General features: G+C 61.3%; 169 protein-coding genes and 3 pseudogenes (1 of these 172 only partly in view). 113 read left to right on the plus strand and 59 right to left on the minus strand.

The annotated features are described in order from the left end of the window. From ACYVRZ_RS02795 to ACYVRZ_RS02805, 3 genes are all read right to left on the minus strand, one after another. Nucleotides 1–590: the 5' portion of a PTS sugar transporter subunit IIC gene (locus ACYVRZ_RS02795; protein WP_461224610.1), read on the minus strand. Its footprint begins 484 nt before the window's first position; 590 of the gene's 1,074 nt are visible here — the first part of the coding sequence; the start codon lies at nucleotides 588–590; the stop codon falls past the left edge of the window. Nucleotides 591–600: 10 nt separating this feature from the next. Continuing rightward, nucleotides 601–1,539 carry a 2-dehydropantoate 2-reductase gene (locus ACYVRZ_RS02800; RefSeq protein ID WP_461224612.1) on the minus strand — a complete coding sequence of 313 codons (939 nt, stop codon included), beginning with the start codon at nucleotides 1,537–1,539 and terminating at the stop codon, nucleotides 601–603. 149 nt (nucleotides 1,540–1,688) lie between these two features. Further along, nucleotides 1,689–2,540 carry an AraC family transcriptional regulator gene (locus ACYVRZ_RS02805; protein WP_461224614.1) on the minus strand — a complete coding sequence of 284 codons (852 nt, stop codon included), beginning with the start codon at nucleotides 2,538–2,540 and terminating at the stop codon, nucleotides 1,689–1,691. 126 nt (nucleotides 2,541–2,666) lie between these two features. Between ACYVRZ_RS02805 and ACYVRZ_RS02810 the strand changes: the two genes are divergently transcribed. After that, nucleotides 2,667–4,481 (plus strand): beta-L-arabinofuranosidase domain-containing protein, encoded by a 1,815-nt coding sequence (locus ACYVRZ_RS02810; RefSeq protein ID WP_461224616.1) that lies wholly within the window; start codon nucleotides 2,667–2,669, stop codon nucleotides 4,479–4,481. Between the two features lie 242 nt (nucleotides 4,482–4,723). Then, nucleotides 4,724–7,261 carry a glycoside hydrolase family 38 N-terminal domain-containing protein gene (locus tag ACYVRZ_RS02815; RefSeq protein ID WP_461224618.1) on the plus strand — a complete coding sequence of 846 codons (2,538 nt, stop codon included), beginning with the start codon at nucleotides 4,724–4,726 and terminating at the stop codon, nucleotides 7,259–7,261. A 127-nt stretch (nucleotides 7,262–7,388) separates the two neighbouring features. Here ACYVRZ_RS02815 and ACYVRZ_RS02820 read toward each other — a convergent pair whose 3' ends face one another. Further along, nucleotides 7,389–8,114, minus strand: a complete 726-nt coding sequence (locus ACYVRZ_RS02820) for a GntR family transcriptional regulator (RefSeq protein ID WP_461224619.1) — start codon at nucleotides 8,112–8,114, stop codon at nucleotides 7,389–7,391. A gap of 72 nt (nucleotides 8,115–8,186) precedes the next feature. On the opposite strand from ACYVRZ_RS02820, the gene ACYVRZ_RS02825 reads away from it, so the two are divergent. The 4 genes from ACYVRZ_RS02825 to ACYVRZ_RS02840 all read left to right on the plus strand — a co-directional run bounded on the left by ACYVRZ_RS02825 (nucleotide 8,187) and on the right by ACYVRZ_RS02840 (nucleotide 13,647). Beyond that, nucleotides 8,187–10,577 carry a glycoside hydrolase family 38 N-terminal domain-containing protein gene (locus tag ACYVRZ_RS02825; RefSeq protein ID WP_461224621.1) on the plus strand — a complete coding sequence of 797 codons (2,391 nt, stop codon included), beginning with the start codon at nucleotides 8,187–8,189 and terminating at the stop codon, nucleotides 10,575–10,577. After that, nucleotides 10,564–12,396 carry a class I mannose-6-phosphate isomerase gene (locus ACYVRZ_RS02830; RefSeq protein ID WP_461224623.1) on the plus strand — a complete coding sequence of 611 codons (1,833 nt, stop codon included), beginning with the start codon at nucleotides 10,564–10,566 and terminating at the stop codon, nucleotides 12,394–12,396. The genes ACYVRZ_RS02825 and ACYVRZ_RS02830 overlap by 14 nt, the downstream gene beginning before the upstream one ends. 113 nt (nucleotides 12,397–12,509) lie before the next feature. Further along, a complete protein-coding gene (locus tag ACYVRZ_RS02835) occupies nucleotides 12,510–13,394 on the plus strand; it encodes an ROK family protein (protein ID WP_461224625.1) in 885 nt (294 codons plus the stop codon). 52 nt (nucleotides 13,395–13,446) lie between these two features. Further along, nucleotides 13,447–13,647 carry a DUF3955 domain-containing protein gene (locus ACYVRZ_RS02840; protein ID WP_461224627.1) on the plus strand — a complete coding sequence of 67 codons (201 nt, stop codon included), beginning with the start codon at nucleotides 13,447–13,449 and terminating at the stop codon, nucleotides 13,645–13,647. An 82-nt stretch (nucleotides 13,648–13,729) separates the two neighbouring features. Here ACYVRZ_RS02840 and ACYVRZ_RS02845 read toward each other — a convergent pair whose 3' ends face one another. Both ACYVRZ_RS02845 and ACYVRZ_RS02850 read right to left on the minus strand, forming a co-directional pair. After that, nucleotides 13,730–15,841: a glycoside hydrolase family 3 C-terminal domain-containing protein gene (locus ACYVRZ_RS02845; protein ID WP_461224629.1), complete on the minus strand. Its 2,112-nt coding sequence runs from the start codon at nucleotides 15,839–15,841 to the stop codon at nucleotides 13,730–13,732. Between the two features lie 97 nt (nucleotides 15,842–15,938). Further along, nucleotides 15,939–17,072, minus strand: coding sequence for a GntR family transcriptional regulator (locus ACYVRZ_RS02850; protein WP_461224631.1), 1,134 nt, complete (start codon nucleotides 17,070–17,072; stop codon nucleotides 15,939–15,941). A 627-nt stretch (nucleotides 17,073–17,699) separates the two neighbouring features. Here ACYVRZ_RS02850 and ACYVRZ_RS02855 point away from each other — a divergent pair. The 10 genes from ACYVRZ_RS02855 to ACYVRZ_RS02900 all read left to right on the plus strand — a co-directional run bounded on the left by ACYVRZ_RS02855 (nucleotide 17,700) and on the right by ACYVRZ_RS02900 (nucleotide 29,594). Beyond that, entirely contained in the window at nucleotides 17,700–19,007 is a 1,308-nt protein-coding gene (locus tag ACYVRZ_RS02855) for a family 43 glycosylhydrolase (protein ID WP_461224633.1), read from the plus strand. A 13-nt stretch (nucleotides 19,008–19,020) separates the two neighbouring features. Then, on the plus strand, nucleotides 19,021–20,610 hold the full coding sequence (locus ACYVRZ_RS02860) for a type 2 periplasmic-binding domain-containing protein (RefSeq protein ID WP_461224634.1): 1,590 nt from the start codon (nucleotides 19,021–19,023) through the stop codon (nucleotides 20,608–20,610). 105 nt (nucleotides 20,611–20,715) lie between these two features. Then, entirely contained in the window at nucleotides 20,716–21,636 is a 921-nt protein-coding gene (locus tag ACYVRZ_RS02865; protein WP_262315954.1) for an ABC transporter permease, read from the plus strand. Further along, nucleotides 21,630–22,535: a carbohydrate ABC transporter permease gene (locus ACYVRZ_RS02870; protein WP_461224637.1), complete on the plus strand. Its 906-nt coding sequence runs from the start codon at nucleotides 21,630–21,632 to the stop codon at nucleotides 22,533–22,535. The genes ACYVRZ_RS02865 and ACYVRZ_RS02870 overlap by 7 nt, the downstream gene beginning before the upstream one ends. A gap of 171 nt (nucleotides 22,536–22,706) precedes the next feature. Beyond that, nucleotides 22,707–23,342, plus strand: a complete 636-nt coding sequence (locus ACYVRZ_RS02875; RefSeq protein ID WP_461224638.1) for a DUF624 domain-containing protein — start codon at nucleotides 22,707–22,709, stop codon at nucleotides 23,340–23,342. Nucleotides 23,343–23,428: 86 nt separating this feature from the next. Beyond that, entirely contained in the window at nucleotides 23,429–24,394 is a 966-nt protein-coding gene (locus ACYVRZ_RS02880; protein WP_461224640.1) for a Gfo/Idh/MocA family protein, read from the plus strand. Between the two features lie 30 nt (nucleotides 24,395–24,424). Then, nucleotides 24,425–25,735 (plus strand): ROK family transcriptional regulator, encoded by a 1,311-nt coding sequence (locus ACYVRZ_RS02885; protein WP_461224642.1) that lies wholly within the window; start codon nucleotides 24,425–24,427, stop codon nucleotides 25,733–25,735. A 10-nt stretch (nucleotides 25,736–25,745) separates the two neighbouring features. Beyond that, a complete protein-coding gene (locus tag ACYVRZ_RS02890) occupies nucleotides 25,746–27,125 on the plus strand; it encodes a glycoside hydrolase family 30 protein (RefSeq protein ID WP_461224643.1) in 1,380 nt (459 codons plus the stop codon). 50 nt (nucleotides 27,126–27,175) lie between these two features. Further along, complete coding sequence (locus tag ACYVRZ_RS02895; RefSeq protein WP_461224644.1) at nucleotides 27,176–29,329, plus strand: glycoside hydrolase family 31 protein; 2,154 nt, start codon at nucleotides 27,176–27,178, stop codon at nucleotides 29,327–29,329. 82 nt (nucleotides 29,330–29,411) lie between these two features. Continuing rightward, nucleotides 29,412–29,594 carry a hypothetical protein gene (locus ACYVRZ_RS02900; protein ID WP_461224646.1) on the plus strand — a complete coding sequence of 61 codons (183 nt, stop codon included), beginning with the start codon at nucleotides 29,412–29,414 and terminating at the stop codon, nucleotides 29,592–29,594. 810 nt (nucleotides 29,595–30,404) lie between these two features. On the opposite strand, the gene ACYVRZ_RS02905 is transcribed toward ACYVRZ_RS02900, so the two are convergent. Together ACYVRZ_RS02905 and ACYVRZ_RS02910 are read right to left on the minus strand one after the other, a co-directional pair. Then, nucleotides 30,405–31,469: a glycoside hydrolase family 172 protein gene (locus ACYVRZ_RS02905; protein WP_461224648.1), complete on the minus strand. Its 1,065-nt coding sequence runs from the start codon at nucleotides 31,467–31,469 to the stop codon at nucleotides 30,405–30,407. Between the two features lie 61 nt (nucleotides 31,470–31,530). Then, on the minus strand, nucleotides 31,531–33,132 hold the full coding sequence (locus ACYVRZ_RS02910; protein WP_461224650.1) for an alpha-amylase family protein: 1,602 nt from the start codon (nucleotides 33,130–33,132) through the stop codon (nucleotides 31,531–31,533). A gap of 262 nt (nucleotides 33,133–33,394) precedes the next feature. Between ACYVRZ_RS02910 and ACYVRZ_RS02915 the strand changes: the two genes are divergently transcribed. Beyond that, nucleotides 33,395–34,873, plus strand: a complete 1,479-nt coding sequence (locus ACYVRZ_RS02915; RefSeq protein WP_461224652.1) for an alpha-L-fucosidase — start codon at nucleotides 33,395–33,397, stop codon at nucleotides 34,871–34,873. Nucleotides 34,874–34,943: 70 nt separating this feature from the next. Here ACYVRZ_RS02915 and ACYVRZ_RS02920 read toward each other — a convergent pair whose 3' ends face one another. Next, complete coding sequence (locus tag ACYVRZ_RS02920) at nucleotides 34,944–35,609, minus strand: SGNH/GDSL hydrolase family protein (protein ID WP_461224654.1); 666 nt, start codon at nucleotides 35,607–35,609, stop codon at nucleotides 34,944–34,946. Between the two features lie 15 nt (nucleotides 35,610–35,624). Beyond that, nucleotides 35,625–36,737 carry a GntR family transcriptional regulator gene (locus ACYVRZ_RS02925; protein WP_461224656.1) on the minus strand — a complete coding sequence of 371 codons (1,113 nt, stop codon included), beginning with the start codon at nucleotides 36,735–36,737 and terminating at the stop codon, nucleotides 35,625–35,627. 267 nt (nucleotides 36,738–37,004) lie between these two features. Here ACYVRZ_RS02925 and ACYVRZ_RS02930 point away from each other — a divergent pair, with 267 nt between their 5' ends. From ACYVRZ_RS02930 to ACYVRZ_RS02965, 8 genes are all read left to right on the plus strand, one after another. Beyond that, nucleotides 37,005–37,901 carry a carbohydrate ABC transporter permease gene (locus ACYVRZ_RS02930; protein WP_461224657.1) on the plus strand — a complete coding sequence of 299 codons (897 nt, stop codon included), beginning with the start codon at nucleotides 37,005–37,007 and terminating at the stop codon, nucleotides 37,899–37,901. 10 nt (nucleotides 37,902–37,911) lie between these two features. Next, complete coding sequence (locus tag ACYVRZ_RS02935; protein WP_461224659.1) at nucleotides 37,912–38,787, plus strand: carbohydrate ABC transporter permease; 876 nt, start codon at nucleotides 37,912–37,914, stop codon at nucleotides 38,785–38,787. Between the two features lie 18 nt (nucleotides 38,788–38,805). After that, complete coding sequence (locus tag ACYVRZ_RS02940) at nucleotides 38,806–40,053, plus strand: ABC transporter substrate-binding protein (protein ID WP_461224904.1); 1,248 nt, start codon at nucleotides 38,806–38,808, stop codon at nucleotides 40,051–40,053. Between the two features lie 19 nt (nucleotides 40,054–40,072). After that, nucleotides 40,073–41,104, plus strand: a complete 1,032-nt coding sequence (locus tag ACYVRZ_RS02945; RefSeq protein WP_461224661.1) for a glycoside hydrolase family 76 protein — start codon at nucleotides 40,073–40,075, stop codon at nucleotides 41,102–41,104. Between the two features lie 24 nt (nucleotides 41,105–41,128). Next, nucleotides 41,129–42,166 (plus strand): glycoside hydrolase family 76 protein, encoded by a 1,038-nt coding sequence (locus ACYVRZ_RS02950; protein WP_461224662.1) that lies wholly within the window; start codon nucleotides 41,129–41,131, stop codon nucleotides 42,164–42,166. Between the two features lie 134 nt (nucleotides 42,167–42,300). Next, entirely contained in the window at nucleotides 42,301–45,453 is a 3,153-nt protein-coding gene (locus tag ACYVRZ_RS02955; protein ID WP_461224664.1) for an alpha-mannosidase, read from the plus strand. A gap of 10 nt (nucleotides 45,454–45,463) precedes the next feature. Further along, on the plus strand, nucleotides 45,464–48,082 hold the full coding sequence (locus ACYVRZ_RS02960) for a family 78 glycoside hydrolase catalytic domain (protein WP_461224666.1): 2,619 nt from the start codon (nucleotides 45,464–45,466) through the stop codon (nucleotides 48,080–48,082). A gap of 30 nt (nucleotides 48,083–48,112) precedes the next feature. Beyond that, entirely contained in the window at nucleotides 48,113–50,095 is a 1,983-nt protein-coding gene (locus ACYVRZ_RS02965; RefSeq protein ID WP_461224668.1) for a glutaminase domain-containing protein, read from the plus strand. Between the two features lie 96 nt (nucleotides 50,096–50,191). Here ACYVRZ_RS02965 and ACYVRZ_RS02970 read toward each other — a convergent pair whose 3' ends face one another. Then, entirely contained in the window at nucleotides 50,192–51,295 is a 1,104-nt protein-coding gene (locus ACYVRZ_RS02970) for a LacI family DNA-binding transcriptional regulator (RefSeq protein ID WP_461224670.1), read from the minus strand. A gap of 147 nt (nucleotides 51,296–51,442) precedes the next feature. Between ACYVRZ_RS02970 and ACYVRZ_RS02975 the strand changes: the two genes are divergently transcribed. From ACYVRZ_RS02975 to ACYVRZ_RS03010, 8 genes are all read left to right on the plus strand, one after another. Beyond that, entirely contained in the window at nucleotides 51,443–53,725 is a 2,283-nt protein-coding gene (locus ACYVRZ_RS02975) for a glycoside hydrolase family 31 protein (protein WP_461224672.1), read from the plus strand. Between the two features lies 1 nt (nucleotide 53,726). After that, on the plus strand, nucleotides 53,727–54,560 hold the full coding sequence (locus tag ACYVRZ_RS02980) for an SGNH/GDSL hydrolase family protein (RefSeq protein ID WP_461224674.1): 834 nt from the start codon (nucleotides 53,727–53,729) through the stop codon (nucleotides 54,558–54,560). Further along, nucleotides 54,557–55,549: a sugar phosphate isomerase/epimerase family protein gene (locus ACYVRZ_RS02985; RefSeq protein WP_461224675.1), complete on the plus strand. Its 993-nt coding sequence runs from the start codon at nucleotides 54,557–54,559 to the stop codon at nucleotides 55,547–55,549. The genes ACYVRZ_RS02980 and ACYVRZ_RS02985 overlap by 4 nt, the downstream gene beginning before the upstream one ends. Continuing rightward, nucleotides 55,549–56,709 carry a Gfo/Idh/MocA family protein gene (locus tag ACYVRZ_RS02990; protein ID WP_461224677.1) on the plus strand — a complete coding sequence of 387 codons (1,161 nt, stop codon included), beginning with the start codon at nucleotides 55,549–55,551 and terminating at the stop codon, nucleotides 56,707–56,709. Before ACYVRZ_RS02985 ends, ACYVRZ_RS02990 begins: the two co-directional genes overlap by 1 nt. Next, a complete protein-coding gene (locus ACYVRZ_RS02995) occupies nucleotides 56,709–57,725 on the plus strand; it encodes a Gfo/Idh/MocA family protein (protein WP_461224679.1) in 1,017 nt (338 codons plus the stop codon). Before ACYVRZ_RS02990 ends, ACYVRZ_RS02995 begins: the two co-directional genes overlap by 1 nt. A gap of 265 nt (nucleotides 57,726–57,990) precedes the next feature. Beyond that, complete coding sequence (locus ACYVRZ_RS03000) at nucleotides 57,991–61,107, plus strand: alpha-mannosidase (RefSeq protein WP_461224681.1); 3,117 nt, start codon at nucleotides 57,991–57,993, stop codon at nucleotides 61,105–61,107. Next, nucleotides 61,107–61,799, plus strand: a complete 693-nt coding sequence (locus ACYVRZ_RS03005; protein WP_461224683.1) for an HAD family hydrolase — start codon at nucleotides 61,107–61,109, stop codon at nucleotides 61,797–61,799. Before ACYVRZ_RS03000 ends, ACYVRZ_RS03005 begins: the two co-directional genes overlap by 1 nt. A gap of 565 nt (nucleotides 61,800–62,364) precedes the next feature. Next, nucleotides 62,365–62,829, plus strand: coding sequence for a hypothetical protein (locus ACYVRZ_RS03010; protein ID WP_461224685.1), 465 nt, complete (start codon nucleotides 62,365–62,367; stop codon nucleotides 62,827–62,829). Nucleotides 62,830–62,987: 158 nt separating this feature from the next. On the opposite strand, the gene ACYVRZ_RS03015 is transcribed toward ACYVRZ_RS03010, so the two are convergent. From ACYVRZ_RS03015 to ACYVRZ_RS03035, 5 genes and pseudogenes are all read right to left on the minus strand, one after another. Continuing rightward, nucleotides 62,988–63,746, minus strand: a complete 759-nt coding sequence (locus ACYVRZ_RS03015; protein ID WP_461224687.1) for an alpha/beta hydrolase — start codon at nucleotides 63,744–63,746, stop codon at nucleotides 62,988–62,990. Nucleotides 63,747–63,907: 161 nt separating this feature from the next. Continuing rightward, nucleotides 63,908–64,666 (minus strand): ChbG/HpnK family deacetylase, encoded by a 759-nt coding sequence (locus tag ACYVRZ_RS03020; RefSeq protein ID WP_461224689.1) that lies wholly within the window; start codon nucleotides 64,664–64,666, stop codon nucleotides 63,908–63,910. Nucleotides 64,667–64,878: 212 nt separating this feature from the next. Continuing rightward, a pseudogene (locus ACYVRZ_RS03025) lies at nucleotides 64,879–66,528 on the minus strand (alpha,alpha-phosphotrehalase); the annotation flags it as partial. A gap of 27 nt (nucleotides 66,529–66,555) precedes the next feature. Beyond that, on the minus strand, nucleotides 66,556–67,266 hold the full coding sequence (gene treR, locus ACYVRZ_RS03030) for a trehalose operon repressor (protein WP_461224691.1): 711 nt from the start codon (nucleotides 67,264–67,266) through the stop codon (nucleotides 66,556–66,558). 9 nt (nucleotides 67,267–67,275) lie between these two features. Further along, nucleotides 67,276–68,676 carry a sulfatase family protein gene (locus ACYVRZ_RS03035; protein WP_461224693.1) on the minus strand — a complete coding sequence of 467 codons (1,401 nt, stop codon included), beginning with the start codon at nucleotides 68,674–68,676 and terminating at the stop codon, nucleotides 67,276–67,278. A gap of 208 nt (nucleotides 68,677–68,884) precedes the next feature. On the opposite strand from ACYVRZ_RS03035, the gene ACYVRZ_RS03040 reads away from it, so the two are divergent. The 4 genes from ACYVRZ_RS03040 to ACYVRZ_RS03055 all read left to right on the plus strand — a co-directional run bounded on the left by ACYVRZ_RS03040 (nucleotide 68,885) and on the right by ACYVRZ_RS03055 (nucleotide 72,060). After that, nucleotides 68,885–70,162: a PTS sugar transporter subunit IIC gene (locus ACYVRZ_RS03040; RefSeq protein WP_461224695.1), complete on the plus strand. Its 1,278-nt coding sequence runs from the start codon at nucleotides 68,885–68,887 to the stop codon at nucleotides 70,160–70,162. Nucleotides 70,163–70,315: 153 nt separating this feature from the next. Then, on the plus strand, nucleotides 70,316–71,380 hold the full coding sequence (locus ACYVRZ_RS03045) for a zinc ribbon domain-containing protein (RefSeq protein WP_461224697.1): 1,065 nt from the start codon (nucleotides 70,316–70,318) through the stop codon (nucleotides 71,378–71,380). 102 nt (nucleotides 71,381–71,482) lie between these two features. Continuing rightward, nucleotides 71,483–71,740: a type II toxin-antitoxin system prevent-host-death family antitoxin gene (locus tag ACYVRZ_RS03050; RefSeq protein WP_262315919.1), complete on the plus strand. Its 258-nt coding sequence runs from the start codon at nucleotides 71,483–71,485 to the stop codon at nucleotides 71,738–71,740. Further along, the gene (locus ACYVRZ_RS03055; protein ID WP_461224698.1) at nucleotides 71,740–72,060 is read left to right on the plus strand and encodes a type II toxin-antitoxin system RelE/ParE family toxin; all 321 of its coding nucleotides are present in this window, start codon (nucleotides 71,740–71,742) and stop codon (nucleotides 72,058–72,060) included. The genes ACYVRZ_RS03050 and ACYVRZ_RS03055 overlap by 1 nt, the downstream gene beginning before the upstream one ends. Before the next feature lie 140 nt (nucleotides 72,061–72,200). Here ACYVRZ_RS03055 and ACYVRZ_RS03060 read toward each other — a convergent pair whose 3' ends face one another. The 8 genes from ACYVRZ_RS03060 to ACYVRZ_RS03095 all read right to left on the minus strand — a co-directional run bounded on the left by ACYVRZ_RS03060 (nucleotide 72,201) and on the right by ACYVRZ_RS03095 (nucleotide 78,523). After that, nucleotides 72,201–73,202, minus strand: a complete 1,002-nt coding sequence (locus ACYVRZ_RS03060; RefSeq protein ID WP_461224700.1) for a WxL protein peptidoglycan domain-containing protein — start codon at nucleotides 73,200–73,202, stop codon at nucleotides 72,201–72,203. A 54-nt stretch (nucleotides 73,203–73,256) separates the two neighbouring features. After that, nucleotides 73,257–73,835 (minus strand): WxL domain-containing protein, encoded by a 579-nt coding sequence (locus ACYVRZ_RS03065; protein ID WP_461224702.1) that lies wholly within the window; start codon nucleotides 73,833–73,835, stop codon nucleotides 73,257–73,259. A gap of 100 nt (nucleotides 73,836–73,935) precedes the next feature. After that, entirely contained in the window at nucleotides 73,936–74,856 is a 921-nt protein-coding gene (locus tag ACYVRZ_RS03070) for an ABC transporter permease (protein WP_461224704.1), read from the minus strand. Then, nucleotides 74,844–75,587, minus strand: coding sequence for an ATP-binding cassette domain-containing protein (locus tag ACYVRZ_RS03075; protein ID WP_461224706.1), 744 nt, complete (start codon nucleotides 75,585–75,587; stop codon nucleotides 74,844–74,846). Before ACYVRZ_RS03075 ends, ACYVRZ_RS03070 begins: the two co-directional genes overlap by 13 nt. Beyond that, entirely contained in the window at nucleotides 75,584–76,552 is a 969-nt protein-coding gene (locus ACYVRZ_RS03080) for an ABC transporter substrate-binding protein (RefSeq protein WP_461224708.1), read from the minus strand. Before ACYVRZ_RS03080 ends, ACYVRZ_RS03075 begins: the two co-directional genes overlap by 4 nt. A gap of 12 nt (nucleotides 76,553–76,564) precedes the next feature. Then, nucleotides 76,565–77,536 (minus strand): UbiA family prenyltransferase, encoded by a 972-nt coding sequence (locus ACYVRZ_RS03085; RefSeq protein ID WP_461224710.1) that lies wholly within the window; start codon nucleotides 77,534–77,536, stop codon nucleotides 76,565–76,567. 128 nt (nucleotides 77,537–77,664) lie between these two features. Further along, nucleotides 77,665–78,192 carry a GNAT family N-acetyltransferase gene (locus ACYVRZ_RS03090; RefSeq protein ID WP_461224712.1) on the minus strand — a complete coding sequence of 176 codons (528 nt, stop codon included), beginning with the start codon at nucleotides 78,190–78,192 and terminating at the stop codon, nucleotides 77,665–77,667. 10 nt (nucleotides 78,193–78,202) lie between these two features. After that, nucleotides 78,203–78,523 carry a hypothetical protein gene (locus tag ACYVRZ_RS03095; protein WP_461224714.1) on the minus strand — a complete coding sequence of 107 codons (321 nt, stop codon included), beginning with the start codon at nucleotides 78,521–78,523 and terminating at the stop codon, nucleotides 78,203–78,205. Nucleotides 78,524–79,171: 648 nt separating this feature from the next. Here ACYVRZ_RS03095 and ACYVRZ_RS03100 point away from each other — a divergent pair. Next, nucleotides 79,172–80,503, plus strand: coding sequence for a replication-associated recombination protein A (locus ACYVRZ_RS03100; RefSeq protein ID WP_461224716.1), 1,332 nt, complete (start codon nucleotides 79,172–79,174; stop codon nucleotides 80,501–80,503). A gap of 70 nt (nucleotides 80,504–80,573) precedes the next feature. Here the strand turns inward: ACYVRZ_RS03100 and ACYVRZ_RS03105 are convergent, their stop codons facing one another. Continuing rightward, the gene (locus ACYVRZ_RS03105) at nucleotides 80,574–81,443 is read right to left on the minus strand and encodes a helix-turn-helix domain-containing protein (protein ID WP_461224718.1); all 870 of its coding nucleotides are present in this window, start codon (nucleotides 81,441–81,443) and stop codon (nucleotides 80,574–80,576) included. A 98-nt stretch (nucleotides 81,444–81,541) separates the two neighbouring features. Between ACYVRZ_RS03105 and ACYVRZ_RS03110 the strand changes: the two genes are divergently transcribed. Both ACYVRZ_RS03110 and ACYVRZ_RS03115 read left to right on the plus strand, forming a co-directional pair. Continuing rightward, nucleotides 81,542–81,688: a hypothetical protein gene (locus tag ACYVRZ_RS03110; protein WP_461224720.1), complete on the plus strand. Its 147-nt coding sequence runs from the start codon at nucleotides 81,542–81,544 to the stop codon at nucleotides 81,686–81,688. A gap of 138 nt (nucleotides 81,689–81,826) precedes the next feature. Beyond that, nucleotides 81,827–82,678, plus strand: a complete 852-nt coding sequence (locus tag ACYVRZ_RS03115) for a hypothetical protein (protein WP_461224722.1) — start codon at nucleotides 81,827–81,829, stop codon at nucleotides 82,676–82,678. Between the two features lie 459 nt (nucleotides 82,679–83,137). Here ACYVRZ_RS03115 and ACYVRZ_RS03120 read toward each other — a convergent pair whose 3' ends face one another. The 3 genes from ACYVRZ_RS03120 to ACYVRZ_RS03130 all read right to left on the minus strand — a co-directional run bounded on the left by ACYVRZ_RS03120 (nucleotide 83,138) and on the right by ACYVRZ_RS03130 (nucleotide 86,946). Continuing rightward, nucleotides 83,138–85,954 carry a YhgE/Pip family protein gene (locus tag ACYVRZ_RS03120; protein WP_461224723.1) on the minus strand — a complete coding sequence of 939 codons (2,817 nt, stop codon included), beginning with the start codon at nucleotides 85,952–85,954 and terminating at the stop codon, nucleotides 83,138–83,140. A 15-nt stretch (nucleotides 85,955–85,969) separates the two neighbouring features. Continuing rightward, nucleotides 85,970–86,527: a TetR/AcrR family transcriptional regulator gene (locus tag ACYVRZ_RS03125; protein ID WP_461224725.1), complete on the minus strand. Its 558-nt coding sequence runs from the start codon at nucleotides 86,525–86,527 to the stop codon at nucleotides 85,970–85,972. Nucleotides 86,528–86,784: 257 nt separating this feature from the next. Beyond that, nucleotides 86,785–86,946 (minus strand): hypothetical protein, encoded by a 162-nt coding sequence (locus ACYVRZ_RS03130; protein ID WP_262315904.1) that lies wholly within the window; start codon nucleotides 86,944–86,946, stop codon nucleotides 86,785–86,787. Nucleotides 86,947–87,483: 537 nt separating this feature from the next. On the opposite strand from ACYVRZ_RS03130, the gene ACYVRZ_RS03135 reads away from it, so the two are divergent. The 5 genes from ACYVRZ_RS03135 (at nucleotide 87,484) to ACYVRZ_RS03155 (ending at nucleotide 93,777) form a co-directional block, all read left to right on the plus strand. Beyond that, nucleotides 87,484–89,859, plus strand: coding sequence for a phosphoketolase family protein (locus ACYVRZ_RS03135; RefSeq protein ID WP_461224727.1), 2,376 nt, complete (start codon nucleotides 87,484–87,486; stop codon nucleotides 89,857–89,859). A gap of 170 nt (nucleotides 89,860–90,029) precedes the next feature. After that, nucleotides 90,030–90,299, plus strand: coding sequence for a hypothetical protein (locus tag ACYVRZ_RS03140; RefSeq protein ID WP_461224729.1), 270 nt, complete (start codon nucleotides 90,030–90,032; stop codon nucleotides 90,297–90,299). A gap of 653 nt (nucleotides 90,300–90,952) precedes the next feature. Beyond that, on the plus strand, nucleotides 90,953–92,080 hold the full coding sequence (locus tag ACYVRZ_RS03145; protein ID WP_461224730.1) for a baeRF6 domain-containing protein: 1,128 nt from the start codon (nucleotides 90,953–90,955) through the stop codon (nucleotides 92,078–92,080). 139 nt (nucleotides 92,081–92,219) lie between these two features. Then, nucleotides 92,220–92,756 carry an RNA polymerase sigma factor gene (locus tag ACYVRZ_RS03150; protein WP_461224732.1) on the plus strand — a complete coding sequence of 179 codons (537 nt, stop codon included), beginning with the start codon at nucleotides 92,220–92,222 and terminating at the stop codon, nucleotides 92,754–92,756. Continuing rightward, nucleotides 92,740–93,777: a hypothetical protein gene (locus ACYVRZ_RS03155; protein WP_461224734.1), complete on the plus strand. Its 1,038-nt coding sequence runs from the start codon at nucleotides 92,740–92,742 to the stop codon at nucleotides 93,775–93,777. The genes ACYVRZ_RS03150 and ACYVRZ_RS03155 overlap by 17 nt, the downstream gene beginning before the upstream one ends. A 103-nt stretch (nucleotides 93,778–93,880) precedes the next feature. Here ACYVRZ_RS03155 and ACYVRZ_RS03160 read toward each other — a convergent pair whose 3' ends face one another. From ACYVRZ_RS03160 to ACYVRZ_RS03180, 5 genes are all read right to left on the minus strand, one after another. Further along, the gene (locus ACYVRZ_RS03160; RefSeq protein WP_461224736.1) at nucleotides 93,881–94,093 is read right to left on the minus strand and encodes a hypothetical protein; all 213 of its coding nucleotides are present in this window, start codon (nucleotides 94,091–94,093) and stop codon (nucleotides 93,881–93,883) included. Next, the gene (locus tag ACYVRZ_RS03165) at nucleotides 94,094–94,318 is read right to left on the minus strand and encodes a hypothetical protein (RefSeq protein ID WP_262315891.1); all 225 of its coding nucleotides are present in this window, start codon (nucleotides 94,316–94,318) and stop codon (nucleotides 94,094–94,096) included. Nucleotides 94,319–94,477: 159 nt separating this feature from the next. After that, complete coding sequence (locus ACYVRZ_RS03170; protein ID WP_461224738.1) at nucleotides 94,478–95,854, minus strand: PTS sugar transporter subunit IIC; 1,377 nt, start codon at nucleotides 95,852–95,854, stop codon at nucleotides 94,478–94,480. 541 nt (nucleotides 95,855–96,395) lie between these two features. After that, nucleotides 96,396–97,760, minus strand: coding sequence for a PTS sugar transporter subunit IIC (locus ACYVRZ_RS03175; protein WP_262315889.1), 1,365 nt, complete (start codon nucleotides 97,758–97,760; stop codon nucleotides 96,396–96,398). Nucleotides 97,761–98,271: 511 nt separating this feature from the next. Then, complete coding sequence (locus ACYVRZ_RS03180; protein ID WP_262315888.1) at nucleotides 98,272–99,024, minus strand: MurR/RpiR family transcriptional regulator; 753 nt, start codon at nucleotides 99,022–99,024, stop codon at nucleotides 98,272–98,274. 157 nt (nucleotides 99,025–99,181) lie between these two features. On the opposite strand from ACYVRZ_RS03180, the gene ACYVRZ_RS03185 reads away from it, so the two are divergent. After that, entirely contained in the window at nucleotides 99,182–100,534 is a 1,353-nt protein-coding gene (locus ACYVRZ_RS03185) for an FAD-dependent oxidoreductase (protein WP_461224740.1), read from the plus strand. 10 nt (nucleotides 100,535–100,544) lie between these two features. Next, nucleotides 100,545–101,183, plus strand: a complete 639-nt coding sequence (locus ACYVRZ_RS03190) for an LVIS_2131 family protein (RefSeq protein ID WP_461224742.1) — start codon at nucleotides 100,545–100,547, stop codon at nucleotides 101,181–101,183. A gap of 43 nt (nucleotides 101,184–101,226) precedes the next feature. Here ACYVRZ_RS03190 and ACYVRZ_RS03195 read toward each other — a convergent pair whose 3' ends face one another. Further along, complete coding sequence (locus tag ACYVRZ_RS03195; RefSeq protein ID WP_461224744.1) at nucleotides 101,227–101,526, minus strand: hypothetical protein; 300 nt, start codon at nucleotides 101,524–101,526, stop codon at nucleotides 101,227–101,229. 545 nt (nucleotides 101,527–102,071) lie between these two features. Here ACYVRZ_RS03195 and ACYVRZ_RS03200 point away from each other — a divergent pair. The 4 genes from ACYVRZ_RS03200 (at nucleotide 102,072) to ACYVRZ_RS03215 (ending at nucleotide 104,519) form a co-directional block, all read left to right on the plus strand. Then, nucleotides 102,072–102,278 (plus strand): LBP_cg2779 family protein, encoded by a 207-nt coding sequence (locus tag ACYVRZ_RS03200; RefSeq protein ID WP_262315884.1) that lies wholly within the window; start codon nucleotides 102,072–102,074, stop codon nucleotides 102,276–102,278. A gap of 117 nt (nucleotides 102,279–102,395) precedes the next feature. After that, on the plus strand, nucleotides 102,396–103,511 hold the full coding sequence (locus ACYVRZ_RS03205; RefSeq protein WP_461224746.1) for a lactate oxidase: 1,116 nt from the start codon (nucleotides 102,396–102,398) through the stop codon (nucleotides 103,509–103,511). 159 nt (nucleotides 103,512–103,670) lie between these two features. Next, nucleotides 103,671–104,141 (plus strand): flavodoxin domain-containing protein, encoded by a 471-nt coding sequence (locus ACYVRZ_RS03210; RefSeq protein ID WP_461224748.1) that lies wholly within the window; start codon nucleotides 103,671–103,673, stop codon nucleotides 104,139–104,141. 144 nt (nucleotides 104,142–104,285) lie between these two features. Next, nucleotides 104,286–104,519 (plus strand): hypothetical protein, encoded by a 234-nt coding sequence (locus ACYVRZ_RS03215; protein WP_461224906.1) that lies wholly within the window; start codon nucleotides 104,286–104,288, stop codon nucleotides 104,517–104,519. Nucleotides 104,520–104,599: 80 nt separating this feature from the next. On the opposite strand, the gene ACYVRZ_RS03220 is transcribed toward ACYVRZ_RS03215, so the two are convergent. The 4 genes from ACYVRZ_RS03220 to ACYVRZ_RS03235 form a co-directional block, all read right to left on the minus strand. Then, entirely contained in the window at nucleotides 104,600–105,262 is a 663-nt protein-coding gene (locus tag ACYVRZ_RS03220) for a type 1 glutamine amidotransferase (protein ID WP_461224750.1), read from the minus strand. A 167-nt stretch (nucleotides 105,263–105,429) separates the two neighbouring features. Further along, nucleotides 105,430–106,017, minus strand: coding sequence for a hypothetical protein (locus ACYVRZ_RS03225; protein WP_461224751.1), 588 nt, complete (start codon nucleotides 106,015–106,017; stop codon nucleotides 105,430–105,432). 93 nt (nucleotides 106,018–106,110) lie between these two features. Continuing rightward, nucleotides 106,111–106,731, minus strand: coding sequence for a hypothetical protein (locus ACYVRZ_RS03230; RefSeq protein ID WP_461224753.1), 621 nt, complete (start codon nucleotides 106,729–106,731; stop codon nucleotides 106,111–106,113). Nucleotides 106,732–107,146: 415 nt separating this feature from the next. Then, a complete protein-coding gene (locus tag ACYVRZ_RS03235) occupies nucleotides 107,147–107,986 on the minus strand; it encodes a sugar phosphate isomerase/epimerase family protein (protein WP_461224755.1) in 840 nt (279 codons plus the stop codon). 207 nt (nucleotides 107,987–108,193) lie between these two features. Between ACYVRZ_RS03235 and ACYVRZ_RS03240 the strand changes: the two genes are divergently transcribed. Beyond that, nucleotides 108,194–109,234: a Gfo/Idh/MocA family protein gene (locus tag ACYVRZ_RS03240; protein WP_461224757.1), complete on the plus strand. Its 1,041-nt coding sequence runs from the start codon at nucleotides 108,194–108,196 to the stop codon at nucleotides 109,232–109,234. A 91-nt stretch (nucleotides 109,235–109,325) separates the two neighbouring features. On the opposite strand, the gene ACYVRZ_RS03245 is transcribed toward ACYVRZ_RS03240, so the two are convergent. From ACYVRZ_RS03245 to ACYVRZ_RS03255, 3 genes are all read right to left on the minus strand, one after another. Beyond that, complete coding sequence (locus ACYVRZ_RS03245) at nucleotides 109,326–110,012, minus strand: glycerophosphodiester phosphodiesterase (protein WP_461224759.1); 687 nt, start codon at nucleotides 110,010–110,012, stop codon at nucleotides 109,326–109,328. Between the two features lie 26 nt (nucleotides 110,013–110,038). After that, the gene (locus tag ACYVRZ_RS03250; protein WP_461224761.1) at nucleotides 110,039–110,860 is read right to left on the minus strand and encodes a MurR/RpiR family transcriptional regulator; all 822 of its coding nucleotides are present in this window, start codon (nucleotides 110,858–110,860) and stop codon (nucleotides 110,039–110,041) included. A 146-nt stretch (nucleotides 110,861–111,006) separates the two neighbouring features. Further along, complete coding sequence (locus ACYVRZ_RS03255; protein ID WP_461224763.1) at nucleotides 111,007–111,705, minus strand: N-acetylmannosamine-6-phosphate 2-epimerase; 699 nt, start codon at nucleotides 111,703–111,705, stop codon at nucleotides 111,007–111,009. A gap of 478 nt (nucleotides 111,706–112,183) precedes the next feature. On the opposite strand from ACYVRZ_RS03255, the gene ACYVRZ_RS03260 reads away from it, so the two are divergent. The 17 genes from ACYVRZ_RS03260 (at nucleotide 112,184) to ACYVRZ_RS03340 (ending at nucleotide 131,228) form a co-directional block, all read left to right on the plus strand. Beyond that, nucleotides 112,184–113,065, plus strand: coding sequence for a carbohydrate ABC transporter permease (locus ACYVRZ_RS03260; protein ID WP_461224765.1), 882 nt, complete (start codon nucleotides 112,184–112,186; stop codon nucleotides 113,063–113,065). A 14-nt stretch (nucleotides 113,066–113,079) separates the two neighbouring features. Beyond that, nucleotides 113,080–113,967 carry a carbohydrate ABC transporter permease gene (locus tag ACYVRZ_RS03265; RefSeq protein ID WP_461224766.1) on the plus strand — a complete coding sequence of 296 codons (888 nt, stop codon included), beginning with the start codon at nucleotides 113,080–113,082 and terminating at the stop codon, nucleotides 113,965–113,967. Between the two features lie 22 nt (nucleotides 113,968–113,989). Next, nucleotides 113,990–115,261 carry an ABC transporter substrate-binding protein gene (locus ACYVRZ_RS03270; protein WP_461224768.1) on the plus strand — a complete coding sequence of 424 codons (1,272 nt, stop codon included), beginning with the start codon at nucleotides 113,990–113,992 and terminating at the stop codon, nucleotides 115,259–115,261. Then, the gene (locus ACYVRZ_RS03275; RefSeq protein WP_461224770.1) at nucleotides 115,262–115,867 is read left to right on the plus strand and encodes a hypothetical protein; all 606 of its coding nucleotides are present in this window, start codon (nucleotides 115,262–115,264) and stop codon (nucleotides 115,865–115,867) included. Nucleotides 115,868–115,991: 124 nt separating this feature from the next. Continuing rightward, a complete protein-coding gene (locus tag ACYVRZ_RS03280) occupies nucleotides 115,992–117,524 on the plus strand; it encodes a DUF4127 family protein (protein WP_461224772.1) in 1,533 nt (510 codons plus the stop codon). Nucleotides 117,525–117,542: 18 nt separating this feature from the next. Beyond that, nucleotides 117,543–118,217: a family 20 glycosylhydrolase gene (locus tag ACYVRZ_RS03285; RefSeq protein WP_461224774.1), complete on the plus strand. Its 675-nt coding sequence runs from the start codon at nucleotides 117,543–117,545 to the stop codon at nucleotides 118,215–118,217. A 57-nt stretch (nucleotides 118,218–118,274) separates the two neighbouring features. Continuing rightward, entirely contained in the window at nucleotides 118,275–119,405 is a 1,131-nt protein-coding gene (locus ACYVRZ_RS03290; protein WP_461224776.1) for a hypothetical protein, read from the plus strand. 63 nt (nucleotides 119,406–119,468) lie between these two features. After that, on the plus strand, nucleotides 119,469–120,734 hold the full coding sequence (locus ACYVRZ_RS03295) for a DUF4434 domain-containing protein (RefSeq protein WP_461224778.1): 1,266 nt from the start codon (nucleotides 119,469–119,471) through the stop codon (nucleotides 120,732–120,734). Nucleotides 120,735–120,736: 2 nt separating this feature from the next. Next, nucleotides 120,737–121,474, plus strand: coding sequence for a sugar phosphate isomerase/epimerase family protein (locus tag ACYVRZ_RS03300; protein ID WP_461224780.1), 738 nt, complete (start codon nucleotides 120,737–120,739; stop codon nucleotides 121,472–121,474). Between the two features lie 26 nt (nucleotides 121,475–121,500). Then, nucleotides 121,501–122,310: a sugar phosphate isomerase/epimerase family protein gene (locus tag ACYVRZ_RS03305; RefSeq protein WP_461224782.1), complete on the plus strand. Its 810-nt coding sequence runs from the start codon at nucleotides 121,501–121,503 to the stop codon at nucleotides 122,308–122,310. Nucleotides 122,311–122,328: 18 nt separating this feature from the next. Next, a complete protein-coding gene (locus tag ACYVRZ_RS03310) occupies nucleotides 122,329–123,387 on the plus strand; it encodes a Gfo/Idh/MocA family protein (RefSeq protein ID WP_461224784.1) in 1,059 nt (352 codons plus the stop codon). Between the two features lie 38 nt (nucleotides 123,388–123,425). Continuing rightward, nucleotides 123,426–125,621 (plus strand): alpha-galactosidase, encoded by a 2,196-nt coding sequence (locus ACYVRZ_RS03315; protein WP_461224908.1) that lies wholly within the window; start codon nucleotides 123,426–123,428, stop codon nucleotides 125,619–125,621. After that, nucleotides 125,611–127,311, plus strand: a complete 1,701-nt coding sequence (locus tag ACYVRZ_RS03320; RefSeq protein WP_461224786.1) for a glycoside hydrolase family 36 protein — start codon at nucleotides 125,611–125,613, stop codon at nucleotides 127,309–127,311. The genes ACYVRZ_RS03315 and ACYVRZ_RS03320 overlap by 11 nt, the downstream gene beginning before the upstream one ends. 1 nt (nucleotide 127,312) lies before the next feature. Next, entirely contained in the window at nucleotides 127,313–128,176 is an 864-nt protein-coding gene (locus ACYVRZ_RS03325; RefSeq protein WP_461224788.1) for a type III pantothenate kinase, read from the plus strand. 177 nt (nucleotides 128,177–128,353) lie between these two features. Then, nucleotides 128,354–129,733 carry an FAD-dependent oxidoreductase gene (locus ACYVRZ_RS03330; RefSeq protein ID WP_461224790.1) on the plus strand — a complete coding sequence of 460 codons (1,380 nt, stop codon included), beginning with the start codon at nucleotides 128,354–128,356 and terminating at the stop codon, nucleotides 129,731–129,733. Between the two features lie 50 nt (nucleotides 129,734–129,783). Further along, nucleotides 129,784–130,254, plus strand: coding sequence for a hypothetical protein (locus ACYVRZ_RS03335; protein WP_461224791.1), 471 nt, complete (start codon nucleotides 129,784–129,786; stop codon nucleotides 130,252–130,254). After that, nucleotides 130,251–131,228: a Gfo/Idh/MocA family protein gene (locus ACYVRZ_RS03340; RefSeq protein WP_461224793.1), complete on the plus strand. Its 978-nt coding sequence runs from the start codon at nucleotides 130,251–130,253 to the stop codon at nucleotides 131,226–131,228. Before ACYVRZ_RS03335 ends, ACYVRZ_RS03340 begins: the two co-directional genes overlap by 4 nt. A 154-nt stretch (nucleotides 131,229–131,382) precedes the next feature. On the opposite strand, the gene ACYVRZ_RS03345 is transcribed toward ACYVRZ_RS03340, so the two are convergent. Next, complete coding sequence (locus tag ACYVRZ_RS03345) at nucleotides 131,383–132,336, minus strand: helix-turn-helix domain-containing protein (protein WP_461224795.1); 954 nt, start codon at nucleotides 132,334–132,336, stop codon at nucleotides 131,383–131,385. Nucleotides 132,337–132,602: 266 nt separating this feature from the next. On the opposite strand from ACYVRZ_RS03345, the gene rsmG reads away from it, so the two are divergent. The 14 genes from rsmG to ACYVRZ_RS03415 all read left to right on the plus strand — a co-directional run bounded on the left by rsmG (nucleotide 132,603) and on the right by ACYVRZ_RS03415 (nucleotide 146,787). Continuing rightward, the gene (rsmG, locus tag ACYVRZ_RS03350) at nucleotides 132,603–133,340 is read left to right on the plus strand and encodes a 16S rRNA (guanine(527)-N(7))-methyltransferase RsmG (protein ID WP_461224797.1); all 738 of its coding nucleotides are present in this window, start codon (nucleotides 132,603–132,605) and stop codon (nucleotides 133,338–133,340) included. A 695-nt stretch (nucleotides 133,341–134,035) separates the two neighbouring features. After that, entirely contained in the window at nucleotides 134,036–134,920 is an 885-nt protein-coding gene (noc, locus tag ACYVRZ_RS03355) for a nucleoid occlusion protein (protein WP_420844676.1), read from the plus strand. A 5-nt stretch (nucleotides 134,921–134,925) separates the two neighbouring features. Further along, the gene (locus ACYVRZ_RS03360; RefSeq protein WP_461224799.1) at nucleotides 134,926–135,693 is read left to right on the plus strand and encodes a ParA family protein; all 768 of its coding nucleotides are present in this window, start codon (nucleotides 134,926–134,928) and stop codon (nucleotides 135,691–135,693) included. Continuing rightward, nucleotides 135,683–136,552, plus strand: a complete 870-nt coding sequence (locus tag ACYVRZ_RS03365; RefSeq protein ID WP_461224801.1) for a ParB/RepB/Spo0J family partition protein — start codon at nucleotides 135,683–135,685, stop codon at nucleotides 136,550–136,552. Before ACYVRZ_RS03360 ends, ACYVRZ_RS03365 begins: the two co-directional genes overlap by 11 nt. 283 nt (nucleotides 136,553–136,835) lie before the next feature. Further along, nucleotides 136,836–137,030, plus strand: a complete 195-nt coding sequence (locus tag ACYVRZ_RS03370; RefSeq protein ID WP_262315847.1) for a DUF951 domain-containing protein — start codon at nucleotides 136,836–136,838, stop codon at nucleotides 137,028–137,030. A 20-nt stretch (nucleotides 137,031–137,050) separates the two neighbouring features. Continuing rightward, on the plus strand, nucleotides 137,051–138,151 hold the full coding sequence (gene ychF, locus ACYVRZ_RS03375) for a redox-regulated ATPase YchF (protein ID WP_461224803.1): 1,101 nt from the start codon (nucleotides 137,051–137,053) through the stop codon (nucleotides 138,149–138,151). 11 nt (nucleotides 138,152–138,162) lie between these two features. Continuing rightward, the gene (locus ACYVRZ_RS03380) at nucleotides 138,163–138,837 is read left to right on the plus strand and encodes a DUF1129 domain-containing protein (RefSeq protein ID WP_461224805.1); all 675 of its coding nucleotides are present in this window, start codon (nucleotides 138,163–138,165) and stop codon (nucleotides 138,835–138,837) included. Nucleotides 138,838–139,677: 840 nt separating this feature from the next. Then, on the plus strand, nucleotides 139,678–141,165 hold the full coding sequence (gene guaB, locus ACYVRZ_RS03385) for an IMP dehydrogenase (RefSeq protein ID WP_461224807.1): 1,488 nt from the start codon (nucleotides 139,678–139,680) through the stop codon (nucleotides 141,163–141,165). Between the two features lie 670 nt (nucleotides 141,166–141,835). Further along, nucleotides 141,836–142,714: a hypothetical protein gene (locus ACYVRZ_RS03390; RefSeq protein WP_461224809.1), complete on the plus strand. Its 879-nt coding sequence runs from the start codon at nucleotides 141,836–141,838 to the stop codon at nucleotides 142,712–142,714. Next, nucleotides 142,711–143,595, plus strand: a complete 885-nt coding sequence (locus ACYVRZ_RS03395; protein WP_461224811.1) for a hypothetical protein — start codon at nucleotides 142,711–142,713, stop codon at nucleotides 143,593–143,595. Before ACYVRZ_RS03390 ends, ACYVRZ_RS03395 begins: the two co-directional genes overlap by 4 nt. A gap of 629 nt (nucleotides 143,596–144,224) precedes the next feature. Next, nucleotides 144,225–145,103 carry a hypothetical protein gene (locus tag ACYVRZ_RS03400; protein WP_461224813.1) on the plus strand — a complete coding sequence of 293 codons (879 nt, stop codon included), beginning with the start codon at nucleotides 144,225–144,227 and terminating at the stop codon, nucleotides 145,101–145,103. Next, nucleotides 145,100–145,990: a helix-turn-helix domain-containing protein gene (locus tag ACYVRZ_RS03405; protein ID WP_461224815.1), complete on the plus strand. Its 891-nt coding sequence runs from the start codon at nucleotides 145,100–145,102 to the stop codon at nucleotides 145,988–145,990. Before ACYVRZ_RS03400 ends, ACYVRZ_RS03405 begins: the two co-directional genes overlap by 4 nt. A 224-nt stretch (nucleotides 145,991–146,214) precedes the next feature. Beyond that, nucleotides 146,215–146,523, plus strand: a complete 309-nt coding sequence (locus ACYVRZ_RS03410) for a DUF1643 domain-containing protein (protein WP_461224817.1) — start codon at nucleotides 146,215–146,217, stop codon at nucleotides 146,521–146,523. 102 nt (nucleotides 146,524–146,625) lie between these two features. Then, the gene (locus ACYVRZ_RS03415; protein ID WP_461224819.1) at nucleotides 146,626–146,787 is read left to right on the plus strand and encodes a hypothetical protein; all 162 of its coding nucleotides are present in this window, start codon (nucleotides 146,626–146,628) and stop codon (nucleotides 146,785–146,787) included. A 164-nt stretch (nucleotides 146,788–146,951) separates the two neighbouring features. Here the strand turns inward: ACYVRZ_RS03415 and ACYVRZ_RS03420 are convergent, their stop codons facing one another. Next, a complete protein-coding gene (locus tag ACYVRZ_RS03420) occupies nucleotides 146,952–147,101 on the minus strand; it encodes a hypothetical protein (RefSeq protein ID WP_461224821.1) in 150 nt (49 codons plus the stop codon). 13 nt (nucleotides 147,102–147,114) lie between these two features. Here ACYVRZ_RS03420 and ACYVRZ_RS03425 point away from each other — a divergent pair, with 13 nt between their 5' ends. Genes ACYVRZ_RS03425 through ACYVRZ_RS03440 form a run of 4 tightly spaced genes read left to right on the plus strand, consistent with a single transcriptional unit; the run spans nucleotide 147,115 to nucleotide 152,272 of the window. Further along, the gene (locus ACYVRZ_RS03425) at nucleotides 147,115–148,380 is read left to right on the plus strand and encodes a hypothetical protein (RefSeq protein ID WP_461224823.1); all 1,266 of its coding nucleotides are present in this window, start codon (nucleotides 147,115–147,117) and stop codon (nucleotides 148,378–148,380) included. Nucleotides 148,381–148,389: 9 nt separating this feature from the next. Then, complete coding sequence (locus ACYVRZ_RS03430) at nucleotides 148,390–149,451, plus strand: hypothetical protein (protein ID WP_461224825.1); 1,062 nt, start codon at nucleotides 148,390–148,392, stop codon at nucleotides 149,449–149,451. A 25-nt stretch (nucleotides 149,452–149,476) separates the two neighbouring features. Further along, complete coding sequence (locus ACYVRZ_RS03435) at nucleotides 149,477–150,862, plus strand: hypothetical protein (protein WP_461224827.1); 1,386 nt, start codon at nucleotides 149,477–149,479, stop codon at nucleotides 150,860–150,862. Between the two features lie 24 nt (nucleotides 150,863–150,886). After that, nucleotides 150,887–152,272: a hypothetical protein gene (locus tag ACYVRZ_RS03440; protein ID WP_461224829.1), complete on the plus strand. Its 1,386-nt coding sequence runs from the start codon at nucleotides 150,887–150,889 to the stop codon at nucleotides 152,270–152,272. A 204-nt stretch (nucleotides 152,273–152,476) separates the two neighbouring features. On the opposite strand, the gene ACYVRZ_RS03445 is transcribed toward ACYVRZ_RS03440, so the two are convergent. From ACYVRZ_RS03445 to ACYVRZ_RS03455, 3 genes are all read right to left on the minus strand, one after another. Then, nucleotides 152,477–152,656 (minus strand): hypothetical protein, encoded by a 180-nt coding sequence (locus tag ACYVRZ_RS03445; RefSeq protein WP_461224831.1) that lies wholly within the window; start codon nucleotides 152,654–152,656, stop codon nucleotides 152,477–152,479. Between the two features lie 346 nt (nucleotides 152,657–153,002). Next, nucleotides 153,003–153,149: a hypothetical protein gene (locus ACYVRZ_RS03450; protein WP_461224832.1), complete on the minus strand. Its 147-nt coding sequence runs from the start codon at nucleotides 153,147–153,149 to the stop codon at nucleotides 153,003–153,005. Nucleotides 153,150–153,496: 347 nt separating this feature from the next. Further along, nucleotides 153,497–153,643 carry a hypothetical protein gene (locus tag ACYVRZ_RS03455; RefSeq protein WP_461224834.1) on the minus strand — a complete coding sequence of 49 codons (147 nt, stop codon included), beginning with the start codon at nucleotides 153,641–153,643 and terminating at the stop codon, nucleotides 153,497–153,499. 375 nt (nucleotides 153,644–154,018) lie between these two features. On the opposite strand from ACYVRZ_RS03455, the gene croR reads away from it, so the two are divergent. From croR to ACYVRZ_RS03480, 5 genes are all read left to right on the plus strand, one after another. Next, a complete protein-coding gene (croR, locus tag ACYVRZ_RS03460) occupies nucleotides 154,019–154,705 on the plus strand; it encodes a response regulator transcription factor CroR (RefSeq protein ID WP_225048406.1) in 687 nt (228 codons plus the stop codon). Beyond that, nucleotides 154,705–155,877 (plus strand): sensor histidine kinase, encoded by a 1,173-nt coding sequence (locus ACYVRZ_RS03465; RefSeq protein WP_461224836.1) that lies wholly within the window; start codon nucleotides 154,705–154,707, stop codon nucleotides 155,875–155,877. The genes croR and ACYVRZ_RS03465 overlap by 1 nt, the downstream gene beginning before the upstream one ends. Before the next feature lie 712 nt (nucleotides 155,878–156,589). Next, nucleotides 156,590–157,900 (plus strand): serine hydrolase, encoded by a 1,311-nt coding sequence (locus ACYVRZ_RS03470; protein ID WP_461224838.1) that lies wholly within the window; start codon nucleotides 156,590–156,592, stop codon nucleotides 157,898–157,900. Between the two features lie 169 nt (nucleotides 157,901–158,069). After that, nucleotides 158,070–158,393, plus strand: a complete 324-nt coding sequence (locus ACYVRZ_RS03475) for a type II toxin-antitoxin system RelE/ParE family toxin (protein WP_461224840.1) — start codon at nucleotides 158,070–158,072, stop codon at nucleotides 158,391–158,393. A gap of 9 nt (nucleotides 158,394–158,402) precedes the next feature. After that, on the plus strand, nucleotides 158,403–158,729 hold the full coding sequence (locus ACYVRZ_RS03480) for a helix-turn-helix transcriptional regulator (protein WP_461224842.1): 327 nt from the start codon (nucleotides 158,403–158,405) through the stop codon (nucleotides 158,727–158,729). 61 nt (nucleotides 158,730–158,790) lie between these two features. Here ACYVRZ_RS03480 and ACYVRZ_RS03485 read toward each other — a convergent pair whose 3' ends face one another. Further along, the gene (locus ACYVRZ_RS03485) at nucleotides 158,791–159,138 is read right to left on the minus strand and encodes a hypothetical protein (protein WP_461224844.1); all 348 of its coding nucleotides are present in this window, start codon (nucleotides 159,136–159,138) and stop codon (nucleotides 158,791–158,793) included. Between the two features lie 96 nt (nucleotides 159,139–159,234). On the opposite strand from ACYVRZ_RS03485, the gene greA reads away from it, so the two are divergent. The 3 genes from greA to ACYVRZ_RS03500 all read left to right on the plus strand — a co-directional run bounded on the left by greA (nucleotide 159,235) and on the right by ACYVRZ_RS03500 (nucleotide 162,044). Further along, on the plus strand, nucleotides 159,235–159,882 hold the full coding sequence (gene greA, locus ACYVRZ_RS03490; RefSeq protein WP_461224845.1) for a transcription elongation factor GreA: 648 nt from the start codon (nucleotides 159,235–159,237) through the stop codon (nucleotides 159,880–159,882). 36 nt (nucleotides 159,883–159,918) lie between these two features. Beyond that, the gene (locus ACYVRZ_RS03495; protein ID WP_461224847.1) at nucleotides 159,919–161,469 is read left to right on the plus strand and encodes a UDP-N-acetylmuramoyl-L-alanyl-D-glutamate--2,6-diaminopimelate ligase; all 1,551 of its coding nucleotides are present in this window, start codon (nucleotides 159,919–159,921) and stop codon (nucleotides 161,467–161,469) included. Between the two features lie 110 nt (nucleotides 161,470–161,579). Next, entirely contained in the window at nucleotides 161,580–162,044 is a 465-nt protein-coding gene (locus ACYVRZ_RS03500; protein ID WP_461224849.1) for a GNAT family N-acetyltransferase, read from the plus strand. A 120-nt stretch (nucleotides 162,045–162,164) separates the two neighbouring features. Here ACYVRZ_RS03500 and ACYVRZ_RS03505 read toward each other — a convergent pair whose 3' ends face one another. The 3 genes from ACYVRZ_RS03505 to ACYVRZ_RS03515 form a co-directional block, all read right to left on the minus strand. Further along, nucleotides 162,165–162,299, minus strand: coding sequence for a hypothetical protein (locus ACYVRZ_RS03505; protein WP_461224851.1), 135 nt, complete (start codon nucleotides 162,297–162,299; stop codon nucleotides 162,165–162,167). Nucleotides 162,300–162,443: 144 nt separating this feature from the next. Continuing rightward, entirely contained in the window at nucleotides 162,444–163,586 is a 1,143-nt protein-coding gene (locus tag ACYVRZ_RS03510; protein ID WP_461224853.1) for a trans-sulfuration enzyme family protein, read from the minus strand. Nucleotides 163,587–163,655: 69 nt separating this feature from the next. Further along, nucleotides 163,656–164,768 (minus strand): trans-sulfuration enzyme family protein, encoded by a 1,113-nt coding sequence (locus ACYVRZ_RS03515; protein ID WP_461224855.1) that lies wholly within the window; start codon nucleotides 164,766–164,768, stop codon nucleotides 163,656–163,658. A 701-nt stretch (nucleotides 164,769–165,469) separates the two neighbouring features. On the opposite strand from ACYVRZ_RS03515, the gene ACYVRZ_RS03520 reads away from it, so the two are divergent. Next, entirely contained in the window at nucleotides 165,470–166,330 is an 861-nt protein-coding gene (locus tag ACYVRZ_RS03520; RefSeq protein ID WP_461224857.1) for an aldo/keto reductase, read from the plus strand. Between the two features lie 605 nt (nucleotides 166,331–166,935). Here ACYVRZ_RS03520 and gnd read toward each other — a convergent pair. Next, nucleotides 166,936–167,832: a phosphogluconate dehydrogenase (NAD(+)-dependent, decarboxylating) gene (gene gnd, locus ACYVRZ_RS03525; protein ID WP_461224859.1), complete on the minus strand. Its 897-nt coding sequence runs from the start codon at nucleotides 167,830–167,832 to the stop codon at nucleotides 166,936–166,938. Nucleotides 167,833–167,959: 127 nt separating this feature from the next. Here gnd and ACYVRZ_RS03530 point away from each other — a divergent pair, with 127 nt between their 5' ends. The 4 genes from ACYVRZ_RS03530 (at nucleotide 167,960) to ACYVRZ_RS03545 (ending at nucleotide 171,773) form a co-directional block, all read left to right on the plus strand. After that, entirely contained in the window at nucleotides 167,960–168,796 is an 837-nt protein-coding gene (locus ACYVRZ_RS03530) for a MurR/RpiR family transcriptional regulator (protein ID WP_461224860.1), read from the plus strand. A 190-nt stretch (nucleotides 168,797–168,986) separates the two neighbouring features. After that, entirely contained in the window at nucleotides 168,987–170,435 is a 1,449-nt protein-coding gene (locus tag ACYVRZ_RS03535) for a gluconokinase (RefSeq protein WP_461224862.1), read from the plus strand. A 66-nt stretch (nucleotides 170,436–170,501) separates the two neighbouring features. Further along, nucleotides 170,502–170,849: a hypothetical protein gene (locus ACYVRZ_RS03540; RefSeq protein WP_461224864.1), complete on the plus strand. Its 348-nt coding sequence runs from the start codon at nucleotides 170,502–170,504 to the stop codon at nucleotides 170,847–170,849. 174 nt (nucleotides 170,850–171,023) lie between these two features. After that, nucleotides 171,024–171,773 (plus strand): Fic family protein, encoded by a 750-nt coding sequence (locus tag ACYVRZ_RS03545; protein WP_461224866.1) that lies wholly within the window; start codon nucleotides 171,024–171,026, stop codon nucleotides 171,771–171,773. An 87-nt stretch (nucleotides 171,774–171,860) separates the two neighbouring features. Here the strand turns inward: ACYVRZ_RS03545 and ACYVRZ_RS03550 are convergent, their stop codons facing one another. From ACYVRZ_RS03550 to ACYVRZ_RS03565, 4 genes are all read right to left on the minus strand, one after another. Further along, complete coding sequence (locus ACYVRZ_RS03550) at nucleotides 171,861–173,519, minus strand: extracellular solute-binding protein (RefSeq protein ID WP_461224868.1); 1,659 nt, start codon at nucleotides 173,517–173,519, stop codon at nucleotides 171,861–171,863. 72 nt (nucleotides 173,520–173,591) lie between these two features. Then, a complete protein-coding gene (locus ACYVRZ_RS03555) occupies nucleotides 173,592–174,509 on the minus strand; it encodes a carbohydrate ABC transporter permease (protein WP_262315806.1) in 918 nt (305 codons plus the stop codon). A 12-nt stretch (nucleotides 174,510–174,521) separates the two neighbouring features. Continuing rightward, nucleotides 174,522–175,493, minus strand: a complete 972-nt coding sequence (locus tag ACYVRZ_RS03560) for an ABC transporter permease (RefSeq protein ID WP_461224870.1) — start codon at nucleotides 175,491–175,493, stop codon at nucleotides 174,522–174,524. A gap of 327 nt (nucleotides 175,494–175,820) precedes the next feature. Continuing rightward, nucleotides 175,821–177,161, minus strand: a complete 1,341-nt coding sequence (locus tag ACYVRZ_RS03565; protein WP_461224872.1) for an alpha-L-fucosidase — start codon at nucleotides 177,159–177,161, stop codon at nucleotides 175,821–175,823. A 168-nt stretch (nucleotides 177,162–177,329) separates the two neighbouring features. Between ACYVRZ_RS03565 and ACYVRZ_RS03570 the strand changes: the two genes are divergently transcribed. From ACYVRZ_RS03570 to ACYVRZ_RS03620, 11 genes are all read left to right on the plus strand, one after another. Then, nucleotides 177,330–178,364, plus strand: coding sequence for a glycoside hydrolase family 18 protein (locus tag ACYVRZ_RS03570; RefSeq protein WP_461224874.1), 1,035 nt, complete (start codon nucleotides 177,330–177,332; stop codon nucleotides 178,362–178,364). Between the two features lie 15 nt (nucleotides 178,365–178,379). Further along, entirely contained in the window at nucleotides 178,380–178,841 is a 462-nt protein-coding gene (locus ACYVRZ_RS03575) for a hypothetical protein (RefSeq protein ID WP_461224876.1), read from the plus strand. A 218-nt stretch (nucleotides 178,842–179,059) separates the two neighbouring features. Further along, entirely contained in the window at nucleotides 179,060–181,063 is a 2,004-nt protein-coding gene (locus tag ACYVRZ_RS03580; protein ID WP_461224878.1) for an alpha-amylase family protein, read from the plus strand. Beyond that, nucleotides 181,063–182,928 (plus strand): family 20 glycosylhydrolase, encoded by a 1,866-nt coding sequence (locus ACYVRZ_RS03585; RefSeq protein ID WP_461224880.1) that lies wholly within the window; start codon nucleotides 181,063–181,065, stop codon nucleotides 182,926–182,928. The genes ACYVRZ_RS03580 and ACYVRZ_RS03585 overlap by 1 nt, the downstream gene beginning before the upstream one ends. A gap of 268 nt (nucleotides 182,929–183,196) precedes the next feature. Further along, nucleotides 183,197–183,868: a DUF624 domain-containing protein gene (locus ACYVRZ_RS03590; protein WP_461224882.1), complete on the plus strand. Its 672-nt coding sequence runs from the start codon at nucleotides 183,197–183,199 to the stop codon at nucleotides 183,866–183,868. After that, nucleotides 183,861–186,071, plus strand: a complete 2,211-nt coding sequence (locus ACYVRZ_RS03595; protein ID WP_461224884.1) for a helix-turn-helix transcriptional regulator — start codon at nucleotides 183,861–183,863, stop codon at nucleotides 186,069–186,071. Before ACYVRZ_RS03590 ends, ACYVRZ_RS03595 begins: the two co-directional genes overlap by 8 nt. A 219-nt stretch (nucleotides 186,072–186,290) precedes the next feature. Beyond that, nucleotides 186,291–188,591: a glycoside hydrolase family 31 protein gene (locus tag ACYVRZ_RS03600; protein ID WP_461224886.1), complete on the plus strand. Its 2,301-nt coding sequence runs from the start codon at nucleotides 186,291–186,293 to the stop codon at nucleotides 188,589–188,591. Then, the gene (locus ACYVRZ_RS03605) at nucleotides 188,588–189,715 is read left to right on the plus strand and encodes an acyltransferase domain-containing protein (protein WP_461224888.1); all 1,128 of its coding nucleotides are present in this window, start codon (nucleotides 188,588–188,590) and stop codon (nucleotides 189,713–189,715) included. The genes ACYVRZ_RS03600 and ACYVRZ_RS03605 overlap by 4 nt, the downstream gene beginning before the upstream one ends. A gap of 106 nt (nucleotides 189,716–189,821) precedes the next feature. Further along, nucleotides 189,822–190,517 (plus strand): signal peptidase I, encoded by a 696-nt coding sequence (gene lepB / locus ACYVRZ_RS03610; RefSeq protein ID WP_461224890.1) that lies wholly within the window; start codon nucleotides 189,822–189,824, stop codon nucleotides 190,515–190,517. 634 nt (nucleotides 190,518–191,151) lie between these two features. Then, on the plus strand, nucleotides 191,152–192,030 hold the full coding sequence (gene pepI, locus ACYVRZ_RS03615; protein ID WP_461224910.1) for a proline iminopeptidase: 879 nt from the start codon (nucleotides 191,152–191,154) through the stop codon (nucleotides 192,028–192,030). 414 nt (nucleotides 192,031–192,444) lie between these two features. Next, nucleotides 192,445–194,097, plus strand: a complete 1,653-nt coding sequence (locus tag ACYVRZ_RS03620) for an ATP-binding cassette domain-containing protein (protein WP_461224892.1) — start codon at nucleotides 192,445–192,447, stop codon at nucleotides 194,095–194,097. Between the two features lie 243 nt (nucleotides 194,098–194,340). On the opposite strand, the gene ACYVRZ_RS03625 is transcribed toward ACYVRZ_RS03620, so the two are convergent. From ACYVRZ_RS03625 to ACYVRZ_RS03640, 4 genes are all read right to left on the minus strand, one after another. Then, nucleotides 194,341–194,952 carry a helix-turn-helix domain-containing protein gene (locus tag ACYVRZ_RS03625; protein WP_461224894.1) on the minus strand — a complete coding sequence of 204 codons (612 nt, stop codon included), beginning with the start codon at nucleotides 194,950–194,952 and terminating at the stop codon, nucleotides 194,341–194,343. Between the two features lie 324 nt (nucleotides 194,953–195,276). Further along, the gene (locus ACYVRZ_RS03630) at nucleotides 195,277–196,410 is read right to left on the minus strand and encodes a site-specific integrase (protein ID WP_125572178.1); all 1,134 of its coding nucleotides are present in this window, start codon (nucleotides 196,408–196,410) and stop codon (nucleotides 195,277–195,279) included. After that, a complete protein-coding gene (locus ACYVRZ_RS03635) occupies nucleotides 196,407–196,670 on the minus strand; it encodes a DUF3173 family protein (RefSeq protein ID WP_225419500.1) in 264 nt (87 codons plus the stop codon). The genes ACYVRZ_RS03630 and ACYVRZ_RS03635 overlap by 4 nt, the downstream gene beginning before the upstream one ends. A gap of 77 nt (nucleotides 196,671–196,747) precedes the next feature. After that, nucleotides 196,748–198,028: a replication initiation factor domain-containing protein gene (locus ACYVRZ_RS03640; protein ID WP_124974709.1), complete on the minus strand. Its 1,281-nt coding sequence runs from the start codon at nucleotides 198,026–198,028 to the stop codon at nucleotides 196,748–196,750. A gap of 810 nt (nucleotides 198,029–198,838) precedes the next feature. Here ACYVRZ_RS03640 and ACYVRZ_RS03645 point away from each other — a divergent pair. Both ACYVRZ_RS03645 and ACYVRZ_RS03650 read left to right on the plus strand, forming a co-directional pair. Next, nucleotides 198,839–199,294 (plus strand): annotated as a pseudogene (locus tag ACYVRZ_RS03645) (ISL3 family transposase); the annotation flags it as partial. Beyond that, nucleotides 199,295–199,448 (plus strand): annotated as a pseudogene (locus ACYVRZ_RS03650) (IS6 family transposase); the annotation flags it as partial.

The following is a 199,448-nucleotide window of genomic DNA, read 5'->3' on the forward strand; positions in this document are numbered from 1 at the left end:
CAGGTGATCAGGATACACATCAACACCGGCTGCAGGGTCGTGAAGGAGTTGATCAGGTTCCCGATCCAGGTCGTGATTTTGGCGACGTAAGGCAGAATCAAAAAGCCGATCCAGCCGGCACCGGCGCCGACCACGATTGGGGACAGCACGATTTTGACCGAGCCGAACTTGTTGCCAATCAAAAGCGTCAGCCCGACGGCCAGTGCAGCGGTGATCATGGTGTTGATCAAGTCACCGGTGCCGGCCGAGACGTAGATGCCGGCCGCCTTGGTGGCCGGGTTGATCGCCGCACCGTTGAACTGCGTGACGCCGGCGCCGACGTAGGCCGCCCCGGCGACAATCGCCATGTCCAAGGGGCCGAGGCCGAACTGCAAGGCGATTAACGCGCCAATCAGAAGTGGGGTCGCACACTGGAACACGACGACCACGTGGGTGAGGGACAGCGCAATCGCGTTTTGGCCGAACAGCTTGAGAATTGCGGCCAAAACGGCGTTGGGGATGAGCCCCACGATGATCCCGGTGGCGGTACCGGCCAGGACCTTGTTGAAGAATTCCTTCGGGGTGAGTGTTGCTTTTTTCACATCAGCCATGGTTTGCCTCCTATTTGGCACCGACGAGCTGTTCCTTGGCGTGGATCAGCTGGGTCAGCAACGCGCAGTACGGCGTGGCGATGCCGTAGCGCTGGCCCTTTTGCCAGACCGCACCATTGATGAAGTCGATTTCGGTCAGCCGGTGGTTCACAATCAGGTCCTGGTACATGGACGGGTAATGCGCGGCGATGGCGGCCGTGAAGGTCTGCGCAATGTGCGTGTAGACCTCGGCCTCGTCCAGTGCGATGCCTTCATGCGCCGCGACCTTGGCGAACTCGCCGATGATGGTCTTCAGCAGCGTCTCGGCCTCTGCGGTGGCGCCGAGCTCGCCGATGTTGCAGTCCAAAAGGCTGCACAGGCTGTTCAACGTGCCGTTAACGCAGGCCTTGCGCCAGATAGCGTACTTGACGTTTTGGCTGTAGCTCGGGTTCAGTCCGGCCGCTTGGAAGGCCGCCACGACGTCTTGGGTGAAGGCCTCGCCGGCCGGTGCGAAGTTTTGCAGCTCGACTTCGCCTTCCCCGAGCAGGGTGACGTGGCCCGGGCCGGTCATGCCGGCGGTCCACATTGTGATGCCCAGAATTAGGTGGTCGGCGGTGACGAAGTCCTGCAAAATGTCCTCGTGACCGATGCCGTTGAGCAGGCACAGGACGTAGGTGTCGGGGCCGATGATCGGTCGCACTGCCTCGAACATCTTGCGAAGCTGGTTGGACTTGGTGAACGCGATGATCAGCTCCGCGGTTTGGCCGAGCTGGTCGATTCCCGCCGGGGAATAAATCGGCAGGTGAGCGACGGTCGGCTGGCCGTTGAAATCGGCCTGCAGCCCGTCCTTGCGAATGGCGTCGATGTTGGCCTGCCAGCCGTCGACCAAGGTGACGTCATTGCCTGCTTGGTGAAGCATCAGCGCGAAGCGGCTACCCATACCACCGGCGCCTAAAATTGTGATCTTCATGTCGTTGCCTCCTAGTTGTGAATAATTGCACATTACGGCTTTAGTATAACGGCCACGCAGGGACACCACAAGAAGACAGGCATGAGAATCGGATGATAAAACGCTTCAACTTATTTACCGGGATGACAAATCGAAATATTTTATTATTTTTATCGAAGGATGAATGGCGGCCGCTCGCCACCGTGGCGGAAGTGCGACGGCGGTTGGCCGGTGACCTGGACGAAGCGTCGCGCCAGGTAGTTGCCGCTGGGGTAGCCAACCTGCCGCGCGATCGCGTCGATGGACTGGTCGGTGCTGGCCAAAAGCGCCAAGGCGTGGGTCAGGCGGATGCGGGTCAGCGCCGCGTCCGGGGTTTCGTGTGCGACTGTTCGCATGCACCGCGCGATGTAGCTCGGCGCGTAGTTCAGCGCGGCCGCCAGCGTCTGGTACGTGATGGCTTGATCAAAGTGGGCCTCGAGGTAGCGCGTGGTCGCCGCGGCCACCCGCTGCGCCGCGGTTTGCGTCGGGGCCACCGCCCGGCTCAGCTCGAGCAGCAGGTCGTGAAAGGTGACCTGGGCGGCCAGTTGCGCCGCGGCGTCGGTGCGAATGGCTAGGTCGATCAACCGCGTCAAAAGCGGGGCGGTCAGGCCCAGTGCCACGGACTGTTGCTGCGGCAGCGTCAGACCGGGCAGCACCGGGTTCAAGGGCGTGGTGGCCGCGGCGGTCACCGGGCCGAATTGCCATCCCGCCGCCGCGCGGCAATGCAGCCAGTAAAAGGCGGTGGTGGTCGTGACCGGCCGCCCGGCATGGCGCCCGACCGGCGGCAGCAACAGCGAGTGGCCGGCCGGCACCGCAACCGCGGTGTCTTCGACGCGCATCAAGAGCTCGCCTTGGCTGACCACCAGCAGATCGAACACGCCGAGGTCACGGCGCGTGGGATGGGCGTGACCGGGGGCGTAGGTGTCGCGCCCGGCAAACAAGAAGATTGGCAAGGTGGGACCGATAAAAGTGATAGCAGGCATGATAATCTCCAGATGGGTCAGATTAGGCAGATTCAGGGCAACATCGGCTAGCGCTTGTGAAACCGCTAACGGCTATGCTGGAACCAGCTTAACACAGCACATCATGCGAAAGAAGGCACAATCACAATGACACAAACAGGGTTCAATGCGGCGATGACCAAGCTACCGCTGGGCGCGATTCGCCCCCGCGGCTGGCTGCTGGATCAGCTCAAAATCCAAGCGGCGGGGCTGACCGGCCAGCTTTACGACCACTGGCCGGACGTCGGGCCGCAAAGCGGTTGGCTCGGTGGTCCGGGTGAAAGCTGGGAACGCGGCCCCTACTACCTGGACGGGCTGCTGCCGCTGGCCTACCTGCTGGACGATGCGGTTTTGATCAAGCGAGCCGAGCGCTTCGTGGACTGGACGCTGGCCAGCCAGCGGCCAAACGGCGACTTCGGGCCGCCGACCAACGACGACTGGTGGCCGCGAATGGTGATGCTCAAGGTGCTGATCCAACACGCAGAGGCCACCGCCGATCCGCGAGTGGTGCCGTTTTTGCAGGCCTATTTTGCCTACCAGCTCAAGGCGTTGCCAACGCGGCCGCTGGAAGGCTGGGGTCAGGCCCGAGGTGGCGAGAATGTGTTGTGCGTCATTTGGCTATACCAACGCACCCAAGATTCCGCGCTACTGGATCTGATTCACCTGCTGCAGGCGCAGACGCTGGACTGGGCGGAGACGTTCACGCATTTTCCGTTCACCCGCTACGTGACGGACTGGGACCACCGCAGCCACGTGGTCAACGTCGCCATGGCGCTGAAGTACCTGGGCCAAGACGCGGTGTTGGGTGACGCGGCCGTCTTTCGTGAGGCGCTGCACCAGGCCATGACCGTGCTCGATCAGTTTCACGGTCAGCTCAACGGCATGTTCACCGGTGACGAGTGGCTGGCCGGCACCGACCCGAGTCAGGGCACCGAGCTTTGCGCCGTGGTCGAGCTGATGTTTTCGCTTGAGAACCTGCTGATGAGCCTGGGTGACGCCGAGTTCGGCGACCGCCTGGAGCTTGTCGCCTACAACGCGCTGCCGGCGGCAATTGCGCCGGACTGGGGCTCGCACCAGTACGATCAGCAGGTCAACCAGGTGATGTGCTCCTACGCCAAGCGCAACTGGACGCAAAACGGGCCGGACGCGAACCTGTTTGGCCTGGAACCCCATTTTGGCTGCTGCACCGCCAACATGCACCAGGGCTGGCCGAAGTTCGTGCAGCACCTGTGGCTGATGTCACAAACCCGCGGCCTGACCGCGATTTCCTACGCGCCGTGCCGCGTGACCACGCCACACCTGAGCGTGACGGTGCAAGGCGATTACCCGTTCAAAAACCGCGTGACGCTGGCCGTGCAAGGCGATGGCACCAGCCAAAAACTCAGCCTGCGCATCCCGGCTTGGGCCAACGCGGTGACGGGGACTCTGGATGGGTCGCCACTACCGCTTGCCGTTCAAGATGGCTACGTGACGCTTGAACGCGCGTGGGGGGAGGCGACGCTGACGCTTGCGTTCGCTACCACCGTGCGGTTCGTTCACCGACCGCAAAACGCCGTCGGGGTGCGGTACGGGGCGTTGCTGTTCGCGCTGCCGATTCAGGCCGCCTGGGTGCCGCACGGCGAACACGACACGCTCAAAGACTGGGAGCTGTGGCCGCAAAGCCGCTGGCAGTACGGCATTGTGCCGCAAAACGCGACGGTCCAGGCGGCCGCGGTGGCGACGCAGCCCTTTGATGCCGCCCAGCCGCCGGTCACCGTGACGGTCGGCGGCCGGGCCATCTTGGACTGGGGCCTGCTCAACGATTCGGCCGCCCAGCCGCCGCTGTCGCCGGTGACCACCGGCGAGCCGCTGGAGGCGCTGACCCTGATTCCGTATGGGGCGGCCAAGCTGCGCATTGCCGAGCTGCCGACCGTGCAGGGCTAAATGCAAACAGGCGCTGACCGCCACCAAGAGCGTTTTGGTGGCGGTTAGCGCCTGTTTGCGTTGGGCGTGGTCACGGCGGTTGGCGGCCTCCGGCTGAGCTCGGCCGGAACCAGGCGCGATCGAGCCGAGCCAATCCCGGTCCAACCGCGACCCACCGGGCTTTCATAAGAGCCTGCACAAGGCGGCGCGACCCGCTATACTGAAGGGGATAGCTAATGAAACCGATTGCGGAGGCACTTTTTATGAAGACACTGTACTTGATCAATCATTCGCACACTGATATCGGCTACACCGCCCGTCAGGAAGACATCGCGGCGTACCACGTCGACTACATTCGCCAGGTGCTGGCGATCATCGCCGACCTCGAGGCCAAGGGTCGCGCCGACGAATTCGTCTGGACTTGTGAAAACTTCTGGCAGGTGCAAAACTTCTGGCACGAGGCGACGCCGGCGGAGCAAACCGCGTTTTTGGCCGGCGTCGAGGCCGGACACATCGACATGTCGCTGAACTACCTCAACATGACCGAGCTGGTCGACGCGACCGCGCTGGATCACAGCCTGGCCCGGGGGCGGCGGTTCGCCAAACAACTGCGGCGGAAGCTGGATTCGGCCATGACGGCGGATGTGAACGGCTTCGCATGGGCCTACGCAGATAAACTGCTGAACAATGGCATCGAGAACCTGTTCACCTGCATCCACGGCCACCACGGCCTGTACCCGCTGTTCAAGAACCAGACGGCCTTTTGGTGGGAGACCCAAGACGGGCGGCGGCTTCTGGTGTGGAACGGTGAGCATTACCAGATCGGCAACGAGCTGGGCATGATGCCCGACGCGCCAGGCAGCTACTCGATCAAGGACCAGTTCGCCGCCGCCCCGGACAGCGAGTGGCGTGAAGTGGCACACACGCGCATCAACAAGTACTTTGATGCACTTGCCCAGGAAGGCTACCCGTACGACTTTGCCCCGGTGATGATTTCGGGGATGTCGACGGACAACGCCGGCCCCAACGAGGCGGTGGTCGACCGCATCGCCGAGTGGAACGCGCAATACGGCTCGGAGATTCAGGTCAAAATGATTGGCGTCACCGGATTCTTTGCGATGCTGCGTGAGCAGACGGCGGTTGCCGACCTGCCGGCCTACCGCGGCGATTGGAACGACTGGTGGGCCGACGGGGTCGGCTCGACCCCCGGCGCCACCAAGATTTACCGCGCCGCCCAGCGCCAGTACCAGCTGGCCGAGCGGCTGGCCCCGGCCGCTGACGCGACGGCCGCGGCTGAGACTCAGGCCGCCGCTACCGAAGCCGAGGCGGCCCCAACCCAGGCGACCGCCACCGGCGCTTCCGCAACGCAGACTCCGGCCACCGGCGCGACGGCCTTGCCCGACCCGGCCGCCCTGGCAACGGCTGAAAGCCAGCTGATGCTTTTTGCCGAACACACCTGGGGTTACCACTCCTCCGTGTCCGAGCCTTGGGCGACGATGGTCAACGAGCTCGAGTACCGCAAGGCCAATTACGCCGTGACCGCCGGCATGACGGTCAACACCTACCTGAACAAGCTGACCGCCGCCCGATTCGGCCGCGTCTGGCCGCGGGTTGCGCGAAGCAAGACCTACAAGGTGGTCAACCCGCACGACCGCGACGTCACGGCGCCGGTCACGTTGGCCCTGGCCTACTGGGAGACGCTGGGCGGCAAGCGCCTGAGTGCCGCGGATGTGCCGTACATTGAGGCTTACGACCTCGCCACCGGGACGGTTTACCCCCGGCAGGTGACGCCGGCCGCCTCCGATTACGAGGTCGAGGTCGTGGTGAGCCTGGCGCCGCACGAGGAAAAGCGGCTCGGGCTGCGGTTGGGTGATGTGAATCACGAAACAGCCGACTACCATTACGTCAACTTCGTGCAAGGCGCCGAAGGGGTGCAAGACATCGCCTACCCCGGCAAGCCCAACGAGCTGACGATTGCGACCGATGATTTTCTCTGCCTGCTCGATGAGACCCGCGGCATCAAGACGCTGATCGACAAGGCGACCGGCAAGAACCTGCTGCGGGAGGCGGAGGCGCCGCTGTTTGCCGGGATTTACGAGGTCACCCCGGTCAAAACCGACCCGTGCCAGGAACGCCGCCGCATGGGCCGCAACCGCAAGGGCAAAGGGGTGCAGCGCGATTTTGCCCGGCTGACGGACATTCGCAACGTCGCAGACGGCGCCGTGTTCAAGACCATCGCGCTGGATTACGCGCTGGCCGGCACCCAGCTGTACAGCGTCCAGCTCAAGTTTTACAAGCACCTGCCGAAGATTGAGGCGACGGTTCGCGTTCAGAAAACCAACGAGTGGGCACCGGAGAATCTGTACGTCTCGCTGCCGTTGGCGGCGCAAGGCGACCTGTACGCCGAAAAAGGCGACCGCCTGTTCCGCCCGGCGATCGACCAGTTGCCCGGCACCAACACCGACTTTTTCCTGCTCAATTCCGGACTGCTGTACCGGCAGCCAAGCGGCCACATGCTGGGCCTGTGCCTGAAGGATACGCCGCTGGTCACGCTCGGCGACCTCGATCCGCACCTGATTCAGTTGGCCGGGCCGCAGACGGCAAAGAAAAACCAGGCGCCGCTATACGCCTGGGTGATGAACAACTTCTGGGAAACGAATTTCAAGGTCGACCTGTCCGGCTTCTACGAGTTCGGCTTCGACCTGTTCACGCAGTCACGCACCGAGTCGCTGGCGGATGCCCACGCGGCACTGGTGGCCGAAAACCTCGGCGTGGTGACCTTAATCACGAACGAAGACTAGCCGGGTTCGCCGCTAAGTGTGGCCTCGCCGCTGCGATCGGGTCGAACCGTCGTGCCTGGGTGCCAGCCGCCCTCGCTCACCGCGTCACGGCGGTGGCCGCAACCGGTCGCACCGGCGCCGCGCGGCCTCAGTGCGTGAAGTCCAGCACGAAGCGGTAGCGGTCGGCGGCGTAGTAGCAGTCGCTGTACTCGCGGTAGTCGGCGTCGGTTGCGGCCACTAGGCGTTCGCGGCGTAAAAGCGGCGTGGCCTTTTGCCCGGCAAAGGCGTCGGTGCCGCCGGGAACGGCGGTGATCACTTCGCGCTGCACCACCGGTTCGATGCCGTGCCGGGCGAGAAAATCATAAAAAGACTTCTTGGTCTGAATGAAACGGCTGATATCGGCGGTGGCCAGTGCCGGCGCCACGAAGTAGGTCTTAAACACGGCAACGAGCCCCTCGTTGTCAAACACGCGCCGCGACAAAAGGGTGACTGGGGCCCCCAGCGGCAGTGCGAGCATCTCGGCACAGCGCAGGTCGGCCAGGACGCGCGTCAGGTCGGCCCGTTGCTGCTTGTGGTTCTCGAACACCTCGTCGATGGCCAGCTGCTGCGGTCGAATCAGCGTCTGGTTCGGCGCCGGTTGGGTCCGGGCGTTGGCCACCCGCGGTGCGTGGCCCGGCACCTTGGTCAAAAGCTGTTCCTGAAGCAGCGCGGCGATCGCCTTGCGAATCGTGATGCGACTGACCGCATACCGCGCCGCCAGCGCCTCCTCCGTTGGCAGGGCAGAACGCTCCGGCCAGGTGCCGCTTGCGATTTGGCGGCGAAAATCGGCGGCGACCTGCTGATACAGCGGCATATTGGCATTGAGCTCAGGCATCGCATTTCCCCCTGTGATTTTGTTACTTTCATCATAACGATTTGCGATTTCAAACACAAAGGAGAGTTTACCATGACGTTCACAATCGACGTTTTGCATTACTCACACACCGATGTCGGCTACACGGACACGCAGGAGAAAATGCGGGCCCACCACATCGGCTTCATCAAGGAGGTCCTGGACTTGGTCGCCCAGGAGCCACGCTTCAAGTGGAACTGCGAGACCTACTGGCCGGTCGAGCAGTTTTTGAAGGAGGCGACGCCACAGGAGCAGGCGGCCTTCGTCAAGGCGGTGCAGGCCGGCAACATTGGCCTGTCCGGCAGCTACCTGAACCTGACGGAGCTGGTGTCGGCGCAGGTGTTTGATGAGGTGATGGCCAAGACCCGCCGCCAGCGTAACGCGTTGCACATTCCGGCCAAAAGCGCGTTGACCTCGGACATCAATGGCTACTCCTGGGGTCTGGTGGAAGGCCTGACCAAGGCCGGTATCACCAACCTGATGTCGTGCCTGCACACCCACCACGGCTACCACCCGCTGCGCAAGCAGGCACCGTTTTGGTGGGAAGGCGCCAGCGGCCAGCGCATTCTGGCGTGGAACGGCGAGCATTATAACCTGGGCAATGAGCTGGGTATTTCCGAGGCGGCGACCTTCGAGTACACCCTCCAAGACGGCCTGAACGACACCAAGCTGTCGCTGTTCGACCGCTCGTGCGAACGCATTCAAAATTACGTGCAGACGCTCACGGATCAGGGTTACGCCTACGATTTTGTCCCGATCAGCCTCAGCGGGTTGATGACCGATAATTCGCCGGCGACGCTGAAGATTCTGCACTTCATCGACCGCTACAACGCACTCGGCGGCGACATTCAGTTGCGCATGGTCACACTTGATGAGTTCTTTGACCAGGTGCGAGCAAGCGCCGTGCCGATTCCCACCTACCGCGGCGATTGGACCGACTGGTGGGCCGATGGCATCGGCTCCACGCCGGCCGACGTGATCCAGTACCGCCATGCGGCCCGGGATTACGCGGTGGCCGAAAAGCTCGATCCCAAGCACGAGCTGGCGCCGCAGGACTGGTACGATACGGCCCGAGACAACCTGATGTTTTACGCCGAACACACCTGGGGTTACTCCAGCTCAATCACCGAGCCCTTCCACCCGCAGGTTAACAACCTCGACCAGTGGAAGCGGCTGTATGCGCTGAAGGCCGCCGAGGCGGCGACCAAAATTCGCGAACGCATTCAGCAGCAGCACGGCGAAACGCCGCTGTCCTTGAGCAAGGAAATCACGTTTCGGGCCGTGAACCCGCACGATTTTCCGATTCGGACCATGCTCAAGCAGGACCTGGAGGTGTGGTTCGGCCACGAACATTTCGAGGTGATCGACCAGGCGACCGGCCAGCCCGTGCCGTTCCAGATCAGCCACTACTCGCGCGGCTACGAGCTGTGCATCTGGTTGGACCTGGCGGCTCGTGAAGAGAAGCACTTCGCATTACGCGAGGTGCCGGCACCGCGGCCGTTTTCGGCCGGGATGCGCCAGCCCATCGGCCTGGACGGCGTCGACGATCTGGCCTGGCGTCGGGAGGCTGAGCTGGCCGCCGGCGGCACCGCCACGATTGATGGTTTGGAGAACGATTTTTACAAAATCAGTTGGCAACCCGGCGCCGGCATCACGCACTGGCTGGACAAAAAAACCGGTGCGGATCGCCTGAAGCCCGGCGAGCTGGGGGCGTTCACGCCGGTCTACGAGGTGACGCCGCTTGAGCTGGGCGACAACTACCAGTCGGTGCGGCGCAACCTCGGCCGCAACCGCAAGGCCTTTCGCACCCAGCGAGCGGTCGGGCAGCTGAGCGACGTGAAGGTGCTGGAGAACGGGCCACTTTACACGCGGGTGCAGCTGAGTTACCAGCTGGCCGCGGGGATGCAGGACTGCGCCGTGATTCTGACCGCCTACAAGCTGAGCCCTAAGGTCGACGTCGACGTGCGGTTCCACAAGCTCAGCGAATGGCGGCCGGAGAACGTCTACCTGGCGCTGCCGTTCACGTCCTCACAAGTCGCGCTGGACAAAACCGACGCGATCGTGCGGCCGCGCATCGACCAGCTGCCGGGAACCTGCATCGATTTTTACGCGACGCAAAACGGCGTGGTCTTTGAAGGCCAAGACGACTGGGTGGTGGCGAGCCAAGACGCCCCGCTGGTGACGATGGGCGACTTGGCCGCTCACCCGATTCGGCTGATGGGCGAAGGGGCCAGCAACACGGATCCCGTCTACTCGTGGCTGATGAACAACTTCTGGGAGACCAACTTCAAGGCCGATCTCGGTGGCTTCTACCAGTTCCATTACAGTGTGCAGCCCTTCGCAAAATCCACGCTTGCGCAGGCCTTCACGCAGGCAGCGGCGCTGAACCAGGACGTGTGGACCTTCTATCGCTTCGAGAAAGGGGCAGGGCATGACTTACGATAAATTCCCGGCGCAGCAAGTGCCGGGCTTCACGGCGGTGGCCGGTTGGCCGGCCGTCCTGGCACGGCTGCAGGCGCTGATCGCCGCCGCAGCCACGGGTGCGACCGCCGCCGGTTCGACCGCGGCGGATGGCGACCAGGTGGATGGCGACCAGGTGGATGGCGACCAGGCGGCTGGCGTCACCGCCGCCGCGGCCAGCGCCAGCGGTCACGTGGTCGTGGCCGTGGAGTGCTACCCCGGCGTTCGCCAGACCGAGCTGGCCGCGGCGTTGGCCAGCCTCGACGTCGAGCTGGTGGCGAGTGAAGAAAGCTGCATCAGCGACGCGGCCTATCAGCAGCTGATTGCGCCGTTTCTCACAGATGACCGCGTGTTTGGCATCATGAACACGCTGACGCTGCAGGACGTATACGATCCGGCCAAAACCGCGGCGATGCGGCAGGCCATCCAGACCAGCACCGCCCCCGTCACCGTGGTTTACGGTGTCGGTGCCAGCCTCGTGTGTGATTACTCGGTGCTGGTTTACTGCGATTTGCCGCGCTGGGAAGCCCAGCTGCGCTATGAGGCCGGCAGCCCGAACTGGAAGTCGGCCAACGGTGCCGGCGACCAGCTGCGCAAGGTCAAGCAGGGGTACTTCGTTGAGTGGCGCATGGCCGACCGGCAAAAGGCCATGCTGCTGTCGCACCTCGATGCCGTAATCGATACCACAATCGCTGACGCACCGCGCCTGGTTGCCGGTGCTGGGTTGCGAGCCGGCCTGCATCAGCTGGCGCAGACCCCGTTTCGGCTCAAGCCGTACTTCGCGCCTGGCGTCTGGGGCGGCCAGTGGATGCGCGAGCAATTTGACCTGCCTGGTGATGTGCCGAACTACGCATGGGCCTTCGACGGGGTGCCGGAGGAGAACAGCCTACTTTTGACCTTCGGCGACGTCACGCTGGAGCTGCCGGCGATGGACCTGGTTTTGAGCCAGGCCGAGCGGCTGCTGGGGACGCGGGTTTACAGCCGTTTTGGCGCCGAGTTCCCGATTCGCTTTGATTTTCTCGACACCATGGGCGGCCAGAACCTGTCGCTGCAGGTTCACCCGACCACGCAGTACATCAGGGACCACTACGGCATGCCCTACACGCAGGACGAAAGCTACTACATCATGGCCGCCAAGCCCGGCGCCGAAGTTTACTTGGGTGTGAAAAATACCACAGACCCGGCCGCCATGATCAACGCCTTGCAAGCCGCCGACGCCGGGGCCGCGCCCTTTGACGCCGACCGCTACGTCGCCAAGTGGCCGGTGCAGCCGCACGACCACTTCCTGATTCCCGCCGGCACGGTTCACTGCTCCGGCAAAGACACCGTGGTGCTTGAAATCAGCGCCACACCGTACCTGTTCACCTTCAAGCTCTGGGACTGGGGCCGCCTGGGCCTGGACGGTCGGCCGCGGCCGGTTCACATCGAAGACGGCGAGCAGGTGATCGCCTGGAACCGGCGTGAGGCCTACGTCAATGCGAACCTGATCAATCAGGTTCGGGTTGAGCAAGACACGCCGAATGTGAAAAAGGAAACCACCGGCCTGGCAACCCAGGAGTTCATCCAAACCACGCGCTACTGGCTCAAGACCCGTGCCGGGGCGGTGGTGGCGGCCAACGGCAGCGTCCACATGGCCAACGTCGTCGAAGGCACCGGGGCCATCGTGTCGTCGCCAAGCGACGCCTTTGCGCCGTACCAGGTGCATTACGGCGAGACCTTCATCGTTCCGGCCGCCGCCGGCGATTTTCGCCTGACGCCGCTGGACGAGACCTGCGCGGTGCTGGTCGCCACGGTGCGGCCGTGAGCGGGTGCGGCGACGCTGCGGTCGCTTGCGTGGGCCCGGGCGGCCCAGCCGCGGCCGCCTGGGTTTGTCAAAAGCACCACGACGCGAGCGCTGCTGCTTGAGAAGGAGGAAACATGCCAGATCAATTACTGCTGGATGTCGGCGGCACCGAGATCAAGGCCACCCGGGTGACGGCCGCCGGTCAGCCGGTGGGGCCGGCCAGGCACTACCCGGCCAAGGCCACCGAGGCGGCGGCGACCATTGTGGCCAATTTTGTCGACATCATCACCGCGGCCGCGGCGGGAGACGCGCTGGCCGGCGTCGGCTTCGCCTTTCCCGGGCCCTTCGATTACGCAGGCGGCGTCAGCCTGATGCGGGGCCTTGGTAAGTACGACGCGCTGTACGGCATGCCGCTGACGCCGGCGATTCAACACGCCGCGGCCCGAACCCTGCCGTGGCTCACCCACGCGCGGTTCGCCTACATTCACGACATCGCCGCGTTTGGGCTGGGGGAAACGCGCGGCGGTGTGGCGCGAGACTGCGACCGCTTCATGTGCCTGGCCATCGGTACCGGCGCCGGCTCGGCTTTTGTGGCCGATCGGCGGCTGGTGACCACCGGCGTTGGGGTGCCGCCGCACGGCTGGCTGTACGACACCCCATTTCGTACCGGCATCATCGATGATTACGTGTCGGCGCGAGGGCTGACGCGGCTGGCCAAGTGCCACACCGGCGTGGCCTACAGCGGGGCCCAGCTCGCGGCGCTGGCGGCGGCCGGCGACACAGCGGCCCAGGCGACTTTTGACGCGTTCGGTCAGGTGGTGGCCCAGGCCGTGGCGCCGTTTGTGAAGAATTTTTCACCACAAGCACTGGTCCTCGGCGGTCAGATTGCCAAGAGCTTCACCTACTTCGGCCAGCCACTGACGACTGCGCTGGCGGCGCATCGCGTCGCTTGCCTGGTCGAGCCGGACTTCGAGGCGGTGGTCAACGCCGGCATCTGGGCTAGACTTAACCAAAACTGAAGCCACCGCCTCACCCCCAGCTGGTAAACTGGCAGGGAGGAGGTGAGCAAGGATGAAACGTTACCTAGGACCGCTGATCCTGGCGCTGGCGGGTATCGCGCTGCCGCTGATCGGGGCGCAGTTCTCCTACGTGGCCAAAAACGGGATGGTGCATGAGCCGTTCTTCTTCACCGTGCCGCTGGGTGAGGCGATGCTTGCGGCCGCGGTGGTTTGGGCGGTGGTGACGGCGTGGCGCCGACGCCGCAGTAAGTAAACAATGCCTAGTGATTCACCACTCAAAAACGGGCGAACGCCGCGGTCAACCGACCACGCGCGTTCGCCCGTTTTATCGTCTATTACTTGCTCAGCGTCATGTGCAGCGCCTGCTGGCCGGTCAGCGCGGCCGTTCGCGCGTCCGGCTGGCCGAAGCCGACGGACACGTCGTAGTCGGTGCCAGGCTGCACGGCGTTGCCTTGGGCATCGACCACGCACAGCGCGGCCGACGCCACGGTCAGCATCACCCGCTGCGTCTGCATCGGCGCCACGGTGACGCGCTGGAAAGCGGCGAGGCGGGGATGCGGGGTCGCGTCCGGATGGTTGGCCCGGATGTAGACCTGCACCACTTCGATCACCGGATACGGCTCCGGATTGTGAACCTGGACCGTCACGGCCGCCTCGCGGTTTGCGGTCAGCCAACGCACGGCGGCGTCTGCCAGCGTCATGCGCCCGTAAGTGAGGCCGTAGCCGAACGGGAACAGCGCGGGTTGGGGCATGTAGCGGTAAGTTCGCTGGGTCATGGCGTAGTCCGTGAAGTCGGGCAGCTCGGCCGTGCTTTGGTAAAACGTGATCGGCAGCTTACCGGTAGGGCTTTGGCGGCCCAACAGCACGTCGGCGACGGCTTGGCCGCCCAAGGCCCCCGGGTACCAGACGTCGAGAATGGCGGTCAGGCTGGGGTGCGTCTCCAGGCCGCCGAGCGTGACGGCCGAGCCGGCCGTCAGGATCAGCACCACCGGCTTGCCGACCGCAAGCAGTTGCTCGAGCAACTGCTGCTGCCGCCCGGGCAGCGCCAGGTCACGCCGGTCGCCGGCCGCCTCGGCGTTGCCGGCGTCGCCTTGCTCACCTTCGATGGTTGCGTCCATGCCCAGGCACGCAATCGTGAGGTCGCTGTGTTCCGCCGCGCTGATGGCCTCGGCCAGGCGGTCGTCCGGCTCGGCCAAAGGCTCGGTGCGGTCCAAAAACAGGTGGCACCCTTCGGCGTAGTTGAGCCGGATGTCTGCCGGCAGGGCCTGGCGCAGCCCGGCCAAAATGGTGGTGCGGTTGGACGCGGTCCCGTTGTAGTTGCCCTCAAGGACCCGGGTGCTGTCCGCGGTTGGCCCGACGACGGCCACGCTGGTTAAGGTTGCCGGCGAAAGCGGCAGCTGCCCCGCGTTTTTCAGCAGCACGAAGCTCTTGGCCGCGGCCTCTTGCGCCAAGGCGTGGTGAGCGGGGGTGTCGTTGGCCGTGTAGTCAATCTTGGCGTAGGGGTCGTCCGAAGCAAACAGGCCCAGCCGCATCCGCGTGGTCAAAACCCGCACCGCGGCCTGAGTAATCGTGGCCTGTTCGACTAGTCCGTCGGCCAGCGCCTGGGAGAGCGCCGGCGCCAGGTGGCCGGCGCAGAGATCGCACCCCGCCTGTAGCGCCTGGGCGATGCTTTGGGCGTCGCTTGACGTGTAGTGATGCGTCGCACAAACATCCTCTTCGGCACCGAAGTCGGAGACGACGTGGCCGTCAAAGCCCCATTTTTGGCGCAGGGTCTCGGTCAAAAGCGTGGCGTTGACCGGCGCCGGCACCCCGTCGACTGCGTTGTAGGCCGCCATCACGCTTTCGACGTGGCCGGCCTGCACCGCTGCCTTGAAGGCCGGCAGGTAGGTTTCGGTCAGGTCCTTGGGCGTCGGTCGCGCGTCGAACTCGTGGCGCAGCGCCTCGGGGCCGCTGTGAACGGCGAAGTGCTTGGCACAGGCGGCGACGCGCAGGTACGGGCCGTTACCCTGCAGGCCGTGGATGTAAGCGACCGCGTTGGTGGCCGTCAGGTAGGGGTCCTCGCCGTAAGTCTCGTGGCCGCGGCCCCAGCGTGGGTCGCGGAAAATGTTGACGTTGGGCGACCATACCGTCAGCCCCTTGTAAATCCCGAAGTCGCCGTGAGCCACGGCGTCGTTGTGCTTGGCGCGAACCTCCGTGCCGACGGCGGTGCCGATTTTTTCCAGCGTCGCAGGGTCGAACATCGCCGAAAGTCCAATCGCCTGGGGGAAAACGGTCGCGGTGCCGGCTCGAGCGACGCCGTGCAGCGCCTCGCTCCAGTAATTGAAGGCCGGCAGGTGCAGCCGCGGAATCGCCGGGGCGTCGTATTCGAGCTGCGCAATCATTTCGGCCGGGGTCATCTGGGCCACCAGCGCCTGCGCCTTTTGCCGTGCTTGAGCATCTGAAATCATGAGTGCCTCCTTAGGCAAGCTTTCATTAGAGCAAAAGCCAAGTAGATTGGCAGAACTAGGGTCTACTGTTTGACGCGTCAGTGTCGACACGGATGACCTACGACCGCGGGGCTCCGGTCGTGTCGCCAACAACCAGGTCGACATCGACTAATTGGCGGTAGCGCTTGTCATGATTGGCCATCGCCTCTTTAAGTGTTGTAACGGCAGCCTGGCTAAGTGCCTTCTCGCGTTGATGAATGTGCGTGAAGCGTGGCGTTTGCTCCAAGTAGTAGTCCGGTGAGTCAAAGCATGCGATGGAGAAGTCGTCAGGCACACGGTAGCCAAGGTCCGTGAGGCACATGTACAAGAAGGTAGCCGGATAATACTCGGCGATGAAAAATGCCGTCACGTTAGGATTGGTTGCGATGAATGCACGTAGTTTCGGCCGGAACTGGCGCTTTTTTTCGGCGATGTCGGTCGGATCTTTAAAGTCAAAGGCTGGCAGGGTCAGGGTGCCACCGAGATAATTGGTGTTGGTGTCATCCGTGTAGTTGGACAGGTACAACTGGGCGGTCAGCACACGGTCCCGCAGCGACGAGTCGTTGCCAACTTCGCCCTGCGCCACGGCAATTGTTCGGTGCCCAATATTGATTAGGTGGTCTAAGAGTAGCCGCGTTGCCGCCTTGTTGTCGGTTGAAACGAAGTTGGCGTTGGCGTCTTGGACGTACCGGTCCAACAACACCACCGGAAAGTCGCTGAGAATCATCTTCAAAATCTCGGAACTGATGAATTTCCCGGGGACGGGCCAGATAATCAGGCCGTCGACCGGGTACTCTTTGCATTCACGGATAATCTGCGCTTCACGGTACTGATCGTCTCTTGTACCCATGTAAAAAAGGCGCAGGTCATTGTCCTGAGCGATTTGTGATGTCTCAAAAAGTAGGTGGGTCCCAAAGCAAGGGGTGATTTCGGGAAGCACGACGCCAATCACGCTGTGGTGGGTAATTGGCGCGGTGCCGTCGGAATCCTCACCGGCGGTTTTGACGAAGGTACCGCGACCGGCGAAACGCTCGATCAGGCCCTCGCCTTCCAGCGCGTCCAGGCTCTTGCGGGCGGTGACGCGGGAAACCGAGAAGCGGTCGACCAGCTCTTTTTCCGTCGGCAGCTGGTCGCCGGGACGGTAGGTGCCGTCTCTAATCTGGGACTTGAGCTGGTCGGCGATGGTGACGTAAATCGGGTCTTTCTTTGGCATTGGCTATCCCTCACGTAGGAATTTGAATTGGTTGGTGCGGTACGATGGCGCGGCCGCGAACGGCACGGCACAGGAAGGCTCACTGGTCTACCCAGCACTTGGGTGGCCTTTCAGGGAGCTCGCATACATTATAACAAATAATACAAACGGTTCAATGGTATTTTGTGAAAGTTGCAGATGAAAACAGGCACCATTTTGGCACAACTGCTCGAAACGCCAGTGTAACAGGGATTGTAACCTGCAACCGAGCTTGGAACATGTCACGAGCCTGGAACGGAACGAGGGGTATGAGGTGACTTCGTAAAATTATTTTACCAACCTAACCGGCACCGGTACGCGTCTGGAGACGGCTAATTGGCGCCGCTGCCAGGCCCGAAGCAAAAGATTGTTACTCGAACGGTATGGTTGGGCGACACAAACAAACGACGTGTTGAAATGTTACAAATATACAGACAATGTAGACGACCTTTAAATATTGTGGTATCTTACGAGCGAAGGTGTTTGAGAGCGCTTCACATCCGAACGCACGGCGTTTGGTATAGACTGTTCGGCGCGATGCCGCGCTCAATCCTTTGGGACCTAATGCCATTATTTTGAAGGGAGCGAAACTTCTTGGACAACTTGGCGATGCGACGTCACAGATCCTATTCGATTAACCCATTTGTTCAAAGCATTTTCACCGCCGACCCGTCGGCGCATGTGTGGAACGATGGCCGGCTGTACGTCTACCCGTCCCGCGATATCGATCCGGCGCAGGGCTGCGACTTCATGGATAAGTACCACGCGTTTTCGACCACGGACATGGTCAACTGGCGCGACGAGGGTGAGCTGTTCGACTCATCCAAGTCGCCTTGGGGCCGGCCCAGCGGCGGCTTCATGTGGGCGCCGGACTGCGCCTACCGAAACGGCTACTACTACTTCTTCTACCCGCACCCAAGCGAAGAGGCCTGGAACGACTCGTGGAAAATCGGCGTGGCCCGTAGCACGAGCCCGACGCAAGGGTTCGAAGACCTTGGCTACATCGAAGGGGTCGGCGGCTTTGCGATGATCGACCCGGCCGTGTTCGTCGATGACGATAACACCCCGTACTTCTACTACGGCGGCGGCGGCCACTGCATGGCGGCGGTGTTGAACGACGACATGCACTCGCTCAAGACCCCGCTGGTGCCGATGGAAGGGCTCGGCGACTTCCACGAGGCGTCATGGACGTTCAAGCGCAACGGCATCTACTACCTGACCTACTCGGACAACCACTCGGGCAACAACCACCTGTGCTACGCGATGAGTGACAAGCCGCTGGGGCCGTGGCAGGCGATGGGGCCGTACCTGGCACCGACCAACTGCGAGACCAGCCACGGCTCGGTGGTCGAGTACAAGGGCCAGTGGTACGCGTTTTACCACTCCGATGACCTGTCGCAGGAAGGCGTTCTGCGCTCCATCTGCGTCGATCCGGTTGAGTTCAACGAAGACGGCACGATGCGCCTGGTGGTGCAAAGCCGCAACGGCCGGCTGCCGCTGGCGGATGCCGCGCCGACGCCGCTCGGCCAGCTGCAGGCTTACGGGCTCAACGAAGCCAAGCTGACCGGTGTGGCGACCCGCCCGTTTGCTGGCAACTATGAAGACCTGGCCACCGAGCCGATCGAACGCGCCGAACAGGTTGTGACCTTTGACGCCGTGGATGGGTTTGCCACCGGCCGCGTCAACCTCGGCTTCCACTACGCGACGCCGGCCAAGCTGGCCAAGCTGCAGCTGTTTGTGAACGGCAAGTTCGAGACGCTTTTGAACCTGCCGTTCTCCGGGGCCCTCGATAACTTCGACGGCTTCTCGAACTACACGATCACGATTCGCCCAGGGAAGGTGAACCAGATCAGCATCAAGGGGTATGAAGGCACGTTTGCTTTAGAGGCTTTATCGGTAGAAGACTACGGTGAATAAAGGGGAAAACATAATGATCAAAAGTAAGAAGCTTTGGTTCATTTCCGCGGCGATCCTTTCGAGCTTGATCTTAGTGGGTTGCGGTGGCAGCAAGTCCAAGGAAAGCAGCGGCAAGGACGCGGCTTACCACATCGTGCGGCGCGGGTTCCAGGACGTGCGGCCGGATGCCAACAAGCTGTGGATGTGGAAGGAGCGTTACAAGCAGTCCGGGGTGAAGGTTGATTTTGAAGAAATCACCGACGCTTCGCTGGCCGACAAGAAGAACGTGCTTTTGGCCTCCAAGGACCAGCCGGACGCCTACTACGGCATGAACTTCTCCAACACGGAGCTGGCCAAGTACGGTGGCCAGGGCCTGTTCATCCCGCTGGAAAAGCTGATCAAAAAAGACGCGCCGAACCTGCAGAAGCTGTTCGACAAGTACCCGGACATCAAGGCGGCGCTGACGCAGCCCGATGGCCACATCTACGCGATGCCTTACCTGAACCTGGAAGACAACACGAAGAAGATTTACTTCAATAAAAAGTGGATGGACAAGCTGGGCCTGAAAGCGCCGACTAACCTGAAGGAATTCAAGACGGTTCTGAAGGATTTTGTTACCAAGGACCCGAACGGCAATGGCAAAAAAGACGAGCAGGGCTGGTACAACGACACGACCAACAGCTTCTCCAACACGCTGGATCGCCAGATCATGGGCGCTTACGGCCTGACCAACGCCGGCGACTTCTCCACCTCCGCGCTGTTTTACCTGAGCAACAACGGCAAGAAGGTCAAGATGACCGTCACCGACCCGAAGTACAAGGAAGTGCTGAAGTACGAGCGTGACCTGTACAAGGAAGGCCTGATCAACCAGCAGACCTTCGGCAACGTAACGAAGGAAAAGTGGCTGGCCGACGGCACCGATGGCATCGTTGGCGCCTACACCGAGTCCGGCCCGGCGCAATTCGGTGCCAAGTCCACCGATTACGTCGGCATTACCGGGCTGAAGGGCCCTGCCGGCGACAAGTCCACTGCGGTTTACTACCCGATGGTGGCCGGCCCATCGGCCTTCATGGTCACCAGTGTCTGCAAGAACCCGGCCAAGTTGGTCAAGTGGATGGACTACATGTACGGTGAAAAGGGCATTATCCTCGGTGCCTTCGGTAAGAAGGGCGTCACCTACAACGTTGAAAACGGCAAGATTGTTTACGACAAGAAGATTCTGGATTACAAGGACGGCATTCAGCTGGGTGCCTTCCAGTGGGTCGACAACGTCTACGGCGGCGGTTACCCATACGTTGAACCAACGTTCCAGCAAGTGGCTAACGCACGTAAGATGACGCTGGATCAGTACTGGCAGTGGGCGAGCCCGGAAACGCACTCTCACAAGTTCATCGGCAAGCTGGTCGGCGACCTGCCAACGACTCAGGAAGAGGCGGATACCGTGACGCCGATCATGAACGATATTGGCAAGTACGTCACCCAGGCCCGTGTTGATTTTGTCACCGGCAAGACCGACATCGACTCCGGTTGGGATGCCTACGTCAAGCAGATCAAGAAGCTTGGTGCGGACAAGTATATGAAGATTAAGCAGACTCAGTACGATCGCTACATGAAGGCGCGTTAATTTCCATATCGAGCAGGAGGCGGAACGGTTCATGGTCACCATGGGGCGTTTCGCCTTCGCTTATCCGCCGCGTAGTCATTCCCAAATCGAAAAGGAGTCAAAGACATGACGAACACCAATACCAAAAGACGGCTGATGCCGCGGTTCAAACACCCGTGGCTGTACATCATGCTGATTCTGCCGGTCATCTACTTCCTGATTTTCTGTTACGGTCCAATGTACGGAATCGTGATCGCGTTCAAGAACTACTCACCGGTACTCGGGGTCTTCAAGAGCCCCTGGGTCGGCATGGCGCAGTTCACCCGCTACTTCCAGTCCAACTACTTCATGGAAACGCTGATCAACACCCTGCGGCTCAGCCTGTACAGCCTAGTGGTCGGCATTCCGCTGCCGATCATCTTGGCGGTGATGTTCAACGAGCTGAAAAACAAGCGGTTCAAGGCCATCAGCCAAACCATTTCTTACGTGCCAAACTTCATCTCCGTCGTCGTTGTCGTGGGGATGGTGCTGTTCTTCACCTCCCCGGTCGACGGGGTGTTCAACACCGTTTTGAGCTTCTTCCACATGCACAAAGTCGACTTCATGGGCTCGACCAGCATCTTCCCGCATGTGTACGTCTGGTCCGGCGTCTGGCAAGGGGTCGGTTGGGGGACCCTGATTTACACCGCGGCCATGTCCGGCATTCCCCAAGACCAGTACGAGGCGGCTTACCTCGATGGCGCGACCAAGATGCAGACCATCTGGCACATCACGCTGCCTTCGATCAAGCCGACCATCGTAATCAACTCGATCCTGGCCGCCGGCGGGGTGCTTGGCGCCGACTTCCAGAAGATCCTGCTGATGCAAAACGACATGAACCTGCCGGTGTCGGAAGTGATTTCGACCTATGTTTACAAGTTGGGGGTCGTCGGTTCGGACTTCAGCTTCTCAACCGCGATTGGGTTGTTCAACAACATTGTCAACTTCGTCGTGCTGATTGCCGTCAACCAGATTGCCAAGAAGGTAGGTGACACGAGCTTATGGTAAACCTGAAAGTAAAAGCCGAGACCAGGGCCGATCGCACCTTCGATGTGGTGAACGTGATCCTGGTCGCCATCATCACACTGCTTCTGCTCTACCCGCTGTGGTTCGTGGTCATGGCCTCGTTCAGTAACCCCCGGGAGATTTTCAAGACGCCCTTGCTGCTGGTGCCGCAGGGCTTCAACCTCGAAGGGTACAAGATGATTTTCACCAACAAGGACATCTGGACCGGGATGCGCAACTCGGTGATCTACACCGTGCTGGGGACCTTGGTCAACCTGGTGATGACCACGCTGGCCGCCTACCCGCTGTCGCGGCGCGAGCTGAAGGGGAAGGGGCCACTGACCTTCTTCTTTACCTTCACCATGTTCTTCTCCGGTGGCCTGATTCCTTCCTACTTGCTCAACCAGATGCTGGGCATCGTCAACACGGTGTGGGTGATGGTCATTCCAGGCGCCATCAGCGTCTACAACATGATCATCATGCGGACTTACTTCGTCCAGAGCATTCCCACCGAGCTTGAGGAAAGTGCCTACCTGGACGGCGCGTCGGACATGCAGCTGTTGATCAAAATCGTGCTGCCGCTGTCGACGCCGATCATCGCCGTCATGACGATGTTCTACGGGCTGGGTCGCTGGAACAGTTACTTCGATGCGATGATCTACCTGTCCAACCGCAGCCTGTTCCCGTTGCAGCTGATCCTGCGCGAAATCCTGATTCAAAACCAGACGCTGGCCAACAACAGTCAGCTTTTGACGACCAACACCATGGACACGATCAGCCAGTCCAAGGAGGCAATCAAGTACGCCTCCATCGTGATCTCGACGTTGCCGATTCTGGTGCTGTACCCGATCACGGCCAAGTACTTCGAAAAAGGGATCATGCTGGGTTCCGTGAAGGGTTGATTGGCGCCGCTCGCGGCGTCGCCACAGGCGTGTGACGGCGCCTGTGGGGTTCGGGGTGTGTGACCGAACCCATGCGGCGCCGCGGCGACCCCATCACCGCCTGAGCCAAGCGTGACGGCTCGTGGCACTATCGCAATCGTGGATCACAAGCGGATCCGGAAGGGTGAGATTATGGCAGCTTTTGTCTATCGGTTTTGCAGTTACTACCTGAACTTGCTGGTGCTCAACGTCTTGACCTTGGTCGGGATCTTGGCCGGCGGGGTGGTACTGGGCTTTTTCCCGGCCATTCTCAGTGCGATGTCGTTGTATCGCAAGTTCCACCGCGACTTCAACTCGTACTTCAAGTTCCGCTTCATGGTCAAGCTGTACGTTGAGCGGTACCGGGCCAACTTCTGGGCGGCCAACCTGCTGGGGCTTCAGGTCCTGGGGATTGCGGCGCTGTTGTACCTAGAATTTCGGATGACCACGCTGCTGACTGATCCGGTCACCGTGTTCTTCCGGTACGTGCTGGACGTGGTGATCGTGATCAGCGTGATCAGCTTCCAGACGCTGTTGGCGCTGTATGCCTACTTCGACTTGCCGAAATCGCGCTACATCCTGCAGGCCTACCTGGTCACCTTGACCAGCCCGGTGCAGCTGGCGGCCATTTTGGCCTTTCTGGTCGGCTTCTACGTGGTGTTCCGCTTCCTGCCGGCGTTCTTGCTGCCGGTGTTCATCACGGCGCAACTGGCCGGGACCTTCCACATTCTGCACAAGCGGTTCCGCCACCTGGCCGAGTTGAGCAAGCAGGTGAGCCCGGCGGCCTGACCGCCGACGGGTTGCAGGGCCTGTGGCGATCGCGCTATCGTCACGGGCCCTGTTTGTTTGAATAAAAAAGCATTGAGGAGGCACTTATGTCAAATTTACGCTGGGGCATCATCGGCTTGGGGCGGATCGCCCGTGAGTTCGTGGCGCAGTTTCCCGCCGGCCAGACCCTGTACGGCTGTGCCGCGTCGGCCCCTGAGCGAGCGGTCGCCTTTGCCAAGGACCTGGCCGTGCCGCATGTGTACGACAGCTACCAGACGCTATGCGCCGATCCGGCCATCGATGTGGTGTACATTGCAACCACCCACGACTTTCACGCTGGCAACATCCGCCTGGCGCTTGAGGCCGGCAAGCACGTGCTGTGCGAAAAACCGATTACGCTCAACGGCCGTCAGCTGGCGGCGCTGACCGCGCTGGCCGCCAAGAAGCGGTTGGTGCTGATGGAGGCGCAGACGATCTACCACATGCCGCTGTACCAGGCCATCGCAGGTTTTGCCAAAGACCACGCGGTGGGGCCCCTGCGGCTGGTTCAGGCCAGCCTGGGCGAGCAGGTGCCGGTCAATCTTGAGGATCGCTTCTACAACCCGCAGCGAGCCGGCGGGGGTCTGCTGGACATGGGCATCTACCCGCTGAGCTTGGCGCGGCGCTTCATGACCGCCAGGCCGGAGCTGGTCGCGACTGCGGCCACCAAGGCCGTCACCGGGGTGGATCTCACCAGCACGTTGGTGTTGACCAACGCGCAAGGCGAGCAGGCGGTGTTGGTGACCAGCCTGGCGGCGCGGCTGCCCAACCGCGCCTACCTGACCTTTGCCAGCGGCTCTTTTGAGATCATCAACTTCGGTCGGGCGGCGCAGGCGACCTGGCTACCCAACGCTGGCGAGCCGGTGACCGTCAGCGCCGGGGCCACCAGCCTGGCGATGGGCTATGAGGCGCAGGCGATGGCTCAGGCCGTCGCGACCGGCGCTAACCCCACCGCGGTCTGGACCGCCGACACCATGGCGGTGATGGACGCCGCTCGCGGCGAGTGGGGGCTGCGCTATCCTGGGGAGGATTAGCGCAAGCGACATATCTTTGGAGGTGAGAGCATGCAGGAAGTGAAAAGCCGGGTGCAGGCCGAAAACGAGCAGCGCATCCTGCTTGAGGTGTTCAACCGCAAGCTGACGTCGCGTAGCCAGATTGCAAGTGCCAGCGGCATCAACAAGGCCACGGTGTCGGCGCTGGTGGCCGACCTGCTGGCGGCCGGGCTTTTGCGCGAACGCGGCCAGGGCCAAAGCACCCAGCTCGGGGGGCGGCGGCCGACGCTTTTGACCATCAACTGGGACCTGGGTTACGTGGTCAGCGTCGGCTGGGGCAAGACGACGCTTGACCTACTGTTCGCCCGGCTCAACGGCACGGTGTTGACGACGGCGCAGCTGCCGATCGCCGGGATGGCCGCGGCGGCGGTACTTGAGCTGATTGTCGCGCAGGTTGCGGCGTATCCGCGCCACCAGCGGCTGCTGGGCATCGTCGTGGCCGTGCCGGCGGTGGTGGACCGCGAGCGACCGGTAGCCACGGGTTTTCCGGGGCTTGCGGCACTCGATCCGGTTGGGGCCCTGGCGACGCGCTTCCGGGTGCCGGTTCGCCTCCACGCGACGGCCGACCTGGCGGCAATTTATGTGCGAGATTTTCAGCGCCGCGGGGCCGGTGAGGACCTAGTTTGTCTCAGCACTACGGACACCGTGGCCGCCGGGATCATCATCGGCGGCGAGCTCTACACCGGCCATCGCCACATGGCCGGGGCGGTCGGCACGGTGGCCCGGCCACGCGGCGCTAACGCGGGTCGCACCGGCGGGACCGCGGATTGGTCGGGCGAAGCCTTGGCGCGGTCGGGTGAGGTCTCGGACCAACCAGGCGAAACCGCGGCGCGATCGGGTGAGGTCCTGGCCCGACCTGGCCGAGCCGCGAAGCAGCCAGGCGAAAGCTGCCCGGGGCCCTTGGTGGGGCAGCCGGTGCTGTCGGAGTTCGCGCTGCGGCAGGCGGTGGCCCAAAGGCTAGGCGACGGGCCCTATACGACGGCGGCCATCGCGCAGCTGGCGACCGCTCGCAACCCGATGGTGACGGCCTTGGTCGGCGATTTTTGCCGGGGGTTGGCGGCGGTGATATTTAATCTCGCCACGGTGCTTGGCCCGGCCCGAATCGTGGTAAACTCCCCATTGGTGGCCGCGATGCCGCGGCTTTTGGGGGAGCTGCGCAACCTGCTGCCGACCACGATTCGCACGACGGTCATCTTGACCGCCGTCACCGGGGTCGATCACTGCGAGCTGCTCGGCGGCTGCTCGGTGATGGCCCACGCGCTGCTCGGGGTGGCCGACAATCGGCTGACCATGGGCGCGGCTGTTACGCAAGACACACAATAGGAGGTTTGAGATGTTCAAAGTTGTTCAATCCACCGCCACCGCGACCTGGCAGACGCTGCCGGCCGCGGCCGCAGACGGCAGTCCGGAGACGCTCGGCGTCGCCGCCATTTCGCCGCGCCCGTTTTGGGGCTTTGGCACCTGCTTCAACGAGTTGGGGATGGTCGCGCTGCAAAAACTCGCCGCGACCACGCGAGCGACGGTGCTCGACGCGCTGTTCGCCCCGGCCGGCGACTTACACCTGCAGATCGGCCGGCTGCCGGTCGGGGCCAGCGATTACGCCGTGGACTGGTACAGTCACGACGACGTTCGCGGCGACTACGATCTGGCGCATTTTAACATCGACCGCGACCACCAGTGGCTGTTGCCCTACATCCAGGAGGGGCTGCGCCGCAACCCTCAGCTGACGCTGTTCGCGTCGCCGTGGTCGCCGCCGGCCTGGCTGAAGTACCCGGCGGTGTACAACTACGGCCACCTGAAGGCCGACCCGCGCAGCCAGCAGACCTACGCCAACTACCTGGTTCGCTTCCTGCAGGCCTACGCGCAGGCCGGAGTCCCGATCGCCCAGCTGCACGTGCAAAACGAGGTGGTGGCGGATCAGAAATTCCCGTCCTGCGTCTGGTCCGGACCACAGCTCGCCACTTTTATCGGCGACTACCTCGGCCCCGCGATGACCGCCGCCGGCCTGGGTACGGCGCTGTGGCTGGGCACGATCAACTCGGCGGATTACGCGGCTTTTGCCGGCACGGTGCTGGCCGATGACAAGGCCCGAGGCTACATCCGCGGCGTCGGCTACCAGTGGGCCGGCAAGGCGGCGCTGCAGCAGACGGTCGCGGCCTACCCACAACTCGACTACCTGCAGACGGAAAACGAATGCGGGGATGGCCAAAACAGCTGGGCATACGCCGAGTATGTGTTCGACCTGATGCGCCACTACATCACCAACGGGGTGGCCGGCTACACTTACTGGAACGCGGTGCTTGAAACCGGCGGCGAAAGCACCTGGGGCTGGCACCAAAACGCGATGATCTCGGTGGATTCGACCACCGGCACCGTCACTTACAACCCCGAATTCTACGTGATGAAGCACGTCGCCCATGCGGTGCAGGCCGGGGCTCACGCGCTATCGCTGACCGGGCCGCTGGCCGGCAGCGCCCTGGGCTTTGAAAACCCGGATGGCAGCCGGGTGGCGGTGATCAGCAACCCGCTTGCGGTCGAGCGGCGGGTGACGGTGGCCTTGGGCGGCGCGGCCCAGCTTGGGCGGGTGACCGGCGCCGTGGCCGCGGCTAGGACCGATAACGGGGCCGAGACCGGGAACGCGGCTAGGACCGGGTCGGCGGTGACGGTGACCCTGGCGCCGCACAGCTTCACCACCGTGGTCAGCGCAGGCTAAGCACATGGTTGACCGTGCCGGACGCGCGGTCGGAGATGATGGAGGGGACTATGACAGTTTTCACAGCAGGGACGGATTTTCTCGAGTGGCGGGTGCAAACCGAAACCGTTCGCCTCACCGCCTGGGGCGCCAACAGCCTGCGGGTGGTGAGCCGCCCCAACGGCGAGCTGAACCTGGCCAGCCCGGCATTGCTTGGGCCGACCCAGGCGGCGACCGTGACGATCGAGGCGACCCGCGCGACGATTCAAAACGGTTCGCTGACCGCGGTGGTTGACCTGACGCACAACGGCGGCGGTCAGCTGTCGTTTTACGATGACCAAGGCAAGCTGTTGCTCAAGGAGGCCGACGACGGCGGGGCCCTGATGCACCGGGCCCGGGATTTTCAGCCGCTGGGCGGCGGCGATTGGCGGCTGAAGGCGACCTTTCAGTCGGCGCGAGACGAGCGGCTCTACGGCATGGGTCAGTATCAGCAGGACTTCTTTGACCTCAAGGGCTGCAATCTGGAGCTGGCGCAGCGCAACTCGCAGGTGACGATTCCGTTTTACCTTTCGGATCAAGGCTACGGCTTCTTTTGGGACAATCCGGCGGTCGGCTCCGTCTCCTTTGGACGCAACACCACCGAGTGGCGAGCCGACAGCACCGCCCAGCTGGACTACTGGGTGACCGCCGGCGCCACGCCCGAGCAGATTGTGACCCAGTTCACCGCCGTGGTCGGCCGAGCCCCGGAGATGCCCGAGTACGGGCTGGGCTTTTGGCAGTGCAAGCTGCGCTACGCGACGCAGGCGGAGGTTTTGGCCGTGGCGCGTGAGTACCACCGGCGCCGGGTTCCCATCGACGTCTTGGTGATCGATTACTACCACTGGCCACGCTGCGGTGACTACCGCTTCGATCCCGACGCGTTCCCGGACCCCGCCGCGATGACCGCCGAGCTGCACGAATACGGCATCAAGCTGATGGTTTCGGTGTGGCCGCAGATCGACGTGCGAAGCGAAAATTACGCGGAGATGCGCCAAAACGGCCTGCTGGTTCAGACCACCCGCGGCCCGGATGTCCAGATGATTTTCCACGGCAACAACGTGTTCTACGACCCGACCAACCCCCGGGCTCGCCGCTACGTCTGGGACAAGGTGAAGCGCAATTACCTGGACCAAGGCGTCGATTTGTTCTGGCTGGACGAGGCGGAGCCCGAGTTCGGCACCTACGACGCGGCGCTGTACCGCTACCACGAAGGCGCTGTGCTGCAGGTCGGCAATCTCTTCCCACGCGAGTACGTGCGGGGGTTCGCGGAGGGCCAAACGGCGTTGGCGGCCCAAGGCGACACGGCGACCGCAAGCGATGCGGCGGTGGGGCAGTTGGCAGACGCAAGCGCTGTGCCGACCGCAACCCAATCGGTCTCGCACCAGGCGGCCGTGACTCAGGTGTCCGCAACACCGGCTGCTGAAACCCCGGCGGCCGCGCCACAGCCGGCGTTGCGCCCGGCCGTCAACCTGGTTCGCTGCGCCTGGGCCGGCAGCCAGCGCTACGGGGCGTTGGTCTGGTCCGGAGACGTTCATTCCACCTGGCAGGATCTGCGCAATCAGATGGTGGCGGGGCTTCAGATGGGCATCGCCGGCATTCCCTGGTGGACGACGGACATCGGCGGGTTCCACGGCGGCCAAGCCGCGTCGCCGGCGTTTCAGGAACTTTTGATCCGCTGGTTCCAGTACGGCGCCTTTTGCCCCGTCATGCGCATTCACAGGGCCCGGCAGCCGTTCTCTAAGGTCTACAAGGCCAGCGGTGAGGAAACCGAGGGCGAAGGCGCCGCCAACGAGATCTGGAGCTTCGGTGAAGCCAATTACGCGATCATGAAAAAATTCATCCTGATCCGCGAGAAGCTGCGGCCGTACTCGCGCCAGGTCATGCACGAGGCCCACACGCAGGGACTGCCGGTCATCCGCCCGTTGTTCATGGCGTTTCCGGCCGACGCGGCGGCCTGGGACGTGGCCGATGAGTACCTGTACGGGCCCGACATCCTGGTCGCCCCGGTGACCACGCCGGGGTCAACGCGCCGCGCGGTTTACCTGCCGGCCGGCGCGACCTGGACGGATGCCCGAGACGGCCGCCAATATGCAGGCGGCCAAACCATCACCGCCCAAGCGCCGCTTGAGACGCTGCCGGTGTTTCTGCGCGACGGCCAGCCGACCGTGCTGCAAGGTGAGCTGTGACGGTAGCTAAAAAACGGGTTGGTCATCGCCGGTGCATCCGGTATACTGGCCTTGTCAACTAACGCAAAGCGAGGCCAAAAACATGGCGGAATTTCAGACAATCGACGACTATGTTCAGTTCTGGCAGACCTGCACCGTGCCGCAGCTTCAGGCCATCGCCAAGGAGCACATGGGCGGCTTCGATCCGGTGGCGGATAAGGCGGCGCTGGTCGCTGACCTGAAGCGGGGGATGGAGGCGTGGTGCGAGCAGCACGACGAGGCGTAGGTACTGCGCGGCCCTGCGAGATTGGTCAAAGTTATGTCAACCGCAGACAGTCAAAGTTATGTGAACTTGTTTGAAACATATGCACGAAACCGAGTAGTCAAAGTTATGTTAACCTTCAGCGGCCGCCAAATACGCCGATCGGTCAAAGTTATGTCAACCGACATCGGCTCGGATTATCGTAGGCTGTCGTCAAGAAGGACCGCTCAGAAGTGGGTGGCCCTTTTTAGCGGCCATCGCGGTCGGGGTCGTCAGTCGATTGGGTGAGCGTAAAATTTGACGACTGAAATGACAGGTCTTACTCTGGTTTCAGATGATTATCTTAGGACGGGGAGGCGGCTGCGATCACAGCCGCAGCACGGCCACCGTCTATGGGGAACGGTCCGGGACATAAGCATTCCCAGTACCCCACTCATGCCATGCCGAACCAGGCAACAACGCCGACGTTTTCGTGCAACGGCCCCCTCCGATTGGGACCGACCACCAGGGTGTGGACCACCACCCACCGGCCGCATTTTTGCCCCGCCTACTCGCCATGCGAGGTAGCTGCGGCGGGGCATTGACCGGTGGCTTGTACCACCTGTACCAAGCGGCATCGTAGCTTGCGCAAGCGCCGGGTCGCGATCGCCGCGTCCTCGCACCAACCAGCAAGAACACCGAGGCCGCCGCGCGTTTTTCCCCCGCGGTGGCTTCGGCGCGTCCGGCGCGGTCTGTGCCGGATGTTTTTGACCACCGCTCAAAACGGGTTCCCCCGCGTCGCGCCGCCAATGGCCGGTGCGACGCGGGGGAACCCGTTTGACGTGACGCTGTGGCTCAGTTGACCTCCAGCCAGTCGGCGTCGAGCCGCGGGGCAAGCGCCGCGCAGTCCGGCCGGTCCAGGTAAAAGAAGGCGGTGGAGGCGATGTCGTCTTGCTGGGGGAGGTAGCGGCCGCCGCTGCGCCAGCCCAGCGACTGCAGCGTGACGCGCAGCCCGGTGGTGAAGCGAATCGGATCCAGCACGTGCCAGCGGTACAGACCAAAGCGCTGCTGGCTCTGGTACAGACCATCCGGCTGAATCACCTGCGGTAGGCCGAGAAAGGCGGTCGAGTAACGGCCGTACTGGCCCTGCGGCTGCTCGAAGTTCCACGCACCGCCGAAGTAATCCTCGGTGCCGGTGCCGCAGATGGTCGGAAACTCGCGATCGCCGTCGAGGTAAAATTTCATCTCGCCTTCGCCCCACCAGCCGGCGCTGTTGCTTTGGTAGGCCAAGTACGTGCCGACAAAATGCCCCGTGCCTTCGATCTGCGGCAGGATGGGGTGGACCGCCTTTGCGGCCAGCGGGTGGCTGCGGTGCCAGTAGGCCTGAAAATAAAGGCACGGCGCCGCGACCTTTTCCAGCGCGTAGTCGATTTGGTAGTACAGCGGCAGCGCTTCGTCGCCCAGGTTAACGATTGTGACCGTCGCGTGGGTCAAAAACGGCATCTCCCAGTAGCAGTTCATGCCGCCGGCCGGGTTGACCGCTACCGGCAGCGAGTTGACGTTGCAGCGCGTGTTCCACCCATTGCAAAAGAAATCCCCGTACGGTACTCGGACCCCGGGCAAGGCGGCGTCGTCCCAGGTGAATTCGAGCACCAGGCTGCGCCAGTGGGCGGGAAAACAGGTCATCCAGATGTGCTTGATCGCGCCTTGGCCGGTGATGTCGGCGAGGGTGGTGGTGCTGTGCGGCGCCAGTTCGACGGAAGGGGAGACCTTCCAGCCGACGCCGAGCTCTCGGGCCGCGGCGGCGCCGGTGCCGGTGGTGGCGCGACCGCCGCCGCCGGGTTCGCCGGTCGGATTTTCGGCGGAAATCGAGCGGCTCAAGGACGCCTTGGCGTGGGTCAATTCGGAAAGTAGGGACATGTCAGAACCTCCTTAGATTGGGGAAAAGCGACTTGGTGAGGCGTGGACCGACCGGTGGCCGTCACAGCGGCGCCAGCGGTGAGGTTTCCCAGTCGTAGACGTCGTGGCGGTGGCCATCGGTCCATACCTGTGGGTAGCGCCCGTCAAGCACCGACACCGGCGCGTAACGGGCGGTTTGCGCCACGTTTTGCGCGAAGGCCTGAGCAACTGCCGCCGCTTGCTCGGCGGGGAGCTTGCTGAAGTCGCAGGAGACCAGCAGTGGGGTGCCGCTGTTGGCCAGCAGATTCAGCCACTGGCGGTTTTGGGTCCAGTCAATGTCCGGAGTGAGCCCCACGCAATCCGCGTCGGCGAGGTAAAACGTCCGGTGCTGCGGTAGTCGCATGGCCAGCGAGTTGACGCCCATCGCGACGGTACGACGGAAGCTGCGGCCGCTGGTGTCGTCGCCGATGCGCATCAGGTCGATGAAGCCGGCCGCGAGGTGGCCGACCACGTTGCAGCCGTTGAGCAGAATCGCTCCCGCGGCCTCCCGGATTGCCCGGTAGAAGTTCTTCACAATCTCGGCGGTGGTGTGGGTCTGATCCTGAAACTGCAGCGGCCCTTGCGCGTAGTCGAGGCCCATCGTCGGCCCCCACTGGGCGAACACATCGACGGTGGAAAAATCGAACTTGATCAGCTCAAAGCCCCAGTCGCCGAAGCGCCGCACATCGGCCTGCACCGCCGCCAGCACGGCCGGGTCGCTGATATCCAGCGTGAAGGCGTCGCCGTCTGGGCGCAGCGCATGGGGGTGCAGCGCCGCCGTTGTGGTCAGAAGGGGGCGAAACCACAAGCCGGGCCGGGCACCGGCGGTTTTGATGGCCGCCGCCACCGCGGCCATGTCGCCGAACTTGGCGTTACCACCGGTCCAGGGACCGCCGTTGTAGGCCGGGCTGTGGTCGACCTGCCAGCCGTCGTCAACCACGCACCACGGCCGGACCGCCAGGCCTTGGCACAGCGTCGCTACGGCCTTGGCGTTGTGGATGACATCTTCGCGGTTGTTGTCCCCGTAGGCGTAGTACCAGTCGTTGGTGCCGATTACCTGCGGCAACATCCGCGGTCGATGCGCCTGGTTCAGCCGTGTACAAAACGCCGTGAGGGCCAACAGCGGGTCGCCGGCGGGGCCCGTGAAGCTCACCACCTCACAGCATGGCAGCTGGCGATCGCCCAGCAGAAGCGGCCGGGTGCCGCTGCGCAGATCCAGCCACAGTATCGTGGCCGTGTTCGTCACGGTCCAACTGCACAAGGCGTTGGGTTGCGTGGCCACACCCAGGCAGCGATTGCCCGTCGGCCCGTGTTCGACGAAGTACCAAGGATACACGGCGGCCTCGTCGAGCGGCGTGAAGCGTAGCTCACCGTAAGCCCGTTCAAAGGCGTCGCCCATGAACAAGGCGCCGGGCTGCGGCTTGCGTGGCCAGGTCAGGCGTAGCCGCTGCAGCGGTTGGTCGGCGGCGGTAATTGCGACGGCCAGGCTGTTGAAAATACCGGTGAGGGTTGCGGCCGCGGTGGTTGTGGTCGCCGTCGTGGTGACACTGACGCCATCGGTTGCCCAGTGGTCGCCGCGGTGGGTCAGCTCCTGCCAGGTGCCATCGGCGAGCTGGACGGTCATGTGGTTTGGATCAAAAGTCATGTTGCACCTCCAAAATTGGTTGTCGAGAAGCGATTGTTGGGTCTAGTTCACAGGAGAATCAAATCGCAGTTGCGCCGGTCGCTGGACGAAGCGGGGTGCCACGGTGAAGCCGCGACGCGCTGCGGTGAGCCGTGTGTTTCACGTGAAACGAACGGTCACCGTTTTGGTTGAGGGGGGACGACGGGGCTGGACAGCAGGGGGCGAGACGTGTAAGCTTCAGCCTTGAAGAAAGCGTTTTTAAAAACCAAAAGGAGCAGTTCACATGACCTTACAACAAGACTTGGCTCGCATCGACGCGGTGATCGCCCAGGGTCCGTACCAGGCGACCTGGCAGTCGCTGGCGCAATACGCGGTACCGGCGTGGTACCGCGACGCGAAGTTCGGTATTTTCATTCACTGGGGCGTCTTTTCGGTGCCGGAGTTTGGCAGCGAGTGGTACCCGCGCAACATGTACATGCAGGATTCGCCGGAGTTTGCTCACCACCGCGCGACTTACGGCGATCAGCGCGAGGTCGGCTACAAGGACCTGATCCCCAAGTTCACCGCCGCCAAGTGGGATCCGCAGGCCTGGGCCGATCTGTTCGCGGCGGCCGGCGCCAAGTTCGTGGTGCCGGTGGCCGAGCACCACGACGGGTTTCAGATGTACCGTAGTGAAATCTCGCACTACAACGCCTACGAAATGGGGCCGCACCGCGACGTCGCCGGTGAGCTCAAGCTGGCGTTGAACCAGCGCGGCCTGGTCTACGGCGCCTCCTCGCACCGCATCGAGCACTGGCACTTCCTCGGCCATGGTCGTGAATTCCCGAGCGATATCCACGACCCACTGCACCGCGGCGACCTGTACTGGCCGGCGCAAAAGGAGCCGGCGGATTCGCTGGACATCACCACGCCGCAGCCTTCCGAGGAATACATGCAGGACTGGCTGGTGCGGTCTTGTGAAATTGTGGACCGCTACCAGCCGCGTGAGATGTACTTCGACTGGTGGATCGAGCAGCTGGCGATGAAGCCTTACCTGCAGCGTTTTGCCGCCTATTACTACAACCGCGCGGCGCAGTGGGGCATCGTGCCGGTGATCGCCTACAAGTTCGACGCCTTCGCCTTCGGCACCGCGCTGCCCGACGTCGAACGCGGCCAGTTCGCGGACGTCCAGCCCTACGCCTGGCAAACCGACACCGCCATCGCGCGGAACTCGTGGTCCTGGACCCCGGGCAACGATTACAAAAAGGCGCCGGAGGTTCTCTGCAACCTGGTCGATGTCGTCAGCAAGAATGGCAGCCTGCTGCTGAACGTCGGCCCCCACGCCGATGGCACCATCGCCCCGGAGGAAAAGTCGCTGCTGCTGACGGTCGGTGCTTGGCTTAGAATCAACGGCGAGGCCATCTACGGCTCCCGCCCGTGGCGCAAGCCGGCGGAAGGCCCCACCGCGCCGGTCGGCGGCAGCTTCGCCGACAGCAAGGCGATCGCCTACACCGACCAAGACTTTCGCTTCACGGTTAATGACGGCAACCTCTACGCCATCGCGCTGAACCCGACGCCGGGGCATGAGATGTGCATCACATCACTGCGGAGCCCCCACGACCACAACTACGACGGCGTGGACTTCCACGGCGGCATCGAGTCGGTCACCGTGCTCGGCGCCGCCGGTGAGACCAAGTGGCACCGCGATGCGGCGGGGCTGCACGTCGCCGCGGCCTGGCCGGCGGATGGGCTGCCGGTAGTGGTAAGGGTTAAGGTGAAGTAGGCGCTTACGACGAACGAAAACGGTCTGTATCGAGGTTTGCGCGAAGCAAACCTCGGTATGGACCGTTTTTTTAGGCTTGAGTGTGAGTCCAGTCGAAGCCGATGGCTTTCAGCCACTGGGCAGTAATTAGCATGTGCCCTTTGATGTTGGGATGAACGCGATCCGCACTCAGGATATAGCTTGAATTGTGCTGTAAATACGCATCGATGGCGGCCTGAATATCAAGATAGTGGCAATGATTCTTAGCTGCTAGAGACTCAGCGACTTGACGATATTGATCGACCATCTGCCGCATCGGCTCGCTCTCCTGGGGGATGAACATGAAGGGACTCATGATGGTTAAAGCCTTGACGTGTGGTTGCGTGACATCGATCATCCAAGAAAGGTTTTTCGTGTAGAGCTCGCTTGAGACAAGATCATTCGGATGGTAGAACGTGGAATCAAAGTGGCGCCAAACGTCATTGATGCCAATCAAAATCGTCACGTAGTCTGGTTTGCGATCGAGGACATCGGTTTGCCAGCGATCGACAAGAGAGGCGGTGGTATTACCGTTCACCCCCTGATTCTCGACCATAATTCGGCGTTCCGGGTAAATCGCCGTCAATGCAGCACTGATGAGAGTAGGATAGCCATCGCCTAATGATTCGGCTGTTCCTGGGAGAGCTTGATAGTCGCGGCCGGCATCCGTGACAGAGTCGCCGACGAAGAGCACTTTGCTGTTGGTTTCTAAAATCATTTCACTTCTCCTTAGCTAAGATTGGTTGGACAGCTCACGGACTGAGTTTCCCTTAATCAGGTGATAAGGCAGCGTGACTTTCTTGATGGTGTCAGGTGCTGCGAGTTTCATCATCATCAGCGCCATCGCGGCCTGGCCGATTTCGAACTGAGCCTGTTGAATGTGAGTGATGACGAAGGCGTTCTCGTCGTAAACGTTGACTTCCGGACCGTCGAAGCAAACCAGCGAGTAATCCTCTGGGATGCGCTTGCCCATTCGTGCGATGGCGCTTGAGACCAACGAGGCGATGTTATACTCCGTTGCAATGACGGCCGTAATGCGAGGATTTCGTTCCAGGTACCTCACGATATTTTCAATGTCCGCTTCGATTGGCGTCTTGGAATCGGGAATGACGGATTCGACGGTCGATAGAATCTGCTCCTGACTGACGGCCATGTTTTCGTCAATGTGGGCGGAGAGAAAGCCATTCACACGCTTATCAATTGTGGTGACGGGTGAATCCGAAGTGACGATGCCAATGTGCCGATGCCCCTTCTGCAGCAAAAATTTCGTTAAGTCACTGGCAGCGGTGGTGTTGTCGGTCGTGACGCTGCAAATCGGTAAGTCGGACATCATGCGATCGAGGACAACGATGGGGAAATTTTTGGAAATCAGCTTGAGAATCAACGGCGAGGTGTATTCGGAGGAAGACGGCAAAATGATCAAGCCGTCGACGCCCATTTCGAGCAGTTCGCGAATCTGCTTATCCTCCTGCGTGGGTTCCCCGTAGCTGATTTTGGTGACAACGTTGACGGGATGATCGTCGTAGGAAATTAGACTGCGCAGGATATCGGTTCCGAAGACATCAGTGAAGTTCGTGACGACTAGACCAATTGTGACGTTTTTGGTGTCGGGACTCGCACTGATAACAGCGGCCTGACTGGTAACAATGGTGCCTCGCCGCGGCTTTCGAACGACGAAACCCTGATCTCTGAGCATGTCTAGGGCTTTTTTAATCGTGATCGTGCTGACGTCGAATTGTTCGGCTAGTTCCTTTTCGCTTGGCAATTTTTCGTGAAGCTTATACTGGTTGCCAGTAATCGAGAGCTTGAGTCGTTCGTAGACCGTTAAGTACAGTGGCTTTGCCAAGTTGTCACCTCCTGCTATTCCATATTAAATATAATATATATCCGTAGACTGGAATTAGCAACGAAATTTTTGAGAGAATTGCGATGCCTTGCTCTGCCTGCTTTCATGAGCTTAACAAAGCGCTAATTTGAACACCCCTAAATAAAATGGCAAAGAAAGCGTTGACATTGGGGCTTGGCCAAAATATAATTCACTTGTGATATGTGGTCGTGCCAATTAGCATAATCAATATATCAGAAGTACATATAAGCTGAAGGGGGTGGAAAAATGGAACTGACAAAGCGTCGGCCGCGTCGGCATCACTCGCAAAACGAGCAGCAAAACATCGCGTATCTGTTCATTCTCTTGCCAGTCGTCTTGCTCTTGCTTTTCGCTGCGATTCCGATCGTCATGGCTCTTTTTTACAGCTTCACGGACTACAACGTGGTGGAGAAGCCCAACTGGGTTGGCTTTTCCAACTTTGCCAAAATTTTTAAGGATGAGTACTTCTTCATCGCGTTGAAGAACACTGCAATTTATACAGTTCTATACGTACCACTTGGGTTGGTCACGTCGCTAGGGGCGGCGATGATCCTCAACGCGCATCATAAGGGGACCGGCATTTTCCGGACACTGTTTTACCTGCCTGTGCTGGCATCAAGCGTTGCGAACGCGACGATTTGGTACTGGCTGCTGAACCCGCAGTACGGGTTGTTCAACAAAATTCTGGGCTTCTTCGGCGTCAATGGGCCAGCATGGCTGTACAGCTCCAAGTGGGCGATGACCGCGATTGTCATCATGAGTGTTTGGATGAGTTTTGGCGGTAACATGATCATCTTTCTTGCGGGACTGCAGGGCATCGGCCCTGACCTGTACGAGGCGGCGGAGCTGGATGGCGCGACGGCCTGGGAACAGTTCCTGCACGTCACTTGGCCGCAGCTGTCCAAGACGACGTTCCTGGTGACCACGCAACTGCTGATCGGGGCGTTCCAGGTGTTCGATCAGGCCTACATGCTGACGAAGGGTGGACCCGGGAACTCAACGATTACACTGGTCTACTACATCTACAACAAAGGGTTCGGCGGACTCAACATGGGCTACGCCTCGGCACTTTCGTTTGTTCTGTTCATGATCATCTTCGTCTTTTCTGCCATTAACATGAAACTTAACCGCGAGGGCGAATAGGGGGCGCGTGATGAAAAGCTTGAAAAAGAAAAAGATGGTCAACCGCATTCTCTGGTACGTCGCGGTTACGCTCATCAGTCTCACCACAGTGCTGCCGTTTGTCTGGACGATCTCGACCTCACTGAAGAGCGGGGGTGAAATCCTCGGCGGCAGTATGAACATCATTCCCAAGCACTTCACCTTGGAAAACTACAAGGAAGTGTTCGCAACGATGCCGTTCCTCAACTACTTGAAGAACTCTCTGATTCTGGCGGTCGGCGGCGTTTTGACGAACCTGTTCTTCGGTGGCCTGGCGGGTTACGCGTATGGCCAGTTGCACTTTCGGGGGCGTAAGGCCAGCTTCATGATATTCCTCGGATCGATGATGATTCCAGGGATTGTCACGATGATTCCAACGTTCATGGTTTTGCGTAGCTTCCCGCTGATGGGAGGGAACAACATCTTTGGCCAAGGCGGTCTGGGATTGATCAACTCCTATTGGGCGATTCTTTTGCCAGGGGCTGCCGGGGCGTTCGCCATCTTCTTCATGAAGCAGTTCTTCGAGGCGCTGCCGAGAGAGCTTGGCGAAAGTGCGCGAATGGACGGCGCCGGCGAATTCAAGATCTTCTGGCGGGTGTACTTACCGCTTGCAAAACCGGCGCTGACAACGCTTGGGATTTTAACCTTCCAATCCGGCTGGAATTCCTTCATGTGGCCGATGATTGTTTTGAATGCGGACAGCATGAAGACGGTTCAGGTTGGGTTGGCGGCGTTCCAGTATAACCACAGTACGAACTATGGGCCTTTGATGGCCGGTACCATCTTAGCAACATTACCGATTTTGATTCTTTTCATTTTTGCTCAACGTAATTATGTTCAAGGCATGGCTGAGTCTGGGATTAAATAGGAATGGAGATTGAATAAGATGAAAAAATTACTTACGGCATTGGCAACGGTAGCCGCGGTAGGGACGCTGGCTGCATGTGGGAGCTCAACCAGCAAGGATTCTTCCGGCAAAAAAGAGCGCCAGACCATCACGATGTGGGGGGCCTGGAGCGGCAAGCAGATCAAGCAACTGAATGAGTTGATTGGTCAGTACAACAAGAGCCAGGATAAGTACACGGTCAAATACAAGGTTCAAGATCAAGTTGAGCAGAAGCTGCTGACTGGGATTGCCGGCGGTGAAGTGCCCGATGTCATCCTGTGGGATCGCTTCCAGACCAGTGTCTACGCCAAGAAGGGTGCCTTGATGGACCTGTCTGATCTGATTAAAAAAGACAAGGTCAACATGAAGGACTTCTATCCCGAAACCGTTAAGGAAATGAATTACGAAGATAAGCAGTACGGTGTGCCACTGCTTGTCGACAACCGTTCGCTGTTCTACAACAAGAAGCTTCTTAAAGAGGCAGGCGTAGAGCCGCCAACAACTTGGGCCGAGCTTGAGAACGTTGCGAAGAAGACAACTAAGTGGGAGAACGGCAAGCTTGTCCAGGCCGGCTTCTCTCTGAACGACGTTGGCCTGTTCAGTCAGTGGATCAGCGCTGCCGGTGGGTCTGTTCTCAACAAGAGCCAAACGAAGACGGCCTTCAACTCCGAACAGGGGAAGACGGTTCTGAAGTTCTGGAACAAGCTGCTGAATGTCGATAAGGTTTACCAGCAAGGCTTTAACGATGGGACGGATCAGTTCGCTGCCGGCAAGGTTGCGATGGTTTACAACGGCCCATGGGCATTGGCTGATTACGACAAAGTAGACGGCCTTGATTACGGGATTGTTCAGCCGGTGGCCGGCCCTAACGGTGACCACGGTGCCGGTACTGGTGGTTTCGGGCTTGTCATTCCTAAGACGGCTAAGTACAAGGATGGTGCTTGGGACTTCATCAAGTGGTGGACTACCAAGCCGGAAAACGGTGTTGAGTTTGCGAAGATCTCGGACTGGCTGCCTGCTAACATGACGGCCGCCAAGGATGACTACTTCAAGAGCCCTAAGTACAAGGCCTTCATCCAGGCAATGAACTACGCAAAGATTCGGCCAAACGTGATGGGTTACGCCGATGTTGAAACCCTCGCCCTGATTCCACAACTGCAGAACTTTGTTGCAGGCAAGACAAGTGCTGACAAAGCGCTGGCCAATGCACAAAAGCAAGGCGACAAGATTCTCAAGGAAGCTAAGTAGTTCCGGACGGAGGAGAGACATGACATATTCGCACTACGCAGACATTGGCCAGCAGAGTCTCGACGACTTTTACCTGTCGAAGGACCCGATCCAGCTGTACAACAATGCCTACCCAATTACGGATCTGCATCAAAACGATGTGTTCAACTACTGGTGGATTGCGCACCTTGTCGATGTTCGCCTGGATGCCTATCTGCGAACCAAAGATACCAAGTACCTTGAGCTTGCGGAGCAGACCTACGACTATAACAAGACGCGCAATCACGGGACACTGCTGCATGTCTACTACGATGACATGCTGTGGAATGCGCTGGCGGCCCTGCGTCTGTTTCAAATCACGGGTAAGTCGGGCTATCTCGATGACGCCAAGATGGTGTGTGACGATATCTTCCGCACCGCATGGAACGACAACATGGGCGGCGGCTTTGCCTGGACGCGTATGCAGCTCGATTACAAGAACACGCCAGCGAACGCGCCGGTGATGATTCTGGCCCTTCGTCTGTATCAAATCGAGCCGGATTCGAAGTATCTTGAGATGAGCAAGCGTGATCTTGAGTGGATGCGTCGCGTCCTAGTTAATCCCGATACCTTGTTCGTGGAAGATGGGATTAATCGAAACAAGGACGGGCAAATCGACACGCAATGGCAGTTCACCTACAACCAAGGGGTTTATATCGGCGCCTTGCTCGAATTCTACCACGTGACGGGCGAACAGACTTACCTGGATCAAGCGACTCAATGTGCCCATACGTCACTAGACGTGCTTGTTAAAAACGGTGTCTTCGCCGATGCCGGGGACGGTGGTGATATTGGCCTGTTCAAGGGCATCCTGTACCGGTACATGACCCTTCTGATCAAGGAAACCGGTGATGAAACGTTGGCGGCGTTCACCCGCGCTAGCTGCGACATCCTCATTGATCACGGGATGACAGATGATGGAAAGCTGTTGGCGCCGCGTGACTGGCACGATGCAGAACCGACGTTACCGCTTGATTTATCGGATGAAATCGGGGCAGTCATGTCGCTTGAGGCCGCAGCGGCACTTGAGTAGTCTATAAAGAACAATGGTGGTTACATGAAATTCGTTGATTACGCCGATTGTGGTCAGACCAGTCTGGATACCCTTTTCCACTCGGATGACCCGCGGCAGTTCATGAACAATATTTACCCGCTGGAGTCGGCGGAGCAAAACCGCGTCTTCAACTATTGGTGGATTGCGCATCTCGTGGACACCCGAGTTGACGGTTACCTTCGCACTCAGAGCCACGCCTACCGCGACGGTGCGGTCGAGGCCTACCAGTACAACAAGAAGCGCAACTACAACAGCCTGATTCACGAGTACTACGATGATATGCTGTGGAATGCGCTGGCCGGGCTGCGACTGTACGAGGTGACGGGGCTGACGGCGTGTCTGGATGACGCGAAGGAAGTCTGTGCCGACCTGTTCGACACCGCGTTCAACCTGACGGCCGGCGGTGGCTACGCGTGGAAACGCTCGCAGATCAACTACAAGAACACGCCGGTCAACGGACCGCTGATGATTCTGGCGCTGCGCCTGTATCAGCTGGACCCCAAGCCGGAGTACCTGAAGAACAGCCTCGACATCCTTCACTGGCTGTACTTCACGCTGGTTGATCCCGAGACGGAATTCGTCAACGACGGGATTAACAGCCGTAACACGATGGCCGTGGACCCTTGGGCGTTCACCTACAACCAAGGCACGTACATCGGGGCGTTGGTCGAGTTTTACAATGTCACCAAAGATCGGCGCTACCTGGATCACGCGCTGAAGTGTGCCCACACGGCAATTGACCGGTTGGGTGCCACCGGCATTCTACTGGACGACGGTGACGGCGGTGACATCGGCCTTTTCAAGGGCATTTTGTACCGCTACCTCGTCTTGTTGTACAAGGCGACGCATGAGACCTTCATCGCCGACTTCATCACGAAGGCGGTCAAGGTCTTGGTCGACAATGACTTTGAGGGCGAGACGCTGATGGCGGATCGCAACTGGCAGCCGTATGAACCTGGCAAGGCCATTCCGCTGTCTGATGAAATTGGCGCTGTGATGTCGCTGGAAGCGGCGACGGCGTTGGAACGTTATAACCAGTAAACATCCGAAGCATTAGGATCCGTAACTGGGTTCCCCGGCGGGTACGCCGGAGGGGGTGTGCCGTAACGGGCGTTGCGGCACACCCCTTTTGTATACGCGGCCCGGCAAGGCTTGGCCACGAGATGGATTGCAAGATGGAAGAGAAGGTGCAAGACGTGTTGAATGAAAAAAAGCTCGCGCAGCAGATTAGACTGATTCAGGATTATTGGGCCAACCAGTACAAGGACCGCTTTGCGGCGACCATGACCCGCGATGAGCGGCCGACACACACCGCGATGCCGGCGCCGGCCGACTGGCAACCTTTCAAGCCAGGTGCGACGTTTGCCGGGCGTGATGCCTACTACTGGGTTCGCTTCGAGGTGCCGGTGCCGGCACTGCGGGTCGGCGAGCAGTACCGGATTGACGTGCAGATGCTGCGCAACAACGACAACGGCCGTTCTGCGGCGGAAGGGTTAGTTTTTGCCGACGCCGCGCCGATCCAGGCGGTTGACTCGAACCACCGCGACATCATGCTGGATTACGAGTACAGTGGCCGCACGGTGCTGATTGCCATTTGTTTTTGGACCGGACTGGACGGCAGTGAGCTGTATCCGGAGCCGACCTTCACCTACGTGGCACTGGCCGGGGGGCGGTTCGACAAGCCGGGATACCAATGCTTCCGCTACCTGGATGTGATGCTGCAGTGCGTTCAAGAGCTCGATGACGACGAGCCGTTGAAGTATGCCTACCTGAAGGTGTTGGAGCAGAGTGTCGCGCAATTCGATTGGGCCCAGATGACCCCGGCGGCGTTCAATGCGGCGGTGGCCGCGGTCAACGACCTGATTCATCAATTTCTTCAGGCGCATGCCGGCGAGAAGAAGCAGTTCAGCATCGCCGCCATCGGGCACACGCACATCGATGTCGCCTGGCTCTGGCGGCTGAAACACACGCGGGAGAAAACGGCGCGGTCCTTTGCCACCGAGCTCAGCCTGATGAAGCACGACCCGGACTACGTGTTCATGCACAGCACCCCGCAGGTCTACGACTACATCAAGCAGGACTATCCGGCGCTGTACGAGCAGATCAAGGCACGGGTGGCCGAGGGCCGCTGGGAGGCCGATGGGGCCACGTGGCTTGAGCCGGACATGAACATTCCGTCCGGCGAGGCGCTGACGCGTCAGTTCCTCTACGGCAAAGCCTTTTTCGGTGAGCAGTTCGGCGCCGAACAAAGTGTGCTGTGGCTGCCGGATGTCTTCGGCTACTCCGCGGCGTTGCCGCAGATCATGCTGGGGTTTGGCGTGAAGAACTTCATGACGACCAAAATCAGCTGGAACGACACGAACCGGATGCCGCACGACACCTTCAATTGGCGCGGCATTGACGGCAGCGAAGTGCTGACCTACTTCATCACGACGGTTGATCAGGATTGGGACTACCACGACACGTCGCGCTTTTCGGCCACGTACAACGGTCAGCTGACGCCACACACCGTGATGGGCAGCTACCACATGTACCGGGACAAGGCGCTGAACGACAACTTGTTGCTGGCGTTCGGCTACGGCGATGGCGGCGGTGGGGCGACGCCCGAGATGGTCGAAAACGAGACAATCATCAATCAGATGCCGGGGCTGCCGACGGTCAAGCCGACGCGCGTCGATGACTTTTTCAAGCAGCTGCACCAGACCATTGCGGCCAGCACACAGCCGCTGCCGGCCTGGGCAGGGGAGCTGTACCTGGAGTACCACCGCGGCACCTACACCTCGCAGGCGCGGGTCAAAAAGGAAAACCGGGTACTCGAATTCGCGATGCGAGCCCTTGAGCTGCGCTACACGACGGCGCATGTGACGCACCAGGTGCCGTACCCGACGACCGAGCTGAAGGATTTGTGGCACCTGATTTTGCGCAATCAGTTCCACGACATTCTGCCGGGCTCTGCGATTCACGAGGTGTACGAGGACAACGCGGCCGAATACCGGCAGGCGTTCGCCCAGATCAAGGAATTGAACGACCGGCTCACCGCAAGCCTGACCGCAGAAGCGCCGGATGCTGCCGTGGTGACGAACGCGAACGCGTGGCCGCTGGCGGGGCAGGTGACGCTGGCGCAACCGCAGACGGGCCATTACGAAACGGCCACTGGAACGCCGCTGCCGGCGGTTCGCGAAGGGGATGCGCTGGTGGTGGCCGTGCCGCCGGTGCCGGCTTTGGGGCAGCTCGCGCTTCGCTTCGTGCCGTCGGCTGCGGCCGCTGCGGCGCCGCTGGCCACGGTCGGTGAGCGTCAGATTGAAACACCCAACTATGTCATCGCTTGGGCGGCGTCCGGCCAACTGACGCGCGTCTACGACAAGGTCAACAGCCGCGAGGTGCTCAACGAAGGCGGCGGCAACGTCTTGACCGCCTACGAGGACCGGCCGGTTGACTGGGATAACTGGAACATCGATGGGGACTACCCGGCTAAGTCAACCGTGCTGGCCGCCAGCAGCGTGGCGGTGACCACCAACGACGCGGCCAAGGTGGTGGTCACGTTCAGCTACACCTACCACCACTCCACCATCACGCAGCGCATGACGCTGCAGGCCGCATCGCGGCGGATCGATTTTGACACCCACGCGGATTGGCACGAGAATCACGTGCTGCTGCGAACCGCCTTTCATGTCACCGTCGCGGCCGATCAGGCGACCTTCGACATCCAGTACGGCAACGTGAAGCGGCCGACGCACCACAACACGTCTTGGGATTCGGCGCGGTTCGAGACGGTCGGGCACAAGTGGGGCGATCTGTCCCAGCCGGATTACGGGGTTGCGCTTTTGAACGATTCCAAGTACGGCTACCAGATCACCCGCTCGACGCTGTCGCTGTCGTTGATCAAGTGCGGCACCAGTCCGGATCCGACGGCGGATCAAGGGGCGCATCAGTTCACGTACAGCCTGTTGCCGCACCAAGGCGACTTCGTGCAAGGCGAGGTGGAAGCCACCGCGATGGCGTTGAACGTGCCGCTGACGGTTCAAACTCAAACTGCCGAGGCTCAGGCACCGCTCTTTGCGTTTGCCGACGCGGCGCATCCGGTCGCCGTCGACGCCGTGAAGCTGAGCGAGGATCAGCAGGCCGTGGTGCTGCGGCTGCATGATTACACCGGCGCGACGCAGACACTGCGGGTGCGGGCCAACTTCGAAACGGCAGCGGTAGCCCAGGTGAGCTTGGCCGAGCAGTTCGAACGCAATCTGGCGGCCGATGCGGACGGCTGGGTGACGTTGACGCTTGCGCCGTACCAGATCGTCACCCTGGCCTACACGCCAATCAGCAGGCATTGAGGAGGAAACCATGCGTTACAAAACGAATCTCAATCTCTCGGTCAACTACCAAGCGCAGCCGGTGCTGACGAAGCTGCAGCGGATCAGCTGGCAAACCGATCTGCTCGGCGCCAACCTGGACGTGGCGTCAGGCACCCTGACGATTCAGCAAGAAGACGGTCGCCAGCTTTTGAACGTGACAGTGCCAGCGACGACTAATGTGTGGCGGGAGTTTGACGGCGTCCAACTGGTGCCGGAACACCGGCTTCGGGCCACGGTCACGCTGACGACGACAACCGGGGATCAGTACGAAGACACCGCGACCTTCTTCACCGCCACCGACTTCGGCCAGGCCGCCTGGCTGACCAGTCCGGTGGACACGGCGGCCGGCGAAGGGGAGTTCCTGTTCAGCAAGGCGCTGACCCTGTCGGCCGCACCGGTTGCGGTCACCATGTATACCAGTGCTCGGGGGCTGTACGAGCTGTACGTTGGCGACCAAAAGGTTAGTGCGGATCTGCTGACGCCAGGCTGGACCAGCTACGATCACACGATTCAGTACCAGGCGTATGACCTCACCCCGTTTTTCGCGCAGACCACGACGCGGCAGCTGAATGTGCGGCTTGGCAACGGCTGGTACTTGGGGATGCTGACTTGGGACCGCGTTAAAAACATGTTCGGCGATCACAAGGCGTTCATCGGGTACTGCGTCGCGCGGTTCGCGGATGGTCACACCGAGGTTTGCGCAACGGACGACACCTGGCAAAGCGCCGAAGGGCCGATTCGGCTCAACGAAATCTACGACGGCGAGACGATTGACTTTGCCCATGCCCAGGCGGATTTTCTTGAGACCACCGACCGCACCGCCTGGTCTCAAGCGCAGGTGCTGGACTTGGCCAAGCAGGTCCTGACGCCGCAGCAGGATCAGGCCTGCCGGGTGACCCAGGTTGTGGCGCCGATGGCGATGTACCAGACGCCCAACGGTGATGTGACCATCGATTTTGGGCAGAACCTCGTCGGGCGTGTGCGGGTGGATCTCGCGGCGCTTCTGGGCGATGAACCCACCACGCTGACCCTGCGCCACTCGGAGGTGATCGATGCGCAGGGCAACCCCTACTTTGGCAACCTGCGGGAGGCCAAGGAGACGGTGACGCTGCAAAATGCGACCGCGGAGGCCGGCAGCTACGCGGAGCACTTCTCCTTTCAGGGCTTCCGCTACCTGATTGTCACCGCCAGTCGGCCGCTGCGGGTCGTCAAGACGGCCTTTCAGGCGGAGGTGATTCACACGCCGATGCCGCGAACCGGCGCCTTTGCCTCCGATGATGCCCTGCTGAACCGGCTGTACGAAAACATCGTCTGGGGGCAACGCGGGAACTTCGTGGATGTGCCGACGGATTGCCCACAGCGCGATGAGCGGCTGGGCTGGACCGGCGACACGCAGGTTTTCATCAGCACCGGCCTGTACAACTTTGACGGTTACGCGTTTTACGCCAAGTGGCTGCGCGACCTGGCGTCCGATCAGCTGCCCCACGGCGGGGTGCCGGCGGTGATTCCGGATGTGGTCACCCGGCTGCAGCCGCAGACGCATTCGTCGGCGGCCTGGGGGGATGCGGCGGTCATCTGCCCTTGGACGCTGTACAAGTTTTACGGCGATGAAACGATTCTGGTCCGGCAGTACGACAGCATGAAGCGCTGGATCGAATTCAACAGCAACGCCGGACCAACCCCGTATGCCGGCAATCCGGGCTTCCATTACGGCGACTGGCTCGCCCTGGACATCGAAGGCAGCAGCGAAGGGGCCACCCCGCATCCATACCTGGCTTGCTGCTTCCACCGCTACACGGCCGCTTTGATGCAGCGCATCGCGACGATTCTGGGTCACGCTGATGACGCCGCCGATTACAAGGCGCTGGTCGCCGGGATTGACGACTACTTCAATCAGACCTACATCAAGGACGGCGAGCTGACCATCGCGACGCAGACGGCGCAGGTCCTCGCCCTGAAAATGATCGGCCTGACCGCAGCGCAGCGCCAGGCGATTGCCGCGCGGCTGAACGGCATGGTGATCAACAACAACACGCACCTGAACACCGGCTTCGTCGGCACCCCGTACCTGCTGGAAATGCTGACGCAGCACGGCTACGCCAAAACCGCGGTGGCGCTTTTGAACCAAAAATCGTTCCCGTCGTGGCTGTACTCGGTCACCAAGGGCGCGACCACCATCTGGGAGCACTGGGACGGCATCAAGTTGGATGGCACCTTCTGGTACGATGCGATGAACTCCTTCAACCACTACGCCTTCGGTGCGGTGGGCAACTGGATGTACCGGTACCTGATCGGCATCGATCAAACCGAAGCGAGCGTTGGCTTCTCGGACCTCGTCATCGCGCCGCTGGTCAGGGATTCCAAGCAGCGGTACGTGAGCGGCAATTACCAGTCGGTGCGAGGCAACATCGCCTGTGCGTGGTCCAACAACGACGGCCAGGTCGCGATGCGCGTCCAGGTACCGGCGAATACGACGGGCAAGCTCATCTTGCGCGATGCGCGGTTTGGCTCGTGCAGCCTTGAGGGGACCTACGATGCCGAGGCGGCGGCCTACACCATCCCGCTAAGCGGCGGTCAAACGTTGCAGCTGACCTACCAGGTTTTGTAAGCAGGCTTAACGATAACCAAGGAGATAGCAATGAAAAACACACGAATTCCATCGGTGCCACTGTTTGTGCATGACCCGTTCTTCTCAATCTGGTCGCCGGCCGATCACGCCAACGAGGCGACGACGACTAGCTGGAACGACAAGGAGATGCCGGTGACGGCGGTGCTGACGCTCGACGGCGCGGCCTACAGCGTGGTCGGCCGTTCGGAAACGCTGCCGAAGCTGCCCCAAGTCGGGTTGGCGGTGACACCGACCCAGACGCACTACACGTTCGCCAATGCGGCGGTCCAGCTTGATGTCACGTTCGCCCAGCATTTTGACCTGGCCGACCTGCAGTCCGTGTCAGAGTCCATCACCTACGTTCAGATGAGGCTGACGGTGCTGGACGGCGGCCAGCACCAGGCGGCCCTAGACTGGCGCTTCGACGGCAGCATCACCTACGAACGCCTCTGCGACAACCGGCTGTTGACCAAGCGCCTGACGGTGGGTGACACGCAGGCGGTGTGGCTGGGCAAGGCCCGGCAGACGCCGCTGGGCGACTCGGGCGACCAAAACAACATCGATTGGGGCTACCTGTACCTCGCCTGCGCCAACCAACCAGGCGCCACGGTGGCGGCGGCCCAGGACTGGAACCAGCAAGGTCTGGCCGCCCATTTCGACCTGACGCAGCTGCCGGTGGCCACGCTGCTGGTGGCCTACGACGACCTCCATGCGATCGATTACTTTGGCACGGTTCAAAATGCGTACTGGAAGGCGGCGGCGCCTTCGCTGCCGGCCCTTTTGGCCAAGCGCTTGCCGCAAACCACCGCGATTTTGGCGGATTGTGAGCGGCTGGATGCCAAGATTCTCGACCTTGCGGGAAGCGTCGGCGGGGCCGACTACCAGCTGATCTGCGCGACAGCCTACCGCCAGGCCATCGCCGCCCACAAGCTGATTCGCGATGAGAACGGCGAGCCGGTGTTCCTGTCCAAGGAGAACAACTCCAACGGCTGCATCGGCACGGTCGACGTCAGCTACCCGTCCATTCCGCTGTTTCTGGCCTTCAACCCGGTCCTGGTGGAGGGCATGATGCGGCCAATCATGCGCTTCGCCGCTTTGCCGGTCTGGCACTTCGACTTCGCGCCGCACGATGTCGGCCGCTACCCGTACGCCACCGGGCAGGTCTACGGGCTGGACACGACGGCCGGCCTGGACGACGGGACGCGTCAGGAACAAGGCGACACGGCCGCGCTGTTGTACCAGTATCCGGCCGAGACGAACGCCTATGATTTGCGCTACCAGATGCCGGTCGAAGAGTGCGGGGACATGATCATCATGGCCAGCACCGTGGATCTGCTGTTGCACGACGACTTCCTCGTCACGCACCACGACCAGCTGATTGCGTGGAGCCAATTTCTGATTCGCAACGGGCAAGATCCGGACAACCAGCTTTGTACCGACGACTTCGCCGGCCACTTGGCGCATAACGTCAACCTGTCTTTGAAGGCCATCGTCGCCTTGGGGGCGTTGGGCAAGGCGCTAGCAACGCATGCCGAATTCGCGCAGGAAGGCCGCGAGCTGTCGGCCACCGCGCAGAAGATGGCGGCCATCTGGCGCGATTCGGCCCGGTCCGAAACCGACACCCGCCTGGCCTTTGATCAGGCGAACACCTGGGCACTGAAGTACAACCTGGTGTGGGACGAGGTTTTGAAGCTCAACTTGTTCGATGAAGGCGTTGGCCAGCGCGAGCTCGCCCGTTACCAGCGTGAAAGCAACCGCTACGGGGCGCCTTTGGACAACCGTGCAACCTACACCAAGGTGGACTGGCTGCTGTGGGTCGCGACGATGAGTCAAGACAAGGCGCAGCTGGCGCAACTGATCGCGCCGGTTGCCCGTTACCTGAACGAGACCCCGACGCGGGTTCCGTTCTCCGACTGGTACGACACCGTGTCCGGCGAGTGGGTCTCCTTCCGCAACCGGACCGTGATCGGCGGCGTCTTCATGCCGCTGCTCAAGGCGTTGCAGCGGTTTTAGGTGGCGCAACCACTGCCAGAATAGGACAACGCCCTTGAGCCTGACCGGTTGCGGTCGGGTTCAAGGGCGTTGCGCTGACGTGGTTGACTCGCGCGGTTAGCGCTTGCGAACCGTGTTGCCGTTGATGAGTTTGAAGGGCAGGTTGACCTTCTTGAAGAAGCTCGGCGTCGTGATTTGCTTTTTGAGCAGCAAGACGGCCTGCTTGCCGATTTCGGCCTCGTTTTGCTCGATGTGGGTGAACCGGACGGGGTGAGGCTCGTAGGGGTTCATTGCGGGGGCGTCGAAGCTGATGATCGACACATCTTCCGGGACCCGCTTGCCCAAGGCCTCCAACGCGCTGGTCGCCAGCAAGGCGATGTTGTACTCGGAGGTGACGACGGCGGTCAAGTCGGGATTCTGCTTGAAAAAGGTCTTAAGCACGGCGATGTCATCGGTGATCGCGCGTTTGGAGTTTGGCACCACGGAGTCGATAGTCGACACAATCTGCTGGCGCGAGAACGGCTGCTGGGCATCGATGTGAGCGGTGATGAAGCCCGTGATGCGATCGTCGATGGTCGAGGCCGAGGCGTCGGAGGTCAGCATGCCGATGCGGGTGTGGCCATTGGCGAATAAGTTCTCAACGGCGGCACGGGAGGCCGCCACGCTGTCGGTTTTGATGGTTGAAAGCGGCAGCTCGCCCATCAGGCGATCGATGACGACCACCGGGAAATTTTTGGCGACAAGGTTCAACAGCTCCGGGGAAGCGTATTCTGATGAGGTGGGAAGTAGAATTAGGCCCTGAATTCCCAGCGCGACCAGGTCGTGGATGGCCTGATTCTCGAGTTCCCGGTCGCCGTAGCTCATCTTGACGATAAAATCAGTCGAGCTCTGGGCGGTGGAGAGAATGCTGCGCAGAATCGATGCCCCGAAGAAATCCGTGAAGTTGGTGAGCACCAGGCCAAAAATGCGGTGAGAGGTGTCCATCGCGTTCAGCTTGGTTGGGTTGGCCTCCCGCACAGTGGTTCCCTTGCGCGGCTTGCGGGTGATGTAGCCGTCGGTCGAAAGCAGCTCCATCGCCTTCTTGATGGTGATGACGCTGACGCCGAAGCGCTCGGCCAGGCCCTTATCGGTGGGCAGGTTGGTGCCAACTGGATAGGTGCCATCCTGGATTTCGCCTTGCAGCTGCTTGTAGATCGAATAGTACATGGGTGTTTTAGACATCGGGTTGTCCTTTCGAGGTGACTTGGATTATTCAATATGTTTATACAGATTTAAGCTGTCTTAGCTAGTTTATCACGCAAAGCACTTAAAAGGTGTGCTTAACATTTTGAATGTTTTTGAGTGTAATGATGTTTTTGGGAGGTCACAATGAGCAAAGTGTTGAATTACGATGCCAAAACCCAATCGGTGACGGTTGGGGCGACGACGGTGCAGCTAGTGACGCCTGCGGTAATCCGCGTGACCCGCGGGGCGGTGCAGGCGGCGGGAACCGGTGTGGTCACGGCCACGCCGCAGCCGGTTGCGGTGAGCGAGACGCAGCAGGCCACGGGCGTGACGTTGACCACCGCCGCGATGCAGGTGCAAGTGGATGCTGACGGCCACATCGATGTGTTGACGCCGGCCGGGGTACCGCTGGTCTGCGATTACCGTCAGCCACGCCGGCCGCTGCTGCGAGACATCAGTGCGGCGACGCAGGCACTGGTTGAGGCCGAGGGCCACACGGTGCAGGCGCCGGGTGAGCAGGCGCCGGTCGAGATTGTGAAGCAGATGCCTGCAGCGGCCCATTTTTATGGACTCGGCGACAAGACCGGCTTCCTGGACAAGCGGGGTTACGCCTACGATAACTGGAACACCGACCAGCCGGAGCAGATTGAGGAGACCAAGGCGCTGTACAAAAGCGTGCCCTTCGTGATCGGCCACACGCCAAGCGGCGCGTTCGGGCTTTTCCTCGACAACTCGTACAAGAGCCACTTTGATCTGGGCATGGAGAGCCCCGACTATTTCTTCGTCACGGCAACGGGCGGGGTCTTGGACTACTACCTGATCGCCGGCACCACGCCGGCCGCAGTCGTGACCGCCTACACGGGGCTGACCGGCCGCACCCCGCTGCCGCAGAAGTGGACGTTGGGTTACCAGCAGTCGCGCTTCAGCTACCCGGACGCCCCGACCGTTCGCGACATCGTAAGCGCGTTTGCCCAAAAACGCCTGCCGCTGGATGCGATTCACCTCGACATCGACTACATGGATGGGTACCGCGTGTTCACCGTCAATTCGCACAAGTTCCCCGATCTCAAGGCACTGACGGCGGGGCTGGCGCAGCAAGGCGTCAAGGTGGTGACCATCATCGATCCCGGGGTGAAGGCGGAACCCGGGTACCGGGTCTACGAGGAAGGACTGAGGCAGCGTCTTTTTGCCACCACGGCGGCCGGTGCGACGTACCTGAACACGGTATGGCCCGGCAAGGCGGCCTATCCGGATTTTGGCCAGGCCGCGACGCGCCGATGGTGGGGGGACAATCAACGCTTCCTGGTTGACTACGGCGTCAGCGGGGTCTGGAACGACATGAACGAGCCGGCTGGCTTCGACGGCCCGATGCCGCCCGACACGGTGTTTCACGACGAGGACGCACCGGCGACCATCCAGCGGATGCACAATCTTTACGGGCACAACATGGCCAAGGCGACTTACGATGGGCTGAAAGCGCTGACCAAAAAGCGGCCATTCGTGATTTCACGGGCGGTGTTTGCCGGGACGCAACGTTACAGCACGGTCTGGACCGGCGACAACCGCAGCTCCTGGGAACACCTGCGGATGATGATTCCGCAGCTGTGCAACCTGGGGATGAGCGGGTTTGGTTTTGCCGGTACGGACATCGGTGGATTTCTCGGCGACACCACCGCGGAGCTTTTGACGCGGTGGGTTGAGGCCGCCGTGTTCAGCCCGTTGTTCCGCAACCACAGCTGTGCCGGAACGCGGATGCAGGAGCCGTGGCGCTTCGGGGAGCCGACGCTCGCGATTTACCGGCGTTACCTCGAGCTGCGCTACCGGCTGCTGGATTACCTGTACGACCTGTTCGAGGCGGGGACCCGGACCGGACTGCCGGTCATGCGGCCGCTGGTGCTGAACTACCCTGCGGATGCGGCGGTGGCTAACCTGAACACCGAGTTCATGGTCGGTGACGCGCTTTTGGTCGCCCCGATTCTTTCACCCGGGGGGTACGAGCGACTGGTCTACTTACCGGCCGGCGACTGGTTCGATTACTGGACTGGCGACTTAGTGACCGGGGGCCGCACGGTGGTGGTTGCCGCGGATCTGGCCACCCTGCCGCTGTTCGTCAAGGCGGGGGCGGTGCTGCCGCTGCGGCCGGCAACCATGCACGTGGATGTGCCGCGCGAACACGCACTGACCTTCAAACTGTGGGGCCAACAAGGGACTTACCAACACTACCAAGACGACGGGGAAAGTTTTGCCTATGAAAACGGCGCGTATAACCGCTACGAGGTTGCGGTGACTGCGGAGCAAGCGACGGTGACGCTGAGCCACCGCAGCTTGGACGTGCCGGTGTACGCGCGGCTGACGATAGAAACGGCACGGGGCAGCCGCGTGCTAGTGTTCGATGACGCCACCGGCGCCTATCGTGAGGAGGAATGACATGACAACTGATAACCTGTTCGGCAACGCCCCGCAGTACGCGGCGGCGACCCTACCACCTGACCCAACCTCGCCGCTGCGCGGCACCACCATCGGGTTCTTGGGCTCCTCGATCACCGTCGGGGCGGCGTCTCTCGGTGAGTCGTTCGTGCAGTTCCTGGCGGCCAAGGACGGCGTGGTGCCGGTCGAGTCGGCGATTAGCGGCACGACCTTAGCCGGCACGGCGGCGGATACCTATGTCTCGCGGCTGGCCAGCGACTTTGCGGCGGTGTCGGCGCTTGACGCCTTTGTCCTGCAGCTTTCCACCAATGACAGCCGGCAGGGCAAGGCGCTGGGCGTGGTGACGCCTGCAACTGGGCCGACCGGGGCCGCAGTCATGCCAGCTGCGGCCGCGGCGGCGCTGGATGGGGCCACCTTACCGGCCGCGGCGACGCTGGCCACCGAACCACCTGCGGCCACCGATTTTCCTGCCGAGGCAACGAACGGCACGATGCCAACGGCCGCCGCCTACGATGTCGACACCACCACTGGGGCCATCGAGCACATTTTGGCCACGGTGGCGGCGCGGTGGGGCTGCCCGGTGCTGGTCTACACCTGTCTGCGCGAGCCGGCCGACCGCGACTACGCGGCGCTGGTGGCGCGGTTGCGCGAGTTGCAGGCGAAGTGGCACTTCGCGGTTCTCGACCTGTACGGTGACGCGGCGCTGCACGACGCGACCAAGGCGTTGCCGGCGGCGATGGCCGACGATGCCCACCCGACGCGGCTGGGCTACCGAGAGCTGTGGCTGCCGCGGTTCGAGCAGGCGCTGAACGCCCTGATTGGAGGGGGACAATGACGACGATGACGCTGTCCGCTTTTGCGGATGAGATCAGCCCGGACCTGGCGACCCAGATTCGGGTGCTGCAGGCAAATAACATTCATCACATGGAGCTGCGAGGCATCGGGGGCCAATCTGTGAGTGACTTCACGCTGGCTCAGGCCGCGGATTACGCGCGGCAGCTGGCGGCGACCGGCATCGCGGTATCCAGCATCGGCTCGCCGATCGGCAAAATCGGCATCGCCGATCCTTTCGCGCCGCACCTGGCCAAGCTCGACCACACGCTGACGCTGGCTCGCATTTTCAAGGCCCCGTACCTGCGCTGCTTCAGCTTTTACGTGCCGGCGGGGGCGGCCGAGGACTACCGACCGCAGGTGCTGCAGCGGATGCAGGCGATGCTTGAGGTGGCCAAGGCCTACCCCGAGGTGACGCTGCTGCACGAAAACGAGAAGGGCATCTACGGCGACTCGCCGGAACGCTGCCTGGACCTTGTGACAACGCTCGCGAATCCGCAGCTGCGCCTGGCCTTTGATCCGGCCAACTTCGTGCAGTGCGGCGCAAGTGTTTACCCGGAGGCCTTCGACCTACTGGCGCCGCACATCGCCTACGTTCACATCAAGGACGCCTTGACCGCAAGCGGCACGGTGACGCCGGCGGGGCAGGGCGATGGCCACGTGGCCGCGGTGCTCGCGGCGCTGCAAAAGCGCGGTTACGCGGGATTCTTGAGCATCGAACCGCACCTGAGCGTTTTCCCCGGCTTCCGGGAGCTGGAGGCGCGAAGCACGGTGCGTCACCCGGCGCCGGCCGGTCTGGCCGCGGTGGGTGCGGCGCCGGTCGTCAGCACCGAAACTGCGACCGCGACGCAGGCGGCGACCGAGGCCCAGGCAACGTCCTCGCAGCCGGCAGGCGAGGCGACCACGCGCCGCGGCGACGGCGAGGTGCTGTTCAACATTGCGGCGGCGGCGCTGCGCGACTTGTTGTGTAAACTTGATCAGAGGTGGGATTAATGGCAACACTTCACATTGGCATCATCGGCGTCGGCAACATCGGCACCCTTCACGCCAGCTACCTGACCGCCGGCGAGATTCCGCAGGCCGAGCTTTCGGCGATTGCCGACATCGACCCGGCGCGGCTGGCCGCGGCGACCGCGCGGTTCGGCGAGCTGACCTGCTACCCGACCGCGGCGACCCTGATTGCCGATCCGGCCATCGACGCGGTGATTATCGCCACGCCGCATTATTTTCACCCGCTGATCGCGGCTCAGGCGCTGGCGGCGGGGAAGCACGTGCTGTCGGAGAAGCCGGCCGGCGTCTACACCCAGGCGGTGGCAGACGCCCTGGCCGTGGCGGCGCAGCATCCGGATTTGACCTACTCCTTGATGTACAACCAGCGGATGAATCCGGCCTACCAAAAGGCACGGGAGCTGGTGCAAAACGGCACGTTGGGCGAGCTGCGCCGCACCAATTGGATCATCACCGACTGGTACCGGTCGCAAAGCTACTACAACTCGGGCGGCTGGCGGGCGACCTGGGCCGGTGAAGGCGGCGGGGTGCTGCTGAACCAGGACCCGCACCAGCTGGACCTGTGGCAGTGGATCTGCGGGATGCCCAGCCGCGTGATGGGCTTCACGTACAACGGCAAGCGCCGAGACGTCGAGGTCGAAACCGAGGCGACGGCCTACGTCGAGTACGAAAACGGCGCGACCGGGGTGTTCGTCACCACGACGACCGAAACGCCCGGCACCAACCGGTTCGAAATCGTCGGTTCGCGCGGCAAGCTCGTGATCGAGGACCAGCGGCTGCGGCTGTGGGTCAACTCGCAGGACGAGGCCGACTTCAACCGCACCTACCAAGGCGGCTTCGGTCAGCCGGAATGCCGCGAGGTGCCGGTTGATGTCGCGTTCGACGGTGATTCCGGCCACCAGAAGATCGTGAAGAATTTTGTTTCACAAATTCTCACCGGAACCCCGCTGATGTCGCCGGCTAGCGAAGGGTTGCGGGGCCTTGCCATCAGCAACGCAATTTACCTGTCGGCCTGGGAGCAGCGGTGGGTCGCGCTGCCGATCGACGGGGCGGCCTTTTTGAAGGCGCTGAACCGGCGGCGGGAGACGTCGCGCTACCGGCCGGGTCAAGCGGGACGGGTGTTGGACACCGAAGGGAGCTACTGATGGCGCTACGATTCGGGATTATCGGCTGCGGCGCGATCGCCCACGCCCATGCCGCGGCGATTGCGGCACTGCCAGACGCGACGCTTGCGGCCTGTTGCGACTGCGACGTGGTCAAGGGGCGGGCATTCGCCAAGGCGGCCGGGGCGGTAGCCTTTTACTCGGATTACCACGAGCTTTTGGCCAGCAACCTGGACGTCGTGACCATCGCGACGCCGCACTTCCTCCACGCGACGATGAGCATCGCGGCGCTTCAGGCCGGCAAGGCGGTGTTGTGCGAAAAACCGCTGGCGATGACGCCGGCGGAGGGCCGCGCGGTGCTGGCCGTGGCGGCCAAATTTCCCGGGAAATACGCGGTGATTTTTCAAAATCGCTTCGCCCCTTCGCTGGTTGCGGCCAAGCGCCTGCTGGCCTCGGGCCGGTTGGGTCAGGTGACTGGCGTCAAGGCGACGCTGACCTGGCACCGCGATGCGGCCTACTACCAGGCGGCGGCCTGGAAGGGGCGGTGGGCGACGGAAGGCGGCGGGGTGCTGATCAACCAGGCAATCCACACGCTGGACGCGCTGTGCTGGCTGGGTGGCCGCCCCCAGCGGGTGCGGGGCCATGTGATGACCGCGCTTTTGGCCGGCGCCGTAGAGGTCGAGGACGCCGCGATGGCCACGGCCGTTTTGCCCGGTGGGGTGCCGGCGGTGATTTTTGCCACCAACGATTACGCCCGAGACGACCCGGCCACGCTGACCTTCGCCTGCAGCGGCGGTGAGCTGACGGTGACCAACGCCGGGCTGTGGCTGGACGGCGTGGTTCAGGCGGCGCGAACGATTGCGGTGGCCAAGGACCAAAAGGCCGCGTGGGGCGACGGCCACCAGCGCCTGTTCGCGGCGTTCGTGCATCGGCTCACAGGCGCCGCCGATCCGCTGGTCGGCTACCTGGCCGGGGCGGATGCGCTGGTGCCGCTGACGCTTTTGAACGGAATTTATCAAAGCAGCCGCAGCGGGGCCTGGGTCACGCTGACGGAGTAGGAGATAAAATGCCTGCGGCTCCCGATAGTCCAATGGCGCAGGCAATGAATCGACCTAAACATCCCTGAGACACGACTCTGACCCTTACCCCCAAAGTTGGAACAAAACTTTGGGGGTAAGGGTCAGTTGGCTTATCCACCTATTCCAGCTCTTGGTGCAAACTGCGCGTCAGAGACACGCAAAAGGGGCCCAATGCGTTATGATAAGCAGGTAATCTTACTAACCGGGCCGATGATGCCCGGGACCTTTGGGAAGGGGACTAGACATGTATTCAAAAGAAAAAGTCACGCAGCAGCTCCACACCCTGAACAGCTACATTTATGCCAACTTCCAGCCGATCACCGGCATGGGCATTTGGCACGACGACCGCGAGGATCACAAGCCGCTGCCGCCGACCAACGCCGAGTTTTCGCCAATCGCGATCGGGGACACCTGGTCCGGCCGCGACGACTACTACTGGCTGCGCTTCACGCTGACCGTGCCGGCGCTTGCCGCCGGTGAGAAGTACGTCGCTCACCTGGATTTGGACCGCAACGGCAACAACGGCGCCTTCGAGGGGCTGGTTCACCTGAACGGCCACCCACGCCAGGCCGTCGACCGCAACCACAAGGACGTGGTGCTCGACCACCGCTTCTCTGATTCGACGGTCGACGTCGCCATCTGCATGTGGACCGGCCACGAAGGCGGCGGGTTACAGCGCATTCAGCACTACATTTTGCAGGAGGCCAAGGCCGGCAAGCTGATCGCGCCGATCCGCGACCTGGCGCGGTGGCTGGACATGATCGACCAGACCACCCGCGAGCTGGACCGCGACGAGCCGCTGTTGTACGAGTACCAGAAGCTGTTGGACCGCGTCTTGCGCCGCTTCGTCTGGGGCAACCAGACGCTTGAAGACATCACCGCGACCGCGGAGCTGGGGCTCAAGGACGTTCAGGCCTTCCTCGCGGCTCACAAGGGCCAAAACAAGCAGTTCAAGATTTCCGCCATCGGCCACTCCCACATCGACGTGGCCTGGCTGTGGCGCCTGCGTCACACGCGCGAAAAGTCCGCTCGCACCTTCTCCACCGTGCTGTCTTTGATGGACGAGTACCCGGAATACAAGTTCATGCACTCGACCCCGCAGGTCTGGAAGTTCGTCAAGGAGGACTACCCGGAGCTTTACGCCAAGATCAAGGAACGCGTCAAGGAAGGGCGCTTCGAACCCGAAGGCGCGACCTGGCTTGAACCCGACACCAACCTGCCGTCCGGCGAGTCTTTGACGCGCCAGTTCCTGTACGGGACGCGCTTTTTCAAAAAGGAATTCGACGCCAAGCAAAACGTGCTGTGGCTGCCGGATGTCTTCGGTTACTCTTGGGCCCTGCCGCAGATCATGAATGGTTTTGGCATCAACAACTTCATGACCACCAAGATTTCCTGGAACGAAACCAACCGCATGCCGCATGACACGTTCATGTGGAAGGGCATCGACGGCTCCGAGGTCCTGACGCACTTCATCACCACCATCGGCCAGGAGTACGACTACAAGAAGACCGCGGATGGCTACTACTTCTACACCTACAACGGCCTGGTCACCCCTCACACGGTGCTGGGCTCCTACGACGTCTACGCCGATAAGGCCCTGAACAACGACCTGCTGTTGGCCTACGGGTTCGGCGACGGCGGCGGCGGTCCGCAGCGCGAGATGATCGAAAACATCGACATGATCAACCAGCTGCCGGGCCTGCCGACCATCGAAAACACCCGCGTCGACGACTACTTCGAAAAGCTCAACGAGACCATCGACGACTCCGATCAGCCGATCGCCGAGTGGAACGGCGAGCTCTACCTGGAGTTCCACCGCGGCACCTACACCTCCCAGGCGCGGGTCAAGAAGCAAAACCGCCAGCTCGAGTTCGCGATGCGCGACCTCGAGGCCCGGTACGTCCAGGCCGGCGTCGAGAACGGCGTGGCCTACCCGGCGGCGGAGATTCAAGACATCTGGGAACACATTCTGACCAACCAGTTCCACGACATTTTGCCTGGCAGCTCGATTCACGAGGTCTACGAGGACAACAAGGTCGAGTACCAGCAGCTGTTCGCGCGGATCGCCAAGCTCAACGCCGCCTTGGATGACGCGGCGCTGACGCCTAAGGCCGACGCCTACACCGTTCGCAACCTCAACGCGTGGAGCCTGCAGGACCTGGTGGCGGTGCCGGAAACCCGCGACGGGCAGTTCACGGACGCGCGGGGCCAGGTGCTGGCCGCCGAAAAGCACGGCGACCACTACCTGGTGGCGGCCGAAGCCCCGGCGTTCAGCGAAAGCAGCCTGACCTTCACGCCGCAGACCACGCCGGTCAAGATGGCCGGTGAAATCACCGGCAACACGGTCGAATCCGCCCACTACCGCCTGGCTTGGGCCCAAAACGGCCAGCTGACCGAGATCTACGATAAGGACAACGACCGCGAACTGTTGGCCGCCGGCAAGTTCGGCAACGTGCTGACCGTCTACGAGGACCGGCCGCTGCAGTACGACGCCTGGAACATCGACGAAGACTACCCGGAAAAGGCCATCACCCTGGCCGCCGACGCGATCACCGTGCATGAGGCCGGGCCGCTGTCGCAGCAAATCGAGTTCCACTACACCTTCCGCGACTCCACGGTTGCCCAGACGGTGATTTTGTACAGCCACTCGCGGCGCATCGACTTCAAGACGCACATCGACTGGCACGAGCACCAGTTCCTGCTTCGCACCGCGTTTGACACCACCATTTTGGCCGACCACGCGACCTTCGACGTGCAGTACGGCAACGTGTCGCGTCCGACCAGCAACAACACCTCGTGGGACACCGCGAAGTTCGAGACGGTCGCCCACAAGTGGGCCGACCTGTCGCAGCGCGACTACGGCATCGCCTTGCTCAACGATTCCAAGTACGGCTACAGCATCAAGGACGCGCATCTGTCCATGTCCCTGCTGAAGTCGGGGATTGAGCCCGATCCAGAGGCCGACCAAGGCGCTCACGACTTCACGTACAGCCTGCTCGGCCACCGCGGTGACTTCGTCGAAGGCAACGTGGAGCCGATCGCCATGGCCCTCAACCACGGCCTGACCGTCGTCGCCGGCGCGGCTAAGGACGCCGCCAAGCCGCTGTTCACCTTCGCGGCCACGCAGCCGGTCGAAGTCGACGCCATCAAGCACAGCGAAGACGGCGACCAGGTGATCCTGCGCTTCCACGAATACACCGGTGAAAACACGGTGATCAACGTGACGCCAACCTTCGACTACAAGTCCGTCGCCAAGGTGCGGTTGGATGAGACCCACCCAGAACCGCTTGAGGCCGTCGACGGCAAGCTGGCGATCAAGGTCACCCCGTACCAAGTTGTGACCCTGGCCTTCACGCGCTGATGGCAACGCGGCACGAGCCATCCGCCGGTGGCGTGACAACCACCCGGGCCGCCGGGGCCACTCGGTCGGCCGACGCCGCTCGAACCGCGGCAGCCGCACAAGCCGCGCCTGTCAGCGGCCAACCCGTGGCGCAACCGATCACGGCGGCGCAACCGGGCGTGACCGGCGACGGCGCTGCGGTGCGGCCCGGCATCCTCTGGCTGGACTGCGGCGACACCCTGGTCGACGAAGGCAGCCAAGTCTTCGATGACGCCGGCAACGTGCTGACCGCGACGCTTTTGCCCGACGCGCTTGCGGTGCTGACGGCGCTTCAAGCGGCCGGCTGGCGCCTGGGGCTGGTCGCGGACGGCCGCGTCCGGTCGTTTGCAAACATCTTGGCAAGCACCGGGCTCGCCCCGCTGTTTGAGACCCGGACGATTTCCGAGGCCGTGGGGCAGGAAAAACCGGCGGCCGCGATGTTTGCGGCGGCCCAGGCGGCGATGCACCTGAGTGCTGCCGACCTGCGCCGCACCGTCATGGTGGGCAACAACCTCGCCCGTGACGTCCAAGGCGCCAATGCGTTCGGCGTCGCCAGCGTCTGGTACGACTGGTCGCCGCGCTACCCGCACGCACCAAGCGGCGACCTGCAGCGGCCGGCCGCCACGATTACGGCGCTGGCCCAGCTGCCGGCGGCGCTTGAATCCCTGATTTGACGAAAGACCTGTTCCTGCCGCGTGGCGGTGGGAACAGGTCTTTTTGTATCGAAAAAGCGTTATTTATTTACATAATATTTACCAAACATTTACACTGAGGCGAGTCGAATCGCTTGGCAAAAGCGGCCGTCTGGTGTTATCCTATCAGCGTAGAATTCGACAGCGTCCTTCGGCTCGCACGGCCGTCGACGCAGCTCAAGGCAGTCTACGGTGACTATCATTCTCATCTGATGAACGTCGACCTATGTCGACCACGTCCGCGGCGTGAGTGTCTAGCGACGAAGAAATTCGCGTAAAAGAAAACAGCCCTGGTTTGACTCCAATGATCCGCAACTGCCGGCTCCCCCACAGTGCGTAACACCAACTGAATCGGTTCTACCCGTCGGCGGGGGCAGTCTGCCCTGCCGGTGGGGCGGTTCGTCAATTCAATAGCAATCGGGGACACTGTGGGGTAGCCTGCGGTGTCCTTTGTGTACCCAAAAGAGTTAAAAAAATGTAAGGACGCTCCTGCTCAGATTGAAAGCATTCTCATAAGCCTCATACTGACCGTATGGAGGTGGTCAGTATGGTCTGGCTGATCAGTTTAGCAGCGACGGGTTTTGTGGGTCTTGCCGCGTGGCTGTGGTTGACCCACCGGCACAGGCTGGTTGGGGCATTGCTGCTGGGCGTGACGATTCTTACCTTGCTCAGTGGTAGCCTGCTGACGCTTCAAAAAGCGATGCAATCGCCGGCCGCCATCTTGGTGTTGACCCCACGACAGACTGCGAGATTTGCGACGTCCTTGAAAGCCGGGCCGCCAAAGCAGCGCGTCCGATTTGAGGTGCGCGATCCGAGCGTCGATGCCAATACAGTTGGTTTTGTCGCAGGACGTGGGGTGGCGGTCAGCCTACCACGTGAGGACGCGACGCTGCGTTTAGGCGTTGGCGACCGGGTTGACGTGCGGGTGCAGCACGTCGTACGAGTGGCTGGCCACTGGCTGTGTGAGTGCCGGCTGCTGAGTGCCGACTACCGAATGAGCTTTGGACGCTAGTGGCCGGAGGGTCAGTGTTCAAAGGAGCGGTGGTCTTGCGGTCAGTGCCAGCACAAGACATGATCGGTGGCTAGAAGTGCTAGCACTAGGACGATGTAAAAAGCGGCGAGCTCGTTGGAGTTCGCCGCTTTTGCCGTGCCATTCAGTTGCCGTGCCATTCAGTTGCCGGCGGCCGCATCACGCGCCGCGATGTCGGCCAGGACCGCCGCAACGCCTTGGTCCCACACCGCCCATTCGTGGGTGCCGGGGACGCTGGTTAGGGTGCAGTCAAAGCCGTTGTGGCTGGCCAAGTCGGCGTAGGCGCGGTTTTCCGGGTACAGGCCGTCTTCGGTGCCGCAGCGCATGCGGATGAACGGCCGCCGCGCGGCCTGCCAGTGCGTCGTCAAAAACGGGACGTCGGAGGCGCTGCCACGAAGCTGCTCGCGGCTGCCGAAGTTGGCGGCAAACAGCGGGCCAATCGTCGGATCGTTTTCACGGTCCCAGCGGGTCAGCAGGTCGGGGACGCTCGACATCGCGTAGATGCCGGCGAACTGCTCCGGGTGGTTCAGGCCGAGCTTCAACGCGCCGTAGCCGCCCATCGACAGGCCGCCGACGAAGGTGCGAGTGGGATCAAGCGCCAGGTTGAACCAGTCGCGGCAGCGCGATAGCAGCTCTTGGCTGACGTACTGGTAGTAGTGGATGCCGCTGGGCTGATCGGCGTAAAAACTGCGGTCGACCCGGGGCATGATCACCACCGTGTTTTGCCCGTCGGCGTAAGCCAAAACGCGCGACCGCTGCAGCCAGGCGTTCTCGTCGTCGGAGTGGCCGTGAAGCAGCAGTAGCACGTTGGCGGTCGCCGGGTGGTCGGGCAGCAGCACGTTGACGCGGGTCTGCATGCCAAGGCTTGCGGCGTGAAAATTCAGGGTGCTAAGTGTCATGTCATCGCCTCCAAGGATAATCTCCCTTGATTATAACGCGAAAACGTTTGCAAAACGACAACCAGCCCAAAAACCGCCCTGCTCGCCGCCAGCGTCGCGCAAGGGGGCTTTTGCCCGGTTGCGCGGAGCTTCACGGTGAGCAGGGCGGTGCGGTGGTGGCGTCAGGCGGTGACGGCCGCCCAGCCGATCAGCGTCAGCCCAGGCTGGGCCGCGATCAAGGCGGCCAGTGCGGGACTTTGCAACACCCGGGCATCGGCCTCGCGTCCGGTGGTCAGGCTGGAGCGTTCGAGAAGCGCCGGGGTCACGCGGCCGGGGTGGCAGACCACCTCAAGCGTCGCGGTCGCCGGCAGCGCCGCTATCGTGGCCATCAAGGCCGCCGCGGCACCGGCGTCGTGGGCGAGGTTGGCGTGGTGGTCGGGCATCGCGATGCCTTGAAGCGGCGCCGCGAAGTTGTTACGCATCGGCAGCCGCTCCGTTCTCGCAATGGTTGCGACGGTGGCGGCCAGCATCGGGCTGGCGTTGACGAAGGCGTGGTGGGTGGTGATGTGATCGATGGCCAGCCCGGCCTGCCGAGCCAGGCGCAGCTGGGCGAGCAGCTCCTTTTGGACCTCCGCCGGCACCAGCGACCCGGCCGCCGCCTTGGCCTGAACCTGGGCCCAGGGCAAAAGCAGGCCGCGGGCATCGACCAGAGACGGGATGGTGGCCGGGTCGCTGGCCGGGCGGTGGCGGTCCAGGATGAAGTGGATGCCCATCGCGGTGATGCCGGCCGCCTTGGCCGCTGCGGCGGCCGCCGGAAATTCCGGCATGGTCGGCATGCAGTTGGTGGCGGTCAGCTGACCGGCCGCCAAAAGCGCAAGCAGGGTGGCCGAAACCGCCGGCGTCAGGCCAAAGTCGTCGCCTTCAAGCAGCAGCCGGCTCATGGGCGGTCACCGGGCGTCTTCGCTTCATCAGCGGCCCCGTCTCCGGTCGTCGCCCCATCGGCAGTCTTCGCCCCGTCGGCAGTCTTCGGCTCAACAGCGGCCTCCGCCCCGTCTCTGGTCTTCGCCTCCTCGGCATTCTTCGCCCCATCGGCAGCCTTCGCCTCATCGGCGGCCTTCACCGTGTCGCCGGTCGTCGCCTTGTCGGCCGCCGTTGCGTCGCGCAGCAGCGCCAGGGTGGCGAAGGCCGGCAGGGTCACCGCCGCCTGGTGCCAGCTCGGGGCGACGTTTTGAATCAGGACCCGGCAGTCCGAGGCCAGCCAGGCAGCCGGCAGCGGCACCGTGATCGGGTGGTCGGCGAAGTTGTTGAGGACCAAAAGCGCCTGGGTCGCGGTGGTGCGTTGGTAGGCGTAAAGCCAGGCGATGGTGGTGCCGAAGGGGCGGTAGTCGCCGGTTTGGATCACCGGCTGGGTTTTGCGCAGGTGAATCAGCCGCTGGTAGAACGGGAAAATCTGGCCGTGAGCGAGCTCGGCCTCGACGTTGATCGTCGCCTGGTTGGTCGGCCGCAGCCACGGGGTGCCGGTGGTGAAGCCGGCGTTGGCGCCGGCGGTCCACTGCATCGGGGTGCGGCTGTTGTCGCGGTTTTTGGCCTTGACGATGGCGAAGGCCTCCGCCGGCGTCTTGCCGGCCTGCACCAGCAGGTGGTAGGCGTTGACGGTTTCGACATCCACGTAGTCATCGATGCTGCGGTAGTCGGGGTCGCACATGCCGATCTCCTCGCCCATGTAGATGTACGGGGTACCGCGGGACAGGTGGATGCTGGCGGCCAGAAGCTGCGCCGACCGCACCCGGTAGCGGGTGACGTCGCCGAAGCGGTTGAGGGCTCGCGGCTGGTCGTGGTTGTTCCAAAACAGCGCCTGCCAGCCGCCGGCCTTGGCCAGCCCCGCGCCCCAGTGGTGCAAAACGATCCGGAGCTGGTCGAAGTCGTAGCGCATCAGGGTCCACTTGCTGCCGTTTTGGTAGTCGGTTTTGAGGTGGTGGAACTGAAACACCATGCTCAGCTCGTGGTTGGCCGGGCGGGTGTAGGCCACCGCGTTGGGCAGCGTCGTCGAGCTCATCTCACCGACCGTCACCGCGTCGGCGTCTTGGCCGAAGCTGCTTTCGGCCAGCGCCTTGATATAGGTCTGCACGATCGGCTTGTCGGTGTAAAGCGTCTTGCTTTCCACACCGGGCGGCGCATCTTGGAGCAAGGGGTCCTTGCCGATCACGTTCAAGACGTCGAAGCGAAAACCTTGGACGCCCTTTTCTCGCCAGAAGTTCACGATGGCGGCCGCGGCCTTGCGAACGTTGGGGTTGCGCCAGTCGAGGTCGGCTTGGCTGACGTCGTACAGGTGCAGGTAGTACTTGCCGGTGTCGCCGAACGGGGCCCAGGCCGGACCGCCGAACTTGGACTCCCAGTTGGTCGGCAGGCTGCCGTCCGGCTTGGGGTCGCGAATCAGGTAGAATGCCTGGTAGTAGGGGTCGCCGGCCAGGGCCTTTTGGAACCAGGCATGGGCGGTGCTGGTGTGGTTCAAGACCATGTCCAGCATCACGCCGATGCCGGTCTCGTGCAGGGCGGCGACCAGGTCGGTGAAGTCCTGCATCGTGCCGAAGCGCGGGTCGATGCGGTAGTAATCGGCGATGTCGTAGCCGTTGTCGTGCTGCGGCGAGACGAAGAAGGGATTGAACCACACCATGTCGACGTTGAGGCGGCGCAGGTAGTCGATCTTTTGGATGATGCCGCGCAGGTCGCCGATGCCGTCGCCGTCGCTGTCGTAAAACGACTTGGGGTAAAGCTGATAGATGACTTTGTCTGCCAAACTCATTGCAGTTCCTTTCTGGTCCGGTGACGGTCAGCTGCGCCGGGCGAACTCCTGGAAGCGGAAGCGGTCGGCGCGGTGGCGCGATTCCGTGTACTGAAACTGGGTCGTGTCCTCGAGGCTTGAGACGCTTCGGATCACGACAATCGGGTCGCTGGCCGTCAGGTGCAGCAGCTCCTGATCGCGCGGCGTCGCCTTTTCCACCGTGATCTCCTTTTTGGAGTAGGCGATGGACAGCTTCAGCTCGTCTTCAAAATACGCGTAGATCGAATTGGTCGCCGCCTGGTCCGGAATGTCCGGGATGACGGTGGCGTCGAGGTAGTCGGTGTCGATGATCACCGGCTCGTCGTTGACCGTGCGAACCCGCACCAGCTTGGTGACGGGAATCGCCTTGGCGCCGGCGTCGATGGAGGCAAAAACCTTGGCCGGCAGCTTGGTCTTGGTTTTCTCAATCAGCGTGGTCTTGGCGTTCAGGTTCAGCCGCGCGGCCAGCTCGTGGTAAGACACCACGCCGGACACCGGGAACGTGTACTGCTGCTGGTTGATGACCACCGAGCCCTTGCCGCGCTGCGACTGGATGAAGCCCTCGTCGCGCAGCCGGGCCAGGGCCCGGCGAATCGTGTCGCGGGAGGCGCCGTAGAGCTGGGCCAGCGCGTTTTCGCTGGGCAGCAGGGCGTTGGTCTTGTAGATGCCTTCGTCGATTTTGGTCTTGATGTCGTGGTAAACCAGGTTGAATTTTGCCATGTGAGCCTCCTAATCGTTGCCCCAGTCGGTGGTGAAAGGCGCGACCGCGACGTGATGCGCCGAGGCGTAGGCCTCGCGCGACTGGTAGGCGCGACCGGCCGCGATCTCGTTGGCCCAGCGCTTGGACGGAGTGCCGGCGACGGTGCGGGTCAAAATCGGGTCGTGAGTCTCAAGCAGCCACTGGTGCAGCCGGTGGCGAAGGTCGTGGTAGACCTTGGCGTAGGCCGGATTGGCGACCAGGTTGTGCTGCTCGAGCGGGTCGGTGGCCAGGTCGTACAGCTCCTCGGGGGCGTTGGGAACGTAGAACTGCTCGCGCATCTCGGCGCCGGGGCCGGTCAGGTGGATGTCGACGGGCATGTAGGTCGCCGGCCCATCCGCGAAGTTTTTGACGAAGCTGTAGTCCTTGGAGCGAATGCTGCGCATCGGGTGGTAGGCGTCGTGCCAGGTCAGCTCGCCAAACACGAAGTCGTGGCCGTCCGGCGCCGCCGTCGCGCTATCGAAGCTGGCCGCGAAGCTGCGGCCGGCGATGCCGGGTACGGCGGGGGCTTGGACCAGGTCCAGCAGCGTCGGCAGCAGGTCGGTGTTGCTCAACAGCGCGTGTTCGCGCTTGCCGGCCAGGTCCGGCCGCTCGGGCAGCCGCACGATCAGGCTAGTCGCCAGGCCGGTGCGGCGCAGCGTCCCCTTGTGACCGGGGAACGGGGCCCCGTGGTCGTTGGTGAAAATCACAATGGTGTTCTCAAGCAGCCCGTGCTGCTCGAGCAGGTCGTAGACGGCGCCGACGCCTTCGTCCAGCACATGCGCGGCACCGGTGTAATGCGAGACCTCCGTTCGCACCACCGCGTCGTCCGGCAGCCCGAGCGGCACCTGAACGCCGCTTGGGTCGTCGCCCTTGGCCGCGTATTCGTCGTAAGGTAGGTGGGTCTCAAACAACCCGAGGTTGAGGTAAAAGGGTTGGCTCGGCGACTGCTTGGCCAAAAAGGTGGCCGCCGCGGCGACGACGTCCGGGGTGCGGTCCCCCGGCGTGGGGATGTACTGGTCGTAACCCAAGGCGGTGCCAGAGGTGAACACGCGGTCTTCGACCGGCGGCGGGGTGCCGATGGTCTCGTGGCTGAGGCCGATCAAGGTGCTGGTGTAGCCAAAGTCGTGCAGCGCCTTGGGCAGCGTCGTGAAGCGGCTGTCGATGGCAAACCCCAGGTGAGCCAGCCCCATCAGGCCATTGGTGTGCGGGTAACAGCCGGTCAGGATGCTGCTGCGGCTGGGGCTGCACTGCGGCGCCGTGGCGAAGTACTGATCGAACAAGACCCCTTCGTCAGCGAGCTTGTCCAAAGCCGGGGTGGCGACGCCGTAGCCGTAAGGTTCGAACAGCTGCCCGGAGTCGTGGGAGATAATCATCACAATATTTGGTTTCATAAACTGACCTCGCAATCGTGTTAACCTGTGGCTAAATGGCGGCCGCAAAGCCGACAGGTCGCCGTTCCACCGTCAAGGGTACCGCAACTTGTACGAACAGGCAACTCCAAAATTATTTTGGGTGTAAGCGTTGACAGAGCGGGACCTCCGTGTTAGATTTACGATGTTGTACGTACAGGTTACAAACTCAATCTTGGAGGACAACAAAGTGAAAGAAAACAGTCGCTTCATCCAGGGGCTTGAGAAGGCCAACGAAAAGTTGAGCAACCTCAAGACGCTGCGAACGATCACCAACGGGTTGGTCGGCGTCCTGCCGCTGATCATCGTCGGCGCCATTTTGTCTCTGATCGCGAACTTCCCCGTCACCGCGTATCAAAATTGGCTGGTCGCGGCCGGCCTGAAGTCGTTTCTCGCACTCGGGGGCCAGTTCACCACCAATATTATCGCCATCATCGCCTGCCTTTCCATCACCTACACCCGCGTGACGCGCGACAAGCTCGATGCCATTATTCCGACGCTGGTGGCCCTGGTCGCATTCCTGATGATTACCCCGCTGCACGTGGAGAAAAAGGCCTCGTTCATCGCCTTTGACTGGCTCGGTGCCCCCGGATTCTTCGTCGGCATCCTGCTGGGCCTGGCGGTTGGGGCCAGCTACTCCTACATGATCAAGCACAACTGGACCTTCCGGCTGCCGGACCAGGTGCCGCCGATGGTCGCCAAGTCGATCGGCAGCATCGTGCCGACCACCATCATCCTGCTGGTCGCGCTTTTGGTTCGCTTCGTCTTCTCTTTGACCAGCCTCGAGACCATTCACAACGTGGTTTACACGCTGATTCAGCAGCCTTTTACCCACGTCGGCAACTCGATTTGGGCGCTGCTGTTGGTCACCTTCGTCGCCCGGCTGTTCTGGTTCATCGGGATCCACGGCATGCTGGTCGTGATGCCGATTCTTCTGACCGTGTTCCTGCCGCTTGACCTGCAGAACCTGGCCGCCTTCAACGCCGGCCAGCCGCTGCCCAACATCGTGACGGTGGCGCTGTGGATCCTTTGCACCTCCATCGGGGGTGGCGGCGCGACGCTTGGCTTCAACTTCCTGATGGCCTTTCGCGCCAAAAGCGAGCAGTACGGGGCCCTCGGCAAGCTCGCGCTGCCGGCCGGGCTGTTCGGCATCAACGAGCCTTTGACCTACGGGGTGCCGCTGGTGTTCAACGTCATCTACGCGATTCCGTACATTTTCGTGCCGGTGCTGAACCTGATCGTCGGCTACCTGCTGATCAAGGTCGGCGTGATGCCGGCCCCAAGCGGCGCGACGATCCTCGGCATGCCACTGCCGATTTTCTTCGCCGGCTTAATGGAAGGCAGCTGGAAGCTGGGCGTGTTCCAGCTCGGGCTGCTGGTGCTTGACACCGTGCTGTGGTACCCGTTCTTCCGGGCCGGCGACGCGGCGGCGCTCAAACAGGAGCAGGCGTTGGCCAAGCAGGCTTAGCACCAGATTTCATCGAAGGCAGGTCCCCGCAAGCGCGGTGGCCTGCCTTTTTTGGCGTGGCGGTCGGACGAAACATTGACGTGCCGGGAAAAATGCGGCATGATACGGTTAAATCGCCGCCGGTCCCTGTGCGGCGCCTCGGGAGGTAATAGTATGACAGTCCCTAAATTTTGTGCGAATTGCGGCGCCCCGCTGACGCCCGGTGCGAAGTTCTGCACCCGCTGCGGCGCCAAGGTGGCGCAGGCGGCAGCAGCCGCCGCTACGGCGGTGGGTGACGCCCAACGCGGCGCGACCCCGGCAACGCCGACAACCCCAGACTCGGCAGTACCGGCCGCCCCGGCGGCGCCGGCGACCTCAGACTCGGCCGAAGCGGCCGCCCCAGCGGCGCCGGTGGCCCCAGACTCGACCGAATCGGCCGCCCCAGCAGAACCGACGGATGCGGTCGAATCCCCGGCCGCGCCGGCGACTGCGGCAGACGCACCGGTCCCGGCGAGCGCAACGCAGCCAGCCAGCGCAACGCAGCCGGCCAGCGTAACGCAGTCAGCCAGCGCAACGCAGTCAGTCAGCGCAACGCGGCCGGCCAGCGCGACCCAGCCGGCGGCCGCGCCAGCCTGGTGGGTGAAGCTCTGTGCGGTGGCGCAAGACCCCCGCGTCGGGGCGGTTTTGACCGTCTTAATCGGGCTCGGGTGGTTCATCGGTGGCAACGCCTTGCACCGCGTGGTCACCGGCGTCAGCACCCTGCTGAACACCATCGCCTTTGACGCCGGGGTCAACACCGAGTCGCTCGGCCTCAGCGGCATCACCAACGGCATCGGGGCCCTCGGCACGTTGATGATGCTGATCGCCATCGTCGTCGCCGCCGTCGGGGTGCTGGTGTGGTTTCGGCCGCAAAACCGCGCGAAGGCGGCGCTTGGGCTGATCACCACCGATCTCGGGGCGGCCGCCGTCGGCATTTTGCTGTACGTCGGCATCAAGTTCCAGCTGTCACACACGATGCTGCCCAACACCAGCTACTCGGTCGGCCAGCTGCTCAAAACCGCGCAAACCAGCACGGACTGGCTGAACAACTCGGCACTTGGCAGCCTGAGCAAGTACACCGACATGCTGCGCGGCCTGATCGGCAACATCACGCTGGCCCAGACCATGCTGCTGGTGGTTGCCGTGGCCGGCGCCGTGGTCGGTGGCCTGCTGCTGTACGTGCGAGGCAAGCGCGACTAGGACCTAAAAGGGCGACGGCCCTTTTTTCGTGGTCACGGTGCTGCTTATTTGTTGTAAATTTACAGCAAACGTGGTACCTTTTATCGAAAAGGGGGTGACATCTTGCAGGCCGCAGATCAAGATATTCGACCGGTGTCGGAGTTACGGCGGTACAATGAACTGCTGGCCGACGTGACCCCTGACCATGCAATCACGTTGACCAAGAATGGCTACGGTAAGTACGTGGTGATGGACCTCTCCGAGTATCAGCGCTTAATGCGCCAGGCGCTGGGGGCTGAGTTGAACCGGATGATGACCCAAGCACTTCAGGAGCCGACGCGACCGCTTGCCGATTTTATCGCAGAGTTGCAGGCCAAGTGATGATGGCCTTAACAGTCGCGGCTGGTGCTGAACTGGATTTGCTGGCACTCCAGCAGGCGCTTGATCGGCAATTTGGTCGCCAAGTCAGACAACGCGTGATTAACGAACTCGTGCAGTCCTTGAACAAACTGGCTCAATTTCCCGGCCTAGCGCGACCGTTTTCGGTGCTGAATCTTTCCGTTGCGGTTCCGGGATACTTCTACCGCACTCAGCGAAACACGTTTCTGCTGGCGATAGATGAGACGCAGATTCGGGTGTTGCGCGTGTTGGACAATCGTCAGGATGTTGCAGCGGCGATTGAAGCCGTGTTGACGTGGTGACGCAAAATCGCCAGCTTCCAGGTTATTTGGAAGCTGGCGATTTTTTAGTGTGAGTGGTTCAAGGTCACTTGAGTCCTAGCGGTGTTGCAGATTTGGACTACCAAGCGTCGAGGTACGTGCGGGTCGTTCTCCGTCCCGACTCAGCGCTTGCGCCGCCACTTCAGCAGCTTGCGCAGCAGGTAGCCGGCTACGATCAGCACGGCCAGCAGGTCGATTAGCCGCATCAGGTAGGTTGACCAGTGGCTGCGCCAGGCTGCGCGAACGCGCTTGACAGTCGCCTGGCGGCCGGCCTTGGCCGACACGGTGAAGCCACGGGTGAAGCGCCAGCGGCCGTTGTCGCCAACGACGGTGGCGACCAGGCGGTAGCGGCCGGCCGCCAGCCCGGCCGTGGCCAGCGGCTGCTTCAGGGTGAAACGGTTGCTGGGGGCGAAGGCCAGCTGGCGGCGCCGCACCGTGGTGGGACGCTTGCCGACCGACGTGAGCCGCAGCCGCATCGTGGCGTTGCCGATGATCACCGGCGCGGCGTTGGTGAAGGTCAGCGCAAGCGCCGGTGAACCGCTGTAGTGGTAGCGAACGCGGTTCAGCGAAAGCCGTGGGACCGGCATTTTGGCGACCTCCTGCAGCGACACGCCGATGACGTAATTGGCGAGGTTGGCGAACCCGGCCTGATGCTTGGCCTTGGCCGCCGCGGTGCGGGAGGTGACGTTGAAGGCGCCGAGCACCAGCCCGGCGAAGCGGCGCCGCGGGACGGTCAGCGTGAAGCTGACGCGGCGGGTCGCACCGGGTCCCACCCGCACGGTTTGGGTGCGGTCGGGGCCGAGCATCTGGGTGAAGCTGAGGTGGCTGGGCGCCGTCTGTGCGGTGCCTTGATCGTAGGTGATCATGCCGGTGGGGTTGGTGACGGCGTTGGCCGCGGCCACCTGCAGCCGCTGGGCGGTGGTGGCAGTGTTGGTGACCGCCACGGTGAGGGTCCGAGTGCGGCTCGGGGTCAACGTCAGCGCCAGGTAGGACTTGCCGGCGGCGTTGTCGGCCGGCAGCACCGCCTTGGCGCTGAAGTCGTTGACCAGCGCGTGGGTGGGTTGGACCGGCGCCAGCAGCGCGGTGCCGAGCAGAACAGCGGCAATCATAAGCAGGTGCTTCATGGGCTTCTCCTTTGTTGAAAAATAAAAAGGCCACCAGGGCCTTTTTACTGAAAATTAATTACTTGAGCTTGAGGTCTGCGTATCACTGAGCGTCCAGGTGATCGGGGCGCTGTAGGTCCCGGCCGTTGCCGGTAGGTTAGTGACCCCGAGCGTCAGGTTGTTGAAGTCCAGCTGGGTGGTGCCCATGCCGGTGCCGGGGGCGGCCACAATCAGCTGCGACGCGGTGCCGGTTGGCATCCCGGCGGCGCTGCCGACCGCAGCGGCCCCGCCGAAGACGCTGGCGTCGCCGGTCAGCTTGTTGGAGTTGAACTGCAGGTCAAGCGTGACACCGCTTGGCTTGGTGACTGCGCCGAGCGTCGCCGCCAGCTGCCAGCCGGCGCCGGTGCCGCGGGTGTCGGAGACCTTGACCGGTTGCGTGGCCGTGCCGTGCAGCCGCTCGTTCAGCTTGTCGGCCGTGCTGGTGAAGTCGAGGTCCGGCACCTGGTCCAGGGTCAAGGCCCCGTCCTTGTTGCCGGTGATGTCGATGTTAACGTTGGAATTTTGCGTTTGATCCGCCGCGTGAACGGTCGTTGGAAGCGTCAGCAGTCCGGCGGCGAGAATTACACCGCAAATCAGGAACTTAATATTTTTCATGACAATGCCTCCATTCGGGCAGTCGTGCTGCCTTCATGGATTAGTGTAACGCATGAATTAGTTTTTGTTAAGGCAATGAATGCGCTTTATGTTATGATGATCAGCCGCGCTGCCACCGCAGCACGTACCGCTCCACCGCGTTGAGGCCGGCGAACAGCGCGAAGGCCACCGCCGCCAGCACCACGATGCCGGCGTACATCAGCGGGTAATCCAGGCGGTTCCACTCGTCCATGATGAAGTAGCCCAGCCCGTAGTTCGTCCCGTAAACCTCGGTGAAAAACAGCGTGGCGATCGCGGTGCCCAGCGCGATGCGCAGGGCCGACAGCACCCCGGCCAAGCTGGCCGGCCAGGTCGCAAAGCGAAACAGCTCAAGCCGCGTCGCGCCGGCCACCCGCAGCTGTTTGTACAGGCTGTCCGGCACCTGCCGCACCGCGTCTCGCACCGAGATGATGATCTGAAATACCGTGATCAGCGCGATCATGATGATTTTGGCCGCGTCACCCAGGCCGGCCAGCAGCATCACCACCGGCAACAGCGCAATCTTGGGCAGCGGGTAGGTCATGTACACCACCGGGTCGAGCCAGGCGCCGAGTCGCGGCAGCCGCACGATGGCGATGCCCAAAGGTACCCCGATCAGCGCCGCCCAGCCCAGGCTCCAGCCCAGCCGGTACAGCGAAAAATACAGGTGCCAGCCGATCTGGTGGGTCGCCAGCTGCGGCAGCGCGGCGTAAACGGTGATGGGAGTTGGCAGCACCGGCTTGTTGATCAGCCAGGCCGCGATCAGCCACAGCACGTGCAGCCCGAGCAGCGCCCCCAGGGACTGGCCGGCCCGGCGCCAGCCGCCGGGTTCGCTGCCGGGGGTCACGCCGGCGGCCGCACCGCGACCGGCAGCGGGGTTCGTACCGGGGATCACACCGGCGGCCGCACCCTCGCTTGCCGGGCCGGCCGCCGTCCCACGCGCCGCGGGTTCAGGTGTCGGGTCGTTCGTTGTCTCGTCACGCTTGGTTTTCAGTCCTGCCATGTCGCTTCCACCTCCTGGCGCAGCGCCGCCACCGCCTGGTAGTAGTCCGGCCGCTGCGGCCGGGACACTGGTGGCACCGCCGCCAGCGGATTGGCCCGGCACTGGCCCTGGCCGTGGTTCAAGAGCAGCAGCGAATCGCCCAGCAACAGCGCCTCCTCGAGGTCGTGGGTGATCAACAGCGTGGTCACCGGTCGCGCCTGCAACTGGGCCGCAAACAGGCGGTAGGCCTTGGCCTTGACCACCGGGTCCAAGGCGGCAAAGGCCTCGTCGAGCATCAACAGGTCCGGTGCCTGGGCGAACGCCCGGGCCAGCGCCACGCGCTGGCGCTGGCCGCCGCTCAACGCGGCGGGGTAGCGAGCCGCCAGGTCGGCGATGCCAAGCGCCGCCATCACCTGGTTCGCCGCGGCGCTTTGGGCCGCATCCAGGCGGCGGTGCTGGTTGAGGCGCCGGGCGAGGGTCACGTTTTGGCCGACCGTGGCCCAGGGCAGCAGCCCGTAGTCCTGCGGCACCACGGCCAGGTGGTGCTGCCGCGGGTCGATTGGCGTCCCATCAAGCAGCACCGTGCCGGTGGCCGTCACCTGGCGGGTGAGGGCGTCGATCAGCGTCGTTTTGCCCGTGCCGCTGGGGCCCAGCACCGCCAAAATGCCGCGGTCGGCGACGGTGAAGCTCAGCGCATCCAGCACCCGTGTGGCGCCGCGATCGACGGTGAGAGCGGAGACGGTCAGTTTCATTCGGTCACGCCGCTCAGCGAGACGGCCGCGGGGTCCAAGGTGGTGGCGGTGACCCCTTCGGACTTAGCGTAGGCGAAGGCGGCCTTGAGCACCGCCGGCTTGACGGCATGCGCCTTCGTGTAGTGGACCAGTTCAACCTTAGGCGCCAAGGCGGCGGGGTAGCCGATGTCTTGGGTCAAAATGCCCTGGAAGTCGGCGGCCTGGCCGGCGTTGAGCGTCTGGACCGCCCGGTTGTAGGCGGCCAAAACGCGCCTGGCGACCGGCTTGTTCTTGGCGAGGCCCGGGGCGACGGCCAGGATCGTGGTTTGGTAGGCGACCGGGTCGCTTTGCGCAATCACCCGGGCCCCCTTGGCCTTGGCAATCGCCATGAACGGGTCGGGAACGATCATCGCGTCGATTTTGCGGTCCAGGCACAGCTGGATGCGGGCGGGAATCTGGGCGACCTCGCTGAGTTTGACGTCTTTTTCACTCAGGCCGACTTTTGCGAGCTCCTGATCAAGGTAGAAGGTCGGGGTCTGGTGGGGCATGGTCGCGACCGTTTTCCCCTTCAGGTCGGCCACGGTCTTGATGCTCGGCTGGTTGGTCAGGATGCCGAAGGAGCCGTTCAGACCCGTGGCGATTTTCCAGCCCAGCTTGCCGTTTTGGTAGGCGGCCAGGGTCACGACGTCGGTCACGGCGCCGTCGAGCTGGCCGCTGGCCACCGCGGCGTCACGCTCCTTGGGCGACTTGAAGTTCTGCAGCGTGACGTTGAGGTGCTGGGCCTTGAAGTAGCCCTTCTTCTGCGCCAGGTACAAGGGAATCGACTCCGGCGCCGACATCGTGCCGAGGGTCAGGTCGACCGTCTTCGCCGTTTTGGCGGTCGGTGTCTTGCTCGCCGACTCTTTCAGGCTGCTTTCCTTGGGGGCACAGGCGACCAGCAGCGTTGCAATCAGCAGGGTACCCAGCCCCAACCCAAGTTTCTTCATTCGAATCTCCTCCTAAAAAAGTTTCCAGATGGTCCAACCAATCAGCACCAAGACCTCGGCGCCGGCGGTCAGCAGCAGGTTGTTGACGGCGGTTTTGAATGTGAGCCGCCGCACTTGCACGGCTAAAAAGCGCCGGATGTTCTTGTGAATCACCGGCCAAAGCCCCAGCACCAAAAGCGTCGGCCAAGGCATCAGCCCAAGCGCCACGGCCGCCACAATCGCGACGTAGGCGGCCACCGGCACCCAGCGGTAAATCGCCAGCGACCGGTCGTGGCCGAGGTACACGGCCAGGGTCGCCCGGTGGTTGGTGATGTCTTCTTGAATGTCGCCGATGTTGTTGGCGAACATGATGTTGGCCTCCAGCACGATGATCGGCGCGGCGACCAACAGCAGCTTGGCGATGGTCGGAATGTCGCCGTGCAAGGCGAACGCTCGCCAGCTCAGGTCAAGCCCCAGCGGCCGGTGCGGGACGTTGACGAAGTAGGCGATGAAAAAGGTCCCGAAGCCCTCGGTCATGCTGGAGACCAGCTCGCCGATCGGCAGCCGCGAAATCGGCATCGGCCCGAAGGTGTAGAAAATCGCGATGGCGATGGCCGTCGCCCCGATGACCAGCAGCACGAGGTCGGTGCGAACCACCAGCACCAGCCCGGCGCAGATGGCCACGCCCAAAAGCGTCAGCATCAGCGCCATGATGCGCCGGGGGTTCAGGTGAGCGGTGCCGATGATGTTGCCGTTTTGCCGGTAATCTTCGTCGTGGGACTTGTAGAAATCCTGCACATTGTTGAAGCCGGTGACAAAGCAGGCAATGCTCATCTGACCCACAAAGTAGATCAGCGTGTTCACCCAGTTGAAGCCGCGCTGGTCGTACCAGGCGTAAAGCGTCCCCAGGGCGAAGGGCATCACCGAGGCCAGCTTGACCGGCAGCCGAATCAGCTGCAGGAATAGGGGCAAGGTGAGCTTGTTGTAAGGCGTTGTCTCGTGCATGCGAATCCTCCCGTCGCGGCAGCGAAGCGTTGCCAACACTCATCCAGTCTACGTGAGCCGGCGGGGTTTGTACACAATTGCACAAAAAAATGAGAGGCGCCGCCCCTCATTTTTACGCCGATTTAATTTTAGAATTGGAAGGCCGGGTCTTCGGCCACGTTGGCCGCGGTCAGCACCAGCCGGCCGTTCGTGTCTGCCGTGAAGTGGTTGGCGGCCAGCAGTGCCCGGGCCGCGGCGGCCTCTTCCGGCACCACCACGAACAGCGATTGCAGGCCGAGCTCGAAGAACGCGAACCCCGTCACCCGCGGCAACACCTCGGCCATCACGGCAGCCGGCGTGGTCGCTAGCGCCTCGAAGCGCAACTGCGCCGTGGTTTTCGCTTCATCGAAGTTCCACAGGCAGATGCTGCCGAGAAAGGCGCCGGTGGTGCGGTCGCCGATGCCGTACAGCAGGGCCTGGTCGCCCATCACCAGCTGCATCGAGCGGTTGACGTACCGCGCGGTGGCCTCGATGGTCGCGTCGACCTCACGCCCGGACAGCGCGGCCTGCACGGCGTCGGCGCGAAGGGCGTGGACGTCCTTGAGGCGAAACAGCGTCAGCCAGTCGAGCTGGTAATGCGCCGACAGCAGCGGGTGGTATTTTTCAAAATGGGCCATGTCGCGCCTCCTAGAAGATGCCGTTGTCCTGCGGGTCGGTGATCGGATCGTTGAAGTTCTTGTGGTAGTAGGCCTCGTTCATTACCTTGTACTTGCCGTTGGCGAACTTCGCGATCAGGTCGCCGGGCGTGGCAATCTGCGCGTCGGAGTTGGGCACGTGCAGCTCAACCGACGGCAGCGGCGTCAGCGCGACGAACTTGGCGTCGTCGCCGAAGAAGGTGTCGATGGCCGCGCGGTCGATGTTCTCACGCACCGGCAAAAAGTACGACATCTTGGCAGTGGAAAACGCGGCGAACTCGCCGCCGGGAAACTTGGATTCAAAGGCAGGCATTGCCGGGACCTCTTTTCAATGGTTTCACTAAGTATATCACGTATAATGGAGAGGGTGGAGCCGAGCGCAGTTAGCGGGTTGGGTTGCCTAGCCCGAGCGGTGAGGCGGTCTTTGCCTCGGCGCTCGGGCGTCGCAAGCCGCACCCGCGTTGCTCGGGGGAACCCGTTTAGGTAGAGGGTGGAGCAAGCCGGGTTTAGCGAGGCGAATAGCCTAGCCGTGTCACATGGGCCCGGGCTTGGCCCAAGCGACGCGGCGTAGCTATTCGAGCTCGCGTTGGCTGGCGGAACCCGTTTATGGAGAGGGTGGAGCCGAGCGCAGTTAGTGGGTCGGGTTGCGGCCTCCGGGTCCCGGGCGGGTCGGGCTGTGCGGCCGGTCTCCGCCCGAAACGGGCTCCGACCTAGATTTAGAGCCGGAGCCGCGTTGCGGCTGCCCCGTCTCTAAATCTGCCGGGATGAGTGGCGCGAAAGCCGCTCATCCTTTCACGGTCCACCCCGCCCGGGCCCCTGCGGCTGCTACACAGTAGGCCAGCGACTTAGCGTTGTCTCAACTGGGCGAGACCGGGACATTCCGCTGGCACGATGGCGCAACGTTACACTAGATATTGCACAGCCGTTCCAGTTCCCACGCATTGTGAAAGAAGGCACCTTCATGGACTTATTCGAATCCGCCGGCCAGGCGCTGCAACCGCTGGCCAGCCGCATGCGGCCGCAAAGCCTGGCCGAGTTCGCCGGGCAGGCCCAGCTGGTCGGGCCCGACGCCGTTTTGACCAAGCTGATCACGCAAGACGAGATCCCCTCGATGATTTTCTGGGGGCCGCCGGGTGTGGGGAAAACCACGCTGGCGCAGATCATCGCGCGGCAGACCAAGGCGGCCTTTGTGAACTTTTCCGCCGTCACCAGCGGCATCAAGGAGATTAAGAAGGTGATGGAAGAGGCCGAGACCAACCGCAAGCTGGGGCAAAAAACCATCGTCTTCGTCGACGAAATCCACCGCTTCAACAAGGCCCAACAGGACGCCTTTTTGCCCTATGTCGAACGCGGCTCGATCACGCTGATCGGCGCGACCACCGAGAATCCGTCGTTCGAGGTCAACGCGGCGCTGCTGTCTCGCACCCGGGTGTTCGTGATGAAGCCGCTGACCACCGCCGATCTGGTGGGGCTGTTGCGACGCGCCTTACGCGATCCGCGCGGCTACGGCCTGGAAAAAGTTGAGATTGAACCGGACCTGTTGCAGCGCATCGCCGCTTTTGCCAACGGGGATGCGCGGATCGCGCTGAACACGCTGGAGATGGCGGTGACCGACGCCGGCGGCAAGCCTGGTGAGGTGATTCACGTCACGAAGCAGGCGGTCGGCCAGCTGCTGTCCAAAAAGGCGCTGCTCTACGACAAGAACGGCGAGGAGCATTACAACCTGATCTCGGCCTTGCACAAGTCGATGCGCAACTCCGACGTCGACGCGGCGGTTTACTGGCTGGCGCGGATGCTCGAGGCCGGCGAGGACCCGCTGTACGTTGCGCGGCGGCTGGTGCGGTTCGCCTCCGAGGACATCGGCATGGCCGACTCCCGGGCCCTGGAAATCTGCACCAGCGTTTTTCAGGCCTGTCAGTTCATCGGGATGCCGGAATGCACCGTTCACCTGACCCACGCGGTGGTGTACCTGAGCCTGGCGCCGAAGAGCAACGCCCTGTATACGGCCTACTCGGCGGCCAAAAAGGACGCGACGGAAACGCTCGCGGAGCCGGTACCGCTGCAGATTCGCAACGCCGTCACCGACTTGATGGACGAAGTCGGCTATGGCAAGGGTTACGAATACGCTCACGACACCAAAGACAAGCTGACGACGATGCAGACGATGCCGGACAACCTGGTCGGCCACCACTACTACCACCCGACCACGCAAGGCAGCGAGGCCAAGGTCGCTCAGCGGCTGGCGCAGATTCAGGCGTGGCACCGGGAACACGACGGCGGTCTCGACGACTAAATCACCGATGTCGCCCATGAACATGAACGGGACGTCCCTCAGCCTTGAGCTGAAGGACGTCCCGTTTTCGTTACAAGGCGGCGACTGGAACACCCATCTGCTGGAGCCACTCGACATCTGAGGCCAACAGCGCGGTTGCATCAATCTCACGCAGAAAAGAAATCAGAACATGCAGGCTGGCCAGTGTTGTTTCGCGGTTGGCCGAATCGAATTCGTAGTGAAGAGCGAGATCAACGAGGCGAGTACGGTATTTAAGCAGGAGACTGTTGTTCTGATTATCAAGCCGGGGTAAGCAATCGAGCAGATATTTTCCTAACTGAGCATTATGCTTTTCAACAGCTCGTACACTCGCGTTGAAAAAATCGTTTGAGAGAGTTGTAACCAGTGTTTTTGATTGACCAGAAGTAGTGAATTCAAGGATACTTCGTGCCAATAATGGTGTCAGCTGTTCGTTGGAGACAAGATAGACGATGTTGCCGAACAAGACGAACTCAAGTCGAAACCAACGCTCATTCTTAAGGAGATAGGCTGCTACCGGTTCAATCTCAGCGGCCGCCAATTCGCTTTGCTTTTTGTAGAAGAATTGATAACCACGCAACAAATGACCAATCAGATTGTTAACATAGTCAGAACTTGCTTCGTAAAAGGCAACTTCGGAATCGAGCTGTTTGCCATCTTCTGAGGCGGCGACACTTGCCAGCAACCGCCAGGTCCGAGAAGAACGATTTGGCTCGTCACATAGGCTCAATGCCTCGGTCAATGACCCATGGGCATTATGAAACATCTGAATTGCGTTAACGACGGAGGGAACTCCGCTACCGTTTTCGAAGCGAGATACCGCGCTTTTACTACTGCCGACGCCAACTGCCGCGAGTGTCAGACCGCGCCGTGAACGCATGGCAAAAAGGAGTTCACCGAGCTGATTGACCGTTGAATTCATTAGGATAGCCTCACTTTTCCCGATAATGGGACAACAAGATGATACTGATTGGAATGGCGAATTTAACAGGATAAGATGTGAGCGAAAGGAGGCGCAAAATGAGAAAACCTTGGTGGAAAATCTTGTGTGCGATGATTATGATTTTTTCAGTTGCTGGTATCATTATCATCTCCGACGAGACAGATGGCGGTGACAGTTTTGCGGTCAGTCACCGGACAGTTCTTTGGTCAGAGGTAACGCAGTGATGGAATGTTTAAGTCGGAGAAGCGAGTGGCATATGCTGGACTGCTAGTCGTGTCTCGGGATGAGAGATGACAAGTGACACTATCGACAGTCAGTCTGTTACGCTGCTTTGCTGAAGCATTGTCGAGGAGGGTTTCGTTATGAGAAAAAAGCTTTTGCTTACGCTATTTTTTGGGGGGCTACTTTGTTTTAGTCTGTCTAATCGGCAGTCTGTCTCTGCGACGGAGGTAGAGGACACGGTTGCATCATCCTCTGTTGTTGAGTACCACATTTTATCGGTTCAAGATTATGTTTCCGCGCAAAACCGGATTCTTACACTTCCTAAGGAGAATCAAGATGACGCCTTCAAGGCCTTGGCGGACGCAACGCCACGACTTATTCTAACACAGGTGATTGGTTCGGCGTTCTCAGCTTTAGAAACAACACAGTCGCAGATTTTACCAGATGATACACAGGAAATAACTGCTACGAATGGCGTTGAGGTGCAGGTCACATCAAGTGATCATGCTACTGATGAGACGGGACGTGTGATTCCAGAAGAGCGAAGCGGTTTTTTCGCCAAAAAGAATGGTGTAACGAAGGCCTTTGGAGCAAGACGTTACGATGCATATGTTAAGCTCCCTGGTATTATTGCCTTTGATTTTTACACGCATTATCGAGTTGGTACGACAGGTTTAACGCTCACCTCAGCAAATTTTTATATTGTGACTGACTACGTGGGTTGTTTCTCTGAAGGAGTAGAATATAAAGAGGCAGAGGATAAACGTGCTGAAAAGGTTGGATATGACATCAACGGCGTGTGCATGTTAAAATCTTCGATATCAATTAATCTCGGCGTATCAGCAGTTGTTGCTAGTGCTTCAACTTCTGTCGGTTATTCAACAACCTTCTACTTGGTGAGTTACGTCAAGATGACCTCGAAGCATAGTAGCAGCGTAACCGTCGATGAAGGAATGAATATTCTGTCACATTCTCTACTAAATACCTTCTAGATTGGACGTAGCCTGCGGCGAGAATCTCTTGCTAGCAGGGCAGATTACTTTAGCTCCACTTTATGAAGTCCTGAGGAAAGGGAGCTTTGTCATGCGAGATCTTTGGTTGAACATTCAGACGCTCGGCGGTTTTATCGCTTTCATGTTACCTGTTATCGTGTTTTTGGTCATTTTCGCCGCGGTAGTGATTGGACTTGTCTGTCTTATTATGTTTGTTGTTCGTCAGGAGCGCCGATCTAATCGAAATCGCTAGCCTAGCTTGGACTGATGCCTCTGAGAACTCGTGCGGTGTAGGTTAGTGTTTGCATGCCACTGGCGGGATGACAAAATTCGGGGGAGACACGTTACGGTCACGCAAAAATAGGCAGATACAATGCAGCGTAAGCCGCATTGTATCTGCCTATTTGCGTAGTGTTGAATGAAATATTTCCCGCTAACCCCACCGTACTCGGCTCTGGGTTACTTTTCCACTTCCTGCAGCTTCTGGTTGTCGTCCAGCTGGGAAACGCCCATCAGGTGCTTCTTTTGCAGGTGTTGCATGACCAGCCAGAGGAGGGCCAGGGAACCGAGGGCGACGCCGATCAAGACGACGACCGCCTGGGCGACCGTACCGGAGGCGATGCCCGAGGTGATGGCCTGACGGAAGCCCATGATCGAGTAGCTCATCGGCAGGAACGGGTGGATGACGTTGTAGAAGTGGTTGGTGATCTCAAGCGGGAACGTCCCGCCGGCACCGCCCAGCTGCAGCATCAAGAGTACCATCGCGACGAAGCGGCCCGGGTTGTCCAGCCACATCGACAAGAACATGACTAGGTACATGGACGCGAGGGCGAAGAGCTCGGCAAAAAGGTAGAAGAGACCGACGTGGTCGACGGTCAGGCCGGCCGCGATGATCAGCGTGGCCTCGACCAGGGCCATGCCGGTGGCGACCAAGCCACCGAGCACGATCTTGGAGGCGAACCACTGCGTCGCCGTGCCGTCCTTCTTGGAAACCTTGCGGATTGGGTAGGCGAAGTTGAAGACCAACGCGCCGACGTAAAGCGCCAGGGAAAGCACGTAAGGCGCCAGGGCGTGGCCGTAGTTATCGACCTTGCTGTAGTAGCCGTGGTGCAGCTTGGTCGGGGCCGCGAACATTTTGGCCGTCTTGTCGCTCAACTTAATGCCGTTGACCTGCTTGGCGCCAGCGCCGAGGCTGGTCGACAGGGTCTTGGCCCCGTCGCCGAGCTTGCCGGTGCCGGAAGTCAGGTCCTTTGACTTGTCGTCAAGCTGCTTGGTGCCCGAAGCCAGCTGCGTGACGCCTTCGGTCAGCTGCGGCAACTGTGCCTGCATCTGACCGAGGCCGCTTGCCAGCTGCTTGGAACCGGCGGTCAGCTTGCCGCCGTTGGCCGCAAGCTGTTGGCCGCCGTTGTTGAGCTGGGAGATGCCGGACGTCAGGGCCGGGATCTGGCCGTTCATGGTGTTGAGGCCGCCTGCGAGTTGCTGGGCCCCGCCGTTGAGCTGGGAGACACCGGATGTCAGGGCCGGGATCTGGCCGTTCATGGTGTTGAGGCCGCCGGTCAGGGTGGCCGCGCCGAGCTTCAGCTTGAGGCTGTTGGCGGTGACGAGCCCGACGCCTTGGTCGAGCTGGTCGATGCCGTCAAGCAGCGCCGGCAGCCCGGCGGTCAGCTGCGCCACGCTGGCGTTCAGCGTGGCAGAGCCCTGGGTCAAGGCCGTGCCCTTGGTGGCCAAAACCTTCGCCCCGGCTTGCAGCTGGGTGAGGCTTGACGCGAGCTTGGTGATGTCGCCGGTTGAGGTCAGCTGCGTGTCCAGCGCGGCTGACAGCGCCTTGGCGCCTTCCTCAAGCTGGGTCAGGCCGCCCATCAAGGTCGCGGTGTCGGCCGTATCGGCGGCGGTACCGGTCGCTTTTTGCTGCGTGGTGGCAAAATCCATGAAGTCCGCGTACATTTTGTCCAGCGACTGGGCGGCGGTCGAGTCCTTGGCCACGCCGGCCGCGGTCAGCTGAGCCTTGGCGGTCGCGTAGTCGATCACGACCTTGGTCGCCTTGGTCTTGGCCAGGGCGCTGGTGGCGGTGACCTCCGCCTTGATCTTGGTGACGCCGGCGGCCATCTTGTCGATGTTGCCCTGCAGCGTCTTCATGTTGCTCGGCAACGTCTGCGCCGCCGCGTTGAGCTTGGTCAGGTTGTCGGACAGCGTGGTGACACCGGCGACGTACTCGCCGGTGCTGCTGTTGAGCGTGGCGCTGCCATCGGCCAGCTTCTTGAGGCTGGCGGCGTCAAGTGCGGCCGTCTGCGTCTTCATGGCGGAGACGCCTTTAGCGACCTGGGAGACGCCATCGGTGTAGTCGCCGATGCCGGTGTTCAGGGTCTTGGCGCCATCGGCGAGCTTCTTGGTGCCGGTTGCCAGTGGGCCAACCTTGGCGTTGAGCTGCTTGGTGCCGCCGGCCAGCGTGTTGGCACCGCTGGCGAGCTTTTGGGTGCCGGCGGCCAGTGGCCCGACCTTGCCGGCCAGGGTGTTGATCCCGGCGGCCAGGGTGTCGGCGCCGGTGACGTACTGGTCGAGCCCCGCGTTCAGGGTTTTGGCCCCGGTGGCCAGCTGGTTGACGCCGCTGCTCAGCGGCTTAACCTTGACGCTCAGGGTCTGGACGCCGTCGTTGACCTTGGAGACGCCGACGACGTACTGGGAGACGCCGTCATCCAGCGTGGCGAGGCCGTCGGAGAGCTGCGTCGCCCCCTTGGCCGCCTTGTGCATGCCTGAGCCAACCGTTTTGATCTGGTCGAAAACGGCGCTGGCGTAGGCGTTGGTGACGTTGGCGCGAATCTCCTTGTCGAGCTTGTCGACGCCGATGCCCGAGATCACCGAGCTGAGGTAGTTCAGCGAGTCGTTGGTCTGGTAGGTCAGACGCATCTTCTTGGGGTTGGCGTCCAGCACGGTCGCCGCGTTCTTCGAGAAGTTCGAAGGAATGGTGACGACGGTGTAGTACTTGTTATTCCGTAATCCCTTGGCGGCCTGCTTGGCGCTGACGAAGTGCCAGCCCAGCTGCTTGTTCTTGCGCAGCTTCTTGACCGTCTGCTCGCCGACGTTCAGCTTGGTGCCGTTGTAGGTGACGGCGCGGTCGTTGTTGACCACGGCGACGGGCAAGTCCTGGGTGTCGCCGTACGGGTCCCAGACGGACTTCAGGAAGAAGATGCTGTACAGGAACGGGATGATCATGATGACCGTCACGGACAGCAGGATCAGCTTGTTGCGCTTGATGAACCCGAATTCATCTTTTATCAATATCGTTGTGCCTCCTTATGCGATGACTTCATTGAGGTAAAGGCTGACCAGCTGGGCGTAATTTCCGTTTTGACCGTGGGGCATGAAGCCCATGATTTCCAGCACGGAAAAGCCTAGGACGCTGGCAATCAGCGCCTGCTCGAAGGCCTGCGGGGACATGTGGCGCAGCTTGGTGTGCGTGATCAGCCGCCGCAAGAGGTCCAGCACCTTGGCCGTTGCGGCCACGAACGGGCTGTCTTGCGGGTAGCGATGCACGTAGTAGAAAAGCTGCACCAACGCGCCGTTTTGGTCGAAGAACTGATGCGCCGTGGCGGTGTAGGCGGCCAGGGCCGCGCGACCGGACAGGCCGGTCGCCGCCTCCAAAAGCTGCGTGTAAAGGTCGGCCATGAAGGTCGTGCCGAGGTCCTCGATCACGGCCTCCACGTTGTCGTAGTAGTTGTACAGCGACTGCGAACGAATGCCCAGCCGCTTGGCCAGGTGCTGAAAACTCAGCGTCTGGAAGCCGTCCTCACGCACCAGCGCCTGCGCTTCCGCCAGCACCTGCGCGTGGTCAAGCCTGCGGTGTCCCCCCATGGTTGTCCCTCCTCAATTGATTTCACCCAATAAATATTACAAGATGTAAATATAAAGGGATTCATTGAAGCTCACAACCTACAAAATGTAGATTGTGCCCAAAAACGCGCAAAAACCCCCGGCGCGGTGAGGCGACCGGGGGTGAGGCGAGTGGTGAGGCGGCGGGTGAGCGAATTAGTGTTGCCGCGACAGCAAAACACGCGTTGGCGCCACCGAGTGGGGGCCAACGCGTGTTTGTCAGTGTCTAGTTGGTGCGGCTACAGCCGGAAGTGCAGGTCCGGGTGCGTGTCTAAGACCACGACGCCGATCATGAGTAAGGCGGTGATGACCGCGGCGACGACGGCATGCACGGCGAGCAAGGCGGCAAAGGCGAAGGCGGCCACGCCCAAAACGATCCAATCAAAGGTGTTCATTGACATAAGACTCACTCCTTTAGACGCGCGATGGCGGCCGAGCGGTGCGACCGCTTGATTCCGCTTTCATTATATCACCTTCCATTCAAGTTTGTGAATGGTTTTTCAATTCAACTGAGACGAGCCGGAAAAAGGCGGCTGACGCGGCGAGGGCTTACAATAGGAGAAGGGGATGTCAAGGCCGCTTCCCGCTCGGGTCCACCCTCTAAACGAGTTCCGAAGCGCAACGCGGGCGCGGTCTGCTACGCACTGACGCCTGGAGCCAAGCCCGGGCTCCAAGCGTCAGTGCTAGGTAGCTCCGGTCGGCTAAGTCCGCTCGGTTCCGCCCTCTAAACGAGTTCCACGCGGCAACGCGGACGCGCATAGCGTCGCGCTAGCGCCGAGGCCAAGCCCGCCTCAACGCTAGCGCTCGGCTATGCGGTCCGCTAAACCCGCCGCGTTCCACTCTCTCTGCTTTTTAAGCAATATTAAGCGAAACTAAGTGATTTTTCCGTTTTTCGTGGTATACTGGGGTCAACAACTTAGAAAAGGATGGTGTCGTTCATGACGACAGCAGTTGATTATTCTTCCAAGGACTACTTCGACAAGATGACGGCTTACTGGCGTGCGGTCAATTACGTGTCCGTGGGTCAGCTTTACCTCGCCGACAACCCGCTTTTGCGCCGGCCACTGGAATCCGATGACGTGAAGTTCTACCCGATCGGCCACTGGGGTACGATTGCCGGCCAAAACTACATCTACACGCACCTCAACCGGGTCATCAACAAGTACAACCTGAACATGTTCTACATTGAAGGTCCCGGTCACGGCGGCCAGGTCATGATCTCCAACGCTTACCTGGACGGCACCTACACGGAGACCTACCCGAACATCACCCAAGACGAGAAGGGCATGAAGATTCTCTTCAAGCGCTTCTCCTTCCCAGGTGGTGCGGCGAGCCACGCCAACGCGCAGATTCCAGGTTCGATTCACGAAGGCGGCGAGCTGGGTTACGCCCTGAGCCACGCCACCGGCGCGATCCTCGACAACCCGGATGTGATCGTCGCGGCGGTCACCGGCGACGGCGAGACCGAAACCGGGCCGCTGGCCACCAGCTGGTTCTCTAACACCTTCATCAACCCGATCACCGATGGCGCGGTGCTGCCGATCGTTCACATGAACGGCTTCAAGATTTCCAACCCGACCATCCTGTCCCGCAAGTCCGACGACGACCTGCGCAAGTACTTCGAGGGCATGGGCTGGGATCCGTACTTCGTCGAAGGTGACGACGCCGATAAGCTCAACCCGATCATGGCCGAGACCATGGACACCGTGATTGAGAAAATCAAGGCGATCCAAAAGCACGCCCGTGAAACCGGCGACACCACGATGCCGCACTGGCCGGTGCTGATCGTCCGCACCCCAAAGGGCTGGACCGGCCCGAAGACTTGGGACGGCGAGCCGATCGAAGGCTCCTTCCGTGCCCACCAGATTCCGATTCCGGTCAAGCGCGACGATATGACCCACGCCGACTCCTTGGAAGGCTGGCTCAAATCCTACAAGCCGGAGGAACTCTTCGACGACAACGGCGTTTTGAAGCCGGAGTTGAAGGCGCTGACGCCCAAAGGCACGCACCGCATGGCGGCCAACCCGATCACCAACATGGGCTACAACACCAAGCCGCTGGTGCTGCCGGACTTCAAGGACTACGCGCTGGACAACACCAAGCGCGGCCAAAACGTGAAGCAGGACATGATCATCTGGTCCGACTACCTGCGCGACCTGATCAAGCTGAACCCGGACAACTTCCGCGTCTTCGGCCCTGATGAAACCATGAGCAACCGGCTGTACGGCCTGTTTGAGGCCACCGACCGCCAGTGGTTAGAGCCGATCGACCAGAAGGGTTGCGACGAGAAGATGGCCCCAAGCGGCCGCATCATCGACTCGCAGCTGTCCGAACACCAGGCGGAAGGCTTCAACGAAGGCTACACGCTGACCGGTCGCCACGGGCTTTTCACCTCCTACGAGGCGTTCCTGCGCGTCGTGGACTCCATGCTCACCCAGCACTTCAAGTGGATGCGTGAGGCCTCCGAGCAGCCTTGGCACAAGCCGTACCCGTCCCTGAACGTGGTGTCGACCTCCACGTCCTTCCAGCAGGATCACAACGGCTACACCCACCAGGATCCGGGCATTTTGACCCACCTGGCCGAGAAAAAGGGTGAGTTCATCCGCGAGTACCTGCCGGCCGACGCCAACTCGCTTTTGGCTGTGTCGCCTAAGGTCTTCGAGAGCCAAAACACGATCAACCTGCTGATCACCTCCAAGCAGCCGCGGCCGCAGTTCTACTCCATCGAAGAGGCGCAGTTCCTGGCCAACAACGGCCTCAAGCGCATCGACTGGGCGTCCAACGACGACGGCGTTGAACCGGACGTCATCATCGCCGCGGCCGGTACCGAGCCGAACATGGAGAGCCTGGCCGCCATCGACCTGCTCCATGCCAACTTCCCAGACCTGAAGTTCCGCTTCATCAACGTGGTCGACCTCTTACGTTTGCGCTCGCCTGAGCGCGACCCCCGCGGGTTGACCGACGAAGAATTCGATCGCTACTTCACCACCGACAAGCCGGTCTTCTTCCAGTTCCACGGCTTCGAGGACCTGATCCGCGACATCTTCTTCGACCGTCACAACCGCAACGTCTTCGTTCACGGTTACCGCGAGGAAGGCGCGATCACCACGCCGTTCGACATGCGGGTGCTTAACGAGCTCGACCGCTTCCACCTGGCCAAGGACATCATCGCGCATGTCCCGGGTTACGCCGAAAAGGCCGGTGCCTTCATCCAGAAGATGGACGACACCCTGCAGTACCACCACGATTACATCCGCGAACACGGCGAGGACATCCAAGAAGTCCTCGACTGGACGTGGACCGACATCAAGTAACACCGCTCTGCTCCGGACACGAAAAGGCCGGGTACGTCGCAAGACGCGCTCGGCCTTTTCGTGTGGCGGCGGGGCCACGATTGCGGAATGAAAGCGCTTGATTTTTTTGCCGGAAGCGCTAGGCTTATTCCGAATTCTGAATACGCCACGTTTTTGGAGGAGGAAGATTAATGAAAAAATGGTTCAAGTTCGGCCTCGGGGTGCTGGCCGGCGTGTTGCTCGGCGTCGCGCTGGTCTTGGGGGTGCAGGCGCGGTCCCAGGCGCCTGCGGCCTTCACCGTTATGACGCGGCCCTCGCAGGCCAGCCGGATCAGCTATCGCAACGTCTCGTTCCCCAATCCCGGCCACGCCCGGTGCGTCGTGGTTCGCTACCGGCACCCCGCCACCAGCAAGGCCTGGACGTACGGCCTGTACAGGCTCGAGCCGGCGAACCAAAAATAGGGCGGTGCGGCCGCCGGGGCTACCACGCATTGGTTGGGCCGAGCAGGGCGACCGCCCGAAGCCGCTGGCAAAGGCGCCAACACTGCGGCCTGACACCGCTTTGACAGTGGCGAGTCAAATGAGTTGACGGGAAATTGGTCTGGTGTTAAGCTACCAGCAGATGATTATTTTAGCGCGGGGCGACGACTCAAAGCCACGGTCGCCGTAGTAGCCACCGCGCGGGAACGGTCCGGAGCGCAAGCGCCTCCAGTACCATACCCATGCCAAGTCGCAGTGTATTGCCACACGACTTTAAACTCGAGAGCTTTAGTGCAACTCCTGATCCTAGGAGAAACCAGGGGGAAGGACTTCCACCCAGCCGTTGCAGTCCTGCGACCGCCACCCACCGCGTGGGGTAGCCGTGCGGTCACAGGGACGACTGGTGTACCACCCGCACCACGAAGCTGGTAAGACGAAGACAGAATCCTAACCGAATCAGGCCAAGGCCACCGGACAGTGTGAGTCCGGTGGCTTCGGCGCGGCCGCCGCAACCAATCGTTGCGGCGGTTTTTTTTGCGGCCGCGAGCGGTGTGAGCTAATTCTTTGTGTCAGATATTACCATTCTGATATTCTGAGGTTGTGACCCGTTGCCCAGAACGAAGGGAGAGACCGCAATGCTGACGCAAACCGAACTGACACTGCAACAATTCCTAGCCGCCTCGGACGGCCCGTTCGTGACCCTGTACCTGCCGCTGACCACCCACGATGGTGACAAGCTGCGGCTGAAAATGCGCCACCTGACCGACCACGCCCAGGCGGTGATGGCCGAGACCTGGCCGACCAGCGACTGGGCCGATTTTGGCTCGCAGCTGGGCGGCGACCTGCTGGATGCCGCCCAGCTCGCCCGGCTTGACGGCGCCGGCCTGTGCGTGATCGTCGCAAGCGGGGCCCGGTACACCCGCACCCTGGCCTACCCGGTTCAGGAAACCGCGATGGTGACCGCGCTGCCGCAGGTGCTGCCGCTGATCTTGGACGTGCAGCGCCAGTTTGACTTTGACCTGCTGACGCTTGCGACCGACCGCATCGCGCTGTACCGCAACGACGGCGACCACCTGACGCAGGTGGCGCTGCCTGAAGACGCGCCGGTGACGCTTGAGGCCGCGCTTGGCACCGAGCTGCGCGGCGGCGGCCTCAACAGCGTGTCGCGCGGCGCCGGCCACGTCGGCTACCACGGCCACAACGAAAAGGCCGCCGTGGCGGAGGTTGACCGCCGCCGCTACTACCAGGCCGTCGATGCCTACATCGCCGATCACTACTCCAAGCCGTTTGGCCGGCGGCTGATTCCGGCGGGGCTTCGGCAAAACCTCGCCGTTTTCCGCCAAATCAGCAAGAACCCGCACCTGAGCGGCTCGATGCAGCTGGAGCTCAACGCCTACGACCTCAGCTTGCAGGAGCTCGACGTCCAAGTCGACGCGCTGCGGCTGGATCACAGCCTGCGCGACCACCAAAAAACGCTGGCGGAAATCGACTACGCCCGGGGCAGCGCCCGGTTCTCGGATGATCTGGCGACCATCGCCGCTTCCGTGGCCGACGGCGCCGTGGCGACGCTGGTGATCCAGCAAGGGGCCCGGATCAACGCGCTGTTGAACCCGGACTTCACCCTCGACCGCGAGTCGCCTCGGGCGGTGCATAATAACCTGCTCAACGACCTGGCCGACTACGCGCTGGCCCGTGGCGGCCAGGTGCGGGTGCTGCCGGCCGAGCTGTTGGCCGAGCCGGTCTGCGCGGTGCTGCGGTACTAAGCGTGACCGCTGGATGTGCGAGAGGTCGCCGATTCGTCGGCGGCCTTTTTGGCGTCTAGCAAAATAATTATGCGACCGCTGTCAGAAATCGGGTGGTGCCGCCGTATTATAGGGTGAGGAGAGGAAATGAGGTGAGGACATGGACGATGAGGCATTGGTGGCGGCGCTGAGGCTGCACGACGACCAGGCGATGCTGGCCCTGATCGAGACATACGGCGCGTTCGTCCGGCAGGTGGTCTGGCACAACATGACCAGCGCCTACGAACGCGGCTACACCAACGACATCGAGAATCGCACGTACTACAAGGTCTGGACCAAAATCGCGCAGTTCGACCCGGCCAAGGGCAGCTTCAAGAATTGGCTGGGGGCGATCGCCCAGAACCAAACGCGCGACTACCAGCGGGGGCTGGCCGCCAGCTTCCAGTTTCTGGACATCGACACGGTGAACCTGGTCGAGCCGGCCCCAGAACCAGCGGCGCCGCTGGACACGACCGCGTTATTTTCCGCGTTGAGCGACGACGAACGGGCGGTGTTCGAACGTTTTTTCAACCAGGACCAGACCCCGGCGCAGATCGCCCGGGCCCTGCACATGCGCCGCAGTACCGTGTATCAGCACCTGTCGCGAGGGCGCAAGAAACTGCGCCAAGGAGGTGGCCTGAATGCCTATCTTGAGTAATCCATTCGTCGAGGTCGTCAACGGCATGAACGGGATCAAGACGCGCCCGGTCGGCCTGAGCGACTACCTGCAGCAGCGCTACAACGCGCGGAAGGCGTCCTTGTACATCACAATGCAGCAGGTGCTGGCCAAGGTCACGGCCATGCTTGCGCCCGGCGAGCGCATCGTCAACATGATGCCGATGACCAACGAGGAGAACTCCGCGATGGCAACCGACGGCGTGATGGGTATGTACGCGCCCAAGACCGAAGACACCAAGCAGTACCTGAAGGCGCAAGACAGCCTGCGTGGTAACCGCCTGATGGTGTTCACCACCACCCGCATCCTGTTTTTCACCGTCATCGAGTTCCTGGACCGCGACGACGCCTACTTCTCGTACCCCTACGACCACATCAAGAAGCTCCAGCTGGCGGAGCGGTCGATGAACTACCTGACCCAAAAACCGGTGAATACGCAGCTCAAGATGCCAGGGACTGCGGGCAAAAACACCGCGGCGGGAACTGCGGCGGATGATAAGTCCGCGCAGGCACCGGTGGCCGGCGCCGCGGCGGTCGAACTAGGGGCGGCTGAAGACGAGTCCAACCCGGGCCCCGATGCCGAAGCGACCGATGCCACTGACCAAGCGGCGGCCGCGGCCAAGCCGCGCCGGCGCGGTTTGGTCGACAGCATCGCCCAGGCGACCGGCTCGGCCGACGGGGGCCTGGTCAACGCCCAGAAGACCTGGCAGCGCGAGAACCGCATGTGGTACGTGCTGGATTTTCAGACCAGCGACGGCAACGTGTTCACCGAGAGCTTGACGAAGCTCAACGGTGAGCAGTTCAAGCGCAACCTCCTGACCATCCCGGGGATGCAAGACATCGAAGTCACCGAGCACGTGACCCGCAACAACGGCTTCGAAAACATCGCCAGCAACACCACCCTCCAGGCCCGGGCGATGATCGGCTGCATGACCGTTTTGATCGTGCCGGTGACCATCTACCTGATCTGGATGTGCATCCAAACCCTCCTCGGCAACGCGTAACCCCGAGCCGCCGCCCCTCGCGGCGGCTTTTTTGATGCCGCGACGCTGGCCGGTCCCGACGCTGGCAAAATCGGCCCCGCCGCAATGCGACGAGGCCGATTCTTTAATGTGTCTGCTTATCCGATTCCGAAGACGCGGCCTTGTGCTTCTTGCTGCGACGCGTGATCAGCCAAAAGCCGAGCAGCGCGAACGCGACGCCGATGGTCAAGGGAACGGGACGCGGATTGCTGACCCCAGGGCCCGCTGGCGAGTACATAATCAGGTAAAACCCGATAGCCAGGAACAGCAACCCGGCGGAGCCGTAGCTCTTTTTCACTTACTTCTCGACGCCAACTTGGAAGTAGAGAACAGACGCCCAGCGTTGCGCCTTGATCGTTGCCTTTGCCAGCTTGGCGGCGGCATCGAGGTCTTCCATGTTGGTTTCGAACAGCAGCTTCATGCCGGACTTCTTGACGAACTTGAACGTGACGCCGTTTTCGTTGTAAGCGTTGAGGGTTTCGATCATCTTGTCGGCGGAAATCGGTGCGTTAATAAAAATCATGAGATTGGCTCCTTTGATTATTGGTGGGTACAACTACATGATAAGCCTTTGGTCCGGGTAAGCGCAACCAGCAGGTCGCCGCAAAGCCCGGGGTTGTCCCCAAGAAACGAACAGGCGGCACAACGCCAACGCGTTGTGCCGCCTGCTTTGGGCTTTTGCCTAGTCCTCGACGGATTCTTCCTGAACCTTGCTGGAGGCCAGGACGAACGGCATCCAGATGACGAAGGCGACAATCATGTTGAACAGCGCGAGCAGCGCAGCACGGAAGTCGAAGTTCGTCGCCATGAAGGCGTTCAGAACCGGTGGGGTAATCCAAGGCACCGCGATCTGAACTGGGTTGACCCAGCCAGCGATGGTGACAAGGTAAGCGATGATGGTGTTAACAACAGGAGCCACGATGAACGGAATGAAGTAAACCGCGTTCAAAACGATTGGCAGACCGAACATAACAGGCTCGTTGATGTTGAACAGGCCAGGGGCAAAGGCCAGCTTTGCGACGGTGCGTTCATCAGCACGCTTGGAGAAGATCAAGATAGCGATCAGCAGAACAATGGTACCACCTGAACCGCCGAACCAAACGTAGGCATCGAAGGATCCGCGTACCCACTGGAACGGAAGTGGCTGGTGGTTGGCCAGGGCCTGGATGTTTTGAATCTGGGAAGTCCCCCAGATGGATTCCAGAACCGGGCCGAGCACGTTAGGACCATGGATCCCGAAGAACCAGAAGACCTGAACGAGCAGGGAAACCAGGATAACCATCCAACCACTCTGACCCGCGTGCAGCAGCGGTGCCTGGATCGTGGCAGACAGCCAGTCCCCGAACACTTTGCCGGTGAAGGTGGTGAAGAAGTAGTTGATGATGGCAACCAGGTACAGGGCCGCGATCCCTGGGATCAGGGACGTGAAGGCCTTAGAAACTGCAGGTGGGACGGTGTCTGGCATCTTGATGGAGATATCCTTCTTCATCAGGAAAATGTATACAACCAGCGCCAAAGCACCGAAAATCATGGCAGTAAACAGACTTGCAGAGCCTAAGTTAGCCGTGGAGAACGCAGAGTTGACGGTGACGGAAGAGCTGGTCGCCGGAGCACCAGCGTCGGTCAGGGTCTTAACTGCGGCAGCACCGAGCTTACCGAACTTGGCGGTATCGATGGCGAACGTGGTCGTCCCGTTGATACCCATGAAGAACGCAGCCAGGGAAATCAAGGTCCCGGCAACGCCGTCAACGTCGTACTGGCTGGACAGGTTGTAGCCCCACATTGCGGCGAAGAAGATCGCGAAGATCGTCAGCGATGCCGTCCCTACCGTGTTGTCGATCGTGATGATCGGCTGAACCGCCTGAACGAAGCCGTCCCAACCCCATTGAGTTGGGTAGGTTTGAAGCAGCGCGTTCAGCAAGGTGGACAAAGAACCAGCCATGGTGATTGGCAGCGTGGCGATAAAGGCATCACGCAGCGCAACCAACCACCGAATTGAGCCGATTTTCGCCGCAACAGGCACGACGTACTTTTCAAGCCAATTCATAATTGCTTGCATATATCTAACCTCCCTAAGATTTGAGCAAACCCTTGCGTACCCGCTGGTCGAATTCATGACATGTCACGCATTGGTGGGGACATGTATGGACTAGTGTGTACAAACAATGATTCGATGAGCCGCATTCGCCGCCGGCCATCACGTCTGATGATGACGGCTAACTGATCCAACCCCCCCGGATAGGACCAGTGACAGCTCCCGATTTCGGCCGAAATCGATGTGACCCGCACGGCCACAATGCCAAGTGTAACCGGTTGCACCTCAAAAGTATAGGATTTAAGCGTACAAAAAAACGTGGAAACATTTATAAAACAAGTTTTATATTTGGAACAAGTCCCAAATTCGGCAGCGTTTTCCCGGCCGCTGGTGGCCGGTGTACCCGATTTCACGCGGTTCGCCGGTTCACCGACCGGTTGGGCAACCGCATTCACGACGGGAAATATTCCGGTGTCGCGACCGTCGCGACACCGGTCACCGCGACCGCGGCAACGCAAAAATGCCGGGCGGCGGCCCGACATTTTCGGTAGGCGTTGCGTTCGGCTTATTCCTGCGGCTGGGCTTCTTGCACCCGGCTGGAGGCCATGACGAACGGCACCCAGATGGCGAAGGCGACAATCATGTTGAAGATGGCCAAGGCACCGGCTCGCCAGTCGAAGTTGGTCGCCATCACGGCGTTCAGCACTGGCGGCGTGATCCAAGGCACCGCAATCTGCACCGGGTTCACCCAGCCGGCCGCGGTCACGAAGTAGGCGACGGTCACGTTGACCACCGGGGCTAGGAGGAACGGGATGAAGTAGATGGCGTTCAACACGATCGGCAGCCCGAACATCACGGGTTCGTTGATGTTGAACAGGCCAGGGGCCAGGGCCAGCTTGGCCACGGCCTTTTCGTCGGCCCGTTTGGAGAAAATCAGTAGGGCGATCAAAAGCACGATGGTCCCACCGGAGCCGCCGAACCACACGTAGGCGTCAAAGGAGCCACGCACCCACTTGAACGGCAGCGCATCGCCGGCGGCCAGGGCCTGGATGTTTTGGATTTGGGAGGTCCCCCAGATGGACTCCAGGACCGGGGCCAACACGTTCGGCCCGTGAATCCCGAAGAACCAGAACACCTGAACCAACAGCGTGACCAGGATCACCATGCCGGCGCCTTGCCCGGCGTGGAGCAGCGGCGCCTGAATCGTGGCGGAGAGCCAGTCCCCGAACACGTGGCCGGTGACGCTGGTGAAAATGTGGTTGACAATCGACACGACGTACAGCGCCGCAATCCCCGGAATCAGGGACGTGAAGGCCTTGGCGACGGCCGGCGGCACACTGTCGGGCATCTTGATCGTGATGTCTTTGCGCATCAGCCAGATGTAGATCACCGAGGCCAAGGCCCCGAAGAGCATGGCGGTGAACAGGCTGGTGGAGCCGAGGTTCGAGGTGGAGAAGGCGGAGTTGATGGTCAGCGCCTTGTCACCGACCACGACGCCGGCGTCCGTCAGGATTTTGGTTGCGGCCTTGGACAGGTTATTGCCCAAGACAATGCTGGCGGTGCCGTTGATCCCCATGAAGAAGGCGGCCAAAGACACCAAGGCACCGGCCACGCCATCCACGTCGTACTGGCTGGACAGGTGGTAGCCCCACATGGCGGCGAAGAAGACCCCGAAAATGGTCAAGGACGCGGTGCCGATGGTGGAGTTCACCGCGATGAACGGCTGCACGAAGTCAACGAAGCCGTTCCAGCCCCATTGCGCGGGGTAGGTACCTAAAAGGGCGTTAAAAAGGGTGGCCAGGGAACCGGCCATGGTGATCGGCATGGTGGCGATGAAGGCGTCGCGCAGCGCCACGAGCCAGCGAATCGAGCCGATTTTCGCCGCGACGGGCACGACGTATTTTTCAAGCCAATTCATCAAAGCTTCCATAGAGTGTTCCTCCTAACTTAGGCGCCGGCAAGCGGCGCGTCAAGCCGGGCTGGGCCCGGTGGTGGGAGTGCGGTGCAAAAATGGAATCCTGGCCAGAATTCGGTGGCGTTCCTGCCACAATCTAAGCGTAACCGATTGACCAACCCCATGTACAATAATTAGATATGGTGGTTAATTATTTGGCCGCCGAGCGCCGGCGCGAAGGGACGACGCGGCGGTGGCACCGCATGTCGGCGCGAAACCGGTCTTGTGGCGGCACCGGGCGGTTATGGTGACGGTTAGCCACTGCCTGGACAATATTTGTCGCAATGGAACTTGTCACGACCCGGCCGGCGTATTTCCCGGGCAATTGTAGCGCTGCGGTCGCCGATCGCCGCCTGGCCGCCGGAGTTGACAGCCGGTGCGACGATTGCTTGGAACGGCGGCCGCCAGCCCCAACCCGTTAGGACGGCGGCCGGCCACGCCAAAAAACCCACCCGGCGGCAGTCGGGTGGGGGATGGGGACTTGGGGTTAAAGCGTCTCTGCGGCCTGGGCGTCGGCCAGCTTGTGGGCCAACAGCTCGATCAGGTAGATGATCGGCACCTGGGTGGTGAGGTTCAGGTCGCCGTGCTTGATTTCGGGCATGTAGTAGGCCAAGACCAGGTCGGACATGTGGGCCAGCGTCGAGTCCGAACGGTTGGTCAGGGCGATGACGAACACGCCGTTTTGCTGGGCCCGGGAGGCCATTTCGATCACCTGCTGGCTTTCGCCGGACACGGACAGCGCGATCATCACGGTGTCTTGCAGCACCGGGTTTTGAACCGGGAACGGGTAATCAGTGTCGGTGATGGCCAGGCTGAACTTGCCGACGTTGGACCAGTACCGCGCCCCGTACTCGGCGAGGGCCTGGCCGGTGCCGATGCCGCAAAGTAGGACCATCGGCGCCGGTTGAATGTGGGTCAAAGCCCGGTCGATCAGCTGCGTGAAGTCCGGGGAGTTCACGCTTTCGAAGAACTCGGCGACGGGAATGGAGATGTCGTAGCCGGTTTGGGGCTGGGCGGCGGCGAGCTTGGCGCGGTGCTGCTTGAGGGCGTAGCGGAGCTCGGAGTAGCCCTCAAAGCCCATTTTGTTGGCGAAGCGCAGAATCGTGGTGGTGCTGACATGGGCCTTTTCCGCCAGCTCACGGATGGTCATCTTCTCCACGCTGGCCTGGTGCTGGTTGATATAGGTGTAAACGGCCGACTCGAGGCCGTTCAGGGTCCGCAACTTGTCATACGGGAACACGCCTTCATCTCCTACTGACGATTTTCTTCACTCATCATACCATAACGACGCGCTGTCACCGTGGGAAAAATGGCCGGCAGCGGCGGCTTCTGATTTGGCCAAACTTGTGGCATAATGTATACGGCCTACTATCACACTAACGGAGGAAGCGGCATTCATGAAAATTGCTGTCGTCGGCTGCACCCATGCGGGTACTGCGGCCGTTCACGAGATCCTGGCGAAGCAGCCGGACGCCCAAGTCGATATTTTTGAACGTCGCGCGGACATCAGCTTTTTGTCCTGCGGCATCGCCTTGTACTTGGAGGGCATGGTGCCCAAGCTCGAATCGATGTTCTATGATTCCCCCGCCGGCCTGGAGTCACTGGGGCCGAACGTTCACGTTCATCTGCGCCACGACGTCACGGCGCTGGACGCGCGGTTCCACCGCTTCGAGGTCCAAAACATGGCGACCGGCGAGTCCTTCACCCAGGACTACGACAAGCTGATCGTCACCACCGGCTCGTACCCGGTGGTGCCGCCGCTTCAGGGCATCAGCCTGCCGCGCATCCTGATGTGCAAGAACGCAGACGACGCCAAGGCGATTAAGGAAACCGCCAAGGATGCCGAGACCATCGCCATCGTCGGCGGTGGCTACATCGGCGTCGAGCTGGCCGAGGCCTACAGTCGCACCGGTCACCACGTGCTGTTCATCAACGGCGTTCACCGGCTGCTCAGCCACTACGTCGACGCGCCGATCGGCGATCTGATCGAGGCCGAGCTCAACGCGCATGGCGTCGACACGCACCTCAATGAAGTCGCGCTGCAGTTCGACTCCGATGAGTCCCACGCCTACATTCGCACGGACAAAACGGAACACACCGCCGATTTTGCGGTGGTGTGCGTTGGGTTTCAGCCGATGACCGAGCTGGTCGACGGCCAGGTGAAGACCAACGCGGATGGCTCGATTCACGTCAATGACTACATGCAGACCTCGGATCCCGATATTTACGCCGCCGGGGATGCCGTGGCGGTGCATTTTAACCCCACGGGTAAGGACGCCTACGCACCGCTGGCCACCAACGCGGTGCGGCAGGGCAAGCTCGCCGGCATCAACGTGCTGGGCAACCGCGTGAAGTACATGGGGACCCAGTCGACCAGCGCGATGCGCGTGTACAACCACACGCTGGCCTGCACCGGCCTGACCCTGGACCACGCGCTGAAGCTGAAGCTGCCGGCCGCCGCGGTCACCCTGAAGGAGAACTACCGCCCGGAGTTCATGCCGACCACCGCACCGATCACGATGCGGCTGGTTTACAACACCGAGACCCGCGGCATCCTGGGGGCCCAGCTGTACAGCAAGTACGACATCGTGCAGTCGGCCAACCTGCTGTCGGTGATGATTCAAAACCGCAACACGATTGACGACTTGGCCTACGTGGACATGCTGTTCAACCCGCATTACAACAAGCCGTGGAACTACCTGAACCTGCTGGGCCAAGCCGCCGTCGCGCAGGCAGACCAAGCGCAATAGGAGGACTATTATGTGGAACCTGATCGGGGTCGCGGCCTGGGTGCTTGTGATCTGCTACCTGATTTTCATCGTGCTGAACATCCGTCACCGCCACCTGCGCATGCTGGTGCTGCACCGCAAGAACCGCGCCGGGCTCACGCTTTTGGTCGACCTGATCGAGGTGGTGGTGCTGGTCGCCGCCGTCTACGGCATGAGCTGGGTGACCTGGCTGCGGCCGGTTGATTACACCGACACCGCTAGCATCCGGCTGCACTACACCTACCACAAGCTGATCATCCAGCCGGACGCGACGCGCTCGTACTACGTGACGGTCAAAACGGGCACCGGCGCCGATGCCGCCGCGGTGCGTTACTACACGTACTGGACGGAAGGCGCCAAGACCGAGATCACCAGCCGCAACGCCGACATCGCCAGCGCGACCAACGCACTGACGCTCAAGGCCTCCGCCTACCCGTGGGACACCACGGCCCTGGCCGCCTTGGACCGCACGGCGGAAAAGGCCTGGGTGGCGTCGCTGCGAGCCACGTATAAGTCGACGTTCCTGAACGGCCTGGGCATGCACATCGGCCACCAGGCGCAGCGCTTCGACCTGATCCGCGTTCCCAACGAAACCGTGATCAAGGTCCTGCCGCTGGGCGAAGACGAGTAACGCAAAAGCACGGGCTCCCAAATTGGGGGTCCGTGCTTTTGCGTCAGCCGACCAGCACCGCGTGGTCGACGTTGAGGATGTAATGGACGGCGTCGGCCAGCTGCCGCTCCGAAAAGAAGCGGATGTCCTGGTGCTCGCCGAGGTTGTCGATCTCGATCACCGGTTCGAAGCCGCCGAAGCCGCGCAGCTCGCGGCGCAGCCAGGCGTCCCACACCGCGGTGGTCAGCCCGTTGTTGTTGGCGAGGTTGCGCCGGATGATCACGTTCTTGTTCTCGAAGCGCCGCACCCGCAGCTTGGTGTGCTGCGCCGCGGCCAGGTCGTTGAGGTAGGCAAAATGATCCATGGCTAATCCCTCCCTAGTCTCATGCTCTAAGTCTATTATACAAACAAACGTTCGCTTACGCAAGTTTAGTGGCAAAGAAATCGGGAACGTGGCCGTCGGCGCCATTAAACGGGCTCCGACTCGCAACGCGAACGCGTTTAGCTTGCGCTGGCGCTCGAAGCAAGGACCGCTTCAAGTGCCAGCGCTACGCTAACCGGTTCGCTAAGTGTGCTCGTCTTCGCCCTCTGATAAACGGGCTGCGGCTCGCAACGCGGGAGCGGCTTGCTACGCCGCGTCACTCGGGGCCAGGCCCGGGCCCCAAGCACCACGGCTAGGCAAGCCGTCCCGCTTAAGGCGCTCGTCTTCGCCCTCTGATAAACGGGCTCCGACTCGCAACGCGAACGCGTTTAGCTTGCGCTGGCGCTCGAAGCAAGGACCGCTTCAAGTGCCAGCGCTACGCTAACCGGTTCGCTAAGTGTGCTCGTCTTCGCCCTCTGCAAATAAACTGCTCTTTTGGCTCAAAGTTCGGTATACTAAAGGGGATACAAATCGAGGAGGTTACAACCGTGAGTGAGAAGGAACAAGTAAGTGCGTTCTCTCAGGAGATCATCGCGTTTCAGCGAAAGAACAATCTGACTGATACTGAAATGGCGCTCAATAGTCACGTGTCCGTCGAACACATCCACAACATCAAGGCAATGCGCGAGGCACCGGAACCGTCGATCGTGGCGAGTCTCCGCGATTACATGGAACACAAGCCAACAGGCAAGTAGACAAGGTTGAGTCGCTGGCAGCGGCTCTTTTTTCTTACCAAAAATCAGTGAATTAGCTTTACTTATCTTTAGTAAGTGATAAGATAGACCTCGTAAACAACTTTGGGAGGGATTCTTATGACAATTGTGAATGGCTATGAACAAAGCGACAACGAGCGACCGCTGAAGATCGTGAACCTGCCGGCGCTTGAAAAAGACGCGCAAAAGATTATTCCCAAGGGTGGTTTCGGCTACATCGTGGGTGGCGCCGAGGACGACTGGACGCTGCGCCAGAACACGCAGGCGTTCACCCACGCGCAGATTGTGCCCAAAGCTCTGTCCAACATTGAGCAACCATCGACTGCGACCACGGTGTTCGGCATTGACCTGAAGACGCCGATTATGATGGCACCGGTGGCCGCCCAGGGGCTCGCCCATGCCAAGGGCGAGGTTGACACGGCCAAGGGCGTCGCTGCGGTCGGCGGCCTGATGAGCCAAAGCACGTACAGCTCGACCTCCATCGCAGCCACCGCGGCTGCCGGCAACGGCGCCCCGCAGTTCTTCCAGCTCTACATGAGCAAGGACTGGACCTTCAACTACGCCCTGCTGGACGAGGCGAAAAAGGCTGGCGTGAAGGCCATCCTCCTGACCGTTGATGCGACCGTCGACGGTTACCGCGAGGCCGACATTGTCAACGACTTCCAGTTCCCGATTCCGATGGCCAACCTCGAGAAGTTCTCCGAAGGCGCCGGCAAGGGCCAGGGCATCGGCGAAATCTACGCCGCCGCCGCTCAGAAAATCGGCCCGGATGACGTGCGGCACATCGCGGCTCACACGGATCTGCCGGTGATCGTCAAGGGCATTGAGTCCGTCGAAGACGCCTTGCTCGCGATCGGGGCCGGTGCGGCCGGCATCTACGTCTCCAACCACGGCGGTCGCCAGCTCAACGGCGGCCCGGCGGCGTTCGACGTGCTGCCGGCGATCGCCAAGGCGGTCAACCACCGGGTGCCGATCATCTTCGACTCCGGCGTTCGCCGCGGCAGCCACGTCTTCAAGGCCCTGGCGGCCGGCGCCGACCTGGTCGCTATCGGCCGGCCTGCCGTGTACGGCCTGGCGCTTGGTGGGGCCCAGGGGGTTCAAAGCGTGTTTGAGGCTCTGAACCACGAGCTTGAGATCACCATGCAGCTGGCCGGCACCAAGACCATCGCTGACGTCAAGCAGGCGCCGCTCACCCACTTTAATTACGCAGACTAACGCATGGCTTCCACGCCCGAGATTATTTCCCGGGAAATCATGCGGTCAGCGCGGCGCGTCCCTGTGACGCGCCGCGTTTTTGCACGGGTCAGGCAATCGCCACGTGAAAGCTTTTACATCTAGGCCCGGCCTAGTATAATGAAGGCAGAGGTGAACGCGATGAAAGTGTTGATTTTGTACGCATCGATCACGGGCAATGCCAAGGGCATGGCGCGGATTCTGGATCAGTTCTTCAAACACGCCGGGGCCGAGACCACCGTCGGCACTATGCAGCAAACCGACGCGGCGACGCTGAACGACTACGACGCGATTGTGCTGTCGACCTACACCTGGTCCGGTGGCACCATTCCCGAGGAGTCCGAGGACTTCTACGCCGATCTGGAAAAGGTCGACTTCAGCCAGGGCCCCTTGGTGTTCGGCGTGGTCGGCACCGGCGATCCGTTCTACGGCGCGGATTACAACACGGCGCCGGACCTGTTCACGGCGGCGCTGCGAGCCAGCGGGGCCGTGCGTGGCGCCACCACCGTCAAAATCGAGCAAAACGCGACGGAAGGTGACATGCCGGCGTTCGCCCAGTTCACCAAGTCGGTGGTGGCCAAGGTCAAGGACGTGCAGGCGGCCAAGCAGTAAGCGGCGCGGCGGCCCGGTCTGATTGCGCAGTGCCGCGGTCGGCGGCTTACCGCGCTGGCGGCGTTGTTCGGGCCACTTTGCGCTTGAGCTTCGGCGGCCGGTGACCGGTCGCGGCGCGTTCGGTTCAGCAGGAAGGGAGCGAGCATTATGGATGAGATCATTTACTTTAACCCAGGCGATGCGGTGGCGCAGGATCACGATTTTGCGGCGGCGCGGCGCAGCGCGGAGATTTTCAAGGCCAAGTCGGTCAAGGACTTGGGCCTGGTGGTCGGCAAGGACGACGACGGCAAGTTCGCCGTTTTTTACGAAGGCGCGGCCCAGGACCCGCACCCCGGCGCCGAACCGGCCACCAAGTACACGATTCTGGCGCATCTGTGAGCTTCGGGCAACGCAAAAACAGGGACGGCTGATGGCACCGCGAATCCGGTGTCGTCAGCCGTCCCTGTTTTGATGTGGGCTTACGCCAGCACTTTGGCGCGTTGGGCCAAAATCAGCTGGGTGATGCCCTTGGCGATGTTCTCGTTGCGCAAAAGCGGCCCGTGAGCGTAGCTGCCGAAGGTGTTCTTGTAGCGCATGCCCTCGACGCCGTCGTCCGGGTTGTTGCCGTAACCTTGAACCATCGTGCCCAGCGGCTGCAGCTTGTCGGCGTCGTCGAAGTAGGTGCGGCCGCTGTGGTTCTCGAAGGCGCGAACCGTGCCGAATTCGGTCTCGAACTCGGTGTCGCCGATCATCCGGGCGTCGGCCTTGAACACGGTGTGAAGCGGCAAAATGCTCAGCCCCGGAATCTTGGTGCCGCTTGAGGTCATGTAGTAGCTGCCGAGCAGCTGGTAGCCGCCGCAGATGGCCAGCATCGGCTTGCCGGCCTCGATGTAGTCGCGCAAGGTGTCGCGCAGCCGCGGCAGGTCCTTGGCGACCACCGTTTGTTCGTAGTCCTGGCCGCCGCCGAAAAACACGAAGTCGTACTGCATCGCATCGAAGTCGGCGCCGAGGCTGATGTTGTCGACGGCCACCGGGTAACCGGCGCGGTTGAGCCAGTAGCGCAGGATTTTCACATCGCCGCTGTCGCCGTACGTGTTCATCAGGTCTTCATATAGGTACGCGATTCGAATCGTGTCTGCCATGTCAGTCTCCCTTTCCATGCACGGATTATGCTTGATTCTAACACAGAATGGGGGAAAAAACAGCAGGCCGGCTCAGCTCAGGCCAGGCACCAAAAAAACGGCGGCCACGCGGGGCTGCCGTTGAGAAGGTGCCAAATGGGGCTTAAAGCGGGGACGGGCCGCGGCGCTTACAGGTACTGCCGCAAGAAGGCGGCGGTGTGAGCGGCGACTTGGCGGTTGCCCTCGGCGCTGAGGTGCAGCCGGTCCGGGCCCTTGAAGTAGTTGGCGTCCTGCAGCGCGAAGTGGTAAAGGTCGTTGATCGCGACGCCGTGGGTCTGCATGATCGGCAGCGCGGCGGCGTTGTAGGCTCGTACCACCGCGTCATCGTAGGTGATGTCGATGTCGATGCCGGTGTTGTCGGTGGCGTGGCCGGTGTAACGCACCGGCAGCGTGGTGGCGAACACCAGGTGCTTGGTGTGTTGGCCGAGGAACTCGGCCAGGCGGGTCAGGAAGTAACGGTACTCCGGCAGCGGGTGCAGCCGCTCCAGCATCGGCGGCTCTGGATTCATGTCCCAGTAGCCGTTGTTCCAGTGAATCACATCGACGTCGCCGTATTCGTGCAGCAGCTGGTTGGCCTGCCACAGCGTAAACGTGGTGTCTCGTCCGTTTTCCGGGGAGAAAAGGGTCTCGGCCACCGGGGCGAGCTCGCGGCGCAGGTCTTCTTGGTAGCCCATGCGCATCGAATCGCCCAGCAGCAGGACGCGGGGTTTGGTCATGTCGTGCCTCCTATGTTGTGAGCCGCACGGCAGACGCGACGTGACCGTCATTGCCTAGGCGAGCCGGGGGCGGCGCCACAAGTCGGGGTCTGGCTACTGTGCGAGCATTTTGACCAGCACCTGCTGGGTCACGGTGCGGTGCTTGGACGCCGCGGAGAAGAACATGACCTGGTTGGTGAGGCCGTACTTTTTGAACAGCGGCAGCTTGCCGGCGTAGACGCCGGTCGCCTTGCCGTTTTTGAAAATCAGCTTGGTGCGGTACTTGGCCACCTGGGCTTTGCTCAGCGGCAGGGTCGCCACACTGCCTTGCTTCTGGTAGTTGCGGTAAATCTTGGGCTGCACCACGGCCAGGTCGATTTCGCTGGCGGCGATGCCGTCGACCAGCCGCTGCATCGCGGCGGAGCTTTGGGAGATGGTGTCCCAGGTGACCACCAAGTTGTCCTTATCCTTATCGTAGGTGACCCACTTTTCCACCTGCTTCTTGACGCCGGGCTGGGCGTCGTCGTTGGCCACGTTGACGAACACGCCGATGTTGAAGGCCTGGCCCTTGGCCGTCACCTGCGTGTAGACGAAGTAGCCGGCCAAGACCACGGCGACGGCGATGGCCGCGGCGGCCTTCCAGTAGTAGCCGGCCAGGTACCGGAACTTCTCCTCCCGGGAGATGTCCGAGTGCAAAACGTTTTTGAGCTGATTGTGAACTTCGTATTTAGGCATGTCGCGCTTCCGATCTATCTGGATTTGTCAGCGAGTGGCAACTGCTTCCAAAGCCATGTTACCACGAAAGCGTGGCGGCCGCGCGGTGAAGCTGGGGGGTGTCGCCGCAACGGGCGGGTCGGCGCAGGTGGCTGCGAGCCGCGACGGGCGAAAGGCAACCGGCGGCGGAATCGCAATGGTGGGGCTGCGTGGCACCGGTGGGGTTGCGTGGTGCCGGGGAAGGGCGGCACCAGAGGGATGCGTGGCACCAGGGAAAGCGTGGCGCCGGAGAATGCGTGGCACCGGCGGGAAATCGTTACGCCGGGAAATACGATTCTCCACCGGCGAAAGGCGTTGCGCAATGGCCGCATCGAACCACCCGACGCTACTGCGGGTTCGCCCGGTGCCGCTGCACAACCCTTTCGTCGGTCGTTCGCTAAAGCGCCTGAATCCGCCGCAGCGCGTTGGCGGTGTCGTCGATCGCCTGATCGGCGCAGTAGCGGTAAGGCGGCACCTCGGCCGTGACGGCGCCGTTGTAGCCGATGTCTTTCAGCGCCGCCATCACCGCCGGCCAGTTCACATCGCCGGCCAACAGCGGCACGAAGCCCTGGATGTTGCCGATGCTGGTGCGGAAGTCCTTCACATGCACCTTCAGCACCAGCTCGGCCAACACGTGCAGCCACTGCTCGGGGAACCCGCACTGCAGCACGTTGCCGACGTCGAAATACGCACCGATGGCCGGGTGGTTGAGTTCGGTGATGAACTGCCGCATGGCCAGCGGCGTCATCAGGAAGTTGTTCCACACGTTTTCCACCCCGACGGCCACGCCGGTACCGCTGGCGTAGTCGCCGATTGCCGCAAGCGATGCCTGGGCTCGGTCGTAGGCGGCCTGATAGTCCGTGCCGGCTTCAATCACCGCCGGCACGATCAGCACCGTGTCGCCGCCGACCGCCTGGGCCGCGTCGATCATGCGCCTGGCCACCGCGATGCCCCGGGCCCGAACCGCCGCGTCCGGGCTGCTCAAAACGGCCTGCCAGTGCAGCCCGGTCGAGACGCTCGACACCGCAAGTCCCGCGTCGCGACTCAGCGCGGCCATCTGAGTCAGTTCCGCGTCGGTGACCGCCTCCGTCAACAGCCCCAGCGCCTGGGCCTGGGGTGTCGCCGCCACCATGTCCAGCTCCAGGTGGTCGTACCCGGCCGCCTTGGCCCGGGTGAAAATCGTCGCCATCGGCATGTCGGCCGGGGCACAGCCCGTGTTTAGTCCAATGGTTACCATGTTAGTCCTCCTTATTCGGGTCTGGTTCGGGGATGCGGCGCAAGGGCTTGGCGGCATCCGTCACGCCCATTATGGACGCTCAACGGGCCGGTGTAAGCGGATGCGCGACGGTGTGGCCGATATCAGACATTTCCTAGCCGATTGCGGCATTTTGCAAGCGCTTTTGCGGGTATTCTACAGGTATTCCAGACTCGAAGGAGGATCATTATGACGATTAAAGTGGGACTGGTCGGCCTGGGCTTCATGGGCAACGGCCACCTCAGGAACTACCTGCGCCTGCAAGAAGAAGGCGTGGATGTGAAGCTGGTTGCGATTTGCGACGTGGATCCCAAGAAGCGCAAGGGGGCGCTGGTCGCCGGCAATCTGCCGGTCGGTGTGGCCGGCGACGTTGATTTTTCGCAGTTCAATTTTTACGCCGACATGGCCGACATGATTGCGCATGAGGACCTCGATTACGTCGACCTCGTCACCCCGACTTACACCCACAGCCCGTTGGCGGTCCAGGCGATGCACCTCGGCGTCAACGTGCTGAGCGAAAAGCCGATGGCGATTTCCAGCGCCGATTGCGCCAAAATGATTGCGGCGGCCGAGGAAACGGGTAAAAAGGTGATGGTCGCGCAGTGCCTACGCTTCCATCCGGCTTACGCTTACGTGAAAGCTGCGGTTGACTCTGGCCGCTACGGTAGCGCTGTCAATGCATCGTTTTATCGCGGCGGCACGACCCCGCGGTGGTCTTGGAACAATTGGATGATGCAAAAGGAGCTGGCCGGCGGCTGCCTGCTGGACCAGCACATTCACGACGTCGACACGATCAACTGGCTGTTCGGCATTCCGGCCAAGGTCGCGACCATCGGCCAAAACGTGATCGAAACCAGCGGCTACGATGCCGTCAGCACCAACTACATTTACCCGACCGGCGGCGTGATTCAGGCCTCGGACAACTGGACCATCAACTCCGACGACTACGGCTTCGAGATGCGCTTCCGCGTCGACTTCGAGCACGGGTCCATCCGCTACGAGAACGGCAAGGTGACCGATTTTCCGTACGGTGCCGCCAGCTTCGAGCCGGAACTTGACGCAAACGACGGCTACTACAACGAGATCCGCTTCTTCATCGACTGCGTCCAAAACGACCGCGACCCGCAGGACCGGCTGCCGTTGAGTTCCACCATGGCAACCATCCAGATCGCCGAGGCCGAGGTTCGCTCGGCGGATGACGGCGGCGCGGTGGCGGCCGTGACACTGTAGCGACAGGTGAGGCGCCGAATCTAATCCGGCGCCTTTTTGCTGTCATCAAAAAAGCTCCCGCGGCAGGAGGGTCGCGGGAGTCGGCGATACATTAGGCTTGCTCGAGGCGCAGAATTTCCTGCGCTTCCTCGAAGTGGTTGGTGATCAGCCCAGTGACGTTCGGCAGGCGGCTGAGGCGCCGCATCTGCCACGGGTCGTCGATGGTCCAGATGCGTTGCGGCAAGTCGAGGTCGTCGAAGTAGCGGTCGGGGTGCAGCACGTCGGTCAGCAGACCGATGGTACCCCAGCTCGGCATCACCGTGCCTTCCGTCAAGAAGCAACGCTGCATCTGCGGCGCAATCGCGTGAATGGCGACCAGGCTGTCCGGGTTGAACGAACAGTAGACGGTTCGCGCCGCGACGCCGTACTGCTCGACCAGCGCCTGCACCTGGGCTTCCAGGCCTTCGTAGCGGTAGCGGGTGGTTTTGAACTCGATGTCCAAAAGGGCCGAGGAATCGGCGACGGCCGTCAGGAATTCCTTGAACGTCGGAATCGGCTCCCCGTTGGCCAGACGGAACTCGCGCAGCTGCGCCAGGGTGTAGTCCTTGATGGCGCCGTGGCCCGAGCTGGTGCGGTCGACCCACTCGTCGTGCATGATCACCAGCTCACCATCGGCGGTGCGGTGAACGTCGGTTTCGACGCCGTCGATGCCGTGGCTCACGGCGTAGCGGAACCCGGCCAGACTATTTTCAGGGAAACGGGCGGGATACCCGCGGTGACCGAAAATCTGGATTGACATGATTGCCTCCTGATTGATAAACGTTGTTACAGTGATTTGGGTTCATGCACCGCCTCGATAGTCAGGCGCATGTTTTCAGAATATTGGGGATCCTCGAGCAGGTAAACCGACAGCACATCGACGACGTAGAGCAGGGAAAATTGCGTGTTGATGAATGACTCGTTGTCTAAAAACAGGGAGTTGTAGACCAGTACGGTGTAGTCGCTGAGCTCGGTCAAGGGACTTTGAGAGAAGCTGGTGAATGACACAATCTGCACGTGATTGTTACGCGCAATTTTGACGCTTTGGATAATCTCGGGCGTGTTACCGGAGTTGGAAATGCTGATGATCAAGTCGTCTTGACCCAGCAGTGCGGTGGCGATGCGCATCGCGTCGCCGTCCGTGCAGGCGAAGGCGACGATGCCCATGCGTGACAGGCGCGACTGAAGCTCCAGGGCGGTGAGCCCTGAGCTGCCAATACCGAACACGTAGACGCGCTTGGCATTGGCAATCAGCGAGGTGACGTGCAAAATAACGGACTCATCGACGGAGCTGATAGTGTGTTGCACCACTTTTTTGTAGAACTCATTGACCTGCGTCAGGGTGGTGTGGCTGGGATCTTTTTGCTTCGCCGCATCGCCGTTAGCGGTCGACACGGCCAGCTTGATCTTGAAATCGGCGTAGTTGGCACACTTCATTTTTTTGCAAAAGCGCGTGACCGAGGCGATGGACGAGTGAGCGCGAGCGGCCAGGTCCGTGATGGTCATGGATTGAACGAGCTTCGGATTGTGGATGATGAACATGGCAATCGTGCGTTCCTTCGGTGCAAACGAATTGTAGCTCTTTTCGATCTCTTCAAGGATGTTCAATGGTGGCCCTCTTTTCCTCTTATGATGTGGAAGTTCCCGAGATGCCGGTGGTCCGGCATGAACTTGGTAAATCAGTTGTCAGCTTATCATACCACCTTGGGTGCTTCCACGGGCTCACAAACACCTGACGTCCTTGGCGCGGCGACCTAGGCTTCTTGCTTGAGCGTCTCAATCTGTTTGACGAAGCGCTCGGCAATCTGCTGGGGCCGGGTGATGGCGCCACCGACGACCACTGAGTAGGCGCCGAGCGATAGCACCAGCTTGGCCTTTTCCGGGGTGTCGATGTTACCCTCCGCGATGACCGGGGTATGCACCGTGTTGAGCACATCGCGGAGATAGGCAAAGTCGTGGTCGGCGATGTTTTGACCGCGGGTGTAATCCGTGTAGCCACGCAGGGTAGTGCCGATGAAGTCGAAGCCGAGGTTCTCGGCGTTGATGGCTTCTTCTAGCGTTGAAGTGTCGGCCATCAGCAGCACGTCTGGATACGTGTCGCGGGTGTAGGCGACCAGCTGCGCCAGACTCTGTTCCGGGCGGGGCTGCGTCGTCGCGTCCATGGCAATAATCGGGACGTGGCAGGCCGCCAGCGCGTCGACTTCCTTCGCGGTGGCGGTGATGTACACTTTGGAGCCCGGGTAGTCGCGCTTGATAATGCCGATGATCGGCAGTGACACAACCTGTTGAATCGCCCGGATGTCCGTGACGGTGTTCGCCCGGATGCCCACCGCCTTAGCCTGCTTGGCCGCAATCGCCATCTTTGCCATGATTTCCGATCCGAATAGGGGTTCGCTGGCTAATGCCTGGCAGGAAACAATCAGCCCGCGATGAATCAAGGTCATCACACTCATTTTGCATTCTCCTTTAGTTGCAACATTTGACTAAAACATAGCACTTGGCAAAAATTATTTCAACTAGAAAAATTTGGCAAAAATTACCGTTAACCAAGTACACGAAACGGACGAGAAAATGTGATTCGGTGCCGACTTCGACCTCTTGGCGGCAAGACCGTCGTAGTAATTCTCGCCACTTCTTTGACAGATTGAAAAAAAAGTAACATGAACTGCGACGAATTAACCCTGAATTAAGGGCATTTTCAAAATCGAATACGTGACAAATCACAAAAAAAGAAATTTTAGTCTGGCAGTTTGGCCGGCTTCCCTTGCGGCTTCTAGCACCGCGCCTGTTTTTGACATCTCGAAAAAATATTTTCTAAAATAAACTGTTGAAATAATTTTTTTCGTCTGCTAACATGATGGCGACCGCAAGTAAGCGCTTCACTTTCGGGCGGATTGGACGACCATCAGAATGAATGAGGAGGAGGAGTTTATGAGAGGCAAGAACTCAGCTAAGTATTTCTACCTGTTTATTTCGCCCTGGCTGATCGGCTTCTTTATTTTCACGGTAGGGCCGATGCTCTACTCGCTTTACATGTCCTTCACGAACTACAACGGGATTGGCACCGCGACTTTTGTCGGGCTAGATAACTACAAGGCCCTGACGCACGACCCGCTGTTTTGGAAGGCGCTGTGGAACACCCTGATTTACACGGTCTTCGGGGTGCCGTTGGGCTTGATTGTCGGGTACCTCCTGGCCTACCTGCTGAACGCCAAGGTCCACTTCATGAAGCTGTTTCGCACCATCTTCTACATACCGTCGCTGGTGCCGGCGGTGGCCAGTTCGCTGCTCTGGGTGCTGATTTTTCAGCCGGACTTCGGGATTGCCAACTCGATTCTCGAATTCTTCCATCTGCCTCCATCTGCCTGGTTGCTGAGCGAGACGATGGTGAAGCCGGCCTTGATCATCATGAGCCTCTGGGGTGCCGGCGGCGGGATGATCATCTACCTGGCCGGTCTCCAGCAGGTTCCCGAGGCGCTGTACGAGGCGGCCGAGCTGGATGGCGCAAGCAAGTTTCGTCAGTTCTTCACCATCACCATTCCGATGACCTCGAACGTGATCTTCTTCAACCTGATCATGGGGATGATTGGCTCGTTCCAGATCTTCACGACGGCCTACATCGTCGGCAACGGGCAGGGTGGTCCGAACAATTCCGCGCTGTTCTTCGTGGTTTACCTTTACCAAAACGCCTTCTCGTTCTTCAAGATGGGTTACGCGTCGGCGCTGGCATGGGTGTTGTTCGTCATCATCTTGATCGTGACCCTGATTCAGTTCAAGGTTGTGGGCAAGCATGTGTACTACGAGGTTGACTGAGAGGAGGTCGTGTCGTGGAAAGTACCGTTAATCATGTTAAATCGGAACACGTGGCGAAGCTGCACAGCAAAAAGCACACCGCCCGTGTGACCAAAATTGTGACCTACACGCTGCTGGTCTTGCTCTCAGTGGTCTTCTTGTTCCCGTTCATCTGGATGGTTTTCGCTTCACTGAAGCCGGAAGACGAGATCATGGCCTTCCCGCCAAGCGTCTTTCCCAAGGTCTGGGACTTCAAGAACTTCGGCGAGGTGTTCAAGCTGATCGAGTTCGCCACCTTCTATAAGAACACGGTCTTTGTCACCGTGCTCGGGGTTATCGGGACGGTCTGCTCGTCGACCCTAGTCGCTTACGGCTTTGCGCGATTAGAGGCCAAGGGCAAAAACGTCTGGTTTGTCCTGCTGCTGGCGACGATGATGCTGCCATCGCAGGTGACCATGATCCCGGTTTACCTGATCTACTCGAACCTGAACCTGGTCAACACCTTCGTGCCGCTGGTGTTGGGTTCGTTCTTTGGTAATGCGTACTACATCTTCCTAATGCGTCAGTTCTTCCTCACTATTCCGCGTGAGCTTGAGGAATCGGCGTACCTCGACGGGGCGGGGGTGTTCGGCATCTTCTGGCACATTATGGTACCGCTTTCTCGCCCGTCTATTATCACCGTCACACTGTTATCGTTTATGGGCTTTTGGAACGACTTCATGACGCCGTTGATCTACTTGAACGACACCAGCAAGTACACGCTGGCGCTTGGGATCATGCAGCTGAAGGGGAGTCTGAACGTCACTTGGGGGCCGCTGATGGCGGCGAGCCTGATGGTGATCGTTCCAGTTATCATCGTGTTCTTTATTGGTCAGAAGTACTTTATTGAGGGTATTGCAACCACCGGGAGTACCGGTAAGTAAGCCAATTAAGGAGAGAGACATAATGAAAAAAGGTGCATGGATTGGAATGGGCATGGTCGCGATGGCGCTACTGCTGACGGCTTGCGGAAGTGGCGGCAAGTCGGGCGGCGCCAAGAACGCATCTAAGCCGACGCTGAAGATTATGACCTGGAACGTTGACCCAGGGAACGCGAAGCGCGAGCAAGAGGTCTTCGATGAGTTCACCAAGGACACCGGCATCAAGGTGGAGCAGGTGACGGCCGACTACAACAAGTACAACGAAAAGTTCATGACCATGGCGGCCGGCAAGAAGTTGCCTGATCTGACCTGGATTCTGCCGAACTCGTTTTCGAAGTTCGTCAGCGAAGGGCTGCTGCTGCCGCTTGACGAGTACGTCAAAAAAGACATCGACACCTCCAAGCTGGTGCCAAGGGTTATGGACTTCGGGAAGGTCGACGGCAAGCAGTACGGGATGACGCGCGACTACTCCACCACGTTCATGACTTACAACAAGGACATGTTCGATAAGGCCGGGGTGGCCTATCCGAAACCCGGCTGGACCTGGGACGACTTCATGAAGATCGCCGACAAGTTCAAGAAGGTTCAAAACGGCAAGACGGTCCAATTCGCTGTGACCGATATGAACACAACGGCATCGCTGCTGTCGATGGCCGGCTCATATTTGGTCAATATGGATGAAAAAATTACCTTTGACGATGCCCAAAGCCTTAAATACGTCAAGATGTACCGGGACATGGTCAACAAGTACAACTACCAGCCAAGCGCTGCCCAGATGCAAGGGGTCAACAACGCGTTCCTGGCGCAGAAAACCGCGATGCAATCCGGTGGGGTCTGGGAATGGAAGAACTTCAAGGAAAACGCGAAGTTCAACTGGGACATCACGACCTTCCCACGCGGCAAGGCCGGCAAGCTGATCGCCAACCAGCAGCAGATTGCCATCACCAGCCAGACCAAGCACAAGGCCGAGGCCTGGAAGCTGCTGAAGTGGCTGACCTATGGCCGCGGTCAAAAGATTCAAGGCGACAAGCTCGGTGCGGTGTCCGTGCTGAAGTCCAATGTGAACGACATGGCCAAGGTTGACTACGCACCGGAACACGCCACCATCTTGATGGACGAAATCAACTCCGGTCGCCCGGTGCAACCTAACCCGTACATCAGCTCTTTCTCTGAAATTGAAAGTGGCTACATCACCCAGCTTTCCAACTTCGTGCAAAACAAGACCAGTGACAAGAAGATCGACGCCACGCTGAAGAAGCTCGCCGCTGACGATCGCCAAAAGTTTGGACTGAAATAGATGAAAAGACTGAATGAACTGCTGCTCCTTGGCTTTGATAAAATCTACCTCCTGGTCTGCGTCAGCATGACCTTCTGGCTTCATCTGATCAAATCACTGTTCGTGCGTCACGCCTACACCAACGCGATGCAGCTGGTGGGTGCCTACGAGAAAGTGGCTTCGCACCGCTACGGCCGCTTCCGCGATGCCTTTCGCGACAGTCAAGATCAGTTTCGGCCGACGCGTCGTCAGCAGATACTCTACCTGCTGACGCTGGGCTACTGGCTGGTCTTCGTGGCGGTTCCCGTCCGGCTCTCCGCGGTTGCGCTGGCGCCACGGGTGATTCGCACCTATGCCTTGGGGATGTTTCTGCTGACGCTTTTGTACTGGTTGTTTGCAGGCAGCACCCAGTCGCACCACAGCTTTGTGATGGATGTTTTGGCCTTTGCCAACTACACAGCACATCATTTGGTCAAGTTGCTTTTGCTCCTCGTCCTTCTGGTTGCGTCCTTTGAATTCTCGATTGCTAACTTCGTGTTCGGGCTCTTCTTCCTACCTGGGATTATCGTAGCCGAAGTCGTCTCGTTCTATAAGGGACTGACGGCAGAGACCCTAATCTTCGGCTAGGCCTAGACCGCCGGACGCGTGTCAAAATAAGCCGGATTTTCGCGAATTGTCCCCCAATTGACGAAGATCTGGCTTATTTACGGAAAGATGTTATTCCTACAATTCAACAGGTGAGGTTATCGTTATGCAAATTCTGTATGTTCCTTTGGATGAACGGCCGTGCAACTATGCTTATCCGCTGCGAGCCGTCAAGACAGTCAACGGCGTCAGGGTCGTGTCACCGGCCGCGGACATTCTCCCGCACAAGAAGACGCCGGCCGACACCGATGCGCTGTGGCAGTTCGTGGCGGCCCATGTGGCGGCGTCGGACATCGCCATTCTCTCCACCGAAATGCTGATGTACGGCGGGTTGATTCCGTCGCGGCTGCACCACAAGGCAGAGGCCGAGATTGACACGTTCATCGACCGGGTCGCCGCGCTGAAGCAACAAAACCCGCGGCTGGTGGTTTACCTGTCCAGCATGATTATGCGAACGCCGCAGTACAGCAGCGCCGAGGAGGAGCCCGATTACTACGAGGAGTACGGCCGGCGGATCTTCCAGTACGGGGCGTTCACCGATCTCACCCAGCGTGGCACCATCAGCGAATCGGAGCAGGCCGAATTTACCAAAATCAAGGCGGAGGTCCCGGTCGAAATCATCGAAGACTTCACCACGCGGCGCAAGTTCAACAAGCAGGTCACGCAGCGGCTGATCAAGCTGGTGAAGGCCGGTGCTATCGATTTCATGGTGATTCCACAAGACGACTCACACGAGCTTGGCTTCACCGCGATGGACCAAAAAGACATTTACCCGATGGTTCGCAATCTGAACTTGAGCGACCAGATTCTGATTTACCCCGGGGCCGATGAGGTCGGCTATGATTTGCTGGCCCGGGCGGTCAACCGCAGTCGCTTCGCCCAACCCAAGATTTACGTTGAGTTCACCTCAATCAATGGCCCGTTCATCGTTCCGGGTTACGAGGACCGTGAGCTTGGCGAAAGCCTGAAGTCCCACGTCCTGGTCACCGGGAGCCGGTTGACCACCGACATCAACCAGGCAGACTTCGTGCTCGCCTACAACACGGCCGGCAAGCGCATGGGTGAGGCCGCCTATCAGTTCAACGCTCACGAGATTAGCTACGACCGCAACCGCAACCTGCCGTACTTCGTCGCCGCCATTCAGGCGCTGGCCAGCGAGGGCAAGCGCATTGCGGTGTGTGATGCGGCGTATTCCAACGGCGCGGATTTCCAGCTGTTCCAGCTGCTGGCGAAGGACCCGACGATGATGAGTCACCTGCTCAGCTACCGGGGCTGGAACACCAACTGCAACACGCTGGGCAGCACCTTGTCCGAGGCGATTTTTGCCCTGGATTGCGAGGATAAGGCGCATCGCGAGAACCTGTACTCGGAGGTGCTGGATGATGTCTTCTACCAGGCAATCATTCGCGACGAGATTCAACAAATCGAGAAGAACGAGCCAAACAAGGCCCTGGGCATCAACTACTTTAACCTGTACGACAAGCAACCTGCGCTGACGGCGCGGATGGTGGCAGAGCTGCGCGACCTCACGCAGGAGTACCTGCCAACTGTGTTCATTGACGGTCAGTTCGACATTGAGCTGAGCTTCCCGTGGAACCGGTTGTTTGAACTTTATTGCAACGTCACCTTTGCACACTAATTGTAGGAGAGGCACATCATGCAAAGCATTCACTTTGTTGGTTTTGAGGACTTCATCGAAGCCAACCGTGATTTTTTGAAGGAGCTCGGCGTTCGCGCAGACGAGGGCGGAACGCTTTTGACGCTGGTGCAGACGGCCGAGCGGGAGCTGCTGGTCGAAAAAGGTGACCGCAATCAGATCACCGTGAACTCACCGAGTTACATCGTGCGAGGCCTGCTGCGCTGGCTGAGCCTGGCGCCGGGCGAATCCGTTCGCGAGGTTGTGCGGTTCAACAGCGTGGGGCCGATGGTCGACATGTCCCGCAACGGGGTGATGACAGTTGCGGCCGTCAAGAACCTGCTGAAGCGCCTGGCGCGGCTGGGACTCAACAGCTGCATGCTGTACATGGAAGACGTCTACGAGGTCCCGGCCTACCCGTACTTTGGTTACCTGCGCGGCCGCTACTCGCTGGCCGAGCTGAAGGCAATGGATGACTATGCCGCGGCGCTTCACATCGAGCTGATTCCGGCCATTCAGACGCTGGGCCACCTGGCCAACCCGCTCAAGTGGGGATTCAGCAACGGCTTCAAGGACACCCAGGAACTCTTGCTGGTCGGCTCGGAGAAGACCTACCGCTTCATCGATGCCCTGATTAGTACCCTGCGTCAGGCATTTCGAAGCCACAAGCTGCACCTGGGGATGGATGAGGCGTAGAACCTGGGCAGCGGCATCTACCAGCAGCAAAACGGTTTCCACGAGAAGTTCGAGATCATGACCCAACACCTGCGCGAGGTGCTGAAGATCACGGCCAAGTACAACTTCGAACCGATGATTTGGAGCGATATGTTCTTTGATTCCAAGTCCGAGACGGGCGGATACTACGATCCCACGGTGATTTTCACTGAGGAAGACCGTGCCAGCGTTCCGGCCGTCGGGCTGACCTACTGGGATTACTACCACGACGACGCGGCGTTCTACGAGGCGATGCTGGCCAAACACGCCGAGCTGTCCGACAACATTTCCTTTGCCGGGGGCATCTGGACGTGGAATGGGGTGGCGCCGAACTACGGGCGAACCATTGTCGACACCAAAGCGGCGCTGGCGGCTTGTGAGGCCAAGGGCGTTCAGGAAATCTACGCGACGATGTGGGGCGACGATGGCCAGGAAACCTCGATTCGCACAGCCGACTTCGGCCTGGCCCTGTTTGCCGAGCACGACTTCGCCCCGGCGCCGACTCTCGACCACGCCAAGCAGGACTTCAAGGTCTTCTTGGACGACGAAGCGGAAGACTACCTGATGCTTCAGGCGTTCGATGAGACGCCTGGCATCGGTGAGGACAACCTGGGCAGCTCCAATCCAAGTAAATGCTTGTTGTACCAGGATCTGCTGCTGAGCATGTTCGATGTGAATTTCGCCACAATGGACCTGCCGCGGCATTACCGCGACTTGGCTTCGCGGCTGGCACCACTGCGCGATAAGTCGCTGATGCTGACATTTTACGCCCAGCTGGCCGACGTGCTGGCACTGAAGGCACCGATCAGCCCGGCCATTCGCGCGGCCTATCACGCCGGTGACACGGCGGCAATCGGTGAGCAGATTGCTCAGTTGAAGCAGCTGATTCCGGCCCTGGAACAGCTCAAGCAGGCGCATTACGCGCTTTGGCCTGCGGACTACAAGCCGTTCGGGTGGGAAGTGTTGGATATTCGCTATGGGGGCCTGATCAGCCGGGCGAACACGGTGATTGACGTGCTGACGCGCTGGCTGGCCCAGCCGACAACAACCATTCCCGAGCTTGAAGAGGCGCTTTTGCCTTACGACATCGGCTACAGCTACAAGGACGACGCGCTGAGCAACGCGCAGTACGGCCGCATCATCAGCCCGAGCAAGCTGTCCGGGGTGTGAGTGAAATCGTCGCCGTTGAGCGTCACAAAGGACCGCGGCGACAAGCGTAACGGAGGAATAACAGTGGAACTAACCATTATGCCCGGCTTCCGGGTGGCCCAGCAGGTGGCACCGCAACTGAAGGTGTACAGCCCAACGGCCAATCGGCTGACGGTGACGCTGAGCCAGCAAGGACGTGAACTCAAGTCAACGGCTTATGCGTTGGCGGCCTCGGCGGCTTACCAATACCTCAGTTTGGACCTGAGCGGGGTGCGAGGCGAGCTTGTCATTACGGTGACCGGCGACGGCTTCAGGCGTGAGATTCCTTACGAGGTGGTGGCCTCGCCGGTGCGGTCGACCCGGCAGCTCGACGGCTGCTGGATTTCCTTGGTGCATTGGAGCGACCAGGAGGCGCGGCACTTCAACCGGGAGCTGAAGACACTGACGGCTGCGCAGTGGCGTGACCAGATTCGCGGCATGAGCGCAATCGGGGTCAAGGCCATTGTGATTCAAAACGTGTTCGACAGCAGCAATTACGTCTTCGCGCATCAGGACACCGTGGAGACGTATGGCGGCGCGGCGTTTTACCCATCCAAGCTTTACCCGCGGCGGTTCGAGGGATTGGCGCTTGAGGACCCGCTTGAAGTAATTCTAGCGGCGGCGGATCAATATCACATGCAGGTGTTCGTCGGGGTTGGGCTGTTCGCCTGGTTCGACTTCTCCGCTGAATCGCTGCGCTGGCACAAGCGCGTGGCCACCGAGCTGTACCAGCAGTACGGGCATCATCCGTCGTTTTACGCCTTTTACATCTCTGAGGAGCTGCCGGGCAGCTTTTACGACGATTATGCGCCGGCTCACAAGGCGGCGTGGCACGATGTGGTGACCTTCTTCAACGAATTAGCGGCGTTCATCAAGGAGTTGGCCCCGACGAAACCGATCGCGCTGGCCCCGAATAACATTCGCTTTGAGCAGTTCCTGCCGGCGTGGCGCCAAGTGCTGGCCAACGTCGACATCCTGCTGCCGTTCGCCTTTGCAAGAGACCTGGAGCACTTGAACCTCGCAGCTATTCAGGCGGTTTGCGACGAGGCGAACACCCACCTGTGGGTTGATATGGAGATTTTCGCCTACCCGTTCGAAGACACCGGCCTGATTCCTAAGGACATCGATAGTTTGGTCAAGGAAATTGAGATTTACGATGCCGTGGAGAATGTGTTCGGCTACCAGTACACCGGCTTGCTGAACGCACCGGACAGCCTGTGCGACCTCGGCGGTGCGAGTCCCAAACAGGTGTATCGAGACTATCAGGAGTATATCGCGGGTAAGCAGTTGGACGATGGACGGGAGGAATAGTGATGAAAATAGCGTTACAGCTTTGGTCGGTCCGAGACGCGTGTGATGAGGATTTCATCGGGACGCTGCGGCGGCTGAAGGACATGGGTTACGACGGCGTTGAGTTCGCCGGCTACCGCGGCGTCGAAGCGCCGGTGCTGAAGGCCGCGATGGACGAAATCGGGCTGGTGTCTGCAGGCAGCCACATCGGTTTTGACCGGCTGGCCCCGGATCAGTTGGCGGCCACGCTGGACTACGAGGCGGTGCTGGGCAACAAGCGGATTATCATTCCGTATATGAACTTTGAGGATGTCGCTGGCTGGCGTCACTTCTTCACCCAGCTCAACGCGCTGGCCCCACAGATTCGCCAACGCGGCATGCAGCTGATGTACCACAACCACGCCAACGAGGTCTGCTTCCACGGTGACACCGACATTCTGGCCGAAATGCTGGCGGCGGTGCCGGATGTGAGCCTCGAGGTGGATGTCGGACTTTTGACCAGCGGCGGCGGGGACCTCAAGGCCTGGCTGACCGCCCATGCGGCTCGCATCAGCCAATTTCACATCAAGGACATGAAGCCGGATCTGTCGGTCAGCACGAACCTCGGGACCGGCGTCATTCCGCTCGCGGATTGCGTTGCGTTCGCCAGTCAACACGAGATTGAGTGGCTCGTGATTGAGCATGACGTGGCGGAACCCACTCAGATGGCCGATGCGGCCGCCAACCAACGTTACCTAGCCACACTTGTCGACAAATTGTAAGCGCTAACGAGATGGAGGAGAACAAGATGAGTCATTTTCCTGTAGGAGTTTTGCTTGAATCGTACCGTGACACCATTGAAAACTCAATCAAAAAGGCAAAGGCGGCCGACCTGGACGGCGTTCAGATGTACGTGGTTCGCGGTGAGATGACACCGCAGCAGCTGACGCCGGAGAAACGGCGCGACCTGAAGCAGCTGATCGCCGATAACGGGCTTGGCATTTCTGCGCTGTGCGGCGACCTGGGCACCGGCTTTGGTGATGCGAGCCGCAATCCCGAGGCCGTCGCGCAGTCCAAGCGCATCGTCGATTTGGCCAAGGACCTGGGTACCGATATTGTGACCACACACATCGGGGTGGTGCCAAGCGACCCGCTGAGCCGCGAATATGCCGTGATGCACGATGCCTGCAAGGAGCTGGCGGATTACGCCGTGGCTGCCGGTGCCCGGTTCGCCGTTGAAACCGGTCCGGAACCGGCGCTGGTGTTGAAGGACTTCCTCGACGGCCTCGGCAGCAAGGGGGTGTCCGTCAACTTGGATCCGGCCAACTTCTGCATGGTGACCGGGGATGACCCGGTTGCGGCCGTCTACACCCTGAAGGATTATATTGTCCACACCCACGCCAAGGACGGTCGCATGCTGACCAAGCCGGACTCCCCGACCGGCCTGACCTACGCGGAGCTGCCACTTGGCCAGGGCGACATCGATTGGCCGGCCTACCTCAAGGCGCTGACCGATGTTGGCTACACAGGCTACCTGACGATTGAACGCGAAGTCGGAGACAACCCGGAACAAGACATCCGGGATGCCGTCCAATTCCTTCGCACACACATGAGCTAAGGGCTCGGAGGCGAGAACATGACAATCAAAATTGGGATTATCGGCGTCGGCAGCATCGCGCAGTTGCACCTGGCGGCCTACAAGCAAAACCCGCACGTCGAAGTTTACGCGCTGTGCGATATCAACGAACGGCGGCTGATCGCGCAGGGTAAGCTGCACGGCGTTGAGCGGCTGTACACGGATTACAATGAGATGCTGAAGCTCGAGGAGCTGGATGCCGTCAGCGTCTGCACCTGGAACGCCGAACACGCTCCGGCCAGCATCGCGGCCCTGAACGCGGGGAAAAACGTGCTGTGCGAAAAGCCGATGGCGATGAACCCGGAGCAGGCCGAGGCGATGAAGGCCGCGGCCGACGCGGCCGGAAAGCTTCTGATGATCGGATTTGCCAAGCGCCATAGCCGTGAGTGCCAGACGCTCAAGGACTTCGCCGACCAAGGCTTCTTCGGTGATATGTACTACGCTAAGGCCGAATACTACCGGCGCAACGGTAATCCGGGCAGTTGGTTCAGCAACTTGGCCTACTCGGGCGGCGGTCCCTTGATCGACCTCGGGGTTCACTTCATCGACCTGACGCGGTACCTGATGGGCAACCCTAAGCCGGTGTCGGTTTACGGTGCGACCTTCCACGCCATCGGTGATCGCCCGTACTTGAAGGATCCCCACGGCTACCAGCCGGCCGACTCTGGTATCGAAAAGAAGTACGACGTCGAGGACTTCGCAACCGCACTGGTGCGGTTCGACAACGGGGCCGTGATGCAGGTGGAGGATTCCTACGACATGCACCTGAAGCAGGAGGGCGGCAACGTGCAGATTTTCGGCACCAAGGCCGGCGCCACGATTTTTCCCAAGGTGGAAATGTTCACGGAGAACAACGGCTACCTGATGGACTACAACTTCGCGATGAACGCGTCTTCGAGTTTCGAGGAGCTGTTCGTGAACGAAATTAATCACTACATCGATTGTATCGAGACGCACCGGCCGAGCATTGCACCGCCGGAAGACGGCATTGCCATCATGAAGATTCTGAGCGGCATCTACGAGTCGGCCAGAACCCAGCACGAGGTTCGCCTCGATTAATCTAGCAGAGGAGCACCGAGATGAGTTTCCAACCGACGATGATTGACTACGATGAGACCAACCGGGTGTTTCACCTGCACAACGGGCTGGTGTCCTATGCCCTAGGCGTGGCCCCTGGCGGCTACCTGACGCACTTGTACTTTGGACGGGCCGTTCGTCGCTACCACGGCACCGGCCAAGAACACCACATGAGTACCAGTTTCTCGCCGCTACCGGCTGGGCAAGGTGCTGATGTGTTCGGCCTCAACGACCTGCCGCTGGAGTACCCGGGCAGTGGGTTCGGAGACTACCGTGTTCCCGCCCATGAGGTGGTTCAGCCGGACGGCACCGCGATCGCGGATCTGCGTTACCAAAGCCACCGCATCACGGCCGGCAAGCCGGCGCTGCCGGGTCTGCCGGCGACCTACGCAACCGACGACTCGGATGCCGAGACGCTGACGGTGGTGTTGGGTGATCCGGTCAACGGCACGGAGGTGGCGCTTGCTTACACCATTTTCCGCGACCGGGCCGTAATCACCCGGTCGGTGGTGGTCACCAACCGAGATTCGCGGCCCAAGGCGATTCGCAAGGCGGCCAGCGCCAGTCTCGATTTCACCGCGCCGGGCTTCGAGCTGATTCACCTGAGTGGCTCTTACGCCAAGGAGCGGCACCTGGTGCGTGAGCGGCTCACGCAGGAGACCCGCATTCTCGACAGCAAGCGTGGGGCCAGCAGCCACTACCAAAACCCGACCTTTGCGCTGGTGGCGCCGGGAACGACGGAACACGCCGGGGCGGCTTACGGGTTCGGGCTGGTGTACAGCGGCAACCACGAGTGCGTGATTGAGCAAAACGATCGCCAGCAGGTGCGGGTGATGGCCGGCATCAACCCGGCCGGCTTCGCCTGGAACCTTGCCCCAGGGGCCAGCTTCCAGACGCCCGAGGTGATTTTGACCTACACCGACCAGGGCCTCAACGGGCTGTCGGCGACGTGGCACCGACTGATCAACGACCGCCTGATTCGCGGTCGCTACCGGCACCACGACCGCCCGATTGTGATCAACAACTGGGAGGCGACGTACTTTGACTTCGACGAGGCAAAAATCCTCGCGATTGTCGCAGCCGCCAAGCGTCTGGGTGTCGAGGCGTTTGTGCTCGATGACGGGTGGTTCGGACACCGCGACGACGACCGCTCGTCGCTTGGGGATTGGGTCACCCACGCGCAAAAGCTGCCGGCCGGGCTGGCGCATCTGGCGCAGGTGATTCACCAGCAAGGGATGCAATTCGGTCTGTGGTTTGAGCCCGAGATGATTTCGGAAGACAGCGAGCTGTTCGCGGCCCATCCCGATTACCGGCTCGCCATTCCCGGGCGAGCCGGCTCGGCCGGGCGGCATCAGTTTACGCTTGATTTTTCCCGGGCGGATGTGCGGCAGGCAGTGCTGGATCAGATGTGTGCGGTGCTGGACCACACCCAGGTCGACTTCATCAAGTGGGACATGAACCGCAACATGTCCGAGGTCTTCTCGGCCGCCTTGCCGGCTTATGCCCAAGGGGAGGTGACCCATCGCTATATGCTGGGGCTTTACGACATGCTGGAACGGCTGACAACGCGTTATCCCGAAATCTTGTTCGAAGGCTGCTCGGGTGGCGGCGGGCGCTTCGACCTCGGCATGCTGGCCTACACCTCACAGATTTGGACCAGCGACGACACGGATGCGGTGTCGCGGCTCAAAATCCAGTACGGCACCAGCCTGTTTTACCCGTTGTCGACCATCAGCGCCCATGTCTCGGCCGTGCCGAACCACCAGTTCCAACGGGTGACCAGCATGGCGCTGCGCGGTGCGGTGGCGAGCTCCGGGGTGCTGGGTTACGAGCTGGACGCCACGAAGCTGACCGAGTCGGAGCAGGCGGCGGTTCGCGAACAGATTGTCTTTTACCAGGCCCATCGGCGGTTGCTTCAGTACGGCCGACTGACGCGCCTGCTCAGCCCCTTCGAAGGCGGCGACACGGCTTGGCAGATCAGCGATGACCGTGGCCTGGAGGCGGTGGTGGTCTACGCGCGACCGCTGGCCGAAGAGGCGCCGGCGGTGATTCGGTTGCGACTCTTTGGACTCGATGCCAACCGCGACTACGCGGTTTTGGGCCAACGCGTCGGCGGTGATGAGCTGATGGGTGAGGGCCTCTTGGTGCCGCTGCCGTTGAGCCAAGACTACGCCGGTGTTCAAGTCTACCTGAAGGCGGTGACGGATGATGAATGATATCCAGCTTGAGGACTGCGGTGCGGCCCGAGTTCAGGTTACGGTGAACCACGGGGTGACCGACTACCAGGTTCACTTCGGTGAGTTGAAGGGGGCGGCGCGTCTTGTCTTCTCGTTTCCCATCGTCGATATCGGCCACTTCTGGCATCCCGGAGTGCGGCAGACGCCAGGCATTCCGGTGGGCTGGGCGGCACCGCTTCACAGCGCAACCAACCATGCAATGCCGCTGTATGTTTTTTACAACGACCGGGGTGAAAGTCAGGTCGCGCTGGCCGTCTCAACGGTTCACACGGCGGTTGAAGCAGTAATCGGGGTTCGTGAGGAGGACGCCCGTTTCCGGTTGGCGCTCACCTTTGCCGCTGAGACGACGGCGGCCACCATTCGGTTCGACACCGTCGTTCGCGCCTTCGACCTGGCAGTGCGTGACGGGGCCGCCTGGCTGCGCGAGGTGAATGGGCTGGTCGCGGCGCCGGTTCCTGCGGCGGCGCTCGCCCCGATGTATTCGACATGGTATTCGTTTCATCAGCAGATGACCGGCGAACAGCTAGCGCAAGAGGCCCAGGCCTTCGCGCAGTACGGGCTTGAGACCATCATCGTGGATGACGGCTGGCAGACGCCGGATGTCGCGCGTGGTTACGCCTACGCCGGAGATTGGCAGGTGGCCAAGGCGAAGTTTCCGGATCTACGCGGGTTGGTGGCCAGCTTTCACGCACAAGGCCTGAAGTTCATGATGTGGGTCAGCACCCTGCACATTGGCATGAAGACCGAAGAGTGGGCGACCTTCAAGAGCCGCCTGCTGGGCATCGATGAGGTGTCGCAGGCAGGGCTGCTCGATCCCCGCTACCCGGCGGTGCGTGAGTATCTTTGCGAGCGCTTCGTGGGGCTGGCCAGACAGTACGACCTGGATGGGCTCAAGCTCGATTTTGTGGATGCGATTGTTGGCATGTCGGCACCGGTGACGCCGGACATGGACATGACCTCGGTAGAGGATGCACTGAATACGCTGCTTGCGACGCTGCAAGCGCGGTGCCTGACCCTGAAGGCCGATTTCTTGATTGAGTTTCGTCAGGGCTACTTTGGTCCCGAGATGACGCGCTACGCGAACATGATGCGCGTCGGGGATTGCCCCAACGACTATGTTCAAAACCGCATCGGCATTGCTGAGCTGCGGCTGGTTTGCCCGGAGACGGCCGTGCATTCGGACATACTGATGTTCAACTTGCAGGAGCCAGTTGCGACCAACGCCTTGCAGCTGTTGAATGCGCTGTTCGGGGTGATCCAGCTGTCGGTGCGACTGCACGAGCTGAGCGAGGCGCAGCAGCGCATGCTGGCCTTTTGGCTGGGGTATCAGGGACGGCACCGCGACTTGCTGTACGGGCGTGGGGTACGGTTTTTGGCCCCGCAAAATAATTACGCACTGATTACCGCAAGCGATTCGAAGCAGGCAATCATGGCGACCTACACCCCAGATCAGGTGCTGCATGTGCCGGTTGGCGCTGACTACATTGATGTTATCAACGCGACCGGTGCCGCCCGGGTGACGCTGGCGCTGCCGCGCGGGACGCACTGGGTGGCCACGGCCCTGGATTGCACCGGCGTCGTGCAACCGCAGCAGACCGCAGACGGATCGCTTCAGGTGCTGGCAGTGCCGCCTGCGGGACTGCTGCGGCTGCGGGAAGAGGAGGGGTAACATGAGCTACTTGTGCATTGATATCGGCGGCACCGCCATCAAATGGGCGCGGTTTGCCCAAGACGGACGCCCGGTGACCGAGCGGCAAGAGGTTCTCACGCGTAAAACCGCCACCTCAAACCAAATCCTGGAGCAGGTTGTGAGCTTGGTGAAGGCCGAACGGGTCAGCGGCCCGATTGAAGGGGTGGCGATCTCAAGCGCCGGGGTGGTCGACGCCGAAGCTGGGGTCATTCGCTCGGCCGGGCCGACGATTCCGGGTTACGCCGGCACCGACTTCAAGGCGGCCATCACAGACGGCCTCGGCCTGCCTTGTGCAGTCGAGAACGACGTGAACTGCATGGCCCTGGCGGAGGCCGGTCAGGTTGCAGCCAACAATGTTTTTGCCCTGACCATCGGCACCGGCATCGGCGGCGCAGTGGTGTTGGGTCAGCAGCTCTACACCGGCAAGGGTTCGGCCGGTGAAATCGGCTACCTGCCGCTTTTTGACGGTCGGACCTATCAGGAAGCGGGATGTACCCAGGCGCTGGTCGACTTGGTGAACGCGACCACGGATCGGCAGGTGGCAACCGGGCGCGACGTCGCGGCGTGGTTCGGCTGCGATGCCGGCGTCGCCCAGGCGACCACGACCTGGCTGGGCCGCATCGCCAAGGGTATTGTGACGATCAACTACATCGTCGATCCGGACTTGTTCATCGTCGGTGGCGGCATCATGGAAAGCAATCCGGCGCTGGTCACGGAGCTTGAGGACCTAGCCAACGCCGCGATGGAGCCATCGTTCACCAAGCCAATCGTGATCCGCCGGGCCGCACTGGGCAACAGCGCCGGCATGATTGGGGCTTTGCGTCACCTGCTGTCGGCGGTCTGAAGACGGGATTAACAGACGTGACCGGTTCGCATGGGCGCGGACCGGTTTTTTGTTGCGTCGAATCGGCCCAAAAATGTCCGAATTCGGCCGGAACGCGACCGGTGACGATTCACCAGGCGGGTTTGACGGCATAATGAAACAGGTGGCGGCGTCACCTGTCCGGAAAGGAAGCAAACGATGCGTTATCACGATAAAGTCTTACCGGTGCTGGTCACAACCGACACCGTTGTTGTTGGCGGCGGCACGGCAGGGGTGGCGGCGGCATACGCTGCGGCCGTGTACAATCGGGTCTTGGTGATTGAGAAAAACACGCTGCTGACGGGGACGCAGGCCAATGCGTTAGTGACCCCGATGATGCCCTCACACGCCAAGCGGCTTTCGTTCAACCGGGAGCTGTTGCATCGACTGGACCGCTACGTCGGCACTCCGACCGGCCCGGTCGGTGACGGCACGGCGCGGTGGTTCAACCCCGAGGCCATCGCCCGGGTGACCGAAATGATGCTTCAGGAACGCGGGGTCGAGATTCTCTACGATGCGCGTGTGATCGATGCCGTGGTGGCCGACGGGGTCATCACCGCACTGATCGTTCAGGCGTTCAATCAGACCTTCGCGGTGACCGCGCAAAATTACGTCGATGCCTCGGGGGATGCCTGGCTGGCTCGGCTGGTCGGCATTCCAACCGTCAGCGGAGATGACGGCAAGCACTCCGCCCTCAGTCTGCGCATGGAGGTCGGTGGGGTCGACATCCCAACGCTCAAGGCCTGGTGCGGCAGCCAGCACTATGTTTTCTCGGACCTGGCCGGTGATGATCGGTACTTTGAGTTCGTGTCGGTTCCCGAAGAGGCGCGAACTGGCGAAGTCTGGCGGGTTTTTCAGGCCGGTGTCGCCGCCGGTGAGCTGACCGTGGATGATGTGCGTTACATCCAAGGCTTCACAATGCCCGGCAAGCCCGGGGTGATGGCCTTCAACAACCCGCAGCTGCCGAACCGCTTCGCCCCGGATGATCCGCTGCAGATGGCCGCGGCGGTGGCGTTCGCCCATGGCATGCAGGATCGCCTGGTTGACTTCTTGCGGCGGCGCATTCCCGGCTTCGGCCACGCCTTTTTGGCCAAACGCGCGACGATGCTTGGCATTCGCGAGTCGTACCGCATCCAAGGGGTCTACGTGATGCGAGACGACGACTACGGCAGCCAAGCCAAGTTCGCCGACGGTATCGCGCGAGGCGATTGGTTCGTCGACATTCACACGGATGTCGAAGACAAGACGCGTCCCGCCTACCGTCCGTTGTACCCGAACCATGAGTACTACGAGGTGCCGTACCGCTCGTTGGTGACCCGTGAGATTGCCAACTACATTGCGGTTGGTCGCCACATCTCGGCGTCATTCGTCATGCAGTCGAGCATCCGGATTCAGACCACCGCCGAGGACATGGGTGAGGCCGCGGGGCTCGCCTGCTGTGAGGCACTGGCGCAAGGCGTCGCCCTCAACCGGCTCGACGGGGCCGCGCTCAAGAAGAAACTGGCCTCACGCTGGGCGCATTACGAACCGACCGACTAGCCCCGGCGAACCAGGGTGTGAGGCCGCGTTCGCACGATAGGAGGATTCCAATGTTACGAGAAAACCAACAACTCGCCATCAGCGCGGCCAGCGGCCAGCTGGGGCAAGTCACGTTCTACCGCTGCCAGCTGTCGGCAACGGCGCAAGACCAGGGGCAGCTGGCGCGGCTGCTCAGTGAGACGGCGGCCAGCTTGGCGACGCTGAACTTCGGCGCCATCACGTCGCTGTCGGCCAAAAAGCAGCCGGCCAAGCCGATTTACTCGATCATCGGGCAGACGGCAAGCGGCCACCTGATCAACCTGGTGTTCGACTTCACCGCTGAAGGCTACACTAAGAAGCTCGACGTCGCCGGCAGCGCCGGACTGTACGTCTACGACTCGCGAGCGGACATGGCCTTTTGGTCGGACACGTACCACGCACCGCTGCCGGCCGGCGAGCCGGCCGATCTCGAGTCGCCGCTGGTCACGATGGTGCAGCGCAGCCTGGCCAGCCAGGCGCCGGTTCAGGAGGTGGAAGCATGAAAGTCGGAATCATTGGGTGTGCCCACATGCACGTCAACAGTTACACCAGCTGCTTGGATACGCTGGGGGTGCCGATCACCGGCATCTACGACCGCGACGACGCCTTGGCCAAGGGCGTGGCCGCCGCGCATCACGCGCCGGTTTTGCCGAGTGCCGAGGCGGTGGCCGCAAGCGACTGTGACACGGTTTTGATCTGCGCCGAAAACGCGTGGCACCTGCCTTACGTGCGAATCGCGGCGGCCGCCGGCAAGGCAATTGTGGTCGAAAAGCCGATGGCAATCTCGGTCGCCGAGTGCGATGAGATCATCTCGATTGTCGAACAGGCCGGTGTGAAGCTGATGGTGGCGCATCCGGTGCGGTTCACCAACACGATGGCCGACTTGCGCAAGCTGGTGCGAGACGGCACGGTCGGGACGGTTCGCGCAATCAACGCGACCAACCACGGCCAGAATCCGGGCGGCTGGTTCATTCAAAAAGCGCTGTCCGGCGGCGGGGCCGTTTTCGACCACTCGATTCACATGATTGACCTGGTCAACTACCTGTTCGGCTGGGAGCTCGAGACGGTCACGGCTTACGCGGCCAAAAGCGACCCGGCGCTTGAGTGCGAGGACTCGGGCATCATTCAGGCAACGTTCAAGGGCGGCGCGATTCTCAACCTCGACACGTCCTGGAACCGCCCGAACAACTACCCGGGCTGGGGCGATGCGACGCTGGAGCTGATCGCCGACAACGGCCGCTTCGTCGCGGATGGCTTCGGCAGGCAGGCCGAGTTTTACGGGCAAAAGCCGGTCGAAAACGCGTGGCTGCGCTTCGAGCCGAGCATGGACCTGAACATGTGGCAGGCCTACCAGCGGGTGATCGATGACAACCTGCCGTCGCCCGTCGATGCCCACGCCGGCCGCTACTCGGTGCTGCTGGCGGAGAAGGCCTACGAGTCGATCGCCACGGGCCGCACGGTGCGGGTGACGCACTGAGCAAAGGCCCGCAATGTGAATAGGGTCGCAACTTGCGTGTCGGCGCAACTTGCGACCCTATTTGTGCTACGGTGGCGAAGCGGGGCAATGCGAAGCCGCGCTTCTGGCTCGCGGTTGGCGGCGGGAGATGCAGCTGCGCAACTGGAAGCGGGTTTTAGTCGCGCGGTGCGGTGGCGGTCTCGTCTCGCGTCGGCTCACCGCCGGCCAGCACCGCGGCGTCTTGTTCGACCGACCGGGCGTATTGGGTCGGGGTGAAGCCGGTGGCCTGCTTGAAGCAGGTTGAGAAATACCGCACGGAGTCGAAGCCGAGGTTCAGCGCAATCTGGGTGAAGCTCTCGTTTTGCTCACGAATGTACTGCTTGGCCTGGGCGATGCGCAGTGCCTTGAGGTAGCCCATGATGGATTGGCCGGTCACCGCCTTGAACCGCGCCTTCAGGCTACTTTTGCTTAGAAAAAGCGCGGCGCTGAGCACATCGAGCGTGATCGGGGCGTCGATGTGCTGCTTGAGGTACAAGATGACCTGGTTGACGGTGGCGTCCGCATACTGCCGGCTCAGGAAGGGGTCGCGCGGCTTGGCGGCGACGTTGCGGTCCTGGGCTCGCAGCAGCGTGATCAGCAGCTGCGCCAGCGTCAGGTAGATCATCTGCTCACCGCCGAGCGTTGGCTCCGGCAGCCGCAGCGCGTCGTGGCAGACCATACCCAGCTGCGGCTGATAGACGCCGTATGCCTCCTTGATGATGGCGGCCAAGGCGGCGCGTTCCGCCGGCGTGGTGGTCATGATTTTCCCCGCGAAGGCCGCCATGGCCGGGGATTCACACACGAACGTGACAATCATCACGTTCGGGGCGACCCGGCCGTTGGACCACAGCCGGTGAAACTCGTTGGGCTGGTGGAAAACCAGCTCGCCTTCCTTGAGGGTGAAGGTGGTGTCCGTTGCCAGCACCTCGATTTGGCCGCGGTCGGCATACACCAGCTCCCAGAAGTTGTGCCGCTCGCCGGGGAACGAGTAGTGCTTGGAGAACTCGAAGTAAAACAGCGAGACGATGCGCCGAATGTCCAGCAAGGGGACAAACCGCGGCAGGTCGGCAACGAAGTCGTAGGCACCCACAAAATCACATCCTTGAGCGAATTGAGAAACCGCTTACGCCTTAATTATAGAGGAAAGCCGGGCAAAACACGAGGGTCGCCGCCAGTATAACCTGGAAGTTCTGAATTGACCTGTTTCACATGAAACAACGCCCCGGTCGGCGGTTGTGAGTCGGGCGCTTTTACGTTAAACTAGACAGTGACGTGAAACCGAACGCTGTTTCACAATGAGCGGGGTAGAAACGCGGTGCAATCGCGCTTCTTCCCGCTGAAAGGAGCCTCACCCACATGGACGAGACACAATTTGCCGAGCTGCTGGCGGCGGCCGACCTGCCCCACGAGCCGGCGCAGCTGCGCCAGTTTGCCGCCTACTACGACTACCTGGTGGCCGAAAACGAGAAGTTGAACCTGACGGCGATCACGGACCGCGGCGAGGTTTACCTCAAGCACTTTTGGGACTCGCTGCTGCTGACCCAGGCCGCGCCGCAGGTGGCGACGCCGGGCCTGACGCTGTGCGATGTCGGCGCCGGCGCCGGCTTCCCGTCGCTGCCGGTCAAGATTTTGTACCCGGCTCTCGACGTGACCATCGTGGATTCGCTGCAAAAGCGCATCGCCTTTCTCGAACGGCTGACCGGCCGGCTCGAGTTGACCCGCGTCCACCTTTTCCACGACCGGGCCGAGACCTTCGCCGGCAAAAAATCGCCGCAGCGTGAGGCCTTCGACCTCGTGACCGCCCGGGCGGTGGCGCCCTTGAACGTGCTGGCCGAGCTGTGCCTGCCGCTGGTCAAGGTCGGCGGCCAGTTCGTCGCGATGAAGGGCAGCCACGGCGAAGCCGAGCTCGCGGCCGCCAAGGTGGCGATCGGTCAGCTCGGCGGCAAGGTCGCCGCCACCTACGAGCTGACGCTGCCGGAAACGGGCGACCCCCGGACGCTTCTGGTGATCGACAAGGTCAAGTCAACGCCCAAGCAGTTTCCCCGCAAGCCCGGCACCCCGAGCAAGCAGCCGCTGGGCCAGCCGCGCCAGTAGCGTCATCTATATAGAAGGAATGCGGCAGGTGGCGGCCGGCCATAAACCCGCCTCGTTACACGCGCTCAAACGAGTTCCGTTCCGCAACGCGGGAGCGGCTAGCTACGCCGCGGCACTTGGGGCCAAGTGCATGCCCCAAGCACCACGGCTAGGCTACCCGTCCCGCTAAGCCCGCGTCACTACACTCTCTCAAACGAGTTCCACGAGGCAACGCCGGCGCATCCAGCGTAGGGCCAGCCCTCGAAGCAAAGAGCGCTTCAAGTGCTAGCCCTACGCTGGCCGGCCGGCTAAACCCGCCTCGTTACACTCTCTCAAACGAGTTCCGTTCCGCAACGCGGGAGCGGCTAGCTACGCCGCGGCACTTGGGGCCAAGTGCATGCCCCAAGCGCCACGGCTAGGCTACCCGTCCCGCTAAGCCCGCGTCACTTCACGCGCTCAAACGAGTTCCAAAGCGCAACGCGAACACGCCCAGCTAGGGCCGTCCCGCGAAGCAAAACCCGCTTCACGCGCCAGCCCTACGCTGCGCGGTTCGCTAAGCCCGCGCTTTTACACTCTCTCAAACGAGTTCCGTTCCGCAACGCGGGAGCGGCTAGCTACGCCGCGGCACTTGGGGCCAAGTGCATGCCCCAAGCGCCACGGCTAGGCTACCCGTCCCGCTAAGCCCGCGTCACTACACTCTCTCACGAAAGTAGGTCATCATCGTGGCATTGTTTTTTAATAAGAAAAAACCCGTTGCACCGGCGGCGACTGTGGTTCAGGAGCTGCCGCTCAGCGCCATCGTTCCCAACCGCTTCCAGCCGCGCAAGGTGTTCAGCAGCGCGGCCATCGCCGAACTGGCGGCGACGATCAAGGACCACGGGCTGCTGCAGCCGATCGTGGTGCGGGAGTATGCGCCGAAGCAGTACGAGATCATCGCCGGCGAGCGGCGCTTTCGGGCGATGCAGTCGCTGGAGTTCGAGAAGGCGCCGGCCATCGTGCAGACCATGACCGACGCGGAATCCGCATCGATGGCGCTGGTCGAAAACCTGCAGCGCGAGGGCCTGTCGCCGATTGAGGAGGCCCGGGCCTACGTCGAGCTGATGAAGCTCAACAACCTGACGCAGCAGGGCCTGGCCGCCCAGATGGGCAAGAGTCAGTCCTTCGTCGCCAACAAGCTGCGGCTGTTGAAGCTGTCGGAGCCGGTGCAAACCGCGATTTTGAACGGCGAGCTATCCGAGCGGCACGGCCGCGAACTGTTGCGCTGCGACGATTACCAGCAGCAGCTCTTGCTCCACGACATTTTGGCCAACAACTTGACCGTCGCGGAGACCCATGCGGCGATCGAGGCGCTGCTGAACCCCGAGCCGGTGGTGACGCCGGAGCCCGAGGTGATGCCGGAGCCGGCGGCCGCACCGGAGGCGGCCGACAAGCAGCCCAAAAAGCGCAAGATGATCAAGTCCAAGGACACGCGCATGGCGGTCAACACGTTGAAAAAGTCGGTGGCGATGATCAAACAAAGCGGTGTCAAGGCCAAGGTCACGCAAGAGGACACGCCCGAGGCCTACCGCTTCATCGTGGAACTTCCCAAGGAAAAGAGGTAACGCAGTTGGTTAATGTGATCGCGGTCGCCAATCAAAAAGGCGGCGTGGGTAAAACAACGACGACCATCAACCTGGGCGCCTGCCTGGCCAACGCCGGCAAGAACGTGCTGATCGTCGACGCCGATGCGCAGGGCAACGCGACGTCCGGCCTCGGCGTCTCCAAGGCGGAGGTCACCAAGGACATTTACGATGTGCTGGTCAACGAGGACCCAATTGATGAGGCCATCATCAAGACCAAACACGAGCGGCTCGCCATTGTGCCGGCGACGATTCAGCTGGCCGGCGCGGAGATCGAGCTGACCAACCAGATGGCCCGGGAGATGCGGCTGAAGCTGGGGCTCGACGCCGTCAAGGACCAGTACGACTACATTTTGATCGATTGCCCGCCGTCTTTGGGGCAGCTGTCGATCAACGCCTTCACCGCCGCCAACTCGATTCTGATTCCGGTGCAAAGCGAGTACTACGCGCTGGAGGGGCTCAGCCAGCTGCTCAACACGGTGCGGCTGGTGCAAAAGCACTTCAACCCGTCTTTGAGCATCGAAGGGGTGCTGTTGACGATGTACGATCGTCGCACCAACCTGGGGGCCCAGGTCATCGCGGAGGTCAAGAAGTACTTCGCCGACAAGGTCTACGAGACCATCATTCCGCGCATCACGCGGCTGGCCGAGGCGCCGAGCTACGGGATGCCGATCGTGGATTACGATCCGCGGTCCAAAGGCGCGGAAGTCTACAACGCATTAGCACAGGAGGTATTGAAGGCCCATGGCGAATAAAAACAACAAGGGATTGGGCCGCGGCATCGAGGCCATTTTTAAAGACTTCGAAAGCCCCGACGTGCCGGAGGCCGCCGTCACCGAGCTGCCGCTGGACGAGATTCGGCCCAACCCGTACCAGCCGCGCAAGACGTTCGCGGAAGACGCGCTGAACGACCTGGCGGAATCGATTCGCCAAACCGGCGTGTTCCAGCCGATCATCGTTCGCAAAAGCGTCGGCGGCTACGAGATCATCACCGGCGAGCGGCGCTTCCGGGCGTCCAAGCTGGCCGGCAAGACCAGCATTCCGGCGATCATCCGCAGCTTCGACGACCCGGCGATGATGGAGATTGCGGTGCTTGAGAACCTGCAGCGCGAGGACCTGACGCCGCTGGAAGAGGCGCAGGCCTACGACACCCTGATTCGCCGCCTGGACCTGACCCAAGTCGAGGTGTCCAAGCGCCTGGGCAAAAGCCGCCCGTACATCGCCAACTACCTGCGGCTGTTGACGCTGCCGGAGCCGGTCAAGCAGCTTTTGAACCAGGAAAAGCTGTCGATGGGCCAGGCCAGAACGCTGCTCAGCCTCAAGGACAAGAAGCGCCTGGTGCCGCTGGCCAAAAAGGTCGTGGCCGACAACCTGACCGTCCGGCAGCTGGAGCACCTGATCGCCCAGATGAACACCGGCAACCCACAGCCCAAGCAGGCCGCAACGCCGAAGTCGCCGTACCTGCGAGCCAGCGAGAACCAGCTCGGCGACCGCTTCGGCACCAAGGTCAGCATCGCCCAAACCGCCAAGGGTCACGGCAAGATCGAGATCGACTTCCAAAACCCGCAGGACCTCAACCGGCTCCTGGCGCTTTTGGACGTGAACATCGACTAGGCGGCCGGACTCGACGCCGGCGACCGGCCTGATTCGGTCGCCTCGGCGCCACGGTGCTCGGGCCGCAAGCCGACGCCTTGGCGCTTGGCTCGGCCACGCTTCGGCGCCTTGGCGCTTGGCCCGACCCCGCCTCGGCGCTGCGGCGCTTGGCCAGGCCTCGCCCGGTCACGGCCGCAAGCGCAAGCCGGCGGCATCGGCCCGATGGCTATTGCGCAACCCGGCGCAGTTGGGGCACAATAGAGGCGACACCGGCGAGCCGGGAACTGACAAGGAGGCATCTGGTATGTACAATCTTCACGATCGTGTGCTGATGAAGAAGCCGCATGCCTGCGGGGTCAATGATTGGGAGATCATTCGCCTGGGCATGGACATCAAGATCAAGTGTACGGGCTGCGGCCACATCGTCATGATGTCGCGGCATGATTTTGACCGGAAAATGAAAAAAGTAATCGTCACCGCAGCAGACAATAATCAGTAACCAAGGAAGGAACCTCACTCATGGCTTTAACTGCAGGTATCGTCGGCTTGCCCAACGTCGGCAAGTCCACGCTTTTCAACGCGATCACGAAGGCGGGGGCCGAAATGGCCAACTACCCGTTTGCAACCATCGATCCCAACGTCGGAATGGTCGAGGTGCCGGATGCCCGGCTGGCTCGCATTGACGAGCTGATCCCCGCCAAGAAAATCATCCACACCACCTTCGAGTTCACCGACATCGCCGGCATCGTGAAGGGCGCCTCCAAGGGCGAGGGCCTGGGCAACAAGTTCCTCGAAAACATCCGCCAAGTCGACGCGATCGTTCACGTGGTTCGCGCCTTCGATGACTCGGAGATCACCAGCGTCACCGGCACCGTCGACCCGCTGGACGACATCGAAACCATCAACCTGGAGCTGGCCTTGGCCGACCTCGACTCGGTCAACAAGCGCTACGCCAAGGTCGAAAAGGTCGCCCGGACCAAGGACAAGGACGCCGTGGCCTTGGTCGAGGTGCTCAAGAAGATCAAACCGGTGCTTGAAGAAGGCGGCGCGGTTCGCAGCATCGACTTCACCGACGACGAGCAAAAAATCGTCAAGGGGCTGTTCCTTTTGACCACCAAGCCGGTGCTGTACGTCGCCAACATCGCCGAAGACGACATGGCCGACCCCGAGGCTTGCGAGTACGTTCGCGTCATCGAGGAACACGCCAAGACCGAAGGCGCCGAGGCCATCGCGGTGTCGGCCCGGACGGAAGAGGAAATCGCCGAGCTCGACGACGCCGACAAGGCCGACTTCCTGGAGGCGGAAGGCGTCAGCGAGTCCGGCCTGGACAAGCTGATCAAGGCGTCGTACCACCTGCTGGGCCTGGCCACGTTCTTCACGGCCGGCGGCAAGGAGACTCGGGCTTGGACCTTCAAGCAGGGGATGAAGGCGCCGCAGGTTGCCGGCATCATCCACTCCGACTTCGAGCGCGGCTTCATCCGCGCCGAAACCATGAGCTTCTCAGACCTCGACAAGTTCGGCTCGGCCAGCGCGGTGCGTGAGGCCGGCCGGCTGCGGTCCGAAGGCAAGGAGTACGTGGTGCAAGACGGGGATATCATCGAATTCCGCTTCAACGTTTAGGGGGAACCATTTTGGCAGAAAAGGAACAACAACCGGTTGAGGAAACCGTGGACGTCGACGCGCTTTTGGGCCAGTTGACCAACAAGAATAACGATTACGTCTTCAAGCTGCGCCGCATCTTGACGGAGCACCAGTGGTCCGAGGAGAAGCAGCGTCGCACCCTAGCCAAGCTGCTGCCGGAGATGATCGAGGCCCAACGCGCCGGCAAGCCGGCCAACCAGCTGTTCGGCCCGGTGACGGAAAAGGCCGACAGCCTGATCCACGCCCCGAAGGCCTTACCCAAGGCCAACGTCTGGCTGAGCGGCCTGGACCTGAGCCTGCTGTTCGCCGCCATTTTCGGTGCGGTCTACGGCGTGATGGTGCTGTGGAAGCCGGACATGAAGGCCACCGGCAACGGCTTGCCGTCGCTTCTGGTCATGGGTACCGCGGCCGGCTTCATGTTCGCCTTTTACAACGACTGGAGCCGAAAGCCCAAGGAGGCCCGTGGCACGACTTGGAAAATGCTCGTGGCCGGCATCGCGCTGGTCATGGTCGCCTCGTTCCTGTCGTCGGCCTTCTCCTTGATCAAGTCGCCGCTCACCCAGCAGATGCCGTGGCCGGCCTACGCCGCCGTGGCGGTTTTGGGCTTTGGCGGCCACTGGTTCCTCAAGCGCAAGTACAACCTCCGAGGCTTCCTCGGTCAATAAGCATGGCAAAGGCCCGGCATTGTGCCGGGCCTTTGGTGTCTCGATGGGGCGACGCGCGTGGCTGGGGTTGCGGTCCGAACCGCAACCGCGGCCGGACGCGCCGAAGCCACCGCAGGGTAGAACGCTGTGGTGGCCTCGGTTATTCTGCTGGTTGGTTGCGTTCTTGTGCTGTCATCCCCCGAGCATCGCATTGCTGCGCGGCACGTTGGGACAAGCCCCCTGTCAGTTCGGTGCCGCAGCTACCTCGCAAGCGAGTAGGCACCGGACTGTGCGGCAGGAGGGTGGTGGTCCACACCCTGGTGGTCGGCCCCAATCGGAGGAGGCCGTTGCACGAAAACGTCGACGTTGTTGCCTGGTTCGGCATGGCATGGGTGGGGGTACTGGGAATGCTTATGTCCCGGACCTTCCCCCTAAGCAGTAGAGTTGCAAGCGCTGCGGCCGCAGCGTTTTCGCCTGCCCGTTGACAATCATCTGAAGCTAGTGTAAGCCCTATCATCTCGGCCGTCAACTTATCAGCTCACCGTTGGGTTCCGTTCGGGCTGCCGGCTGGTGGGGTGGCACGACGGCCGGCACAGCCTGCGGCAAGGAACGTCGGCATCACGAGTAGAATCCGAACCGAAGCGTAAAATTCCGGCCGCGATTTTGCGTTTTCACGAACAATGTTTTTTGAGCTCGCCGCTTTTGCCGCGATGGTTCGGGAATTTTGACCACATATGAGCGTTTTCTCATTTACAAACGCCGTCGCACCGGGCCTTGCCGGCTTTTTGGCGAAAGCGCGTTGACCTCTGGCCACGAACATGCTATTGTAAACGACAACAAAATTGAAAGAGGGCTATCTACTTGAGCAATTGGGAGACGAAGTTCGCACGTCGTGGGTTTACCTTTGATGATGTTCTGTTGATTCCTGCTGAAAGTCACGTTCTGCCACAGGAGGTCGACCTGGGCGTTCAGCTGGCCGACAACTTGAAGCTCAATATTCCGATTCTTTCCGCCGGGATGGACACCGTCACGACCGCCGACATGGCGATTGCGATGGCGCGTCAAGGCGGCCTCGGGGTCATTCACAAGAACATGAGCATCGCGGAGCAGGCCGACCAGGTCCTGACCGTGAAGCGTTCCGAGAACGGCGTCATCCTCAACCCGTTCTTCCTCACCGCCAACGACCCGGTCGAAGAAGCCCACAAGCTGATGCAGAAGTACCGCATCAGCGGGGTGCCAATCGTCGATTCCAAGGACTCCCGCAAGCTCACCGGCATCATCACCAACCGTGACCTGCGCTACGTCGCCGACCACAGCATCGCCATCGGCAGCGTGATGACACGGACTAACCTGATCACCGCGCCGACCGGCACCAGCCTCGAGGAAGCCGAGGCCATTTTGCAAAAGCACAAGATCGAGAAGCTGCCGCTGGTGGATGCCGACTTCCGCCTGTCCGGCCTGATCACGATCAAGGACATCGAAAAAGTGGTCGAGTTCCCGCAGGCCGCTAAGGACGCCCATGGTCGCCTGCTGGTCGCCGCCGCGGTCGGCGTGACCTCCGACACCTTCGAACGCGCCCAGGCGCTGCTGGATGCCGGTGCCGACGCGATCGTCATCGACACGGCTCACGGCCACTCCGCCGGCGTTTTGCGCAAAATCAAGGAGATTCGCGACCACTTCCCACACGCGACCCTGATCGCCGGCAACGTGGCCACCGCTGAAGGCGCCGCCGCCTTGTACGACGCCGGCGTCGACGTGGTCAAGGTCGGCATCGGCCCCGGCTCCATCTGCACCACCCGCATCGTCGCTGGCGTCGGCGTGCCGCAGCTGACCGCCGTGTACGACGCGGCCACCGAGGCCCGGCGCCGCGGCAAGGCGATTATCGCCGATGGCGGGATCAAGTACTCAGGCGACATCGTCAAGGCGCTGGCCGCCGGCGGCACCGCCGTCATGCTCGGCAGCATGCTGGCCGGCACCGACGAGGCCCCGGGCCAGTTCGAAATCTACCAAGGCCGCCGCTTCAAGACCTACCGCGGCATGGGCAGCCTCGGTGCGATGGAGCAGGCGCATGGCTCCTCCGACCGCTACTTCCAAAGCGGCGTGAACGAGGCCAAGAAGCTGGTTCCGGAAGGCATCGAAGGCCGCGTCGCCTACAAGGGCGCCTTGGCCGATGTCATCTACCAGCTGGACGGCGGCCTGCGTTCCGGCATGGGTTACGTCGGGGCCCCGACCATCCAGGCGCTGCAAGACAACGCCCAGTTCATCCAGATCTCCGGTGCCGGCCTGCGCGAAAGCCACCCGCACGATGTTCAGATCACCAAGGAAGCGCCGAACTACTCGGTGGAATAACCAGACAATAAGCAATGAAGGCGTCTCGCAGCGGTGCGAGGCGCTTTTTTGCGTGGCGAGCGATTGACAATAATGATGAGATAGGATTAACTGAAGGCAGCGCTGATTAATTAAAAAAACACCGTCCCCTCAGCCTTGGGGAGGCGAGGTGACGGTGCCAAAAACTAGCTTCAGTGACGCTTGGCGATAGGTGGTGGCGGCGCCGCCGGCGTGGCGCCTACCAGCCCTGGCCGGTGATGCCTAGCAGGTTGATGAGATAGTCAAGCATGGCTATCCCTCCTTGAAGTTGCGTCCATCCTTGGCTTTCGCTGCCTGGGGTGGCTGACCAGCATCGCGGTTGCGAGCCGGATGCCTGGTGTACTTGACGGGTCACGACGCCGTCTCGTACAGGTCGCCAGCGGTTGTCGCAAGGAACCACTGGATTGGCCGGTCCGGATGCGCGTGTTACACTGGGGCCGGCGGAGTGTGATAATCGATTGACCAATCTACACTGATAATTATATCCGCGCGAGATGGAATGGCAAATTCGTGAGTCAGGCGAAGAACCGGTGCCTTAATCCTCCAAAAAAGCAACGTATTATTCTCTGACGCGTCGCTGGAAACCCAAAATTCCCGTTGACGCGAAAATTAAGATTTCGTAAAGCCGCCCATCAATGCGAGGAGTAGACCGATGGAAACGTTTCAAACTGCATTCGGGAAGTACCTGAACGATTATCGCAAGGCGCGTCGCATTCCGCTTGGCACGCTAGCGCAGGGCAGAGGCACGACCCTATCGCGCTTCTTTAATCACGGCAACAATATCTCCCTGCAGATGATCACGGACACGATGCGGCGAATGGGGCTGTCATACGCGGATTTGGCCAGCGATTTTCCCCGGTTCGACGCGGCGTTCACCTCGGCCGTGAACACCTTGAATGCGAACCGTTACGCGGCGGACGAACGATTGATCAGGGAGATTGCGACGGGTTACCTGCAGGACACGGCGGCGGCCGATGGTCCGATTGCGGTGCTCAATCGGCAGGTGTTTCAGCACGTGCTGCAGGTGAGCGTCTCGCGGCGGCCGACGCCACTGCCCGAGGGAGTCCAGGCGACCATCGAACAGGTCCTGATGCGCAACGCCGATTGGCTGGTATACGATTATCTCCTTCTCCGCTTGGGGATGGTGTACCTAGACGATGCGCGGCTAGGCCGTTGCTACCAAATGCTGCGGGAGCGGATGGCGACGATGCGGCCAGGTTATCAGCACTACGCCAATGATGCGATGCTGCAATTTGGCATTGTGTGTCTCGCACGACGGACGCCCATGTTGGTGGCGACCTACCCAACCGATTTGGCTCAAATTCAGGTCAGCGGGTACAGCTTTCAGGACGCACTGGTGATTAACGCGATTCGGCGGCTTTTTCAGAACCCTCTGCGGCTAAAGACCGGCACCGGTGAGCTTGAAGCGGTGTTCGAGGTCACGGCAACGCTGCACCTGAAGCAGATTGAGGGCTACTTACGCCGCCTGCTGGCCGTTGCCAGCGGCGAGGCAGAGGGGGTGTTCGTATGACTGCGTTGGGCGATTTTTTCAAGGCGACGCGGGTGGCGCGTCACGTGGCGCTGACGTCAGTGTCTGGGGACCGTTCGCCGGCCACGGTGTCGCGGTGGGAGAACGGGCTGATTGACATCACCAGCGAGGTCATTGGCCACGCGCTGACGCCGCTGGGAATGGATTTTGAGGACCTCGCCATTCGCCACCTGGTTGCCGATATTGACGATTGTTCCTGGGCCGCGGTTGCGGCGGAGCGGTGGGATCGCACGGCTGTGGTCGCGTTGCGAGATAATTTTCAGGCGCAGCGCGACTTGGATAATGACACGCCGTATACTCGGTTCGTGATCGCCATGTTGAATGAGTTGCTTCGCATTCACGATGCGCAAAGCCGGCAGCTGAGTCCCGACATCGTGGCGCTTGTGACGGCTTATACTCAAGGGGTCACGTCGTACGGCAGCGCAGAAGGGGTACTGATTGAAGCTGCAATAGAATACGCGCCGGCCGCGGCCGCTTGTCTGTGGATGCAGCCGCTGTACGATGGCGTGATGACACGGCCGAACGCGGCTTCGCTGCGCATGAAGCGGCGCCTCCTCGCCTTTGGCGGCGTGGTGGGCAACGCGGCGTTGCTTGCCGAAGACCGCCCTGTATTGAAGCAAGTCCTTGGGATGATGGCCGATGTGTTAGGGACGATGCCCGACGACCCGATTGCCGCCTACAATTACAACATCCTGTTGCGTCTGGATGATTATTACCGGGACAAAAGTGCGGCGAATCGCCAGGCAGTCGCTGCGGTGATCAAAACCACTCAGCTTATTTATCCAACGGGGTACTTCGAATCCTTCGCCCAATATGCGATTGCGCAGGGCTGGGTGACTGCGGCAGACCTCGAAGACGCGTGACTTCGCGTTAGGTAGCCCTCGGGTGTGGCAAGCGCGGCAGACCGCAAAAGGCACCCGCACGTCACCGAAGGGGGACGTGCGGGTGCCTTAATTCAGACTCTAGTGACGGTTAACGGATGATGCGGCGCCGCATAAACGACGGTTACCAGCCCTGGCCGGTTAGACCCAGCTGGCTTGCGAGATAGTCATACATGGCTACCCCTCCTTGTAATCAAGTCCACCTTGGCTTTCGCTGCCTTGAGTGGGAGACCAGCATCACGTTTGCGAGCGGATGCCTGGTGTACTTGACGGGTCACGACGCCGTCTCGTGCAGGTCGCCAGCGGTTGTCGCAAGGAACCACTGGATTGGCCAGTCCGGATGCGCGTGTTACACCGGGGCTGACGTTCATGCAGATTGGTTAACTCAACCTACAAGAACCATTATATAGTCGGATATAGAAGGCATCAAATGCTGGAAATCTAGTATAAGATGACATTTCTCGTATCTGTAGGTCTTCTATCCGCATAACAGCGTTCTCGTTCTGTATCACGGCCTACTTAAAACCAGTCATGCATCACATTCTCATTTTTTATCAAATTCTAATCACAGCATAATCATATTGCAATTAAGTGTGTTGGGAGGCAAGGGCATGGGTGACTTTCAGAAGGCTTTCGGGCAGTACATCAGCGATTACCGCAAGGCACGGCACATCAGGATTGCCGACCTGGCACCGGGACGAGAGACGACGCTGTCGCGGTTCCTCAAGCACGGCAACAAGGTCTCCGTTCAGCTGATTACCGAGGCAATGCGGCGGATGGGACTTCAGTACACTGACTTGGCGAACGATTTTCCGCGCTTCAATGCGCCGTTCACATCGGCGGCAGACGCGCTGATGGCGGTGCGGTATGCGGCCGACTCGACAGAGGTGGCCGCCATTGTCGAACAATACCTAGCGGCTACTGAATCGGCTACTGGACCGATTGCGGCCCTCAATCGTCAGGTGTTCGACTACATCAAGTCAGTGAGCGAGGCACGGCGGATGAGCTTGCTGTCTGAGCCCATTCAGGTGGCAATTGAGCAGACGCTGCTGGCAAACTCGGACTGGCTGATGTACGACTACCTGCTTTTGCGGCTTGTAATGGGTTACTTAGACGACGATAGGTTGGCGCGATGCTATCGACTCTTTCACCAACGAAGCCTGGACACGGCGCCTGGCTACCGCCATTACGCCAACGATGTGATGTTGCAGTTCGGTATTGTTTTGATTGTGAGAGGGTCAGTGGCCCAGTTTCCAGATTACTGCCGCGAATTTCAAACGCTGTGGGTGCAGGGTTACAACTTCCAAGACTCCTTGGTGTTCAATGCAGTTCGGCAACTCCTGCAAGGACAGCTTGATGGAACTGAAGACGCTGCGCCATTGGCGGATGTGTTCGCGGCGACCACGACCCTGCAGTTGCCTCAGGTCGAGGGGTACCTGCGACGCCTGCTGGCCGCCGCCAACGGCGAGGTGAAGGGGGTGTTCCTGTGACGACGATGGGGGATTTTTTCAAGCAAATTCGCGAGGCCCGGCACGTGCCGCTGACGGCGGTGGCGGGGGTTCGCTCACCGGCGTCGGTGTCGCGGTGGGAGAATAACCAGATCGAGGTGACCAGCGACATTATCGGCGATGCGCTGACGCCTCTGGGGGTGGACTTTGGCGACCTCACCATTCGGCACTTTGTCGCGGATGTCCACGATCATGCCTGGGCGGCGATCGCCCCGGAAACCTGGGACCGCGCCGCCGTCAGCGGGTTGCGCGAGTCGTTTGCGGCCCAGCGCGAGTCGGGCAACGACACACCCTACACGCGGTTCGTGGTCGCGGTGCTGGATGAGCTGATTCGCCTCCACGACGAGCAGCGCCAGCAACTCAGCCCCCGCATCACGAAGCTGATCAGCGACTACACGGCGGGGCTCACCTCGTACGGCAGCGCCGAGGGCGTCTTAATTGAGGCGGCCATTGAGTTCACGCCGGCCGCCGTCAGCGTCACCTGGATGAAGCCACTCTACGACAGCGTGATGGACAGGCCGGGCGAGGCCACGCTGCGCGTGAAGCAGCGGCTGCTGGCATTCGGCGGTACGGTGGCCAATTCCGCAGCGCTTTCCGCCGAGTTTGACATCATGAAGCAGACGCTTGACATGATGGCGACGGTGCTTGCGACCATGCCCGACAACCCGATTGGCGCCTACAATTACCACGTGATGGCGCGGTTGTACGATTACGTGCAGGATAAGACGCCGGCGAACAAGGCCGCACTGGCCGCGGTGATTAACACGACCAAAGTCATCTACCCGACCGGTTACTTCGCGTCCTTCTCGCAATACGCCATCGCCCAGGACTGGCTCACCGCCGCCGACTTCGCCGCGGCGTCGCTGTAAGCATTGACAGCGCCTGGTTTGTATTGTTAAATAACAGTATCAGTGTCTGAATATTTCGAAAAAAGATCGGCCGATCGCTTCGAGATGTTTCACTTATCAAGAAACCTGCAGATATGCAACGTGATGAGTGATCCTCGTATTACCGCCCCCTTGGGAGCGGTGCGGCCGGTCTTTTTATGCGCCGTGGGGCAGCCACCGAACAAAAATCTTTGGAGGTATCATTCATGGCTGTTTACCACTATCCAGAAGGCTTTAAGGCCCACACAATCCCGGCGAACGTGACCACAGAGCGTTATGCCCTGGTCATCGACACGCCCAATCCACTGCAGCCGCTGACGCTGTTTGTGCTGATGATGAACCCCAGCGTGGCCGACGCGACGTACAGCGACATGACGGTGAACACGCTGCTGACCAACCTCGGCGACCGCTACAAGCAGGTGATCATCGTCAACACGACGCCGGTGGTCGAGACCAAGAGCGAGAACCTCAAGGCCCATGCCAGCCAGATTGCGCAGCGGCTGCTGGCCAACTAAAAGAGCATCGCCAAGCAGATTCGTGAGGCGGGACATTTTCACTTCCTGGTTGCGACGGGCAACATTCAAGACGGCGTCAACTCCAAGGCCTACGTGGACCTGATGAATTACATCAAGACCAACACCTTGGGGGATGCCTGGTACACCGTCGGCCTGACCCAGCAGGGCTACGCCGGCCACCCGACCCGCCGGCCGAAGGAAGAGGTCCAAAACCTCAAGCACATTGTGCAGGCCGATGAGCAGTGGCACTTCCGCCTGGGCTAAGCGGCGGAAGGAGAAGCCATCATGCCAACAAAATTACCAACGTCCTACACACCACACGGGTAGCAGACGCGGTGTCCGAATCCGCGGTGTAAGCGTTACGTGAAGGCCACCGCCACGGTTTGTCCCAGCTGTGGTACTCGGCTGAAAGCGCCGCGCAAGGCGAGCTACCGCCAGCCGGCGCCGACCGGCAACTGGTTCACGAACCTGTCGCTGACGGCCAAAATCGCCGTGGTGGTCGGGGTGTTGATCGTGTTGCGGATCGTTTTACGATAGACAAGCGGAAGGCGTCGGTTCAGGCCGGCGCCTTCCGTCATTCAGGAGGGAACCATGGCACCAAACGAGGAATGGGTCAAGCGCTTCACCGCGCAAAACGGGCGTGAGCCGACCGTGGCCGAGTACCAGGCGGCCAAGGCGACGGGTTTTGATCTGACGGGGTTGGACACCGCCGCCGGCGAGGCGAACCAGGCGGCCGAGCAGCCGGCGAACCAGGCGGCCGAGCAATCAGCCGCCCAAGCGCCTGAGCAGCCGACCGCCCCGGTGACCCCGGCGGCCGGCCGGGCGGAGGCGGCAACGTCGCGGCGCCGACCGCCGCGCAAGTGGTGGCAGCGGCCCTGGCTGGTGCTGATCATCGCGCTGGTCGGGGTGACGGTGATCGGCCTCGGCCTCGCCTTGGCGGCCGCTGCCATGGACGGCAGCCCCGAACTGCCGGTGCCGGCCAAGAAGGCCAAGGTGGCCAAGCCCAAGTCGGCCGCCAAGGCGAGCGGCAAGCAGGCGAAGCCGACCGCGCTACCCACAACCGAAGAGAAAATCGCGCTGATTTTGCTAACGCACGGCGCCAGCGACTATTCACCCACGGGCCAGGCCATCGCGGTCGGTGACGACATGGAGGAGGCGACCCGCACCGACATCGGCGTTTCGGACGCCCCGGCCGATTCGCAGGTGTACGTCCTGTCGCAGACGCTTGACGATGAGGGTGGGCAGGCGTTCGTCATGCTCTACGGCAACACGGGTTACCTGAACAAGTCGGAGGATCCGGTGACGTTCGCCTCAATGAAAAAGTACGGCCTGCGCGTCGACCTGACCAAGGCCTGGCAGAAACTGTGGCAGGACCAAACGCTGAAGAAGCTGACCGGCCTGATCAAGCTGGTGGCCTCGGACACCACGGCCAGCGACGACGATAGCGACGCGGATGAAGCTGCCAGCGATGACGACAGTGAAACGGACGACACCGGTGAAAAAGGCGGCGATGGCATCAGCACCGATCCGGCTACCGCCTGGCAGCAGATGGATGGGACGTTCAAGGAGGACGCCTCGACGGTTACCGGACAGGCGCAGATCACGAGCTTTTTTGAGCAGGACGGCAAGCCGATGTGGGAGGCGCATTTTCCCAACGACGGGGCCCCGCTGCACGAGCTGGATCTGAGCACGTTGACCTTCTATTTTAAACTTGAAGGGGCCAATGTTTTCGGCGCAACGGTGCGGGACATGGGGAGTGGCAAGACCGCGCCGGTCTATTTCTACCTGTACAGCAAGGATACTTACGTGCTCGAATCAAAAGACCTAAATTACTACGGCAAATTCAATCGGGAGTGAGGACGCACAATGACACCAAATGAGGAATGGGTGAAGCGATTCGGTGAGCTGACCGGGCGCAACCCGACCATTGCGGAGTACCAGGCCGGCAAGGCGAGCGGGTTCGACCTGAGCAAGCTGCCGGAGATTGCCCCGGCTGCGGCCGTGACCGCAGTAGACCAAACCGCTGAAGCCGACCAAACGGCCCCGACCACGAGCGAGAATACGACTGCGGCCGCGGCGACCGCCACGCCGCCGCGGTCCGATGGCAACGGCGGCAGGCACCGCCGCCACTGGTCGCGGCGAACGGTGATCGTCGGCAGCATCGTCAGCTTCGTGGTGATTCTGGGCGTCGCCATGGGTCTGGTCTGGCTGCACCTCAACGGCCAAAAGCAGGCCGCGGCCGCAAGCTCCAGCAAGCTCGTGGTCGCCAGCATTCGAGCCAGCAACAAGGCTGCGAGCAGCAGCAAGGCGGCGGCCAGCAGCAAGGCGGCGGCGAGCAGTAAGGCAGCGGCCAGCAGTAAGGCGGCAGCCAGCAGTAAGGCAGTCGCGAGCAGCAAGGCGGCAGCCAGTAGTAAGGCAGCCGCGAGCAGTAAGGCAGCGGCCAGCAGCAAGGCCGCAGCCGCGGCCAAGCCGACGACCGCGCCGACCACGCTTCAGCAGCTGGCCTTGGTGCTGCTGACGCCCGGGGCCGATGCCTACTCACCGAGCGGTCGATCGCTCGTTGACGACTGGCAGACCGAGGAAGTGTATTACGCGGATAACTTTGTTGGTGTCGTTCCGGAGGGTGTTTTTACTTACCGCTTCTCGGAGACCACGTCCAGAGCCGACGACGCTCCGGCCATCGTGATGATCAATGGCAACACGGCCTATCTGTACGCGACTGAGGAGACTCACACCTATCGCTGGCTGGTGGCCAATAGCATGCGCATTGACCTGAACGCGCAGTGGCAACGTCTGTGGCAGAGCCACGACCTCAGGGCGCTGACCTCACTCATGACGATGCACAACGACGAGGGCGTTGGCGATCCCGGCATGAGCGAAGAATACCTGAACAGTGAGGCGAACGACTCAGTCGACGATGATGAGTAACAACGGTTTTTAGATGGAGGAAAAAATGGCACCGAACGAAAAATGGGTGAAGCGATTCGAGGCGACGATGGGACGTGAGCCCAGCGTGGCGGAGTATCAACAAGGCAAGGCCACGGACTTTGACCTGGACTTGCTGGCCGAATGGGCCGCGCTGCAGGGCAACGTGGCGACCGCGGCCAAGCCCGAGACCGAGACCAAGACGGCGGCCAAGACGGCGACCGGCGCCAAGCCCGAGCCCGAGACCGAAACGCCTGGTGATGCGGTCAATCAGGCGCTGCCTGAGCAGTCGAATCAGGCCATCGCTGATGCAACGTCGGCCACCGCTGACGCCGCGGTCGGCGAGGATTCCGCAGCCGCGACTGGCGCCGCTAATACCGCCGATGCTGGTAGCACCGCCAATGCCACCACTGCTTTCGCAGCTGCAGCGCAGGACGCCCCAGTTGCGGTCAGCCGCTCAGCCAAGCAGCACCGCGGGTTGCCGCGACCGGCGCTGATCGGTATCGGCGTGGCGGCGGTGGTGGTGATTTTGGGCGTGGCGCTGGGGCTTTTCTGGCACCACAACCAGGTGGCCAGCTCGGCGGCTCGCGCGTCCAGCCTCAGCGCCGCTCGGGTCAGCAGCCGGGCTAAGGCTAAGGCCCAGGCCGCATCCAAGGCCAAGGCCCAGGCGGCGGCCAGTGCCAGCCGGGCCGCCGCGGCCAAGCCACCGCGAGCCGCGACGGTCGCGGAGAAGCTGGCGCTGGTTTTGCTGGCGCCGGGAGCGGAGAAACAGGCGATGAGCGGCCAGCAGTTGCTGGAATCCGGAGACAAGGTGACGGCCACCCCAAGCACCGGCCTGGGTCCTGACGTGCCAGCCGGCAGCCACGCCTACGACCTGAGCCTCAGCTTTGAGGGCAAGACGCCGACCATCACCATTGTGGGCGATCACGCTTACATGGTGGCGTCTCAGGTTGCGGTGCCGTATGCCTACATGAAGCAAAAAGGAGTTCACGTTGACCTGGCCGCCGCGTGGCAAAAGCAGTTCAAGAGCAAGGACCTGGCCAAGCTGGTGAAGCAGCTCACGGTCAAGGCCGCCGACACGGCGACCGCTGAAAGTTCCTCTTCAGCATCCGCCTCATCCGCCGATGACAGCGCGGTCGATGTCCACAACCTGACGCAGGCGCAGCTGCTCCACTGGGTCAAGCTGGCCCTAGTTGCACGTGGAGTCGACGAGTCGGCGGTCAACGACTCCAACCAGATCGGGTTGGAACCCGGTTTCACCGATGGTTTTGCCACCGTGGCCGTCTACGAGTGGAACGAGATTCACACGGTTCAGCAGTTGCAGTACGTCTATCGCGTGAATGCGAGTGGTGAGCTCGAGTATGCCGGCGTGGATAATCAGTTCAAGCCGACCGGGGTTGACTACAGCGAGTGACGCCGGCAATTGACGGAGGAAAATATGAATCACATACTGAAAAGGTATTTCGAGACGGGAATATTAATCGCTTGTATCTTTCTATGTGGCTGTACCGCTAAAAGTACCTTGTCTACTTCTGAGTCATTTGAAGGAAAGGGAATACAAGCTGATGGACAATGGGCGGATGCCAAGTTGACCTTTAGCTTCAAACGCGATGGAACATATGTGATGAGGCAGTTTAGCAACGGAACAAGTTTCAGCTTTGAGGAGGGTACCTACACTGGTGGAAAAGGAAAATATCGGCTTAACCCTAATAGAGGTTTTAAAGCAAAGTTCTTTGACAAACAGAATTTCGAGAACGGCACACCGTACCAAGTAGGACGGGTTCAGAAGATTAATAAAGCCGATGCTAGGGATTATTTACCGGTGAGTGTTGAATCTGGCAAGGTTATGTTAGGATCAATCAAATTACATCCGGCATCTACCAAACTCTTGAACATGAAGTCTGAACGAGAAAAACTTTTGAAGAATTATAAGGGTACTTATGCAAAGCTGAAAAAAGGTATTTATGAGCTCAACAGAAGTGGAAGAACTTGGCAAATTGCTTTCAATAATATTGGCTTTGTTATTTCGATGAATTCTAAACAAAACAACGGTGAATATGCACTCGCAAATGGTGCTTATGAGTACAACGCGCGAAACAACAGAATGAAATTAACTTTTGGGGCGAAATCGAATTTATATCAAGGGACCGACTTGGTAACTGGCTACAGTTTAAGATATAGCAAGTATGAGGAATATCCCATTGAAGAAAAATCATTCGAAGTGAGAACTAATTTTAAACACGAAGGAAAACTCACACCAATATCGAATAATAAGGATACCATCAATTCTTTTCATTATGTGAAGTCAAGTGAAATGAAGAGAAAGGGGCTCTTATACCGTGATCCTCACGATCTAGATGATGAAGCGAGGGACATAGCTGATGCCGATGAAACCACAGATGATTTAGAAGCTAATGAATCAAGTAGTCAGCCACGGGATAGTATGACTGAACATGATTGGCCCCACTCAAAAGAAGATTATAGTAATCTCAATGACAGTCAAAAAATAGATAAATTCACAAGGATAGTTTGGAGTGACTTTCAGCAACGAATTTTTAATAAACGGAAAGTTGATTATCCTCGGTATGGTTATACTAATAAAATTAAAACTACGCTCCAAAATGGTTTTAAAATCTGGCAATTATATAAAGATCACTTGACAGATGATACTACTTTTGCTGACGGAACCTCTGAGTTGTATGGTTATGATCCTGATACTGGCGATCTTTATCGGGTTACTCAAGAGGATTCCAACACCTATAGTTTTGAACAATTTGATTCTATGAACGTAACGTTGCCAGACATTGATACAAGTGAGCAATAGAAGTAAATCAACGGAGAGTTCTATTACTATGGCGCCGCTTTACTGTACTGAATCGGTCATGCTATACTAAAGCCAGCAAAAAACGGCACCCCTGCCAGGGTGCCGCCTTGCAGACTACCGCGCTAAGAGCGGTGGCCCAAGTTCAGAAGCTAAGAAGCCGCCGAAACTTCGGTCAAAAAGTTATGTGGGCGGCTTTTAGCTTGCTCATTTTTTGATGATTGCCCTCAGCGCCTGAATCGCAACGACCAGGCGGCCGATGGCTTCGATCGATTGCTCGACCTCCGCCATCAGCCGGTTCAGGCTGGCGACCTGTTTGCGTAACGCATAGGTCGCAAGCGTCGAACCACCGAGGAACACCACGATCTCCGTCATAGACGGGATCACGAGTTTGCCAAGTCCTCCTTTCTATCAGAATCCGACATCCAATCCGCCTCGGCGTCATGGGCATCACCCTCTTTCAAAAGTGGGGACCACCGCTCATATCACTTTGTCTGCCTGGGCATTGTACCAAGAGCTGGCGCGTTTTGCCTAGGTGAGGGGCATGAGAAGTTGGTGTGACGCGGCTTTACCGCCGCGAATCGGTCATGCTATACTAAAGCCAGCAAAAAACGGCACCCCTGCCAGGGTGCCGCCTTGCAGACTACCGCGTTAAGAGCGGTGGCCCAAGTTATCGGAAGCTAGAAAGCCGCGTTTAACCTGTGCAAAGTTATCTGCGCGGCTTTTAGCTTGCTCATTTTCGGAATTCTCCGAGTGCCTTTCTCAGCGCGGTGGCCGCAATGACCACTTGGGTCAGGCGGTTGAGAACGCGTGTCACCACGACGCACAACAGCTCGACCTCTGCGAGAAAAGCCACAATCTGGGCAATGACCCAAATCACGAGTTTGCAAAGTCCTCCTTTCTACCAGAATCCGATAACCAACACGCCTCAGCGTCATTGGCATCACCCTCTTTCGGAAGTGGGGACCACCGCTCATATCACTTTGTCTGCGGATGCATTGTACCAAGGACCGGCGCGTTTTGCCTAGGTGAGGGGCATGAGAAGTTGGTGTGACGCGGCTTTACCGCCGCGAATCGGCCATGTTATACTGAAGCCAGCAAAAAACGGCACCCCTGCCAGGGTGCCGCCTTGCAGACTACCGCGTTAAGAGCGGTGGCCCAAGTTCAGAAGCTAAGAAGCCGCCACTAGCACTCGGGAAAAGTTACTGTGGGCGGCTTTTAGCTTGCTCATTTTCGGAATTCTCCGAGTGCTTTTCTCAGCGCGGTGGCCGCGATGACCACCGTGGTCAGGCGGTTGAGAACGCGTGTCACCACGACGCACAACAGCTCGACCTCTGCGAGAAAAGCCACAATCTGGGCAATGACCCAAATCACGAGTTTGCAAAGTCCTCCTTTCTACCAGAATCCGACCACCAATCCGCCTCAGCGTCATGGGCATCACCCTCTTTCGAAAATGGGGACCACCGCTCATATCACTCTGTCTGCCGGTGAATTGTACCAAGGACTGGGACGTTTTGCCTAGGTGAGGGGCATGAGAAGTTGGTGTGACCTTGAGCGAAGGTGGCGCGAACCGCTGTGAAGCAGCGGCCTCGCGCTTTTTTGGCTTGCTTTGGGGGGCGACCGCGCGTTGCAAACCTGACCGCCCACTGATTAAGTTTTTCCAGTCGTTGCGCCGGCCGGCAAGCGCTGGGCGGTGAGGTTTGGTACAATGTATGCGACGTGATTACCCGTGAAAAGGGAGCGAATGGTATGAAAATCCTGATTGTCGACGACGACAAAGAAATCGTGGAACTACTCAGCATTTACGTGAAAAACGAAGGCTACGAACCAATTCTGGCTTACAGCGGCAAGGAGGCGATCACCCGCCTGGCGACCAACCCCGACATCGCGCTGATGATTCTCGACATCATGATGCCCAACATGTCGGGCATCGACGTGGTGCGGCAGGTTCGCAAGGACTCGCAGATCCCGATCATCATCGTGTCGGCCAAGACCGGCGACATGGACAAGATTCAGGGGCTGATCACCGGCGCGGATGATTACGTGACCAAGCCGTTCAACCCGCTGGAGGTGATGGCTCGGGTCAAAAGCCTGCTGCGCCGCAGCCAAAACAACGTGACCAACCCCGAGCCCGACGAGCTGGAGGTCGGGCCGCTGACCATCAAGAAGGATAGCCACGAGGTCACCACGCTGACCGGCAAGCAGATTCAGCTGACGGCGCTTGAGTTCGGCATTTTGTACCTGCTGGCCTCACACCCCAACCGCGTTTTTTCCGCCGACGAGATCTTCGAGCGGGTTTGGCAGCAAGAGTCGATCGTCTCCGCCAAAACGGTGATGGTCCACGTCTCGCACCTGCGCGACAAAATTGAGGAGGCGACCGGCGGCGAGAAGGTGATCGAAACCGTCTGGGGCGTCGGCTACAAGGTCGAAGCGTAATGGGTGAAAAGGTACACTTGACCGGCAAGGAGAAATCCGAGCTGTGGTTCGAGGGCCTGGTCACCCTGGTGCTTTTGCTGATGCTGAACTTCGCGATTTTCGTGCTGCTCAAGCAGATGATCGCGGCCAATCAGAACCTGCAAGACTCCATCTGGAGCGTCAAGCAGGTGCTGACCTTCGGCGCCAACCGGGCTCACCTGTGGAGCTGGCGCAACGTCTTCGGCATCGCCATGGCACTGCTCGACCTCGCCGTCATCTACTGGCGCCTGATTCGCCGCTACCGGCAGATGCAGATGCGCCACGTCATCCGCGAGCTGCACTACATCGCCGACGGCCACCTGGACCACCGCGTTCGCCTGGCCGTCAACACCGACCTGCAAAAGGTGATCAACAGCATCAACGCGCTGGTCGACTCGACCGTCAACTCGATGGCCGAGGAACGCAAAATTGAGCAGAGCAAAGACGAGCTGATCACCAACGTCTCCCACGACATCCGAACGCCTTTGACCTCGATCATCGGCTACCTCGGGTTGATCGAGGACAACCAGTACCGCAGTCAAGACGAACTGTTGAAATACACCCACACCGCTTACCTCAAGGCCAAGCAGATGAAGGTGTTGGTCGAGGACCTTTTTGAATACACCAAGGTTCGCCAGACCACCACACCTTTGAATACCGTCCAGTTCGACATGCTGGCGATGCTCGAGCAGCTGGCCGCGAGCTTCGAGATGGAGTCCTCCAAAAAAGGCATGGCCATCGTCGTCAAGGGCGATCCCGACCCCTTGATGATGGAGGCCGACACCGAAAAGCTCGGCCGCGTGTTCAACAACCTGATCGTCAACGCCTTGAAGTACGGCAAGGGCGGCAAGCACATTTTCCTCGACGCCCAAAAAGTCGGCTCCGAGGTGGTGATCAAGGTCTCCAACGACGGCCAACCGATCCCCAACGACGCCTTGAACCAGCTTTTCGACCGCTTCTACCGTGTCGAGGAGTCGCGGTCGCAGGAAACCGGCGGCACCGGCCTCGGCCTGGCCATCGCCCAGAGCATCATCGCCCTGCACGGCGGCTACATCTACGCCGACTCCACCGCGGCTTTGACCAGCTTCGTCATCCACCTGCCACTGAAGGTGGGGGAGACGCTGAAAAGAGAGGGTGGCAAGCCGCGGGGTTAGCCGGTCGGATAGCGTGAGAGCGGCCGCGGCCACGCGGCCCGGCTTCCGCTTCGGGCCAGGGTGTACGCTGTGCGGCCGGCTTCCGCCCGTTGGGCTCCAGCCTAAAATCCAAGCCGCGTGAATCCGATTCCGGTCATGGCAGCGGGGATGCGCGTCTTGGATTTTACCGGTATCAGTTGTGCGTAAGTCTCGCCAAACCCGCGAGTCTTACGGACAACTGATACTTTCACCGCCTACACCCTGCCCCTGCGCTACAACCGAGCCGCGTGGCCGCTACATTGTGGGAAACGATTCACCCTTGATAAGTCTCGTAGATCCTGGGGATTCTATCCCCTGATAATGACGCAGATTGAGCCAGATTGCGTTGTCATAAGCTGCTTGGCCTGTGGCGGCGAACGGGCTTGCACTCGATGGGAATGGGATGACGACGTTCTATCGAGCAACCGGAGGGTCGCGGGGAGGCCGGGCCGCGAAAGGATTAGGCGACGAGAGACTGCGGGTTGTGCAGGCTCTCGCCACCTAATCCCGGCAAAATCAAAGACCCCAAAGGAGCCGCAGGCGACGGGGGCTTTGATTTTAGGTCGGAGCCGTGCGGAGACCGGCCGCGCAGCTCGGCCTCCCCGCGGCCCGGAGGCTGCGGCCGCCAGCCCCACGACTCGCCGGCCCCACCGAATTGTTCAGCACTTACCGAATTAGCTTAGGAGATTATGACATGAAGAAATTTTGGCGCGGCCTCATTGTAATGGTCGCAACCCTCAGCGTTTGGGCCGGCGTGGCGCCGGTCGCCGGCGTTCAGGCCGCAACCGCGGCCAGCACCGTCAGCATCGATGCCTCAGCGGCGCTGGCCGTCGAGGCGAAGACCGGCAAGATCCTTTTCGCCAAGAACGCCGACAAGCAGCTGCCCATCGCGTCGATGACGAAGATGCTGTCCTTGTACCTGGTGCTTGACGCAATCAAGTCCGGCAAGCTCAGCTGGAGCGACAAGGTGGCGCCGGACCAGGCGATTTACAAAATCTCCCAGGACACGGCGCTGTCCAACGTGCCGTTGCGCGTCGACGGGACGTACTCGGTCAAGGAGCTTTACCAGGCCAGCTTCGTCTACTCGGCCAACGCCGCGATGATGCTTTTGGGCAACGCGGTGGCCGGCAGTCAAAGCAAGTTCGTCGACCTGATGTCCGCCCAGCTGGAAAAATGGGGCATCAAAGACGCCCACATCGTCAACGCCACCGGGCTGCCGAACAGCTCGCTGACCGTCGACCGCTACCCCGGCAGCAGCGCAGACGACGAGAACACCATGACCGCCAAGGACGTCGCCGTGGTCGCCCGGCACCTGCTGGCTGATTTTCCCGAAGTGCTCGACACCACGACGATTAAAACCGCGACCTTCCGCGCCGGCACCAGCGACGCGACCAAGATGGACAATTACGACTGGATGCTGCCGGGCCTGGTCGCGGCGCAAAAGGACCTGCCCGTCGACGGCCTCAAAACCGGCACGACGGACAAGGCCGGCGACTGCTTCACCGGCACCGTTGAAAAGAACGGGATGCGCATCATCACCGTCGTTCTCCACGCCAACGGCACCGCCAAGACCCGCCGCTTCGACCAGACGGCCAAGCTGATGCGTGCCACCCTGAGCAGCTGGAAGCTGATGAAGGTCACCACCGCCGGTCAGCCGCTGGCCGGCCACGCCGCGGTCAAGGTCGACAAGGGCAAAACCGCGACGGTGCCGCTGGCGGCGACCAAAACCGTCAGCATCTGGGTCCCGACCGGTACCACGACCAAGGACCTCGCCTACAACTACAAGGTCAAGAAGCTGGTGAAGGCCAACACCATTGAGGCCCCGGTCAACAACGGTACCACGGTCGCGACGGCCAACATCGCGGCCAAGGGCGACGACCTAGGCTACCTGAGCGGCCAAACCGGCGTCAAGGTCACCGTCCAAACCGCCAAGGCGGCGGAGAAGGCCAACTTCTTCGTCCTGCTGTTCCGCGGCATCGGCGAGTTCTTCTCCAACCTGTTCTAACGGACCACGCGAAGCGGCCGGTCCTTCCCAGAAAGCGGGAGGGCCGGCCGCTTTTTGGGTTGGTAGTGGGTGATGCAGCCGCTTTTCGGTAATCTCATTATAGCGAGGTTCGACCTTTGCCGTTTACTAGACGGGAATATTCCTCTGTGGTAAGATGAGGTGATCAAAAATGGAAATCAGGTTTGTGAGTAGAAAGCTCGGTCGGCAGCTGCGTGAGCAGCGGCAACGCGTTCGTGCTTTTGGCTGGGTAAGGGCCAATCGCTTGGCAGAACGGTTGGATGAGTTAGCGGCCGCCGCGACTTTGCGAGAGATTTCGCGCTTTCCGCCGGCACGACTTCATGGCTTGCTCGGAGATCGGGCAGGACTTTGGGCGGTAGATGTGACTGCGAATTGGCGGCTCATTTTCGCCGGTGCCAATGATTATGGCAGCCGAACAACTGACGATGCCGAGACGACGAAGGTCCTGATTGTTGGAATCGAGGATTACCATTAGGAGGGTCTCATGCAGGATTATGATTTTAACAAGGGGGTCGCTGCACCCATTGTCGCCAGCACCTCAGCCGCCGATGCGCTAAGGGCGTTGATGGCGTTTCATCACCTGACCCAGACGGATTTTGCCCAGCACATCGCCATCTCACAAAAGCAGCTGTCCTTCATCCTCAATCGCAAGGCCTTCATGTCGGCGCCCGTGGCTCGGCAGATTGAAGCGGCAACCGGGTTGAGCGCCCAGTGGTTGCTGAAGCTGGACTTCAACTATCTTTACGCCCAGCACAAAAACGCGCCGCTCGAGGCCGCCGTTCAGCCCTACGACTGGGCGAAGCGGGAGTAGCGGTCGCTGGCGGATGCGGTCCGCGTGTAAGGGCGGCCGTGGTTGCGCTGCGGTCGCCGTTCTACACGCCGTACTGCGCCCGAACCTGGGCTAGCGCGGTGGCCGCGCTGTCCAAGGCCGCCCGGGCGGCCGCGGCCTCGCGCTGGGCCGCCTCAAGCGCCGCGTGATCCGCGGCGGTCGCGTTCGGGTGAGCGGTGGTCGGGCCGGTGGCGCCGTCGCCCTGGCTCTCGCGGTCGCCCCGGCGCTTACAATGGTCCCGGTTCCCGGGGTCGCTGGATTCGGCCGCCTCAATTGCCTGGCGCATCGCCCAGGCGGCGAAGACGTTCAAAGAGACGCCGTGCAGCGCCAGGTAGCGGTCGACTTGGGCCTGGGTCTCCGGATCGAGGTGAATGGTCACAACGTTGTTCATTAGGACGCCTCCTTACATTAACTTAATTATACAAGCTCGGGGCCGCACTCGTCAGGTGCGGCCCCGGTGCGTTATAGTGAAGGCGGGGGTGGCACAATGGAATTCTACGACATCACGGCAGAAGGATTGGCGAAGCTTCACGCGGAGGTCGCGGCCCTGCAACAGCAGCGGCCGCACCGCATCGCGGTTTTGCAGGCGGCCCGGGCCCTGGGTGACCTGTCCGAAAACGCGGATTACAGCGCGGCCAAGCGCGACCTACGCCACCTGGAAAGCCGGCTGCGCTACCTGGACAAGCTGATTCGCTACGCCCAGGTCGTCGCAACGCCGGCCGGGGATGCGGTCGCAATCGGTAAGGTGGTGACCGTCGCCTTCGTGGAAGCGGACCAAGGCCGCGGTGCCGGCGCGACCACCGGCGGGGATGTGACGACCACCGCGGCAGACGACGCGAACGCGACCACCGCCGCTTCGGCCAAGGCCGCCGCCGGTGCCGATGCGGCTTCCACTGCCGCCGCCGAAGCCGCCGCTCGCGTCGCCGCGGTGCTGGCAGTGACGGCCCCCGAGGACCTTGCGACCTACCGGCTGGTCGGGCGGCATGAGGCCAGCATGGCACCTGAAAACCTCGCCAGCGACTCGCCTTTGGGCCAGGCGCTGCTGCACCACCGCGTCGGCGACCGCGTGACGGTGGCCGCGCCGGCCGGGGTCTACCCGGTGGTCATCACGCGGGTGGCCGATTCCATGTTATAATAGAGCAACTAGACTGGATCGAAACGAGGAAAGACAATGTCATTATCGTTGAACGCATGCATTTTGCTACTCAAGGAGCACCACCTGCTGAAAAGCAGCGCGGTTCAAAACTCAATCGGCGTTGAGATGACGGGGATCAGCCTCGACTCGCGCAAGGTCTCCGGCCCCACACTGTTTTTCTGCAAGGGGGCGCATTTCCGGCCGATCTACCTGTCGATGGCGCGAGACAACGGGGCGACGACCTACGTGGCCGAGAAGCCTTACGTCGAGGGCAACGGCATGAACGCGCTGATCGTCGTCAACGTCGAGAAGGCGATGGCGATTCTGGCGGCGGCGTTCTTTGATTTTCCCCAAGACGATCTGTTCGTGATCGCCTTCACCGGCACCAAGGGCAAGACCACCGGCGCCTACTTCACCCGCGGCATCCTCGAGCAGGCGCATCCCAAGCGCGTCGCCCTGTCGTCGACCATCGAGCGGGTGCTGGGCCCCAGCCCGGACCAGCGGCAAAAATCGCACCTGACGACGCCCGAGTCCATCGACTTGTTCCGCGACATGCGCGAGGCGGTCGACAACGGCATGACCCACATGGTGATGGAGGTCTCAAGCCAGGCCTACCTGAAGAGCCGGGTGTTCGGGCTGACCTACGACGTCGGCGTGTTCTTGAACATCACGCCGGATCACATCGGCCCCAACGAGCACCCGGACTTTGCCAACTACCTGCACAACAAGCTGCAGCTGCTGGTCAACTCCCGCAAGGTGGTGCTGAACGCGGAGACCGAGCACTTCGACGCGGTCTACGCGGCGGCGACCACCACCACCAACCCAGACAGCATCTACCTTTACGCCAGCGCCGAGTTCAAGCCGGCCGACCCGAAGCTTGACATCGATTTTCGCTTCGAGAACCTGGAGGCCGACACCTCCGAAAGCCGCTTCAAGTTGGTGCCGGTGACCGACAAGGCGGCCGCCCTGAACCTCGGCAACACTTACGGGCTGCGGCTGATCGGTGACTTTAACGAAAGCAATGCGACGGCCGCCGCCATCGCCGCCGGCCTGGCCGGCGTCGACGCGACTAACGCGGTGCCGGGCGTCGCCAACGTGATGATCCCGGGCCGCATGGAGTTCCGCCAGGTCGCTGGCCACGGGACAGTCTTCATCGATTTTGCCCACAACTACGGTAGCCTCGCCGCCTTGTTCCACTTCATCAACAAGGAGTACCCGAAGGCCCCGATTAACCTAGTGCTCGGGGCTCCCGGCGACAAGGGCGTCTCGCGTCGCGCCGACTTCGCGCAGGTGATCAACGAAAGCGTGGCGACGGTGTATCTGACCACCGATGATCCCGGCTTCGAGGATCCGGCCGCCATCGTCGATCAGATCGACGCCGGCATCGACCACGACCGCGTGACGGTTCACAAGGTGCTCGATCGCCGCACCGCAATCGAAGAAGCGCTGGCCGCCAATCCGGACGGCGCCGTGCTGGTGGTCGGCGGCAAAGGGGCCGATACCTACCAGAAGGTTCGCGGCGTCGACACGCCTTGGCCTTCCGACGTCGTGGTGGTCGACCAAAGCATCGCGGCGCTCACGGACTGAGGCAACAACTGGATTCGGGCCGGGTGCCGGGTTGACGCCGCACTTGGCCAGGCGGTCGACCGCACCGCACCGGGCTTTTGCAGCCCGGCCGGCCCAAAGGAGGAACCGTGATGCCCAATGTCACACTGATGCCGATGACTGAGCCGGCGTATGCGGCCTGGCTCGCCCAGGCCGTGCCGGAGTATGCCCAAGACAAAATCGTGGCCGGCACCTGGCCTGCGGCGGTCGCCTTGGCCAACGCGCAGCGCGACTTCGCCAGCCTACTGCCGCAGGGGCTGGCCACGCCCGACGCCTTGCTGTGGACCATCGCGGTTGACGGCGCTGGCGTCGGCAGCCTGTGGGTCAGCTGGGACCAAGACCAGCGGCGCTTTTTCATCTACGACATCAAGCTGGATGCGGCCAGCCAGGACCAAGGCATCGGTACGGCGGCGCTGCGGCTTTTGGACGAGGCGGCCGCGGCTCGCGGCGTTCGGCACATCGGCCTGCACGTGTTCGGCCGCAACCACCGGGCCCGGCACGTCTACGAGAAGGCCGGCTTTGCCGTCACCGATCTGGAGATGGAAAAACGGGTGTGACGGCGGCAATGTTCGCTGGGTAGACATGGTTCGAAACTTTAGATACTACACGAACGCGCCACCCCAACCACAAACATGCGGTTGGGGTGGCGCGTTCGTTTTTGCTTGGTTTTCATCGACTCAGCGGCCGAATAGGCGCCTGCTGAAGGCGTAGTTGAGGCCGATCACGACGACCTGGTCGACCAGCTTGACCCCAAGCGGTGCGACAGCGAGTAGGTTCAGGCCGACGAAGAGAATCGCGGTGTCGACGGCCAACGACGCGCCGCACAAGGCGGGGTGACGGCGGCGAAGCCTTCACCTCGGGTTGCTTGGCCAGGGCGGCTAACCAGTCCCGGGGCGAGCGGGACGGCCCGGGCTACCGCAGTTCACCAGTCCCTGGGCCCAGCGGGGCGGTCCGGCCTACTTCAGCTTCGCCAGCCCCTGGGCGAGGTCGGCCTGCAGGTCGCGGGGGTCCTCCAGGCCGACGGAGAAGCGCAGCAGCCCCGGGGTGATGCCGCAGGCTAGCTGCTCTTCGGGGCTCATCTCGGCGTGGCTCATTTTCGGCGGGTAAGAGAGAATCGACTCGGCGCCGCCGAGGCTGACGGAGAACTCGGGGATGGTCAGGCTCTCGGCCAAGATCCGGGCGTTTGACTCGCTGCCGACGTCGAAGCTCAACACCGCGCCGCCGTTGACCGCCTGCTTGGCCTGAATCGCGTGGCCGGGATCGGCGTCAAGCCCCGGGTAGCAGACCCGCGTGACCTGCGGCTGGGCCTGCAGCCAGGTTGCAAGCGCAAGCGCCGCCTTGCTTGAGGCCGCCATGCGAACGCCCAGCGTCTTGATGCCGCGCAGCAAGAGGAAGGTGTCGGTCACGCCCAGCGTCGCACCGAACGCGTTTTGGATGAAGTAGATGCGGTCGGCCAAGGCGTCGTCGTTGGTGATCGCGGCGCCGGCCAGAATGTCGGAGTGGCCGGACAGGAACTTCGTGGCGGAATGCACCACGATGTCGGCGCCAAGCGCCAGCGGTTTTTGCAACACCGGCGACATGAAGGTGTTGTCGGCGATGGTCAACAGCTTGTGGCGCTTGGCCAGCTCGGCGACGGCGTGGATGTCGGTGACCGCCAGGACCGGGTTGGACGGCGTCTCGATGTAAATCGCGCGGGTGTTGGGCTGAATCGCGGCCTCGACGGCGGCCAGGTCGGTCGGGTCGACGAAGGTGTGGGTGATGCCGAAGCGGTTGAGCACCTCCGTCAGGATGCGGAAGGTGCCGCCGTAGACGAACTTGGAGACCAGCAGGTGGTCGCCTTGGCTAAAAATCTCCAGAACGCTAGAAATCGCGGCCATGCCGGTGCTGAAAAGAAAGCCGTGGCGGCCGCCTTCCAGCGTCGCGACGGCGGCCTCGCCGACCTGGCGCGTCGGGTTGCCGGAGCGTGAGTAGTCGAACTCGCCGAAGTGGTCGAAGTCTGCCTGATAAAAGGTGGAGCTGAGGTGAATCGGCGTGTTAACCGCGCCGCTAGCGGGGTCCTTGACCGTGGTGGCCTTGATAATGGTGGTCCAATCGTGCATGATGTGCCTCCTGTGTGAAAAATGCGTGGGTGGTTGCGGAGAATCGGTGGCGCCGCGGCGCCGCGGTTCTCAGGCCTTGGCGCCTTCGATCGCCTGGGTCAAGTCGGCCAGCAGGTCGTCTTGGTCCTCCAGGCCGACCGAAACGCGGATCAGCTGCGGGGTGATGCCCAGCGCCAGCCGCTGCTTTTCCGGCATGTCGTGGTGGGTCTGAACCGCCGGCACCGTGACCAGCGTCTCGACGGAGCCCAGGCTCTCAGCGAACGAACAGACGCGCAGGCCGCGCAGGAAGGCGTCGACCGAGTAGCCGGCGGCCAGGTAAAAGCTGATCATGCCGCCGACCCCGGCGTAAAGCAGCTTGGCCACGCCGGGCAGCGCGGTGAGCTTGGCCGCCAGGTACTGGGCGTTTTCGGTGTGGGCATGCATCCGCACCGCCAGCGTCTTGAGCGATCGCAGCAAAAGCCACGCGTCGAACGGCGCCAGCGTCTGGCCGGTGGTGGTCAGCTGCGCGGCCAGCTGCGTTGCCAGCGCCGCGTTTTGGACCACGACGGCGCCGGCCAGCAGGTCGTTGTGGCCGCCGAGGTACTTGGTGGCCGAATGCACCACGATGTCGGCGCCGAGCGTCAGCGGCCGCTGGTAGATCGGGGTCAAAAAGGTGTTATCGACGGCGATCAAAACGTCGGGTCGTGCCGCGTGAACGGCCGTCGCGACGGCCTGGATGTCGATGATTTTCATCGTCGGGTTGGACGGCGACTCCAGCCAGATCAGCTTGGTGGTCGGCGTCAAAAGCGCGACCAAGTCGGCGACGTTTTGGCCGTTCCAGGTCCGGTAGGGGATGTTGTAGCGGTCGCGGCGCGTGTCGAAGTAGCGGAAGGTGCCGCCGTACAGGTCGTCGCTTGCGATGATCGAGTCGCCGGTCTTGGTGAAGGTGCTGAACACCAGGTCGATCGCCGCCATGCCGGAGCTGACGGCAAAGGCCTGGCTGCCGCCTTCGATCGCGGCCAGCTGGTCTTCAAGCAGGGCCCGGGTCGGCGTGGTCACCCGCGAGTAATCGTAGCCGGTCGACTCGCCCAAGCCGGGGTGGCGAAAGGCGGTGGAGAAGTACAGCGGCGGCACGATGGCGCCGGTGTTGGCGTCGTCGGTGCGGTTGGAACCCTGAATCAGTTGCGTGTCGAGTTTGGTCATGGTGTTGCCTCCAATTGTGATGTGATGTGATGGTTGAGATGAAAGAAGTGGCGGCGAGGCGGCGGGTTGCGCCGGCGGGGCACCGCGGGAGCGGCTAGCTACGCCGCGTCACTCGCGGCCAAGTTCAGGCCGCAAGCGCCACGGCTAGGCTAATCGTCCCGCTAACTGCGCCGCACTGCGCCCTGGGTCGTCGGGCTCCGCCGGGCACCGCGGGAGCGGCTAGCTACGCCGCGTCACTCGCGGCCAAGTTCAGGCCGCAAGCGCCACGGCTAGGCTATCCGTCCCGCTAAAAACGCCCGGCTGCGCCCTGGGTGCAAAAAAAGTCCCGCAGCAAAGACTGTCTTTGCTGCGGGACGCGTTGGCGCGGTACCACCCGGGTTCGGTCAAGCGTCGCCGCTTGGCCCTCATTTCGTACGGCGCAAGCGCGATACGATAGTACGTTAACGGGTACACCCGGTCCGCGCTTGCATGGCTCACGTGGGCACGACTCCAAGACCATTTTCACCGCCGCCGCTGACCGGCTCGCACCAATTCCGGCTCTCTGCACAGCTTGTGGGGGTTACTTATCTCTTCAACGTCGCTTATTGACTCGTATCTTAGGCCAAATGCGGCCGCGCGTCAATGATTTTTGGTCGAAGCGCGGCCAGTCTGTTACACTAATTAATGGTAAGTCACAAGTTTTCTGATAAGGAGCGAACAAAATGGCACATTTGACCAAATTGACTGACACTTACACGCTGAACAACGGCGTCGAGATTCCCATCGTGGGTTTCGGCACCTGGCAGACCCCGGACGGCGACGTCGCGCGTGACAGCGTCGCGGCCGCCATTGCCGCCGGTTACCGCCACATCGACACCGCCGCCGCATACGGCAACGAGGACAGCGTCGGCGCCGGCATCCGCCAGTCCGGCGTCAAGCGCGACGAGCTGTTCGTCACCACCAAGCTGTGGAACGGTGACCACGGGTATGATGCGACCCACAAGGCGATCGACGCCTCTTTGACCAAGCTGGGCCTGGATTACGTCGACTTGTACCTGATTCACTGGCCGAACCCGGTCGCCTTCCTCGACAGCTGGGAGGCCACCAACGCCGAGACCTGGCGGGCGATGGAGGAGATCCTGAAGGCCGGCAAGGCGCGGGCCATCGGCGTGTCCAACTTCCGGCCCAAGCACCTCGACGCCCTGGCCAAAACCGCGACGGTGCAGCCGGCGGTCAACCAGATTTTCCTCAACCCGTCGGACCTGCAGCCGGACGTGGTCGCCTACAATAAGGCCCACAACATCCTGAGCGAGGCCTACAGCCCGCTTGGCACCGGTAAGATTTTCGACGTGCCGGCCCTGGCCAAAATCGCGGCGCGTTACCACAAAACCGTCGCGCAAATCGTGCTGCGCTGGTCCTTGCAGCACGACTTCCTGCCGCTGCCGAAGTCCGTTCACGCGGCTCGCATCCAGGAGAATGCTCAGCTGTTCGACTTTGAGCTGAGCTTCCACGACATGGAGCAGGTCGACGCGCTGCGCGGCGTGGCCGGTGAGGCGCTTGATCCGGACCTCGCTACCTTCTAGCACTTTGTGGCGGTTCTCACGATAAAATAGTTGTGTGGTGCAACCTTTTACAAACATTTTACAATCCAATCGGCTGTATAACGCTTGCATTCTGGCGCAGTGGGTGGTATCGTGACACCATAGCGATCGCAGCGCGGCCGGTCGATACCGCCGCCGCGCAGCACGCGGAACCCACCTGTTTTCCTCATCCTCATCTGATGAACGTCGACCTATGTCGACCACGTCCGCGGCGTGAGTGTCTAGCGACGAAGAAATTCGCGTAAAAGAAAACAGCTTAACTGGTTTGAGTCCAGAAAACGGGGCGGGTCCCGGTCCAACACAGGTATGCAACACCCCTCAAGCGTGGTGGTCTTTGCCGAGCAGACCACCGCCGTTCCGCGATCGGCGCAAGCCAGCTTTCAACCGAGGCACTGTGGGCTCGCCCGCAGTGCCTTTGTGCGGCCAACGCCAAACGGCAGCCTCCCAACGCGGGGAGACTGCCGTTTTTTGGTGTGCGATTTTTGGTTGCGTTCTGCTTTTAGTTCGGTCTGCTCTTGGCGCAGTCGTTTCCGGTGCGACTTGCTTCCGGGCAGCTGATTTTCAGTGCGACCCGCTTCCGGTGCGACCTACTTCTGGTCGACGGCGTGGCCGCCGAACTCGTTGCGCAGCGCCGCGACCACCTTGCCGGTCATGGTGTCGTCTTGCTCCGAGCGGTAGCGCATCATCAAGGCGCTTGAGATCACCGGCGTCGGCACGTGGAGGCGCTGGGCTTCGGTGACGGTCCAGGCGCCTTCGCCGCTGGAGTGCATCACGCCCTTGATCTGGGTCAGCTCGGCGTCCTTGGAGAAGGCGGATTCGGCCAGTTCCATCAGCCAGCCGCGAATCACGCTGCCGTGGTTCCACATCTTGGCGACGGCGGCGTTGTCGTAGTCGAACGGGCCATTGGCCAGCACGTCGAAGCCCTCGCCGATCGCCTGCATCATGCCGTATTCGATGCCGTTGTGGACCATTTTGAGGTAGTGGCCGGATCCGGCGGGGCCGACGTAGAGGTAGCCGTCGGTCTGCGCGATGGCCGCAAAAATCGGCTCGATGGTCTTGAAGGTCGCCGACGGGCCACCGATCATGAAGTTGCCATCGGCCCGGGCCCCGGCCATGCCGCCGGAGGTCCCGACGTCAAAGAAGTGGATGCCTTGTTCCTTGAGCAGCGCGGCGTGGCGCAGCGAGTCCTGGTAAAAGGAGTTGCCGCCGTCGATCACGATGTCGCCTTGGTCCAGCAGCGTGGCGAGGCTTTCAATCGTCGCGTCGGTCGGCTTGCCGGCCGGCACCATCACCCAGACGATGCGCGGGGCAGGCAGCGCCGCTTTGAGCGCCTCGAGGTCGGTGCAGGCGGTCGCGCCGGCCAAGGCCGCGTCCTCGCGAGCGGCCGCGCTCAAGTCGTTGGCGGCGACGGCGATGCCGTGGTCCCTGAGGTTTTTGACCAGGTTCAATCCCATTTTGCCTAAGCCGATCATGCCGATTTTCATTGTGTGAGAAGCCTCCTTGGTTGATGCTTTAAGTGTATGTAAATTTTTTACAAAAATCAATCGAATTTGATGTAAATATTTTTCTCAAGGCGGGTCTGGTATACTAGTCTCGACTGGAGGGATTACGATGCCGGATTTCAACGCACTGCTGCAGGCCAACCGGATGCACCTGAGCCAAAAGGAACAGGGGCTGGGCGACTACCTGCTGCAACACGCCGCGGCGGCCAGCACGATGTCGATCTCAACGCTGGCCCAAGCGACCGGCGTCAGCACCGCCACGCTGTCGCGCTTCGCCAAGGCGCTGGGGCTCGCCAACTTTCAGGCGCTGCGGGTCGCCTTGGCCCAGGCGCCGGCTCACCTCCCGCTGTTCGAGGAGCTCGACGCCAGCGACGAACCGCTGGCCGTGGCGCGGAAGCTGTTTTCGCTGAATCAGACGGCGCTGGCCGCCACCGCCGACCGCCTGGACGCGGCGACGCTGGAGCAGGCGACCGCCTTGATCACCGGGGCCAAGACGCTCGGGCTGTTCGGGCTGGGGGCGTCGAACCTGGTCGCGCTTGACGGCTACCACAAGTTCCTGCGAACGCCGATTGACGTGGCCTACACGATGGATTACCACATGCAGCTGATGGCGGCGACGCGCCTGAGCGAGCAGGACGCGGCGCTTGTGATTTCGCACACCGGCACCGACCTGGACGCCTTGGCCTTAGCCGACACGCTGCAGCACAACCAGGTGCCGCTGATCGTGATCACCGGCGACGCCCGGTCGCCGCTGGCGGCCAAGGCCGACTGCCTGCTGGTGGCGGTGGCGGAGGAAACCGAGTACCGCGCCGAGGCGATGCATGCGCTGATCGCGCAGCTGTCCTTGATGGACACGCTGTTCGTGCTGGCGGCCAGCGCCACGGACACGGACTCCGCCAAGGTGCTGGACGCGATTCGCGACACGATTGCCAAAACCAGGCGGTGATGCGCAACCCGGGGGGGAAAATGCCCGGTGAAGCGCAACCCGGGGCGGCGGCCACGATCTTGCACGGTCGGCGGTAACGCCAAGCCCGGAGGAACGGCGCAACCTGGAAGGACTGCCACGGTCGGCAGCGACCGCTTTTGCGCCTGGTTTTGAGGCGCTACGCTGAAGGATAACGGAATGGAGCGACAACATGAGCGTGATTATCGGCGTTGACATCGGCACGACCAGCACCAAGGTGGTGGCCTTTGCCCCGGACGGTACGGTGGCCGCCCAGGCCGGCGGCGGCTACCCGCTGGAACGGCCGGTGCCAGGCGCCGCGGAGCAAGACCCGCGGCTGATTCTGGCGGCGGTGCGAGCCGGGTTGGCCCAGGTGGTCGCCCAAGTTGGCGGCCAAAACGTCGCGGCCATCAGCTTTTCCGCCGCGATGCACGGCCTGATGCTGCTGGATGCGGCCGGTCAGCCGCTCACGCCGATGATGACCTGGGCGGATAACCGCGCCGCCAAGGTCGCCGCGGCCCTGGCCGCCTCGGCGACCACGGCCGCGCGGCTGCGCCAAACCGGGGTGCCGATCCACCCGATGAGCCCCTTGGCCAAGCTGATCTGGCTGAACCAGACGCAACCTGGCCTGGTGCAGCAGGCGGCGCAGGTCGTCGGCATCAAGGCCTTCGTCTTGCAGGCGCTGTGCGGCCGCTTGGTGGTGGATCGCTCGCTGGCCAACGCCACCGGGCTGTACGATCCGGCCACCGGCGACTGGGCAGACGACCTGCTGGCGCTGGCCGGGGTCACCCGGGGCCAGCTGCCGGCGTTGTGCGAGCCGACCGCGCCAGTCGGGCCGCTAAAGCCTGCCGTGGCCGCGGCGCTGGGGCTGGCCCCGGCCACCCCGGTGATTGCCGGGTCGTCCGATGGCCCACTGAGCAACCTCGGGCTCGGGGCGGTGGCCGCCGGGCAATACGCCGTGACGATCGGCACCTCTGGCGCGGTGCGGGTGGTAGCGCCAAAGCTTGCGCTTGATCCCGCCGGACGGCTGTTCACCTACTACCTGGGGCCGCGGCAGTGGGTGATTGGCGGCCCGGTCAACAACGGCGGCAACGTGCTGCAGTGGCTGAACCGGACGCTGGCGCCGCACCTCACGCTGCCCGAGCTGACGGCGCTGGCCGGCACGGCCCCGGCCGGCAGCCACGGCCTGCTTTTTTTGCCTTACCTGGCGGGGGAACGGGCCCCGCTGTGGAACGCCGCGGCGACCGGCAGCTTCGTGGGACTGACGACGACCCACACGACCGCCGACCTGGTTCGCGCCGGCATGGAAGGCGTGATTTTCAACCTCGCCGCGGTGCTGGCATTGCTGACGCCGCTGGCCGGGCCGGTGACGACGCTGGCGGCGGCCGGCGGCTTCGCCAAAAGCCCACTGTGGTGCCAGATGCTGGCCGACATCACCGGCTGCGCGGTGACGGTGCCAAGTAGCGTCGAAAGCTCGGCGCTGGGGGCGGCGGTGCTTGGGGCCCAGGCGCTGGGCCGGCTCCCGTTGGGACAGGCGCTGCCGATTGCCACCACGCACCGCTTCGTGCCGAATCCCGAAGCCGTTGCGGGTTACCGGCCGCTGGCGGCAAAGTTCCGGCGGCTCACGGCGGCGCTGGCCTGACGCCGGCCGTGCAACGCCGGCTTACTTGTGGTAAGTTAATTACATTACAATTCATTGGAGGTACGTATGTACGACGCAAGCAAAAAGACCCACGTCAGCCCGACGGTGGCCAAGGTGTTCCCGGCGGCCGTGACCGATCAGCTCTTCGAGGTGATCAAGCTGATGAACAAGGCCGACCAGCTGGTGACGGCGCCGGTTGCCATCGCCTTTTCGGATGACTACTCCGACGACGAACTCTACGCGCTGCTGATCCAGGGCAACCTGGCGCCGGCCCAGGAGTTCCCCATCACCTACGAGGGCGATAAGGACGCCTTTCTCGGCCACGGCTACATCCTGATCGTCAAGGACAACCCCAAGGCCATCTACATCGACTTCAGCCAGGCCAACGACCTGAGCGAGCTGAAGCAGGACTGATCGAAAGCGCGGCGCCGCGGAGGCGACGCGCTTTTTTGATGCGGCGAGCCGGCAAGGTGACGCGCTTTTTTTGATGCGGCGAGCCGGCGTTCGCCGTTGCGAGTGGCTGGCTTGCGCAACCGCCTCGCATCGGTTACGATGACGTTAATCAAGTGCGTGAAAGGGTGGATTGCGATGACGAACACGGCACTGGCGAGATTCATCGCCTCACTGGGAACCTTGAACGGCTACGGCAGCACGGTTTATCAGACTAAGTTAGCGCTTGATCGGCAGTCGCCGGCGCCGTTGCGCCAAGATAATTCGGACGTGGCGATTTTCACGGATGCACTCAAGGGCATTGCCGCGGTTGAGGCCACGGGTTTCAGCGCGGCCGGCATCATCGCCATCAACCGGGCGTTCGATTCGCCCTCGCCCGAGGAGCCGGCCATGCCGGGGCATTTGCGAAGCGCCTATTACAATCCGGATGACAAAACCGCAATTCTGCTGGACGCGCATGGCAAGGAGGCGTACTTTCCGCCGGATGTGGTGACGCAGGCGGATCTTGAAGCCATTGTGGCGCAGTACCGCGATTCCGCGAAGGCGGAGGCGGATGCTTGGCGGGTGTTCGCGCGACTCGCCAAGCTTCAGCCCTTCCAAGATGGCAACAAGCGAACGGCGTTAATCGCGGCCAACGCGGCCTATGACACGCTGACCAGCGGCGATTACCTGCTGCTGCCGCAAAACGACCTGGATCGCGCCGAGTTCATGATTGCGCTGATGCGCTTTTATCAGGCCACCGACCCTGCCGGCGAGGATCAGGCCTTCGCAAGGCTGTTGACGCTGCTGCCAAGCCCGGACGCTCGGCGGCAGGCGCTGGCGGCGCCCATCACGCCGGACGACCCGGGGACGCTTGCGACCCGGCGCATTAAGCGGACGTTCCGCTGAGCGTGGGGCGTGGAGACGCAACACACAAACAGGCGGTGCCACCGCCCTCGCAATGAGGGGGTGACACCGCCTGCGTAGTTCTGGCGCTTACTTCGCGTTGTTCCAGCGGTCGTAGGCGTCTTGGTAAACCTTGACGTACTTGTCGACGTTCATGCCCTTGATGGTCTTCACGTAGTTATCCCATTCGGACAGTGGGGTCACACCGGTGATGAACTTGGCTTCGCTTTGCTGAACGAAGGTCTTCAGGTCGTTGGCGATTGGGGACACTTCGTCTTGCTCCGCGTTGGTCAGGTAAACCAGCGGGTAAGGCACGCGAACGTATGGGTCGATCTTCTTTTGGGTTTCGGACACGGCGAACTTGGCGTAAACGTCGCCGGTTGGGTCGTCGGTCTTCTTTTCCAAAATGGTGTTTTGGTACGGGTCCTTGGAGAGCTCACCGCTCAGGCCAGGGGAGGTGATGCCGTAGTTCGGGGTGATCTTGGAGCGGAAGTCTTCGGAGTTGGAGGAGTCGATGCCCTTGTTGAAGACCTTGGCCTCGTTACCGTCGGCGGTCTTCTCGTAGTGCCACATCACGCCTTCAGGGCCTTGGTTCATGAAGTTTTGACCCTTGACGGTGTAAAGGTAGTCGACCCAACGCAGCGCCGCTTCAGGCGACGGGCAGGCCTTGGTGATCACGAAGCAGCCGCGGTTGATTCGAGGGTTACCAGGGATGATCGCCTTTTTGGAAACGGAGCTGGTCAAAGGCTGCCACATCGGGTTGGTGGCCTTTTGAGCCGCGGTGGTTTCGCCGTTGAAGCCCGGGGCGTAATCCTGGGTGAAGCCGACCAGGCCCTTGTCCATCTTGGCCTTCTTGGCGTCGCCGGACTGGGTGAAGGTGTTCTTGTCGAGCAGCCCTTCCTTGTACAGCTTGTTGAAGAAGGTCAGGTAAGCCTTGTAGTTCTTGGTGATCGGGTTGTAAACCACCTTGTCGCCGTTGTTTTGCACGTCGTTGGACAGCATGCCGAAGGTCGACATCAGCCAGGTGCGGCTCCAGAAGTCCTTCATGTCGGAGTACGGAATTTCATCCGCCTTGCCGTTGCCGTTGGGATCTTCGGTCTTGAAGCGCTTGAGCAGGGCGTAGAACTCGTCTGCGGTCTTCGGCAGCTCGGTGACGCCGAGCTTCTTCAGCCACGTGCCGTTGTACCACATAGGGCCGAGGTACCAGTTGGAGGTGTCGCCACGCTGCAGCATCGGCAGGGAGTAGATGTGGCCGTCCGGGGTGGTGATGGACTTTTCAATGTTCGGGTCGGCCTTCATCAGCTTGTAGAAGTTCGGTGCGTATTTCGGCAGGAGCTTCTCCAGTGGCACGATCAGGCCCTGTTTGCCGTACGTGATTTCGTTGGCCGTGGTGAACGTCGAGGTCCCGGAGCCGTAGATCATGTCCGGCAGGTCCTGGGAGGCGAAGGCCAGGTTCAGCTTGGTGCCGTAGTCGGAACTCGATGGGGTGTTGTACTTGAGCTTGATGCCAGTCATTTTGGCGTACTTCTGCAAGGTCGGCATGTCCTTGTACTCGGCGTTACCGGCGACGTTCGGGGCCATCAGGGTCATGGTCACACCCTTCTTGACGATTGGGAAGCCCTTGGTGGTCACCTTGATGTCGCTGGACTTCTTGCCGGTGTCGGACCCGGACTTGCCGCCGCAAGCGGCGAGTGCGAGCAGCGACATCGCGGTGATGCCGGCGAGTTGGATAGCTTTGGACAGTTTCATAGCAATACTCCTTTCGATTCTTACCCTAAAATTTTTTAAGCCGGGGCCTCACCCTAATTGAGGCGGCGGTGTTTAACCCTTCAAGGAACCGATCAGAACCCCTTTGACGAAGAAGCGTTGCAGGAAGGGGTAAACCAGGATGACCGGCAGCGATGACACGATCATGACGCCGTACTTGATGATGGCGGCGAGTTCGGCCTTGCGTTCCATGGCCTCGGCGGCACTGGCGGTCACGGCCGAGCCGGTCGCGGCGCCTTGCTGGATGTCTTGCAGCACCAAGATCTGGCGCAGCACCATCTGCAATGGGTACAAAGCCTTGTTTTGCAGGTAAACCAGGGAGCTGAAGTAGCTGTTCCAGATGCCGACGCCGTAAAATAGCGCCATCACCGCGATGATCGGTGCCGACAGCGGCAACACGATGCGGAAGAAGATTTGGAAGTCGGACGCACCGTCAATTTTGGCGGCCTCTTGCATCTCCCAAGGCACGTTGGACTGGAAGAACGCGCGGGTCACGACGATGTTGTAGACGGACACGGCGCCGGGCAGCAGAATCGCCCAGACGGTGTTGAGCATGCCCATCGACTTGATCAGCAAGTAGCTTGGAATCAGGCCGCCGTTCAGGAACATCGTCACCAGCATGAAGGTGGTGAACCATTTTTTACCCGAGAAGTCCGGGCGGGAAATCGCGTAGGCGCAAGGCAGCGTCATGAAGAGGCTGATGGCCGTGCCGGCGACCGTGTAGAAAATGGTCATGCCGTAGCCGCGCCAGATGTCCTTGTACTTCAGGATCACTTCGTAGCCTTCAAGCGAGAAGCCCTTGGGCCACAGCCACATGGCCCCGGAGTTCACCGCGGTCGGGTCTGACACCGACGCGCTGATGATGTAAATCAGCGGGTAGATGACGATCAACACCGCCAGCAGGATGAAGAGGTAAAGGAAGTACTTGAAAATGCGATCGGCCTTGGTGTCTTTGATCAGTGTTGTGTTCATATTACCCCTCCTTTACCACAGACTTGTCTCGGAGACTTTGCGGGCGATGTTGTTGACGACAATCAGCAAGACCGCGTTGATCAGCGAGTTGAACAGCCCGACGGCCGCCGCGTAACTGTAAGCCCCGTTGATCAGCCCCTGCTGGTAAACAAAAGTGGCAATCACGTTGGAACTCGACATGTTCAGCGGATTTTGCAGCAGCAGGACCTTTTCGTAACCCATGGAGAACAGGCTCCCGACGTTCATGATCAACAAGATGACCATGGTCGGCACAATCGACGGCAGGTTGATGTGCCAGACGCGCTGCAGGCGGGTGGCGCCGTCGACGATCGCGGCTTCGTGAAGCGACGGGTCAACCCCGGCCAGGGCGGCCAGGTAGATGACGGAACCCCAACCGGTGCCTTGCCAGACGCTACTCAGCACGTAGACCGTTTTGAACCAGCGCGGATCGCTCATGAAGGCGATCGGCTTGACCCCGAACAGGCCGAGGGCGTGGTTGATAATCCCGGTCGATGGGTCCAAGAAGGCAACCAGCATCCCGCCCATGACCACGACGGAGATGAAGTTCGGTGCGTAGGTGACGGTTTGGCTGAACTTCTTCCAAAAACCGTCCTTCATCTCGTTCAGCGCCAGGGCCAAGATGATCGGCAGCGGGAAGCCCAGGATCAGGCCGTAAACCTGGATGCCCAGGGTGTTGCGCATCAGGTCCCAGAAGTAGTAGGAATTGAAGAACTGGTTGAAGTACTTCATGCCCACCCACGGGGAGTTCCAGATGCCCAAGGACGGCATGTAGTCCTTAAAGGCGATCAAAACCCCGTACATCGGGACGTATGAGAAAATCAGCAGGCAGAGAAACGCCGGTAGAATCAGTACGTAAAGCTGCCAGTTCTCCTGCAGTCGCTTGATTGAAAAAAACTGACGTGTTCGTTTCTTCCGCTTGGCCTCTGGAATGGCAAGCGAAGTAGCCGGTTGCATGGCGGCCATAGAATCAACTCCTTTGTAGAGAGTGTAGAACCGCGGGCTTAGCGGATCGGGTAGCGTGGCGCCTGGGCTTGGGGCGGGTTGGGCCCCGAGACCGGGTGCGAGCTAGCCGCATCCGCGTTGCGGGGCGGAACTCGTTTAGAGGGCGGCGCGAGGCGGTTTTAGCGGATCGGGTAGCGTGGCGCCTGGGCTTGGGGCGGGTTGGACCCCGAGATCGGGTGCGAGCTAGCCGCATCCGCGTTGCCTCGCGGAGCCCGTTTAGTAGAGCGTGTAAAACGTTTCGATGTGCCGGTCTTGCGGTCCGAGTGGCGAAAAACCGTGCGGGTGAGGCTACTCGGGCCGCTTGGCCAAGGCGATGCCCGGCAGCAGCCGCTGACGCAGGCTGCCCGGCAGTTGAATCAGGTCGCCGGTGCGGGTCAGCGGGGTGTTGGTACCAAGCAGGCTGGCCGTCGTCACGGCGTCGGCCAGGCCCAGCGCCTTCAGGTCGATCGCGGCACTCGGCACCTTGGCCTTAGGGAACAGGTAGTAGTGCGTCGCGCCTTCGGTGATGAAGTACTTGCGGCTTGCGGCCTTTTGGATCAAGTCGGCGCTGGCGGCCCGGGTGTTGTAGATGCCCTGGCCGTTGAGGTTCAGCCAGCCGCCGAGCTGCAAGAGCAGCTTGACGCCGGTTTGCGGCAGGGTGCCGTCGGGCTTGGGGCCGATGCCCAAGACGATGTTGCCGCCGAGGGTGACGACTTGTAGCACGTCTTGGATGACGGTGCGGCCGTTTTTGTAATCGGCGTGGGGGACATAACCCCAGTCGTTACTCAGGGGGATGTTGCTTTCCCAAGGCAGGGCCGGGCGGTCAGCCAGCGTCGGAATCTGCCGCTCCGGGGTCACGTAGTTCTCGTAGCGGCCGCCCATGGTGCGATCGACCACCAGCATGTCCGGTTGGGCCTGGCGAATCTCGGGCATCAGCTCGTCGAACCCGAGCGGCTCGCGCTCGCCGTTGACCCAGCCGGCGTCCAGCCACAGCATCCCCAGCGGCCCGTAGTTGGTGGCTAGCTCCAAAAGCTGCTTGTGGACAAAATCGGTGAAGCGACCCCAACGCTCCGGGTCGTCTGCCGGCAGGTAATCGGCGTGGCGGCCCTTGGGCTCACCATCCGGGCGCCAGTAGTCGGGGTGGTGCCAGTCGGCCTTGGAGTAGTAGACGCCGGGTACGATGCCGGCCTGGCGCATGGCGTCAGCGTAAGGGCCGACCAGATCGGCGGCCGTTTTATAATCGCTGTACTGCGTATTGAATAGGTTGAAGCCGTCGTGGTGCTTGGTGGTCAAAATGGTGTAGCGGATGCCGGCGGCCTTGAAAATCTTCGCCCAGGCCGTTGGGTCGTAGTGCTGCGGGTTGAAGTGTTTGGCCAGCCCCCAGTAGTCTTTTTTGAGCTGATGCATATTGGGCCGAAACGGGTGCTTGCCCCGTGCCCAGGTGTCCTCGTCGGACAGCTGCCAGGATTCGACGATCCCGGCCTGGCTGTACACGCCCCAGTGCATCAACAGCCCGATCTTCTGATCTTGGAACCACCGCCACTGCTTGACCAACGTCGGATACTCGGGAAATTGCGCGAAATCCTGCGTCGTCCAGCCGCTGTCCTTGGCGGTTTCAATGTCCTCACGGGCCGTGGTAGGTTCTGTCATGTTGCGTCCCCCTTTCGAAATTCAGCATAACCCGGGAAATAAACCGCTTACAATATGTGGATTTTTCGGCTATGTTGTTCTTGCGGTTTCCTTGTCCCCCAAGGGTCTGCTGGGTATAGTGAAACTTGTAAGCGATTACGCTAATCATAGAAAGAACGGAGTGACAATATGCCGACACTGATGGCCTACCTCGACGACGGCAAGCCCTGGACGGTGGCCGACCTGCGCCTCGCCGACCTGTCCTGCATCAATTACGCCTTCGCCAAGATCGACGGGCTGAAGCTGACCCGCGAGCTGCAAAAAATTGACCTGATCAACGCCGAAAAACCCAAGTACCCGAACCTGAAGACCTGCATCTCGATCGGCGGCTGGACCGCGGATGGTTTTTCCGACGCGGTGGCGACGGCCGCTAACCGCACCGTCTTCACCCAAAACATCATTGAATACATGCGCCGCTACGACTTCGACGGCGTCGATCTTGACTGGGAGTACCCGGGCATGGACACCGCCGGCATCGTCGCGCGGCCCGAAGACGCGGCCAACTTCCTGGAATTCGTCAAGGTCGCCCGGGCCGCCTTGGACGCCGCCGGGGCGGCGGATGGCCGCTATTACCGGCTGACCGCGGCCATCGGGGCGGCCGAGCCGCTTTTGGCCACCATGAGCCCGGACGACAAGTACGACTACGTGCAGTACCTCGATTACCTCAACGTGATGACCTACGACATGCGCGGCAGCTGGACGAAGCTGGCGTCGCACCACACCAACTTGCTCGGCTACACCGCCGCCAACGGCAACCTCAGTGCCCAGCAGGCGGTCAACAACCTGCTGGCCGTCGGGGTGCCGGCCGCCAAAATCGTCATCGGCTCGGCCTTTTACTCCCGCGACTGGTTCGAGGTCTCGGCCAAGGCCGCACCGCTGGGTCAGCCGACCGCCACGCTGGGCACCCACACCACCAACTACAACGAGCTCAAGACGCTGTTGGCCGAGCATCCGGCCAATGTTTACTGGGACGACGAGGCCAAGGCGCCGTACTACTGCGACGGCGACCGCTTCTCTTCCTATGACGACGCCCGGTCGATGGCGGCCAAGGCCGAATACGCCGTCGCCCATGGGCTGTGCGGCCTGATGTTTTGGGAATACTCGCTGGACCTGTCGGGAACGCTGGTCCAGGCCGCCGCAGACGTGTTCAACCGCCAAGCCTAAAAGGAGGTCCTGTCGATGCGCCGCTTCTTAAAACTGCTGCTCACATCCGTTGCGCTGGTGATGGTCGCCGCCGCCGTCGCCTTTTTCCTGGTCGACCGCAAGATCGTGGCCGATGACGTGTCGGCAAGCGGGGCCCAAAGCGCCGAACGCGCCGCCCAAACCACGTACCGCCAAAACGTGGCGGCGATCAACGCCGGCGACGCCACCGCCTACCTGGCCACCGTGCCGCCGGCCAAGCGAGCGGTCACCGAGGCGAAGCTGGGAACCAGCCTGAGCCAAGGCACCCGCGTGACCCTGCAGTCCTTCAAGGTGCAAAAGGTCACGGCGACCGGCGTCGTGGCGAAGGTGTCCCTGAAGCAGGTGACCAAGCACCCGGCCAAGACCCAGGTGCTGGAGAACACGGTCGAGTTCGTTCGCCAGGGCGGCCGCTGGTACATCCAAAAAAGCGTGCTGGTCAACGTGATTCCGGCCAGCTGAACCGCGGCCGGGCCCCGGCCTCGGCTTCCGGCCAGACCGGACCGAGGTCTCGGGCCACGCTTTCGGGCCACGCTTTCGGGCCATGGTCTCGGACCACCACCTCGGGCCACGCCGTAACGTTGGCCCCAACCTCGCCACCGCCCCAAGCACCACCGTTCCCAGCACCACCGCCCCAAGCGTCGCCAGCCGGCGCCACCACGATTCCACGGAGGACTTCGATGATTGAACGCCAGATCCACCTCGACTTTCACACCAGCCCGGACATCCCCAAAGTCGCCGCCGCCTTTGACGCGGCGGCGTTTGGCGATTACTACCGCGACTTGGCCGCGACCAGCGTGACCGTGTTTGCGCGTGACCACCACGGCTACCTTTTCTACCGCTCGCAGGCCGAACCAGGGGCGATGCACCCGACCAGCGTCGTGCCGGACCTGCTCGAGCAGCAGATTGCGGCGCTGCATGCGCGTGGCATCCGGGCCCCGATTTACACCACCGTGCAGTGGGACCACCGCACCGCCAAGGCGCATCCCGAGTGGCTGTGTCGCGACGCTGACGGGCGGGTGATCAACACGCAAGACGTGCCGGCGCCTAATTTTTACGACAGCCTGTGTTTGAACACGCCGTACCGCGATTACCTGCTTGCCCACGTCTCAGACATCATCCGGTCGGTCGGGCCGGCCAACGTCGACGGGTTGTTCTTCGACATCGTCAACGTGGTGCCTTGCGCCTGTCCGAGCTGCCAGCAGACGATGACCGAAGCCGGCTTGGACTGGCACGACCCGCAGGCCTGCAGGCAAAATTGCGCGGCGGTCTTGGCCGCCTTCAAGGACGAGGTGGGGGCGCTGATTCGCCGTCGGCTGCCGAACGCGACGATTTTCTTCAACGCCTCGCACGTCGGCCCGGGGCAAGGGGCGACGCTTGCGGACTACACGCAACTTGAGATCGAAAGCCTGCCCAACGGCGCCTGGGGCTACGACAACTTCAGCCGCGTGGCGCGATACACCCGGACGCTCGGGCTGCCGTACCTGGGCATGACCGGCAAGTTTCACACCTACTGGGGCGATTTTCACTCGCTCAAGCGGCCGGCGGCGCTTGAGTTCGAATGCTTCCAGATGGTGTCGCTCGGCGCCGGGTGCTCAATCGGCGACCAGCTGCTGCCAAGCGGCCAGCTTCTCGCAGGCACCCAGGCGCTGATCGCGCCGGTGTATCGCCGGCTCAAGGCGCTGGGTGAGCGGCTGCCGCAAACCGCGGCCGTCGCGCCGATTGCGATTGTGACGGCGGAAGGCGCGTTGACCAGCCCGGCCGGGGCCGCCGCTGCCTTGACCGGCGCGGTGCGGCTTTTGGAGCAGGCCCATCAGCAGTTCGACATCGTCGATGCGACCAGCGACTGGACGCCTTACCGGCTGCTGGTGGTGCTGGACGTGCTGCCGGTTGACGCCCCCGGCTTGGCGGCCAAACTCCAGGCCTTCATCGCCGCCGGCGGCAAGGTGCTGGGCTGCGACCACGCGGCCGCGCTCGGCGCGTTCGGCGTCGAATACCGCGGCCGCTCGCCTTGGCAGCGCGACTTCATCCAGCCCAACGCGGTGCTGGGCCGCAAGCTGGTCGCGGAACCGTTCGTGATGTACGAAACCGGCGCCGCGGTGGCGGCGGCCGGGTCCGAGCCGGTGCTTGAGACGCGCATCCCGTACTTCAACCGCGAAGGCACGACGTTCACCTCGCACCAACACGCCCCAAGCTCGGGTGTCGCCGGGGTGCCGGCGGCCTGGCGAACCACCAACACGCTGTACTTCACCCACCCGCTCTTCACGCTGTACTACGACTATGCCCCGGATTGGGTGGCAAGCCTCTTCCAAGACGCGCTGGCGCTGCTGGCGCCGGCACTTGTGGTCGCCACCGACCTGCCGGACACCGCGCGAGTCGAGGTGCGACGCGCCGTCAACGGCGACTTGTACCTGCACGTCTTGAACTACTGGATTCAAAAAACCGGCCGCCTGACCTACTCGGTGGCCGCAAGTCCGGTGCTGCGGGAGGCCACCATCGCGCTGCCGGCCGGCTACTGGCTGGCGGCGACTGCCAGCCGACCGGCCCAGACGCCGGTCGCCACCGATGTGGAAACCGGCGCCGCCCAGGCCGTGAGCGTCACGGCTGCCGGCGTCACGCTGCACCTGCGTGAGGTGCGGCCTTATCAAGTGATTCACTTAACGACTAGTGAGGGAGAAAACTGATGACATTAAACTTTGTGACCCTACCAGAGGAACTGAAGCAAGGCGTCACGGCGCTGATTGAGGACTGCCAGCTCGGCGAGCTCGAGGCGCCGGTGGCGGTCACCGTCACCCACGCCGACGACCTGGTGGTGAGCTACCGCGGCGGTGTCGCGCATATCGGCTACCCGTTCCCGTCGGCGTTTTTCCGCGGCCTGACGGCACTGGCCAGCGCCGTGCGAGCCGGGCGCGACCTGGATTTGGTCGAGCACCCGCAGTTTGACACGACCGGCATCATGATCGACATGTCCCGCAACGCCACGCTGAGCCCGGCCGGCCTGCGTCGGCTGATCAACCTGTCGGCGCGGCTGGGGCTCAACGCGGCGCTGCTTTACATGGAAGATGTTTACGAAGTGCCGGAGTACCCGTTTTGGGGCCACCAGCGCGGCCGGCTGAGCCAGGCGGAGCTGAAAGCGGCCGACGATTACGCCGCGGCGCTTGGCGTCGAGCTGATTCCCTGCATCCAGACGCTGGGCCACCTGAAAAACCCGATGCGCTGGTCGTTCATGAACCCGATTCGCGACACCGACGGCATTTTGCTGGTGGGGGAAGAGGCGACCTACACCTTCTTGCGCAACATCATCACCGCCGCCTCGGCGCCGTTCCGCAGCCGCAAGATTCACATCGGCATGGACGAGGCGCATGAGCTCGGCCGCGGCCAGTACCTCGACCGCAACGGCTGGGTCGACCGCACCCAGATCATGCTGGATCACGTGTCGCGCGTCACCGCGATCACCACGGACCTCGGGCTTGAGCCGATCATGTGGAGCGACATGTGGTTCAACGCCGCCGGCTACGGCTACGGCGACCCGGCCACCGAATTCTCCGAGCAGCTCAAGGCGCAGATTCCCAACGTCGGCCTGATGTACTGGGATTACTACAACAACTCCCAGGCCAACTACGAGCAGGTCTTTCGCATCCACCAGACGCTGGGCCAGCCGGTCAGCTTTGCCACCGGCGTTTGGACCTGGAACGGCCTGGCGCCGAATTACGGCAAAACGATGCAGACGATGGCCGCCGGCATGAGCGCCGCCAAGGCCGTGGGGCTCGACACCGTTTTTGCCACCATGTGGGGCGACGACGGCGGCGAGACGCCGTTCACCGCCGGGGCCTTGGGGCTGCAGAGCTTCGCCGAGCAGTGCTACCACCAGGCGGCGCCGGACGCGGCGAGCTTGGCTTCGGCCTTTGCCACCTACCAAGGCAAGAACGCGGCGGATTACTGGCTGCTCGACGACTTCGACCAGCTGCCGGAGCTTGCGGCCGGCAACCCGGACGCGACCAACCCGAGCAAAATCGTGCTGTACTCGGACCTGCTGCACCCGGTGATGGCGGCCAACCTGGCGCCTTACGACCTGCTGGATCACTACCAGGAGCTGGCGGCGCAGCTGGACGCGGTGGTGCCGACGCCGGCCGATGAGAGCCTTTTCACCTTCTACCGGGCCCTCGCTCACGCCTTGGTGGCAAAGCTTTCATTGATGGAGAAAATAAACTCTAGCTATCAAAGTGGACAAAAGGACCAGCAACCCGTTATAGTAGACTTATCGACAGAGTTAGTTAAACGCTTGCGCGACCTGCGCGACGCGCATCGCGCCGTCTGGTTCGAACTCAACGCGCCGTTCGGCTGGGAGGTCATGGACATTCGCTACGGCGGCCTGATCGCCCGGGTCGACACCGCGCTGTGGCGCCTGCAGCAGTGGGAAGACGGTGCGGTGGCCAAGCTGGACGAGCTCGAGGTGCCGCGCCTGACGATCGGCAAGCCGACGGACCGCAGCCTGGGCCGCGGTCTTTACGCCGACCTGGCGACGGTCACCAAGATCTCCGGGGTCTGAGCCGCGGCGGTCGCCTGCAGGGCGGCCGGACCGCCGGCCGTCGGAGTAGGTAGCGCTGGGTTGCCGTGAACGCGGCGGCCAGGTAGGGCCGCAACACCGCGCGAGGTGGCTGGGCCGCCGGCGCGTGACGGGCTACACCAGGGGCGAGCGGCGAAGGTCGTGCGGCGCCGCCAAGCGGGGGCAAGGCGGCGTCGCGGTGGTTCACAGTGGCCACCATTAGGTAAGCGGGTTGGACGGACGTTGTAGAATCGTATAGGGGGTATTCGACATGATGGGAGCGGAACCACGAGGCATCGTGAAGCTGACGTTCAAGCTCGGGCAGGTGTTGCTGTTTGGCATCAAGCTCCAGCTGTTGTGGTGGTGGTGGACGCTGCGCGGCGGGATTGTTCTCGGCGCGTTCCCGGCGCTGGCCAGCTGCGTGAAGCTGCTCTTGCGGCGGCTTGAAAGCACCGACGACGACCGCTTCGGCGGCGAAGCGGCGCAGCTTGGCGCCATGAACCGCGAGTTCGGCCTGTTTTGGCGGCAGTCGTTCAAGGACGCCAACGGCATCGGCTTCATCAGCGGTGGCGCCATCGTGCTCTTGATGCTGGACTTGGCGGTGAACCGGGTGTTGATTCGCTCGGCGGTGCTGCAGTACGGCCTGATCGTGCTGCTGGTCGCGGCGATGATCTACCTGATGTACATCCTGACGGTGTTCGGCCGCTACCAGCTGAGCTTTTGGCAGTACTTCCGCCAGGCCTTCGTGATTTCGGTCGCGCGGTTCACCGATACGCTGGCGATTCTGGTCGGCACGATGGTGGCCACGGCCCTGGTCGTGCTGTTCCCGGCGCTGTCTTTGGTGGCCCTGGTGCCGTTGTACCTGACGCCGGTGGTGTGGTTCTCACTTCACGCCTGCCGCTACGTCGAGGCCGTGATCAAGGTGGCATCCGACCATGCTTGAGCGGCTGCGGCACTGGCAGCCCCAGCGCATCATCACCATGTACTGGGCGTTTTTCGCCGTGGTGTTCCTGGTGCCGGCCGGCATTTTGACCGCGACTTGGATGCACAACGAGGTCCAGGGGCAACGCGCCGAGGTCGATACCGCCCGGGAACGCGCCTTGGCGTCGGTTCGCACCAACCTGAACGACAACCTGGCGCATCTTTTGACGGCGGCCAACCAGATGGCCATCGACCCGGCGTTCGCCCGGGACCCCCAGTATTTTGACGACTACGCGGCCATCGAGGCGGCGCTGCACCGCTACAACCTGTCGAGCCCGTTGGTCCAGCGCAGCTGGGTCAACATGTTCCGCCGCCCTGAGGCCCTGTACTCGGCGGATGGCACCTACGACACGCAAGACACCTTGTACAAGTACAACCTGCTGCCGGCGGGAACCAAAAGGGACCAGCAAGACGCCTTGATTCACAGCAGCGTCCCGCACCTTTTGGCGACCGGCAGCCGCGACCAAGACGCCCAGCTGACGCTGGTGGTGCCGTTGATGCCGCTGTCGGGTGAGCAAAACGGCGTGGTGTTTTTCACCTTGAACACCGAAAGCATGCAAGACATCCTGGCCGCCGGCGCCAGCTCGCCGGACCAGGTGCTGGGGCTGGCGGTGGCCGGTCGCACCGAGCTGTTGTCCAAGTCGCGGCTGCAAGACGTTGACTTGGCCGGGATGGTCGGGGCCAAGCCCAAGACCGAACGCGTCAAGGCGGCGGGGCAGGCTTTGGCCGTGACGGTCAGCCCGGACAAGGGCAGCCTGTTTCAGACCGTGTCCTACGCGCTGCCTTACCGCGCCGGCCACTCGCTGCTGCGCTTCCTCGGCAACAGCCTATGGCTCCTGGGGCTGGTGGCGCTCTTGGGTTTTGGCCTGATCCACTGGTTCGCCAAGCGCCAATACGCGCTGATCGCGCGGCTGGAGTCGGCGCTGCCGCCGACGCCTGCTAGCGGTGCCAGTGCGGCCGGCACCGAATCCGCCCGGCTGCAGACGGCGATCGAGGGTTACATCGCCGACCACCAGAACCTGATCACCACCTCCAAGGTGCAGCTGCCCTTCGTTCGCAACCAGATTCTGCAGTTGCTGCTCAACGGCCGCATCCAGGACCCGGACACCACCGGCGACCTGCTGGAGGTGGCCGACTTGCACCTGCCGTATAAGAATTTCGTCGTGGCGCTGCTCGCCAGAAAAGCGCAGTGGAACGCCGACGACCTGGCGGCACCTTACACCGCCGCAGACTACACCGTTTTGCCCATGCATCGCACCAGCGAGGCGCAGGTGGTGCTTTTGATCAACTACGCCGACACCCAGACCCCGGCCGCGATTGTCTCCGCGCTGCGGGAACAAGGCGACATGGTCGATGCCACCACCGTGCTGTACCTGAGTCGGGCCCATCGCGGCCTGGCCACGCTGCATGAAGCCTACATCGAAGTTTTGTCGACGCAGATCACCGCGCATCCAGGATTGGGGGAGAGTGTAACGTATGAAACCGGAGCGGCCCTGGCGGCCAGTCGCGAGGACATGTTCGATTTCACCACGGAGTTGAAGTTGGACAACAGTCTGTTGCACCGTAACTTTGACCATGCGCAGGAGGCCTTCGAGATGTTGTTCAACCTCGCCAGCCAAAACTACGACCCCCGGGCACGCTTTGATCTTGGCATGTCCAACCTGATCACCCGGGTGCTCAAGGCCGATTACCAGCGCAACCTGCAGGTCTCAGACGAACTGGTTCGCCAGCTTCTGGCGGTCGAGTCGCTGAGCCAGCTCCACACGCTTTTGCTCAAAACCATCCGCGTGATCACGGCGCCGGAACCCGTCGCCGCCAAAGCGACCCAAGAAGAGGACGTCGGCGCCAAGCTTCGCGCCTACATCGAGGCCAACGCGGCGAGCCCGACGCTGTCTTTGGTGGATGTCGCCGACCACTTCGGCTACTCGGTGCCTTACACCAGCCGCTACGTCAAGGAAGTGACCGGCAAGACCTTCACCAACTTCGTGGCCGAACGGCGCCTGGTGATGATCGAAACGGCGCTGGTCACCACCAGCCTGCCGATCAAGACCATCATCGAGCAAAACGGCTACTACGACGTGGCCAACTTCACCCGCAAGTTCAAGAAGCTGACCGGCATCACCCCGGGCGAGTACCGCCGCACCCACGCGGTCGCGGCGGGGTAGCCTCAAGCGGCCCTAAGCCAGCGGTCGTGGTCAGTCCGGCGACCAACGCGAATTCTCAGACCCATCCAGGCCACCGCAAGCAGTTGAGTGCGGTGGCTTTTTGAGTAGCGGCGCGACGGCCGTGTTACCGCAAACAAGTCGCCGCTCAGGCTTTCAACCGCCGCGAGAAAACGGTATCATTAGGCTGACACCTGATTTCGCGTGAAGGAAGGAACACACATGAAAGCCATTCAATCCGTTGAACAAGAGGGCCAGCTGGTCACCATCACTTACGCCGATGGGCAGCTGAACCTGCAAGTCGTCACCCCGCAGATCGTCCGGGTCCAGCACGGACCTTGGCAGCCCGGCCACTCCTACGCCATCGAAGGCGATAAGGTCCAGGCCGTGCCATATCAAGTCGACCGCGGCTCGCAGGAGGTGGTGGTGACCACCGCCGCCTTGAAGGTGGTCGTCGACGCGGAAGGCTTCGTCGACCTATTCGACGCGGCCGGCACCCCGCTGGTCCAGGATTTTCGGGGACCGCGCCACGCCTTGGCCCGGGACCTCTCTAAGGCCCAGGCCGACCTGGCCGCGGCCGAGGGCCACGACCTGGCGCAAACCGAGGCGGCCAACGCCAACCTGGTGGTCAAGGTGCTGCACGAGCACGAGCACCTCTACGGCCTGGGCGACAAGGCCGGCTTCATGGACAAGCGCGGCTACGAGTACGACATGTGGAACACCGACAACCCGGTGCCGCAGCTGGAAAACCGCACCCGCCTGTACAAAACGGTGCCGTTTTTGATCGGCCTTAACGCCGGTCACGCTTACGGGCTGTTTTTCGACAGCACCGAACGCAGCCACTTCGACCTGGGCAAGGAGTCCAGCAACTACTTCTACTACACCAGCGCGATCGGCACGGTCGATTACTATCTGATCGCCGGCGCCGGCGCTGGCATCCCCGGCGTCCTGGAGGCCTACACCTACCTGACCGGCCGGACGCCGCTGCCGCAGAAGTGGACGCTGGGCTACCAGCAGTCGCGCTGGAGCTACGGCACGGAGGCGCAGGTCAACTACATCGCCGACAAAATGCGCGAGTACCGGCTGCCTTGCGACGTGATTCACTTAGACATCGACTACATGGACGGCTACCGCGTGTTCACCGTCGACCACGACCACTTCCCGCACTTTGCCGAACAGCTCAGCGATTTGGCCAAGAAGGGCATCAAGGTCGTCACCATCATCGACCCCGGCGTCAAGGAAGACCCGGGCTATCACGTCTACGACGAAGGCGTCGCCCAAGGGCTTTTTGCCAAAAACACCGACGGGTCGATCTACGTCAACGCCGTGTGGCCAGGCGCCGCCGTCTACCCGGACTTCGGTCGCGAGGCGGTGCAAGACTGGTGGGCTAACAACGTGAAATTCCTGACCGAGAACGGCGTGGCCGGGGTCTGGAACGACATGAACGAGCCGGCCAGTTTCAAGGGTGAGATTCCAGACGACATCGTTTTCTCCGACGGCGACCAGCCCTCGACCCACGCGACGATGCACAACGTCTACGGCCACAACATGTCCAAGGCGACCTACGCCGGCCTACGCGAGCAAACCGGCAAGCGGCCGTTCGTGATCTCCCGCGCCGTATACGCCGGCTCGCAAAAATACGCGACGGTCTGGACCGGCGACAACCACAGCCTGTGGGTTCACCTGCAGTGGTCGGTGCCGCTTTTGTGCAACCTCGGGCTGTCCGGCTTCGCCTTTGCCGGCACCGACATCGGCGGGTTCGGCTCCGACACCACCCCCGAGCTGTTGACCCGCTGGATCGAGGCCGCGATTTTCAGCCCCTTGCTGCGCAACCACTCGGCCATCGGCACCCGGGCCCAGGAGCCTTGGCGCTTCGGTGAAAAGACGCTTGGCACCTACCGCAAGTTCCTGGAGCTGCGCTACCACCTGATCGATTACCTGTACGACCTGTTCGAGGCCGGCACCCGCACCGGGCTGCCGGTGATGCGGCCGCTTGCCGTGCATTACCCGCAAGACGAACGCGCCGCGACGATCAACGACGAGTTTTTGGTCGGCTCGGACCTGCTGGCGGCGCCGGTGTTGACCCCGAACACCACCGAACGCCTGGTCTACCTGCCGGAAGGCGAGTGGTGCGATTTTTGGACCGGCAAGGCCTACGCCGGCGGCCGCGCCTACGTGATTGACGCGCCGCTTGACGCGCTGCCGCTGTTCGCGCGGGTCGGGGCCATCCTGCCGTGGCGGCCGCTGACCCAGTACGTCGACGTCGCGACCGAGACGACGCTTGGCTTCAGGTGCTTCGGCAACACCGGCACCTACTCGCACTACCAAGACGACGGCGCAAGCTTCGATTACGAAAATGGCGCCTACAACCGTTACGCGGTGACGGTGCAAAACGGCGCAGCCAAGGTCACCTTGACTCACCAGGGCTACGCCAAGCCGTACCAGACCATCACCGTGGCGGTCGCAGACGGCGCCGTGCAGACGCTGACCTACGACGCCACGACCGGGAGCTACCGCGCATGAGCGGCGACCGGGACCAAACCGTGCGGAATGCGGCCGCCCGGGCGGCGACCACGCCGATTGCACGTGAGGCGACCGCGCCGGTTGGAACCGCACGGGAGACGCCGACCGGCGGCGCGACGTCGGCGATGACCTTGATTGCGCTGGCCGCCGGCATCGGGCTGCCCGAGGCGGTGCTTGAGGCTGCAACGGCGGCGCTGGTCGCGCAGCTGCAAGGCGGCTCGCCGCTGGCGGCGGCCGGTGCCACGCCTGATTTGGCCGCGGCCACTGACGCCGCTACGACCGGCGCAACCGGGGCCAGCGATGCGGCCGCGGCCACGCCTGATTCGCGCCGCGCCACCGGGACCTCAGCACCTGCGCCGGCAAGCGCCGCCGCGACCACCCCGGCCCAGACGCCGGGCGTGGACTGGCCGGCGGCTTACGCCCAGGCGCTGGCCCAAACCAGCGACGCCGCGTTTCACGATTGGCAGGCCGCCTGCCTGCCGCTGCCGGACCCCAGCGGCCTGGCGACGCTTGGGCTGCAGCTGAACCTGGCCGTCCAGGCGCATGGGCGCTACCGCGAGCTTGGGCTCAGCGACGCCGTTTATTTGGCCTCGATGGGTTACTTCTCCCGCACGGTGCGGGAAAGCACGGCCGAAAGCGGTCGCGCCGGTTTCTTGGTGCGGGACTGGTCGCGCCGCCAGCTGCAGCTGCGCGAGTTTCGGCTGGGGAGCTTCGAGTACGAGCGAGTGGATCACACCATCAACCTGCACATTCCCGGGGATGCCGACCTGAGGACGCCGGCCCGGCTGGCGTCGTACCGCGCGGCGCAAGCCTTTTGGCGCGAGTTCGCCGGGCTTGCCGTCACCCAGCTGGACTGCGAGTCCTGGCTGCTGGCGCCGGTGCTTGACCGGGTGCTGAAGCCGCAGTCGCACTTGCGGCTGTTCCGCGGCGATTTTCGCCTCACCGGCAGCGACCCGGCCCCTGAAGATTACCGCAAGTGGTTGTTTGATAACGACCAGGGCCCGGCGGCAGGGCTAGCGACTCGCACCTCGCTGCAGCGCGGCGTTCGCGACCTCGTGCTTCACGGCGAGCCGATCGGCATCGGCTTTGGCGTGATCGACCTCGCCACCGTTTTGGCCAACTGACCGACTTTGACCGGCGCAATCCACTCGGGTTGCGCCGGCTTTAGTATCGCTTCTGGTCTAGTTGTGCTAAGCTAAGAAAACAGCGGTAGGTGAAGGAGACGGAGAGATGTCGAGACGACGCAAAATCTGGCTGTGGGTCACCTCGCTTCTGGTGGCTTTTCTGCTAGGCTTCAACGTATTTTTCCAAATCGATCACACGGAAGGCGACTCAATGGCGCCGACCCTTCGCGACGGCCAGTGGCTGCTGGTCGCCCGCAACCGCACCGTCGCCCTGACCGGGGCCGGCTACCACTACGGCGACATCGTGATCGTCGTCAACCAGGCGACCAACCTGGATGAAAACGCCCACCGGCTGCTGGTCAAGCGCCTGATCGGCAAGCCCGGCGACTTGATCAGCGTCAGCCGCTACCACGTGTTTCGCAACCTGAAGCAGCTCAAGGAGCCCTACGTCTACTACCCGATGGACAACCGCAAGTACGACTACGACGGCGAGCCCGGCGCCGGGATGCTCTTCCAAAGCACCCACTACATGCGCTCGACCGCGCTGCACAAGGGGCAATACTTCATCCTCGGCGACAACCGCCCAATCTCGGCGGATTCGCGCTGGTTCGGGCCGATCAACCAGGATCAGCTGCACGGCAAGGTGGTCGCGCAGCTGACGATGAACGACCACGTCGCCTGGCAAAAAGCGCTGGGCGTCGTGATTCGCTTCCTGCCGCTGGGCGTAATCGCGCTGTGGCTGCTCGGGCTGTACGGCCCGAGCCTCGTGCGGTGGTGGCGACGCCGCCAGCAGACGAAATGAGCAACGGGACCGCGGCGGCGGTCCCGCTTTTTGTATCGAACAACGTTATTTTATTTACACAACATTTACCAAACATTTACACGATTGCGAGCCAAATCGCTTGGCAAAAGTGGCCGCCTGGTGTTATCCTATCAGCGTAGAATTCGACAGCGCCTCTCGGTCGCACGGCCGACGCGCAGCTCAAGGCAGTCTACGGTGACTATCATTCTCATCTGATGAACGTCGACCTATGTCGACCACGTCCGCGGCGTGAGTGTCTAGCGACGAAGAAATTCGCGTAAAAGAAAACAGCCCTGGTTTGACTCCAATGATCCGCAACTGCCGGCTCCACCACAGTGCGTAACACCAACTGAATCGGTATTACCAGCCGGCGGGGGCAGTCTGCCCTGCTGGTGGGGCGGTTCGTCAATTCAATATCAATCGGGGTACTGCGGGGCAACCCGCGGTACCCTTTGCGTGTCGCAATGGCGGTGCGGTTGCCGGTGGGGCGGTTTGGCCGGCCGCGCCCTCGTCGCGGTTTCGCCCTCGTCGCGGTTTTGCCCTCGCCGCGGCCGCCGGTGGCCATTGGTGGTACAATCGAGGCAAGCGCCTGCGTTGGCGGCGCAATCTGTGACGAGGTGAGCGAATGTCTAGCATCAAGATTGAAGAAGGGTACATGCCGTTTCACGAGTTCAAGACCTACTACCGGATCGTGGGGGAGAAGACGCCGGGCAAGGCGCCGCTGCTGTTGATCCACGGTGGTCCCGGGTCTTCGCACAATTATTTTGAGCTGATGGACGACTACGCGGCGACCGGCCGCCAGCTGATCATGTACGACCAGGTCGGCTGCGGCAAGTCCAGCCTGCCTGAAGACGAGAAGTGGTACGTCAAGGAGACCTGGGCCGAGGAGCTGATCGCGCTGCGCAAGTACCTGCACCTCGATTCGCTGCACATGCTCGGCCAGTCTTGGGGCGGGATGCTCGAGATGCTGTATCTGACCCAGTACGACCAAACCGGCGTCAAGTCGGTGATGATCGACGGCTCGCCGGCCTCCATCAGCCTCTGGACCCGCGAGCAGCACCGCCTGATCTCGTATTTGAGCTACGAGGACCGCGAAGCCATCGCGCAGGCCGAGGCCACCGGTGACTTCACCGGCGCCCAGTACCTGGCGGCCAACGAGCGCTACATGCAGCGCTACTGCTGGGACGCGCCGACCGCCGAAGACCCGGAGTGCCTGCGCCGCGAGACCAACGGCCAACGCGCCAGCCGGATTGCGGAAGGCCCCAACGAGTTCACGGAAAACGGCACGATTTCCGACTTCGAGCTCAGCTCCGAGCTGCACAAGATTCACGTGCCGGTTCTGGTCACCAACGGCACCGACGACCTTTGCACCCCGCTGATCGCCAAGGATGTCTACGACCACATTCCAGGCGCCAAGTGGCACCTGTTCGCCAACTCCCGCCACCTGGCCCTGCGCGACCAGCACGACGAATTCATTCAGGTGCTGGATCAGTGGGTTAACGCCCACGACTAGATTGGCTGAGACAGGCCGCTTCGGCGGCCTGTTTTTTTGCGCCGCCGCGACCAGTGGCAAGGCCAGGCGAAAAATGCGCGAGGCTCGGTGGCGCGGTCGCCGCGTGGTGAGGGCCTGGCCGCCTGGCGCCGCGCGAGGCCCTTGGCGCGGCGGTTGGCCCGAAGCGGCGCGTGGCCCGACCCGGCAAGGATTGACGCGCCCCAGCCGCAAGGGTACACTGGGTCGGCAAGCCGCCGCCGTTCGGGCCGCGGCCGAGTTTATACGGATAAGGATGATCAACATGTCAATTACCACATCAGCTAGCACTGGGCAGCGGAGCAAGCCAATGGGAGACGCTGACCCACGTCGTTGAAGGCGACGAAAGGACGATAGGCCCGAGCTCGTCAATCTGCCATGGCCTATCTGGAAAAAACAATGATTCGCTATTTATTGCACCATCCCTGGCGCCTGAGCCTGGCGCTGTTTTTGAATGTCTTCGCCTCGGCGGTGCTGGTCGGCTACGCGTTTGCGATGCAGCTGATCACCGACATCGCCACCGGCCGCAGCAACATGACCTTCGCCGTGGCCGTACCGGTGGTGGTCGGCTACCTGCTGCTGCAAGGCGCAAGCTTTGCGGCGAGCGACTACCTCAACCAGGTGCTGCCGGCCCAGGCCGGGCTTGACCTGCGCCGCGAGCTGTTCGCCCATGCGCTGGTCAGCCGGTCGGCGCATTCGACGGGTACCGTCATCGCCCAGCTGACCAAGCAGGTCGACGTCGTCATCGCCAACTACTTTCAGGTGCTGCTGCAGGCGCCGGCCCAGGTGGCGATGCTGGTATTCGCCGCGGCCGGCACCCTGTGGATTAGCCCGGTGATCACGCTGTGCATCGTGGCGATGAGCCTGCCGGCGCTGCTGTTCCCCTTTTTGGTCAAAAAGGCGCTGGAACGCGCCTCCGACCGGGTGGTGGCCAGCGTCGAGCGCTACACCGCGCTGCTCACCGACGCCTTGGCCGGGCTGACCACCATTCAGCACGGCCTGGCGCAGGGGCCCTTCGCTAAGCGTCACGACGCGGCCAATCAGGACCAGTACGACACGCTGCGCCAAGATCAGCGGATTCAAAAAATCACCGGTGGGGTCACCGATTTTCTCGGCGACATGATGTACCTGGGCACCTGGCTGGTCGGGGCCTACTTCGTCCAGCAGGGTCGCATCACGATGGGGCAGCTGGTGGCCTTTTCCCAGCTGACCGCCTTTTTGAACACGCCGATGGCGGAACTGCCGGAGCTGATGGCCAAGTTCTACGGGGCCCGGCGCGTGACCGGGCGGCTGACCGCAGTTCTCGCCGCCCCGGTGCCGACGCAGCCGCGCCAAACGCTGGCCCTGACGACCCCGCTGCTGGCGGCCGAAGCGGCCGACGCCGGGGCCCTCCTGCACGACATCACGCTCACGGTGGCGCCGGGGCAAAAGGTGCTGGTGGTCGGCGCCAGCGGCAGCGGCAAAACCAGCCTGGTGCGGCTCTTGCTAGGCGAAACCGCCCCGACCGCCGGCACCGTGACGCTGGCCGGTCAAGCGCCGACCACGCTGAACCCGGCCGATATCTTCGGCCTGATCGGCGTCTTGGACCAGCAGCCGGCGGTGTTTGCCGCGACGCTGCGGGACAACTTGACGCTTTTGGCGCCGGGCTATTCCGATGCCCAGGTGGCGGCCGCCCTGGACGCGGCGGGGCTTTCAGCCTGGCGTCGTGAGCGGTCGCTGGACGCCGCGGTCTCTGCGACCAGCGCGAACCTGTCGGGCGGCGAGCGGCAGCGCCTGGCGCTGGCGCGGCTGTTGCTGCGCAAGACCCAGTTCTTCGTCTTCGACGAGCTGACCACGGGGCTTGACCCGCAGATCGCGGCGACGCTTCAGGCCGACCTGATGGCGATGCCGCAAGGGCTGCTGTTGATCACGCACCAGTACTCGGCTGCGACTTTCGCCGCGGCCGACCAGGTGCTGGTGATGCAAGGTGGCCGCTTGATCGCAAGCGGCCGAGCCAACCAGCCGGCGGTGCAGGCGGCGCTGGGGGAGCTGGGCATGCTGCCTCAGGCCTGATGAGAAGCGACGAGGCCTCGCCGGTGACGGCGAGGCTTTTTCGGCGCGTCATTGGCGTGGCGAGATCGTATACTAGGCGTGACGCACGGGGGGAATTGCGCATGAGAACGGAAAAACAGGTTTACGACACGACTTTGAACATGGTTCATCACGGCGAACAGCCCCACCCCACACCGCGGCATGGTGTGGGGTGGGGACTGTTGTCGTAGTCGTGCTCGGCCGGGGGCTAGCGCTACACCGCCATCACCGGTCGCCTTGGTGCCGGCGGTACTTCACCCAGAGCATCACGGCTCCGCCGGCGGCCAAAAGCGTCAGCAGCAGCGGGTCGAGGCGGTGTTGCGGGTCCAGCGCGGCCACCACGGCGGCCGCAATCAGCACCAGCCCGACGCCAAGCTGCGCCTTGCGCGACCGCCGCTTGGCCCTTGGGTTGCGTAGGGCCTGGTAGCGATGCGCCGTCAGGCCGATCACCACGAGGTTGAGCCAAAGCAGCGCCAGCAGGCCGTACTGGGTGGTTGGACCCATGGTCAGGCCCGGCACCGCCAGCTTTTTGCCGAGAAACAGGAGCGTGATGCCCGTGCTGACGGCGACCGCCGTGAACTCGGTCCAAGCGGCGTGTCTGCGTTCCTGTTCCTTTTGCCGTAAATCATCAATCATTCGATGGTCCTCCTTAATGAGTGTATCCAAGGAAAGCCCGTAGAGGTTGCTGAGCGTGATCAGACTCGCGATGTCGGGGTAGCTGCGGCCGGTTTCCCAGTTGGAAATCGTGGTCCGGGTGACATGCAGATTCGCGGCCACCTGGGCCTGCGTCATCGCCGTTGTGGCCCGGGCCTTCTTCAATCGCTCACCAACTGCCATTGTTTTTTCCTCCGATATCCTCACTATGACGCCGCTTCCCTCATCTTACTAGCCAAGTCGCTGCGCATCCAGGGGGTGGGGCGTCAAGAATGTTGACATCGGGGTTCATCGGACCAACTCACGGGGTGGCCCCTACCGGCCAAGGCAAAACTGCCCGGCAGCGGTTGGGGCAAACCCGCAGGCCTTGCGCCACTCGCCCGGCGTCACCGCGCCGGTTCCGGGCAGTATTTCCCGGGAACAATGGCGCATCTCGCACCCGTCCCGTGGTATCGATGTTTCTAGCACCACCGATTTTACGGTGGCACAGTTTTGACCCTTTTCAAATTATTTTGGCTCATCGGGCACCTCCTTGGAGAATATCCCGTTGAGCTTTTTTGCGACTTCAAAGTTACTGTTGGGGTAAAGATGACCGTAAGTGCCGAGCGTCGTTTCGATGTCCTCATGTCCCAGACGTTCTTTAATCTGGAGCGGGTTTTCACCGAGACTGATCAACAGCGACACATGCGAGTGGCGGAGGCCATGCACGGTAATCCGCTGAACTTTGGCGAGTGTACTGTACGCGTCCACAATATCCAAAAATTGCCCGTCAGAGCACGGAATCCCATCACGTGAGAATACCCACTCGGACGTCACCATCGCCGCTTGTGCGACCTGCCACGCATCTAAGCACGCAATGGTATCATCATCAAGCGCCACGGTACGGCGACTGGCGGCAGTCTTTGGCGCTGGAGTTTCAAACCAGTTGCGGTTGTGATAGTCCATGGTCTTATTGATGTTCACCGTCTTAGCTTCAAGATCAACGTCTGTCCACTTTAACGCCCGTGCTTCACCGCTACGCAAGCCAGACATGAACATGAACCACAACATCGTGTAATCAAAGCGGCCAGTGTACGTGTTGGTGTTCGTCTTGGCGAGTACCTTTTGGAAGTCGGCTTGCGTCCAGAAATTGATCTTCGCTTTCTTCTTTTTGATGAGGCCAACGACCCGTACTGGATTCTCGTTGATGATACCAAGCGCCTTAGCACGTTCAAGCACTTGGCCTAACATAATGTTGATGGTACGCGCATAGGATTGCTTACAGTCTTTGAGTACGCTGACTTGCCAATGTTGCACATCAATCGGCCGAATTTGGTCAATGATGATGTCGTTGAACCTAGTCAGATACTCACTGTTCATCAAGACTAGCCGCTGACGGTAGGTGCGTGGCTTTACTTGGGTTTTGTACCAAGGCTTGAACACGTCTTCCATAAAGTCGCCAAACTTAGTCTGCTTGATGTCCTCATCATCGGCGATCCCCGCCGCCAACATTGCAACTCTTGCTTTTTTCGCCTCCGTTTTCGTTTTGAAGCCGCTGGCACGTTTTTGAATTCGTTTGCCAGTTCGTTTGTCAGTTCCTAAGCTTACGCGGAAGCTAAAAGTGCCGTCCGCCTGTTTGGTAATATGGTCTTTCGTAGTCAAGATAGTTCCTCCTTAACTGCGGAAAGGCCACTTGGTGCACCCTCAAGTTGGCTTAGTTTCAAGCCTAATACTGCGTCTACTGCTTCCACTGGAACACGGTCTACGCCTTTCTTACCGTACCATCCAAGGCCACGTTTGAGCAACAACTCTTTTGCCATTTTGATGATACGGCTTGCTTGCGATTGACTGTACCCCAGCTTGATAAGGTCAGCTCTAGTCATCGTCAGGAAGACTGGCTGTTCTGGTACGTTAATATTCAATCAAATCACTTCCTAAAGTTTGGTGGGAGTGAGATAATCAAACCAGATAGAACCCATATTTTATCTGTGAAGGGTGACTACTTGCTTTGGTCGGCGTAGTCGCTCTTTTTTGATTTCTCACGTTGCTTTGAATCGGTCATAACACCGTTGCGTTGGTGCTGAAAATGGTGGATCACGTCCCAGTGGCGTTGCGTCAACTTACCACTGTCGATGATGGCTTTGAGTTCGTTTGTGTTATTGTACTGGTCAATCAACTGCAACATCTTGAGTGAGGGTGCGACTTGCTTTCTCAACCACCGCGTAATATGGTCATAGTTTAACGGTTCTGGATTAGTGGAAAGTCGCAGCTTATCCCGATTGTTACCGATGAACGCCGCCCAACGAGGATCTAACACCCACTCACTTCTGGGTTTATGACTTGGCGTCAAGAAACGCAGATACTGATTGATGATGCCGAACACGACTTGTTCGGGATCGCGCGTCGCCAATAGATGTTCAACCGCTGTGGCGGCACGTTCGCGGCGTAGCCGCACTTCAAAGCGAGTACGGATCGGTTGATCTTCAATGGCGATTTCTGGGTGTTTCTGATGTTGCTCAAATGCCTTGTCGTAGATACAGAAATTGACTTCGCTTTGTGGCGAACCAAGGTACAAGGTGCGCCCAGAGGCGTGCCACTGTTTGGTGCGGTTGTCCCTGAACCCGCGAAAGCGTGAGCTGAATTCATCATGGTCGCACTTCTCAATTAGTGTTGGCACATCTAGTAATCCGTTGCGGTCGTTGATGGCTAAATCAAGTCGGGTGAAGTGGCAATCCAGTTTGAGACAAGTTTCGAGAAAATCGTACCAAGTTCGATGTTGCGATTGCAGATACGATTCGACGTAGCGACAACCTTGACCTTTCAGCTCAATCATTGTGCCACTGTCGTCTTTCGGGTTGTAATCTTCGGCATCCACATCTTGGTAAGGTGATAACATCATCTTGATCTCACCGCATGTTAAGGTTGCTGAATAGCCGTAGTGAGCGCCGTCGTGGAGATTGAAATGGATCGGGCTGATTTGGAACAGTTCGTTAATCAACTCTTCGTAGTCGTGCGTCTTGAAGGTGACGCTGAGATAGTCGATACAGACGTCCAGATTATTCTGACCGGTCAACGCACGCAACGCCAACGTCAGGTCTAATCGGGCTTTATCGTTGAGCGGCTTCTTGCGACCCAGCAGTTGATTCAGGTGTGACCGGCTGTAATTAGCCATGTCTGCGAGCTGACCTTGAGTAATATTGTTATCGCGCATTTCGTCGTGTACTTGATCAAGCCAATCTTTGTTGGTCATGCCGCCAATTAAGTTTAAGTCTTTGAGCATGTTAGCTCCTTTCCAAGCGTCCTAACAGCAATTCGGCGTTTTACCTATACGGTAAGGCCGTGCCACAGGCGCTTTATGCCTACCGTCGGATTTCTTGTTACTTGTATTTGCCCCCCTATTAGATACTGGGGGCTGATGGCGGCCGGCTAACGCCGACCGCCGCCGCTCGCGCTAGCGGCTTTCGCGCTGCACGCCGCGCACGGCGGCGAGGCGTTGCAAGACCCATCCGGAAGGTCTGTGAGAACTTTCGCTCTCAACATATACAGACTGTTTGTAGGACGTATTTTGAAACTGAAAGTTGAACTGTAACAGGATCTTAACATGAAGACTTCTCCCATTGCTTGAACATGATTACCCTGCGACCACTGCTGCATTCGCGTTGCCTCCATATTTTTGGACGACTATGCAACAATTTGATTTGTTGCTAGCTGATACCATAAATAATTTGCTGGAGAAATTTGTCTTTTCTCCGTCCCCGCAAAAAAGCCCATACCATCAACAAGGAAAGTCGCGATATGGGCTCTAAAACTACTAAAAATGTAAGCTTTTATTGGACGCCAAGCCCCAAGCATAACTTTGCAAAACCTAAGCCATGTCTTTTATTTTAGTTTCGACAAAAACAATTTCGTCTGGTGTCAACCCGTACTTTTTATTGGCGCTACGATATTTGGAGTTGATAGGCATTTTGCCTACCAACTCCTTTTTCTATACCATTTTCTACATGACGAAAAACGTGAGCACGCAAAAAGGACGCCACACTATTTCGCGTTCACTGATCCGACCAAAGATAAGAGAATAGGAGTTTGTGTAGTGTCCCTTACAAGCAAGTCTATCCGAATGATTCTGGAAATCAAGAACCCCAACATCATTTTTGCTCAGGATGCCGTAATTGAAGAAATTCAAGGAACTAATGCCCTTTTCTTCTACGCGGAGCTGAAAACACAACCGGAGCGTTGTCACATCTGTGGATTCATGAGCAAAGTAGTCCGATATGGTTTTGAGCGTTCATGCATTCTAGCCCCAAGTTATACCTACCGACCAACCTATCTCAAACTGAGTCGACAACGTTTTCGATGTGAACTGTGTCGTTCAGTATTTCAAAGTGAGGCAGACTACGTCCGCCCACACAGTACCATCAGCACACCGGTGCGGCAGATGGTCTTGTTTGAGGCACTCTCAAATTACTCGTTAACTGACATCTCACGTCGCTTTCATGTGGCGGATAAGACGGCAGAGCGAATCATTGATGAGGAATCGGCCAAACACATGATGCGCGACCGTGGTATTTTCGTGCATCACACAACCCTCATGCGTTGGGTACAACATTACTCACCGATTATGCGGGCTCTATGGCGTAAGCGCCATCGGCGCACTTCCAAAAGTTGGCGTATGGATGAGACCTATATCAAGATCAAAGGTC

The organism is Lacticaseibacillus suihuaensis, from assembly GCF_054785075.1.

Coding starts and splice junctions, on each gene's coding strand:
- greA (WP_461224845.1), top strand. CDS start 159,235: ATGGAATTCTACGACATCACGGCAGAAGGATTGGCGAAGCTTCACGCG.
- ACYVRZ_RS03290 (WP_461224776.1), top strand. CDS start 118,275: ATGACCCAACACCTGCGCGAGGTGCTGAAGATCACGGCCAAGTACAAC.
- ACYVRZ_RS02920 (WP_461224654.1), bottom strand. CDS start 35,609: ATGATTTTAGAAACCAACAGCAAAGTGCTCTTCGTCGGCGACTCTGTC.
- ACYVRZ_RS03625 (WP_461224894.1), bottom strand. CDS start 194,952: ATGGCAGTTGGTGAGCGATTGAAGAAGGCCCGGGCCACAACGGCGATG.
- ACYVRZ_RS03190 (WP_461224742.1), top strand. CDS start 100,545: ATGTGGAACCTGATCGGGGTCGCGGCCTGGGTGCTTGTGATCTGCTAC.
- ACYVRZ_RS03590 (WP_461224882.1), top strand. CDS start 183,197: ATGATGGGAGCGGAACCACGAGGCATCGTGAAGCTGACGTTCAAGCTC.
- ACYVRZ_RS02870 (WP_461224637.1), top strand. CDS start 21,630: ATGGTAAACCTGAAAGTAAAAGCCGAGACCAGGGCCGATCGCACCTTC.
- ACYVRZ_RS03255 (WP_461224763.1), bottom strand. CDS start 111,705: ATGAGTGTGATGACCTTGATTCATCGCGGGCTGATTGTTTCCTGCCAG.
- ACYVRZ_RS03060 (WP_461224700.1), bottom strand. CDS start 73,202: ATGAAGCACCTGCTTATGATTGCCGCTGTTCTGCTCGGCACCGCGCTG.
- ACYVRZ_RS02820 (WP_461224619.1), bottom strand. CDS start 8,114: ATGCCTGAGCTCAATGCCAATATGCCGCTGTATCAGCAGGTCGCCGCC.
- ACYVRZ_RS03640 (WP_124974709.1), bottom strand. CDS start 198,028: ATGCTCAAAGACTTAAACTTAATTGGCGGCATGACCAACAAAGATTGG.
- ACYVRZ_RS03425 (WP_461224823.1), top strand. CDS start 147,115: ATGGCACCAAACGAGGAATGGGTCAAGCGCTTCACCGCGCAAAACGGG.
- ACYVRZ_RS03555 (WP_262315806.1), bottom strand. CDS start 174,509: ATGAACACAACACTGATCAAAGACACCAAGGCCGATCGCATTTTCAAG.
- ACYVRZ_RS02845 (WP_461224629.1), bottom strand. CDS start 15,841: ATGATTTCAGATGCTCAAGCACGGCAAAAGGCGCAGGCGCTGGTGGCC.
- ACYVRZ_RS03205 (WP_461224746.1), top strand. CDS start 102,396: ATGACAATTGTGAATGGCTATGAACAAAGCGACAACGAGCGACCGCTG.
- ACYVRZ_RS03600 (WP_461224886.1), top strand. CDS start 186,291: ATGAAAGCCATTCAATCCGTTGAACAAGAGGGCCAGCTGGTCACCATC.
- ACYVRZ_RS03270 (WP_461224768.1), top strand. CDS start 113,990: ATGAAAAAAGGTGCATGGATTGGAATGGGCATGGTCGCGATGGCGCTA.
- ACYVRZ_RS02805 (WP_461224614.1), bottom strand. CDS start 2,540: ATGCCTGCTATCACTTTTATCGGTCCCACCTTGCCAATCTTCTTGTTT.
- ACYVRZ_RS03535 (WP_461224862.1), top strand. CDS start 168,987: ATGAGCGTGATTATCGGCGTTGACATCGGCACGACCAGCACCAAGGTG.
- ACYVRZ_RS03185 (WP_461224740.1), top strand. CDS start 99,182: ATGAAAATTGCTGTCGTCGGCTGCACCCATGCGGGTACTGCGGCCGTT.
- ACYVRZ_RS03055 (WP_461224698.1), top strand. CDS start 71,740: ATGATGGCCTTAACAGTCGCGGCTGGTGCTGAACTGGATTTGCTGGCA.
- ACYVRZ_RS02855 (WP_461224633.1), top strand. CDS start 17,700: ATGCGACGTCACAGATCCTATTCGATTAACCCATTTGTTCAAAGCATT.
- ACYVRZ_RS02830 (WP_461224623.1), top strand. CDS start 10,564: ATGACTTACGATAAATTCCCGGCGCAGCAAGTGCCGGGCTTCACGGCG.
- ACYVRZ_RS03240 (WP_461224757.1), top strand. CDS start 108,194: ATGACGATTAAAGTGGGACTGGTCGGCCTGGGCTTCATGGGCAACGGC.
- ACYVRZ_RS02940 (WP_461224904.1), top strand. CDS start 38,806: ATGAAAAAATTACTTACGGCATTGGCAACGGTAGCCGCGGTAGGGACG.
- ACYVRZ_RS03390 (WP_461224809.1), top strand. CDS start 141,836: ATGGAAACGTTTCAAACTGCATTCGGGAAGTACCTGAACGATTATCGC.
- ACYVRZ_RS03605 (WP_461224888.1), top strand. CDS start 188,588: ATGAGCGGCGACCGGGACCAAACCGTGCGGAATGCGGCCGCCCGGGCG.
- ACYVRZ_RS03370 (WP_262315847.1), top strand. CDS start 136,836: ATGTACAATCTTCACGATCGTGTGCTGATGAAGAAGCCGCATGCCTGC.
- ACYVRZ_RS03140 (WP_461224729.1), top strand. CDS start 90,030: ATGAAAAAATGGTTCAAGTTCGGCCTCGGGGTGCTGGCCGGCGTGTTG.
- ACYVRZ_RS03575 (WP_461224876.1), top strand. CDS start 178,380: ATGCGCCGCTTCTTAAAACTGCTGCTCACATCCGTTGCGCTGGTGATG.
- ACYVRZ_RS02810 (WP_461224616.1), top strand. CDS start 2,667: ATGACACAAACAGGGTTCAATGCGGCGATGACCAAGCTACCGCTGGGC.
- ACYVRZ_RS02865 (WP_262315954.1), top strand. CDS start 20,716: ATGACGAACACCAATACCAAAAGACGGCTGATGCCGCGGTTCAAACAC.
- croR (WP_225048406.1), top strand. CDS start 154,019: ATGAAAATCCTGATTGTCGACGACGACAAAGAAATCGTGGAACTACTC.
- ACYVRZ_RS02800 (WP_461224612.1), bottom strand. CDS start 1,539: ATGAAGATCACAATTTTAGGCGCCGGTGGTATGGGTAGCCGCTTCGCG.
- ACYVRZ_RS03125 (WP_461224725.1), bottom strand. CDS start 86,527: ATGGGGGGACACCGCAGGCTTGACCACGCGCAGGTGCTGGCGGAAGCG.
- ACYVRZ_RS02975 (WP_461224672.1), top strand. CDS start 51,443: ATGAGCAAAGTGTTGAATTACGATGCCAAAACCCAATCGGTGACGGTT.
- ACYVRZ_RS03165 (WP_262315891.1), bottom strand. CDS start 94,318: ATGATTTTTATTAACGCACCGATTTCCGCCGACAAGATGATCGAAACC.
- ACYVRZ_RS03100 (WP_461224716.1), top strand. CDS start 79,172: ATGGACTTATTCGAATCCGCCGGCCAGGCGCTGCAACCGCTGGCCAGC.
- ACYVRZ_RS03170 (WP_461224738.1), bottom strand. CDS start 95,854: ATGCAAGCAATTATGAATTGGCTTGAAAAGTACGTCGTGCCTGTTGCG.
- ACYVRZ_RS03530 (WP_461224860.1), top strand. CDS start 167,960: ATGCCGGATTTCAACGCACTGCTGCAGGCCAACCGGATGCACCTGAGC.
- ACYVRZ_RS03235 (WP_461224755.1), bottom strand. CDS start 107,986: ATGGTAACCATTGGACTAAACACGGGCTGTGCCCCGGCCGACATGCCG.
- ACYVRZ_RS03210 (WP_461224748.1), top strand. CDS start 103,671: ATGAAAGTGTTGATTTTGTACGCATCGATCACGGGCAATGCCAAGGGC.
- ACYVRZ_RS02945 (WP_461224661.1), top strand. CDS start 40,073: ATGACATATTCGCACTACGCAGACATTGGCCAGCAGAGTCTCGACGAC.
- ACYVRZ_RS03540 (WP_461224864.1), top strand. CDS start 170,502: ATGTACGACGCAAGCAAAAAGACCCACGTCAGCCCGACGGTGGCCAAG.
- ACYVRZ_RS02875 (WP_461224638.1), top strand. CDS start 22,707: ATGGCAGCTTTTGTCTATCGGTTTTGCAGTTACTACCTGAACTTGCTG.
- ACYVRZ_RS03620 (WP_461224892.1), top strand. CDS start 192,445: ATGATTCGCTATTTATTGCACCATCCCTGGCGCCTGAGCCTGGCGCTG.
- ACYVRZ_RS02935 (WP_461224659.1), top strand. CDS start 37,912: ATGAAAAGCTTGAAAAAGAAAAAGATGGTCAACCGCATTCTCTGGTAC.
- ACYVRZ_RS03230 (WP_461224753.1), bottom strand. CDS start 106,731: ATGCCTAAATACGAAGTTCACAATCAGCTCAAAAACGTTTTGCACTCG.
- ACYVRZ_RS03515 (WP_461224855.1), bottom strand. CDS start 164,768: ATGACCAAACTCGACACGCAACTGATTCAGGGTTCCAACCGCACCGAC.
- ACYVRZ_RS02840 (WP_461224627.1), top strand. CDS start 13,447: ATGAAACGTTACCTAGGACCGCTGATCCTGGCGCTGGCGGGTATCGCG.
- ACYVRZ_RS03495 (WP_461224847.1), top strand. CDS start 159,919: ATGTCATTATCGTTGAACGCATGCATTTTGCTACTCAAGGAGCACCAC.
- ACYVRZ_RS03020 (WP_461224689.1), bottom strand. CDS start 64,666: ATGAGCCGGCTGCTGCTTGAAGGCGACGACTTTGGCCTGACGCCGGCG.
- ACYVRZ_RS03410 (WP_461224817.1), top strand. CDS start 146,215: ATGGCTGTTTACCACTATCCAGAAGGCTTTAAGGCCCACACAATCCCG.
- ACYVRZ_RS03470 (WP_461224838.1), top strand. CDS start 156,590: ATGAAGAAATTTTGGCGCGGCCTCATTGTAATGGTCGCAACCCTCAGC.
- ACYVRZ_RS03095 (WP_461224714.1), bottom strand. CDS start 78,523: ATGCCTGCCTTTGAATCCAAGTTTCCCGGCGGCGAGTTCGCCGCGTTT.
- ACYVRZ_RS02910 (WP_461224650.1), bottom strand. CDS start 33,132: ATGACTTTTGATCCAAACCACATGACCGTCCAGCTCGCCGATGGCACC.
- ACYVRZ_RS03175 (WP_262315889.1), bottom strand. CDS start 97,760: ATGGAAGCTTTGATGAATTGGCTTGAAAAATACGTCGTGCCCGTCGCG.
- ACYVRZ_RS02900 (WP_461224646.1), top strand. CDS start 29,412: ATGGCGGAATTTCAGACAATCGACGACTATGTTCAGTTCTGGCAGACC.
- ACYVRZ_RS03070 (WP_461224704.1), bottom strand. CDS start 74,856: ATGGCAGGACTGAAAACCAAGCGTGACGAGACAACGAACGACCCGACA.
- ACYVRZ_RS03485 (WP_461224844.1), bottom strand. CDS start 159,138: ATGAACAACGTTGTGACCATTCACCTCGATCCGGAGACCCAGGCCCAA.
- ACYVRZ_RS03035 (WP_461224693.1), bottom strand. CDS start 68,676: ATGAAACCAAATATTGTGATGATTATCTCCCACGACTCCGGGCAGCTG.
- ACYVRZ_RS03420 (WP_461224821.1), bottom strand. CDS start 147,101: ATGACGGAAGGCGCCGGCCTGAACCGACGCCTTCCGCTTGTCTATCGT.
- ACYVRZ_RS03085 (WP_461224710.1), bottom strand. CDS start 77,536: ATGCACGAGACAACGCCTTACAACAAGCTCACCTTGCCCCTATTCCTG.
- ACYVRZ_RS02915 (WP_461224652.1), top strand. CDS start 33,395: ATGACCTTACAACAAGACTTGGCTCGCATCGACGCGGTGATCGCCCAG.
- gnd (WP_461224859.1), bottom strand. CDS start 167,832: ATGAAAATCGGCATGATCGGCTTAGGCAAAATGGGATTGAACCTGGTC.
- ACYVRZ_RS03365 (WP_461224801.1), top strand. CDS start 135,683: ATGGCGAATAAAAACAACAAGGGATTGGGCCGCGGCATCGAGGCCATT.
- ACYVRZ_RS03305 (WP_461224782.1), top strand. CDS start 121,501: ATGAGTCATTTTCCTGTAGGAGTTTTGCTTGAATCGTACCGTGACACC.
- ACYVRZ_RS02850 (WP_461224631.1), bottom strand. CDS start 17,072: ATGCCAAAGAAAGACCCGATTTACGTCACCATCGCCGACCAGCTCAAG.
- ACYVRZ_RS03430 (WP_461224825.1), top strand. CDS start 148,390: ATGACACCAAATGAGGAATGGGTGAAGCGATTCGGTGAGCTGACCGGG.
- ACYVRZ_RS03220 (WP_461224750.1), bottom strand. CDS start 105,262: ATGGCAGACACGATTCGAATCGCGTACCTATATGAAGACCTGATGAAC.
- ACYVRZ_RS02965 (WP_461224668.1), top strand. CDS start 48,113: ATGAAAAACACACGAATTCCATCGGTGCCACTGTTTGTGCATGACCCG.
- treR (WP_461224691.1), bottom strand. CDS start 67,266: ATGGCAAAATTCAACCTGGTTTACCACGACATCAAGACCAAAATCGAC.
- ACYVRZ_RS03310 (WP_461224784.1), top strand. CDS start 122,329: ATGACAATCAAAATTGGGATTATCGGCGTCGGCAGCATCGCGCAGTTG.
- ACYVRZ_RS02980 (WP_461224674.1), top strand. CDS start 53,727: ATGACAACTGATAACCTGTTCGGCAACGCCCCGCAGTACGCGGCGGCG.
- ACYVRZ_RS02905 (WP_461224648.1), bottom strand. CDS start 31,469: ATGTCCCTACTTTCCGAATTGACCCACGCCAAGGCGTCCTTGAGCCGC.
- ACYVRZ_RS03545 (WP_461224866.1), top strand. CDS start 171,024: ATGACGAACACGGCACTGGCGAGATTCATCGCCTCACTGGGAACCTTG.
- ACYVRZ_RS03005 (WP_461224683.1), top strand. CDS start 61,107: ATGGCAACGCGGCACGAGCCATCCGCCGGTGGCGTGACAACCACCCGG.
- ACYVRZ_RS03195 (WP_461224744.1), bottom strand. CDS start 101,526: ATGGATCATTTTGCCTACCTCAACGACCTGGCCGCGGCGCAGCACACC.
- ACYVRZ_RS03335 (WP_461224791.1), top strand. CDS start 129,784: ATGTTACGAGAAAACCAACAACTCGCCATCAGCGCGGCCAGCGGCCAG.
- ACYVRZ_RS02955 (WP_461224664.1), top strand. CDS start 42,301: ATGGAAGAGAAGGTGCAAGACGTGTTGAATGAAAAAAAGCTCGCGCAG.
- ACYVRZ_RS03155 (WP_461224734.1), top strand. CDS start 92,740: ATGCCTATCTTGAGTAATCCATTCGTCGAGGTCGTCAACGGCATGAAC.
- ACYVRZ_RS03275 (WP_461224770.1), top strand. CDS start 115,262: ATGAAAAGACTGAATGAACTGCTGCTCCTTGGCTTTGATAAAATCTAC.
- ACYVRZ_RS03550 (WP_461224868.1), bottom strand. CDS start 173,519: ATGAAACTGTCCAAAGCTATCCAACTCGCCGGCATCACCGCGATGTCG.
- ACYVRZ_RS03110 (WP_461224720.1), top strand. CDS start 81,542: ATGAGAAAACCTTGGTGGAAAATCTTGTGTGCGATGATTATGATTTTT.
- ACYVRZ_RS02860 (WP_461224634.1), top strand. CDS start 19,021: ATGATCAAAAGTAAGAAGCTTTGGTTCATTTCCGCGGCGATCCTTTCG.
- ACYVRZ_RS03315 (WP_461224908.1), top strand. CDS start 123,426: ATGATTGACTACGATGAGACCAACCGGGTGTTTCACCTGCACAACGGG.
- ACYVRZ_RS02985 (WP_461224675.1), top strand. CDS start 54,557: ATGACGACGATGACGCTGTCCGCTTTTGCGGATGAGATCAGCCCGGAC.
- ACYVRZ_RS03045 (WP_461224697.1), top strand. CDS start 70,316: ATGACAGTCCCTAAATTTTGTGCGAATTGCGGCGCCCCGCTGACGCCC.
- ACYVRZ_RS03520 (WP_461224857.1), top strand. CDS start 165,470: ATGGCACATTTGACCAAATTGACTGACACTTACACGCTGAACAACGGC.
- ACYVRZ_RS03000 (WP_461224681.1), top strand. CDS start 57,991: ATGTATTCAAAAGAAAAAGTCACGCAGCAGCTCCACACCCTGAACAGC.
- ACYVRZ_RS03130 (WP_262315904.1), bottom strand. CDS start 86,946: ATGTCAATGAACACCTTTGATTGGATCGTTTTGGGCGTGGCCGCCTTC.
- ACYVRZ_RS03475 (WP_461224840.1), top strand. CDS start 158,070: ATGGAAATCAGGTTTGTGAGTAGAAAGCTCGGTCGGCAGCTGCGTGAG.
- ACYVRZ_RS02960 (WP_461224666.1), top strand. CDS start 45,464: ATGCGTTACAAAACGAATCTCAATCTCTCGGTCAACTACCAAGCGCAG.
- ACYVRZ_RS03065 (WP_461224702.1), bottom strand. CDS start 73,835: ATGAAAAATATTAAGTTCCTGATTTGCGGTGTAATTCTCGCCGCCGGA.
- ACYVRZ_RS02835 (WP_461224625.1), top strand. CDS start 12,510: ATGCCAGATCAATTACTGCTGGATGTCGGCGGCACCGAGATCAAGGCC.
- ACYVRZ_RS02815 (WP_461224618.1), top strand. CDS start 4,724: ATGAAGACACTGTACTTGATCAATCATTCGCACACTGATATCGGCTAC.
- ACYVRZ_RS03510 (WP_461224853.1), bottom strand. CDS start 163,586: ATGCACGATTGGACCACCATTATCAAGGCCACCACGGTCAAGGACCCC.
- ACYVRZ_RS03465 (WP_461224836.1), top strand. CDS start 154,705: ATGGGTGAAAAGGTACACTTGACCGGCAAGGAGAAATCCGAGCTGTGG.
- ACYVRZ_RS03500 (WP_461224849.1), top strand. CDS start 161,580: ATGCCCAATGTCACACTGATGCCGATGACTGAGCCGGCGTATGCGGCC.
- ACYVRZ_RS03440 (WP_461224829.1), top strand. CDS start 150,887: ATGAATCACATACTGAAAAGGTATTTCGAGACGGGAATATTAATCGCT.
- ACYVRZ_RS03105 (WP_461224718.1), bottom strand. CDS start 81,443: ATGAATTCAACGGTCAATCAGCTCGGTGAACTCCTTTTTGCCATGCGT.
- ACYVRZ_RS02890 (WP_461224643.1), top strand. CDS start 25,746: ATGTTCAAAGTTGTTCAATCCACCGCCACCGCGACCTGGCAGACGCTG.
- ACYVRZ_RS03570 (WP_461224874.1), top strand. CDS start 177,330: ATGCCGACACTGATGGCCTACCTCGACGACGGCAAGCCCTGGACGGTG.
- ACYVRZ_RS03280 (WP_461224772.1), top strand. CDS start 115,992: ATGCAAATTCTGTATGTTCCTTTGGATGAACGGCCGTGCAACTATGCT.
- ACYVRZ_RS03585 (WP_461224880.1), top strand. CDS start 181,063: ATGACATTAAACTTTGTGACCCTACCAGAGGAACTGAAGCAAGGCGTC.
- ACYVRZ_RS03330 (WP_461224790.1), top strand. CDS start 128,354: ATGCGTTATCACGATAAAGTCTTACCGGTGCTGGTCACAACCGACACC.
- ACYVRZ_RS03395 (WP_461224811.1), top strand. CDS start 142,711: ATGACTGCGTTGGGCGATTTTTTCAAGGCGACGCGGGTGGCGCGTCAC.
- ACYVRZ_RS03560 (WP_461224870.1), bottom strand. CDS start 175,493: ATGGCCGCCATGCAACCGGCTACTTCGCTTGCCATTCCAGAGGCCAAG.
- ACYVRZ_RS03090 (WP_461224712.1), bottom strand. CDS start 78,192: ATGGCCCATTTTGAAAAATACCACCCGCTGCTGTCGGCGCATTACCAG.
- ACYVRZ_RS03135 (WP_461224727.1), top strand. CDS start 87,484: ATGACGACAGCAGTTGATTATTCTTCCAAGGACTACTTCGACAAGATG.
- ACYVRZ_RS03225 (WP_461224751.1), bottom strand. CDS start 106,017: ATGACCAAACCCCGCGTCCTGCTGCTGGGCGATTCGATGCGCATGGGC.
- ACYVRZ_RS03595 (WP_461224884.1), top strand. CDS start 183,861: ATGCTTGAGCGGCTGCGGCACTGGCAGCCCCAGCGCATCATCACCATG.
- ACYVRZ_RS02995 (WP_461224679.1), top strand. CDS start 56,709: ATGGCGCTACGATTCGGGATTATCGGCTGCGGCGCGATCGCCCACGCC.
- ACYVRZ_RS02825 (WP_461224621.1), top strand. CDS start 8,187: ATGACGTTCACAATCGACGTTTTGCATTACTCACACACCGATGTCGGC.
- ACYVRZ_RS03320 (WP_461224786.1), top strand. CDS start 125,611: ATGATGAATGATATCCAGCTTGAGGACTGCGGTGCGGCCCGAGTTCAG.
- ACYVRZ_RS03080 (WP_461224708.1), bottom strand. CDS start 76,552: ATGAAGAAACTTGGGTTGGGGCTGGGTACCCTGCTGATTGCAACGCTG.
- ACYVRZ_RS03150 (WP_461224732.1), top strand. CDS start 92,220: ATGGACGATGAGGCATTGGTGGCGGCGCTGAGGCTGCACGACGACCAG.
- ACYVRZ_RS03075 (WP_461224706.1), bottom strand. CDS start 75,587: ATGAAACTGACCGTCTCCGCTCTCACCGTCGATCGCGGCGCCACACGG.
- ACYVRZ_RS02885 (WP_461224642.1), top strand. CDS start 24,425: ATGCAGGAAGTGAAAAGCCGGGTGCAGGCCGAAAACGAGCAGCGCATC.
- ACYVRZ_RS02930 (WP_461224657.1), top strand. CDS start 37,005: ATGGAACTGACAAAGCGTCGGCCGCGTCGGCATCACTCGCAAAACGAG.
- ACYVRZ_RS03400 (WP_461224813.1), top strand. CDS start 144,225: ATGGGTGACTTTCAGAAGGCTTTCGGGCAGTACATCAGCGATTACCGC.
- ACYVRZ_RS03435 (WP_461224827.1), top strand. CDS start 149,477: ATGGCACCGAACGAAAAATGGGTGAAGCGATTCGAGGCGACGATGGGA.
- ACYVRZ_RS03260 (WP_461224765.1), top strand. CDS start 112,184: ATGAGAGGCAAGAACTCAGCTAAGTATTTCTACCTGTTTATTTCGCCC.
- ACYVRZ_RS02880 (WP_461224640.1), top strand. CDS start 23,429: ATGTCAAATTTACGCTGGGGCATCATCGGCTTGGGGCGGATCGCCCGT.
- ACYVRZ_RS03145 (WP_461224730.1), top strand. CDS start 90,953: ATGCTGACGCAAACCGAACTGACACTGCAACAATTCCTAGCCGCCTCG.
- lepB (WP_461224890.1), top strand. CDS start 189,822: ATGTCGAGACGACGCAAAATCTGGCTGTGGGTCACCTCGCTTCTGGTG.
- ychF (WP_461224803.1), top strand. CDS start 137,051: ATGGCTTTAACTGCAGGTATCGTCGGCTTGCCCAACGTCGGCAAGTCC.
- rsmG (WP_461224797.1), top strand. CDS start 132,603: ATGGACGAGACACAATTTGCCGAGCTGCTGGCGGCGGCCGACCTGCCC.
- ACYVRZ_RS03415 (WP_461224819.1), top strand. CDS start 146,626: ATGAATTACATCAAGACCAACACCTTGGGGGATGCCTGGTACACCGTC.
- ACYVRZ_RS03325 (WP_461224788.1), top strand. CDS start 127,313: ATGAGCTACTTGTGCATTGATATCGGCGGCACCGCCATCAAATGGGCG.
- ACYVRZ_RS03300 (WP_461224780.1), top strand. CDS start 120,737: ATGAAAATAGCGTTACAGCTTTGGTCGGTCCGAGACGCGTGTGATGAG.
- ACYVRZ_RS03285 (WP_461224774.1), top strand. CDS start 117,543: ATGCAAAGCATTCACTTTGTTGGTTTTGAGGACTTCATCGAAGCCAAC.
- ACYVRZ_RS03015 (WP_461224687.1), bottom strand. CDS start 63,746: ATGACACTTAGCACCCTGAATTTTCACGCCGCAAGCCTTGGCATGCAG.
- ACYVRZ_RS03245 (WP_461224759.1), bottom strand. CDS start 110,012: ATGTCAATCCAGATTTTCGGTCACCGCGGGTATCCCGCCCGTTTCCCT.
- ACYVRZ_RS02950 (WP_461224662.1), top strand. CDS start 41,129: ATGAAATTCGTTGATTACGCCGATTGTGGTCAGACCAGTCTGGATACC.
- ACYVRZ_RS03565 (WP_461224872.1), bottom strand. CDS start 177,161: ATGACAGAACCTACCACGGCCCGTGAGGACATTGAAACCGCCAAGGAC.
- ACYVRZ_RS03010 (WP_461224685.1), top strand. CDS start 62,365: ATGGTCTGGCTGATCAGTTTAGCAGCGACGGGTTTTGTGGGTCTTGCC.
- ACYVRZ_RS03480 (WP_461224842.1), top strand. CDS start 158,403: ATGCAGGATTATGATTTTAACAAGGGGGTCGCTGCACCCATTGTCGCC.
- ACYVRZ_RS03580 (WP_461224878.1), top strand. CDS start 179,060: ATGATTGAACGCCAGATCCACCTCGACTTTCACACCAGCCCGGACATC.
- ACYVRZ_RS02895 (WP_461224644.1), top strand. CDS start 27,176: ATGACAGTTTTCACAGCAGGGACGGATTTTCTCGAGTGGCGGGTGCAA.
- ACYVRZ_RS02970 (WP_461224670.1), bottom strand. CDS start 51,295: ATGTCTAAAACACCCATGTACTATTCGATCTACAAGCAGCTGCAAGGC.
- ACYVRZ_RS03115 (WP_461224722.1), top strand. CDS start 81,827: ATGAGAAAAAAGCTTTTGCTTACGCTATTTTTTGGGGGGCTACTTTGT.
- ACYVRZ_RS02990 (WP_461224677.1), top strand. CDS start 55,549: ATGGCAACACTTCACATTGGCATCATCGGCGTCGGCAACATCGGCACC.
- ACYVRZ_RS03340 (WP_461224793.1), top strand. CDS start 130,251: ATGAAAGTCGGAATCATTGGGTGTGCCCACATGCACGTCAACAGTTAC.